The organism is Mesorhizobium sp. P2_D6 (assembly GCF_056404315.1).
Window position 1 is genome coordinate 1 of the sequence record NZ_JBFUEG010000007.1, and the last position, 220,228, is coordinate 220,228.

The following is a 220,228-nucleotide window of genomic DNA, read 5'->3' on the forward strand; positions in this document are numbered from 1 at the left end:
GCCTTGAACATCACCAGCGAATTGTACGCAGGCCGCCCTGGCCCCGCCGGCGAGCGCAGCCGCGCAAGGATCTTCTCGAAGCGATACCACTTCACCAGCGACGACAGCCGGTCCAGCCGACCACTCCGACCAAGACCCTGTGGCAGCAGAGCCTCCACAAAACTGAACTGACCGCTCGGCTTCGTCGTCATCGCAAAATCCCCGTTTCAAAAACAGGGAATCACATCCATCCAATTTTGCAACAGTCCCCTTGTGGGAGAAGGTGTCGCCGAAGGCGACGGATGAGGGGTGTTCCAGCGGAGTGAGACGTCTCAATCGAACTGAACCGGCGGCAGAATCACCAACGTCTCACTCCGCTGGAACACCCCTCATCCGTCTCGGCGCTGTCGCGCCGATCCACCTTCTCCCACAGGGGGAGAAGGGGAAACTGCGCTCAAGCATTCCCGATCAGCACCCCGGCCGCAAACACCAGCGCCCCACCCAGCACCACCTGAAACGCCGCGCGCAGGAAAGGGGTTTGCATATAGCGGTTCTGGACGAAGGCGATCGTCCACAGTTCGAAGAACACCACCACGGCGGCCACCGCCGTTGCTGTCCAGAAATGCGGGATGAGATAGGGCAGCGCGTGGCCGAGGCCGCCCAGTGTCGTCATGATGCCGACGGTCAAGCCGCGCTTGATCGGCGAGCCGCGACCCGACAGTTTGCCGTCGTCGGAGGCGACTTCGGTGAAGCCCATCGAAATTCCGGCGCCGATCGAAGCGGCGAGGCCGACCAGCAGCGTCTGCCAGGTGTCATGCGTGGCGAAAGCGGCGGCAAAGATCGGCGCCAGCGTCGACACCGAGCCGTCCATCAGCCCGGCTAGCCCCGGCTGCACATAGGTCAGGATGAACTGGCGCTGCTCGGCGCTGGCCTCCTCGTCCTTGACGGCGCCCGGCACAAGTTTCTGCTCCAGCCGATGCGCCGAACTCTCATGGCTTTGCTCCGCCGCCGCTAGGTCGTTGAGCAGTTTTCTGGTCGAAGCGTCGCTGGTGCGCTTGGCCGCTTCGACATAGAAGCGATAGGCCTGCTGCTCCATGGCTTCGGCCTGCCGCCGAACATTTTCGACGCCGAGCGGCCGCACCAGCCAGTCGGGCTTGCGCTCGTAATAGCCCTTTACATGCTCGCGGCGCAGCAGCGGAATGCGCTCGCCGAAACGCTTGCGGTAAAGCTCGATGAGGGAATCGCGATGGCCGTCTTCCTCGAGCGCCATCGCCTCGAACACTTTTGCCGATTGCGGAAAGCTTTCGGCCAGTCCCTCGGCATAGGCGCGGTAGATGCGCCCGTCATCTTCCTCCGACGAAATTGCCAGCGCCAGGATCTCCTGTTCTGACAACGATTCGAAAGGACGGCGGCCGAAACCGAAGACACGGGAAAGCATGATAAATTCACCCTAGTTTAGAATGGTTCTAAACTAGGCGCTGGCGCTTCTCCGGTCAATCGCCGGTCAACAAGTGTTGAAGCGCCCGGGCTGCGGCGTACTCTTCATTATCAGCGAATGTTCACCTATATTGACGGCGACACGCAAAGCGAAAGGAATCCTGGAGATGACGGCAAAGCCGCACGACCACTTCGATCCCAAACCCGTCCTCGATCTCATCGCCAGCATCGAGGCCGACCTGCAGCGGCTGAAAGGCCTGGTTGAGCAGCAGGTCGAAAAATTCGACCCCGCCAATCCGCACAACAAGGCCCCCGACGGCAAGCTGACCGAGGAGGGCGTCGAGTGTTGCTACCGCATGTTCGACGAAGGCAAGTCACGCTATTCGGTCGCCCAGCAGATGAAGATCTCGTTTGCCGCCGCCACACACAGGTTCAATGCCTGGCGCAAGGCGGGTGGCGCGAAGCGGCAGAGGGCGTTACTAGGGTGAGCGGCCGAAGCTGCTGATCTCCCCCCTCGTGGGGGAGATGTCCGGCAGGACAGAGGGGGGCGCTGTCCCGCCGACGGCTCCCTGCCTACAGCCCAGCACCCGTCATCCGTTCAGCATGCGCCACCAACCCCAGCCGCAATCACAATATGCTGGCAGACATTGTCGATGTCGCGGATGACGTCGTCATTCCAGAACCGCAGCACGGTCCAGCCATCTTGCTCGAGTCGCGCTGTCCGCGTTTCATCACCAGCAGCCGCACCGCCAGCCGCATGCTGGGAGCCATCGACCTCGATAACCAGCTTCTTCTCCGGGCAAGCGAAGTCGACAATGTAGCCGGCGATGGGAAATTGTCGTCGGAAGCCAAGCCCCATCAGCCGGTGCGCGCGAAGTTCGTTCCAGAGCTTGAGCTCGGCTGGCGTCAGGACTTTGCGCATCGATCTGGCGCTTGCGCGATGTCGAGGCGGCAACGGTGTGTGCGGCATTGGTGATTGTCTACGTTGGCGCTCTACGGCGCCCCCCTCTGTCCTGCCGGACATCTCCCCCACTTGGGGGGAGATTAGCAGCTTCGGCCGCTTCCCCTCACGGCACCAGATCAATCTCTTCCGTCTCGCCGCCTTCGCAGGTGTAGCAGCAGTCTTCGCATTTTTCCTTGTTGTTGGGGCCGACGCCCCAATAGGTTTCCTCGTCGCCGTCGACCCAGGCGCCGTAGCAGATGGATTCGCCTTCGTTGCACGAGATCGGGATCTGCTTGGTCTCGCCATCGTCGAGATAAAAGTCCTTGTCATCGCCCGGCCAGACATAGTCGCGGTCCTGGCTGTAGAGTTCGAGGCGCATGGCGTTGGGATGGCTGTTCTTGACGGCAAAGGTGATGTCGGCGGCATAGGCCGATGGCGCAAACAGCGCGGCAAGCGAGAGCGCTGCGACGATGCGGCGCGTGATGGTAAGAGACATGGCATTCCCCGAATGAGAATCGGCCCCCTCGGCCGAGAGAACCAGCATCGCATGATGGCGGCCGACATTGAAGGGCGGTCTCTGACTGATTTTGGGGTGATTGGTGGAGGCGGCCGCGCGTAATCTCCCCCCTTGTGGGGGAGATGCCTGGCAAGGCAGAGGGGGGCGCTGTCCCGCCGACCTCTCAAACTAGTGCAGCCCACGTCATTTCGATTTTAGGCTTGTTGATCCGTTACGCTGGCGATCTTTCGCGCCCCCCTCTGCCCTGCCGGGCATCTCCCCCACGAGGGGGGAGATCAGCAGTTCCAGCGCCTCACGCACCTACCCCACAAACCCAACCCGTTTATGCGATCCGTCACAAAACGGCTTGTTGGCCGAGTGGCCGCAGCGGCACAGGAAGGTGCGGGTGGTGCGGTCGATCGTGTGGCCGGTGCCGGTGACGATCTCGGCATTGCCCTCGACCTTCAACGGCCCGTTGGTGGTGAGCGTTATGGTCAGCGGGCCGTTGCGCGCCTCCAGCGTCGCCGGCGCGTCCTTCAGCGGCGGCTCGCCCGTGGCTGTGAAGCCGGCCTTGATGTGGCTGTTGTCGCAGAACGGCTTGTTCTGCGAGGCGCCGCAGCGGCAGAGCGTGGCGCGAAACAAGGTCTCGCCGCCCAGCACGATCTCGGCATGGACAGCCAGCGGCCCGTTCTCGCGCAGCCGCACGGTGTTGACCACCGGCGGCTTCTCCTGCGGCCCGCCATCCTTCCTCACATAGCCGATGGCGCCGGACGGACAGTTCTGAGCCAGCGTCACCACCTGCTCGACATCAGCCGCCTCGGGGTGGATCCATTCGCCGGGCGCATTGGGCACGAAGACATGCGGGTTGCCGAGCACGCAATTGCGCGAATGGATGCAGCGCTTGCCGTTGAAGGAAACGTCGATCTTCTCGCCTTCGACCGTGCCTGCCATGGAGCTCTCCTCGTGGTGGGTGGCAAGAGGCTAGGGCGGCGCCGGCAAGGGCGTCAAGCTGGCCGGGGGCGAACTGCTGATCTCCCCCCTCGTGGGGGAGATGCCTGGCAAGGCAGAGGGGGGCGCTGTCCCGCCGACCTCTCAAGCCTGCAGCCCACCTCATTTCGATTTAAGGCTTGTTGATCCGATGCGCTGGCGATCCTTTGCGCCCCCCTCTGTCCTGCCGGACATCTCCCCCACGAGGGGGGAGATCAGCAGCTCCCGCCGACCGCTCCTCACTCCACCAGGTCGATCGTCTCGGTCGTCTTCTCCACGCAGATGAAGCAGCACGTATCGCATGGCTGGTCATTGTCCGGCCCGACCCCTGCCGAAATCGCATCGTTGCCGTTCACCCAGGCGCCATAGCAGATGTTTTCGCCCTGAGAGCATGAGATCGGCACCGATTTCTGCGAGTTGGGCTCGATCAGAAACACCTGGTCGCCGCCCGGCCACGACATCTTGCGGTCACGGCTGAACAGCTCCACCGCCACCGCCTGGCTGCGCAGGTTCTTGACGAAGAACGCCATATCGGCGGCATGCGCCGGGGTGGCGATGAGCAGGGCGGCAAGGGTGAGGCGGAGCATGATGGTGGTTTTCCGAATCGGGAGGGAACTAGAGCATGAGCGGAGAAGCGGCGGTAGAGCGGGTAATCTCCCCCCTCGAGGGGGAGATGTCGCCAAAGGCGACAGAGGGGGTCGGTCCGACCGGACTCGATCTCATTGATGCCGAGGAAGGCTAGCGCTCCACGCGAGGCGACCCCCTCTGGCCGCTTCGCGGCCATCTCCCCCTCAAGGGGGGGAGAGCCCTACCGCCTCACCACCACATGCGGCGCAAATGACTTCACGGCCTCGACCATGTCCTGGCCGCGCACATCCAGCGACGACACCTCCATGTGCACGATGTTCTTGCCGAAGGGCAGGATCCGGTTCAGCGCATTGGCCGATGCATATTTGATCTCGTCGGGCGGCTCCCCGGTCAGTTCGAAATTGACCATTCCCGAGCCCTTGCCGGGGGAGGAGAGGTGCACGCTCACCACCTTGTCCCATGGCACCAGCACGTCGCCGAGGCGGCGATCGCGGAAGCCGTTTTCGTCGAGCACCACCTTGACCGAGGTGTCGAAGGCGCCGCGCGCGATGTAGCCGCCGAGCCCGAGGAAGCCCAGCGCCAGCAGCGCCACCAGCAACACCCGCCCGCCGTCGGCGCCGCTGGCCAGCCCCTTCAGCGTGTAGAAGCCGAAGATCGCCGCCATCAGCAACGACCCGGCGACGGAACTGAACGTGTTGGTGGGACTGTTGCGGAGTTCTATCGGCGCGGACATTTCGGTGGTTTCCGAGTGTTGAGTTTCTTTGCCAGAGTGAGAAGGAAGAATCAGCGCCTCACCACCACATGCGGCGCGAATGACTTCACGGCTTCGACCATGTCCTGGCCGCGCACATCCAGCGACGACACCTCCATGTGCACGATGTTCTTGCCGAAGGGCAGCATCAGGTCGAGCACGTTGGCGGGCGCATATTTGATTTCGTCGGGTGGCTCGCGAGTGAGCTCGAAATTGAGCATTGCCGCGCCCTTGCCGGAGGTCAGATGCACGCTCTTCACCATCGCCCATGGCACCAGGACATCGCCGGCGCGAGCATCGCGAAAGCCTTGGCTGTCCAGGGTGACCTGGACCGAACTGTCGAAGGCGCCGCGCGCGATGACATAGCCGAGCCCAAGGCAGCCCAGCGCCACCAGCGCGATGACAAGCACATGCCCGCCATCGGCGCCCGCCGCCAGCCCGCGCAGCGCGCCAAAACCGAAGATCGCGCCGATCAGCAACGGCCCGATTGCCGGGAAGATCTTTCCCGTGACGCTGTTGCGGAGTTCGAGCGGCGCGGACATTTTTGCCAGCCTACCGCTTCAGCAAGGTCCAGATCCAGCCGGCAAAGGTCAGCACCAGGAACGGATAGCCGGCGGCGGGCAGTGGCGCCGAGGTCGGCAACAACGGCGCGCCCCACAGGACCATGGCCACCGTGACGATAAACAGGATGGCGGCGATGAGGCCGGTGAGCCGCATCCACAGCGCAAATGTGTTCGCGGCGCTGATCAGGACGAGCGCTGCCGCCCACAGCGAGATGCCGCCGACATAGGAGGGCACGCTGGCCTCCAGCCCCGCCGCATTGCCGGCCAGCAGCAGGCTTTCGCCAGCAAGGAAGGTGAGGAACCCGGCCGCGACGCAGTCATTGCCCAGCCGCTGGTATTTCATGGTCAGCAGCGCGGTGGCTACCACGAGCGCCACGCCGTCGATCGTCCAGAGTGTTTCGCGGAGTGGAGCGCTGGAAACGAAGGTGCCGGCCAGGCCGAACGCGCCGCCGATGGTGAGGCCGAGAGAGGCGAGGGTGTCTGATGTGGAGCGCATGTGATGTCTCCCAAGCTGAGGAGAGGATATTCTAGGACGGGGTTACCTCAAGGGGGACCCTTTCAATATTTAGATCACCTCAACTTCGAAGGCTCTAGTGGCAGAATTGAGCCTCCCGCCAATATTGTCCTCTTACCCAGAGGAACTATCCGATTGACAACCGAGCGCATCGAAAACTATCCGTTGGCAGATTGATCTGCCACGAATTGACGTTGATTTGACTCGAAGCAATCAAAAGGCGGCTGGTTGTGACCAAATTCACTGGAGACGAACCAAACATTTTTGCCGAAAGAATGCTCGAGAACGGATATCTATTAGAGAATATTCCGCCTTCGTTCAGGATAGAAAACCTACACGAAGCCTATCTGCCATATGCGGCCGCTGGGGAGTATATAACTGGAAAGATTCCGACGGAGAGCGCCCGGTACAACGCGTCAAAACGAAATCGGCAACGACGGATATTTTCGATGCCGAATCCCGTCTTCATGGTGGATTGCGTTAAGTATTTTATCGACAAGGCAGATCAGATCGACGAGCATTTCGCCCTGTCGAGCGACTCCTGCTCGAAACCAATTTTCATGCCAACGGGTTCACGAGCTGTTCAGATAGATAGCTTCAATGACTTCTACCTGAAAAGGCGCAGGAACTTTTCTACATCAAGATACATCGTAAAATGTGATATATCCCGATTCTATCACTCTATATATACCCATTGTATTCCTTGGGCACTCCATGGAAAAGCAAAAGCCAAAGCTGACCGTAAAGTCGAATCAGATTCCATCTTTGGCAATCGGTTAGATTTTATCATTCGGCAAAGCCAGGACGGGCAGACAGTCGGGATACCAGTCGGACCAGATTTCTCTCGTCTCATTTCAGAAATAGTCGCCGTGAGAATCGACGCTAATTTCCGTTCCGCGGCGGGGACTGACGTCCCCGTCCTGCGCCTAGTAGACGACATCTATCTGGGAGCTGACAATCTGGATGAGGCCTACGGATTGCTCGGCGTTATGCGAGATTCAATCCGAGAACTCGAACTCGATATCAACGAAGCCAAAACGGTGGTGATTGACGCAAGTAGGGATTTCGAGTCGCCATGGCCAGTCCACATTCGCCAGTCAATTGAGAGATTCAAGGAATACACTCCGGCTCTTGTCCCTCAATTCATTCACGTTCTTGATGAAATCATTTCGATATCGATCGATAAGAACGACGATGGTATTATCAAGTACGCGCTTCGTAAAATCGACAACGAAACAATCTGGATGGATTACTGGGAGGCTATAGAGCCATTCCTAATTAGATGCTGCATATCTTTCCCGCACAGCTGGGACTATGTCGCTCAGATCGTTTCTTTGCGGAACGCGACTGCGGGAATCGACATCGCTACATGGTCGCGTGCAATCCATAAATCTTTGGCTCAAAATGTCGCTACAGGTCACGATTTTGAGGTAACTTGGAGCCTGTGGCTGGCGCGACAATTGGATATCAAAATTGACGATAAAATATTCGGGCGAATTTTCGAGAAGTGCGGGTCGTTTCCGATGTTAGTTGCCCTTGATGTCCACAAGAATAGCGGCATGGCTTGCAAGGTTCCTAAGGAGACAATCCTCTCAAGATTGGGTGACAAGCCCTGCCTTGGACCCTTTTGGCTGCTAGCCTTCGAGGCCGACCGGCAATTTGACCTAAAGATTAAGACAAAAAATCTTCAAGGGCACGACTTTTTCAAATCCCTATATGATAATGACGTATCATTCTACGATGCAAAATTCGAACTGTTCGGTGCCGAAGACCTCAATGGGGCCGGGAAACCAGCCATCAAGAAAACTACCTCGTATGACGACTCGGAAATTGACGAGATTGAGGATGATTTCTGATCAGCAACTTCGTATCCAGTTAGAGGGCTCGAAGTTGCCTCGTATGCGGCATTAGCACCGCTCTAGCGGGAGGCTTACCTTCACCGAATCTGTGGTTCGGGCGTAACGGGTCTCCGCACTTCCGCAACCCCCGGGGTGGGGCCCGCTGCCTGCGGCAGCTCCCACCCGGACTTGCGCTCGCATCGACCCACCGGGTCGATGCGTCCGGCCGAAGGCCGGAACCGCTTAGTCCCCCATCTTAAGCGCCTGGATAAACGCCTCCTGCGGGATATCCACCTTGCCGAACTGGCGCATCCGCTTCTTGCCCTCTTTTTGCTTGTCGAGCAGCTTGCGTTTGCGGGACACGTCGCCGCCGTAGCACTTCGCGGTGACGTCCTTGCGCAGGGCCGAGATGGTTTCGCGGGCGATGACCTTGCCTCCGATCGCGGCCTGGATCGGGATCTTGAAGAGGTGGTGCGGGATCAGCTCCTTGAGCTTCTCGCACATCTGCCGGCCGCGCTTTTCCGCCGCCGTGCGGTGGACCAGCATGGACAGCGCGTCGACCGGCTCCTCATTGACCAGGATCGACATCTTCACCAGGTCGCCTTCCCTATAGTCGGTCAAATGATAGTCGAAGGAGGCGTAGCCCTTGGAGATCGACTTCAGCCGGTCGTAGAAATCGAAGACGACCTCGTTGAGCGGCAAATCGTAGGTCAGCATGGCGCGCTTGCCGACATAGGAGAGGTCGGCCTGGATGCCGCGCCGGTCCTGGCAGAGTTTCAGGATACCGCCGAGATAGTCGTCGGGGGTGAGGATGGTGGCGCGGATCCACGGCTCCTCGATGGCCGAGATTTTCACCACGTCCGGCATGTCGGCCGGGTTGTGCAGTTCCTTCATCGAGCCGTCGGTGAGCAGCAGCCGGTAGACGACGCTGGGTGCCGTGGCGATCAGGTCGAGGTTGAACTCTCGCTCCAGCCGCTCCTGGATGATTTCGAGATGCAAAAGGCCAAGGAAGCCGCAGCGATAGCCGAAGCCGAGCGCGGCGCTGGTTTCCATTTCATAGGAGAAGCTGGCGTCGTTGAGGCGCAATTTACCGACGGCGGCGCGCAGATCCTCGAAATCGGCGGCGTCGACCGGGAACAGGCCGCAGAACACCACCGGCTGCGCCGGCTTGAAGCCGGGCAAGGCATGCGCGGTGGCGCGCTTGTCCTCGGTGATGGTGTCGCCGACGCGGGTGTCGGCCACTTCCTTGATCGAGCCGGTGAAGAAGCCGAACTCGCCGGGGCCGAGCTCGTCGACATTGATGCGGGCGGGCGTGAACACGCCGGTGCGCTCGACCAGATATTTGGCGCCGGTGCCCATCATGCGGATGGTCTGGCCCTTCTTCAGCACGCCATCGATGATGCGCACCAGCACGATGACGCCGAGATAGGCGTCGTACCAGCTGTCGACCAGCATGGCCTTCAGCGGGGCGGTGGCATCGCCTTCGCGTGGCGGCGGCAATTGGTGGACGATTGCCTCCAGCACATCGGGAATGCCAAGGCCGGTCTTGGCCGAGATCAGCACGGCGTTGGAGGCGTCGATGCCGATCACCTCTTCGACCTGCTCGCGGATGCGCTCGGGCTCGGCGGCCGGCAGGTCGACCTTGTTCAGCACCACGACGATCTCGTGGTTGTTGTCGATGGCCTGGTAGACATTGGCCAGCGTCTGCGCCTCGACGCCTTGTGAGGCGTCGACCACCAGAAGCGAACCCTCGCAGGCGGCGAGCGAGCGCGAAACTTCATAGGCGAAGTCGACATGGCCGGGCGTGTCGATCAGGTTGAGGATATAGTCCTCGCCATTGTTGGCGCGGTATTTCAGCCGCACCGTCTGCGCCTTGATGGTGATGCCGCGCTCGCGCTCGATGTCCATCGAGTCCAGCACCTGCTCCTTCATGTCGCGCAGCTCCAGCCCGCCGGTGGACTGGATCAGCCGGTCGGCAAGCGTGGATTTGCCATGGTCGATATGGGCGACGATGGAGAAATTGCGGATGTGGTCGAGAGGCGTGCTCATGGCGCGCGCTTTAGCAGGGGCGGGTTGCAGGGGCAAGCGGGGGTGGGTTTGCAGAGCAACGCTGCCGGGAATGAAGCCGCAATGACCAATGTCTGCGCTGCCCCTCATTGTCCTGCCGGACATTTCTCCCCGTATAGTGACGGGGAGAAAGGCCCTGGCCGCAGCCGCTGTGCTCTTCTTGTTGCAACATTGGCGATTGGCGAAACCGGCGATGACAGCGTCCCTCTCCCCGTCACTATACGGGGAGAGGATGCCGGCAGGCAGGTGAGGGGCAGCGCCAACGCCCGGAACATGTGTCGTCCTGTACGGCACACATCACAAACCGGTGAGCGCTGTAACGAAGCCGCGGGCGGCTGCGAAGTGAGTGATGACCGGCGCATCCCAGCGCCCCACGGAGCAAGCCCAATGTCCACAAAACTTATCGCCTTGTCCGGCCTCCTCGCGGCATCGCTGTTGTCGTCGATCGGCACCGCCTTCGCCCAGCCGCTCACCGTGGTCGAATTGTTCACCAGCCAGGGCTGTTCGTCCTGCCCGCCGGCCAATGCCAATCTGATCAAGGTCAAGGACCAGCCTGGTGTTCTGGCGCTGTCGTTCAACGTCACCTACTGGGACTATCTCGGCTGGAAGGACACGTTCGGCCGCGAGGAGTTCACGCAGCGCCAGGTGCGCTATGAGCCGTCGCTTGGCCGCTCCGGTCCGTTCACGCCGCAGGTCGTGGTCAATGGCGGCGCCGATGCGGTGGGTGCTGCGCCCGGCGAGATCGAGCAGCTGATTTCCTCGAGCGGCCACGCTAAGGGTCCGTCGCTGTCGCTCGACGACGGCAAGATCAGCATCGGCGCCGGCTCCGCACCCGGCGGCAAGGCCGATGTCTGGCTGGTTCGTTACAACAAGGGCGTCATCGAGGTGCCGGTGGCGCGCGGCGAAAACACCGGCCGCACGCTGCCGCACGCCAATGTCGTGCACTCGCTGGAGAAACTCGGCAGCTGGAGCGGGGACGCTACTTCGCTGCCGCTGCCGGCGGCCTCCGGGGGCTTGAGCACCGCGGTGCTGGTGCAGACCCCGAGCGGCGGGCCGATCCTGGCAGCAGTCGCCGACTGATTTTTCTTTGTCCACCCAACGCCGCAAGCGCGGCACAACCGGGCTCGCATCCGCGCGCCCTCTTCAGAGAGGAAATACCCATGACCAAGACCCTGACGGCACTCGCCTTTGCGCTTTCGATGACGGCCTTCGCCGCCGGCGCCCGCGCCGAAGACGCCATGAAGCCGGCCGATCCGATGGCCACCGAGGCGATGAAGCCGGCAACGGACGCCATGAAGCCGGCGACCGATGCCATGAAGCCCGCGGACCCGATGGCGACGAATGCGATGAAACCCGTCACCGACGCCATGAAGCCGGCCGATGCCATGAAACCCGCAACGGATGCGATGAAGCCGGCGGACGCGATGGCGCCCGCGCAATAAGGCTTGAACCCGTGGCCCGGCCGTATGGCGGCCGGGCGGCGCACGGCAATTTGAGAAACCAGACGGGACGATCTGTCGTATAGTCGTCGCCACCATCAAGGAGATCAGACATGACCGGCATTGCAAAGACGAGAACGCCGATCTTCAAGAGCGCGCTTGCCGCACTCATCGTCGCCACGGCGGCAGCCGCCTTCTGGCAGAGCCCGGCGCGCTCGGCCGAGGACGCGGTGGTGATCCCGCCGCCGGCAATGGACGAGAAAGCCGCCAGCGGCAGCGAGACGGCGATCTTCGCCGGCGGCTGCTTCTGGGGTGTGCAAGGCGTGTTCCAGCACGTCAAGGGCGTGACCAAGGCCGTCTCCGGCTACACCGGCGGCGCCAAGGATGATGCCGTTTACGAAACGGTGGGCAGCGGCCGCACCGGCCATGCCGAATCGGTCGAGATCACCTACGATCCGTCCAAGGTGACCTACGGCCAGCTGCTGCAGGTGTATTTCTCGGTCGCCCACAACCCGACGCAGCTGAACTACCAGGGCCCGGACTCGGGCACCCAGTACCGCTCGACGATCTTTGCCGAAAATGGCGAACAGCAGAAGATCGCCCAGAGCTACATCGCCCAACTCGACAAGGCGAAAGTGTTTCCGAAACCCATCGTGACCACGCTGGAGACGGGCAAGACCTTCTATCCGGCCGAGGAATACCACCAGGACTTCCTGACGCTGAACCCGACCTACCCCTACATCGTCTACAACGACCTGCCCAAGGTGGCGAATTTGAAGTCGCTGTTCCCGGCGCTTTATAGCGAGAAGCCGGTGCTGGTGCTGGCGGGGAAGAGCTGAGGGTTTCGGCCTTCTCCCCGTCACTATACGGGGAGAAGGTGCCGGCAGGTGGATGAGGGGCGGCGCCGGCATCGAAAGGTTATCGGCGCACCCAACGTGACAGGTTTGCGCTGCCCCTCATTGCCCTGCCGGGCATTTCTCCCCGTATAGTGACGGGGAGAAAGACGCTGTCATCGACGTTCAATCATACGTCAAATCCGTCGCCTTCCCGCCGAACACCCGATACGCATAGAACGAATAGAAAATAATCACCGGCAGCACGACGACCGTGCCGGCGAGGATGATGGCGAGGCTTTCCGTCGCTGACGCCGCCTGCCAGATGGTCAGCTTGTCGGGCACCACGAAGGGGTAGAACGACCAGGCCAGCCCGGCAAAACCGAGGGCAAAGATGGTGGCCAGCGTCAGGAACGGCCGGAGCGCATGGCGGTCGTCGGGTTTCGGCAGATGGAAGGTCTGCCGCCACAGCCACAGGAAGAGCAGCGCCGACAGGATCGGCAGCGGCGACAGATAGAGCATTTCGGGCCAGACGAACCATTTGGCGAAGATGCGCGGGCTGGCAAAGGGCGTGGCCAGCGACACCGCCGCCATGCCGAGCGCGGTCAACACCAGCGCGGTGCGCAGCCAGCGCACCGCCTTCCTCTGCAATTCGCCCTCGGTCTTGTAGATCACCCAGGCGGCGCCCATCGCGGCGTAGGCGGCCGACAGGCAAAGCGCCACCAGCGCGCCGAAGGCGATGCCGCCAAGGCCGACATCGAGGCCCAGCACATAGACGCCCAGCATATAGCCCTGCGCCAGCGAGGCGATGATGGAGCCGAGGAAGAAGATGCGATTCCAGCGATGCTTCTTTCCAGACGGCACTTTGGCGCGGAAGTCGAAGGCGACGCCGCGCAGGATGAGGCCGACCAGCAGCACGAAGACCGGAATGTAGAGGGCGGTCAGGATGACGCCATGCGCCATCGGGAAGGCGACCAGCAGCAGCCCGACGGCCAGCACCAGCCAGGTCTCGTTGGCATCCCAGAACGGGCCAATGGCGGCAATCATCGTGTCCTGCTCGTGATCCTCGGCGACCGAGAACAGGATGCCGATGCCGAGATCGAAACCGTCGAGGATGACGTAAATCAGGATGGCCAGGCCCATCAGGCCGGCGAAGATCAGGGGGAGCGCGGTTGGCCAGTCGAAGGTCATTTGCTTCCTCCGCGACAACGATGGACAGAATGCACGGCGCCTAACTCGATATCCTCAGATCGATTACCGAGGTTGGCGCCGCCCCTCATCGCCCTGCCGGGCACTTCTCCCCGTATAGTGACGGGGAGAAGGGGGCTGGCCGCGACATCGGCGTACTTCCTGCAACGCCGGCGATTGGCGAAACCGGCGACGATAGCCTCCCTCTCCCCGTCCCTATACGGGGAGAGGATGCCGGCAGGCAGGTGAGGGGCGGCGCTGACCTTGAATATGTGCATCCTCACTCCCCCGCAGCCGGTTGCGACATGGCCGTCTTCATCACGCCCGGCAGCGGTGAGATGTCGCCGTCCTTGGCCGCCTTCAGCGCCAGGTGCACGAGCACGCCGAGATAGGCGATCAGCAAGAGCACATAGAGGATGAGATAGACGGCAAGCGTCAGCGCGACATGGCTGCCGGCGACCGGGCCGACGGCATCGGCCGTCTTCAACACGCCCGTCACCAGCCAGGGCTGGCGGCCGATTTCGGTCGTGTACCAGCCGGCGAGCGTCGCCAGCCAGCCCGACAGCGCCATCGGCACCATCAGCATGGCCAGCGGCCTCGGCAGGCTGTGACGGCGCTTGAGGAAGAAGGTCGCCGACCAGGAGACGACAAGCATCAAAATGCCGGTGCCGACCATGATGCGAAAGCCCCAGAACAACGGAAGGACCGGCGGATGGAGGCCGGGATAGTCGTTGAGCCCCGGCACGACGCCACTGGTCGAGTGCCGCAGCACAACACTGGCACCATCGGGAATGGCGACCTCGAACCTGTTTTCCTTCGCCGCCTCATCCGGCCAGGCGAACAGCACCAGCGGCACGTTCGGCCCGGTGTTCCAGTTGGCCTCCATGGCGGCGATCTTCTGCGGCTGGTGCTCCAGCGTGTTCAGCCCGTGCTGGTCGCCGGCAAAGATCTGGATCGGGATCAGGATGGCGGCGGTGAAGACGCCGGTGCGCAGCGCCTTCCACATCGATTCCGAACGGTCGCCGCTGAGATAGCGTAGCGCCGACAGGCCGGCGATCAGGAACGAGACGGTGAGCCCCGAGGCGAGCAGCATGTGCACGAGGCGGTAAGGCATCGACGGGTTGAAGACGATCGCCCACCAGTCGACGGGATGCGCCTTGCCGTCGATCATTTCGAAGCCGGTCGGCGTCTGCATCCAGGAATTGAGCGCGATGATCCAGAAGGCGGACAGCGTGGTGCCGCCGGCGACCAGCACGGTGGCCAGCGTATGGACGCGGTTCGACACGCGGCGGAAGCCGAACAGCATGATGCCGAGGAAGGCCGCTTCGAGGAAGAAGGCGGTGAGGATCTCGTAGGCGAGCAGCGGCCCGGCAATATTGCCGACCTTTTCCATATAGCCCGGCCAGTTGGTGCCGAACTGGAAGCTCATGGTGACGCCCGAGACCACGCCCATGGCGAAGGACAGCGCGAATACCTTCACCCAGGTGAAATAGGCGCGCATCCAGGCGGAATCATTGGTGGCGTTGTAGCGGAGCTTGAAGAACAGCAGCACCCAGCCAAGCGCAATGGTGATCGTCGGAAACAGGATGTGGAACGAAATGTTCGCCCCGAACTGCATTCGCGACAGGATGAGCGGGTCCATGGCGGGCTCCGGCTGCTGTTTCTTGCCGCAGGATAGGCGCTGTACACGGTCCGGTCAAAGCGGCGTGGCGCCACGCGGGGCGCGTTGTCGCAGCAGATCAGGCCAAACCGTCAGTGCCCCCGCAATACCCTTGGCGAAACCCTCGAAAAGAGAACGTTTGTCCAGAATTGTCAGCAGCGGCATTGACTTCCGGCCGTGCGCACCGACATTCAGCGCAATAATAATCCCTTTCAAGCAGTCGTTTCCCGCCTCATGTCTTCCACTATTTCAACCTCCATCATTGCGATTTCCGGGGTCACCAAGACCTATGCCACCGGCTTCAAGGCGCTGAAGGAAATCAACCTCGACATCGAACGCGGCGAGATCTTCGCGCTGCTGGGGCCGAACGGCGCCGGCAAGACGACGCTGATCTCGATCGTCTGCGGCATCGTCAACCGCTCGTCGGGCACGGTCACAGTCGATGGTCATGACATCAACAGGGATTACCGCGCGGCGCGCAGCCTGATCGGGCTGGTGCCGCAGGAGCTGACCATCGACGCCTTCGAGACTGTGTGGGCGACGGTCAATTACAGCCGCGGCCTGTTCGGCAAGGCGCCGAATCCGGGCTTCGTCGAGAAGGTGTTGCGCGACCTCTCGCTGTGGGACAAGAAGGACGCCAAGGCGATCACGCTGTCTGGCGGCATGAAGCGCAGGCTGATGATCGCAAAGGCACTGTCGCACGAGCCGCGCGTGCTGTTCCTAGATGAGCCGACCGCCGGCGTCGATGTCGAGCTGCGCCAGGACATGTGGGCGATGGTGCGCCGGCTGCGCGACGACGGCGTCACCATCATCCTCACCACGCATTACATCGAAGAGGCCGAGGCGATGGCCGACCGCGTCGGCGTCATTAACAAGGGCGAGATCATCCTGGTCGAAGGCAAGGCCGAGCTGATGCACAAGCTTGGACGCAAGCGGCTGCTGTTGGAGCTGCGCACGCCGCTGACCGCCGTTCCCGATGCTTTCTCGCGCTATAGACTGGAGCTGTCGCCGGATGGCACACAACTGACCTACACCTATGACAATCAGAGCGAACGCCCCGGCGTCGCCTCGCTGCTGCGCGAGCTCGAGGCGGCCGGCATCCAGTTCCGCGACATGGACACGCAAAACAGCTCGCTCGAGGAGATTTTCGTCAATCTGTTGAGGCAAGAACCATGAATTGGCGCGCAGTCTGGGCGATCTACCGGGTCGAGATGGCGCGAGCGTTCCGCACCGTGCTGCAGAGCATCGTCTCGCCGGTGATCTCGACATCGCTCTATTTCGTCGTCTTCGGCTCGGCCATCGGCTCGCGCATTACCGAGATCGACGGCATCAGCTACGGCGCCTTCATCGTGCCCGGCCTGATCATGCTGTCGCTGTTGACGCAGTCGATTTCCAATGCCTCATTCGCCATCTACTTCCCGAAATTCGTCGGCTCGATCTACGAACTGCTGTCGGCGCCGGTGTCCTATCTGGAGATCGTCATCGCCTATGTCGGTGGCGCGGCGACCAAGTCGATCATACTCGGCCTGATCATCCTGGCGACAGCTTCGCTGTTCGTGCCGCTGCATATCCAGCATCCATTCTGGATGCTGGCCTTCCTGGTGCTGACGGCGGTGACCTTCAGCCTGTTCGGCTTCATCATCGGCATCTGGGCGAAAAGTTTTGAGCAGCTGCAGCTGGTGCCGCTTTTGATCATCACGCCGCTGACCTTCCTTGGCGGCAGCTTCTATTCGATCAATATGCTGCCCGAGGTCTGGCGCACGGTGACGCTGTTCAACCCGGTCGTCTATCTGATCAGCGGCTTCCGCTGGAGCTTTTATGGCAAGTCGGATGTCTCGGTCGGCGTCAGCCTCGGCATGACCGTGGTGTTCCTCGCCATCTGCATCGCCATCGTCGCCTGGATATTCCGGACCGGCTACCGGCTGCGCAACTGACGAACCGCGGCTTCGGCCAAGGGCTAGATCGCCTTGATCAAGCGCAGCAGGCCCAGCATCTCGACCAGTGTGCCTTTGCGGAAGGCGATGTAGGTCGGCTCCTCGACGCCGTGGAAGCGGCGCTTGAACGCCGCCTGGCCCTTAAGGTTGAACTTGCTGCGGTTGACCCAGGGCGATTCATAGGCGCGCTCGAAAGCGTTGCGCCAGAAGCTCGATTCGGCAAATTCATTGTCCCCGACGTCGAGCATCGGCGACAGGCCGAGCGTGACGACGGAAATGCCCTCGCCGCGAAAGCGGTCGACGGCGAATTTGGTCAGGCCGATTTCAGTATGCGGCGAGGCATCGATGTGCTTGCGCTTGAACGAGGTGGTGTAGCCGATCACCTTGCCGTCTCTGAACAGCGGATCGAAATCGAGCAAGGCGACGAGTTCGCCTTCCGGGCTGTAGAGCACGAAACGGCGCATATCGATGCCGAGATGATCCGCAAACGGGCGGTTGAGGAACGCCATCTCCCAGCGCTTGACGATGCGGTCGGCCCGCCAGTTCTGCGACAGGCGCTGGACCTCATCGAGATAGACCGCACCCTCGCCAAAGGAAAACCCCTTCTTCAACAGCCAACGTTCTGAATAGCGCACGGTTTCGTTGCGCTTGCCGGAAAAGTCGTGCGCGGGAAGCTCCAGCCGCGTGTCGATGCCGAGACGGTTGACCTGGTAGCCGAGCCCGGACAGCACGCGCGCCGTCGGTTCGCCGATCTGTACGAACCACGGGCTGTCGGCGGCTTCGACGAAGCGTCTTATGTAGTCGGGCCGATCGGGCGGATAGGCCACCGGGTCACCGAGCGCGAAATGGTGCTTCATCTTGGTGCCGAAGGCGATATAGCCCTCAGTGTCGCCGAAATAGGACAGTTTTTGCTGTACGGCGGTCGAATAGGCCAGCGAGAAGTCACCGTGCCGGCGGACCAGCGCCAGCCGCTCGACATGGGTCAAATCCTGGCGCGGCACCTTGGCTGCAGCGCCCTCCAGCAGTCTGTCGAGAAAGATACGCAAGGAGGGCATGGTCGAGCTTCCGCGTGCCGATGATAAACAGAGGCCTGCCCCCAAGGCCTCGAATCAGTCGCATTGACGCGACCTCATTATCGATCATATCGCCCATGTGCCATACAGGACGTGCCATACAGGACGGGTCCCCATGGCGCAGCTAAAAGGGAATCTCGACCGAATGGCGGCAACGACAAGCGAAACGATCCCTATCGTCCGGGGGCCGAAAGGCTCTGATGAGACGGTGATCGTCATCGGCGCCGGGGCGGCCGGCTTGGCAGCAGCCGACGCGCTTGGCCGGCGCGGCATGGTGGCGGTTGTGCTGGACAAGGAACAGCGGATCGCCGAACCGTGGCGGCGGCGGCACGAGAAGCTGACACTCAATACGCATCGCGCGCTGTCGGCCCTGCCCGGTCTTGCCTATCCGTCGCGCACCGCCGCCTTTCCGACAAAGGATGTCATCGTCGGCTATCTCAATGATTTTGCCCGCACCCGTGGCATAAGGGTCGAATTCGGCGCCGCCGTCGAACGGATCGAGCGCAACGGCGGCCACTGGCTCGTCCATACCAGCCAAGGAGTGCTGAGCGCACGTCACGTCATCGTTGCCACCGGCCGTGACCGCTTGCCGTGGACGCCGGACTGGCCGGGCAAGGCGTCCTTTTCGGGCAAACTGATCCACGCTGCTGATTTCGGCACAGCGGAGGACTATGCGGGCAAAAAAGTGCTGGTGGTCGGCGCCGGAAATTCCGGCTTCGACGTGCTCAATCATCTTGCCCGCGCCGACACAGAAGCCGTGTGGCTGTCGGCCAGGCAAGGTCCTTCGCTGATGCCGAAGCGGATCGGCAAGGTTGCCGTCGCGCGCTTCGGCGGCTTCATGGCGATGCTGCCGACGTGGATTGCCGACGCCGTGATCGCCGCGACGCAACGCCTGGTGTTTGGCGACCTCACCCGCTTCGGCCTGCCGCCGGCGCCGAAAGGCGGCGCCAGCCGGCTCGGCGTCGAGCAGATCGCGATTGCCGTCGACGACGGCGCCGTCGCCGCGCTGAAGGCCGGACGGATTTCGGTGGTGGCGCCCGTGGCGGCCTTCGAAGGCCCGGGCGTGCGGTTGAACGACGATACGGTGATTGAACCGGATGTGGTGATCGCAGCGACCGGCTATCGCACCGGCTTGGAGGCCATGTTGGGCGATCTCGGCGTGCTCGACGCCAAGGGCGTGCCGAAAGCCAATGGTGGCACGCCGAGCGGCCAGCCCGGCCTGTGGTTCATCGGCATGCGGCCCAGCCTGACCAGCTATTTCCACAGCGCCGGCCTGCAGGCCGAAGCGATCGCCAGGCAGATCGTCAGAGGGTCGTAGCGGCCTTGGCGATTGGCTGAGGCACCCCGCCCCTTCGTCATCCACGGGCGAAGCAAGGAGCGAAGCGACACAGCGCAGACCCCAGGGTCTTCGCGACGCCGCTGCGCGGCTGCTCCGCCCAGGGACGACGAAGCTGAGAGGCTCCGGTCTCCTGACAAGGGCAGTCTTGATTCCGTTTCTTGCTTTGTTATATAACATGTAATGAACAAGCGAGCGGACCACAATGGAAGACATCATTCGATCTCTTGGCTACCTCACCCTCGGCAGCAGGCTGAAGCGCATCGGCGAGCAGCTGCAGGCCGATACGCAGCGCATGCTCGATGGTCTTGAGGTGCCGGTCCAGTCGAGCCAGTACCCGCTGCTGGCCGCGCTCGATCGGCTTGGGCCGCTGCCTGTCGGCGAGCTGGCGCAGTCGCTCGGCATCACCCAGCCGGGCGTGACGCGCAGCGTGGCGCTGCTGGCCGAGCTGGGGCTGGTCGAGGTCATCCAGTCGGACGGCGACCAGCGGCGGCGAATGGTCTCGCTGGCCAAGAATGGTCAACGTCTGGTCGACAGAGCGAAGCGGGACGTGTGGCCGCGCATCGAGAATGCCGTTGCGGACCTGTGCAAAGGCCTTGCAGGGCCGCTTCTCGAACAACTCTCGGCCATCGAGGACGGCTTGGCGGCGGCTCCGCTCGATCGTCGTGTAAAGCAGGGTGTCGCGCCATGAGCCATATCCTCGACCGTCCCGTCTGGAGCGCGCTCGACACGCGGCATCGAATCTTTGCCAATGGCGACAAGCTCGCCAGGCGCTATCCCGCGTCGATCGTCCCGTTCGCGGCTTCAGGCGCAGATGACGCTGAGAGCCTGCAAGCGCTCGGAAGACTCGTTCCCGCAGGTGAAAGCGTATTCATGCTTCAGTCGGACCCCATTGTCCTGCCGCCGGAACTGACCGCAACCACGACGGCCTTCGGCGTTCAGATGGTTGCCGAGGCGCCCTTGCTGGCCGTGTCGGACGAGCGTGTGCAGCAGCTTACGCTGGACGATGCGGCCGAGATGCTCGCTCTGGCGTCGCTGACCAGGCCAGGCCCGTTCACGCTCAAGGCGTTGAGTCTGGGCGATTTCTGGGGCGTAAAGATCAATGGCAGGCTGGCGGCAATGGCCGGCGAGCGCATGAAGCAGCCCGGCTACAGCGAACTCAGCGGCGTGTGCTCGCATCCGGACTTTCGCGGCGGTGGCCTTGGCCGGCTGCTGTCGGTGTTCGTGTCCAACCGGATCATGGCGCGCGGCGAGGTTCCCTACCTGCACGCCTATGCCAACAATGCCAACGCGATCGGATTGTACGAATCCATCGGCTTCCGGCTGAGGTCAAGGATGAACGTGGCCGTCGTGCAGCGCGCCGGCTAGGCCGCCTTGGGGGCTCAGGCCGATTTCGGTTCCAACCGGCGGAAACCGACGGTTTCCATAAGCATTTCCTCCTCGACCATCCCGGCATTGTGGAGCGCGAGCAAGTTCAGCGCGATCTCCCGCGCCTCGGCCGAATCGGGATGCACGTCGCGCCTGCGGCAGGCCTCGTCGAACACACGTTGCAGCTTGGCGATGTCGTCGGGCCTGAGCAGGCCACGGTCATAAACAGACTTCGGCATGGCAGCCTCCTCCACAAGACCTAGGGCGCCAAGAATAAATGTCCAATCTTTCCCAAGGCTTGAGTAGAGCAGTCGCCTGGATTTGGGTGACTCCGGCCCGAGCGTTGGCAATCAGACTGCGATCTTGCTGCCACCCACCCGGGTGCCTCTGGGTCGGGCCTGTTCCACCGCAGTCTGCTTGACGTGCCGGCACGCTTGCGAAACAAGGGCTGCCACAAACGACAGCGAGGCACAAAAGTGAGTTTCTGGGGACTGGCGCAGCTCGTCATTTCGACGGTCATTTTCCTTTTGGCGGCAATCGCGGCCAAGCAATGGGGGCTGGCGCCGAGCCTCGGCAAGATCCTGCTGACGCTGGCGCTCTATACGGCGGGCAATCTGATGATGCTGCGGCTGGTCCGCGAGTTTGGCATGTCGGTGTCGTTCAGCCTGTCGGCGGTAATCCAGCTGGTGGCGGTCAATGCGGTGGCGCTGGTGTTCTTCGGCGAACGCGTCAACGCCTTGCAGGCAACCGGCATTGTGCTGGCGATCGGCGCGGTGGCGCTGATCACGCTCGGGCCCTATCTGCAGGGGCGGCTATAGTCGATGAAGACCGCCCTCCGCACCCTCGCCAACTGGATCGAATTTCCGGTGCTGCTCGCCGGACTGATCATCGCCGGCGGATTGTGGGGGTTCGAGGAATTGATGGAGGTGGCGCGCGACACCACCCCGCATGCTTTCGATACCGAGATCCTGCTCGCCTTCCGCCAGGCCGGCCATCCCGATGTCCCGCTCGGCCCGCTCTGGCTGCAGGGAGCGATGCGCGACATCACCAGCCTCGGCAGCTCCACGGTGCTGGTGCTGATCGTGGCGGCGGTGATTGTCTATCTGCTGCTGATCCGCAAGGCAGGAACGGCGCTGTTCATCCTGGTGGCGGTGGCCGGCGGCCAGGCGCTGTCCAGCCTGTTGAAAGCCGGCGTCGACCGGCCGCGCCCGGACCTTGTCTCGCACCTCGTCACAGAGACCTCGCTGTCGTTTCCGAGCGGCCACGCGATGGTCTCGGCGGTGACCTATCTGACACTCGGCTCGCTGGCGGCCCGGTTCCTGCCGGGACGTACGACCAAGATCTTCGTGCTCTGCCTGGCGGTTTTGACGACGCTTCTGGTTGGCGTCAGCCGCGTCTATCTCGGCGTCCACTGGCCTTCCGACGTGCTCGCCGGCTGGTGCGCCGGCTTCGCCTGGGCAATGCTGTGCTGGCTGGCAGCGCGGCTGCTGCAGCGGCGGTATGCGGTGGCGGATAGTGACAGCGAGCTTGAAGAAAACTAACGGTCCGGAGCGGAAATCAGATCAGCTCGCATCTCCGGCGCCTTCTTCTTCGGCGCCGCCTCGACCGTCGGCACGGTGCTGGACCGCATCGCCGACCAGCGCAAGAACTTTATCCTCGATTGCTCGGCGGTGCCGTTCTTCGATTGCACCGCGGCCAATGTCATCGAGGGCGCGGCGCACAAGGCGAAGCGCGCCGGGGTGCGATTCATCATCGCCGGCGCCTCGCCGCAGACGCGGCGCATGCTCATCAACCACGGCGTCAAGCGGCCGCTGGTGACCTTTGGTGCCTCGATCAACGATGCGCGGGCGCAACTGGCCCCGGAGAAGTAGCCGCCAGCCGGGGACCGGCCGGCGGTCGATCACTGCGATGTTCCATCGAAGCTCACCGCGGCGATCTCGCCTTCGTTCATCAGCGGCACGAAGATTCGCGTGCCATCGGTGCCGATATCGGCGCTGCCCGGCTTGAACTGCACTACTGCTTCCGGAGCGCCGCCAACCTTGTAGCGATAGAGCGTGCCGGTCATGTAGGCGGTGGCGTAGATGCTGTCGCCGATGGCGATGACGCCGTCGAGGTCGGCAAAGTTTTGTGCGCCCGGCAACGTTGAAACCGTCTTGCTGGCCAGATCAACCGACAGCAGGCCGCCGGGTTCGGCGGTGCTGAAATCGGCCTTGATTCCCTTGCCCCAGGACGCCACGATCAGCCTACCTCCTTCTGCAAAGATGCCGTTGGGTGCGGCCAGCTTCGCGTCCTTCACGAACAGCTCCGCCTTGTCGCCGTCGATGCGGTAGATCGCGTCGGCCAGCATATCGGTGAAATAGATTTTGCCCGAACTGTCCGATGTCACGTCGTTGAGGAAGACGGCGCCAGGCACATCGATGGTTGACACGAGCTTGCCGCTGGCGAGATCGACGACGCGCATTTTGGTGATGTCGGCAACGTAGAGCTTGCCGCCGGAGATCGCCGAGCCCTTCGGCGCATCCATGCCGTCGGTCCAGTGTTGCGTTATCGTCTTGCCGTCCGGCGACAGCACCGAGAGATAACCGTTGCCGTCGGCTTCGCCGGGATTGCCGACGATGTTGGAGACGATGATACGATTGTTGGCGGCGTCGAACAGCGCCGATTCCGGCTGCTGGAAGCCGGAAGCGCGCCAGACTTCGCCGGCCTGGGCGACCGGTGCAAGCGCGATGCCGAAGGCGGCGAAACAAATCGAGGTGATGAAGGTTTTCATGGCCAGGTCTCCTGATGACGGGCGGAGAGCTAGAGATTTCGATACTTTTCGGAAAGTCCGATTGTCGCTAGTATCGAAACCCGATACCAAATGGCGCAAAAGAGGTGCATCCCATGAATGGCCTGATCTTCGAGGCGCTGAAGCGGACGCTGAAGGCCAAGGGCGTCACCTATCGCGACCTTGCCGAGCGCATGGGCGTTTCCGAGCCGACGGTGAAGCGCATCTTCCACGAGCGCAATTGCAAGCTCGACCGGTTGGTGGAGATTTGCGCTGCTGCCGGCGTCGAGCTGGAAAACGTGTTGGGTTCGATGAACAGGGGACCGGGACCGGTCAACCGCATCGCACCGGAGATCGAGCGCAAGCTCGCGGGACGTCCGGCGCTGCTGTTCATCTTCGTCATGCTGTCGGAGAAATTCACGCCGGAAGGCGTCATGCGCTCGCAAGGACTGAGCGAAGCCTCGATGTTTCTCTATCTGCGCGATCTCGAAGCGCTCGGGCTGATCGCGCTGGGCAGCGGGCTGTCGGCACGGCTGCTGGTCGACACGCCGATCCAGTGGAATTTCGAAGGGCCGCTCAGGCCGCTGTTCGAGATGACCAACAAGAATTTCATCGGCTGGGCGATCACCCATCTGGAGCGGGAAGCGACCTTTGTCTCGTTCTCGCGGCGGATGCGGCCGGAAACGGCCGAGATGGTGAAGCGCGAGGCCGAGGAACTGGCCGATCGCGTCAAGCTGCTCGCCCATCACGACCAGCACACGACGCCGGAAGACGGGCTGACCGGCTACAAATGGACGTTTGCTTTCGGCGCAACGCCGTTTCCGGCGATCATGCCGATCGGCCCGCACCCCAGGGATGCCGGAGCGTTCGACAGGCCCGCGGCTCCCGCAAAGGGACGCCGTCCTTTGCCGGCCTGACACGGCCAAGCCTCCGCCTGCCCAGCTTCGGTTTTCAACATGATCTTTTGTCTGGACGTTTTTGCTCTTTGCAGCCGCATTTCAAAAAATGAAACCACATTCATGATAGAGTTCGCGCACTGATTTGCCAGTCTGTAGAGGTCGGGTTTGCCGAATGCGTGACACGTCCCCGTGAAATCGAAGTGATCCCATGCCGACCGCGCCAACACTTGAACTTCGCCGCTATTCGCGCCTGAAAAATTTGCGGGCGCGCGCAGAACGCCAGGGTGCTGCATTGCAGTTCTGGGCGCGTACGGCATCGCTCGCCGTGATCTCCTGCTTCTTTTCATTGATCAGCCGCTGGGATGCCTCGCTGCTCTTCGTGCTGGCGGGCCTCGCGCTGTTCCAGCTCATCGGCCTGATCCAGTTTCGCTTTGCGCGCCGTCGCACGGCGCGATGGTGGATCGGTTATCTCGTCGGTACGCTGGACATCATTCTGTTGACCGTTCTGCTGATAACGCCCAACCCGTTTTCCCAGGAGGTCGCGCCGGCCGCGATGCAACTGCGCGAGGGCAGTTTCAAATTCCTGCTGATTTTCGTATGCCTTGGCGCGCTGACCCTTTCGACACGATTGGCGCTCTATCTCGGCGCGCTCGCGGCCTTGACGTGGGCGATCGGCGTGGGATGGGTGATTCTTCGTCCGGGAACCGTCATTCCGGCGACGAACCTCTATTCGATGCCGATGACAGAGCGACTGAACCTCTATCTCAACCCCAATTTCGTCGATACATTCGCGCAGGCGACCAACGTGTTGGTCGTGCTGATTATCGGCGCAATCATGGCGCTGGTCGTCTCTCGTTCCCGACATCTGTCGGAAGACTATGTCAAGGCAGAGCGCGCCCGCGCCAATCTCGCCCGGCATTTTTCGCCCAATGTCGTCGACCAGCTCGCCACGGATGACGAGCCCTTCGGCCCGGTCCGCCGGCAGGATATCGCGGTGCTGTTCGCCGACATCGTCGGCTTCACACACTATTCCGAGGATCATCCGGCCGAAGCAGTGTTCGAACTTCTGCGTCAGTTCCACCGTCGCATGGAGCAGGTCGTTTTCGACCATCATGGCACTGTCGATAACTATATCGGCGATTGCATCATGGCGACATTCGGGGTTCCGCAAGCCAGCCACGACGACGCGACTCGGGCCATCCAGTGCGCTGAAGCGATGATCGCCGCTCTCGAAGACTGGAATGTGCAGCGGGTGTCCAGGGGATACCCGCCGCTGGACGTTCGGATCGGTGCACAATATGGCGCTGTCGTCATCGGCGCGGTCGGCAGCGAGCGCAATCTGTCCTTCGCGGTGGTGGGCGACACCGTCAACGTCGCCAGCCGTTTGCAGTCGCTCTGCCGTGAGCTTCAGGCGAATATTTGCTTTGGGTCACGACTGATTGAGGCCGCGAAGGCGGAATCGCCCACGACACAGTTGAATGCGCGCGATCATGGTCCGGTGAGCATCCGCGGCCGGGACGAACCGGTCCATGTCTGGGTCGAACACAGAGCCGAAAACCAGGGCGCTATTGTGGTTTCGGCATGATGCGAGCCGCGCCAAGCCATCACGTGTCTGAGGCGATTGCGCCAGCCTTCGCGGCTGGGGCGTCTGTGTTTGCCTTGTCGTCCCAGGTCACCGCCCGGTAGTCGAAACCATATTCCAGCGTCGGCTTGACGATGCGGAAAAAGGGCGACAGGTCGAAATCGCGCGGCGTGTAGAGCGAATGGTGGCGGATGTGGAGGATTTCCCGGCGTGAATAGCTCGACTGCGCCGAGGCGCGGCCGGGGGCGCGGGTGATCTCGGGCAGGATCGGATAACGGATCTCGCCATAGGCCTCGGCAATCAGCGTCGAGCAGATGGCGCGTGTCGGATCGCCGGATCCGAAAGCCAGCATGCGGCGGCGCCAGCGCACCGGCACCGGCGGCGCCGGCAGGAAAAAGCGCAGCATGTCGAAGATGTTCTTGAGGTCGTATTTCAGGCCGAGCTTGCCGATCATGAAGGCGACGACCTTGTCGCGGTCTTCCGGCGTCAGGCCGCTCGCGCGACAGATGCGCGTGTTGTAGGTGCGGTAGCGCGACAGCGGCACGGCGACACAGCCTTCGCCGAGCGTAACCTCGATCAGGCGCGGCCGCTCCGACCCATCAGCGGGTTCGGACAAGGCATCGCCAACATAGAAGGCGGCGTGCGACCATGTCGACTGGGTCAGGTATTTGATGACCGCGGAGATCTTCTGGTTGCCCTCGATGAGCAGGATGTCGCCGGGTTCGAGCGCGCGACGCAGCGTCTCGGCGTCGGACGGCGTGTAGGGCTCATAGCCGGAGGATTCGTCCTGCAGCCGGCCGGCAAGCCAGCGGCCAAGTCGGTCGAGAAGCGTTTCGGCGGGCGCGGTCATCGTAGAGCGTGACTAGCACGGGCCGACCGGCAAGGGCCAGCGCGCCGTCAACCGACCGGAACGCCCGTCTGTTCCTGCGGCGCTGGGCCGGCGAGGTCGTCGCGCGCATTGCGGGCAAGTTTCTTTGTCGAGCGCTTGGGGTTGTCGCCGAACAGGTCGGCGGCCCCGGCGAGACAGGCCTTCTTCAGGCTCTTTTCCGAGCGCTTCAAAAGCTTGCCCAGAAGCTTGGTGTCCTGGGCATCGCCGAGCGGTTCGTCGTCGGCTTCGAGCAGGGCGCGCATGACGAAGACATCGTGCAGTTCGCCCAGCTTTTCGCCCAGTTCGTCGACCGCCTTGCGCCGCACCTTGATCGGCGTTGGCCACAGCCGGCCGAGCAGCGACAAATGCATCGAGTGGGTCTTTGCCGCCTTGCGCAGGTCGTGGAAATCCTCGGCCTCACCGCGCGATCCCGCTCTGTCCAGCGCCTTCCTGGCGCGGCGCAAGGTCTTGCGGGCGCCGTCGGCGAGCACGTCAGCGGCGTGTTCGGGCAAATCCGGGAGCAGCAGCCGCTCTATCCGGATCAGGCCTTCCTCGCAGGCGGCGGTCGCAGCACCTATGGCGGCGTCGAGGCCGGCGCCGGCATGCATTTCATGCTGGCGGGCAATAAGCCGATCGCGCACGCTGTCGAGGCCGCCGCCGGCAACATGCTCTGGAAAGGCGGCCGCCAGCCGGTCGATGGTCTCGACCAGCGCGGTTGCTTCACGCGGACCCGCCAGAAGGGCCGCCACCTGGCGGTAGCACTGGTTTTCAGTTTGGCAAAACGTTTCGTTACCGGAATGGACCAAGCGCAGCAAGGCGCGCGCGCTCTTCAGCCGCTTGCGGCATTTGTGCAGCGCCTGCTCCGGCCGGTCGTGCGCCGCGGCCAGATGCGCAAGCGCCTTGCCGATTTCCTCGCCAAGGATGCGTCTGACCTCGCCGGTCAGCGGCAGGCGCGGATCGATGCGAAAACTCATGCGGCGATCTCCGGAATCCCCCCAAGGGCGAGCGACGCGTTGTAAAACCTTTGCTCGCCGGTCACTTCGCGGCCGAGCCAATCAGGCAGCATTTCGTCAGGTACATCCTCCGGCGTCTCGAGCTCGGCCACCACAAGGCCGGCAAGAATTCCGCCGAAAACATCGACTTCGTAGAGATAGCCGCGATGCCTAACATGGTGGCGTGTCTTCTCGATGACATGTCCGATGGCGAAGGCCAGCATCTCCTCGGCATCGGCCAGCGGGATCGGATACTCATACTCGTCGCGCTCGCGGGCGCGGCTGCCGAATTTGAGCGTCAGTTTCGCCGAACTACCGTCGCTGATGCGCACGCGCACGGTGCGGCCAGGGGCTGCGGCAAGGTAGAACTGGCGAATGCGGATATCCGCCTCGGCCAGATTGCGCCATTCGGCGCTGGAGACCAGGAACTTGCGTTCGACTTCCTTGCCCATGGCCGCGCACTTAAGCGTCTGCGGCTCGACATGGCAAGCCGGCACAGAGAATCAATTTGACTTTAATCAATCGATTGATTAAAGTCGCTGACATGATCAAACCAACACCCGGTAGAACGCCCCGCCAGGAGACATCGCCTGCCGAGCAGACGCGCGCCGCACTTGTGCTGGCCGCGCTCAAACTGTTCGGACGGCAGGGCTTCGACGGCACCTCGACGCGCGAGATCGCGGCGGAGGCCAAGGCCAATATAGGCTCCATCGCCTATCATTTCGGCAGCAAGGAAGGGCTGCGCGCGGCCGCCGCCGACCACATCGTCGAGACCATCCAGGCAATTGCCGGACAGGCGATCGGGCCGGCGTCGGCTCCGTCCACCCCCGAGGCCGCCAGGGCGCAGCTGGTCGCCGCGCTGGAGCGCATGGTGGGGTTCATCGTCGCGAGTCCCGAGGCTGGCGAAATCGTACAATTCGTACTTCGCGAGCTCTCGCATCCCACGGCAGCGCTCGACCGCATCTATGCCGGCGTGTTCGAGCCGACGCATCGGCGGCTCTGCCAGGTCTGGGAACAGGCGACCGGCGAGCCGGCCGAGAGCGAGGCCACCAAGCTCACGGTTTTCACGCTGATCGGCCAGGTCATCTATTTCCGCATCGGTCGCGAGGCGGTGCTGCGCCGAATGGGCTGGCGCGAGATCGGCGCCGCGGAAGCCGCCAAGGTGGTGGCGGTCGCCACCAACAACCTCGAGGCCATGCTGGGCGCGCGCAAGGCGGCCGCCCGCAAGGAGGGCAAGCGATGAGTTTTCTCTGTTCCCTGCCGCTCGCGGCCCAGCTGTTCAGCGCCTGCGCGCCGGCGGCACCCCTGGCCGTCGGCTATGTCGAGGGCGAGTATGTCTTGCTGGCGCCGATCGAGGTGGCGCAGGTCGAGACCGTCAAGGTCAAGCGCGGCGACCGTGTCGAGCCCAACACGCCGGTGGTGACGCTGGAAAGCGCCGACGCCAAGATTGCCGTGGCGCAAGCCGAAGCGGCGCTCGCCCAGGCGCAGGCGCAGCTTGCCGATCTGCAGGTCGGCAAAAGACCGGAAGAGATTGCCGTGCTGAAGGCCGAGGTCGACATGGCCCGCGCGCAAGCCACCGACGCCAGGCGCCGCTATGACCGCGCCAGCGATCTGTTCAAGCGCGGCACCGGCACGCAGGCTGACTACGACACCGCGTCGGCGACGCTGGAGACGGCCAATGCGCAGGTCGGCCAGGCGGAAGCCAATCTCGCGGTCGGCGGTCTGCCGGCGCGGCCCGAAACGATTAAGGCGGCCGACAACCAGGTCAAGCAGGCGCAGTCGGCACTGGAACAGGCTGAGTGGCGGCTGTCGAAGCGGGTGCTGGCGGCGCCCTCGCCCGGCCGCGTCAACGACGTCATCCGCAACCCCGGCGACACCGCCGGCCCGACCGCGCCCGTCATCTCGATGCTGCCCGACGGCGCCGTGAAACTCAGCGTCTATATCCCGGAAAGAGCCTTTTCATCGATCAAGGTCGGCACGCTGCTTTCCGTCCATTGCGACGGCTGCGGCGAGGGCGTGAAGGCGCGCGTCAGCTATGTCTCGCCCGATCCGGAATTCACCCCGCCGGTGATCTACTCGCTCGAGAACCGGCAGAAGCTGGTCTACCTCGTCGAGGCGCGGCCGGAGGGCGAGGTACAAGCGCTGCAGCCGGGTCAGATCGTCGATGTCGAGCTGGCGGTCTCCGCAAAATGAACGCCATAGACGTCCATGGCCTGGTCAAGCGTTTTGGCGACAAGACCGTCGTCGACCATGTGACGATGTCGGTGGCCGAAGGCGAGATCGTCGGCTTTCTCGGGCCGAACGGCTCGGGCAAGACGACGACCATTCGCATCATGTGCGGCCTGCTGACGCCCGACGAGGGCGAAGGCACGGTGCTGGGATTCAACATCCGCACCGAGTCGCTCCGGATCAAGCGCGAAGTCGGCTACATGACGCAGAAATTCTCGTTCTACGAGGATCTGACGATCGGCGAAAACCTCGAATTCGTGGCGCGGCTCTACCGGCTGAAGCCGGTCGAGGAGCATGTGGCGCGCACGCTGGAAGAACTTGGCCTGACGACGCGGCGCAACCAGCTCGCCGGCACGCTGTCGGGCGGCTGGAAGCAGCGTCTGGCGCTCGCCGCCTGCATCATGCACAAGCCGAAGCTGCTGCTGCTCGACGAGCCGACCGCCGGCGTCGACCCGAAGGCGCGGCGCGAGTTCTGGGACGAGATCCATCGCCTCGCCAGCGGCGGGCTGACGGTGCTGGTCTCCACCCATTACATGGACGAGGCCGAGCGCTGCCACCGCATCAGCTACATCTCCTATGGCAAGATGCTGGCCACCGGCACGGTGGACGAGGTGGTGAAGAATGCCGGGCTGACCACCTTCGTGCTGCAAGGGCCGCGCCTCGACCAGGTCGCCGATGCCCTGAAGGAACGGCCGGGCGTCGACCAGGTTGCGCCGTTCGGCGCCACGCTGCATGTCGTTGGCTCCGACAAGGCTGCCCTGGAAAAGGCGCTTGCCGATGTGGAGAAGGAGCACAAGGGCGTCAGCGTAAAACCCGGCGAGACCAGCCTCGAGGATGTGTTCATCCAGTTCATGTCAGGCTCGAAGGACAATATGGCATGAACAGCGTCTTCTCCTTCGCCAGGCTCGGTGCGCTGCTGATCAAGGAATTCATCCAGATGCGGCGCGACCGCATCACCTTCGCCATGATGCTGGGCGTGCCGCTTTTACAGCTGGTGCTGTTCGGCTATGCCATCAACAACGATCCCAAAAGCCTGCCTGCCGCACTCGTGGCGACCAGCAACGACCCCTACACCCGCGCCATTGTCGCGGCCCTGCAGACGACCGGCTACTACCGCTTCGACCATGTCGCGCAAAGTGCCGAGCAAGCCGAATTCCTGATGGCGCGCGGCGACGTTTCCTTCGTCGTCACCATCCCCGCCGATTTCGGCCGCCGGGTCGAACGCGGCGACAATCCGCAAATCCTGATCGAGGCCGACGCCACCGATCCGGCCGCCGCCAGCGGCGCCATCTCGACTCTAAGCACCGTCGCCAGCCAGGCGCTGCTTCGCGCGCAAGGCATGCAGGAGGCGGCGGCCGAGAACGCCAGGGGCCAGCTCGACGTGGTGGTGCACCGGCGCTACAACCCGGAAGGCATCTCGCAATACAACATCGTTCCCGGGCTGCTCGGCGTTATCCTGCAGATGACCATGGTGATGATGACCTCGATCGCGCTGACTCGCGAGACCGAGCGCGGCACGATGGAGAACCTGCTGGCCATGCCGTCCAGTCCGCTCGAGATCATGCTGGGCAAGGTGCTGCCCTATCTGGCGGTCGGCGCGGTGCAGGTGGTGGTGGTCCTGGCGGCGTCGAAGCTTTTGTTTGCCATCCCGTTCACCGGCTCGATGTCGTTGCTGCTCACCGCCGTGCTGGTGTTCGTGCTGGCGCTGGTGCTTCTCGGCTACACCATCTCGACCATTGCCCGCACGCAGATGCAGGCACTGCAGCTGACCTTCTTCTTCTTCCTGCCGTCGATCCTGCTGTCGGGCTTCATGTTCCCCTATCGCGGCATGCCCGGCTGGGCGCAGATCTTTGGCGAGATTTTCCCGCTGACGCATTTTTTGCGCATCACCCGCGCGGTGATGCTGAAAGGCGCCGAGCTGCCGGCGGTGGCGGGCGAGATCACCTGGCTGGTTGCGTTTGTGGCTTTGTTTGCCGGCGTCGCATTGGTGCGGTTCAGGCGGACACTCGACTAGGCTCTCAAGGGTTGAACGATTTTGGACCGCTGACGAAAGGGCTCCCCTTGACGTAAAATCGCAGCGGGCGGTCTGCATCCTTGGTAATGCCGATGCGGATGCCTTGGCCGATGTCGCCGGCTTGATGCTCATCTTCGGCCAGCCATAGCGGGCCTTGCCGGCACAGATCGAGGCCGTCGAGCGAACGGTCGATCCGCAAGGCCTGGGCAAGCCGTCCCGGCCCGCGCGCCAGGTCACGCAAGCGCTCGACACCTCGGTTCTCCCGCATAAGCGGAATGCCTTCGAGCGGTTCGAGCGCCCGGATCAGGATGCCGGTGCCGGTCCCCGCCCTCTCGCTCGAGACGTTAAGCATCCAGGAGACGCCATACGCGAGATAGACATAGGCGTGTCCGGGTCCGAGAAATAGCGAGCGATTGCGCGGCGTCATGCCGCGATAACCATGGCCGGCAGCATCGCCGACCACATAGGCTTCGGTCTCGACGATGCGGCCGCTGACAATGCCTTCCGGCAGCTCCCGCACCACCAGTCTGCCGATGAGGTAGCGGGCCAGAGCAGACGTATCTTCCGGCAGTTCGGCGCGGTCGAGCGGGCCATGGCCGGTCATGCTATCGCCGCCTGGCTTCAAGATATCCGCTCGACCCATTGCGCGCGCGAAGGTCCCGGCTCGAACGGGTCGCCGAAATACTGGGTCTCGCGGGCCACCTTGCCATCGACGAACTCCATAATGCTCACCGTATAGGAGGGAACGCCGTCATAGGTCAGGACATATTCGGTGATCCAAAGGTCGCCTGAGCCGATGATCCTCCGCACCGCGAAGCGCTTCTGATTGGGCTGCGCGGCACGCGACGACTGGATGTTGCGCCGCCCACGAATGCGCTCGCCCGACTGCGGATAGTCGAGCACCGCGTCGTCGCGATAGATCTGATGTTCCGCCTCGAAATCATTGGCATCGGAGGCCACCCAATGGCGATCCAGAGCCGCTCTTATGTCAGAGTCTGCCATCTCGGTTATCAGGCCGCGGCCATGATCTCGGCATAGGTGCTGAAATCGACATTGCCGCCCGACAGCACCACGGCCACGCATTTGCCCGACAGCTCGATCTCGCCTGACGAGAGCGCTGCCAGCGCTACGCAGCCGCCGGGCTCGACCACCAGTTTTAGATGGGCCATGGCGTCGCGCATTGCTTGCGCGGCCGCCTTGTCGGAGACGGCGATCGCGCCGGCCAGGTTCTTGCGGTTGATCTCGAAAGTGATGGCGCCAGGCTCTGCGGTGAGGATGGCATCGCAGATCGAGCTGTGGCCGGGTTCGTTAGAAACCCTTTTTCCCTCGATCAGCGAGCGGCGGGTGTCGTCGAAATGCTCGGGCTCCACCGCCCAGACCGCCGTGTCCGGCGAAGCGTCCTTGACGGCGATCGAGATGCCGCTCGACAGGCCGCCGCCGCCGCAGGGGATGAGAACCGCGGCGAGGCTGACGCCGAGCGCCTTGGCCTGGCGCATCAGTTCGAGGCCGATCGTGCCCTGGCCTGAGATGATGGCCGGATCGTCGAAGGGCGGCACCAGCACCATGCCCTTGTCCATATAGGGGCGCACCACGGTCATGCGGTCGTCGCGAAAACGATCAAACGGCACCACCTCGGCGCCCATCTTGCGAACGTTGGCGATCTTCATTGCCGGCGCATCGGCGGGCATGGCGATTACTGCCTTGACGCCGAACATTGCGGCGGACACGGCGACGCCTTGAGCATGGTTTCCGGAAGAAAAGGCGACCACGCCGCGGCCGCGCTCTTCCTCGCTCAGCGTCGACAATTTGTTGTAGGCGCCGCGGAACTTGAACGAGCCGGTGCGCTGCAGCGTCTCCGGCTTGAACAGGATGCGGCCGCCGAAGCGCTTGTTAAGTTCCGGCGATTCGATCAAGGGCGTTTCGACGATCAGGCCGGAGAGCCGCGCAGCGGCGGCGTGGATGTCGGCAATGCCGGGAAGCGTGGTCATGACGAAGTCCTGAGAGGGATGAGATCGGCGCATGGTGCACGCAAAGGCAGGCCGCGCACCAATGAAAAAATGTGACCGTTACAAAGTTTGGCGGGCATGAGCGGCGAGGAGGAGGGTCAAACTGGCCCACCTCTCCCGCCTTTATCCGCGAGGCCGTATCGGCTAAGGGCGGGGGAACAGAATTCCGGACCGCCAGAAATGACCGCCAAGCCCACCCCCCTGTTCCTCGGCATCGACACCGGCGGCACCTATACCGATGCCGTGCTGTGGTCTGAACAAGGCGGGCCAAAAGGCAAGGTGCTGGCCAAGGCCAAGGCGCTGACCACGCGGCACGATCTTGCCGTCGGCATTTCCGGTGCGGTCGACGCGGTGTTGGAGAAATCCGCCACCGACCCGGCCGCGATCAAACTGGTGTCGATGTCGACGACGCTTGCCACCAATGCACTGGTCGAGGGCCAGGGCGGTCGCGTTGCGTTGATCATGATCGGCTTTACCGAAGCCGACCTTGCCCGCGACGGGCTGAAGACCGCGCTCGGCACCGACCCGGTGGTATTTTGTCAGGGCGGCCATGATGTCCACGGCAATGCGGCCAAGCTCGACCTCGCAGGCCTCAAGGCGGCGCTGCCCGAACTCGGCGCCTCGGTGTCGGGCTTTGCCGTCTGCGCCTATTTTGCCACCCGCAATCCGGCGCATGAGCTTGCCGCGCGCGACCTGATCCGCGAAAAGACCGGCCTGCCGGTCACCGCCAGCCACGAATTGTCAGCTAAGCTCGGCGGCCCGCGCCGCGCGCTCACCACTTTGCTCAACGCCCGGCTGATCTCGATGATCGACCGGCTGGTGGCGGCGACTGAGGGCTTTCTCGAGGCGCGCAAGATCGCCGCACCCCTTATGGTGGTGCGCGGCGACGGCGCGCTGGTTTCGGCCGCCTTTGCCCGCCAGCGGCCGATCGAGACGATTTTGTCCGGCCCGGCCGCCAGCCTGGTCGGCGCCCGCCACATGACGGGCTTGAACAACGCCATGGTTTCCGACATTGGCGGCACCACAACGGATGTCGCAGTGCTCGATGGCGGCCGCCCGCGGCTCGATCCCGAAGGCGCCACGGTCGGCGGCTTCCGCACCATGGTCGAGGCGGTGGCCATGCGCACCTTCGGTCTCGGCGGCGATTCCGAAGTGGCGCTGGAAGATGGCGCGCTCAACCCGAAGATCCTGCTCGGCCCGCGCCGCCTGGTGCCGCTGGCGCTGGCCGGAATGATGCATGGCGTTGCAGTGACATCGGAACTCGAACGCCAGCTCCGCGCGCCCAATCCCGGCCGCATGGATGGCCGTTTTGCTCTGCGCACCGGCGTGCCGGACAGGCTTGCCGCTGGTCTGACGGCGCCCGAGGCAAAACTCTACGACCAGATCGGCACTGTGCCGCTGGCCGTCGACAGGCTGCTGGCCTCGAACGCCCAGAACGCCACGCTGAACCGGCTGGTCTCGCGCGGCCTCGTGCACATCTCCGGCTTTACGCCTTCGGACGCCGCCCATGTGCTGGGCAAGCAGGCCAATTGGGATGCGGCCACCGCTCGGCTCGGCGCCGAACTCTTCGCTCGCAAGCGCGACGGCCGCGGCCAGAACATTGCCGCCTCGCCGGAAGTAATCTCCGAACGCGTGCTGGTGACGCTGACGCGCTGGTCGGCCGAATACATTCTGGAAACCGCCTTTGCCGAGGACGGCCTGGATGGCGCTGCCACCGTCGCGCATGCGCTGGTGCAGCGCGCCGTCGATGCCCACCCCGGCATCGCCAGGCTCTCGGTCGCGCTCGATCGCCCCGTCATCGGCCTCGGCGCCTCGGCGCCGCTGCACTATGCCGGCTTGGCCGAGCTGGTCGGCAATGAATGCGTGGTGCCGGAAGACACCGACGTCGCCAACGCCCTCGGCGCCGTCGTCGGCCAGGTCCGCGTCTCGGCCGAAGCCCGCGTCAGCCAGCCCAAGGAAGGCCTGTTCCGCCTGGCCTCGGGGCAAACGGTGCGCGATTTCACCGACGAGGCCAAGGCGATCGCGGCGGCGGAAGCCGATGTGCGGGCCATTGTTGCCGAACGGGCGAAGGATGCCGGCACCGACAATGCCGAGATCGAAGTAGCTACCGAATTCCGCGTCTCCACAGTCGAGGCCCAGCGCATGTTCATCGAAGCGCATGTGGTGGCGGTGGCCTCGGGTAGGCCAAGGATTGCGGTTTGAGGGTGCCCTTTCCTTCTCCCCGTTTCACGGGGAGAAGGTGCCCGAAGGGGCGGATGAGGGGCAGCGCCAACGAACGCGGTTTCACTGTACCGCCACTTCACATATCGCCGAGCCGCCCCTCATCTGGCCGCCGCCATCTTCTCCCCGTAGAACGGGGAGAAGGACGCTGTCGCCGCCGTCTTCGCCAACCTGCCAAAATCCCGCCTTCACCCTAAGCTGAATTGACCCTTCACCCCTGACATGCCAAAGGCCGCAAAGCCTTTCATCTGGAGAAGCCCTGATGACCGATCGCGTCGAGATCGCCGGATTGCGGATTGCCCGCGAATTGCACGACTTCGTTGGCAACGAAGCGCTGCCGGGCACCGGCATTGCGGCCGACGCTTTCTGGACCGGCCTTTCGGCCATCGTGCATGACCTAGCGCCGAAGAACCGGGCGCTGCTGGCCAAACGCGACGCCATGCAGGAGCAGATCGACGCCTGGTACCGTGCCAATGGCGCGCCCATCGACATCGAGGCCTACAAGATTTTCCTCAAGGAGATCGGCTATCTCGTTCCGGAAGGCCCGACCTTCAGCGTCAGCACGGACAATGTCGACCCCGAAATCGCCGTCGTCGCCGGGCCGCAGCTGGTGGTACCGGTGATGAATGCGCGCTATGCGCTCAACGCCGCCAATGCCCGCTGGGGGTCGCTCTACGATGCGCTCTACGGCACCGATGCCATTCCGGAGGCCGGCGGGGCCGAGAAGGGCAAGAGCTTCAACCCCGTGCGCGGTGCTAAGGTGGTGGCCTGGGCGAAAAACTTCCTCGATGAGGCCGTGCCGCTCACCTCCGGCAAATGGGCAGGGGTGAACGGGCTTACCGTCCAGGGCAGCATCTTGCGGCTCAGCGCCGGCGCCGGCGGCACCACGCTGGCCAACCCGAAACAGTTTGCCGGCTATCGTGGCGACCCGGCCAACCCTGAAGCCGTTTTGCTTACCCAGAACGGCCTGCACATCGAAATATCAATCGACCGCGCCAACCAGATCGGCCGCACCGACCCTGCCGGCATTGCCGATATCGTGCTGGAATCGGCGCTGACCACCATCCAGGACTGCGAGGATTCTGTCGCGGCGGTGGATGCAGAGGACAAGGTCGTGGTTTACCGCAACTGGCTCGGCCTGATGAAGGGCGATCTCGCCGAAGAAATCAGCAAGGGCGGCAAGACTTTTGTCCGCAAGCTCAACCCCGACCGCGCCTGGACGGCGCCGAATGGCGGTGCGCTCACACTGCCCGGCTGCTCGCTGATGCTGGTCAGAAACGTCGGCCACCTCATGACCAATCCGGCGATTTTGGATCGCGATGGCAACGAGGTGCCGGAAGGCATCATGGATGCCGCAATGACGGCGCTGATCGCGCTGCACGATGTCGGCGCGAACGGCCGCCGCGCCAATTCTCGCGCCGGCTCGATGTATGTGGTGAAGCCCAAGATGCACGGCCCTGAGGAAGTGGCTTTCGCCGTCGAGATTTTCGACCGCGTCGAAGCGCTGCTCGGCATGGCCAGAAACACCATCAAGATGGGCATCATGGACGAAGAGCGGCGCACCACCGTCAACCTCAAGGAGGCGATCCGCGCGGCGAAGGAGCGCGTCGTGTTCATCAACACCGGCTTCCTCGACCGCACCGGCGACGAGATCCACACTTCGATGGAAGCCGGGCCGATGATCCGCAAGGGCGACATGAAGCAGGCCGCCTGGATTTCCGCCTACGAGGCCTGGAACGTCGATAAGGGCTTGGAATGCGGTCTGGCCGGCCACGCCCAGATCGGCAAGGGCATGTGGGCGATGCCCGATTTGATGGCGGCGATGCTGGAACAGAAGATCGCCCACCCCAAGGCCGGCGCCAACACCGCCTGGGTGCCGTCGCCGACGGCGGCGACGCTGCACGCCACCCACTACCACAAGGTCGATGTTCATGCCGTCCAGGTGGCGCTGAAGAGCCGGCCAAAGGCCAAGCTCGATGACATCCTTTCGGTGCCGGTGGCGGTGCGCCCGAACTGGACGCCGGATGAAATCCAGCGCGAGCTCGACAACAATGCGCAAGGTATTCTGGGCTATGTCGTGCGCTGGATCGACCAGGGCGTCGGCTGCTCCAAGGTGCCGGACATCAACGATGTCGGCCTGATGGAAGATCGCGCCACGCTGCGCATCTCCTCGCAGCACATCGCCAACTGGCTGCACCACAAGGTCTGCTCGCAGATTCAGGTCATGGATTCGCTGCGCCGCATGGCGGCAATCGTCGACCTGCAGAATGTCGGCGATCCGCTCTACCGGCCGATGGCCGCCGACTTCGACAGTTCCATCGCCTTCCAGGCCGCCTGCGACCTCGTGTTCAAGGGCCGCGAACAGCCGAATGGATATACCGAGCCGGTGCTGCACGCGCGGCGGCTGGAGCTGAAGGCGAAGCAGGGCACGGTCTGATTCAGCCCGGCCGGAGGTAATTGCTTGTTACTGGCCGCTCCGCATCTGAGGCGGGATCCGCATGTGGTCGCCGGTTGCGGTGACCTCACACGCGTTGGATCGAGCGCGACAAGAAGACGTCGGTATGCCTGACATGCGCCGGAGTTTCGCGGAAAGGTGCGCAGGGCCTGAAGCCGAACGCCTCGTACACGGCAACGGCGTTGCTCATATAGAAGGTCGTGTGGATCAGCACCGTGCGGGCTGGCCTTTTCTCGATCTCCGCCAATGCAGCGCCCATCAACTCGCGACCGATCCCTAATCCGCGGAAAGATGCGTCGACGAAGAATCTGTGAAGCTCCACTGTGTTGTCGTCGAACTGGTCAAAGGCGAGGCAGCCTGCCGGCCGGCGCTCCGATCGTGCAATGAACGCCATGGCATCAGGCACGCCGAATTGCATCGCCAGCTCCGGGCCGCTTGTTTCCGGCTGGAAGAGGATCCTGATATCCTCCTCCGAAACGCCGTGGGGGGCCGAAGCGTCGACATCCCATTGCGCAAGCTTGCGACAGAGCCCTGCCAAGGTCTCGAAGTCTTCGGCGCTACGGGCCGGTGAAACTGAGATCATCCCTCGCCCCCGCGGATCTACGCGATCATAGCACGCACGGCCCCCCGACGCGAAATGCACATCGTCCGGCTCAGTTAAGGCGACGCCTAAGCCGCCTGCGCCACCCGCTCCGACATCATGCGATAGGAAATCGCCTCGGCCAGGTGGATGCGGCCGACGGTCTCGCTGGCGTCGAGGTCGGCCAGCGTGCGCGCCACTTTCAGCACGCGGTGATAGGCGCGCGCCGAAAAGCCGAGCTTTTCGCTGGCGTCTCTCAGCAGCGACAGGCCGGCTGCATCCGGCACGGCGATGTCTTCGATGATCGAGGGCGAGCAATGCGCATTGGTGGTCGCGCTGGTGACGCCGAGCCGTTCGAAGCGCTCGCGTTGGATGATGCGGGCGCGGGCCACGCGCTGGGCTACGGCGGCGCTCTTTTCCGCCCGGTCGGGGCGGATCAGGTCGGCGGCCGAGACCGCCGGCACTTCGATCCTGAGGTCGATGCGGTCGAGCAGCGGGCCTGAAATGCGCGCCTGGTAGTCGGTGCGGCAGCGCTCGCCGCGCAGGCAGCGATAGCCGGGTTCGCCGGCCATGCCGCAGCGGCAGGGGTTCATCGCCGCCACCAGCTGGATGCGCGCCGGATAGGTGACGCGGTGGTTGGCGCGCGCGATCATGCAGTCGCCGGTCTCCAGCGGCTGGCGCAGCGCATCCAGCGTCTGCGGCGAGAATTCGGGGAATTCGTCGAGGAACAGCACGCCGTGATGGGCGAGCGAGACCTCGCCCGGCCGCACCCTGAGGCCGCCGCCGACCATCGCCGCCATCGAAGCCGAATGGTGTGGAGCGCGGAACGGCCGCCGGTCGGTGAGCTTGCCTTCGCCGAGTTCGCCCGCCACCGAGGCAATCATCGAGACTTCGAGAAGCTCCTTCGGCGCCAGCGGCGGCAGGATCGAGGGCAGCCTTTGCGCCAGCATCGATTTTCCCGAGCCTGGCGGGCCGACCATCAGCAGATTGTGGCCGCCGGCGGCCGCCACTTCCAGCGCCCGCTTGGCGCTCTCCTGGCCCTTGATGTCGCAGAGGTCGGGCAGGTCGCGCGCCGAGACATGGATGCCGGGCTCGGGCCGCGACAGCACCTGCGTGCCGCGAAAATGATTGGCAATCGCAATCAGGCTGCGCGGCGCCAATATGTCGAAATCCTTGCCGGCCCATGCTGCTTCCGGTCCACAGCCGAATGGGCAGATCAGGCCCTTTCCCTCGGCATTGGCGCCGATCGCCGCCGGCAGCGCGCCGGCGACCGCGGCAATGGTGCCGTCGAGCGACAATTCGCCGAGCACGACATAGGAGGCCAGCATATCGCCCGGGATGGCGCCAAGCGCCGCCATCAGGCCGAGCGCAATCGGCAGGTCGTAATGGCTGCCTTCCTTGGGCAGGTCGGCGGGCGCCAGGTTGACCGTGACCTTTTTCGACGGCATCGACAGGCCCGACGCATGGAGTGCCGCCTGCACCCGCTCGCGGCTCTCGGCCACCGCCTTGTCGGGCAGGCCGACAATGTGCATGCCGACCTTGCCCGGCGCGATCATCACCTGGACATCGACCGGCACGGCCTCGATGCCTTGGAAAGCAACCGTGCGAACCCGCGCCACCATTTGTTCAAGCCCCCGGATACCGGCTCCCTCGGGCCTTTCTGATCAGACCGCGAGCGACGTCAGCTAAAACAACCATAGATTTCAGGCCAAGGCAAGAACATTACAGGAACATGCAAGTGTCGCCGTCCTTCCGGCACCATACGATGCCGACGCCTGCCTTCGCCCGAGACAGAATTAACCACAAAGGCGCGGCGCGGTTGGGTGTCACCGATCCGACTCGCATACTATGGTATGGTTGGGACTGGGGGACATCCGCAGCGCGTCCAGGCGCCAAAGCGAGGAAAACAGGATGCCGACCTTAAGCAATGGCAGTCAGCTCACCGTATGGGAAGAACCCGACTATCCCAATCCAAGCCCAGACGCGGTGCTTTTCAGCATCACGGAACCCGACGGCGACGTGATCGGGCCGATAGGGGCAAAGCCCGATTTCCCGTTTGGCGGGATCGACGTGGCTTCGGTCGATGTCTTCGACGGCTTCTTCACCATCACCAGCTTCACCAATGAGGGCAGGACCGAGACCTGGACGACGGTCGAGACGCAAGTCTTCGACAACGACGGCAATCTTCTCCGCACCCTGTCCGACCAGGCCGCCTACCTGTCGGCCCGGATCGTCTCGGTCAACGCCGACAGCCCCGACACCATCACTGTCACCTGGATCGGGGCGAACGAGTATTTCGGCGGCGAAAACACCCAATACGGCCAGCACCAGATCATCCTGGAGGGCGGCACGCTGCAGCCCGACACGTTCGTCAATCATGCGCCCACGGTCGCCAATCTGAATGTGTCGGTTTCGCAGGGGGAATTTCTCGACGACATCAAATTCAGCGCGGCCGATGCCGACTACGATCTCCTGAGCTTTGTCGTCGTCGATGGGCCGGACCACGCCACCTTTGAGCAAAGCACGCGTTTCGACGGCAACCACTATCCGTTTCATCAGGGTCACTATGGCAACAGCCTGCACTATCATGCCGACTTTCTGAACGGCAATCTGTTCGACTACACGCCCGAGGCGGGCTTCGTCGGCACCGACAGCTTCACGGTTTACGCCACGGACGGCCAGGGCAACAGCAATCTGGCGACGATTACGATCACGGTTGCCCCACCAGCCGAATCCATCGCGCTGACCGACGCCGCGAACACAGTGAACTACGGAGCCCATGATCGTGCCGCGCTCGTCACCGCGCTGGGCGGTGGCGACCGTGTCATAGGCACCTCGTTCAACGATACGCTCGATGGCGGCGCCGGCAACGACCAGCTGTTCGGCGGCACCGGCGCCGACACCCTCATCGGCGGCGCAGGCACGGATTGGCTGAAGGGCGGCGCCGGCAATGACGTCATAAGCGGCGGCGCGGGCACGGACGGCATCCGTGGCGATGAGGGCGACGATGCCCTCGACGGCGGTGCCGGCTCCGACGACCTGCGCGGCGGCGTTGGCGATGACATCCTCAATGGCGGTGCCGGCGGCGACCGGCTGGCCGGCGGCGAGGGCAGGAATGTCTTCGTGTTCGACGCGCTTGGACTGGCGAATTGCGACAGGATCGAAGACTTCGATGCGCAAGATGATATGATCCGCCTGGACAGCTCCGTGTTTGTCGGACTGCAGGCCGGACCGCTTTTCGCGGCAGCCTTCGCGGTAGGTCACCAAGCCATCGATGACAGCGACCACATCCTCTACAACGATGCTACCGGCGACCTTTTGTACGATGTGGACGGGGTAGGCGGCGCGGCGGCTGTCAAGTTTGCCGCCGTCGACCCGGGCACCTGGGTCACCGCGGACGATTTCATTGTGATCTAGGGCAAGGTATGAAACGGTTTTCCCGCAGGAATTGCGTGAAAGCAAAGAGATAGAGCGGTTCTGTGGTTCCGTGAAACTGCTCTATTTCCGCTTCCCTTCCACCGCATCCCAGAACAGGCTGGCAATGTCGGCGCCGCCAAAACGTTGCACTTCGCGCACGCCGGTCGGCGAGGTCACGTTGATCTCGGTCATGTAGTCGCCGATCACGTCGATGCCGACGAGGATGAAGCCGCGCTCTTTCAGCGCCGGTCCGATGCGGGCGCAGATCTCGCGCTCGCGCTCCGTCAGCTCGGTCTTTTCGGCGCGGCCGCCGACATGCATGTTGGAGCGTGAATCGTGGTCGGCCGGCACACGGTTGATGGCGCCGACTGCCTCGCCATCGACCAGGATGATGCGCTTGTCGCCTTTGCGCACATCCTTCAGATAGCGCTGCACGATATAGGGCTCGCGCGACAGCTGGGCGAACATCTCGAGCAGCGAGGCGAGGTTGCGGTCGTCCTCCCTGAGATGGAAGATGCCGGCGCCGCCATTGCCGTAGAGCGGCTTGACGATGATGTCGCCGAATTGCTTGCGGAAGGCGGCGACTTCCTGTGGATCCTTGGTGATCAACGTTTCCGGCATCAGGTCGGGGAATTCGGTGACGAAGATTTTTTCCGGGCTGTTGCGCACCCAGGCCGGGTCGTTGACGACCAGTGTCTTGGGGTGAATGCGCTCGAGGATGTGCGTGGTGGTGATGTAGTTCATGTCGAAGGGCGGATCCTGGCGCAGCAGGATCACGTCCATCTCCGAGAGCTCAGTGCGCACCTTGTCGCCCAGCGTGTAGTGATTGCCCTTCTCGTCGCGGAGCTTCATCTCCTCGATGCCGGCAAACACCTTGCCGCCCAGCATCGACAGCCGGTCGGGCGTGTAGTGGAACAGTTGGTGGCCGCGCCGCTGTGCCTCCAGCGACAGCGCAAACGACGTGTCGCCGGCGATCGAGACGGTGGAGACATGGTCCATCTGGACGGCGATCTTCAGGGGCATCTTCTGGTCTCCAGCGGGTCGAGCAAGTCCAGGAAAAGTGCGTAGCGGTTTTCCGTCCGGAATTGCGGCAAGGCAAGCCGCCGATATACGGAACTCGGGGGCTTCTGCCAATCGGCCAGAGCCTATTGCCGGGCGGCGCTTCGCTTGGTGCAAGCGCTAGGAGATCGTTTCGAAATTCGCTCTGGTGAGTCAGACGGTGGTGTTTTCGAGAACCGGAGCGCAGCGGACGTTTGGGTCCGTGAGCACCGGAAGCGCAGAAAACGCCGTCAGATGGCCGCCAGAGTAGAATTTCTAGACGGTCTCAGCGGTCGAAGACCAGCCGGGAGTACCCGAGGAAGGACAGCGCCATCGCCACCAGCGAGGCAATCGCAAGTGCCGCCAGCGGCGGCATTGCCGGCAGCGCGAACAGGATGGCGCAATAGACGAGATAGTTGACGATGCTGGTGGCGATGCCGACGCCGCCATAGCGTGCGCCCTCTTGCGCCATGCCGCGGCTCGACGGCGAAAAGGTCAGGTGCCGGTTGATCTGCCAAGTGACGCAGAGCGCAAAGCCGATCGACAGCACGCGCGCGACGAGGGGCCCGAGCGGCGTTACCGCCAAAACAAGCCAGAGTGCGGCGGCATCGGCGACGAAGCCGGCGCCGCCGGCCAAGACAAAGCGGGCGATCCGGCTCACGGCCTCAGGCTGCCCGGGGCGTCTTGCCCGGTTCGGCCTTCGCGGTTTCACCAGTGCGTTCGCGCCGTTCGATCCGGCCAGACGGGACCGAGAGATAGAAGATGCGCTTCTGCTCGGCGCGTCCGCGCGAGACCGAATCGAGGATCAGTCCGGTCACCATCGCAAGCATGGACAACAGCAGCAGGCCGACCGACAGCACCCAGGTCGGCATGCGTGGCACGAGGCCGGTCTGGGCGAATTCGATCAACACCGACGTCATCAGGGTAAGGCCCGATGCCAGGAAGAGTATCGCGAAGGCGCCGAAGAAGCGCAGCGGCTGCGTCTCCTTCATCAGCATGGCGAACATCCACAGGATCCTGGCACCGTCGCGATAGGTCGACAGCTTCGACGACGATCCCTCAGGCCGGCGGCCATAGTCGAGCGCGATCTCGCTGACAGGCAGCTTGAGCTGCGAGGCATGCACCGCCATTTCGGTCTCGATCTCGAAGCCGCCGGAAACGGCGGGGAAACTCTTGACGAAACGCCTGGAGAAGGCGCGGTAGCCGGAGAAGATATCGGTGAAGTCGGTGCCGAACAGCCGCTTGTAGAGGCTGTTGAAGATGCGGTTGCCGAACGCATGGCCGGAACGGCCGGCATCGTCGGCGACGCCGCGCCTGGTACCCACCACCATGTCGCAGCGCTCGGTCTGCAGGATGTTGATAAGCTGCGGTGCATCTTCCGGCGCATACGTGCCGTCGCCGTCGGCCATCAGATAGATATCGGCATCGATGTCGGCGAACATGCGCCGCACGACATTGCCCTTGCCCTGGCGCGGCTCGCGGATGACGATGGCGCCGGCCGCGCGCGCCTTGAGCGCGGTCAAATCCCTGGAATTGTTGTCATAAACATAGATCGCGGCCGACGGCAGCGTCTCGCGAAACCGCCGCACCACCTCGGCGATGGTCAGTTCCTCATTGTAGCAGGGCAGGAGCACGGCAATGGCCGGCTCGTGGCGGACTTCGTGCGGCATTTCCGTCTCCCGATGCCCGGCGAGCCTCCGGCCACGCTCAAATGCGGCCTCGCTCAGGCGACTTTACTATTTATTGAAGCTGTTAAGGCTAGGTTTAAGCCGAGCTTCTTTCCGACAAAGGCCGTGATGATGAACGCAGCCAAGGCGGGTGCTTCCTCCTGGAAGTCCGATATGACGCTGGCGCTGCTTGCCATGCTGGTGGCGCTGGCCGTCAATACCACCACGGGCTTTCGCGAATTGAGCAATGCCGGCGGCGACAATGACAGCCTGCTGCGGCTGGTCGAGGTTCGCGACATGCTGGCCGGCCAGGGCTGGTTCGACCTGCATCAGTACCGGATGGGGCCCGAAGGCGGCTTCATCATGCACTGGTCGCGGCTGGTCGATGCGCCGCTCGCGGCCATCATCCTCGTCGCTTCGGCGCTGACCGGCAGCATGGCCATGGCCGAGGCGATCGCACAGGTGCTGTGGCCGGCGCTGCTGCTTTTCCTGGCGGTGTTCTTCCTCGCCCGCGCGGCGCGCAGCTTTGCCGGCGCCGGCGCCGTACTGCCCGCAATCGTCATCGGCGCGGCGGCGCTGCATTTCATCGGCATCTTCTTGCCGGGTGCGCTCGATCATCACAATGTCCAGCTGACGCTAACTATGGCCAGCCTCAGCCTGCTGCTCGAGGCGCCCACGCACCGCTGGGCGGCGCCGTTTTCGGGTCTGTGCGCTGCACTGACGCTGGCCGTCGGCATGGAAACCGCGCCCTATGTCGCCACCATCGGCGCCTGCATCGCCTTGCTGTTTGTCGCCGACCCCGGCGGCGAGCACCGGATCGCAAGGGACTTCGGTCTCGGCTTTGCCGGGGTTTCGGCGTTCGTCTTCGTCACCACCATCCCGCCATCGGCTTGGGGCCAGGCGCAGTGCGATGCCTTTTCGGCCGTGCAATTCGTTGTTGCGGCAATCGCCGGACTGGGCCTTGCCGTCGTGACGTCGCTCAGGGCGTCCAATGGCACGGCCGGCCGCCGGCTGATCTCGCTCGGTCTGCTCGCGCTTGTGCTGGGCGCCGTCGTCGTGGCGCTGTTCCCGCAGTGCCTTGCCGCGCCCTACGCAAACCTCGATCCGCGCCTCAAGGAATTGTGGCTCGACCACATCGATGAGGCACAGTCGCTGTTCCATATTGCCGTCAGCGACCCGGCCTCGGTGGCGGCGCGCTATGTCACGCCGCTGGTGGCGATCGCGCTGATGGCGCTTCGGCTGCGCGGACCGTGGCGCCGCCAGGACAGCCTCGTCGGCGCCTTGCTGGCCGCCGCCTTCATCGTCAGCGCCTGGCAGGTCCGCGGCTCGACATTCTCGATCGCCTTTGCCGTCATCCCGCTGTCGGCCTGGATCGCAACATGGCGCGAACGGGCGAGCGTCAGCCCTTCGCGCAGCGTGTCGCTGCGCATGGCGGCAGTCTGGCTGGTGTCGGTAAATGCCGTCTGGGCCGGCGCTGCCGCCGCGACCTCGAGCGCTTTCGAGGCCGACAAGGTCTCCGCCGAGGCCAAGGACGCCGATCCGGCCTGCACGCGCAAGGCCTCCTTCGCGACGCTGGCCAGGTTGCCGGACACCACGGTGCTTGCCATTTCCAATCTCGGCTCGCCCATCCTGGCCTATTCCGGCCACCGTGTCTTTGCCGGCCCCTATCATCGCAACATCGCCGGCGACCTGCTTGCGCTCGATGCCTTCCTCGGATCGGCGGACCAGGCCAAGGCGATCGTGGCGCAGCACCATGTCGGCCTGGTGGCACTCTGCCGCGGCAGCGCCGAAACCAAAGTGCTTGTCGCCAAGGCGCCGCAAGGCTTCCTGGCCGGGCTGATGCAGGAAAGCGTCCCCGATTGGCTCGAACCGCTGGCCGAAACACGTGGAAACCCGGTCGAGCTCTACCGCGTCCGCTAAAGCATCATTCGCCAGGGAAAAATCGATTTCGCGATACGGTTCCTAAACGCTTTGCTGCCAGTCTCAGCGTAAATTTCGGACGTCAAAAACAGGGATACCGATGCAAACGACGTTTGGCACCGGGCAGGCAAGCAGGGAAAACTCGGATCTGGCGTTCACCGACACGCTGACCGGGCTTGGCAACCATCGCCGCTTCTTCGACAAGGTCGACCGCCTGATCAGCGACCGTGCAGACGATCCCGCGCCCTTTACCGTCGGCATTCTCGACCTTGACGGTTTCAAGCCGATCAACGATCTGTTCGGCCACAAGGCCGGCGACGACATATTGATCCAGGTGGCGATGCGGCTGCGCGCCTCGATGGACAGCCATTCCACTGTCTGCCGCATCGGCGCCGACGAATTCGCCTTCCTCTACCCGATGGTGTTCTCGGAGGAAGCGGCGGCCGAGAAGTCGCGCATGATGATCGAAATCCTGTCGGCGCCCTACGATGTCGGCGAACGCACCGCCAGGCTTTCGGCTTCGGTCGGTTGTTCGCTGTTCTATTCCGGCGACGAAACCACGGAAATCCTCGTCAACAAGGCCGAAACGGCGCTCTACCATGCCAAGCGTTCGGGTCGTGGCCGCGTCGTCGTCTACACACGCGAGATGGAAGAGGCGGCCAAGCGCGTCACCCGCATCGAACAGGCGCTGCGCCGCGCCGTCTCGGCCGGTGAGGTGGAGCCGCATTTCCAGCCCATCGTCGACCTCAACACCCGCCGCACCATTGGTTTCGAGACGCTGGCGCGCTGGACCGATCGCGACCTCGGCGTCGTCCCGCCGACCGTGTTCATTCCCATCGCCGAGGAGCGCGGCATCATCGGCCCGCTGTCGCAGCTGGTGCTGCGCAAGGCGACCGAAGCGGCGCGCAGCTGGCCGAAGGACCTGTTCCTGTCCTTCAACCTGTCGCCCTCGCAGCTCGTCGACCAGAACACAGGCCTGCACATATTGTCGATCCTCGACCGCACCGGCTTCGATCCGCGCCGGCTCGAGATCGAGATCACCGAAACCGGCCTGATGAACGATCCGGCCTCGGCGGAGAAGATCGTCGAGGATCTGCGCCGCGTCGGGATCCGCGTCTCGCTCGACGATTTCGGCACCGGCCAGTCCTCTCTCGGCCGCTTGCGCGAATTCCACTTCGACAAGCTCAAGATCGACCGCGCCTTCGTCTCCTCCATCCTCGACGACCGTCCGTCCGAGCACATCATCCGCGCCATTCTCGCCATGTGCGACGGGCTCGGCATGGACGTCGTCGCCGAAGGCATCGAGGAGGAGGCGCAGGCCGACCGCCTCGTCCAGTTCGGCTGCGCTGGCGGCCAGGGTTATTTGTTCGGCAAGCCGGTCGATGCCGACGCCACGCTCGGCTATCTCCGCGATTCCTATCGCGGGGCGCTTTACGCCAAGGCAATCTGACCGGGCGCCTCGCCGCATCGAGTGGGTAGAGGTTCCTGCCTGGGCAGGCCTGGTCCGATGTCTTGCGTCCTTTTGTCTGACATAAGGCGAAGAAATCACCGTTTTCGCCCTTGCTCCCCGGACTTGGCTGGCTAGGATGCGCGCCGATCGGGACCGGGAGTTAAAAACATGATGCCATCGGCGGACTTTGCCGACCTCAGGGGCGCCTCGGTGCTGATCACCGGCGGCGGTTCCGGCATTGGCGCTGCATTGACCGAGGGTTTTGTTCGCCAGGGCGCCCATGTCGCCTTCATCGACATCGCCGATGGCCCAAGCACGCTGCTCGCCGATCGCGTCGAAAAGGAACTCGGCCGGCGGCCGCTCTACCTCAAGACCGATCTGCGCGACGTCGAGGCGCTGCGCGCTTCGGCCGCCAAAGCGGCTGAGGCGCATGGCGACGTTACCGTGCTGATCAACAATGCCGCCTGGGACGAACGCCACGACGTCGCCGACGTCAGCGTCGAGTTCTGGGACAACAACCTCGCCATCAATCTGCGCCCGCACTTCTTCTCCGCGCAGGCGGTGGCGCCGGGCATGAAGCGGGCCGGCGGCGGCTCGATCATCAATTTTACCTCAACCTCTTATCTCATCAACCATCCCGACATGCCGGCCTACACCGCTGCCAAGGCCGGCATTCTCGGTCTGACCAAGGGTCTTGCCGGCAAGCTCGGTGTCGACGGCATCCGCGTCAACGCTGTTGCGCCGGGCTGGGTGATCACCGATCGTCAGCGGGAACTCTGGGTCACCGAGGAGAGGCTTGCCGCCCATGTCGCCAAGCAGTGTATCAAAGAGGTCATGCAGCCCGACGACATGGTCGGCACCGTGCTGTTCCTTGCCTCCGACGCCTCGCGTATGCTGACGGCGCAAATGCTGATCGTCGACGGAGGGTTCCTGTGAGCCCGGCAAACCAGGCAAACAAAGTGCCGGCCGTCGCCGCCGTCGACTGGGGCACGACCCGCATGCGGGTCTGGCTGATCGACGAGGCGGGTGGGGTGCTGGCCGAACGCCGCGGCGATGACGGGCTGATCACCGCGCAGCAAAAGGGGTTTGCCACCATCCTTGAGGGACATCTGGCGGCGCTTGGCGCGCCACAGACGCTGCCGGTCATCATCTGCGGCATGGCCGGCTCCCGCCAGGGCTGGCTGGAGGCGCCTTACGTCACCGTGCCGGCGCCGATCGGCGCGATCCTCGCGGGCGCCGCCCGCATTCCCGGCCAGAGCCGCGACATCCGCATCGTGCCCGGCCTGGCGCAGCGGCTGGCTGATGCGCCGGATGTGATGCGTGGTGAAGAAACCCAGCTGGCCGGCGCCGGTTTGCCGGCTAATGGACGACATCTTGTCTGCATGCCCGGCACCCATTCGAAATGGGTTCTGGTCGAGGATGGCGCGGTCGATGGCTTCTGCACCTGGCCGACCGGCGAGCTGTTCTCGGTGCTGGCCACTCACTCGATCCTGCGCCATTCGCTGGGCGACAACCCGAAGCCGGTCACGCCAGACAATCCATTCTTCCAGGACTGGTGCTGCAAGGCGCTGGCCGAAGGTGGCGACGTCACTTCGAGGCTGTTTTCGATCCGCGCCGCAGGTCTGTTGCAGGACGTCAAGGCCGACGAAGCCGCCGCCTGCCTGTCCGGCCTGCTGATCGGCGGCGAGATCGCTTCAGCGGGCCGCCGTTACGGCGAAAGCGCCACCGCAATCGTGCTGGTCGCCTCTGGCGCGCTTGCGGCGCTTTACCGGCAGGCGCTCGACCTCGCCGGACTTGCCGTCAGGACGGTCGACGCCGATGAGGCGGTGCGTGCCGGCCTGATCGAGGCCGCGCGGGAAAATGGCATGATTGCCAGAAATGGAGTGACCGCGTGACCCAGACCGCACCTTTTCCGAAGCTCAAGCGCGGCCTCGTCGCCATCCTGCGTGGGCTGAAGCCTTCCGAGGCTGTCGCCATTGGGCAGGCATTGTTTGATGCCGGCATCGAAGCCATCGAAGTGCCGCTCAATTCGCCCGAACCGTTCGTGTCGATCTCAAGCATTGTCGCGGCATTGCCCAAAACGGCGCTGGTCGGCGCCGGCACGGTGCTGACGCCGACCGATGTCGATGCGCTGCACAAGGCCGGCGGCAGGCTGCTGGTCAGCCCCAACATCGACGCCGATGTCATGGCCCGCGCCATGCATCATGGCATGGTGACGATGCCTGGTGTGTTCACGCCCACTGAAGCGTTCCTGGCGATCCGGCTTGGCGCTTCGGCACTGAAATTCTTCCCGGCAAGCGTGCTCGGTCCCGGTGGCATTTCGGCGATGCGCGCCGTGTTGCCGGCCGACACCGTGGTGGGCGCCGTCGGCGGCGTTTCGGAGAAAGACTTTGCCGGCTACAAAGCCGCTGGGGTGACTGCTTTCGGCCTCGGCTCCAGCCTGTTCAAGCCAGGCATGAGCGTCGATGAGGTGGCGACGCGCGCCAAAGCCGCGGTGACGGCTTGGGATGCGGCATTCGGCGGAGCGGCATGATGGAAAACGTTTCGGTTTTTTCGGATCATGTCTGTGAGTTGGGCGAGGGTCCGAGCTATGATCCCGCCACAGATGCGCTGTTCTGGTTCGACATCGTCAACGGGCTGTTGCTGGAGCAGGGCGTCACGTCAGGCGCATTAAAGGTCCATAAGCTCGGCCAGATGGCCAGCGCCATCGCCATCATCGACGACAAGCGCCAGCTGATCGCCACCGAGACCGGCCTGCAGGTCCGCGATGTCGCGACCGGCAAGCTGACGTTGCACACGCCGATCGAGGCCAACAATGCGCTGACGCGCTCCAACGATTCGCGCGTCCATCCTTGCGGTGCCTTCTGGGTCGGCACCATGGGCAAGGATGAGGGCAAGGGCGCCGGCTCGATCTACTGGTTCTTCAAAGGCGAGTTGCGCACGCTTTACACCGGCATCACCGTGTCGAACTCGATTTGTTTCTCGCAGGACGGAACGATCGCCTACTACACCGACACTGCGACCGGCCTGTTGATGCGGGTCGCCTGCGACCCGGCGACCGGCTTGCCGGTCGGCGAGTCGAACGTCTTCGTCGATCATCGCTCGTCGAAAGGCTATGTCGATGGCTCGGTCGTCGACCGCGACGGCGTGTTGTGGAACGCCGTCTGGGGCGGCAAGGCGGTCAAGGCCTACTCGCCCGACGGCACATTGCTGCGTGAAATTGCCATGCCGGCGGGGCAGTCCTCGTGCCCTGCCTTTGTCGGCGCCAAGGCCGACCGGCTGGCGGTGACCTCGGCCTGGAAAGGCAAGGACGACAAGCAGCGCCAGCTCGACCCGCAGGCCGGGATGACCTTCCTGCTCGACATCCCCGTCAACGGCCGCTTCGAGCCGCGCGTGCTGATCGCCTGAGAGGCGCCAGTGCTTCGTTGACGGTTGTCACGCAACCGCCCGGCCCGGTCGGTTTCACGCAAGCCGATGGTGCTTGCCGTGCGATGGTAATAGCCTCTATCGCCGGGAGCCCACCATTCAATGCCGCAGAACCATCCGACCCTGATCCTCGTCCATGAGCCGGAAAAGGCCTGTTTCGACCGGCTGGTCGCCGACGGGTTTCCGGCCGAACGTGCGCTCGAAATCTCGTCCTATTTGGCGCAATCGACCGATCTTGCCCCCGAATTCGATGAACTTGCCGCCGCTTGCGAGCGACGCAGCCTCGCCTTCCTGTCGGTCGAACTCGACGATGCGGCAGCAACGCTAGCGAAAGCCGATCCTGAAACGACCTTGGTCTGGACGCTGACCGACGGCATCGCCTATTTCCGCGGCGCTGCGGCGCCTGCACTTGCCAGGCTGAATGGACTCAGGACCATCGGCGCCGACGATGCGCTGTTCGCGCTCTGCCAGGACAAGTTCCGTTCCGGCGCCGTGCTCGGCGCGCTCGGCCTGCCGGTGCCGCAGGCCGGCCTTGCCCGCGACGGCCGCTGGCTTGCTGAGCCGCCGCCATCAGCCGCCGGCTGGTTCGTCAAGCCGAACCGGCTCGGCTCCAAGGTCGGCATCTGGCCGGATTCGCGCTGCCACGAGCTGCAGCACGCACTGGAACTTAGCCGGCGTGTCTATGCCGCCTATCGCGACGATGTCGTCGTCCAGCCCTATGTCGCCGGCCGCAATGTCCGCGCCAGCTTCCTCGGGCTTGAGCCGGAAACCGGCGCCGAAGCGCTCGGCATCGCCTTTGTTGATTCCGGCGGCGATTTCCAGACCATGGCCGACTCGATGGCGCTTTACGGCGACACCGGCGAGGCCGCCAAGGCAGCCGGGCTCTACAGCGAACCGGTGCTGGAGCCGGTCGTCGACGCCCAGCCGGCTGCCGCGGCAACCACCCGTCGTATTGCCGAGCGACTAATGAGCGGGCTTGGCCTGCGCGACGTGTTTTCCATTGACTTCAGGGTGGAGGCCGACGATCACGTCCACCTTATCGAGTTCGAGGTCTGCCCCGGTCTGCCCTGCTTCGATTTCCGTGCCTATTGCCGAGCACAGTGGGGCATGACACTGACCGATGCGATGGCCGCAACCGCCGCGAACAGGTTAAGGCGCTAGACCCCCTCGACCAGCACGATCTCGCCGTCGGCGACCTTCTGGCGGATGGCGACGGCGCGCTGGTATTCCGGCGAGTGATAGCAATCATGCGCCACGCTGAGCGATTCGAATTCGATGATGACGTTGCGGGCGCGGCCTTGGCCCTCGGCCTTTTCGTGCTCGCCGCCGCGCGCCAGGAATTTCGCGCCGAAGCGCTCGAAGGCCAGCTTCGACGCCGCGACATAGTCCTTGTAGCCTTCAGCATCGCGCACATCGACGCGGGCGACCCAATATCCCTTTGGCATTGTTCTTCTCCTGGTTCGAAAAATGTCAGGCGGCGCGCATCTCTTCCAGTATGGCCTCCGCCGCTGCACGCCTGTCGCTTGCAGCGACGATCGGGCGGCCCACAACAAGATGGCTGGAGCCGTTGCGGATTGCCTGGCCGGGCGTCACCACCCGCTTCTGGTCGCCATGGTCGCTGCCCTTGGGCCGGATGCCGGGTGTCACCACCGCCAGGTCGGGGCCGACGATGCGGCGCACCGCTTCCGCCTCTTCGGCCGAGCAGACGACGCCGCCCATGCCGGCATGCAGCGCCTGTTCGGCGCGCCTCAGTACCAGCGTATGCGGATCGTACTCATAGCCGGCGTCGATCACGTCCTGTTCGTCCATCGAGGTCAGCACGCTGACCGCCAGCAGGCAGAGGCCGCTGCCCTCGGCGGCTTCCACCGCGGCACGCATCGCCTTGGGATAGGCATGGATGGTGAGCATGGTCATGCCCATGCTCACGATGTTCTCGACCCCCTTGGCCACCGTGTGGTCGATGTCGAGCAGCTTCATGTCGAGAAAGATCTTGGTGCCGTTGCTAGCCAGGTCCCTGGCGAAGTCAAGTCCGCCGGCAAACGCCAGCTGGTAGCCGATCTTGTAGAAGGAGACGACGCCATCGAGCTCGCGCACCGCCTGTTCGGCTTCTTTCACGGTCGGCAAGTCGAGGCCGACAATCAGTCTGTCTCTCATGGTCTGTGCCTGCATGGCTCCGGCAATCATGCCCCGATCCGGGTCGACAGCATGCGCGAGGTTTCGATCAGCGTGCGGCATAGGTGCTCCATCGATTTGGTCAGTCTCTCATCCCTGAAATTGCCGTCGGCGTCGAAGGCACTGCCGCCATCGGCTACCGAGCATTCCGGCGTCACCACTTCCATCCGGCAGCGCACCAGCACGGCGCGCAGATGGTTGATGCAGCGTATCCCTGCGAAATGTCCGTTGGAAGACGAGCACAGCCCGGCGACCTTGCCGGCAAACGGCCTGAACGTGCGGCCACTATCCGTGCGCACCCGGCTTACCCAGTCGATCGTGTTCTTGAGCAGCGGCGGGATCGAGCCGTTGTATTCCGGCGTCGCGACCAGCAGCCCGTCATGGGCGGCGATCAGCCGGCCGAGCTTCACGGCATTGTCGGGGACGCCTTTTTCTTTTTCGAGATCTTCGTCCAGGATCGGCAGCGTATAGTCGGCCAGCGAAATGCGCGTCACCTCGGCGCCCTGCATGGCCAGCTCCTTCTGCGCCACATCGGCCGTCCTGCCGCTGAAAGCGCCGCTGCGCACCGAGCCGGCAAAGACGAGGATTTTCGGAATCACTGCCATTGGCCAACCTTGTCCCGGGACAGGTACAGCCAAGGATCACTCAAATCAATGCGCCTCGCGGCGGTAGATCCACAGCTGCGTCGGCGGGATGTTGCGGAGGATGAAATCGAAATGCTTGACCGTGTAGTCGCCGCGTCCGGGCGGGATCGGCGACAGCGGCCCGTAGGTCAGCTGTACGATCGGCCGCCCCACCGGGATGCGGTCGAGCAGGCTTTCGATATAGGCGATGCGCTGTGCGACCGGGAAGTTGAGCAGCGGCACACCGGAGACGACGGAATCGAACACCATGTCCCGCTTGTCGCCGAGCGTCGCGTTGAGATTGAAGGCGTCGCCCTCGATGACGTTGACACCAGGATAGAGCTGGCGCAGGTGGCGCACGAACTCGGTGGAGTATTCTACCGCATAGAGATTTTCGGGCTTCACGCCCTGGGCGAGGATGGCGCGGGTGATGACGCCCGTGCCCGGGCCGACCTCAAGCACCGGCAGGCCGGACTTCGGATTGACGATCGAAGCCATCTTGCGGGCGGTGATGGAGCTTGTCGGAACGATCGAGCCGACGGTCTTCGGCTTGTCGATCCAGCCCTTGAAGAATTTCAGCTCGTCGTCGAACTTTTCCGCCAGCGCCTTCCGCAATCCCGGACCACGTGCCATGCAAGTTCTCCTCAACCACCCCCCTGCACGCTACTTAGCAGTTAACAGGTCCAAGGCAAGGCACGATCTGGCATAAGATGTTGATGACGTTCGGGAAGCGTGGCGGCCCTGTGCGTGGAAATCAGCGCTCGCTGAAGGATTCGAAAAAGTCCTTCATGCGGGCGAAGAAACCGCTCGACTGGGGCGAGTTTTCCTTCGACGACAGCTGTTCGAACTCTTCCAGCAGCTCCCGCTGGCGCCGCGACAGGTTCTGCGGCGTCTCGACCGCGGTCTGGATGTAGAGGTCGCCGACATTGGGCTGGCGCAGCACCGGCATGCCCTTGCCCTTGAGACGGAACTGGCGGCCGTTCTGTGTGCCTTCGGGCACTTTCACCTTGGTCTGGCTGCCGTCCAGCGTCGTCACCTCGAACGAGCCGCCGAGCGCTGCCGTCGTCATCGAGATCGGCACCTTGCAGTAAAGGTCGGCGCCGTCGCGCTGGAAGAATTCGTGCGGCTTCACCGCCAGGAAAATATAGAGGTCGCCCGAGGGGCCGCCGCGCAGGCCGGCTTCGCCCTCATTGGCAAGCCGGATGCGGGTGCCGTCCTCGATGCCGGCCGGAATGTTGACCGACAGCGAGCGTTCCTCGGTGACGCGGCCCTGGCCGGCGCATTTCGGGCACGGGTCCTTGATCGTCTGGCCGCGGCCCTGGCATTGCGGGCAGGTGCGCTCGATCGAAAAGAAACCCTGCGTGGCGCGGACCTTGCCGTGACCATGGCACATCGAGCAGGTGACCGGCTGGGTACCGGGCTTGGCGCCGGTCCCGGAACATTCCGTGCATGAGATCGAGGCCGGCACGCGGATCTGCGCGGTCTTGCCGGCAAACGCCTCTTCCAGCGTGATTTCCATGTTGTAGCGCAGATCGGCGCCGCGCTCGCGGCCGCCGGAAGAGCGGCGCTGGCGCCCGCCCATCATGTCGCCGAAAATATCCTCGAAAATGTCGGCGAAGCCGCCAGCGCCAAAACCTTGCGCGCTGCCATTCATGCCGCCTTGCTCGAAGGCGGCGTGACCGAAACGATCATAGGCCGCGCGCTTCTGCGGATCCTTCAGCGTCTCGTAGGCTTCGTTGATTTCCTTGAACTTGTGCTCGCAGGAATGATCGCCGGGGTTGCGGTCGGGATGGAACTGCATGGCGAGCTTGCGGAAAGCGCTCTTGAGCTCCTTGTCGTCCGCGCCCTTTTGTACGCCCAGCGTTTCGTAGAAATCAGCTTTCATCTTTTCCCGCAGTCCGGATGCTCAACGTCTTGATGCATGTCGCGTCGTTTGCCGGCACGTTGTCTCGATTTAGGAGCGGTGCTGCCCGGATGCTAGGGCCGGCGCGGACTTGTGCGTGTTTTTCGGTGACTTTTTCGGCAGGACCCACACTTTTTTCAGCGAGGGTTGCAAAAAAGCCCGGCCTGCGCCGGGCTTTCCGCACTATCTTGCCGTCAGGCCGTTCAGGCCGACTTCTTCTTGTCGTCGTCTTCGTCGATTTCTTCGAAATCGGCGTCGACCACGTCGCTATCCTTGGCAGCGTCCGCCTTGGCGTCGGCTTCCGCCGCTTCCTTCTGCGAGGCCTCGTACATCGCCTGGCCAAGCTTCATCGAAGCTTCGGCAAGGGTCTGCGACTTGGCCTCGATATCGGCAGCGTCGTCGCCCTCGGCCGCAGTCTTCAGCGCGGTGATCGCATCCGATATCGCCGTGCGCTCGGTCTCCGAAACCTTGTCGCCATATTCCTTCAGCGACTTCTCGGACGAATGCACCAGCGCCTCGGCCTGGTTGCGGGCCTCGACCAGCGCACGCCGCTGCTTGTCGGTCTCGGCATTGGCTTCGGCGTCCTTGACCATCTTTTCGATGTCGGCGTCCGAAAGACCACCCGAGGCCTGGATGCGGATCTGGTGCTCCTTGCCGGTGCCCTTGTCCTTGGCCGAAACATTGACGATGCCGTTGGCGTCGATGTCGAAAGTGACCTCGATCTGCGGCACGCCGCGCGGCGCCGGCGGGATGCCGACCAGGTCGAACTGGCCGAGCGCCTTGTTGTCGGCGGCCATTTCACGCTCGCCCTGGAAGACCCTGATGGTCACAGCCGACTGCGAATCTTCAGCGGTCGAGAACACCTGGCTCTTCTTGGTCGGGATCGTCGTGTTGCGTTCGATCAGGCGGGTGAACACGCCACCCAGCGTCTCGATGCCGAGCGACAGCGGCGTCACGTCGAGCAGCAGTACGTCCTTGACGTCGCCCTGCAGCACGCCGGCCTGGATGGCGGCGCCGAGCGCGACGACCTCATCCGGGTTGACGCCCTTGTGAGGCTCCTTGCCGAAGAACTGCTTCACGATCTCCTGGATCTTGGGCATGCGGGTCATGCCGCCGACCAGGACCACTTCGTCGATTTCGCCAGCCTTCAGGCCGGCATCCTTGAGCGCCGCCTTGCACGGCTCGATGGTGCGCTGGACGAGGTCGTCGACCAGCTGCTCGAACTTGGCGCGGGTCAGCTTCAGCGTCAGGTGCTTCGGGCCGGTTGCGTCGGCGGTGATGAAGGGCAGGTTGATTTCGGTCTGCGTCGTCGACGACAGCTCGATCTTGGCCTTTTCAGCCGCCTCCTTGAGGCGCTGCAGGGCAAGCTTGTCGTTCTTCAGGTCGATGCCCTGTTCCTTCTTGAACTCGGCCGCCAGATATTCGACGAGACGCATGTCGAAATCCTCGCCGCCGAGGAAGGTGTCGCCATTGGTCGACTTCACCTCAAACACGCCGTCGCCGATCTCGAGCACCGAAATGTCGAACGTACCGCCGCCAAGGTCATAGACGGCAATGGTCTTGCCATCCTTCTTGTCGAGACCGTAGGCGAGCGCGGCTGCCGTCGGCTCGTTGATGATGCGCAGCACTTCCAGGCCGGCGATCTTGCCGGCGTCCTTGGTGGCCTGGCGCTGGGCGTCGTTGAAATAGGCCGGAACGGTGATGACCGCCTTCTCGACCTTCTCGCCGAGATAGGCTTCCGCCGTTTCCTTCATCTTCTGCAGGATCATGGCCGAGATCTGCGAGGGCGACTGCTTCTTGCCGCCGGCTTCGACCCAGGCATCGCCATTGTCGCCCTTGACGATCTTGTAGGGGACAAGCTTCTTGTCCTTCTCCGTCACCGGATCGTCATAGCGGCGGCCGATCAGGCGCTTGACCGCGAAGATGGTATTTTCAGGATTGGTGACCGCCTGGCGCTTGGCCGGCTGGCCGACGAGACGTTCGCCGTCGCCCGAGATGGCGACGATGGAAGGCGTCGTGCGCGCGCCTTCCGCATTCTCGATTACCTTGGGTTCCTTGCCATCCATGATGGCGATGCAGGAGTTGGTGGTGCCGAGATCGATACCGATTACTTTTGCCATTGTTCTAGTCTCTCCGCTAAGCAGGCTCTCAGGACCCGTAAGGCGTTCCGACGAAAGCCCCTGTTCACAAGAAATTCCGCCCCGGCTACCGGCATTCCGGCGCTGGGCGGCTTGGCGCGTATATAAGAACAGGCGGCATCGGGCGCAAGCATTCTGCGCATGGCGTCCACGATGCGTCTCTTTGTGCCAAATCGACCCCCCGTCGGGCAGAGGCGGTCGAGCGGGCAGCCTTATGGACGAAAAGGCCGCTTCTCATCGTTTTTGCCGCAGCTATAGTGCCATATCGTTTGGGGATTGGATAATGCGTTGGATTTTTGCGCGATTGCTCGCCCTTTTTGCCGTTGCCAGCCTTTCATGGGTCACATGCCCGCCGGCCCAGGCAGTCGAATTCCAGACAATCACCATCAAGGTCGGTTATGGCGCGGGTGGCGGCTATGACCAGACTTCGAGGCTGATTGCGCGTCATCTCGGCCGGTTTCTGCCCGGGCAGCCCAACATCATTGTGCAGAATGTGCCGGGGGGTGGCAGTCTGAAGCTCACCAAGATGCTCGTGGGCAGCGAACCGGCCGACGGCAGCGTCATCGCCTCGATCAGCGAGGCTATGTTCTACGCCCCGATCCTCGATCCCGAAAACGCGACTTTCGACCCGCTTGCCTTGCAGTGGATCGGTTCGCTGGTCGATGATCCAGCCTATTGCCTGACCAGCAAGCAATCCGGCATCGACACGATGGAAAAGTTCCTGCAGTCGGATTTCCTGATCGGAGCGACAGGCAAGAACAGCACGACCTACATCTTCGCCGCACTAGCCAAGAATGGCATGAGGGCCAGATACAAGATCGTCACCGGTTTCGACGGCACCGCCGATATCGAACTCGCCATGCAACGCGGCGAGATCGCCGGCATGTGCGGGGTATCGAGCTCCCTGCTCAGAAGCGATCGCGCCGCGATCAACATTATCGGCACGTTCGGGCAGGGCGGTTCCGGCGCGACGCCGAGCATTTCGGCAACCATCGCCGACCCGACGGCACGTCAGGCGGCCGATCTCATCGAATCGGCGCTGCACATCCACCATCCGCTCGTCGCCCCGCCCGGCGTGCCGAAAGAGACCGTCGACGCGCTGCGCAAGGCCTATTCCGCGATGGTCATGGACGCCGATTTTCTCGCCGATGCCACGAAGCTTGGCGACCTCACCCTCAACCCGACATCCGGCGAAGCGATCAGCCAGCTGGTCGCGCAACGGCTGAAAGCCACGCCTGCGGTCTTCGCCGCTGCCCGGGAACTCGTGAAATAGGCCTAATGTGGATCTGATCCTTACCGCCATTGCGGAGATGGCGCAGCCATTTCGCATGCTCATGCTGGTTACCGGCGTGTTCGCCGGCCTTGTCGTCGGTGTCGTGCCGGGCATTGGCGGCCTGTTCGCCATGGCCCTGCTGATCCCGATGACCTACAATATGGACCCCTTTGCCGCCTTCGCGCTGCTGCTCGGCATGGGTTCGGTCACCACCACGTCGGACACCATTCCGGCCATCCTGTTCGGCGTTCCGGGCTCGGTCGGTGCTGCGGCAACCGTGCTCGACGGCCATGCCATGGCCAAGAAGGGCGAAGCGGCACGCGCCTTCGGCGCCTCCTATTCGGCCTCGATGATCGGCGGCGTGTTCGGCGCGCTGGTGCTGGCGGCGGCAATTCCCGTCATGCGCCCGTTGGTGCTCTACCTCAAGACGCCGGATTTCTTCGCCATTTGCGCCCTCGGTCTCTCCATCGTCGCCATCCTTGCCGGCAGCCAGCCGTTAAAGGGTCTGGCGGCGGCGATGCTCGGCATGCTGGCCTCTTTCATCGGCATCGACAGCATTGCCGGCATCGAGCGCTGGAGTTTTGGCCAGATCTACCTCTGGGATGGCTTGCCGATTTCGCTGGTCTTTCTCGGTCTGTTCGGCCTGCCCGAACTGGCCTCGCTGCTCATGCGCGGCTCGATCCAGGGCAACGCCGAGCGGCCGACCTATGCCGGCATGTGGCAAGGCATCAGGGATACGCTGCGCGAATGGCCGCTGGTGCTGCGCTGCAGCGCCATCGGCTCGCTGCTCGGCGCCGTGCCCGGCATCGGCATCGCCGTGCTTGACTGGATCGCCTATGGCCATGCCTCGCGCCGGCCGGGTCCCGGGCCGAAATTCGGCCAGGGCAATGTGCGCGGCGTCGTTGCGCCGGAAAGCGCCAACAACGCCAAGGAGGGTGGCTCGCTCATCCCGACCATCGCCTTCGGCGTGCCGGGATCGGCTTCGATGAGCATCCTGCTCGGCGCCTTTGTCATCCACGGCCTTGTCCCCGGCCCCGATATGCTCGGCAAGAACGCCGCGATCACCGTTTCGATGGTGCTGTCGATTGCCGTCGCCAACATCGTCGGCGCCGTGACTTGCCTGCTGTTGACCAGGCAGTTGGCGCGTATCGCGCAAGTGTCGGCAGCGATCCTGGTGCCGCTGGTGGTCACCTTTATCGTCGTCGGCGCCTACCAGACCAATATGAGCGCCTTCGACTTCCTGCTGGTGATGCTGGTCGGCGCGGTCGGCATGGCAATGAAGGAGCTCAACTGGCCGCGCTCGGCCTTTTCGCTCGGCTTCGTGCTCGGCCCCAGCCTCGAAAACTATTTCTTCCTCGCCTACCAGATTTCCGGCTGGGCCTGGCTGAAACAGCCTCTGGTGCTGATCCTGCTCGGCCTCGCCATTGCCGGCGTGGTCAGGCAGACCGTGTCCTGGATCAAGGCCCGCGGCAATGCCGATGCCTTGCCGCCGGCGTTGCCCGATATCGCCGCCGGCGGTGCGCTGACACTGCTTGGCCTGGCGGCCCTGGTCACGGCACTGCTCGATTTCCCCTTCGAGGCCGCCATCTTCCCGGCCATCACCGCCGGCCTTCTGGCACTGTTTTCCTTGCTGACCACCGTCCAGACCGTGCTGCGCTGGCGAAAGCCGGTGCCTGCCAGCGGGGCGGATGTCGCACCAGCCGGCGAATGGCAGCCTTCCGATGGGCCGGCGATGGAGGGCAATCTCACGGTGCTTGGCCTCTGCCTGGCGCTCGCCTTCCTGGTCCTGCTGGCCGGCCACCTCACCGCCACCTTCGTCTTTGTTGCCGGCGGTATCTGGATGCTCGGATCGCGGTCACTGAATATGGCGCTGGCTGTCGCCGCGGGCACGACGCTTTGCATCTACGCGGTGTTCGATCTCCTGGCGTCGCAGCCCTGGCCGGCGCCCTGGCTGGCCGGTCTTTTTAAAGATTTCTGAAACGGCGGCGCGGATGCGCAGGTAGCGCAAGAGCTCAAGGCGGGCCCGGCGGTGTTCGAGCCAGAAACCTGCTGAAGTAGCCTGTCGAGGCAAACGGCTAAGGCTTGGCGGCAGCCGGCGACAGCGTTTCGACAAGGCGGCGGCGCAGCAGCTTGCCATTGTCGCTGTAGGGCAGCGAACTCACCAGCCTAACCTCGCGCGGCCGCCGGTCGGGCGAGATGTTGGCGCGCAGGAAGGCCTCGAACTCGGCCACGCTTGCCTGGTCGGCGACGATGAAGGCGGCGATCTCCTGGCCCATCGTTGCATCGGGAAAGCCGGCGACCGCGACATCCCTGACCTTGGGATGGGCGCGGATGAGCTTCTCCAGCTCCTGCGGCGCGACATTGACGCCGCCGCGCACGATCATGTCGGCCTCGCGGTCGACGATGGTCAGGAAGCCGTCATCATCGACGAAGCCGATGTCGCCGGGAATGCCCCAACCGTCGCCCATCACCTTGGGATCGACGAACGGTTTGTTTCCCGCCGACACGACCGCTGAAACCATTGTCGATGTCCAGGCCTTGATCAGCCCACTCTCGCCCTTGCCGAGGACGCGCCCGTCCGCATCGAGGATCTCCACACGCACATCGGCAAACGGGCGCCCGGCAGTGCCGGGTTTGGCCAGCACGTCGGCGCCGGACAGCGTGGTGATGCCGCCGGTGAGGCTCGACGCATAGTTGATGCGATATCCCGGCGAAAGATTGCGGTAGGCCGCCAGCTTGTCTTCGACGGTTGCAGGTCCGCCGATGCTGAACAGCACCGCCAGGTCCGGCAGCAGCCGGGTCGAGCGTTCGCCCACTTCGCGCACCAGCCGTGTAATTACCGGTGGCGGCAGGGCTGTGCCGCTGGCCTGGAAGGACAGCAGACCCTCGATCAGCTCGGACGGCGTGAACAGCGGCGGAAAGAAGTTGATCGTCCCGCCATAGCGCAGATAGCTGAACACCTGGTGGCGCGTCGCCGAATAGGACATCACCATCGGCGTCAGCAGACGCATGACCGTCCCGGTCAGCCCGCGCCGGCGCCCCGTCACGCGTCCGGCAAGCGCCTCATGCGACTGCAGATAGCCTTTCGGGTCGCCGGTAGTGCCGGACGAGAACATCAGAAAGGCCGGATTGCTGTCGTCGCCAGGAGCGCCGGAATAGGGCGCGGGCGAGGCGTGCTTCCAATCCTGCTGGAAAGCGACGCCTGGATAGACATCGTCCCCGGGTGGGCTGCGGCTTTCGAGGATCAGCGTCAGCACAAAATCGCGTGCAAACTGCGCCCGCTGGCTGCGCGGCGCCCGAAAGTCGGCAATCGAAGCCGTGGCGCCGAGCTTCCAGCAGGCCAGGATCGACAGCACGACGTCGATGTTGCCGATCATGGCCAGGCCGACGCGATCGCCGGGGCGAATACCGAGCGCGCTGAAATTGGCGGCGAGATGGTCGATCTGGATCAGCGCTTGCGCATAGGTGATCTGGTCGCGGCCGCTGACCATCGCCACGCGGTCGCCATGGCCGGCGAAGGCAGCCAGTACGTCGCGGCCAAAACCCATCTAGCGGACCGGCATTCCGGCCGGCGCGCGCCTGGCGTCGAGGAAGGCGATGATCGCAGCGTCGATCGCGTCCATGTTGGCGGCCCGGAACTTGTCATGGGTGCCCGGCATGACGACCGTTTCCACCCGCGTGTTCCCGCTCGCCCAGTCTTTGTACTGCTCGACCGTGGTGGCGCTCCATTCCGAGCTGGCGATGACCAGTATGTCGCAAGGGTAGGAAGACGGTGAAAAACCCGCGGCAGCGCGCACCAGCATGCTCTTGAAGGCCTTCTGCCTGGTGTGACGCCCAAGCCTGGACTGCCCAAGCCCGACCGCTGCCAGCGTGTCGCGCAGCAGCCGCCAGTAGACGACCTTGCGGGTGATTTGGCGCCGCCTTTGTGCGGTCATGCGGTTGTCCGCCATCGGCTTCAGCCAGGCCGAACCCAGCGGCGGAGGGTCGATCAGCAGCAAAGCCGGCCGCTCGCCGGTCACCTCGAAGGTCAGCCTTCCGACCTCGATTGCCAGCAGCCCGCCAAGGCAGATGCCGCCGATGACGCGCGGGTGCTGGCCGGTGGCCGAGCTCAAGCCGTCGAAATAATTGGCGCTGATCTCCTCGACGCTGTCATACGGCGTCTCGCCGGGCTCGAGGCCCATGCCGCGCACGGCGATAACGGAATAGCGCTGCTTCAGCGCCTTGCCGAAACGGTTGGCGAACAGCGCCGAACCGGAAATGCCATGGATCATGGCGATCGGCTCCTGGCCGTGGCTGCCGGAAACCTGCACCGCCAGCCGCCGCGCCGGGTGCTCGGGCAATTGCAACGCGATCAGCCTGCCGAATTCGCGCGGCGTCGGCGCTTCCAGCAGCACCGAGGTCTGCAGCTTCACGCCGAACCGGCTCTGCGCCGCCAGCACAAGAGTTTCGGCAGCCAGCGAATCGCCGCCGAGATCGAAGAAATTGTCGTCGAGGCCGACCGAGGCCAGCTGCAATTCTTGCGCAAAGATGCCGGCGATCGCCTGCGCCGGCCCGCTGCCCAACGCGGTTCGGTCTGGCCGGATGGTGTTATGCATGTTCATCGGCAGGCCCTTGAACCGATGGAATTGCCGTTTCCGGCAACAGGGCATCCTCCTGAATGCCTGTCCGCTTTTAACCCACAGCCTATGCGTTGAACAAGTAGCCTAACCCTGCACAATACCGGCAGGCGCCGCTCCGAAGGCCTGCGCGCACAGCGTCTGCAGCTTCGGGAACACATGCTTGCCGCCGGCGATCACCTGCGCTCCCTGGGCAAGCACGGTCTTCGGGTCCGGCTTCAGCACCATGCCGCCGGCCTCTTCCACCAGAAGCATGCCGGCCAGGCAGTCCCAGGGATTCATGTGTTCCTCGACATAGCCGAGCAGCCGGCCGGATGCCGCATAGGCCAGCATCAGCGCGCCCGATGCGTTGCGGAAGAAGACGCCACCTTCTGCCATGATCAGGCCGATCAGCACGGTGACATGCTTCGTCTCCGCGCGGTTCGACAGCCCGGTGCCGACCGATCCTTCCCCGAGGCCGGCGGTGCTGGCCTTGATCGGCCGGCTGTTGACGAAGGCACCGCCGCCGCGGCGGCCGTGAAAAGTCTCGCCGGTCGACGGCTCGTGGATGACGCCGACGACCGCCTCGCCGTCCTTGGCGCAGGCGATGACCACACACCAAGCCGGAATACCGCGCACGAAGTTGGCGGTGCCATCGATAGGGTCGATGACCCAGACATGGCCTGTCGATCCGGCTACCGTGGCATGTTCCTCGCCGACAATGCCATCTTGCGGATAGGCGGCGGCGATCGCCGCGCGGATGAACAGTTCGACCTCGCGGTCGCCATCGGAAACCAGGTCCTGATGGCCCTTGCTCTCGATGGTCAGGTTTTCGAGGTCGCGGAAATATTTCAGGCCGAGTTCGCCGGCGCGTCGCGCCAGATCGATGGCGAAATGCATGCGCTGGTCGAGGTCATGGGTCACGGCAAGGCTCTCGGCTGAGGAAGGCGTCTGCCCTTAGCAGACGAGCCTCTCCTGCAAAAGCTTCACTGGCGACTCACGCGGCTTGCGACAGCGATTTGTGCGCCTCGGCCAGGATTTCGAACGAACGCACGCGCGCCGCATGGTCGAAAATCTGCGCCGTCACCATCAGCTCGTCGGCGCCGGTGCGGCGCACGAAGGCGTCGATGCCTTGCCGGACGGTTTCGGGCGATCCGACGACGGCACAGGAAAGCGCCTGGCCGAGCATTGTTTTGGCCATCGGCTCCAGCGTCTGGTCATAACCCTCGACCGGCGGCGGCAGGCGGCCTGGTCGTCCGGTGCGCAGGTTGACGAAGGCCTGCTGCAGCGAGGTGAACAGCAGTTTTGCCTCGGCGTCGGTCGGCGCGGCGAAGACGTTGAGGCCGAGCATGACATAGGGCTTGTCCAGCTGTTCGGACGGCTGGAAGCGCGAGCGGTAGATCTCCAGCGCATGGTCGAGCTCGGCCGGCGCGAAATGCGAAGCGAACGCATAGGGCAGGCCAAGCATGGCGGCGAGCTGCGCGCCATAAAGGCTTGAGCCGAGAATCCAGACCGGCACCTTCTGGCCTTCGCCGGGCACAGCATGGATACGCTGACCTGCCTCGGCCGGCTGGAAATACCCCATCAGCTCGACGACATCCTGGGGGAAATTGTCTGACGCCTCGAGGTTGCGGCGCAGCGCACGCGCCGTGCCCATGTCGGTGCCGGGCGCGCGGCCGAGGCCGAGGTCGATGCGGCCGGGGTGCAGTGCCGCCAGCGTGCCGAACTGCTCGGCGATCACCAGCGGCGCATGGTTGGGCAGCATAATGCCACCGGCGCCGACGCGGATCGTCTTGGTGCCGCCGGCGACATGGGCGATGACGACCGCGGTCGCCGCACTGGCGATGCCGGGCATGTTGTGGTGCTCGGCCAGCCAGTAGCGCTTGTAGCCGAGCTGCTCGGCATGGCGGGCGAGGTCGAGCGAATTGGCCAGCGACTGCGAGGCGTTGCTGCCTTCGACGATCGGCGACAGGTCGAGAACGGAAAGAGCGGTCATGGGCCTCAAGCCTTTACAATGTTCAGCTGCCGGACCTTGGTTTCGAAGGCGGCGCGGTCGGGGATGATGATGTCGAGCTGGCTTTCCAGAATGTCGGCGAATTCCGCCGCTGTCGCGATCTCGCGTTGCTCGCTGCGGCCGCCGACATGATGCGTCGACAGCCTGGCGTTGCGCAGCGCATAGCGCCGGTCGGGCAAGGCGCGCGCCGCAACGACGGAGGACAGGAAATGCGAGGTCGGATGGGTCGAGACGAAGTAGTTGGCGACCGCATAATCGACCTCATAGGCCGGTTGCATGTCGAAGCGGTGGAGTGTCTGCCAATCGCCGCCGACATCGGCTTGTACCCGAAAATCATCTGACGTCTCGATGATGCGGAATGTTTCGTGCGGGGTCTGTTGTTCGAGGCCCGGCTCGAGCAACAGCGGCGCGGTCATCGTCAGGCCGCCAAAGCCGACATCGGCAATGTAGGTCCTGCCGTCGAGCTCGATCCGCAACAGCATGTGGCTGCGCGGGGTAATGGCGTCCTCCGGCAGACCCCTCAGAACCCGCGCCGCGAGGCCGCTGACCTCGAAGCCCAGCGCCTTCAGCGCATGCATGAGGATCAAATTGTGTTCGAAGCAGTAGCCGCCGCGGCGGCGCGCGAAAATCTTGCCCTGCAGCGAAGCGAGATCGAGCTTCACCGCGATGCCCAGCAACGGATCCATGTTCTCGAAGGGGATCGCTTGCGGGTGCTGCCGGTGCAGCACCTTCAGCGTGTCGAGCGACGCATCGATCGGACCGCGATAACTGATCCGGGCGAAATACGCGTCGAGGTCGAAGGAGGCGTCGGTCATGGCAGGGTCCGGCTTGACCGGCTCGATATAGGCACTCGATCGGAAGACGACAAACAAGAGACGACAAGCAAGAGGCGGCAAGCAGTACCGGCCTCTATGCCTTGGCCTCGCCATTCTCCTCGGCCGCTTCGTCCTCCACCACGACCGCCGTCTGCTGTGCGGCGAGGAAGTTGCCGACATGGCCGAGGCCTTCGAAATGGTCGCAGAACACCTTGATGACGACCAGCAGCGGCACGGCCATCAGTGCGCCGACAAAGCCCCACAGCCAGGACCAGAAGGCGATGGCGATGAAGATCGCCACGGCGTTGATCTCGAGGCGCCGGCCGACCACCATCGGCGTCACGAGCTGGCCCTCGATGATGTCGCACAATAAGACAAAGGCCGGCGCCAAAAGCGCGTAGGAGATGGTGTCGAAGCTGATCAGCGCCATCACCGAGACAAGCACGATGGTCAACATTGCGCCGACATAGGGCAGGAAGTTGAGCAGCGCGGCGGCGACGCCCCAGACCAGCGGATTGGGCATGCCGAGCGCCCACAGGCCAAGGCCGATGACGGCGCCGAGACCGGCATTTATGATCGTGACGGTAAGCAGATAGTGCGAGATTTCGCGCTCGACGTCATAGACGACGCGCAGCGCCCGCTTCTTTTCGCTGAGGCTGGCGAAGGACTGGATGATCTTCTCGTAGAACATCGTGCCCGACGCCAGCAGGAACAGCGACAGCACGAAGATGATGGTGAAGCTTGTGCCTGCCGCCAGGACATTGCTGGCCGCCGCCGACAGGATGCCGGACTGCGCCAACGCCACTTTCTGGATGCCCGGCTCCTGCGAGGTCTCGGTCATCTGTTCGATCTGATGCGAGATCTGCATGATCCTCTCGAGTGGACGCCGCAATTGCGCCAGCCGCTCCGTCAGTTGCAGGCCGATCGACGAGGTGTTGTTGAGGAGGTCGATGACCGGACCGCTGAGCAGGTAGCCGGCGATGGCAACGACGCAAACCGACAGCACGACAAGCAACGTCGCCGACACCACTTCGGGAATGCCGCGCTTGCGCAGGAAGCGCACGATCGGCGTGAGCGTGAGCGTCAGCAGAAAGGCGAGAATGACCGGCATGAAGAAGGCGCGGGCGAAATAGAGCGCGTAGATCGCCATCAGGATGAAAATGCCGATGAGCAACGAACGCATCAGGTGCGTGTCCGCGCGGGCAACGACGCGCGCCTCTTCGGCCTCGGCAAGGACTGCGCCCAAAGCGGCGGGTTCGGCTTTCATCGTTTTCCCCCGGCAGCGCACCGCAATTGGTGAATTCCGCTGACGGAAACGCCTCTACCGCCTCTAGGTTCCGTTAGCCGGCAAGGCCAACAATCCAGACGACGTCGTCGAATTACGCGGCGGGCGCCGTTACCGCCGGCGCCGCCTTCGCCGTTTCCTTGCGCACGATCGGCGCCACCTTGGTGCCGTAGAGTTCGATCGCTTTCATGATCTTGGCGTGCGGCATGGTGCCGATCGCCATCTGCAGCAAGAAGCGATCGTTGTTGAAGATCTTGTGCTGGGCGACGATCTTTTCCGCCACAGCTTCAGGATTGCCGACGAACAGCGCGCCGTTTGGGCCACGCGACTGATCGAAATGCGCCCGCGACGTGGGACCCCAGCCGCGTTCGCGGCCAATGCGGTTCATCACTTCGGCTTGCGGTCCATAGAAATCGTCGGCCGCCTGCTCGGTGGTCTCGGCGATGAAGCCGTGCACATTGATGCTGGTGGCGAGCCCCGTGGGGTCGGTGCCGGCACGCTTGGCAGCCTCGCGGTAGATGTCAAACAGCGGCGCAAAGCGCGCCGGCTCGCCGCCGATGATGGCCAGCGCCAGCGGCAGGCCGAGCACGCCGGCGCGGGCGGCCGATTGCGGCGTGCCGCCAATGGCGATCCAGATCGGCAATTTGTCCTGCAACGGGCGTGGATAGACGCCGCGGTCGTTGATCGGCGCACGCAGATTGCCGGACCAGGTGACTTTCACGCTGTCGCGTATCGCCAGCAGCAGGTCGAGCTTTTCGGCGAACAGCTCGTCATAGTCTTCGAGATTGTAGCCGAACAGCGGGAAGGATTCGATGAACGAACCGCGCCCGGCCATGATCTCGGCCCGGCCGCCCGACAGAAGGTCGAGCGTCGCGAACTGCTGGAAGACGCGCACCGGATCGTCGGAGGACAGCACGGTGACCGCGCTGGTCAGCTTGATGCGTTGGGTACGTTCAGCGGCGGCGGCCAGCGCCACCACCGGTGCTGAAGCGGCATAGTCGGGGCGGTGATGTTCGCCCAGACCGAAGACGTCGAGGCCGACCTGGTCGGCCAGCTCGATCTCTTCGATCAGGTTGCGCAGCCGCTCGTGCGGGCCGATCGTGCCGGGGCCGGGCTCGGGACTGACGTCAGCAAAAGTGTAGAGACCGAGTTCCATGATCTGTCATCCAATGGTTGGGTTTTGCGGCTAGAGGTAGCGACCGAGCCGCCCTGCCGCCAGAGGGGCGGATGGTGAACAGTGCATGTCGGTTCCAGCCAGCTTCTGTCGGCTTTGGTCGGCAAAAGCGCGTCTCCTGGCTGCAACAGCGTAGAATTTCATGGCTGGCATTCCGTTTTGGCGCTTGAACTCTCGGTTTTCGCGCGTATGTAAGCGTCGCGAATTGACTTCAGGGAAGTGGACTTGGCTATCTACAGGGAAAAAGACATTTTCGAGCGGCGCAATGCCGCGAACGAGGCAAAGAAGGCGCTTCTGGAGCGCTTCAAGTCAAAGCCGGCGGCAGATGATCCTGCGGTGCTGGCAAGACAGGCCGAACGCAAGGCGATCCTCGAGGCGCGTGAAAAGCGCGAGGCCGAAAAGGCCAGGCTGAAGCAGGAAAAGCTGGCACGCGAGGCGGTCGAGAAGGCCGAGCGCGAGGCAGCAGCCGAAGCGGCGCGTATTGCGGCCGAAGAGGCAGCGCAGGCTGAAGCGAAGATCAAGGAAGCCGAAGAAAACGAGCGCATCGCCCGTTTGCTGGCCGACGAAGCCGAACGCAAGGCCAAGCGCGACGCACGCTATGCGGCGCGCAAGCAGCGCACCGGCAGGACGCCTCCGGGCTTCTCCGCCCGCTAACCGCTTCGATCGAAACGATCGGACATCAGGGCCGCCTTCAGCGGCCCTGAACGTATTTGTGCGCCGATTTCCTCGGTTGCTTTGGCTTAAAGCACCAGGAAAAGTGTGAAGCGGTTTTCCCGGGAAAAGCGCGAAAGACAAAGATAGAGCAGATCGCCGTTTCCGTGAAACGGTGAACTGCTCTAGGCGGCGAGCTTCAGCCCCATGATGCCGCAGACAATGAGCGCGATGCAGCCGAGCCGGATCGCGGTTGCCGGCTCGCCCAGCAGCCAGACGCCGAGTAGCGCCGTGCCGACCGTGCCAATGCCGGTCCACACCGCATAGGCCGTACCGACAGGCAGCGTCTTCAGCGCCAGACCGAGCAGCCCCAGGCTCACGATCATCGACGCGACGGTGAGCACCGTCGGTAGCGGCTTCGAGAAGCCGTCGGTGTATTTGAGGCCGATCGCCCAGCCGATCTCGAACAGGCCGGCGAAAAACAGAAAAATCCACGACATCGGGATGCACTTCATTCCATGAGGATGGCGGGTCGTCCCGGCCGGTTTTTTCGGGAAGGCGCGAGGTCGTCCTCGCCGCCTCGATATAGGCGGCTTCGCCTGCCCGATCGACAAAACACCGGCAGCATTGCTCATGCCACCGGTGTAAAAATCTGCGCCGAAACGGATTGCCCGGATTTCGGTCCGAGCGACTTACTTGTCCTTGAGTCTGATCGCCTTGACGGGAGGCGCCTTGAGCGCCGGAGCCGCGGCGGGCTTCTTGGCGTCCTTCTTCGGCTTGCGGGCTTCCTTGCCGGCCTTCATCGCACCTTTAGCCATGATTCGATCCTCCAATTGCTGGGACGCCAAGTGAAACAAGAGAAACGCCGGACTGCAAGGGGGCTGGCGCCTGTCGCCGGCGCCAGCGGGCCGCTTTCAACCGCTTTCTAATTTGCTCGTAAACCATGCCGGTCCGTGCCATGGTTGTCTTCGCACTGCAGCATCAGGCCGCGCTTCCTGCCGGGCGATGATCAGGCAGGCCGGTCAGGACACAGATGCGAATCCACATCGGCTGCGAGATGAGCTTCGACTTTCCGCAGGAAACGCCGCTGATCGCGATGCTCAACGTCCACTACTCCAGGGCATCCGATCTCGAGCGCCCGGATTTCCTGACCTCCAGCCCGCCGGTGCCGATCCAGAGCTATCGCGACAGTTTCGGCAACTGGTGCAACCGTTTCGTCGCCCCGCCCGGCCGCTTCACCTTCGGCACCGATTCCGTGATCCGCGACCCCGGCACCTTCGAGATGGGCGACCTGATGGCCTGGCAGCACGAGGTGCGCGACCTGCCATCAGACACACTGCTGTTCCTGTTGCCCAGCCGCTTTTGTGAGAGCGATCTCCTGGCCAGCGAAGCCTGGCGGCTGTTCGGCAATACGCCGCTCGGCATTGCGCGTGTCCAGGCGGTCTGCGACTTCGTTCACAACCACATCGTCTTCAGCTATGGCAATGCGCGGCCTACGCGCACTGCGGCCGAAGCCTATCGCGAGCAAAGCGGCGTCTGCCGCGACTTTGCCCACCTCGCCGTCACCTTCTGCCGTGCGCTCAACATCCCGACGCGCTACTGCACCGGCTACATCAGCGACATCGGCCTGCCCAAACCCTGGGCGAGCATGGATTTCGCCGCATGGATGGAGGTCTATCTCGGCGGTCGCTGGCATGTCTTCGATCCGCGCAACAATTCCCCGCGCATCGGCCGCATCCTGATCGCTTCCGGCCGCGACGCCGCCGACGTGCCGCTGACCCATATTTTCGGGCCGGGCACGCTGGCCAGCTTCAAGGTCTGGACGGACGAGATCATCGAATAGCGGCGTCTTTTTCTCCAGCCAGCCTTCAAGGGCCTGAACGACCGGGCTTCTGGCGCGTTGTGATGCCCGTGGAGCTTCGGTCGCAGGGCCGTTACATTGTGTGCCTTGGAGGGACAGCATGGCAGCGCATGGCGGGTCGAAGACGGTCATCTACGCGGCACTCGCCGGCAATCTCGCCATTGCGCTGACCAAGTTCGTCGCCGCCTTCTTCACCGGCAGTTCGGCCATGCTGTCGGAAGGCGTGCACTCGCTGGTCGACACCGGCAATGGCGGCCTGCTGCTCTACGGCATGCATCGCGCCGCCCGCCCGCCGGACCGCACGCATCCGCTGGGCCATGGCCGCGAGCTGTATTTCTGGAGCTTTATCGTCGCCTTGCTCGTCTTTGCGCTCGGCGCCGGGGTGTCGTTCTACGAGGGGGTCATCCACATCATGGCGCCCGAGCCGGTCGCCAATCCCAAAATCAACTACATCGTGCTCGCCCTCTCGATGCTGTTCGAGGGCAGCTCCTGGTATGTGGCGCTGAAGGAGTTCCGCCAGCAAAAGGGCAAGCAAGGCTGGCTGCAGGCCGTGCAATCGAGCAAGGATCCGAGCGTCTACACCGTGCTGTTCGAGGACAGCGCCGCCCTTCTCGGCCTCGTCGTCGCCTTTGCCGGCATCCTGGCGGCGGAAGTCCTCGACATGCCCGAACTCGACGGCGCCGCCTCGATCGGCATCGCGGTGATCCTCGGCGCCACCGCGATCTTCCTGGCACGCGAAAGCAAGGGCCTGCTTATTGGCGAGCCGGCCTCGCCCGAGATGCAAGCCAAGGTGCTGGCGATTGTCCAGCAGGATCCGGCGGTGCAACGGGCCAACGGCGTTCTCACCGTCCACCTCGGCCCGCAAGAGATCGTCGCCGGCCTCAGCATCGAATTCGAGGACCATCTGACGGCGCCTGAGATCGAAGCCTGCGTCGAGCGCCTGGAGGCGCTGCTGAAGAAGGAGATGCCGGAGATCACCAGGCTGTTCGTCAAGCCGCAGACGACGGGAACCTGGGAACACCGGCGCAAGCAGGTCGAGGCGGCATCGGACTAGAGCAATTCCAGGAAAAGTGTGGGCGGTTTTCCCGGGAAAAGCGCGTAGCGCTTTCCCTTGGTAATTGCGTCAAAACAAAGAGCTCTAGTCCTGGACCAGAAGTCCGTCGTTGGCTCCATCGCCTGGTCCCGCTAAGATCAGTCGACGGATTTCGGAGGAGCAACCATGAAAATCGATGGTGGGTGTCATTGCGGCGCCATCACTTATGAAGCAGAGGTCGACCCGGAAAAGACCTCGATCTGTCATTGCACCGACTGCCAGCAACTGACCGGCACGGCCTTTCGTGTCACCGTTCCCGCGTCTGAGGATCACTACCGGATCACAAGGGCACGCCGAAGGTCTATATCAAGACAGGATCGAGCGGCGCCAAGCGCGCCCAGGCCTTTTGCGCCGACTGCGGTTCGCATCTTTACGCGACGTCGGTTGGCGACGGCCCGAAGGTCTATGGGATCAGGGCGGGAACCGCGCGGCAACGCGAGGATCTGGTTCCGACACAACAGAAATGGCACCGGTCGGCCCTGCACTGGCTTCCGAAATTCGAGGGCATCAGCATCGTGGAGGCGCAGTAGCACCTGCCTCCCGGTTAAACGCGCCCCAAACCAGACGATGATGTGCTAGGCTCACCATCAAACGGATGGCGGGTGAAAGCGATGCTGGAAACAGACAAGATTTTTGCCGGCTCGATTCCGGAAAACTACGACCGCTATATGGTGCCGTTGATTTTCGAGCCCTTCGCCGCGGATATGGCACGGCGGGCAGCGTCCTTGTCGCCCGGCGCTGTCCTGGAAGTCGCCGCCGGCACCGGAGTTGTCACCCGCGCATTGGCGCCAAAACTGTCTCCCGGTGCAAGCTATGTCGTGACCGATCTCAACCAGCCGATGCTCGACTTTGCTGCTTCGCGGCAAGCACCCGACAGTCGCATCCAATGGCGCCAGGCGGATGCTCTGGCGCTGCCGTTTGAAAATGCGACCTTCGATCTCGTTTGCTGCCAGTTCGGCGCGATGTTCTTTCCCGACCGCACCGCCGGCTATCGCGAAGCAAAGCGGGTCCTGAAGCCCGGAGGCCATTTCCTGTTCAACGTGTGGGATCGCATCGAGGAGAATGTGTTTGCCAATGATGTGACGAACGCTCTTGCCGAGATCTTTCCGGACGATCCGCCGCGCTTTCTCGCCCGCACGCCGCACGGCTACCATGACACGGCCCTTATCCGCAGCGAGCTGGAAAGTGCAGGTTTCTCCCGTGTGGCGATCGAGACGAGGGCCGAACAAAGCCGTGCATCGTCGCCGCGGCTTCCGGCGGTTGCCTATTGCCAGGGGACGGTTCTTCGCACCGAGATCGAGGCCAGGGATGCGGGAAAACTGCAAGCCGCAACCGACCATGCCGCAGCCGTGATTGCAGCCAGACATGGCAGCGGCGAGGTTGCGGCCAAAATCCAGGCACACTTAATCGTGGCTACGGTCTAATCGTCGCCCTCGACGACACGGAGCCTTAGCTGGCCTGTCTTGGAATCCGCCACCCGCACCCCGGGCTCGGCCTTGGCGGATCCGCCGCCGCGCACTTCAGCTTCGCTTTCGCCAAACTCCAGCGCCTCGATCTTCTGGCCGCGTTTGGTCACCTTCGACGTCGACACCAGTATGTCGTCGATATCCTTGGCCGACTGGGTGAAATGCGTCTGCAGCCGGCGCACCCGCTCGTCGACGCGCTGAACATCTTCCATCAGCCGAATGACCTCGCCCTGGATCAGATGCGCCTGCTCGCGCATGCGGGCGTCCTTGAGGATCGCCTGGATGACCTGGATCGACAGCATCAGCAGCGACGGCGAGACGATGATGACCCGGGCGCGGTGCGCCTTCTGGATGACGGCGTCGAAATTCTCGTGGATTTCGGCGAACACCGATTCCGACGGCACGAACATGAAGGCAGTGTCCTGCGTCTCACCCTGGATCAAATATTTTTCCGAGATATCACGGACATGGAGCTCGATGTCGCGGCGGAAGGCCTGGGCCGCGACCTTCTGCAAGTCGGCGCCATCGGCGGTGCGGATGGCGTTCCAGGCTTCGAGAGGAAACTTGGCGTCGATGGCCAGCTGCGGCGCGCCGTTCGGCATCCTGATCAGGCAGTCGGGCCGGCTGCCATTCGACAGCGTCGCCTGGAATTCATAGGCGCCCATCGGCAGGCCGTCGGCGACGATCGCCTCCATGCGCGACTGGCCGAAGGCGCCGCGCGTCTGCTTGTTGGACAGGATCGCCTGCAGCTGCACAACCTGGCCGGCCAGTGATTGGATGTTGCCTTGCGCGGTGTCGATGACCGCCAGCCGTTCCTGCAATTTCGCCAGGCTCTCATGCGTCGATTTGGTCTGCTCGGTCATGGTCTGGCCGAGGCGGCCGGTCATGGCGTCGAGGCGCTGGCCGATCGACTGGTTGAGTTCGGCCTGCCTGGCGCCGAACACCTCGGCGATGGCGCCCATGCGGCCCTGCATCTCCGCCTGGCTTTGCAAAATGCCGGCCATCCGCGCCTCTGCGTCGCGGGCGTGGTCGGCAGCTTCCGCAGCTGCGATGGTGCGCGCCCTGGCCGACCGCCACAATGCCACGACAAGCGCCAGGAACAGGCCGAGAAACACGATCGCGCCGACGGCCAGCGCATGGCCGAGCGTGATTGTCGTGGCGCCAAGCTGGGCCACAGGTTCGGAAAGGATGGAGTTAAGGTCGTTCATGTCGCCAGCATAGCCGATTCGCCGGTCTGGCACAGATCAAAACGTGAACGGGCGCAAACCGCCCCGGTTGACGCTTTTCGCATGACGTCTTAGGTGAGACGCCATGTCGATCAAGCCGCTCATCATCCTTCCCGATCCCATCCTGCGCCAGGTTTCCAAACCCGTCGAACGCGTCGATGCGCCTTTGCGCAAACTGGCCGACGACATGCTGGAGACCATGTATGACGCGCCGGGCATCGGCCTCGCCGCCATCCAGATCGGCGAGCCGCTGCGCATGCTGGTCATCGACCTCGCTAAGGAAGACGAAACGCCGGCGCCGCATGTCTTCATCAATCCCGAAATCCTCGCAAGCGCCGACGCCCGCTCGGTCTACGAGGAAGGCTGCCTGTCGATCCCGGACTATTATGCCGAGGTCGAGCGTCCGGCTTCGGTGCGGGTGAAATATCTCGACCGCGACGGCAAGCTGCAGGAGATCGAGGCCGAAGGCCTGATGGCGACCTGCCTGCAGCACGAGATCGACCACCTCAACGGCGTGCTGTTCATCGACCACATCTCGAAGTTGAAGCGCGACATGGTGGTCAAGAAGTTCAAGAAGCTCGCCAAGGACAAGGCGCCGGGCAAGCTGGTGGGATAGGAAAAGATGCCGCTTCGCGTCATCTTCATGGGCACGCCGGAGTTTTCGGTGCCGGTGCTGCGCGCGATCGCCGAGGCCGGACACGAGATAGCAGCCGTTTACACCCAGCCTCCGCGCGCTGCAGGCCGCCGTGGGCTGGAACTGACGCCGTCGCCGGTGCAGCGCGAGGCCGACCGGCTTGATATCGCGGTGCGCACGCCGATTTCGCTGAAAAGCGAGACCGAGCAGGCCGCTTTCCGCGCGTTGCAGGCCGATGTCGCCGTGGTTGTCGCTTATGGTTTGCTGTTGCCGAAGGCCATTCTGGAGGCGCCGCCGCTTGGCTGCCTCAACGGCCACGCCTCGCTTTTGCCGCGCTGGCGTGGTGCAGCTCCCATCCAGCGCGCCATCATGGCCGGCGACACCGAGACGGGCATGATGGTGATGCATATGGAAGAGGGCCTGGACACCGGCCCGGTGGCACTGGTTGAAAAATGTGCCATCGACCCCGATATGACGGCCGGCGACCTGCATGATCGGCTGATGCACATTGCTGCCACACTGATGGTAGAAGCGTTGTCCCGAATTCAGACGGAAACGCTGGTATTCACCTTGCAAGCTGTGGATGGGGTGACCTACGCCCGAAAAATCGACAAATCGGAGACCCGCGTGGACTGGACGCGGCCGGCTGTCGAGGTCCACAATCACCTTCGTGGCCTGTCGCCCTTTCCCGGGGCCTGGTCCGAGATTGAAATTGGCGGCCGTACGGAACGGCTGAAACTGCTTCGCTCGACGCTTGTGGACGGCCAATCACTTACCGAAGATTGGTCGCCTTCGGAAGGCATGGGCGAGTCGGGAGGAATTCTCGATGACCGGCTGACGGTCGCCTGCGGAACAGGCGCGGTCAGGCTGGTCGAAGTTCAACGGGCGGGCGGAAGGCCCGCTGCCGCGCAGGAGTTTCTGCGCGGGGCCAAGATCGAAAAAGGAATGAAATTCACATGAGCATGATGTCGATACGCGCGGCAACGCCGCGGGACCGCGAGGCTATTCGCCTCGTCGAGGAACACGCATTCGGCCAGCAGGCGGAGGCCGGTCTGGTCGACGCGCTGGTCACCGGCGGCGACGCCGTTGTCGAGCTTGTGGCGGAAGAAGACGGCCAGGTGGTCGGCCACATCCTGTTCTCCAGGCTGTATGTGCAGAATGGCGGCAAGAGTTTCCCGGCGGTGGCGCTGGCGCCGTTGGCGGTGGAACCTTCGTTCCACGGCTCGGGCATTGGCGGTGCGCTGATCCGCGAGGCGCATATCCGCCTCAAGGACGCCGGCGAAGTGCTCGCCGTTGTCTTGGGCGATCCGGCCTATTACGGCCGCTTCGGCTACAACCATGCGCGCGCCGAAAAGTTCGAGAGCGAATACCAGGGTGAGGCGCTGCAGGCGCTGGCCTGGGGTGACGCACCCGAAAAAGGCAAACTGGTTTACGCCCAGGCCTTTACCGCACTCGCCGCCTGAGCATGATGCCGAAAAGTGTGAAGCGGTTTTCGGACGACATCATGCTCTATCTCTTTGATTTAGAGCCGGATTCAGATTTCAGGTCGATTCGACCTGAAATCTTCAGGCTCTAGGCGAGTGTCGGTGGCCGATGCCGCGTTTTCGTCTCGATATCGAATATGACGGCAGCCTCTTCGCCGGCTGGCAACACCAGGCGGATCAGCCTTCGGTGCAGCAGGCGATAGAACAGGCGATCGAGAAATTCAGCGGCGAGGCGGTGCGGATACGCGCCGCCGGCCGTACCGACGCCGGCGTGCATGCGACCGCGCAGGTGGCGCATGTCGACCTCGCCAAGGCGTGGCCCAACGATAAGGTGCGTGACGCCATCAACGCGCATCTGCAGGCGGCGGGCGCGCACGTCGCCATCCTGCAGGCGAGGGTTGTCCCCGACGATTTCGACGCCCGTTTCTCGGCCACCGGACGGCACTATCTCTACCGCATCCTCAACCGGCGCGCGCCGGCTGCGATGGAAAAGGGCAAGGTCTGGTGGGTGCCGAAGCGGCTCGATGCGGTCGCCATGCACGAAGCGGCGAAAGTCCTGCTCGGCCGGCGTGACTTTACCACCTTCCGCTCGACGCAATGCCAGGCCAACAGTCCGGTGCGGACGCTGGAGCGGCTCGATGTGAGCCGCCAGGGTGACCTGATCGAGGTCAGGGCCTCGGCGCGCTCATTCCTGCACAATCAGGTGCGCTCTATGGTCGGGTCGCTGAAACGCGTCGGCGACGGCGGCTGGACGGCTGCCGACCTCAAGGCCGCGCTCGACGCGCAGGACCGCGCCGCCTGCGGCCAGGTGGCGCCGCCCGACGGGCTTTTTCTCATCGGCGTCGACTATCCGGAAAAATCCTAGGCCGGGGCGGTCGGTACAGTGATGCCGAGCAGCGCCACCAAGCCGAACAAGACGGCCAGGGACACCACCAGCATGCCTGCGAACACGGCGCTGCCGACAGCCGCGCCCTTGCCGATCGCGGCGTTGGTCATCCGCCAGGTGAGCACCAGCGACAGCACCACCAAGCCCATCCACACCAATTCGGCGAATGGGTTGCCGGACGGCAGGAAGAGCCGGATCAACGCCGATGGCAGCAGCATCCAGGCGGTGATTGCCGACGCCCAGTTGCTGGCGACGACATAGTGGACGAAGCGATCGCCGATGCCGGCACGCGACGCGACCAGGGCAAGCGCAACCAGCGGCAGCAGCCACGAGCCGAGGTCGACGGTTGCCAGCCGGATCAACATGCCCAGCCGCCCGGCGAACGCATTGGGGTCGCCGATCTCGTTGGCCGTGCCGACCCAGCCGACGATCATCGCCGGTGCGGCGACGACGATGGCAAAGAAGGAATTCCAGAAGCCGTCCGCCGACAGGTCGAGCAGCCGCAAGCCGTCGGCCTTGCCGAGCATCAGCCGCCAGGCGCCGGTAAGCGATGAAGAGGTCTCGTCAACCGAAAGCATGATCAGCCTTGCTCGAACCAGTCTTCTATGAAGCGCTGGTAGATCTGGGTCAGCGTTTCGAGGTCGGCCAATGCGACGCGTTCATCGACCATATGCATGGTCTTGCCGACCAGCCCGAACTCGACCACCGGGCAATAATCCTTGATGAAACGGGCGTCCGAAGTGCCGCCGGAGGTGGAGAGCGCCGGCTCCTTGCCAACCGCCGCCTTGATCGAGCCACGCAGCGTGTCGATGAGTTTGTCGTCGCGCGTCAGGAAGACATGGCTCGGCCGGTCGCGCCAGACCAGTTCGTAGTCGACAGGGCTCTTCTTGCCGGTCCGGTATTTCTTGCGCTTGGCAGCCTGGTCGAGGCGGTTGTGGATCTCTGCCTGCACCGTCTCGGCCGTCCAGCTGTCGTTAAAGCGGATGTTGAAGGTGGCTGTCGCCTTGGCCGGGATGACATTGGTCGCCGGATTACCGACATCGATCGAGGTCACTTCCAGATTGGTCGGCTGGAAATCCCTAGTGCCCTTGTCGAAGACGGGGTGGAGCAAGGCCTCGACCAGGCTCATCAGGCCGCGCACCGGATTGTCGGCAAGCAAGGGATAGGCGACATGGCCCTGGCGGCCGTTGACGGTGACGCTGCCCGACATCGAGCCACGCCGTCCGATCTTGATCATGTCGCCGAGCGCGTCTGGATTGGTCGGCTCGCCGACGATCGACGCATCCCATTTCTCGCCCTTGGCCGCCGCCCAGTCGAGCAGTTTTGTCGTGCCGTTGATGGCCGGGCCTTCTTCATCACCGGTGATCAGCAGCGAGACCGAGCCTTTCGGGCCACCCTTGTTCTCGACATGGCGCGCCACCGCGGCGATGAAACAGGCGATGCCGCCCTTCATATCGACGGCGCCGCGGCCGTACATCTCGCCCTTGGCGATCTCGGCGGCGAAGGGCGGATGCGTCCACGATGCCTCATCGCCCACCGGCACCACGTCGGTATGGCCGGCAAACATCAGATGCGGCCCATTGCCGGAGCGGCGCGCATAAAGGTTCTCGATGTCGGGGGTGCCGTCTTCGGAAAACACCGGGCGTTCGACGGAAAAGCCGAGCGGCTTCAGCATGCCTTCCAGCGCTGCCAGCGCACCGCCCTCGGCGGGTGTTACGGAAGCGCAGCGTATGAGGGTCGCGAGGTTGGCGGCGGGATCGGTCGGCAGTTTCATCGGCAAAGCGATAATCGAAAGCGAAAGGCCTGTCACGGCCAGAGATGATGACCGGTCCTGCCGCCGACATTATGGTTTTCATGTCGTATAGTGCAGGGCCAACACGGGATTGTCGCATGGCCAATGCCGAAAAGACCATCGTCATTGCCGGCGCCGGCAGCATCGGCTGCTATGTCGGCGGCTGCCTGGCGCTGGCCGGACGCAAGGTGGTGTTTCTGGCGCGGCCGCGCATCGCGGAGGCCTTGCTGGGCGGTGGGCTACGTGTCACCGACCTCGACGGTCGCGACCGATCCATCAAGCCAGTGTCCGTCACTGCCGAACCCGCCGCCGCCCTGGCCAATGCCGACGTGGTGCTGGTAACGGTCAAGAACGGCGCCACTGAAGAGATGGCGGCGCTCATTGCCGCACACGCGAGCAGTGATGTCGTGGTGGTCAGCCTGCAGAATGGTGTCGGCAATGCCGACCGGTTGCGCGCCGGGCTGGGCTCTCGACCGGTGCTCGCCGGCATGGTGCCGTTCAATGTCGTGCAGTCGACCGAAGGCGACTTGCCGCTTCACGTGCATCGCGCCAGCGAGGGCAAGGTGATGATCGAAGAGGGTGCGGCCGGCGTTGCCGGCCTTCTCGATGTCGAAGGCCTTGCCGTCGAAACCCATGCCGACATCAAGGCAGTGCAGTGGGGCAAGCTGCTGATCAACCTCAACAATGCGCTCGTCGCGCTGTCCGGCCTGCCGCTGGCGAGCGAGCTCGCCGACCGCCGCTGGCGGCTGATCCTGGCCGGTCAGATCGACGAGGCGCTGGCGGCGATGAAGGCCTCAGGCATAGCGCCGGCGCGGATCGGCGGCCTGCGTCCCGGCCTGCTGCCGAAACTGCTCCGGCTGCCGGACTGGCTGTTCCGGCTGGTGGCGCGGCGCATGCTCGCCATCGACCCGCAGGCGCGCTCGTCGATGTGGGACGATCTCCAGCGTGGCCGGCCAACCGAAATCGGCGACCTGCAGGGAACGGTCCTGAGCCTCGCCGAAAAGGCCGGCACGCCGGCGCCTTTGCTGAAGCGGGTCACCGCGCTGGTGCGGCAGGCCGAGCGGGAAAAGCGCGGGTCACCCGCGCTGACTCCGGAAGCCGTCGCTGGATAGGGCGCTCGTGGCAAGCTGTCAGACTTTGGCCCGCACATGGGCCCGGAAAAAGCAGGCACGCCGGCACCGCTGCGTCACAGCTTTGGCGCGCGCCTCGGAGCCGGCGCCTTGCTCGCCGGGCCCGGCGCCGGCAGCGGCTGCACCGCCGGATGGTTCTCGATCAGCGTGATCTTCTGCCAGATCTTGCGCGACAGGTTGGATGCCAGGTTCTCGACGTCGTTGACGCCGTCGATGACCACATCGTCATTGACCGACTGCGCGAACAGCGCCGCGATCTTGCCGGTGATCGACAGCATTTCCGAGCAATAATCGAGGTAACGCGCCAGGTCGGCGGCATTGGTGATACGCGCCGGCGAATGCGCGGTCGGCCTGAAATTGGCAGACAACGCGGCCGGATCCTTGGTCAGCTGGTGCATGTCGATGACATGGATCAGCGACCTCAGCCCATGCAGCTGGCGAAACACCCGCTTGCGCTTGATGCGCTCCTCGGTGCGGATCAGCGCCAGCAGGCCGAGCACGGCAAGGATGATCATGTTGATCGTGGCTTCGATGCCTTGCACCGACTGCACCGCGTCGTCGGCCTGCGAGATATGGATGAGCGGCAGGATGGTGCCGACGAACAGGAAGATCAGCGCGCCGGCGGCGACGGCGGCGACGATGGCGCCGCGCAGCCACCAGATCGGCGCCTCGAGCGCCTGCGCCGCCTTGGCCAGGTCGTGCGACAGCGACACCAGTTCGGCGGCGACGCCGCGCAGGCCCGCCTCGGGAAAACGCTCGGCGACGCGCCCTTCCAGCCGCTCGGCGGTGTCGATGATCAGCTTCGGATCAAGCGTGCGGTAGCGCATGGCGAGATATCCGGTCGGCCCTCAGGCTTGTGCGGGAGAATTGGTGTGCCGGCCGTAGCGGTTGGGCCCGGGATCACTTCTGAAGCAGGCAAGAATGAGAAGAAGAATCGGGCCGATGATGAGAGAGATCAACGCGTAGTAAGTCGGCTTGCCGAAATCATGGAAACGTTTTGCCGTAACCGCGAAGCTCGACCAGGTCGAAATCAGCACAACGCTCCAGAACACAGTGGCCCACACCTGGCTATTTGCGGTGCCGGGCTCCAGTCTGGCAAACTGGTAAAGCGGGAAAAACTGGGCAAGCAGCAAAAGCAGGCCGGCCAGCGCATACGCACCGGGGCTGACGCGGCCTGAGGTTTTGAAGAAAAGCCAAATGAGGTCTGTTTTTTCAGGCAAGCGGATCCGGTCCGTATTGATTGGCGCCCCTGTTGCCTTCGAGGATGCCCAGCTCGACGATAAGCCAGATCGCCCCAATGAAAGGCACCAGCGCGATAAGTGTCCACCAGCCCGACTTGTTGCGGTCATGCCACCGCTTGGCGTAGACGGCGAAGACCAGATAGAGCGTGGCGATCACATAGATCAGGTAGACGAAACCATAGGGCATGTTGTTGAACGTGGTGCCGATGATGTTGTCGATGATGATGGCGATGATGGCGCCAACGAATATCACACCAACGCAAGCCCAGAATTTGGCGCGGTTGATACGGCCTTCATAGCTCGTCAGAAGATACTTCCAGTCCATGTCACCCCTCCATGCGGAATCAGCGCGACGGAATGTCGCGCCGGCGGAAGGTGCGTCCGTTTGTAAAAAAGATCAATCGCGCAGCAATTCGTTGATCGAGGTCTTGGAACGGGTCTTGGCGTCGACGCGCTTGACGATGACGGCGCAGTAGAGGCCAGGGCCCGGCTCGTTGTTCGGAAAAGCCTTGCCCGGCATCGAGCCGGCAACGACGACAGAATTCGGCGGCACTTCGCCGTAAAAGACCTCGCCGGTGGCGCGGTCGACGATCTTGGTCGACTGGCCGATGAACACACCCATGCCGAGCACCGAGCCTTCGCGCACGATGCAGCCCTCGACCACTTCCGAGCGCGCGCCGATGAAGCAATTGTCCTCGATGATGGTCGGGCCGGCCTGCATAGGCTCCAGCACACCGCCAATGCCGACGCCGCCCGACAGGTGCACGTTCTTGCCGATCTGGGCGCAGGAGCCGACCGAGGCCCAGGTGTCGACCATGGTGCCGCTGTCGACATAGGCGCCGACATTGACGAAGGAAGGCATCAGCACCGCGCCCGGCGCGATATAGGCCGAACGGCGCACGATCGACGACGGCACGGCGCGGAAGCCGGCCTTCTCGAAATCGACAGCGCTCCAGCCGTCGAACTTCGACGCCACCTTGTCCCACCATACGGCATGGCCCGGGCCACCCTTGATGATCTCCATGGGATAGAGCCGGAAGGAGAGCAGCACCGCCTTCTTCAGCCACTGGTTGACATGCCACTTGCCATCGGCCTGGCGCTCGGCGACGCGCACGGTGCCGCGGTCGAGCAGGTCGAGTGAAGACTGGATGGCGTCGCGCGTTTCGCCGCGGGTCGCGGTCGAAATCGTGTCGCGCTCCTCGAAGGCCTTCTCGATGGTCTTTTCGAGGCTTGCCAGATCAGGCTTCGACATGAATTCGCTCCGTTACCACGCTGTTAAGGCCATCGCCTTAACCTGTTTTGAAAATCGCGCGGACCCCTTGGCAGGCTTTGCCTGCCTGTGTCGTTGCATGTAGCAGGTTCTTGTCGCAAAACCGCCGAACACTTTTGCGGAACCTGCTTATGTTAAGGCGTATTGGGGGTCAATCGCGCGTGCGCCACGGGACAGCGCAAGTGAACTGTTGGGACGGGTAAAGCATATGACTCCTATGGAAAAGGCGGGATGGACGCCGCTGCCGCATTCGGACGAGGATCTGGAGCGCTCGAAAAGCGTGCCCGATACGCCGCAGACGCGCGCCGACACCTATCGTCTGGCCTGGAACGATCCCGACTTCATGACGCGTCGCGAATTGCGCGCGGTGCGGTTGCAGCTGGAACTCCTGAAGCCCGAAATGATCCTGGCCGAACGCGGCATTCGCTCGACGGTGATCCTGTTCGGCGGCGCGCGCATTCCCGAACCTGGCGGCGAGGCCTGGGCGGCCAAGAACGAGACGCAGAAGAAGAACCTCGAGGAAAACAGCAAATACTACGAGGAGGCGCGCAAATTCGCCCGCCTCTGCGCGAAGCAGTCAGCCACGTCCTATTATCGCGAATTCGTCGTCGTCACCGGTGGTGGGCCTGGCGTCATGGAGGCTGGCAATCGCGGCGCCGACGATGTAGGCGCGCCGTCGATCGGCCTCAACATCGTGCTGCCGCACGAGCAGGCGCCGAATGCCTATGTGACGCCGGAGCTGTGCTTCAACTTCCACTATTTCGCCATCCGCAAGATGCATTTCGTCATGCGCGCCAAGGCTGTTGCGGTGTTTCCGGGCGGCTTTGGCACCATGGACGAGTTCTTCGAGACTCTGACGCTGATCCAGACCGGCCGAATGGAGCGCGTGCCAGTGATCCTGTTCGGCAAGGCGTTCTGGAAAAGGGCGATCGATCTCGATTTCCTGGCCGAACAGGGCACCATCACGCCCGGCGACCAGGACATCATCGACTTCGTCGATACCGCGGACGAGGCGTGGGAGATTATCAGCCGCTTCTACAAGTTAGGGGAGTAAGGGAGTAGGGGAATTTGATCTGGATGCGGTGAGTGCAACCGCCGTATTCTCCTACTGCCCTACTGCCCTACTGCCCTACTGCCCTACTGCCTCGCTCCCCGCGACTATCCCCGTCAGGAAACCGGCGAGATCGTCGGTGACGAAATCGACGTCGTCCTCATTGGCCGGGTCGCGTTCCCAGATCTCGGCAAAGGTCGGCTCGAAATTGCGCGGCACCACCAGCACTGTGGTCATGCCCAGCGATTTCGGCACCTCCAGATTGCGGGCGAGATCCTCGAACATCACCGCATTGTGGCCGGTGACGGCGTGCAGCTCGGCAAACTTCTCATAGGTCTGGCGCGACGGCTTCGGCGTCAGCCCCGCGGCGACGATGTCGAATATATCGTCGAAATGGTCGAGGATGCCGAGCTGGCGCGCGGTGCGCTCGGCGTGCCTGCGGTCGCCATTGGTGAAGATGAACTTGCGCCCGGGAAGCTGGCGGATGGCGGTGCCGAGCACCGGATCGGGCACCAGCCACGAATAGTCGATGTCGTGCACCTTTTCGAGGAAGTCGTCGGGGTCGATACCGTGGCGCGTCATCAGCCCGTTCAGCGTCGTACCATATTCGAGATAGAGCTCCTTCTGCAGCTTGCGGGCCTCGTCACGCGGCAGCGTCAGCAATTCTCCGACATAGGCCGTCATCTTGACGTCGATCTGTGAAAACAGATTCGAATGGTGCGGATAGAGCGTGTTGTCGAGGTCGAACACCCAGTCGGTGACGTGAGCGAAGCGGGCGGGATCGGGCGACGTGGTCATGGCGTCCTTATGGCACGAAATATCTGCCGTTCGAACCCCTTTCTGATGTCAGGCTTATCCACAACCTATGTGCATCTAGAGTTGTAAAAATGGGCTCACCATTCAAATTTTAGCCATCGCCGAAAGGTGGCCTTCAGGGCTTGCTGGCACAGAGACGGTTCAGTGGGAGCCAGCGATGAGTCGCATACTTTTAAAGTCCGCCGCCGTCGCGTTCGGCTCGGTAGCCGTCTCGCTTTTGCTGACGCTTATTGTCGTTCCCGCCATGGGTTTTCCGGTCAGTCGCACCATCTGGCTGACGTCGACAGTGTGCCCGCTGGCGCTCGCCTGGATCGCCTGCGCCAGCACCTTCTGGCAGAGCGACAGGCTGAAAGGCGCGCACCGCGACCTCGCCCGCGCGCATGCCCAGCTCGCCGCCGCGCACCGGCGTCTGTCGGAGAAGGCGAGCCGCGACGACATGACCGGCATGCTCAACCGCGAGAGCTTCTTTGCCGCGCTCGACGGCTCGCGGCGTAAATCCGATCGCGGCGCGCTGCTGATCATCGACGCCGACCATTTCAAGGCGATCAACGACAGCTTCGGCCATCTGACCGGCGATGACGCGCTGCTGCTGATCGCCAGCGCCATCGAGCGTGGCGTGCGCAGCGGCGACGTGCTTGGCCGCATCGGCGGCGAGGAGTTCGGCGCCTTCCTGGTCGGCGCCACCGGCGCGGAGGCCAGGCGCGTCGCCGAGCGCATCCGCCGCGAAGTCGAGCTGATCCGCTTCCGCCCGGTCGACGAGCGCACGGTGCCGTTGACCGTCAGCATTGGCGGCATCACTTGCGGCGAGGATGCCAATGTTTCGGAACTGATGCGCGCTGCCGACCTCCGGCTCTACGAGGCCAAGCACCGTGGCCGCAATTTGTCGATCCTCGACCGGGACATTTCCGAGGCCGCCTGAGGCTCGCGCTCATACTCGCTAAGGATTTGCTAACGTCGTTTTTCACGCAACCACGCCGTTTACCCGGTTGTAAGCCGTTTACCGGCTAGGACTGGCACGGAAATGGCCTGTCTTGCCGGCAGGTGTGCCGTTCAGGGAACGCCATGCGTGGATCGAGGCCCCCATCGAGAGACGTGTCATGAGTTTCTTCATCAAGAAAGTATCGCGCCGCGCCATCCTGCAGGCGCTGCTTGCGATGCCGGCGTTACGGCTGTTTCGCAAGCTGCCTGACAGCGAGCGCCCCCATGCCGACCCTGACGAGATCGTCGAGGTCAATGGCTGGATCCTGAAGCGGAGCGACCTGGCATGATCTTCGACAGTTATGAGGCGTATCGCGCCTCGGATTTCAAACCCAGGGTCTGTATCCTCGGCTCAGGCCCTGCCGGCACCACCATCGCCAGGAAGCTTGGGGCCGCCGGCATTCCGGTCGTGGTGCTGGAAGCCGGCTCGCGCGAATTCAGCGACGAGTCGCAGGATTTCTACCGCGGCACCACGGTCGGCGATCCCTATTTCGACCTCGATATCACCCGGTTGCGCTTCATGGGCGGGTCGTCGAACCACTGGGCCGGCTGGTGCCGGGTGCTCGACAGCCAAGATTTCGAGCCCAAGGCGTGGGCGCCGGACACCGGCTGGCCGATCAGCCGCGCCGACATCGAGCCCTATCTGAGTGAGGTGCATGACATCCTCGAGCTTCCGGACTTCCGTCCCGATGTGCCGATTTCGGACGACATACGCTGGGTGCAACTGATCAAAAGCCCGGCCGTGCGCTTTGGCGAGAAATTCGCCGACGAGCTCGACAAGAGCAAGACCATCGCTGTCGTGCTCAACACCTATGCCACCGAACTAGCAGGCGACGGCAAGCGGGTGACTGGCGCCAGGCTGTGGTCGAACGGACAGGATGCCGGCACCTTCAGCGCCGACTATTTCATCGTCTGCACCGGCGGGCTGGAGAATTCGCGGCTGCTTCTATGGTCGAACCAACGCTCGAACGGTGGCGTGGTGCCGAACGCCACGGCGCTTGGCCGCTACTGGATGGAACACCCGACCTTCGAGGGCGGCAATGCCATCCTGGCCGACTACAGCGAGTTCGAGGTCGACGCCGTCAACGAGGCCTTCTTCTCGCCGACGCTGGCCGCCATGGAGCGGCTGCAGATCATGAATTTCGGCATCCGCCTGATCGAGACGCCCTATGCCGGCGTCAAGAGCCTGATTGCCGACTTGGCCTGCACCGCACCCGACGCCGCCGAATGGGTGGCCTACCAGCTCAGCCAGAATCTGCGCTGTGCGGCCCAGCTCTACGTAGCCTGGGAACAGGCGCCGCTGGCTTCGAACCGGATCGAACTGTCGAAGGCCGACGTCGACCATGCCGGCGTGCCGCGCATCGAGCTGCACTGGAAGAAGTCGCCGCTGGAGCGACGCACCATTCTGGAGGGGCTCAAACTCTTCGGCACGACGTTGATCGAGAAGGACCTCGGCCGCGTCCGCATCATGGACTGGCTTGCCAATGGCCAGGACTATCCGACGGATGAGGAACTGGCCGGCCACCACCATATGGGCGGCACCCGCATGGGTACCGATGTGACCAAAAGCGTCGTCGACGCCAACTGCAAGGTGCACGGCATGGACAATCTCTATGTCGGCGGCTCCTCGGTGTTCTGCACCTCGGGCGAATGCAACCCGACGACGACGATCACAGCGCTTGCCTGCCGGATGGGTGATCATCTCAGCAAGATCATCACTGTGTGACGCAGTCATCATGTCTAATGTTCCAAAAAGCAGGCGGCGCCGGCGCCTGTGACGGCTGCCGGCGCCGCCTTGGCGCGCCTTTGGGAAGATAGTACTGAGTTGCAGCGATTTACGCAATTCCGGACGGAAAACCGCTACACACTTTTCCTGCAATTGCCCTAGAGGCCGTAGACGGCGATGCGCACCAGCACAGCCGCGGCGGCCAGCGCCACCAGCAGTATGCCGAGGCCGATGGGCGAACCCCAGCCATACCATTTCATCGCCATCTCGGCATATTTGTACTCTTCCTCATGCGAGAGGGGTGCACGCTGTTGAATCAGGCTCATTTTTCACTCCTTGTCGGCGGCTGGCCCTTGCTATGTCCGGGCCACAGCCGCATATTGATGCAATAGTCTAAATGTTAGACAGATTGATAGTTAGATGATCGAAATAAAATCGTCAAGCCGGAATCGTGACGACATGACGACGGCCATCGGCTTGGCCATCATGCAGTGGCAGGACGCGACGCAGGCCTATGATGAAGCAGTGGGGGCAAGGCTTGGGCTGAACATGGCCGAACGCCATTGCATCGGGCTGCTTTACGGCGGCCCGCAATCGGCCGGCGCCATCGCGATCGCAACCGGCCTGACGCCGGCCGCCGTGACCGCGCTGATCGACCGGCTGGAGGCACGCGGCTACCTGACCCGGACACGCAGTCTGGAAGACAGGCGCAAGGTGGTGATCGAGGCGACCGAGGCGACGCGCGAGCTGTCGGACCGCTACTACGGCGCCATCGCACGCGAAGGCGAGAAGGTCGTCGCCACCTTCAGCGACGCGGAACTCGCCACCATATCGCGCTTCGTCCACGCCGCACTCGACCTGCAGCGCGACCAGCTGGCGCGACTGATCGCCGAGGGGCCGGACGCCGAGCGATAGGGATGCCTGTGTGTTTGCACTGCATATGTCGGCAGGGACGAGACTATTTCGGCTGGACCCCATAGGCGGCAAGGAACGCCTCCACCGAGGCATCCGCGTGTCGTTCAAGTTCGGCTTTGGAACGCCGGTTGCTTCCCGTGAACATGGCTTCGTTCATGGGGATCCAAAGAAGCATTCCAAAAAAATGGCTGGCTGCCAGATGGGGATCACTGGTTTGTATCAATCCTCGACTGGTGAGCTTTTGAAAGCAGGACGCCATTGAGCCAAGCATGCGCTCGAAGCCCTTTTCGTACCAACTGCGGCCAAGCTGCGGCATTCGGTCCGCGTTGGCGATAATTAGGCGCCGCAGCTTCAACAACTCTTCATCCATGAGAACCGCTATCAAACGTCGAGCAAGCTGCCGCAGGCCACCCTCCATGAATTTCGCCTCGGAAAGCAGCGTCGTCACGGACTCGATGATGTCGTTGGCTTGTGTAGCGGTCGACAGAACGACTTCGCCGAACAGCGTCTCCTTGTCGGTGAAATGCTTGTAGACGGTCTGCTTGGAAGCTCCCGCCCTGGTAGCGATTTCTTCCATGCTGGTCCCGTCATAGCCCTTAGCGATGAACGCCGCCGTGGCCGCCTGGATGATTTCACGATCCTTGCGTGCCGATCTCGTCTCACCGTCGATTTTCATCGCGCTCCCTTGATCGGTACTAGACGGTACCGTTCCCACGTGATAGCCATGAAACGGTACTGGACTGACTAGTACCTGTCAACGAAGGCAAGGCTTAGACCGATGACCAAGATGATCTTCCTCAATCTACCGGTGCGCGATCTGCAGGCAGCGACAAAGTTCTATCTCGCGATCGGGGGCACGCTCAATCCGCAGTTCTCGAACGACCAGGCCAGCTCGATCATGTTCTCAGACTCCATTGGGGTCATGCTGCTGACGCACGGACATTACAGCCAGTTCACGGCACGGCAGATCGGCGACGCCAAGCGTGACAGCCAGATGCTGATCGCGCTCACCACAGACAGCAAGGACGAGGTCAATGCGATAGTCGAGAAGGGCGTAGCGGCCGGCGGCCGCGCCGATCCCAACCCTGCGCAGGATCTCGGTTTCATGTTCAACCGCCACATCGAAGACCCCGACGGCAACGTCTGGGAGTTCCTGTGGATGAACCCGTCCGCCATGCAATAGGCCAACGGGATCGAGCGCCCGAAGCGCGTCGCGTTGAAACGGATTCACGCGACGCGCTTCAGGTCTTTGTTTCCGGGCGCAACGCCTTAAACACCGGTTCCGGATTTGCTAGACCGTCGCCGGGTCGAGCGCGGGCTGCCCCTTGCGGCGGGCAACGATCGCCTTGAAATCGGCGGTCCGGAACGCATCGCGCAACACGTCGAAGGACGGCAGCACGAAATAGGCGCGCTGGAACTTGTCGATCTCGTAACCGGTGCGCATCACCGTTTCGAGGTCGAAGGGCACGTGATGCGCATCCCTGCTGTCGACGGCGAACTGCAATTCGGTGAAGGACGACATCAGCCCGGCGCCGAAAGCTTTCAGCGGCTGGCCCTTCTCCTGCATCAGCCCGTATTCGGCGGTGTACCAATAAAGGCGGGTGATCATCTCGTCGCCACCCAGCGCAATCACGCTCTCGGCCTTCTCGCCGTACATCTGCATGAAATCGGCAAACACCGGCTGCGTCAGGATGGGCACATGGCCGAAGAAGTCGTGGAACATGTCGGGTTCGACGATGTAGTCGAGTTCTTCCTTCGTCCGCAGCCAGTTGGTCACCGGAAAGCGGCGATTGGCGAGATGGTCGAAGAAGGGCGCGGCCGGAATGAGGCCGGGAACGGCGACGATTTCCCAGCCGGTCAGCTTGCGCAGCTTCTCGCTGACCGCGCTGAAATCCGGGATCCTGTCCAGCAGCCCGAGCGTGGCGACGCCGTCGAGATAGGAGTGGTGCGCCAGTTTTTGGGTCAGTTTGGTCTGGCGGTCGCACAGCGTGCGCCACACCGCCTGTTCCTCGGCGCTGTAATCATAGCCTTGCGCCACGGTGAAGTCGGAACGGCACACCGAATAGTCGCCGCGCAGGCCTTGGGCCGCGCAATCACGGGCGTACTCGGCAACGCTCATCGTCGTCATGGTTGTTCTCCCCTGATCATGACATTTCGAATCTGTTCTCCAAATGTAGCGGCAGCCGGCGAGGCAATTCAGCTTTGATGATGGCTTGGAGGCAGGATCTGAGGTAAAAGTCACCACACGAAAGCTGAAGGAGAGTGAAAATGCCTCAGTTTGACGATTTCGAGATCAAGATGCTCGACATCCTGCAGCGCGACGGGCGAAAACCCGTATCCGAGTTGGCGCAGGAGATCGGCCTGTCGACGACACCATGCGCGCGCCGCTTCGAGGCGCTGCAGGAGGCCGGCATCATCAAGGGCTTCGCCGCCGTGGTCAGCCGCCGCGCCGTTGGCCTGATGGTCGAGGTGTTCATCGAGGTGCGGCTGGTCAGCCACAGCGACGGTTCGCCAGAAACCTTCATTGCCGCCGTGCAGCGCATGGACGAAGTGTCGTCCTGCTGGACGATGACTGGCGAGCACGATTTCCTGCTGCATGTCATGGTGCCATCGGTCGACGAGCTCAACGCCTTCGTCATGCACCGGCTGATGCGGCTTTCGGGCGTGCGCGACGTCCACACTCAGCTGGTTCTGCAGAACATCAAGGGCCCCGGCCACGTGCCGCTCGCCCATCTCAGGCGATGAACGCAGGCATCGCCATTTCTGCCGAAAAGCTGCACGCAAACTGCTGAATGGAGCCCAATTGCCGATCTGAAGCGCCGGCTACCCATGCGGACCACTGCTCCGGGGTCCGTCATGAACATCGTGCTGATCAATCCGCCGCACACCGCCATCGGCAGCCGCGTGCCCGACGACCATCTGCCGCCGCTTGGCCTTCTGGCAATTGGCGGGCCGCTGATCGACGCCGGCCATGATGTGCGGCTCGTCGATGCCGAGTTCGGGCCGATGCCATTGGACACCCTTGTGCGCGATGCTTTGAGCGGCCAGCCCGACTGCATCCTGATCGGCCATTCCGGGTCGACCTCGGCGCATCCGACCGCGCTCGCCATCGCCCGCATGGTCAAGGCACGCGAGCCGGCGGCGCTGGTGATCTATGGCGGCGTGTTCCCGACCTATCACTGGCGCGACATACTGGCGGCAACCGATGTCTTCGACTTCATCGTGCGCGGCGAGGGCGAGGCAACCATCGTTGCCCTCATTGAGGCGCTGGACAAGCGCCGGCCGTTGGCCGAAGTCGCCGGCATCGCCTATCGCGACGATCTCGGCCCTCCCTTCGCGACGCGTCCGGCCGGCACCATCGCCGCCCTCGACGATTACCGCGTCGGCTGGGAGCTGATCGACCATCGCCGCTACAGCTATTGGGGCGGCAAGCGCGCCGTGGTCATGCAGTTTTCCAGGGGCTGTCCGCATCTGTGCAATTATTGCGGCCAGCGCGGTTTCTGGACCCGCTGGCGACATCGCGATCCCAAGAAGTTTGCGCAGGAGATCGCCTGGCTGCACCGCGAGCACGGCGTCGAATTGATCAACCTCGCCGACGAAAACCCGACGGTGTCGAAGAAAGCCTGGCGCGCTTTTCTCGATGCGCTGATCGCCGAGAACGTGCCTGTGCTGATCGTTGGCTCGACCCGCGCCGACGACATCGTGCGCGATGCCGATATCCTGCATCTCTACCGCAAGGCCGGCGTCATCCGCTGGCTACTCGGCATGGAAAACACCGACGAGCAGACACTTGCATTGATCCGCAAGGGCGGCAGCACCTCATCCGACCGCGAGGCGATCCGGTTGCTGCGCCAGCATGGCATATTGTCGATGGCGACTTGGGTGGCCGGGTTCGAGGACGAGACCTTTCGCGATCTTTGGCGCGGCTTCCGCCAGCTGCTTGCCTATGACCCCGACCAGATCCAGGCGCTCTATGTCACGCCGCATCGCTGGACGCCGTTCTTCCGCATCGCCAGGGACCGCAAGGTGATCCAGATCGACACCCGGCTGTGGGACTACAAGCACCAGGTACTGCAGATGACGCGGCTGAAACCCTGGATGCTGTTCTTCTCGGTCAAGCTGATCGAGGTCGCGGTGCAGTCGCGGCCGAAGGCGCTGGCCCGCATTCTTTTCCATCCCGATCCCGAACAGCGCCATTCGATGCGCTGGTATACGCAAATGGGCCGCCGCGTCTGGTTCCGCGAGGTCTGGGGTTTTCTGGCCCGCGACCGCCGCCTCAAGGATGGCCCGACGCTGGCCGAATTCTGGGGTGCGCCGCAGGATGCCGAAGAAGAATCGATGGTCGTCATGCGCCCGCCGCGCAAGCCGGCCGAAGCGGGCGTCGCGATCTCGCCCGGCGCCTGAGGGGCTCTACTGCCATTTACAGATATACGCGGCGTATGCGTATTGACATACGCTACGTATGCACCCATCTCAGACATACGGGGCGTATGTAAACGACCCCGGAGCGCAGGCCTCGTCGCGAGCCTTGCCTTGTCCAGATGGAGTGAAAATGACCAAACGTGACGCTATCTTCCCTGCCGGCCGGCAGGCTCTGTACGAGATCAACCGCTATTCGGCGGCAATCCGCTCAGGCGACTTCCTGTTCGTCTCGGGTCAGGTCGGCAGCCGCGAGGACGGCTCGCCGGAACCGGTCTTCGAAAAGCAGGTCCAGCTTGCCTTCGACAATCTCGCAGCCGTCCTGAAGGCCGCCGGCTGCACGTTCGACGACATTGTCGATGTCACCACCTTCCACACCGATCCGGCCGCGCAGTGGGCCGCGATCGATGCCGTTCGGCTGAAGGCGTTCGGTGAGCCGCCCTACACCAACTGGACCGCGGTCGGCGTCAACTGGTTAGCCGGCTTCGACTTCGAGATAAAGGTCATCGCGCGCATGCCTCAACCCGCTTGACAGAACTGGCAGCCTGATCGACGGGCTGCGGCCAGCTGCAGCTCAGGGCACGATCAGCGTGCCGGCGCCGTGTTCGGTGAACAGTTCGAGCAGCACCGAATGCGGCGTCTTGCCGTTGAGGATGACGACGCCTTCGACGCCGCGCTCGATCGCCTCGATGCAGGTCTCGACCTTGGGGATCATGCCGCCCGACACGGTGCCGTCCTTGATCAGCGCCTTGGCCTCGGCCACCGTCAGCTCATCGATCAGCTTCTTGTTCTTGTCGAGCACGCCGGGCACGTCGGTCAGGAACAAGAGGCGCGTCGCCTGGCAGGCACCGGCAATGGCGCCGGCAAAAGTATCGGCATTGATGTTGTAGGTGTGGCCGTCGCGGCCGGGCGCCACCGGCGCCAGCACCGGAATCATTTCGGAGCGCGCCAAGAGGTCAAGCAGCGTGCGGTCGACCTCGACCGGTTCGCCGACGAAACCGAGATCGAGCACGCGCTCGATGTTGGAGTCCGGGTCGATCATGGTCTTGCGAGCCTTTTCGGCGAACACCATATTGCCGTCCTTGCCACACAGGCCGATCGCCCATTCGCCTTCGGCATTGATCAGCGCCACGATCTCCTTGTTGATCGAACCAGCCAGCACCATCTCGACGATCTCGACGGTCTTCTGGTCGGTAACGCGCAGGCCGCCTTCGAACTTCGATTCGATGCCCATCTTGGCCAGCATGGCGCCGATCTGCGGGCCGCCGCCATGGACGACGATCGGGTTGACGCCGGACTGCTTCAACAGCGCGATGTCGCGGGCAAAGGCCTTGCCGAGTTCGATATCGCCCATGGCATGGCCGCCATATTTCACCACCACGGTCTTGTGCTCGTAGCGCTGCATATAAGGCAGTGCCCGCGAAAGCAGGGCGGCCTGCATTTCGGCGGTGGCGGTGATCTCCGTCATCGGCGTGGTTCCCTGGATGTGGGTAAGGACGGCGGCGTCTTAGCGGGAATTGGCGCAGGCCGCAAACGGCTTTGCTGTCACAATGATGAAATCGCAGAGACGGCGCGATCTAACCCGGCACCCTTCAGCGGCGCCCGCCGCGTCAGCCAGCCGGTGCAGGCCGAGGGTACCCGGATCGAGCCGCCGCCATCCGAGGCATGCGCAGCCGGCACCACACCCGCGGCTGCAAGTGCTGCCGCACCCCCGGACGAGCCGCCGCTGGTGTGGTCCGTGTTCCACGGATTGCGGGTGATGCCGAAGGCGGCCGATTCGGTCATCAGCCTCAGCCCTTGTTCGGGCGAGGTGCTGGTTGCGACCGGAATGAGCCCGGCAGCGAGATAGCGCTCGGTCATCACCGAATTGAAGTCGGCGGTGAAAGCCGGAATGCGGCTGCCGGTATGCGTCGGCACGCCCTTGATGGCGATGCCGAGGTCCTTCAGCGCAAAGGGCACGCCAGCCAAAGGCAGCGTGCGGTCGACGGATTTCGCCCCGTGTCCGCGCCGCATCGTAGAGCGGCTCGGTAATGGCGTTGATGTCGGGGCGGGTGGCCTCGGCGCGCGCGATGGCCGCATCGACAAGGTCTTGCGGCGAGATTTCGCCGCTATGTACCAGCTCTGCCAGGCCGGTTGCATCGTTTTCCCACAGCGTCCGTTCGGCCGACATCGCTTTCCCTTTTTGATGAGAGGCTAACGACAGCGGATTTCCTTGGCAATCGACCGACAATTACTCGCCATTTAGCTGGGACGACGTTTGCGTGGAGAACACCAATTCCGCCTTTGCAAGTAAATCGCAATCGCCTAGCTTGTCGGCATGACGCCGCAGGACATCTCCACCCTGATTGTCCGGACTTCGATGAAGGATCGGGCTGCGTTTGACCTGCTCTACCGGCAGACCAGCGCGAAACTTTTCGGCGTGTGCCTTCGTGTATTGAAGGACCGGGGAGATGCGGAAGAAGCGCTGCAGGAAGTCTTCGTCAAAGTCTGGACCAAGGCCGATCGTTTCGCCGTTTCTGATCTCAGCCCAATCTCCTGGCTGGTAGCCATAGCGCGCAATCATGCGATTGATCGCATCAGATCGCGGCGCAAGCCTGCTGCCGATATCGATGCCGCGCTCGACGTGGCTGACCCGGGTCCGGGGCCCGAGGCCATGGTTGTTGCGGGCGGCGAATCCGAGCGCATCTACCAGTGCCTCGAAGAGCTGGAACAAGACCGGGCGCAAGCCGTCCGGGGTGCTTATTTGAACGGCGAAAGTTACGCCGACCTGGCGGAACGTCACAAGGTTCCTCTGAACACGATGCGAACATGGCTGCGCCGCAGCCTGTTGAAACTTAGAGAATGTCTGGAAAGATGACCCTGGCAGAAGAAAATGGACCGGAACGTGGAGGCGACGACCTGCTCGCAGCCGAATACGTTCTCGGTGTGCTGCCGGCGGATGAACGCCAGATAGCCTCCGGACGTATCGACGCGGAGACCGGCTTCGCTCGTCTCGTCGATTCCTGGGAGGTTCACTTTTCGCCGATGGCCGCCGCCTATGCGGAAGTAGAGCCGCCGGCCACCGTCAAGCCGGCCATCGATCGCCGGCTGTTTTCCTCCACCGCAGCGTCCACCACAGCCGCGCCGAGCGGCAGTCTGTGGGCGAGCCTCGCCTTCTGGCGCGGCCTCACCGCAGCGGCTCTCGCAGCCCTGGTGCTCTACGCTGCCGTGCCGCTCTTCAGGGCTCCGCCGGTCGTCGTGCCGCAGGAGCGCCTTGTCGCCTCGCTGGCCGCCGATGGCAGCGATGTCAAATACCTCGTCGTCTACGACGCCGGACGCAAGGATGTCGGCCTGTCGCTGGTGTCGGGCGAACGCGCCGCCGGCAAGGACTTCGAACTGTGGATGATCGAAGGCAAGAATGCGCCGGTCTCGATGGGCATCATTCCTGCCGGCCAGACCACGCACATCCCGGTTACACCGGCCGTGCAGCAGAAGCTGGCGCAAGGCGCCGTGCTCGCCGTCAGCGTCGAACCGACGGGTGGTTCGCCGACCGGACAACCGACCGGACCGGTCGTTGCCGCGGGCGATCTGAAGGGCATCTGATAGACCTCAAGGTCATGACGTGGTCATGAAGAACAGCGGAAGTATATCTTCCGCTGTTCTCGTTTTGGTCGTCGGCATCGAAAATTAATGATTCGGTCACCCGAAATGTAATTCGCCGACAAAATAAAGAATAATTTTTCCGGCGCGTGGAAACTCAAGCGGTTCTTCTCCGTATCTTCTCATGTTCCCGAAAGAGGAACAATAACCCGAGGAGTCCGAACACTATGCGTAGAATCGCCACCCTTTTGCTCGCCGGTACCATTGCCGTCTCCGCCCTCGCCACCGCTGCCTATGCCGAGAACCCGATGGTTGGCGGCGCCGCCATGTTCGCCAACAAGAACATCGTCGAGAACGCCGTCAATTCGAAGGACCACACGACGCTGGTTGCGGCCGTCAAGGCTGCCGGCCTGGTCGAGACGTTGCAGGGCGCCGGCCCGTTCACCGTCTTCGCGCCGACCAATGACGCCTTTGCCGCCCTGCCGGCCGGCACGGTCGAGACGCTGCTCAAGCCCGAAAACAAGGACAAGCTCACCAAGATCCTGACCTGCCATGTTATCGGCGCCAAGGCGATGGGCGCGGATGTCGCCGCCATGGCCAAGGCCGACGGCGGCACCCACAAGGTCAAGACGGTCGGCGGCTGCGAGCTGTCGCTCAAGGCCGATGACGGCAAGGTCACCGTCACCGACGAGAACGGCAATGTCGCCAATGTGACGATCGCCGATGTCGAGCAGTCCAACGGCGTCATCCACGTCATCGACAAGGTCCTGCTGCCGAAGATGTAACAAAGCGCCTGCCGCCGACGAACAGTTGGTCAAGGCTCCCTGCAGATTGCGCGGCTCGTGTCCCCGTGGGCCGCGCAAACGACCGAGCGCTCCATCCCGTCCGCAGCAAGCGCGGAGCCGGTGTGGAGCGTTCGTTTGCAGAGGTCACCGTCACCGGCTTTTGATTTTCCGGTGGCGGCCAAATTTGGCAAAACAACTTGCAGGAGGATTTCTGTCATGAACCGTCGAGATTTGCTTTTGAGCGGCGCCGCCATCGCTGCCGTGGCCAGCGCGGCGGCAACATTGCGCATGGGCGGAACCCAGACCGCCAGGGCAGCCGAAACTTTCGAGGTCACCAAGACCGACGCCGAGTGGCACGCCATCCTGTCAGACGACGCCTTCAACGTGCTGCGCAAGGAAGGCACCGAATATCCCGGCACCAGCCCGCTGCTCAACGAGCACCGCAAGGGCATTTTCGCCTGCGCCGGCTGCGACCTGCCGGTCTATCCCTCGGAGACCAAGTTCGATTCCGGCACCGGCTGGCCGAGCTTCTGGCAGGAAATCCCCAATGGCATCGGCAAGACCGAGGACCGTTCGCTCGGCATGACCCGCACCGAGGTCCACTGCCGCCGCTGCGGCGGCCATCTCGGCCATGTCTTCGATGACGGTCCGCCGCCGACCGGCCTGCGCCACTGCATCAACGGCGTTGCGCTCAGCTTCAAGCCGGCCACGGCCTGACCGTCCAGCGTCTCTTGGTGATGTCGGGAATTTGGGAGGTGGCGTAGCGACCGCCTCCTACCTGTGAAAATGGGGCCAAAACTCTTAAAATCAAGAATTGGCAGACGGCTTTTTATGCGTAGATTCCGCAGCCCTTAATGAGAGGGCCAGAACCTATGCAACGAACTGAAGAACGGGCTCGCCAAGGCGAGCGCAAATCGACCGGTCATGCTAATGCCGACCGGTCGCAAATCTCCCATCCTGTGGTGATAGCCGGAGGCGGGCCGACCGGACTGATGCTGGCCGGCGAGCTTTCCTTGGCCGGCATCGATGTCGCCATCGTGGAGCGGCGCGTTGGACAGGAGCTCGACGGGCTGCGCTCCGGCGGCCTGCACGCACGAACCATCGAGATCTTCGACCAGCGCGGCATTGCCGATCGGTTTCTGGCGCAAGGGCGGACTGCCCAGGTCGCGGGCTTTGCCGGCGTTTCCCTCGACATCAGCGACTTTCCCACCCGCCACGATTACGGGCTCGCTTTGTGGCAGAAGCATATCGAGCGCATCCTAACCGAATGGGTGGAGGAGCTTGGCGTCACGATCTACCGTCGCTGCGAGGTGACGGCTTTCGTGCAGGATGACAGTGGCGTCGACGTCGCCCTCGGCGACGGCCGCTCGCTTCGTGCCGATTACCTCGTCGGCTGCGACGGCGGCAGAAGCCTCGTGCGCAAGGCATCGGGCATCGAGTTCCCGGGTTCGGATCCGACGACCAGCAACCTGATTGGCGAGGTCGAGGTAACAGAGGAGCCGAACTGGGGCATCCACCGTGATGCAACGGGCATTCATGGTCTCAGCAGGCTGGACGACGGGACCGTGCGGGTAATGGTGACCGAACGCGAGGTCGGGGCTGTCGCGCCGCCCACGCTGCGCGATCTGAGCGACGCGCTCATTGCTGTCTTCGGAACCGACTATGGCGTTCACAATCCGGCGTCGCTTTCCCGTTTCACCGATATGGCCCGGCAGGCCGCGTCATACCGCCAGGGACGGGTGCTGCTGGCCGGAGATGCAGCGCACGTGCATCCGCCGGACGGCGGACAGGGCATGCAGCTTGGTGTGCAGGACGCGGTCAACCTGGGATGGAAGCTCGCCCAGGTGGTCAGGAAAACGGCGCCGGAAAGCCTGCTCGACACCTATCAGGCCGAGCGCCACCCGGTTGCCGCGCGTGTGTTGAAAAACACCATGGCGGCGGTCGTGCTCCGCCGTGAAGACGAACGCATAAAGGCGCTGCGAGACATGGTATCCGATCTTCTCGCCATGGAAGAGCCGCGCAGGCGTTTTGCGGGCATGATGTCCGGTCTGGACATCCATTACGATCTTGGCGAGGGGCACCCGCTGTTGGGACGTCGTATACCGGATCTTGACCTCGTCACCGCCGACGGGCCGCTGCGGGTCTTTGCGCTGCTGCACGACGCCCGGCCGCTGCTGCTCAACCTTGGAAAACCGGGCGCCTTAGACATCGGCCCGTGGAGCGATCGGGTTCGGTCGGTCGACGCTCGATATGATGGCGCATGGGAGCTTCCGGTGCTGGGTGCGGTCGAAGCTCCCGGCGCTGTGCTGGTCCGGCCCGACGGTTATGTGGCCTGGGTCGGCGACGAGGCATCGCTGGGCCTGACCGACGCGCTGACCAGATGGTTCGGGCCGCCTGCCGCGGCATAAAGGTCGTGAAATCTCGGTAGTACTTAAGCGTGACCCCGGAAATCGGGGGTTGATTTCCGGGGTCACACATGAGGGCGCCAGGCGGGGGAACCGACGCGCTCAATGGCCTCCGCCGCCACCGCCCGCAGGCGGCGCCGGCTTGGAGATGACCATGGTGAAAACAGCCATGATCGCGAACAGGGCGGTCAGCATGGTGAACACGTCCATGAACGACAGCAGCGACGCCTGCTGGTGGGCCATGCCAGACAGTTTGGAGATCGCCGCCTTGGTGGCGTCGAGGCCGGGCGTCTGCTGGAAATCGAGCGTCATGTTCTGCAGCTTCTGCTGGGCCGCAGCACTGCCCCATTCCACATGCTCGGCCAGCCTTGCGTAGTGGAAGGCGCTGCGATCGATCAGCACGGTGTTGATCACGGCAAGGCCGACGGCGCCGCCGAGGTTGCGGGTCAGGTTGAACAGGCCCGACGCGTTCTTAAGCCGGTCGGGCGGCAAGGTGCCGAGCGCAATGTTGTTGATCGGCACCATGCACAGCATCATCGAACTGCCGCGCAGGATCTGCGGGATCAGCAGTTCCCAGAAATCCCAGTCGGCGGTCAGATGCGTCATCCACCATGTACCGGCGGCGAAGCCGAACAGGCCGATCATCATCATCAGCCGCAGATCGATCTTGCTCGACAGGATGCCGGAGATGGGTGCGGTGACGAACATCGCCAAGCCACTGACGAACAGCGCTTCGCCGATCATCATCGAATCGTAACCGCGGATGCGCCCGAGAAAGACCGGATAGAGATAGGTCAGGCCGTAAAGGCCGATGCCGATGACGAAGGAAAACAGCGAACCGAACGCAAAGTTGACGTTGGTGAAGGCCCTGAGATCGACGATAGGCTCCTCGGCGGTAAACGCGCGCCAGAAGAACAGCCCCGCGCCGACAACCATGATGATGGCGCAGATGAACACGGCCTGTTCCTGCAGCCAGTCATGGTTCGGGCCTTCCTCGAGCACATATTCCATACAGCCGAGGAAAGCCGCCATGCCGGCAAGGCCCCACCAGTCGAACTTGCTGAACAGTCCGAGATTGGGCTTGTCGAAGTCGATCAGCGACCAGGTCGCGGCTGTCACCAGAATACCCGGCACGACGTTGATCAGGAACAGCCAGTGCCACGACAGGGCATGGCTGATATAGCCGCCGACGGTCGGGCCGATGGTCGGCGCCAGGGTCGCCACCAGACCGATCATTGGTGACACCATGGCGCGGCGCGACGGCGGGAAGATGGTGAAGGCGGCAGCGAAGACGCTCGGGATCATGCCGCCGCCGATAAAGCCCTGGATAGCGCGGTAGACAATCATCTGATCGATGTTGGTGGCGGTCGCGGCCAGCGCGCTGGCCGCCGTGAAGCCGGCCGCCGCACCTGCAAACAGCACGCGCGTCGACAGCATCCGGCTGAGGAAGCCCGACAGCGGGATCATCACCACTTCGGCGATCAGATAGGCGGTCTGCACCCACGGGATTTCATCGGAACTGGCGCTGAGGCCGGCCTGGATCTCGGCCAGCGAGGCGGAGACGATCTGGATGTCGAGGATCGCCATGAACATGCCGAACACCATCGCCAGGAAGGCGATGAGGCGGCGCGTCGAGATGGTGGTCGGAACCGCCGGCATGGCAGGCGCCGGCGCCGCCCCTGCTGTTGTGGTTGCGGTTGCCATGGCGTTATCCCCTTGCGCCCGCTCAGTTGGCCGCGGCCGGAGCCGTGCGGCTGTCGACGGCGACGACGACGCTCAAGCCCGCGCGCAGCCTGCCTGCCTTCAACACGTCGGCCGGCACGTCGATGCGAACCGGGACGCGCTGCACCACCTTGGTGAAGTTGCCGGTGGCGTTCTCCGGCGGCAGCAGCGAGAACACCGCGCCCGAAGCCGGTGCCAGCGACGACACCGTGCCTTCGAAATCATGGCCGTCGGTGGCGTCGACCGAGACCCGCACCTTCTCGCCGGGCACCAGCTTGGCCAGCTGCGTCTCCTTGAAATTGGCGACGATATAGAGCTTGTCCATCGGCACCACGACGGCGAGCTTCTGGCCAGGGCTGACGAGGTCGCCCTGCTCGACCGAGCGATTGCCGACGACGCCGTCATACGGCGCCTTGAGCACGGTGAAGGACAGATCACGCGCTGCCTTGTCGCGGCTCAGCTGCAGCGAGGCCAGCGTGCTGGCGGATTCGGCGCGCTGCGCCTCGAACACGCCGATATTGGCCTGTGCGGCGGCGATCTGCGCATCGGCGCCGACAAGGGCTGCATTGGCCTGGTCGAGCGCGGTCTGGGCATCGTCGAGCTGCGCCTGCGTGCCGACATGGGTCTTGACCAGTTGCGCGGCGCGCTGCTGGGCACGGGCGGCGTTGTCGGCGGCTGCCTGGTCGGCGACCTTCTGCGCCTGCGCCTGCTGCAGCGACGCCTGTGCCGCCTTGGTCTGCGCATCGATGCGATCGAGCGTCTTGGTCAGGGTGGCGATCTGGGCCTCTGCCTGGGCGACGGCAATCTTGTAGTCGCCGTCATCGATGGTCAGCAGCGGGTCGCCGGCCTTGACTTGCTGGTTCTCTGAGACCTCGACCTTGTCGACATAGCCGGAAATCTTCGGCGAAACGAATGACATGTCGGCCTGGACATAGGCGTCGTCGGTCGAGATCAGGAACCGGCCGTCGGTCCAGTAGTTATAGCCATACCAGGCGCCGGCGCTCAGCAGCGCGAGCCCGATAATCGGCAACATCAGTGAGCGCGCCGAGCGCTTCTTCTTCTCGGGGGTCTCGGCCAGAACTTCGGCGGCAGGCTTGGGAGGCGCTTCCGGAGCTTCGATGACCGGCGAGACCTTGGCGGTGGGGAAAGGCCGGACTTCGGCGGTCGTGGTTGGGGTGTTCGAGGACATGATATCTCGCTACTGTCGTATATGAGCAAATCGTGTTATACTGAACCGTTCGGTTCGATGTGGAAGTTGACATAGCGTTAAAGTGGGCCCATATCAAGGGCAATCGAACCAATCGGTTCGAATTATTTTGCGAGGTGTGACTTTTATGGCCGACACGTTAGCCGACGCCGAAAATGATTCGTGCGATGTGCTGGACAGCGCGCGCCGCGGCCGCCCGGCGGCGGGCCAGGATCCGGTCAAGCGCAGCCAGATCATCGAGGGCGCGCGTCGTGTCTTCATCGACAAGGGCTTCGAAGCGGCGTCGATGAACGACATCACCCGCGAGGCCGGCGTCTCGAAGGGCACGATCTATGTCTACTTCGCCAACAAGGAAGAGCTGTTCGAGGCCCTGATCGAGGAAGAGCGCGGCACCATCTTCAAGAACATGTACGACATGCTCGACCGCGCCGACGATCTACGCCAGACACTGGTGAAGTTCGGCAAGGTGCTGTCGATGAAGATCACCTCGGCCAAGGTTATCCAGGCGCAGCGCACGGTCATCGGCGCCTCCGACAGGATACCCGACATGGGCGCCCGCTTTTACGAACGCGGCCCCAAACGTGGCCACGACAAGGTGGCGGCGTTCCTCAATGCCGCCGTCGACCGCGGCCTGCTCAAGATCGACGATGTCGATCTTGCAGCCTATCAGTTCACCGAACTGTGCCTGGCCGGCCTGTTCCGCCAGTGCATCTTCGCCTACCGCACCAAGGCGCCGAGCCAGGATGAGATCGACCACATCGTGCGGTCGGGCGTCGGCATGTTCCTGAAGTCCTACGGCACCGAAAAGCTTGCCGAGGAAGAAAGCCACCAGCTGATCGCCTTGGAGGCGAAGGCCAAGGCCTAGCGGGCTCGCTCAGCCGCCATTGGCGGCCAGCACGATCGCCGCGCGTAATTCCTCGAGACCCTCGCCCTTTTCCGATGATGTGGCGAGCACGAACGGAAACGCCGCCGGCCGCTTCTTGATTTTCAGCAGCGTCTCCTCGATCAGCCTCGGCACGCCCGCGTCCTTGATCTTGTCGGTCTTGGTCAGCACGATTTGGTAGGACACCGCCGCCTTGTCGAGCAGCGACAGCACCTCGTCGTCCTTGGCTTTGATGCCGTGGCGGGCATCGATCAGCACATAGACCCGCTTCAGCGTCACCCGGCCCTTGAGATAGTCGAAGACCAGCTTGGTCCAGTCGTCGACCTTTTCCTTCGGCGCGCTGGCATAGCCGTAGCCCGGCATGTCGACCAGCGCCATTGGCGGCAGGTCGGTGCCTTCGCCGGAAAACCCGCCCGGCACGAAATAGTTGAGCTCCTGTGTGCGCCCCGGCGTGTTGGAGGTGCGCGCCAGCCCGTTATGGCCGACCAGCGCATTGATCAGCGACGACTTGCCGACATTGGAGCGGCCGGCGAAGGCGATTTCCGGCGGCCCTTCCGGCGGCAGGAATTTCATCGCCGGCACGCCGCGGATGAATATCCACCCTTTGGTGAACAGCTCGACGCCGATAACCGTATTGCCCAACGCGTTCAAACCGCTGCCTCCAGCCTGGAAATATCGGCGCCCCGGATGGCATTGAGGTTGCGGCCGATCTTGTCCACCGGCCAATTCCACCACGCCACCGAGAGCAGTCGCCGCACGGTCCTGTCGTCGAAGCGCATCTTCACCACCTTTGCCGCATTGCCGGCGACGATCGCATAGGCCGGCACGTCATGCGTCACCACCGATTTCGCCGCCACGATGGCGCCATGGCCGATCGACACGCCGGGCATGATCACCGCATCCATGCCGATCCATACATCATTGCCGACCACCGTGTCGCCGCGCACTTCCTGAGACCACGTTTTCGGATCGAAGCCGTGCTCCCAGCCATGGCCGAAAATGTTGAACGGATAGGTCGAGAAGCCGGACATCGCATGGTTGGCGCCGTTCATGATGAAACGCGCCCCTTCGGCGATGGCGCAGAACTTGCCGATGATGAGCTTATCGCCGATGAACGGGTAGTGATGCAGCACGCATCGCTCGGCGAATTTGTCCGGCCCGTCCGGATCGTCATAGTAGGTGAAGTCGCCGATCTCGATATTCGGCGCCGTGACCAGCGGCTTCAGGAAGCCGACCCGGGTGTGCATCGGGATCGGGTGCTTGATGTTTGGGTTGGGTCCGTCCATGGCGAGGTCCGTCGAAGAGTGGCAGCCGGGCGCCGGCGCCGTTCAAAATAGCGTGATCCGCCCTATAGCACCAATCGTCCGATGAGCGAGCCCTGCCGGGCTGCGACGGTCAGTTCGTGCCGCGGCAGATGACGATCGGATCGGACATCGAGTGGTCGAAACCAGCACCCTGATAGACCTGGACGTTGGCGGCCCCAGGCGGCAGCAGGAAGCTTCCCCTATGCTCCATTGAACAAAGCCCCGGACAGTGAACTGGCCGGGGCTTCTTGATTGGCATAAGGGTGCCTTCTATTCCGCCGGCGATGGTTTCTTTCGAAATAGCGCCGCCAGATTATCCCACAACTCGATCTTGGCGCCCTGGCGCTTCATGATCACGCCCTGCTGCAGGATCGACAGCGTGTTGTTCCAGGCCCAGTAAATGACGAGGCCGGCCGGGAAGCTGCCCATCATGAAGGTGAAAATCACCGGCATCCAGGTGAAGATCTGTGCCTGCGTCGGGTCCGGCGGCGTCGGGTTCATGCGCATCTGCAGGAACATGGTGATGCCCATGACCACCGCCCAGGCGCCCATATGCGGCAGGAATGCCGGTGGCGCAAAAGGCAACAGGCCGAACAGGTTGAAGATCGAGGTCGGATCCGGCGCGGCCAGATCCTGGATCCAGCCGAAGAACGGCGCGTGCCGCATCTCGATGGTGATGTAGAGCACCTTGTAGAGCGAGAAGAACACCGGGATCTGCAGCGCCACCGGCCAACAGCCGGCGAGCGGATTGATCTTCTCGGTCTTGTACAGCTCCATCATTGCCTGTTGCTGCTTCATCTTGTCGTCCGCGTATTTCTCGCGAATCTCGAGCATCTTGGGCTGCACCTTCTTCATGTTCGCCATCGACGCGTAGGATTTGTTGGCGAGCGGGAAAAAGATGGTTTTGACGACGACCGTCGTGGCCAGGATGGCCAGGCCGAAATTGCCGAAGAATTTGTACAGCGTGTCGATCAGGTAGAACATCGGCTTGGTGATCCAGATGAACCATCCCCAATCGATCAGCCGGTCGAACAGCCTGATCTGGCGGTCCTGGGCGTAGGCGTTGATCTTGTTGACTTCCTTGGCGCCGGCAAAAATCTCGGTCTCCACCGTCGCCGACTGGCCGGCGGCAATGGTGATCGGGTCGGTGAGGAAGTCCGACTGGTAGCGCGGGCGACCATTGTCGTAATAGGCATAGTGCGGCTGGAACGGCTGCTTCTCGGTCGGCACCAGGGTGACCGCCCAGTATTTGTCGGTGATGCCAAGCCAGCCATCGGTCGACTTGCTGGGCGTGTAGAGCTTGTTCTTCTCGATGTCGGCGTATTTGTGCTCCTGCAGGCCTTCCGTGCCGGTGACGCCGATCAGGCCTTCATGCAGCACATAGGAGCTGGCAACCGCCGGCTTGTCGAAGCGGATGACGCGGCCGTAATTCGACAGCGTGACAGGAGCCGAGCCCGAATTCTGGACCGCGTCGGAAACGGTGAACATGTAGTCGCCGTCGACCGAGATCGTGCGCTTGAAGGTCAGGCCCTTGTCGTTGGTGAAGGTCAGCGTCACCGGTGTCGCCGGCGTCAGCGTCGCATTGCCGTCGACGCTCCAGACGGTTTCCGGACCCGGCACCGCGCCGGTCGTGTCGCTGCCGACAAAGCCGATCTCGGCATAGTAGCCGGTGGGCAGCGCCTGCGGGTTGAGCAGCTGGATCTGCGGCGAGGTCTTGTCGACCGTCTCGGTGTAGTGCTTGAGCTTGAGGTCGTCGAGGCGGCCGCCGGTCAGGTTGATCGAGCCCGACAGGCTCGGCGTGTCGATCTTGACGCGGGCAGTCTTGGCCACTTCCTGCGCACGGCCTTCCGGCGTCGTGACGTAGGTGCCGGGCGCATTCGGAATGGCGCCGGGCGCAGCGGGCGCCGTCGTGCCGCCGGGATTTGCGGCCTCGGCCGCCTTCTTCTGCTCCGCCGCCCGTTGCTCTTCGATGCGCGTGGCTTCGGCTTGCCGCTCGCTGCGCGGCAGCACGTAGAAATATTGCCACAGCCCAAGGATCAGCACCGACAAGACGATGGTGATGTAGAAGTTCCGGTTGTTTTCCATCGAAAGCCCTTGGCCTATCGTGTTCCGCTGAGACGGCGGGAGAGCTCGGCCTTCAACTGGCCGAACGGAATGGTAAGCACGTCTTCACGCCCGACGATGACATAGTCATTGCCGGGCGCCATGTCACTTGCGGCATGGGTGCGCACGGCTTCTTTCAGTCGCCGCCTGATGCGGTTGCGCACGACTGCATTGCCGACTTTCTTGGTGACGGTGAAGCCGACGCGCGGCGACAGACCGTCATTGCGGTCGAGAACTTCAACGAGAAAAAGCCGCCCGCGCCGCTTTTCACCGCGGCGGACGGCCAGGAATTCCGCACGTTTCAGAAGCCGCTTGGGGTTTGGTCCCACTGGCTTGCCGGTTGCGGGCAACGATCTCGTCTTCCGTTCAGGCGCTGAGCCGCTTGCGGCCGCGGTTGCGGCGAGCTGCGACGACGCCGCGACCACCCTTGGTGGCCATGCGAGCACGAAAACCGTGCCGGCGCTTGCGGACGAGTTTGGACGGTTGGTAGGTACGCTTCATTTGTTTTAATACCGCGGGGTGCGGCCCTTCTTGATTCTGTCACTGTGTAACAGGAGCTTTGCCGGGCCGGTATTGGCGCGATCGAAACCGCGCCGGGACGAATGGCCCGAGCGTGAGCGGCTTATAGAAAGAAGGGTTTTGGGAGTCAATCCAGCGCGAACTATGAGTTCGTCGCAGTGCGAACTATGAGTTCGTCCCAGCGCGAACCAACAGTTCGTCGCGGCGCGAACGACCAGTTCGATGCGGTTTTATTGCTGGTACCATCGTCCAACGAAGGATGAAATTGGCAAAAAAGCCGCAATCGCCTAATCTCAACCGATCAAGCGTTTGTGAAGACAGGCCTTAATGAGCGAACTTGCCTCAGCGGATGAAGGGACCGGCCCGGCGAAAGCCGACGCCAGCCCGGCGTCTGCTCGCCCGGCTCCGAGCCGTTCGGTGCCATTGGCGCGCGGCCTGTCGACCAAGCTGCTTTTGCTCACCATCGTCTTCGTGCTCCTGGCCGAAGTCCTCATTTTCCTGCCCTGGATCGCCAGCTACCGCCTGGCCTGGCTGAAGGAGAGGCTCAGCACTGCCGCCGCCGTGTCGATCGTGCTGGTGCAGGGCGAGCCCAATTCGCTCTCCCGCGCCGCCCAGAACGACGTGCTGATGGCGATCGGCGCCAAGGCGATCGCGGTGCGCGACGGCGGCGTCTCGCGCCTGCTGGTGGTGGCCGAGATGCCGCCGCAGGTCGACGAGCATATCGACATCGCCAATGTCGGCATGATCAAGGGCATGACCGGGGCGCTCGACACGCTGCTCTTCGGCGGCAAGCGTATGCTGAGGGTCTTTGGCCCGGTCGGCGAAAGCGACAAGGAATTCGAGCTGATCATGCCCGACTATTCCTTGCGCAACGCCATGCTGCGCTATTCGCGCAATGTCGCCTTCGTCTCGCTGCTGATCTCGCTGTTCACCGCCATGCTGGTCTATGCCGCGATCGACCTGATCATGATCGGCCCGATCCGCACCATGACGCGCTCGATGCTATCCTTTTCCGAGGCGCCCGACGATCCCGGGCGCATCATCCATCCGGCCGCCCGGGCCGACGAGATCGGCGTTGCCGAACGCGAATTGTCGCAGATGCAGGAGCGGCTGCAAAAGATGCTGTCGGAGCAGAAGCATCTTGCCGATCTCGGCCTCGCGGTCTCCAAGATCAACCACGACATGCGCAACATCCTGGCCTCGGCGCAGCTGATGTCGGACCGCTTGCGCCTGGTCAAGGACCCGACCGTGCAGGCCTTCGCGCCAAAGCTGTTGCGCGCGCTCGACCGCGCCGTGTCCTATTCCGAAGGCGTGCTGGCCTATGGTCGCACCCAGGAGCCGGCGCCCTCGCGCCGCCGTTTGCGGCTGCGCCAGCTGGTCGACGACGTCCACGGCCTGCTCGACATCGAGGACGGCATCGAATTCGTCAACGCCGTCGAGCTCGCTTTCGAGGTCGATGCCGATTCCGACCAGCTGTTTCGCGTGCTCACCAATCTCTGCCGCAACGCGGTGCAGGCGATGGCAGCCGACTCGGAGAGCGCGCTGGTGCGCCGGCTCGCCGTGTCGGCCGAGCGCATGGGCAGCGTCAGCCGCATCATCGTCACTGACACCGGCCCCGGCCTGCCGCCCAAGGCGCGCGAAAACCTGTTCGCGGCGTTTCGCGGTTCGGCCCGCAGCGGCGGCACCGGCCTTGGCCTGGCCATCGCCCATGAACTGATCCGCGCCCATGGCGGCACGGTGGAGCTGGTCGAATCGATCGGCGGCCGCACTACCTTCGCCGTCACCATCCCCGACCAGCCGGTCCGCCTCGACCAGGCCCGCAACGGCCTGCGCCGCCCCGCCTAGGTGTGTCGACGTTCAACCGAGGCCGGCCTGCGCTGAATCTCATCGCACCTTGATCTGCACCGTCGAAAGCGCCTGCGACAAAACTTTTGCCGGATCGGCTTGCTTTTCGGAAATTCAGTCGTTAGGGAACACGTCTCGTCGCGGCCGGTCGCCAGGACCGGATCGCGGGGCTATGCAAAGCATGGCCTGTTGCGCGCCCGTAGCTCAGCTGGATAGAGCACCAGACTACGAATCTGGGGGTCAGGAGTTCGAATCTCTTCGGGCGCGCCACTCCTCAAGCAAGTGCTTGAAATCGCTTAATGCGTTGATTTTACTGCCATCTGGTCTGCACGTTTGCTACTGGCGCGTGCTACTGACGGAGCGTAAAATGACGCGCATGAAGTACGTACAGCGGCGGGCAACCAGGTTCGGGCCGCACTTCCCCTGATCGAAGAGGCCCACCGTCTCGTCGACCTTGCCCGGAAGTCTCTCACGGACGGGCCACCAACTGAAATCGCGCCGGTCACGATAGAAGCGCTGGCTGCTGCACATACCGCCAGGCTGATGAAGAACGACGAAGCCCTGCGGCTGAAGGCCTCGGCCTCGACTTCGAGACTGGCCACCTTGCGGCAGACGGACTCGGGATGACAGACGGCGACATCAGGGCATATCGTGCGCTCGTCTCGTCACTCGATCGTTTGTCTCGCGATGAAGTCGCCAAAACGCGGGGGAGCGAGGCTATTCACCGGATCATCAACAAGTCGGTCGAGGACGCTACCCCAACCGCTACGGCGCTCGTGGCAGATCCCGACAAATGGCTTAAGTGATCGACTCATGACTATTTGGTACAAATGTCGCGAGTGGCTTTTCCAGCGCGGCAACACCAGTTCATGGTAGGTCACTCGATCGATCTCAGCCTGCAGCCGTTCCAGCGAGATGCCGCGATCCATGACGCCGTCGCTCCGGCGCATTCGTCCATAGCTGCGTCCGACGCCGCCACCAGCATGGCCCGTGAAAGCGCTCAGCAAAAACCACGAACCGCAGATATGAACTGGTGCCCACTTTCAGCAAATGTCGCGAGATGGATCTGGCGGTTATTGCGGCTTTCCTGTCAGCATAGGGTGTCCGCGGCTCGTATCGAAATCTCCCGGATGTGCTGACGGAAAACCTGTCGGAACTCCCTGAAGTTATCGAACCCGAGAGCCGTGGCCACTCTGACCACGGTTGAGGGCGACACTCCGCATCGGTCCGCAAGCGATTGCGCGGTGCCGAATGCTACAATTTCCGGATGGGCGAGAGCCGTGCGTGCGACGCGCTCCTGTTGCTCTGGGAGGCTAAGCCTGGTTGCTACAATCATATCCTTTAGCTCGGCGATGGTGGTCAGTTTTCGAATGGTTTTGTCCGTGCTCATGATCGTACTTCGGGTGCTTGTTCGGCTATGACTTATTGGGAAGGGCCGTCGGAGGTTGACATCTAACCCCTGAACTTTGCCTGGATGGAACCACAGGCCTGCGCCATGTACTCTCTCGGAGGCGTCCGCACCATCGTTGAAGCTGATATCCTGCGGCCGGTACCTGTAGTTGCAGCAGCTCGTTGATCAAGTTCTTCGCGTGCACCATCCTCCGGCAAATCAGTAGTATGCGGCGGCTCGATCCGAAGCTCGGGGGCCGCTAGATCGGACAGGAGGAGGATTTTGCTTCTCCGAACGGTCAGCCAAGAACCTCTGCCAATTTCACGGGGAATCCGTTCTTTGCAGACTGGGTTGCAGCTTCCGCCATGGCGAGTGCTGCGACACCATCATCAAGGTTGACCGGCAGAGCCGAGCCTGTCTTCACAGCGTTGACAAATGCTGCCCATTCCGCCGCATAGGCGGGCATGTAGCGTTCGAGGAAGAAATAGGTGGGCTTTGCGCCCGTGACACCGGAAGTCGTGGACTTGACCAAGGTGTTTTCCAACATGTTCTGCGCCTGTAGCAGCCCTTCGGAGCCGAGAAGCTCCAGCCGCTGGTCATAACCATAGACGGCTCGGCGGCTGTTCTTGATCACGGCGATCCGGCCATCCGCATAGGCAAGGGTCACGACGGCGGTATCGACGTCGCCGGCCGCGCCAATTTCCGAATCGACAATCGATGTACCCACCGCCGAGACGGAGACCGGCGCTGTCCCCATAATGAAATTAGCCATGTCGAAATCATGAATCATCATGTCGCGGAAAAGACCACCCGAAACCTTGATATAGGCGATCGGCGGCGGCGCGGGGTCGAAAGAGGTGATCGAGAGCAGTTCCGTCTTGCCGATTTCACCACGGTCGGCTGCTGCCTTGAGAGCCGCAAAGTTGGGATCGAAACGGCGGTTGAAGCCGATCATCACCGGCTTGCCGGCAGCGGCGGCCACCTTCTGACAAGCCTGTGCCCTTGCAAGGCTGAGGTCGACAGGCTTTTCACAAAGCACTGCCTTGCCCGCTGCCGTCGCCCGCTCGATCAAGTCGGAATGGGTATCGGTGGAGGTGGCAATCAGCACGGCATCGATGGCGGGATCGCTGAGGATCGCGTCGGTCGCGCGGACGTCGGCACGATATTGGGCCGCGAGCTTTTCGGCAGCGGCGGGATTGATGTCGGCGACGGCTACGAGGCGGCTACCGGGGTTGGTGGAAATGGCGGTGGCATGGACGCCCGCGATACGGCCTGCGCCCAAGAGGCCGACATTCAGAATGGTGGATGACATGGATGATCCTCTTGGGGAAATGACGTTCAGACAGTGAAAGAGGTGCGGAAGGCTTCAAGCGCAGCTTCCGGATCGCCGGAGGCAAAGGCTTCCATACCAACGGGGCCCGCATAGCCCATCGCTTTCAGGGCTTTTGCAACGCCGTGCCAATTCACTTCGCCCGTGCCTGGCTCGCACCGGCCGGGATTGTCAGCTACCTGAACCTCACCAATCCAGGGCAGGCAGGCCTCGCACCAGCGGATAAGATCACCCTCGCCGATCTGGGTATGGTAGAGATCGAGATTGATGCGCAGTTGCGGACGGTTGACGGCAGAAACGAGCGCAAGCACATCAGAGGTAGAGCCGAACGGGCAACCAGGGTGATCGATGGGGTTTAGGTTTTCGAAGGTGAAAACCTGACCTTGCGCCTCAGCCAGATCGCAGACGCGGTTCAGTGTATCGCGAGCCCGCTGTTCCTTGCCCGGCGCGAAGGCACCGATCTTCGGGATCGGAATGCCCATGTCGCCAAGCCCTGTGCCATGCAGATTGAGGCGGTGGACGCCGAGTCGCTTGCCGATCTTTGCCGTTTCCCTGGCAGACGCCAGAAGCATTTCGCAGCCATCCGCATCGGTCAGCCGGCCCTCGAGATAGCCATTCATGATGGTGAAGGTGGCACCGGTTTTTTCAAGCGCATCAAGATTCCAGGCGGGCCAGTTCCAAAGGCCGACGCCGAAGCCCATTTCTTTCAGGCGGCTTGCCCGCCATTCGATTGGTTTGTCGCGCCAGAGCATTTCGGCGCAAGCGGCAAGTTGGAAGCTCATCTTAGATTTCCTGAAGTTTGAAATCGGCCGGTGCAACCGGCATGACACCCTTGAGAAGGGCCACGGATTTTTCGAGGCCCTCAAGTGAGTTGAGAAGCACGTCCTCATGCTCGATGGAAAGCCAGCCGTCGTAGCCAGCCATCTTCAAGCGATAGCAAAACTGTCGCCACCACTGCTCACTGTGGCCGAAGCCGAGTGTGATGTATGACCAGGAGCGGGCTGGAATGTCGGTCAGGTTGCCGTTTTCGAGAAGGCCGGTCACTGCCTGTTTGGGCGCGTTCAGGAATGTGTCCTTGGCATGGACGTGATAGACGGCCTCCCCCAATGCCTCGGCTGCTATCAGCGGATCGGCTCCCATCCAGAAGAGGTGCGAGGGATCCAGGTTCGCGCCAACGATAGGGCCGACTTCTTGACGGAGTTTCAGGAGCGACGGCACGTTGTAGACGCACTGGTTGCCATGCAGTTCGAGCGCAATCTTTTCCACACCGCATTCATTTGCCAGCGCCACGATCTCGGTCCAGAACGGGAAGAGTTTTTCTGCCCACTGGTATTTGAGGATCGCCTGCGTTTCCGGCGGCCAGGAAGAGACGACCCAGTTTGGCATGGTATCGGACGGATTGCCCGCAGGCAGGCCAGACATGGTGCAGACCGTCTTGATACCCATCTCGCCTGCGACCCGGATGGTGTTCTTCAGACCTTCGCCCTGAGCCGGATCGGTCGGGTGAAGCGGATTGCCATTGGCATTGAGGCTGATCACCTCAAGCCCACGATCTGAAAAGCCCCTAAGGAAGTCCTTCTGCGCGGCCATGTTACCTACCATGGACCTGAGATCGAAATGCGGTGCGGTCGACCAGCCGCAGGTGTTGACCTCTATACCGGAGACGCCCATACGGACAGCATTGTCGAGAAGGTCTTCGAGCGGCATGCCGCCGAGGCTGTCGGATACGAAACCCAGTTTCATGCGTAGAACTCCGGCTTGGAAATCATAGTGACGCGGTGCTTTTGCCCGGAAGCGAGTGCCGTTACGCCTGCCTCGGCGGTAACGGCTGCGGCATAGCCATCCCAGCAGCTCGATGCGATGTCGGGAAACACGTCTGTGTCGACGAAGCGTAGGAAGGCGCGGTTCTGGCGGCGATAGGCATCGAAATAGCGGGTCCGCCAATCGGCATCGTAGCCGGTGTGGACGCCAAGCGAGCGTTCGAGATGGGTATAAGCGACATGGCTCATGGAAATGCTCGCCTGCTCGCCCACGAGTTCGGCACGAACGTCGTAGCCGTACGCAGCGTTGTTGTTGATCTCGATGTTGACGAGCTGGCCATCGACGGTTTCGAGGACCATCAAGACGGGCGCGACGCGTCGATCAGAGCGCTTCGGCTGGAAGGCAGAGATCCAGGCATATTCGGTGCCAAGGACATGGCGCACGACGTCGAACTCATGCGGGGCGGAATTGGTGATTGCCATGGCACCGGTGAAGTCGGAGGCTGGCGTTTCCACATTGCGGTGGAAGTTGTGCATCATCAGGACTCGGCCAAGCGTGCCATTTTCAATTGCCTCTTTCATCTCGACATAGGACTGGTCGTAGCGCCGCATGAAGCCGAGCTGGACGAACTTTTGACCAACTTCCTGTTCGGCCTGCATGATCGAGAGGCATTCGGCCGAGGACTGCGATAGGGGCTTTTCGCAGAGCACCTTCTTGCCCGCGCTGATGCAGGCGAGTGACAGCGGCGCATGCGTGAAGTCCGGGCTCGCGACGATCACCGCATCCACATCGGCACGGGCAATCACGGCTTCCGGATTACTTGCAACGTCTGCCGCACCATGGGCATCGGCCACCTTGCGTGCGCGGACTTCATCCATGTCGCAGACCACCTGAAGGCTCGCCCCCGGCATTTCCTCCACGACGATCCTGGCGTGGTCAGCGCCCATCAGCCCTGCACCAATGACTGCTACACGCACCATTGGACAAACTCCTTGCGTTCGGTTGGCCAAAGCCCAACCGCTTTCCATTCAACAAATTCCGCTACCCGGCGGCTATGCCCATATTCACTCAGTGAGCGGGGGGTGGCGGAAGACCGTCATGGGTCTCCATATAGCCTTCAATAGAGGCTTCGAGACTCGCCATGGATTCACCACCGGCCATCAGATCAGCGATCTGCTCGCGTGTCTTTTCCCCCTTGCGGAAGTCAGCTGCAATTGCACCCCGAATGAGCACTGTGAAGTGATCGCCCACTGCCATGGCATGCATCACCTGATGGGTGATGAAAATGACCGCCAGGCCACGACGCTTAGCTTCATTGACGATACGCAGTACGTGAGCAGCCTGCTTGACGCCGAGGGCTGCCGTCGGCTCGTCAAGGATGAGAACACGGGCTCCGAAATAGACAGCACGGGCAATCGCGAGCGACTGGCGTTCCCCTCCGGAAAGGCCACCGACCAAACGATTACCGTCGGTGATGCGTGTGATCCCCATTTTCTGAATCTCTGCAACTGCCACTCGGGCAGCGGTTTTGCGGTCGAAATATTTGAACGGTCCCCAACCCTTTGTCGGCTCCGAACCCATGAAAAAGTTACGTCCTATGGACATCAATGGATATGTCCCACCGAATTGGTGAACCGTAGCTATCCCGCGTTCCTGAGCCTCACGGGGACTGGAGAACAGTGCGGGCTGACCGTCCATCAGAATTTCGCCACGCGTCGGCTGATAGACACCAGACAGCGTTTTGATGAGCGTCGATTTACCCGCGCCGTTGTCGCCAAGCAGGCAGAGCACTTCACCTTCACCGACCTTGAGGTTGATATCGTTCAGAACATCAATATGGCCGAACGATTTGTCGACGTTTCGAAACTCGAGAACGGGTTTCTTGTCGGACATTGCCGCTCTCCCTATTTCTTCTTGAACGTCGACCAGCTGGTGGCCAAATGACGAAACGTGTCGTTGAGCAGGACAGCGATCAAAAGCATGACACCGATAATTAGGAAAGACAGGTTTCTGTCGATCTCTGTGAAACCAATAGCTTGGGTAACAATGGAAAGGGTGAGCACCCCGAAGACAATGCCCATTACAGTACCAAAACCACCCGTGAGGAGAACGCCACCTACGACCACGGCGATAATGGTGTTGAAGATTAGGCCAAAATTGGCCTGAGACGTTGCGGAGCTGAATGTCATCACCTGAAGGACGCCAGCAAAGGTCGCCGACATGGAACACAGCATGAAGAGTGCAATCTTCATCGTGGTTACAGGAATACCTGCGTTTCTCGCGCTTTCTTGGTCTCCACCAAGAGCAAAGACCCAGCTTCCCCTGGGAGAGTAATGAAGAAAGAAGACGAATGCTGCGACAAGCCCACCCCACCAGAAGACGGAAGAATTGAAGCCATACACCTTCCCGCCGAAGAGCGATTTAGCCCAATCTGGCGCATGATAGAAGGAATTGGTGTTGTTGATGAAGAAGATCGACAGGTAGAGCGTGAGGCCTGCCACTGCAAAGAGCGTCGCCAACGTCACGATGAACGACGGCACGCGCGTGTGGGTTACGATGTATCCATTGATGAAGCCGATCAGTGCACCGATGGCAAGCGCTGCAGCTACGCCGACAAGCACAGGCATCTGATAGTGCTCGCAGACAATAGCAACTGTCATCGTGGAGGCGGGAAGTACCGCACCGGTTGAAATATCGAGTTCACCGGCAATCATCAGGAACCCGACCGGAATTGCAATCATTCCTATGAGTGACGCGAAGTTCACCCACGTAGTTACACCAGCCACGGACAAAAAGTTGCGGCTATATCCGAACATCGCAAAAAGGATGAATACAGCCACGAAACCCATGAAAGCACCAGCGGCAGGGGTGCGAAAAAAGGCCTTGATGGATGAAACGGCCGATTCACTCTCGATGGCTGGTGTTTCAACGGTGTTGGTGCTTAGGTTTGTGGCGGTCATGGAAGCAAAATCCTCAGTTGCCGCAGACGAAGTTGCATAGAGGGAGCATGGATGAGACCCGGCCAGGTTAGCGGCCAGGTCTCAGCCTCGGGCCAGCCTCAACGTGCGCCGAGTTTGACGCCTTCGATTGCCGAAGCAACATTGGTCTTGTCGACAATCGCGGGACCAGTCAGAACCGGCTTCGTCGCAATCGCAGTGCCGAACTTCAGGTTTGCAAACAGCATGGAGGTTGCGAGGAACCCCTGCAGATAAGGCTGCTGGTCGATTGCGAAGGTCTGGGTGCCCTTTGAAATGCGATCCAGAACCGAGGCCGACATATCAAAGGTGCCAAGCTCAATCTTGCCGGTCTTGCTCTGCTGATCGATGGAGCTAGCGGCAGCATCTGCAGCCCATGCAGCGAGCGTGATGACGGCGTCAATGGACGGATCCGCGATCAGCTCGGATTTGATTGCTTCAGAGGTACCATTCATGTCCTGGTCAAGGTTAGCAGGAACACGGAGGATGAAGGTGTCTGCGCCAGCCTTCTTCGCACCGTCTTGAACGCCCTTGCAGCGGGTCTCGAGATTTACGGCACCTGGGTTCTGGATGTGGCAGAGGATTTTCTTTGCACCATGAGAAGCGAGATACTTGCCACCCTCAACACCTGCCAGATATTCGTCCGACCCGAAATAGTTTAGCGATCCGTAATTATCCATCTCACTCTGGCCAGCGTTGAAGGAGATGATCACCACCCCCTTGTCCCGCGCAGCCTTGAGGGCAGGGGTTTCGGATTCTGGCAGCCAGTTCGGGATAGCAATACCTTTAGCGCCCTGGGCTACAGCCTGTTCGATTAGCGAAGCGAGGTCCGGGCCGAAGTTGTCATAGTTTTGGGTCTGCATGAAATTGACGGTGCCGCCATTAGCCTTGACCATCAGCGAAGCATCATCGACGCCCTTCTTGACCATGTTCCAGAAGCCATCTTGGGCCGAACCCACGATGACGGCGATATCCGTGTCACCCGCATGAGCGCTGGATGCCAGCATGAATGCCATGGCTGCGGTAGCGATTTTCTTGGTGAACGACATGTCGAATTCCTCCTCACGTTAAAGCCGCATGGTTGCGGCTCGACATACTTTTTTGCCTTTTTTGGCCGTGCGGCCGATGCCGGTAGGCACGCGCAGGTCCGCGATCTCAACACAACGACGTTGAGCCTCCTCGTCCAAATTGTGCGCTGGGCCTCCCCCAAAGCGCTGACGGCTCCTAGATCGCTGAGCACCGTCAACGCGTAATGAATGCTACGTTGACATCTTTCGGGTCAATCTGGATTATGATCGCCTCAGAACTTCGTCTCAAATCATTTCAAAAATTTGTACGGATGATCTTTTTTGAGATGCCGAAACCAGAGTAATGGAATTTTTGACATGAAGAGACCAACGATTCCAGACTTGGCAAAAGCTGCAGGTGTATCCGTCTCAACGGTCAATCGAGTACTGTCCGAGCCTGAATCGGTCCGGAGCAATACGCGCACCCGCGTATTGGCAGCCGCTGAGGAAATCGGCTTCTACGGACTTGGCACCATCAAGCAGGCGGCGAAGGCACAAGCGGTGATCCACCGTGTCGGGGTTTTGCTGCAGCGACGGGAGAGACGCTTCTATCGCCTACTCGGCGATTCAATTGCGCAAGCCGCGGAAGCTTATCCTGCCTGCAATATCGATCTGACAGTCGAGTACATGGAAGACCTCACGCCGGAGAAAGTGGCGGCACATATCCAGTCGCTCGGCGGGCGGTGCGAAGCACTTGCGATTGTAGCGCCGCAGCATCCTGCCGTTGCTGACGCGATTGACGCAGTTCTTGAAAGCGGCGTGCCGGTCGTTTCACTTATCGGCCCCCTCACGGCCAAGGGAGGCATCAGCTTTGTGGGGCTCGATAATTGGAAAGTAGGGCGCACCGCTGCCTGGGCGTTTGACCGCATGGTGAGACAGCCGGGGAAAATAGGCATTCTTGTGGGCAGCCACCGATTGCGAAACCAGGAAATGAACGAAAGCGGGTTTCGTTCTTACTTTCGTGAACATAATTCGGGATTCACGCTGCTCGAACCGTTGCCAACTTACGAGTCAGCCGTGGTTGCCCGTGAACATGTCGAAAAGCTCCTGACAGACCATCCGGATATGTGCGGACTATTCATCTCAGGGGGCGGTGTTACAGGTGCGATAGCCGCACTCAGGGCTACTCCAAAACGGGAAGACTTCGTTACCGTAGGCTATGAACTCTTTGAAGATACGCGGGCTGCTTTGATAGACGGTACGATTTCGCTAATCCTGTCACACCCCATAGAGCGTTTTGCATCAGAGACTATTGCAACTCTGGTGAAAGCGAAGAACGCAGGTCCTGATTACGGGGTATTTAGGATCACGTTTCCATTCGATATGTACAGCCCGGAGAGCATTTGATGACGACTTGGCCCTTAAGTTGGCCATCCAAATTATAGGCTGGGGTGCACCTACCTTTTCACGTCCGCTTTGCGAGTGTCTACGGCATCAGAGCGCTATGAAGACACCATCAGGCTCGCGACTGTAACTCCTATCGGATTCCCGCCCTCACCAGAAGCCGGGGACCAATCTGTGCCGCACGCGACGGGAATAATCGTCATATCCGGGAAGTTCGGCCCGCAGCAGCCGGTCTTCCCATGCGGTGCGCAAGACGAGCACCGACGACGCCAGCGCCGCGGGCACCAGGGCCCAGAACGAACCCAGCGCAAGCGCCATGCCGAAGAACAGAACCAGTGCGGCGATATAGCCGGGGTGGCGCACGAAACGGTATGGGCCACCGTCGATCACGCGCTGATGCCGTTCGGACTGAATGCGGACGCCCGGCTCGAAATACGGATTGACCGCTTGTGCCCATCCGGTCACCGCGACGCCCGCCAGCACGGCGATGTAGCCCGAAAGCAGCGCCCAGACGGGAACGGCCGACCAATGAAAGCGCCCGGCGTCGAGCGCCGCCACCGGCAGGATTGCCACCATCGCCGGCAGAATGACCGCGAGCAGCGCCTTGTCCCAGGCTTTCGTGCCCTGCTGAAACCGACTGCGCGCGCGGAAGATGATCGGATTGATCCGCGCGATCACCAGCGCCGAGACGCCGAACGCCGAAATCAGAACGGCAAGGAACACCCATCCGGGCCACCAGGCAATCGTGCCGGCCGGCACGAAGATCAATCCCAGCAGCCCCAGCGGCAGGCCGATCGCATAGGCAATGCCTGTACCGCGCGACATCGCGGGCGGCTCCCGGGGCGTCTTGGTCTGTTCCATGGTGCTAGCTCCTTCGGCGAATTTGTCTCCGGACTGGAATGCCGACCGATCACGTCGATCGGGATCGCGGCTTCTTCGCGCGCCACTGCCCCAGCGCTGTCTCCATCGCTTGGCGTATCGCCAGGTAGAACGCCGCCATTTCGTCGAGGCGATCACGCGCTGCTCCCGACGCGACGGCGTCCGTACTGTTCTTCAGCAGATCGGCGAGCGCGTCGAGCAAGCGGTTTTGTTCGGTCAGCATGCCCTCGTAATTGTCGGACACCGCGTACAGAGCGCGCTTGCTTCCGCGCTCGCCGTGGCGCTGGGCGAGCCTGTAGGCTTCCAGCAACCGCGCCGCGACGCTTGCGCTGCTTTTGCTGATCTCGAGGTCTGCCGTGATGCGGTCGAGGCTGACCGGCTCGGCGCAAAGCAGCAGGTAGCCGTAGAGGCGCGCCGCTGTCTGGGGCACGCCCCAGGGGATCAGCAACCTGGCCGCATCCTCGATGAAGCGTTGTTTGGCAGGGCGATTGTTTGACATATTCGGCATATCTCGAATATAATGCCTTTAAGGATGATGGATGACAAGGGCCTGGCCCCGGAGCCGGTTATGCTTCCCTATCTTGTGGCTGGGATCGTCATCGTCGGTTTGCCGACGATCTATGCGGCGGTGCGATTCCGCGAGTATCGAAAATTTCTGGCCGGCGCGTTCTTCGTCAGCAGCGGCATGCAGTTCTACTTTTATCTAGCGAAGATTCCGATCCCGCTGATGTGGACAAACGCCATTCAGTCCCCCGAACTCAGTGGCGTGCGCGGGACGATCCATTTTGCGCTGTTCCTGATCTGCCTCTACTTTGGCTGGTTTTTCCACCGCAATCGTCGCACCGACTGAGTGTTCCGCTCAGGTCTTCAGGACGTTGGCGACCATCGCACGGTCTCGATTCGTTCGCCGGCGATGTCGCCGCCGTGAAAAGCTGCCTTGGCGGGGTCGGCAGCCCTGCGATCCTGGTCGGACATTCCGATGGCGGCACGCTCATCACGCACGCCGGGGCTGATCCGCGCGTGGCAGGGGTGGTTTACATCGCGGCACTGGCGCAACGCTGCACCGGCCTTTGGCTGGCGGAACCCCAAGCAAGATCTTTCAATGAATTGGAACAGATGCAGCCGGCTGCCGTTTTGCTTTCTTTCGCCATCTGAAAGGAGGTTCAGATGCCCACCCCCGCCGAACTCGAAGCCAAGTTCTGGAAATCGTTGAAATCCGACATGACGATGATGATCGGCCTTGATGGATCGAAGGTCATCCCGCGTCCGATGACCGCTCAAATTGAGAATCAAAACGGACCCATCTGGTTTTTCACGGCGACCGATACCGAGCTTGTCGAGGGCCTGAAAGATGGCAGCGGTGCGACAGCTACCTTCACATCGAAGGGTCACGACCTGTTCGCCACAGTGCAGGGGAAGCTTTTTCTGGACAACAACCCAGTGGTCATCGATCGGCTTTGGAATCGTTTTGTCGCTGCCTGGTTTGAAGGCGGGAAAGACGATCCGAGGCTGGCACTGCTTAGGTTCGACCCGCAGGAAGCTGAGATCTGGCTCGACGGCTCAAGCTTGACGGCAGGCATAAAAATGCTGCTCGGGTTCGATCCGAAAGAGGAATACAAGGGCAAGGTCGCCAAGGTGTCCCTCTAAGGCGACGCAACTTTGGCAATGCGGGGCTGTTGAGCGATGGACACCAAGTCCTCGTTGATCGATACCGAAGCGGCCAATCGTGCGTTGGCCACGTCGGAAACCAGCAAGGCCGCCATAAGGGCAGAGGATGGGGACCGTGGTCGCGATGCGGCCTGGCCGTCACAGATTCCTGCACTCGGCTGGAGGGATATCGTCTGGCGGCTCTGGGAAGAGTTCAACAAGGACCGGGTTCTGCTGGTCGCGGCCGGCGCCACCTTCTATCTGCTGCTCGCGCTGTTTCCGGCGTTGGCGGCCTTCATCTCGATCTACGGCTTTGTCGCCGATCCTGTGACAGTCGCGGACCATGTCGCCTATCTCGGCGGATTGCTGCCGTCGGAGGGATTGGATCTCATTCGCGCACAGTTGCAGGCTTTGGCCAGTCAGAAACCGGGAGCGCTCGGAACAGGTTTCTTCGTCGGCCTTGCGATCGCGCTGTGGAGCGCCAACAGCGGAATGAAGGCGCTCTTCGATGCAATGAACATCGCCTATGAGGAAAGCGAGAAGCGCAGCTTCATCACGCTCAATCTAATGTCGATCCTGTTCACGATGGGAGCCCTGGTGATCGGCATCGTGCTGTTGCTGACGGTTGGCGTTGTCCCGGCCTTGTTGCGCTTCTTCTACCTCGACGCCTGGACAGAGACCCTTGTTGCGGTGTCTCGCTGGCCGATCCTGACAGGCTTCATGCTTACAGGCATTTCCCTGCTCTACCGTTTCGGGCCGAGCCGCGAACATGCGAAGTGGCGATGGCTGAGCTGGGGTGCCTTGATTGCTACCGCCGTTTGGATCGCCGCATCGTGGCTGTTCTCGTTCTACCTGCAGCATTTTGCCAACTACAACGCCACCTACGGATCGCTGGGCGCTGTCGTTGGCTTGATGATGTGGACATGGATTTCAGTCATCATCCTCATCGCGGGCGCCGCAATCAATGCCGAGATGGAACATCAGACGGCAATCGACTCGACCACGGGTCCCGCTTTGCCGATGGGAGAGCGTGGCGCGGTGGTTGCCGATACGCTGGGAAAAACAGCTGATTAGGTGCTGGATCGCTTATCCGGCAACGAGCCGACTCGTCGCTCAAGAGCTTCAGGTGCCGGTCTGCCCAATCGGCCGAGCCCCAGCCAGATACCGCTCATTGTCGAACGGTTCGGCTTGGGTGCTATCCGGGCTCCACATATGGCGTTGGGTCTCCGTCAGATTGCCAAGATAGACATGCAGCGCGCCGGAGCGGGCGCTGCCGGTGTTGGCGACCGCATGCACAGTATCAGGGGCCATGTGCACCACGGTAGGTGCCGCGATGTCCTGCCGTTCCGGTGTATCGATCTCGCTGCCATCGACGGGATAGATGAAGTTGGTCTCGCTGCCCTTGTAGATGCCGATCAGCGCATCCATCAGATGGTTGTGCGCGGGATACTGCAAGCCGGGCGACAACGTGATGTGGTAGATCGTCAAATTCGGGCTGGCATGCAGCAGCACCTCATCGTCTTCCTCCTCGTGGGCAAGCACGCCTGAGGCGTGAAAACGATCGGTGTGCTCGCGCAACACCGCCTTGACCCGATCGAAGGCATCAGGACCTTTGGCTGCGTTGACGATATCGGCGGTTACGGCGTAGAGAGACGAGTTGGCGGCAAGAGGCATTGTCAGCGATCCCTATTAAGAAGCTTAATACACATAACTGAGATGCTCAGGCTAGCGAATGCCGGAACCAGCGTCAACTGCCCAGGAAGACCTGACATGATCGCCCCGAAATCCGCAGCCGCGTCACCCTCGACCGCCGACATATTGCGCAGCGAGGAGGCCTACGAGCAGCTGAAGAGCGACATCGTCGCCTGCGTGCTGCGCCCCGGCGAAAGCCTGACCGAAAAGCAGATCGGCGATCGCTACCAGATCAGGAAGGCGACGATCCGCTCGGCCCTTGCCCGGCTGACGCAGGAAGGGCTGATCAAAAGCGAGCCCAGGCGCGGCTACGTCATCGCACCGCTCAGCCTGCGCGACGTCAACGAGATTTTCGATGTCCGCGGCCTGATCGAGCCGGAAGTGTTCCGGGTGGCGGCCGCCAACATCACCGAGCGCGGGCTCGACGACATCAGGCTGGCGGCGCAAAAGGTGCTGAAGCCTGAGACGCTGCGCAGCCATGTCGCCTTCCTCGCCGCCGACCGCGCCTTTCGCCTTGCGCTGGCCGAGCTCTCGGGCAATCTGCGGCTGGCGCGCCTGCTCGACCAGATCCTCGACCAATCGGAGCGCGTTCTCCATCTCGGCTTCAAGTCACGCGACTTCACGCAAGTGATCATCGGCCAGCAAAAGGAGCTGGTGCTTGCCTGCGAGGTGGCCGAAGTTTCCGCCATCGCAAAGCTTGCCCGTTCGCAGTGCCTGTCGCTCAAGAAGCAGGTGCTCGAGGCCCTGCTTGCCGGCTCCAAACTGCAGGACGCCAATTTGCAAAGCTTCGCCTGAGGCGGCGAGGCCTGCGCTCACCGGTGGCACTCACTCGTCAATGAAGCGGATGTCCGCGTCGGCGAGGCAATAGGGCGCATAGCGGAAATCTCGGATATGGCTGACCTTTCCGTCCTGCCAGTCGACCAGCATGAAGCCGCGCACGGCGTCATCTCCCGCTTGCGGGTTGCGGATCAGGATCGCCGGCCTGCCGTCGACGAAGCCCAGCGACAGCGCCCAGTCGCTGACGCGGTCGTAATTGCCGAAATAGTTGGAAACCTGCGCCTTGCCGCGCATCCGGGTGCGGTTGACGACTTCAAGCTGGATATCCTCGGCGATCAAAGCGCGCACGGCGTCGAAGTCACGCGCGTTGAACAGGTCGACATAGCGGCGCAGGCGCAGCTCGTCGTCGGCGTCGAGTTTTGGGGCGGGCGTCTGTTCGTCCTGCGCCGCCAGCAGCCGCAACTGTGCGCGGCCGCGATGCAGCGCCGCCTTGGTCGCCGCCAGCGTCGCGCCGGAGACCTCGCAGGTTTCGTGCAGGCTGAGGCCAAGCACGTCGACCAGGATCACGGCGCTGCGCCGCGCCGTCGCAAGCTGCATGAAGCTGCGCAGGCTGGCAGCGGTGGCGAGCCTGGCATCGGCGCTTGCGGAGGGGTCTTCGATCGTCGTCATGTCGGTCTCGCTCATGCGCGCCTGCTCCCGCTGGCGCCGGCGCAGATGATCCTGCGCGGCATTGTGGGCGATGCGGAACAGCCATTGCTCGGGACGCTCGACAGAGGCGTCGCCGTCAATGGCCTGCAGCGCCTTGATCAGGGTCTCCTGGACGATGTCCTCGCCATCGATCACCGAGCCGGCCATGCGGGCGCAATAGCGGTGCAGCTTCGGCCGCAATTCGCCGAGCATCGCCTCCAGGGCCACGCGGTCGAGTTTTGCCGTGTTCATCCTGTCCATTCCCAAGAGCGAGCCTTTGCCGTCAAGCCGGCACGACCTCGCCGGCCAGCATACGATAATTGCCGACGATCTTTACCGGCGATCTGGCAAGCGGCGTCGAGCGTCGCCCGGCATGATCGGCGCTGAAAGCGTTGAAGGCGGCGAGCCCGGTCAGGCCGTCGCCGTCCTGGCTGACAAGATGGACGAACTCGCCATTCTCCAGCTCCAGGACGAGGTAGCGCAAGGATTGCGGCTTGGTTTCGTCGAGCGCCTCGAACACCTTTGCAACCAGCATACGGTTCTGCGCGATGCTTTCATCCTTCACGCCGTAACGGATGAGATTGTAGCCCATTGTCGTCTCCTGTTTTTCCAGTCTGCACGGAGAAGACGTTTCGCGATGTCGAAAAGATTCTCCGCCGCCGCGAATCTTTTTGACCGCGCGGATCGTCTTTCCCGCGTGGACGGCTGCGCGGCCGCCCGCAGGAACAGGAGAGACCCAATCATGCACATCCAGTTTGCCGAGTTGCCGGTGTTCCACCAGGACCGCGCCAAGGCCTTCTACACCGAACACCTTGCTTGCCAGCTCATAGCCGACCAGCCGATGGGCGACAGTGGCTGGCGCTGGATCGAACTGGCGTTCCCCTTCGCCGTCACCAATTTGCATTTCATCAGGCGCGCCGATGACGCGCCTGGCGCTGAACCCGTAATGGTTCTGGTCGACGACAATGTCGAGGAAACGGTCGCCGCGCTGAAGGCGCGCGGCGTGGAAATCATCACCGAGCCGAAGGAAGCGCCGTGGCAGCCGGGCCGGACCGTCGCCGAGTTCCGCGACAGCGAAGGCAACCGCATGGTGCTGGCGAGCCGATAATCTGGCGGCGGCATGCCCTCGCATCGTGTCGTCGGATCTCGAGTCAACCACGCCCGCCGCGACGCGCCCGAAGTCGCTACGCAAGGGAGTCATCCGCGTTGTTAACCCCCAAGCTGCTGCAGCTTACGACAGGCACGCCTCCTGCCTTCTCGGCAGTTTTGGCGACATTTCTCCTTGTTGCCGTCCCTGCATCGTCCAACGGCTTCCGGTTTGGCAGGTGCGGTCGTTTCCGCTGAACGATTGGCAGAAGGCTCGTTGATAGGCGGCGAGGCTTGCGGCTTACGACTGACTTTCTTTGGCAGGATTTTCTTGCGTGGCGGCGCGGGCGCCTCGAGCTTGGCAATTCGGCTCTTGGCAATTTGGATGAATGCACCATTCGGAAATGCCGCCAGATAAGCACGATACATCGAGACATCGGATGTATCCTTGATCGATTTCCAAAATTCGAGTTCTGTCTCAGTATTGATGTCTGGCTGATGGAGTTCTGATGGAGAGTGGTTCGATGCGGCATCTGGGTTGAATGAGAACCCCGGCTCCACCAAGGACGAGTTGCTCCAGGGGACCTGCCTCCCAGAAGTCGCGTTCATGACGTCCAACCGGACACGACGCATAAGAATTTCAATGTCGATTGAAGGAGTCTTTATGCGCTTCACGAGAGAGTCTGCAAAAGGGCTATGATTGGCGGCTCCATCGAGAGCGACATTGCCGGGCTGCGTTGCAAAGCCGATAAAGACTCCCCTGCCAGCATCCAACGCTCCCAGCCCCTTTCCTATTGCAAGACCGCGACTCTGACTCTGTCCACTTAGTTGCTTGACGAAAGGATTGTCCCGACAGGCATCGAGAAGGACGATGGCGGTATTTTCCTCGGCCGTCATGGCTGAAATAATATCTTGCAAGCGCTCCGCCTCTAGAGCCAAGTCCGCCGGACGTTGAAGGGCGGCATCAACAGGCAATAGGTAGTTTTCTCCGTTCGCTTGGAGCCCGTGTCCTGCATAGTAGAAAAGGGAGACGTCACCCGGCTGCAAGTTTCGCCTGAATTTTCCGATGAGCTGCCTAAACGTTGACGCGTCAGCATCCAGCCCAAGGGTAACCTCAAAACCCATCTCCTCCAAAACTCGAGCGATCGCATTCGCGTCATTCACCCCGTTGGTGAGCGATGGCGCATAGCGGTAGGCAGAGTTGCCGATAACAAGTGCATATCTGTGGCTGTGCTGGCCGACTTCGACCTCAGACGATGCCGGTGTTGACAAGCCTGCCAGGAAAAGAAGGCACGCGCACAACAAGCAAATCTTGGACATTGCGACGTTTCCGAGTAACCAAGAATATTAGCATCTGTTAAAGCGTGTGGATACCCACCGTATGAGACGGTCTTGCTTAGGAAAGTAACCAAACTTGCCGGAAGCGGCTCGTTGTGGGTCTCCGAGCGTCGCAATTCTTTTTCGGGTATCGACGTCGTCGAGGAATAATGAATCGTTGGGATGATGCAGCAGGGAGGTGCCACCGACTTCGCGAGCTTGCAGCAACACCGTTCTATCCTTCAGGCCACCGCGGCCGCCGCCCGGCCGGCGCTACGGCCCGAGAAAATACAGCCGCCAAGGAACGTGCCTTCCAGTGCGGCATAGCCATGCACGCCGCCGCCGCCGAAGCCGGCGACCCTCGCCAACGGCATCGAGCTCCTCCACCGGCTGGCCATCGGCACCCAGCACGCGGCTGTCGAGATCGGTCTGCAAGCCGCCCAGCGTCTTGCGGGTCAGGATGTTGAGACGGACCGCGATCAGCGGGCCGTTCGCGGGATCGAGCATCTTGTGCGGCTTGGCCGTGCGGATCAGCCGGTCGCCGAGATAGGCGCGTGCGCCGCGCAGCGCGGTGATCTGCATGTCCTTGGAAAATGGATTGTCGAGCTGCCGGTCGCGGGCGCGGATTTCGCGCTCGACCTGGGCCAGATCGAGCAGCGGCGTGCCGCCGGCCAGTCTGCTCATGCGCTCGACCAGCGCCGGCAATTGGGCTTCGACGATAAAGTCTTCGCCCTTCTCCATGAACGCCTTGACCGGGCCGGGAATGCCTGATGTGGCGCGGCCGATCACCTGGCGCCAGCTCTTGCCGGTCAAATCGGGGTTCTGCTCGGAGCCCGACAGCGCAAACTCCTTCTGGATGATCTTTTTGGTCAGGATGAACCAGGAATAGTCAAAACCTGTCGCCATGATGTGGCTGAGCGTGCCCAGCGTGATAGAGTGGCACCGGCAGGCGCTTGCCGCGCGCATCGAGCCACAGCGATGACGGGCCGGGCAGGATGCGGATCGCATGGTCGGTCCAGATCGGCGCCCAGTTCTTGATGCCCTCGACATAGTGCCACATGCGGTCGCGGTTGATGATCGAACCGCCGGCAGCCTCAGTGATCGCCAGCATGCGGCCGTCGACATGGTCGGGAACGCCGGTGATCATGTGTTTTGGCGGCGTTCCCAGCCTTTGCCGCCAGTTTTTCCGCACCAGCTCGTGATTGGCGCCGATGCCGCCGGAAGCGACGATCACCGCTTGCGCCTTCAGTTCAAAATCGCCGGCGATATCGCGCGAACTTTTTTGGCCGCGCTCGATAGAGCTCGGTTGCAAGATGTCGCCGCGCACCCCAGTGACGACAGCGCCGGTGCGGATCAGCTCGTTGACCCGGTGGCGGAATTTGAAGCGGATCAGTCCCTGCTTTTGCGCCTCGCGCACGCGCTGGACGAACGGCTCGAGCACGCCGGGGCCGGTGCCCCAGGTGACGTGGAAGCGCGGCACTGAATTGCCGTGTCCCGAGGCATTGCCGCTGGCGCCGACAATGATCACGTCCGCATCGTCAGCCTTTTTTCCTCCCCAAGCTTGTATGAATGATCAGATCGCCTCCCAGCCGTCCTTGCCGCCGGCGCGGAAGATGGCGTCGATGACCTTCTGGTTGAGCACGGATTCCTCCAGCGTGAAGACGCGCTCCTTGCCGCCCTCGGCCGCCCTGGCAAAGGTCTCGACCTCGCGCCGGTATTGCTGCGTGCCTGGAAAGCGGAACACCTGCGCCTCGGTGTGGTTCTGGTTGTGCAGTTCGATCCTGTGATGGTCGTAGAGCCCGGCATTGAACGGCGAGAACACTTCGATGAAACCCTTGTCGCCGTGGAACACCATCACCTGTCGCGCCGCCATCTGTGTCGACAGATAGAAGGACAATTCGAAATCGCCGAAATCGGCGCGGATCGAGGAATAGATGTCGGTGCCGAATTTCTTGTCGCGCTCGATCGTCGCCTGCACGCGCAACGGCTCCTTGTCGGTGCAAAAGCGTGTCGAGACCGTCGGGTAGACGCCGATATCGGGCAGCGCGCCGCCGCCGAGATCGAGCTGGTTGCGCATGTTGGTGGGGTCGACATTGTAGTAGGAGAACGCGCCCTGCACATGGCGCAGCCGGCCGATGGCACCGTCGGCGATGAGGTCGCGCACCTTGATCCATTGCGGGTGGTAGATGACCATGAAGGCTTCGCAGACCAGCACCTTCTTCTGGTCGCGCAGCTTGATCAGCGGCAGGATATCCTTGGCGTCGAGCGCCAGCGGCTTTTCCACCAGCACATGCTTTCCCGCTTCGATCGCCTTGGCCGTCCATTCCACATGCTGCGAGGTTGGCAGTGGAATGTAGACGCCGTCGACCTCTTTGGAAGCCAGCAGTTCCTCATAGGAGCCGAAAGCGTGGCGGGCGCCGAAACGCTCGCCCAGGGCCTTGGCCTTCGACAGGTCGCGGCTGGCGATCGCTGACAGCACGCCATTTTCTGCCTCGACGATTGCCGGCAGTAACTGCTCGCGGCCGATCTTGGCCGTCGACAAAACACCCCATCGGAACATCAGGCCTCTCCATTTGGATTACATTGATGGAGGTGTGCCCCAATTCCGGAGAAAAGCCAATTGCAGACGCGGGTCACCAGGGCCTTCGTCATCCTCGGGCTTGACCCGAGGATCCATTCCGTGACCGATGACGTAAAGTGCAACGGTGCAGAATTCTGTAACCGTTGCAACGCCTTAGCGTCACGGAATGGATCCTAGGGTCTGCGCGCGTCGCTTCGCTCCTTGCTTCGCCCTACGATGACGAACCCGACGAGGCGGGGCTTAAGACTAGCCCTTCTTCCCAGTCAGCGTCATGTCGAAGTTGACGATGTTGGAATAGATCGGCGTGCCGACATCCATGCCGTAGCGTGAGCGCAGCACCTTGCCGGTGACGTGGAATTTGATTGTGCCACCCTTGAGCCCGCCGAGCTCGGCGTTGAACTTTTCCGCAAACGTCTTGCCACGCGCCGTCAACCGGCCGCTGACCAGCGCGGTGGTGTCGCTGGTGCGGGTGACGCTGGTCGAGCGGAACTGGATTTCCGGATTGTTGGCGGCATCGAACACCGCGTCGGAGCGCAGGAAGGCATCGATGCGGCCCTGGCCTGTGCCGACGCTTTCGGGATAGATGGTGAAGTTGACCTGCGAACGCCCGACATCGCTGTTGTCGATACGGATCGAGCCCTTGAACCGGCCGAAGGCGCCGTTGAGCCCGCCGCCGCCGACCTTGCCGATGGAAAAGCGGATGCTGGAGCTGGCCGGGTTGACCGTATAGCTGCCGGCTGCGTCGTTAAGGTCGACCGCGGCCAAGACAGGCATGGCAAGGCAAGCGGCCATAGCCGCCAATCCGAAGATGCGCGCATACATGGGTTTTGTCCTTCTGGGCAGGCAAAGTCCTGCGTCTTTCCTCCATGAACGAATACGCGGCGCGCCCTATTCCATGTCGGGCGCTGACGAAGGCGTGATCATGCGCGTGAGCACGTTGTCGCGCAGCCAGAAATGATGGCGCAGCGCCGCCAGCGCATGCAGCACGACCAGCGCAATGCCGGCATAGGCAAGATACCAGTGTACGGCTGCCCAGAAGTTTTCCGCCGTGTCGGACAGGCCGAGCGGCAGGTTCGGCATCACGAACAGGGTGAACGGCATGCTGGGGATCTCTAGCATCGACACCGAAACCAGCGCCCAGCCGGACAGCGGCAACGCGAGCTGGAAGGCATAAAGCGCCAGATGCGCCAGCGGCGCGGTGCGACGTTCCAGCGCCCCGGTCGATGCTGGCAGCGCCGGCGCCGCATTGCCGAGCCGCCAGCCGATGCGCAGGATGATGAGGCCGAGCAGCAGAAAGCCGAAGGATTTGTGCAGCTGGATGAGCTCGAAGGCGGTGCGCTGGCTGGTCAATCGCACCATGACGAAGCCAAGTGCGAACTGGCCGATGAAGATGATGCCGATCAGCCAGTGGAGGATGATTGCCACCCAGCCGTAGCGGGTTGTGCTGTTTGTGATGGACTGCATGGTTGGTGAACGAATGCCGGATGGGCTTTCTTCCGGCGCGCCTTACCCTCCCCACAAGGGGGAGGGCGGGCTAACCACCAACCTTGAAGAAATCCACAAACGCCCTGAGCGCCGGGCGCATTTGCCTGCGGCTGGGATAGTAGACGAAGAAGCCCTCGAAGGGCGGGCACCAGTCCTCCAGCACCCGGATCAGCCTTCCGTCGGCGAGCGGGCCCCGCACATAAGGCTCGAAGACGAAAGCGAGGCCGGCGCCGTCGATGGCCGCCTGGGCGATCAGATGGTCCTCGTCGAGGATCAGCGGTCCTTGTGCGGCAAACTCGATCTCCTCGCCGTCCTTTTCGAACTCCCAGCGGTAGAGGATGCCGCTGGAGAAGCGGAAGCGGATGCAGCGGTGGTCGGCGAGATCGCGCGGGTGACGCGGCTTCGGCATTTTTTCGAAATAGGACGGTGCACCGACGACGGCGCCGCGAATGTCCGGCCCGATGCGCACCGCGATCATGTCGCGTTGCAGGCTCTCGCCAAGCCGCACGCCGGCGTCGAAGCCGCCCTCGACCACATCGGTGAAGCGGTCCTCGATAATGATCTCCAGCACGATGTCGGGATAGGCCGCGGCAAAGCCGCCGAGCCGCGGCGTCAGCGTCAGATGCGCGGCCGTGCGCGGCACGGTCAGCCGAAGGTTGCCGGCCGGCCGGTCGCGCGCCTCGACCGCCGTTTCCAGCGCCAGATCGATCTCCGACAGCGCCGGCCGTAGCCGCTCGAGAAGCTGGGCGCCTTCCTCCGTCGGGGCGACACTGCGGGTACTGCGCGCCAGCAGCCGCACGCCAAGCCGCGCCTCCAGGCTCGACACGGCGTGGCTGACCGCCGAAGGCGCGATGCCGAGCTCGCGGGCCGCGCCGCGGAAGCTGGCGCATTGGGCGACGGTCGCGAGCACGACGAGTTGGGAGAGGTTCGTTCGGTTCATTGATCTATTTTATAGCACAAGCTGTGCAAAAGACGGATAATTATCGAACGCAAGGCAAGGCGCTATCTCCTGTCCATCGCAACAAGGAGATGCGCCATGAAAACCCGCAAACTAGGCACCGAACTCGAAGTCTTCCCCGTCGGCCTCGGCTGCATGGGCATGAGCTTCGGCTATGGCGGCCAGCCGGAAGCCGAAGCGATCGCCACCTTGCGCCGCGCCGTCGAGATCGGCGTGACCTTCTTCGACACGGCCGAAGTCTACGGCCCCTTTGAGAATGAAATCCTGCTCGGCAAGGCTTTGAAGCCGGTGCGTGATAACGTGACCATCGCCACCAAATTCGGCTTCAAGATTTCCGAGGAAGGTTCAGGCATGGCGCGCATGGTCGGTGTCGACAGCCGCCCCGAGCACGTCAAGGCGGTGGCGGAAGCCTCGCTGAAGCGGCTCGATACCGATGTCATCGATCTCTACTACCAACACCGTGTCGACCCCAACGTGCCGATCGAGGACACGGTCGGCGCCATGGCCGAGCTGGTGCGCGAGGGCAAGGTGCGGGCGCTGGGCCTGTCGGAGGTCAGTGCCGCCACCATCCGCCGGGCGCATGCCGTGCATCCGATCGCTGCCGTGCAGAGCGAATATTCGCTGTGGACCCGCGATCCCGAAGACGAGGTGTTGGCCGTCTGCCGCGAACTCGGCATCGGCTTCGTCCCCTACAGCCCGCTCGGCCGCGGGCTGCTCACCGGCACCATCGCCAAGCCGGATGCCCTGGGCGACGACGACTGGCGCCGCACCTTGCCCCGCTTCCAGGCCGATGCCATGGCGGCCAACGCCAAGGTGATCGCGACGCTGGAAAAGCTGGCGGCGCAAAAGGGCGTGACCTCAGCTCAGCTGGCGCTCGCCTGGGTGCTGCACCAGGGCGACTTCATCGTGCCGATCCCGGGTGCGCGCAAGATACGCCATCTCGAGCAGAACACGACGGCGGCCGGGATTGAGCTGAGTGCGGCCGAAGTGGCGGCGATTGGCGATGCGTTGTCACCGGACAAGGTGATGGGCAAGCGCTATACGGAGGAATTGCTGGCGCTGGTGAATGGGTAAACCTTCAGCATTAGCTTGTTTTGAGATGCTGGCGGGACAGCGCCCCCCTCTGTCCTGCCGGACATCTCCCCCACGAGGGGGGAGATTGGATGTCGCCCCGGCTTTCGCTAATCGCCGACGTTGGAGAAATGGGAGGGGCGCCGAAGCCGCTGATCTCCCCCAAGTGGGGGAGATGCCCGGCAGGGCAGAGAGGGGCGCATCGCGCCAACGTCCCTACCACGCCACCACCGTAATCTCCGGCCAGCACGCCCGCGCCCTTGCCCCCTTGGCCTCATGCGTGCGCCGGTTATCCGTCACCCGGTTCGGCGTAATCCGAAACGAAAACATGTCATCCAGCCCAAACGGCGCCACCAGCTCGAGCTGCCCGTGAGCATCGAACCGCACCCCGACCGCATGCGTCTTCGAGGCAAAGCAAAATGGCTGATGGGTTCACTGGCGCTCGTATAGCGCGGGCAGGACCGGCCAAACTTCTGCGGATACCACAAATGCACCCGCGCCTGGTTGCGGACCTCGACCGGCAGTGCAAGCCCGTCGAAATGCTGCGCTGCCCGGCGAATGATCGCGTCCTCGGCCTCATAGGACAGGTCGCCGTCATCGAAATAGAAGAGGTCTACATCCTTGATGCCATAGCCCGACGGCTTGCCGGTCAGATGGTTCCAGACGCTGTTGTAGAGCACCCCTGAAACCACCAGCCAGTCCGGCAGGTTGAGCGAGCGTGCCCGCGCCAGCGCCTCGCGGACCAGCGGCTCGGCCGACACGATTGCGAAAAACGTTTCCTGTTGTGCTTCGAACGGGAGACCGGAATAACGCAGATGGTCCATCGCCCTTTGGAGAGCGATTCGCCACCTGTCGGCAATCCCCTTACGTCCTCAGCACGCCGCCCGTCTGTTTGCCGACATTGTCGACGATGCGCTTGGCCAGCGCCTCGAAATCCTCGTCGGTCAGGGTCTTTTCGACCGGCTGGATCGAGACTTCGATGGCGATCGACTTCTTGGCGCCGCCAAGCGAAGCACCTTCGAAGACGTCGAACACCGAAACGCCGGTGACCAGCTTCTTGTCGGCGGCGAGCGCTGCGCGCACCAGGGTGCCGGCCTCGACGGCCTTGTCGACGACGAAGGCAAAGTCGCGCTTCACCGCCTGGAAGGCGGAGAGCTCCAGCTTCGGCTTGGTTTTCGTCGGCTTGGCCTTCGGCTCCGGCACGGCGTCGATATACACCTCGAAGCCGCAGATCGGTCCGGAAACGTCGAGGCCTTCCAGCGTCTTCGGGTGGAATTCGCCGAACGTGCCGAGCACCGTCTTCGGGCCGAGCTTGATCGTGCCGGAACGGCCGGGATGATACCAGGCCGGACCGCCGGGCTCGATCTGCAGCCGGTCGACCGGCGCGCCGCAGGCTTCAAGCGCCGCGATCGCGTCGGCCTTGGCGTCGAACACGCCGACGGTGCCCGAATTGCCGGCCCAGCTGCGGCCGGAGCCGTCGAGCTTGGCCGTGCCGCGCCGCACGCCGGCGGCAACGCGCCGCTGCTGGTCGGGGCCGTCGCCCTCATAGGTGCCGGAGACCTCGAACAGCGCCACATCGCCAATGCCCTTGTCGGCGTTGCGCTGTGCGGCCGACATCAGCCCCGGCAGCAGCGAGGGCCGCATGTCCGACATGTCGGCGGCGATCGGGTTGGCGAGTTTCAGCGCCGTCTGGCCGCCGCCGAACAGTTCGGCATGCCTGGCCGGGATGAACGACCAGGTGACGGCCTCCATCATGCCGCGCACGGCCAGCGAGCGCTTGGCCGTGCGGGTGCGCACCTGCAGCGTCGTCAGAATCTTTGAATTGACGGCATCGTGGGCGCCAATCGGCTGCGGAGCGATGTTGTCGACACCGTGGATGCGCATGACTTCCTCGACCAGGTCGGCCTTGCCATCGACATCCGGCCGCCAGGATGGCACCGCCACATCGACGACGTCGCCGGAGCCCTGTGGCTTGAAGCCGAGGCGCGACAGGATGTCGAGGCTTTCCGCCCTGGGCACCTCGATGCCGGTCAGCCGCTTCACTTCCGACAGCGGGAAGGCAACGATCTTCGGTTTGTGTCCGGCATAGCCGAAAACCTCGGTTTCCGTCGGCTCGCCGCCGCAGAATTCGAGCACCAGCTTGGTTGCCAGTTCGACGCCCGGCACCATGAATTCCGGGTCGACGCCGCGCTCGAAGCGGTAGCGCGCATCGGTGATGATGCCAAGCGTGCGGCCGGTGCGGGCCGTGGTGATCGGGTCCCAAAGCGCGGATTCGATCAGCACCTCGGTGGTGTTCTCGTCGCAGCCGGAATGCTCGCCGCCCATCACGCCGGCAATCGATTCGACGCCATTGTCGTCGGCGATGGCGCACATATCCGGCGTCAGCGTGTATTCGCGCCCATCGAGCGCCATCACCTTTTCGCCATCGCGCGCACGGCGCACGACGAGGTTGCCGGCGACCTTCTTCGCATCGAACACATGCAGCGGCCGGCCGCGGTCGAAGGTGACGTAATTGGTGATGTCGACCAGCGCGCTGATCGGGCGTAAGCCAATGGCGATCAGCCTTTGCTGCAGCCATTTCGGCGAGGGTCCGTTCTTGACGCCGCGCACCAGCCGCAGCGCGAAGCCGGGGCAAAGCTCCGGCGCCTCGATCGTCACCTTGACCGGCGTCGCGCCCTTTCCCTTGATCGCCTCGACCGGCGTGGTCTTGAGCCGGCCAAGCCCGCTTGCCGCCAGATCCCGGGCAACGCCGTAAATGCTGGTCGCATCCGGCCGGTTCGGCGTCAGATTGATTTCGATCACCGGATCGTCGAGATGCGCGTAAGCCGCGAAGCTTGTGCCGACCGGCGCATCGGCCGGCAGGTCGATGATGCCATTATGCTCATCCGACAGCTCCAGCTCGCGCTCAGAGCACATCATGCCATGGCTTTCGACGCCGCGGATCTTGCCGACGGTCAGCGTCACGTCGATGCCGGGCACATAGGTGCCAGGCGCAGCGAAGGCGCCGATCAGGCCGGCGCGCGCATTCGGAGCGCCGCACACCACCTGGACAGGCGGCTTGCCGTCACCGGTGTCGACGGTCAGCACCCGCAGCCGGTCGGCGTCGGGATGCTGCACAGCGGTCAGCACCTTGGCGATGACGAACGGCTTCAGGCTGGCCTTGTCGTCGACATGCTCGACTTCGAGACCGATCGAGGTCAGCCGCTCGACGATTTCGGCGAGCGTGGCGTCGGTCTCCACATGATCCTTGAGCCAGGAAAGGGTGAGTTTCATCACTGTGTTCCGTTTTGTCTGTGCCCGTCAGGTCTGGGCACGCTTGTCTTCAAATGGCGCGGCAAATCGTCGGGCATGTGCAGGAAAGGCAGCTGCTCGCGCACATGGGCATGGTGCGTCGGCCGGAAATAGGCCGGCATGTCCATGGCGCCGAGCATGAAATAAATGTGGTCCTCCAGCCGCTCGTCGACATAGGCGATCGGCGAACCGCAAATGCCGCAGAATGAGCGCGTCACCGGGCCGTTCTCGTACATTTTCAGCGCCTTGCCGGTGAAAGCCACCTGCTCGGTCAGAAAGCCGACAAAGGCCGACACCGGTGCGCCGCTGGCCCGCCGGCAATCGCCGCAATGGCAATAGCTGATGTGGTGCGGTTCGGCCGAGGCCTCGAACCGCACCGCGCCGCAGCGGCAGCCACCGGTGTGCGGCGCCGTCATGCGGAGAGACCTCCGAACAGCGTCGGCATGTCGAGCGGTCTGAAACCGTAATGCGACAGCCAGCGCACATCGGCATCGAAGAAGGCGCGCAAATCCGGCATGCCGTATTTCAGCATGGCGATGCGGTCGATGCCCATGCCCCAGGCAAAGCCTTGATACTCGTCTGGATCGAGCCCGCCGGCGCGCAGCACATTGGGGTGCACCATGCCGCAGCCGAGGATCTCCATCCAGTCGGAGCCTTCGCCGAAGCGCACTTCGCCGGGCCGCGAGCGGTCGCACTGGATGTCGACCTCGAGGCTTGGCTCGGTGAACGGGAAGAAGGACGGCCGGAAGCGCATCTTCACCTGCGGCACCTCGAAGAAGGCCTTGCAGAACTCTTCCAGCACCCACTTCATGTTGGCGACGTTGGCCGACTTGTCGATCACCAGCCCCTCGACCTGATGGAACATCGGCGAGTGGGTGGCGTCCGAATCCTGCCGGTAGGTCTTGCCCGGAATGACGATGCGGATCGGCGGCTTCTGCTTCTCCATGGTGCGGATCTGCACGGGCGAGGTGTGCGTGCGCAACAGCTTGCGCTCGCCCTTCTCGTCCGGCTGGAAGAAGAAGGTGTCGTGCATCTCGCGCGCCGGATGCCCTTCGGGGAAATTCAGCGCGGTGAAATTGTAGTAGTCGCTCTCGACGTCAGGGCCCTCGGCGATGGCGAAGCCGAGATCGCCGAAGATCGCCGCGATCTCGTCGATGACCTGACTGATCGGATGGATGCGGCCGCGCTCGGCCGGCGACTGCCGCACCGGCAGCGTCACGTCGACTGTCTCCGCGGCGAGCCTGGCAGTGACCGCCACGTCCTTCAGCTCGGCCTTGCGGGCCGTCAGCGCCTCGGTGACGCGGTTCTTCAGGCCGTTGATCGCCGGCCCCTTGACCTGCCGCTCCTCGGCGCTCATCGCGCCCAGCGTCTTCAGCATTTCGGAGACCGAGCCCTTCTTGCCGAGGGCTGCAACGCGCACCGCTTCGATCGACGCCTCGTCGCCAGCCGAGGCGATATCGGCCATCAGGGAGTTTTCGAGAGTATCCATGTCACTCATGTTCCGGATCCGATTAGAGGCATAGAAAAACCCGCGCCAGCCGTGCCAGCGCGGGTTCCCCAAATCAAGTGTTGAATAGCTTGGGAAGCGCTGGTCTTAGGCGACAGCGCTTTCAAAAGCATTCGGCGTGGTGTTCTTCAGATATTCGAGCGCGACCTTGGCCTTGGCGACCAGCGCGGCGAAAGCCTGCGGCTCATGGATGGCCATGTCGGACAGGATCTTGCGATCGATCTCGATGCCGGCCTTGTTGAGGCCGTCGATGAAGCGGCCATAGGTCAGGCCATGCTCGTGGGTCGCGGCGTTGATGCGCTGGATCCACAGCGCGCGGAACGAGCGCTTGCGGTTCTTGCGGTCGCGGTAAGCGTACTGCAGCGACTTTTCCACCGCCTGCTTGGCGATGCGGATGGTGTTCTTGCGGCGGCCATAGAAGCCTTTGGCGGCTTTCAGGACCTTCTTGTGCTTGGCGTGCGAGGTGACGCCTCTTTTTACGCGTGCCATGTCATGATCTCCTTAAAACGTGTCCGGACCGAATGCCTTAGAGGCCGTTCGGCAGAAAATTCTTGATGACCTTCTTGCCGTCCGGTTCAGCCAGAACCATCGTGCCGCGGGCATTTCGAATGAACTTGTTGGAACGCTTGATCATGCCGTGACGCTTGCCGGCCGCAGCCGACAGGACTTTACCCGTACCTGTGATCTTGAACCGCTTCTTGGCGGCCGATTTGGTCTTCATCTTGGGCATTTTGCTACTCCGTATTGGTGGCGCACAATCGCGCTTCTTGTTCGCTTCGGGCGGACCAAAAGCCCGAAAAGCAAATGAAACCGCCACGGCATGCCCTGCCGGGCGGTTTTTTGGAACGCGGTCCTATACGTCAAAGCAGGCGCGCGCGCAACACCCGAAGGGCTGCGACGCTCTGTCCGCGATCAAGGGAGCCTGAACAAGACCGGGAGAATACCCGACTGCTGGGCGCCGTCGATGGTCTCGAACACCGGCAGCGCCACCAGGAACACCAGCCCGTCGAGCAAGGTGGTCAACAAAAGCCGTGGCTTGAAGCTGCCGGTATCGCCTTCCTGATAGAGCGACAGCTTGGGGAAGAAGCGCGGCACCCGGGCCAGATAAGCCCGGTAAGGAGCGCCCAGCAGTTCCTTGAGGTACTTCTCTTCGCGCAGGATGACGATGTGGAAGGCGCCTGCGCACAGAAGCGCAAACAGGATGATGCCGGAGAACGAGCCGATCTGCGCCCCGACGCCGGCGGCGGCAATGGTCGAGAACACATAGAGCGGGTTGCGGGTAATCGAATAGGGTCCGCCGGTCACCACTTCAGAGGATTTGCGGCCACCGATGTAAAGTGTCGACCACAAGCGCCCGACGACGCCGAGGAAAATCAACAGCACGCCGAACATCTCGATCGTCTCGTGCACCGGGGTTTCCGGTGGAAAGGTCGACTGGCCGAACAGCAGTGCGGCGAACAGCACCACCACCAGCACCGCAAGCACCATCCTGCGCATGTGCTGATAGCCGCCCAGTTCCTCGACGGGCGCAGGCTTGATTTCATTGACCATGGCGGAATCCGATCGTCGAAAAGCTTTGCCGGCGATCGCGGCGTCTGCCAAGAAAACAGGCGTCCCGCCGATCGCCGGGACGCCGTGGGCCATGATTCAGGCGGATTTAGAGCGCGACGCCACGCCTAAACACAACATGATCCAAAGCAATTCCAGGAAAAGTGTGAAACGGCTTCCGTCCGGAATTGCTTCGAAACAAAGAGATTCTAGCGCGGCGCCAGCACCATCATCATCTGGCGGCCTTCGAGCTTCGGTTCGGCTTCGACCTTGGCGATGGTCGACACTTCCTCGCGCACCTTGTTCAGGAGCTGCATGCCGAGTTCCATATGCGCCATTTCGCGGCCGCGAAAGCGCAGCGTCAGCTTGACCTTGTCGCCTTCCTCGAAGAAGCGCCGCACGGCCTTCATCTTGGTCTCGTAGTCATGGCTGTCGATGTTCGGGCGCATCTTGATCTCTTTGATCTCGATGACCTTCTGGTTCTTGCGCGCCTCGGCCGCCTTCTTCTGGTTGGCGTATTTCAGTTTGCCGAGATCGAGGATTTTTACGACAGGCGGCACCGCATTGGGCGATATCTCGACCAGATCGAGCCCGGCCTCTTCGGCGAGCAGCAATGCGTCGTTGATGGAGACATCGCCTCGGTTCTGGCCTTCGGCGTCGATGAGCTGGACCCGGGGAACCCGGATATCACGGTTGGAGCGCGGGCCATCCTTGGTGGGCGCCGCTGCTTTGAAAGGTCTGCGAATGGTCGTGGTCTCCTTGGCCGTTTCGTTCAGGGTTCAAATCTAGAAATATTCAGGACGCGCCAATGTGGTGAGCGCGCGGGCGGAGTCAATAGCACAGCGCTGACGGAAAATCACCCTGAACGCTGGCCTGCACCAAACAAAGGATATAGCGGGCACTTTCCGCTTCGCCTTTGCCTGTGCCAAAAGACCGGCGAGGAAAATCAGGACCGACAGATCGCCATGACCGCGACCACCCCGACCCCGCTGAATATCCAGGGAATCAGCATCGCGGTGCGCCATGCGGCAGGCGCCACGCCCGGCATCGTCTGGCTCGGCGGCTACAAATCCGACATGCTGGGCACGAAGGCCGAGACGCTGTCGGACTGGGCGACCAAAGAAGGCCGCGCATACCTCCGCCACGACTATTCCGGCCATGGCGAGTCCGGTGGCGCCTTTGCCGACGGCACCATCTCGAAATGGCTCGGCGAGAGCCTCGCGGTTTTCCGGCGGTTCACCAAGGGCAAGCAGGTGCTGGTCGGCTCCTCGATGGGCGCCTGGATTGCGCTGCGCATGGTGCAGGAGCTGCGCAGGGCTGGCGACACCAGTGTCGTCGGCCTGGTACTGCTCGCCCCGGCGCCGGATTTCACCAACGAACTGGTCGAGCCGGCGCTAACCGCGGCACAGAAGCGCGACCTCAAGAAGAAGGGCTTTTTCGAGGAGCCATCGGACTATTCCGCCGAGCCTTACATCTACACGCGCGCCCTGATCGAGGACGGCCGCAACAACCGGGTGATGACCGGGCCGATCGACACCCATTGCCCTGTCCACATCCTGCAGGGTCTGGCCGATGCGGACGTGCCGGCAAGCCATGCGCTGAAGCTGGTCTCCCTGCTGCCGGCCGACGACGTCACTTTGTCGCTCATTCCCGATGGCGACCACCGCCTGTCACGGCCGCAGGATCTCGACATGCTGCTCAGGGCCGTGGGCGACATGGTCCAGCGGGCGGGTTAGGCAAGAATGCGCATTTCCATCCCGATATCCGCCTTTGTCGCGGCAATCGTCGGCTTCGGCGGCACGCTGGCCGTCGTCATAGCCGCCGCCAAGGCGGTTGGCGCCACCCAGGCCGAGACCGCGAGCTGGGTGACGGCGCTGTGCCTGGCGATGGCGATCGAGTGCCTGTGGCTGTCCTGGCGCACGAAGATGCCTGTTATCACCGCGTGGTCGACACCGGGTCTGGCACTGATGGCGGCATCGAGCGGCTTTACCATGGCCGATGCGGTCGGCGCCTTCATCGTCACCGGCATCCTGTTGATAGCCACCGGCCTGTTCAAGCCGCTGACCCAGCTGATATCGAGGATACCGGCCTCGGTGGCGTCCGGCATGCTGGCCGGCATCGTCGTCACCTTCGCACTCAATGCCGTCAAGGCCATTCCCGTCGACCCCTGGCTGATCCTGCCGCTGATCGCGGCCTTCTTCGTCATTCGCCTGTTCAATCCGGCGCTGTCGGTGCTGGCGGTGCTGATCGGCGGCGGCATTGCCGCCTTCCTTACCGGCCGTGTCGGCGGCCTGCCGGCGCCGGAACTGTCGACGCTGACGCTGATTGCGCCGCATTTCAGCGCCGCCGCCATCATCGGCCTGGCGCTGCCGCTATACCTCGTCACCATGGCCTCGCAAAACCTGTCGGGCCTGGCTGTCTTGCGCGCCGCCGGCTATCACCCCGAACCTGGCCCGCTGATCGGCGTCACCGGCCTGTTCTCGCTGCTGTCGGCGCCGTTTGGCGGCTCGACCACCAATCTGGCGGCCATCTCGGCGGCGATCTGCACCGGGCCGGATGTCCACCCTGACCCTGCGGAGCGCTGGAAGACCGGCCCGTTCTACGCGCTCGCCTATCTCGTCTTCGCCACTTTCGGCGCCTCGCTGGTGGCGATCTTCGCGGTGCTGCCGCAGAGCCTGATCGTGCTGGTCGCCGGCCTTGCGCTGATGGGGGCGCTCACCAACGCGTTGTCGATCGCGCTCAAGGACGAGGACCAGCGCATGCCCGCCACGGTCACCTTCGTCGTCACCGCTTCAGGGCTGACGCTGTTCGGTGTTGGCGCTGCGTTCTGGGGCCTGGTCGCCGGGCTGGTCGTGCTTTTCCTCGAAGCACTCAAAAAGCGATAATCATTTCAGACCCTTGTCCGGTTTTGGCCGGCATTGTCTTGAATCGCCGTTTTTGTCTTCCCATTTCGATTCCACGCAGCCGGGTTTGGCTGTCTCCAACCGAAGGAATGGGAGAAAATGAACACATCCGCATTGATCCGCCCGGCCTGGACGCCGGCGACCATCGCGCTGATGGTGATCGGCTTCATGGTGTTCTGGCCGCTTGGCTTCGCCATGCTCGCCTACATCATCTGGGGCGACCGGCTTGACGGCTTCAAGCGCGACGTCAACCGCGCCACCGACGGCATTTTTGCCGGCTGCCGCCGCGGTTCCGACAAGGCCGCGCGCTGGGGCCATGGTTCGGCTCGCACCGGCAACGTCGCTTTCGACGATTGGCGCGAGAAGGAACTCGAGCGCCTCGCCGAAGAGCGCCGCAAGCTCGACGAGATGCTGAGTGAGTTCGACGACTATGCCCGCGAATTGCGCCGCGCCAAGGACCAGGACGAGTTTGACCGCTTCATGGCCAACCGCAACAAGTCGACGGCACCGACGACTTCGGGCTCGACCGAAGCGGGCAAGCCCGCGACCCCCAAGCGCAAGGGCCCGAACCTGCTTGACGACTAAGGCCGCGCGACAGGCTTTGGCATGACTGACGGCGTCGCGCGAGCGGCGCCGTTTCTTTTTTGTTCTCTTTTCGCGTTCGCTCCACTGGTCGTTTTCCTCGAATCGCGTATCGTTCAGCCATGTCCTTCGGCTTCTTTCGCAACCTGACCAAACCAAAGCCCTCGCCTGTCGAAGAGCGGGAGCACGTCGTTGCCGGCCGCACGCTGCCGCTCAGGATCGTCGAGAGCGCCCGGGCACGGCGGTTGACGCTGCGCATCGATTCCGGTGGCCAGGGCCTGCGCATCACTGTGCCGCCGGGCCTGCGCCGCGGCGAGGTGGAAAAGTTCCTGCACCGCCACCAGGACTGGCTGGAGCAGCGGCTGGCGAAGGTGCCGACCCGCCCACAGGTGCGCCCCGGCATCAAGATCCCGATCCGCGGCGTGGCGCATCGCATCGTCCATGAACCGTCAAAGCGCGGCACGGTCACCGTATCGCGTGACGAGCGCGGCCCGCTGCTGATCGTCCATGGCGAGCGCATCCATCTGCCGCGCCGCATCGCCGATTTCCTCAAGCGCGAGGCCAAAAAGGAGATCGAGAAGCTGGTGATCAGACACACCGAGGCGCTCGGCAAGCGCGCGAAGGCAATCCGCTTCAAGGACACGTCGAGCCGCTGGGGCTCCTGCACCTCCGACGGCAACCTGTCCTTCTCCTGGCGCATCATGATGGCGCCGACGCCTGTCATAAACTACCTCGTCGCGCATGAGGTGGCGCATCTCAAGGAGATGAACCACGGCCCGAAATTCTGGAAACTGTGCGAACAGCTCTGCCCCGACACCGACCGCTGCAAGGACTGGCTGAAGCGCAACGGCGGCGCGCTCCAGGCGATCGTGTTTGATTGAGCCTGATGGCGGGGGGAGATGGGCTGTTTTGAGGTGTCGCTTGTCTTTTTTGATGTCGGAGATTTGCGAAAGCGGCTGAGCGCCTAATCTCCCTCCTTGCGGGGGAGATGGCCGGCAGGCCAGAGGGGGGTGCTGTCCCGCCAGCCTTTTCCGAGTAGGCGCCTCTCAATCATCATTCGCCGCGTTAAGTTCCTCCGGCCGCAGTCCTTCATCGCCATGGCGCGGCCATGGCAAAAAATTCTGCTCGAATTCATCGCTGCCGAAATAATTCAGCGCCCGATGAGCCTCCGCCCCGTCGAAGGCGGCCTTGTCCATCAGAAGGGCGATCACTTCACGCGCCTGCGCCATCTTCTGCCTGAGTTGGGCGACGGTTTCGTCTGCCATGATCTTGCTCCCGCCTGTTATGCCTCCAGGAGAAAGTAGCGCGTTCCGCCCGGGCGGCAAACAGCATGCTTTTTCTCGACTCTTCTGCCGTTTCGTGCCAATCCCCGGGCCATGGCGCTCGACATCAAGATCTGCGGGTTGAAGACCGATGAGGCAATGGCTGCGGCATTGGCCGGCGGCGCCAGCCATGTCGGCTTCATCTTCTTCGCCAAAAGCCCGCGCTATGTTGAGCCTGCGGAAGCCGGCCGCCTGCGCCAGGCGGCGATCGGCAAGGCCAAGGCGGTCGCCGTGACGGTCGATGCAGACGACGCGTTTCTGGACGAGATCGTCGAGAAAATGCGGCCCGATATGCTTCAGTTGCATGGCGCTGAAACGCCTGCGCGAGTGGCCGAGGTGAAAGCCCGCTACGGCCTGCCGGTGATGAAGGTTTTTTCCGTCAGCGGGGCCGCCGATCTCGACAGGCTAAAGCCTTTCATCGGCATTGCCGACCGGTTCATGTTCGACGCCAAGCCGCCAAAAGGCTCGCAACTGCCGGGCGGCAATGGCGTCGCCTTCGACTGGCGCATTCTGGCCGGCCTTGACGCCGGGCTCGATTACATGCTTTCCGGTGGGCTCAACGCCGCCAATATCGGTGACGCCTTGAGGTCAGCCAATCCGCCCGCAATAGACATTTCGTCAGGCGTGGAAAGCGCTCCGGGCGTCAAGGATCCGGCGCTGATCGAGCAGTTTTTCCGGGCCGTCAGGGCCGCGCGCGACGACCGCGCCGCCTGAACAGTTTTTTCGAACCAGAGCATGTCCCGGAAAAGTGGTATCCGGTTTTCCGATAAGGACATGCTCACTAAATCAAGGAGCGATCGGCGATGGACCAGCCGGCGACACCCAATTCCTTCCGCACCGGACCCGACGAGCAGGGCATGTTCGGCATTTTTGGCGGCCGCTTCGTCGCCGAGACGCTGATGCCGCTGATCCTCGACCTCGAACGGCACTGGAACGAGGTCAAGAACGATCCGGACTTCAAGGCCGAACTGACCGACCTGTCGACCCACTATGCCGGGCGGCCGTCAAAACTCTATTTCGCCGAAGGGCTGACCAAACATCTTCGTGAGGTTTCCTCGGCGAAGGGCCTCGGGGGCGGCGCGAAAGTCTATTTCAAGCGCGAGGACCTGAACCACACCGGTTCGCACAAGATCAACAACTGCCTCGGCCAGATCCTGCTGGCCAAGCGCATGGGCAAGAAGCGCATTATCGCCGAGACCGGCGCCGGCCAGCACGGCGTGGCGGCAGCCACGGTTGCGGCGCGCTTCGGCTTTCCCTGCGTCGTCTATATGGGCGCCACCGACGTCGCCCGCCAAAGCCCCAATGTCTTCCGCATGAAGCTGCTCGGCGCCGAAGTGCGCCCGGTCACCGCCGGCCACGGCACGCTGAAGGACGCCATGAACGAGGCCTTGCGTGACTGGGTCACCAATGTCGAGGACACCTATTATCTCATCGGCACCGCCGCCGGCCCGCATCCCTATCCGGAGCTGGTGCGCGACTTCCAGTCGGTGATCGGCATCGAGGCACGCGCCCAGATTCTCGAACAGGAAGGCCGGCTACCGGACACCATCATTGCCGCCGTCGGCGGCGGCTCCAACGCCATCGGCCTGTTCCACCCGTTCCTCGACGACAAGGAAGTCCGCATCATCGGCATCGAGGCCGGCGGCCGCGGCCTTGACGGCATCGAGCATTGCGCGTCGATGAATGCCGGCGCGCCAGGCGTTCTGCACGGCAACCGTACCTATCTTCTGCAGAATGCCGACGGCCAGATCATGGACGGCCATTCGATCTCGGCCGGGCTCGATTATCCCGGCGTCGGCCCCGAGCACTCCTGGCTGCGCGATTCCGGCCGCGTCGAATATGTGCCGATCCTCGATGACGAGGCTCTGGAAGCCTTCAAGCTGACGACGCGCGTCGAAGGCATCATCCCGGCGCTGGAATCCGCCCACGCCATCGCCCATGCGGTAAAGATCGTGCCTGCCATGGACAAGGACCAGATCGTCATCGTCAATCTGTCGGGACGTGGCGACAAGGACGTACACACGGTGGCCTCGATGCTGGGCATGGAGATCTGATCATGGTGACCCGCATCGACCGCCGCATGGCAAAACTGAAAGCCGAGGGCCGCCCGGCGCTCGTCACCTATTTCATGAGCGGCGACCCGGACTATGACACCGCTTTGTCGATCATGAAGGCGCTGCCGAAGGCCGGCGCCGATATCATCGAAATGGGAATGCCGTTTTCCGATCCGATGGCCGATGGCCCGGCAATTCAGGCGGCAGGCTTGCGGGCGCTGAAAGGCGGCCAGACGCTGGTCAAGACGCTGAAGATGGCGGCCGACTTCCGCGCTGGCGACAACGAGACGCCGATCGTGCTGATGGGCTATTACAACCCGATCTACATCTACGGCGTCGACCGTTTCCTAAAGGACGCGATTGCCAGCGGCATCGATGGGCTGATCGTCGTCGACCTGCCGCCGGAAATGGACGAGGAACTCTGCATTCCGGCGCTGAAGGCCGGCATCAACTTCATCCGCCTGGCGACGCCGACCACCGACGACAAGCGCCTGCCCAAGGTGCTGCAGAACACCTCCGGCTTCGTCTACTACGTCTCGATGACCGGCATCACCGGCTCGGCTCTGGCCGACACCGGCAAGGTCGCGGCCGCGGTCAAGCGCATCAAGGGTCACACCGACCTGCCGGTCTGTGTCGGCTTCGGCGTCAAGACCGCCGAACAGGCGCGCATCATCGGCGCCAATGCCGACGGCGTCGTTGTCGGCACCGCCATCGTCAATGCGGTCGCCAATGTGCTGGGGCCGAAGGGCGAAAAGACCGCCGACCCGGCCGAGGCCGTCGCCACTTTGGTCAGCGGCCTGTCGCAAGGCGTGCGCTCAGCCCGCCTTGCTGCTGCCGAATAGTCTTCTTACCTTCTTAGCCAACTCTTCGTCAGGACAGGAGCCGAAGCGATGAACTGGATCACCAATTACGTTCGCCCGAGGATCAATTCGATGCTCGGCCGGCGCACCGACATGCCGGAGAATCTCTGGATCAAGGATCCCGAGACCGGCGAGATGGTGTTCCACAAGGATCTGGAATCCAACCAGTTCGTCATCCCGTCATCGGGCCATCACATGAAGATTTCGGCCAAGGAGCGGCTGAAATTCTTCTTCGACGACGGCAAATACGAGCAGCTTGAGAACCCCAAGGTCATGCAGGACCCGCTCAAGTTCCGCGACGAGAAGCGCTACACCGAGCGTCTGAAGGACGCCAAGGCCAAGACCGGCCTGGAAGACGCCATCGTCAACGCGCTGGGCACGGTCGAAGGCCTGCCTGTGGTGGTGACCGTTCAGGATTTCGCCTTCATGGGCGGTTCGCTCGGCATGGCTGCGGGCGACGCCATCGTGCACGCTTTCGAGGTCGCCCTGCAGCGCAAGCGGCCGCTGATCCTGTTCGCCGCCTCCGGTGGCGCCCGCATGCAGGAAGGCATCCTGTCTCTCATGCAATTGCCGCGCACCACGGTCGGCCTCGACCGGCTGAAGGAAGCCGGCCTGCCCTACATCGTCGTCTTGACCAACCCGACCACTGGCGGCGTCACCGCCTCCTACGCCATGCTGGGCGACGTCCATATCGCCGAGCCCGGTGCGCTGATCGGCTTTGCCGGCCCGCGCGTCATCGAGCAGACCATCCGGGAAAAGCTGCCGGACGGTTTTCAGCGCTCCGAATATCTGATGGAGCACGGCATGGTCGACATGGTGGTGTCGCGGCTGGAACTGCGCGGGACGATTGCGCGGCTGTTGAAGATGCTGCTCAAGGTTCCCGACCAGAAGCCGCTGGAGCCGGAAATCCTGCCGCCGGCGGTCATCCCGACGGAAGCCCGGCCGCAGGTCTGACGCGACATTCCCGGCCGTTATCAGCGATTGCGCGCGATGTTTCGCGCGGTATCCTCTTGTTACGCATGATCCTTTCCGAAAGCCGATTCGTGTTTTCGGGGCCATGCGGTAGGATTCCCCTATGACCACACTTGCCGCCGACCGCGAAATCGAAGCCCTGATGGCGCTCCATCCGAAAGGCTTCGACCTTTCGCTCGACCGCATCACCAGGCTGCTCGAACGCGTCGGCAATCCGCAGGACCGGCTGCCGCCGGTCATCCACATCGCCGGAACCAACGGCAAGGGTTCGTGCGCGGCCTTTTCGCGCGCGCTGCTCGAAGCCGGCGGCCATCTCGTCCATGTCCACACTTCGCCGCATCTGGTGAACTGGGCCGAGCGCTACCGGCTGGCGGCCGAAGGCGGCGGCAGGCTGGTCGATGACGAGACCTTCGCCGAAGCCATTGCCCGCGTCGCCCGGGCCAATGAGGGCCAGAAGATCACCGTCTTCGAGATCCTCACCGCTGTCACCTTCATCCTGTTTTCCGAGCACCCGGCCGCTGCGGCCATCATCGAGGTCGGCCTTGGCGGCCGCTTCGACGCCACCAATGTCGTCGCCCGGCCGGCCGTGTCTGTGATCATGCCGGTGTCGATGGACCACGAAGCCTATCTCGGCGACCGCGTCGAACTGATCGCTGCCGAAAAAGCCGGCATCATGAAGCGCGGCTGCCCGGTGGTGATCGGCGCGCAGGAGAGCGAGACGGCGCTGCAGGTGCTGATCGAAACCGCCGAGCGGCTGGATTGCCCGACCTTCGTCTACGGCCAGGATTTCCTCGCTTTCGAGGAAAACGGCCGCATGGTCTACCAGGACGAGGACGGCCTGATGGACCTGCCACCGCCGCGGCTGCCCGGGCGCCACCAGTTCGCCAATGCGGCGGCAGCGATTGCTGCGGTCAAGGCCGCCGGCTTCGAGATCAGCCACCGCGCCACGGAGAAGGCTATGGCCAAAGTCGCCTGGCCGGGCCGCATGCAGAAGCTGGCGCAGGGCAGACTGGCGGAGTTGGCGCCCCAGGGCGCCGACATCTGGCTCGACGGCGGCCACAATCCGGGCGCCGGCATGGTCATTGCAGAGGCGCTGGCCGAGCAGGAGGAAAAGAACCCGCGGCCGCTGTTCCTGATTGCCGGCATGATCAACACCAAGGACCAGAGCGGCTATTTTCACGCCTTCAAGGGTCTGGTCCGTCACGTCTACACCGTGCCGGTTAGCCTCAGCGACGCCGGCGTGCCGAATGACGAGCTGGCGGTCCGCGCGACGGAAGCCGGTCTCACCGCCGAGCCGGTCAGCTCCGTCGCCAGCGCGCTGATGCTGCTGCGCGACACCTGGGACGGGCCGGCGCCACGCATCCTGATCGGCGGTTCACTGTATCTCGCCGGCGCGGTTCTGGCCGAGAACGGCACGCCGCCAACCTGAAGTCGATGACAGCAAGGAGTCGCGTATGATCAAGGTGAAGCAGCTCGCTCACGTCTGTATCTTCGCGCATGATCTGGAGGCGACGCGAGCCTTCTACCGCGACGTGCTCGGCCTCGATACGCAGTTCAATTTCCTGCGCGACGGCAAGGTCTTCGGCTTCTACCTCAATTGCGGCGGCCGCAGCCATGTCGAGGTGTTCCAGAAGAACGGCACGGCATACAGCGAGCAGAACCAGATCAACCACTTTTGCCTTGAGGTGGAAAACATCGACGCTGCGATTACCCACATCAAGTCGAACGGCGTCGACGTTACGGCCAAAAAACACGCCTGCGACGACACCTTTCAGGCCTGGATCCGCGACCCAAACGGCGTGAAGATCGAGTTGTTCGAATACACCGAAAAAAGCGCACAATTCACCCGTGGCGACCGCATCGCCGACTGGTAGTGCTCTAGAAATCCCAAGGCGAGATCAGCTCGAGCTTGGCCGGGCCGAAGTCGTTCAGACTGCGCGTTGCCAGCCGACCGCCATTCACGCGTGCTATCGCTGCAATCATGCCGTCGGGTGCCGACATGCTTCGGCCTTGGCGGGTGGCGGTTCCCATAATCTCGCCATAAGCCAGAGCCGCCTCCTCAGTCAGCCCAAAAATACGGTCGGCAAAGCGATGGCGCCATTGAGAGAGACCTTGCTCCAGGCGGTCGGCGCGCTCATCAGGTCGTATCTTTTGGATGCCGAAAGCGATTTCGGCAATCGCCACCGTGGGAAGAGCCAGTTCAGCATCGTTGCGGACCAGCCAAGCCATGACAGCCGCGTCAGGCGTCATTCTAAGGGTCTCCGAAATCACATTGGTGCCGACGAAAATCAAAGCTCCGGCCCTGTATGGACCTTGCGGCTTTCCCGGATGATTTCTTCCAGATCGATGTCGACGCCAATGCTTGCCGTCAGACGGGAGTAGAAGGCGGATGCCGGTTCTCGCCCGGCTTCGCGAATCTCGTAGGATTCGAGAGCGCGTTCGACGATATCAGCTATTGAGCGGTTTTCGCGACGAGCGAGTCCATGCGCAAGATCACGTGCTTTTGCGCTGCGGACTGAAAGCTGGGGTTCGGCCATTTCAAACTCCCTTTTGAGGAAAGATATAGCCTCATCAGGGCGCCTGCCATCAAGATGGCAGGCGATGGCATGCCATCATTTCAGTTCGATCTCGATAAAGGCGTATTCGCCGTCATTGGCGCTGATGACGTCGTGTTCGACGCCTTCCTTGCGGAAATAGGGGGCGCCCTTTTTCATCTCGGCGAAGGACTCGCCATCTTTGGTCACCAGCTTCACCTTGCCGTCCATCAGCGGCACCACGACGTAGTCGTGGCCATGGCGATGCCAGCCGGTGTTGTCGCCCGGCTGGAAGCGGTATTCGGTGACGATGACGCGCTCATTGTCGATGAAGACGGTGGCCTTGGCGGATCCGGTCATTCTGTCTCTCCTGTCCTGCCTCAAGCAGATGACATGGAGTGCGCCTATGCGAGGGCCAGAGGCGGTTGGGCGATGACGCCAAAGAAAAAGCCCGGCGCGAGGGCCGGGCTTCGATATCGAGAGTTCTGTCAGGTCAGGCGAGGCTGCCGTTGATCCAGTGCGACAGCGCGGTCTTCGGCGCCGCACCGACCTTCATGTCGGCCACTTCGCCGCCCTTGAAGATCATCAGCGTCGGGATCGAGCGCACGCCGAACTGCGCGGCAAGCTCGGGGTTCTCGTCGATGTTCAGCTTGGCGATCTTGATCTTGTCGCCGAGCTCATTGGCGATTTCTTCCAGCGACGGACCGATCATCTTGCACGGGCCGCACCATTCCGCCCAGAAATCTACCACGACGGGCTGCGAGGCGTTGAGCACATCGGCCTGGAAATTGCTCTTGTCGACCTTGACGGTGGCCATGCGAAAATCCTTTCGAAATTTATCTCGCACCAAATGTGGTGGTTGAGCAGCCCTTCTTCAAGCAGAACTTGTGTCACGCTCCCGTGAGTCGGGCAAGGGCGTGGTCCATTGCCTCGGCCGGCAGTTCGATCAGCCTCGGCGCCTCGGTAAACAACAGTGCTGCGGTCACTTCGCGGCCGGGATAAAGCGGCTTGAGCAGCGCTCGGTAGAGCGCCAGCTGCAGGATATAGGCCGATGGCACCTGGGCGAGTGTAGCCGGCGCCGGCCGATTGGTCTTGTAATCGACGATCGAAACGCGCTCCGGCGTCACCGCCAGCCGGTCGATCTTGCCGGAGATCGAACGCAATCTGCCCTTGACCTCGAGGCTGCCCATGACGGCCACTTCGGCGCGAGACGAGGGCGAGAACAGCTCGGCAAAACGCGAATCCCCGAGGATCGCCATCACCGAGGCCAGCGCCTTGCTGCGTTCGGCTTCAGTCCAGTCGGCGCCGGCACGTCTCAGATATTGCCCCGCCGCGCCTTGCCGTTCGTCCTCGGGGAAGCCGGGCAGCATCTGCAGTAGCTTGTGCATCGTCAGCCCGCGCATCACCGCAAAGCCGGGCTCCGCCTTGCTGTCCAGCACCGGCGAGCGCGTGTCGACAACAGCCTCCTTGCCCTCGTCGATCAGGGCCGAGGCGCCGGACGGCGACAGCGGGCGCGGCAGCTCCTCATAAGGCGGCAAGGCCCGGTAGAGGCTTTCCGGCAGCGGCAGGACCTGTTGCGGCAGCCGCGTTTCATCGGCCGCCGCCTGCGCCACCGGCGGCAGCTTGGTCATGACAAAGCGGTGCACCGGCTCGCCGCTGGCGGGGTGGCGGCGCTCCGTGCTTTCCGGTGCGCCGGTCAGCGCGCGGCTGACGATCGAATGCCAGGTGCCAGTGCTGGGTGAGCGCTTGCCGTGATAGCCGCAGACAATCAGCCGGTCCTCGGCGCGTGTCATGCCGACATAGAGCAGGCGGCGGTATTCGTCGTCGGCAAGCTCGCGCGCCCGCGCCGAAGCCGTCTTGGAGAAACCGTTGGCGACGTCTGCAGCCGAGCGCCAGAGATAGCCCTTGCCGTCAAAGTTGCGACCCGAACCATCGAACGGCATCAGCCGCGGCAAATGCTGGTCGCTGAACGGCGCCGAGCCGCCGTCGACGAGGAAGACAACAGGCGCCTCCAGCCCCTTGGCGGCGTGCACGGTCATGACGCGGACCTCGTCGCGCGTCTGGTCCATCTCGCGCTTGATTTCGGGGCCGGTGTTTTCCAACGTCGCCAGAAAGGCTTCCAGTCCCGGCAAGCCGGTGCGTTCCTCGGCGAGGCAGAAGCTCAGGAACTCATCGAGGATGTCGCCGGCCTCCGGGCCGAGCCGGGCAATCATCTTCTTGCGCAGGCTGTCGCGCGCCAGCACGCCGGCGTAGAATTCGAACACCGGCCGGAACGCCGCCTCATTGGCCCAGCCGTCGAGCCGGGTGACGATAGCGGCCAGCGCGGCACTGTCGCCGGCATGCTGTCGCAGTGACGTTATCAGCGATGTCGCGGCCAGCCTTCCCGCGCCAAGTGCAAACAGCGTCTCCTCCGACACGTCGAAGATCGGGCTGCGCAGCACGGCGGCGAGCGAAAGATCATCCTGCGGCTGGATGAGGAAATGGCCGAGCGCGACCAGATCCTTCACCGCAATATGGCCGGGCAGGCTCAGCCGGTCGGCGCCGGCGACAGGAATGTCACGGTCCTTCAGCGCCCGTGACAGCGCATGCACGAAGCGGTCGCGCTTGCGCACCAGCACCAGAATGTCGCCGGCCCGCAGCCTGCGGCCCTTGCCTTCGATGATTTCGCGGTCCTTCAGCCAGGCCTGGATCGTCGCCGCCACATGTTCGGCAACGCGCACCGCCGGTGCGCTGGCGTGGTTGACCGGCAGTGTCCAGTCGTCGGGTTCCTCGACCGCATCGGCGCCAAGCGATGGCCAGACCTCGACATAGCCCGGCGCATCGTTGCGGATCGCCTTGTGGTCGAGCGGATCGGGGTCGTGGCTGATGCCGCGCCGTACACCCGGATCGGCAAAGACACGGTCGACGGCGGCCAGCACATCGTCGGTCGAACGGAACGACCAGGTCAGCTTGAGGTCGGCAAACGAAGCCTCGGCATCGCGCACGCGCCCGGCAAACAACAGCCGGCTGTCGGCAAAGGAATCCGGCGCGGCGCCCTGGAACGAATAGATCGATTGCTTTTCGTCACCGACGGCAAACACCGTGCGATTGGCCGTACCGCGCTGGCCATGGCCGGCGAAAAACTCTTCCGCCAGCCGCTTCACCACCTCCCACTGGTCGGGGCTGGTGTCCTGCGCCTCGTCGAGCAGGATATGGTCGATTCCCTGGTCGAGCTTGTACTGCACCCACGGCCCAGCGTCCGGCCGCGCCAGAAGATTGACGGTGCGGGTGATGAGATCGTTGAAGTCGAGGAAGCTGCGGCCGCGCTTCAGGCGCTCGTATCGCACGATCAGCCAGTCGGCGATGGTCAGCGCCGCAACAGTGCCTTCCAGCATCCGGAACAGCGCCAGCCGGTCGGAAACCTCTGTGATCGCCTTGACGGCGGCGAGATAGCGCTCGGGTAGGTCGGGCAGCCGGTCAAGCAGCGCCTTCTTGAATGCCTTGGCGGGATCATAGGGGTCGCCATCCGCCTTGAGGAAGGCTTTGCCCAGCATCTGCAACCGGCGGATCGGATCGGTCTCCACGAAGGCCTGACGGGCATAGGGCAGAAGATTGTTGAGAACAGTGCGGGCATCGACGGCTTCGGCTGCGTTGGCGAACACGGCAAAGAAATCAGGCAGGAAACCCGGCAGCGGCCACACCGATGCCGCTATGTCTTCGGCGCTTTGTCCGGGACGGAAATGGAATTCCTCGAACAGAGCCTGAAAGCCGGCGCCGTCGCGCCCGACCGCGTCGATGAAGCCGCGCAGGCCGTCGCGCTTGCGCACGATTTCGGAAAGCAGCGCGTCGAGCCCGTGTTCGCCGCCGCGTTCCAGCACGGTGGCGAAGGCCTCGGCCAGCCCGGCGTCGCCGGCAGACGTGCCGGAAATCATGTCGCGGCGCGCGGCGGCGAACAGCGAGGCCTCCATTTGCGGATCGAGCATTTCGAAATGCGCCGGGATGTTGGCCTCCAGCGGGAACTGGTGCAGCACCGATTCGCAAAAGGCGTGGATGGTCTGGATCTTCAGTCCGCCCGGCGTCTCCAGTGCTTCGGCAAACAGCCGGCGCGCCCGGCGCATGGTGTCGCGGTCGGGTCGGCGATCGTCCAGCGCGGTTATCTTGGCGGCAAGCTCGACATCACCAAGCGCCGTCCATTCCGAGAGCGTCGAGAACACCCGGTTCGACATATTGGCGGCGGCGGCCCGCGTATAGGTCAGGCACAGGATCTTCGACGGATCGGTGCCGTTGAGCAGCAGCCGGATGACGCGCTGGGCCAGCACATGCGTTTTGCCGGAGCCGGCATTGGCCGATACCCAGGCCGAATTCTTCGGGTCGGAGGCGCGCGCCTGACTGGCGGCGGTCTCGGTCGGGATGGGATAGGCCTTCTTCATGCCTCCCCCGCCTCGTCGTCGCTGTCGCCGCCGGCCGACCATTCGAGCACGCGCGCCAGATGGTCGTAGTCGCCGTCGCTCTCGCCCTCGCGAAACGGCAGCGCCCGCGACAAGTAGCCGGTCGTTGGGTCGGCATAATGGACAAGCAGCTTTTCCAGCCGCGCCCAGGCTTCTTCGGCGAGGTCTTCGGCGGTCCTCGGCTGGCGGTTGTAGTCGAGGATGGATTCCTCGAACACTTCGCCATTCGGTTTCAGCCGCACAAAGGCAAGTTGCGAGGGTTCGCGCGCGCCAAGCCCCTTGAAGGCGCCGCGCCGCAGCAGGGCGCCTTCCAGCGCCAGTTGCGGCGCCAGCAGCGTGTGCGCTTGCGCCTTGGATGGCGAAGAGCCGGTCTTGTAGTCCAAAATGTCGGCCATGCCGCCGGCCAGCAAATCGACACGGTCGGCATAGCCTGACAGCGTCACCCCGGTACGGCCGACAGCGGTTTTTTCTGCCCGCTCCTCGGCATGCCGCCGCGCGACGGCGGGAGCCCGGCCACGCTCCCATTCGATGATGTTGGCGGCGAGTTTTTCGAAACGCGGCCACCACACGGCCTCGACATCGGCGGGAAGGGCTACTTCTGCAAAGCATCTGCGGCCCGCCGAGATAAGCCTCTCCAGGGCTTCAGGCGCGCGCGGATCGGCAACCTCTGTCGAGAACAGGTGCAGTATGTCGTGAAACAGCGTGCCGCGCTCGGCCGCACCTGGATCGCGGATCACCGGTTCGAGCGGCAGGAGGCCGAGAATGCGTCGGGCATAGATCGCATAGGGATCGCGGCGCAGCGTCTCGATCTCGGTCACCGAGAAGTGCTGCGGCCGCATTGCCAGCGGCGGCTTCGGCTGCGGCCGTGGCGCGAAATGTTGCCGCTCGCCGGCGTCCAGCGCGCGGGCCCAGCCGAGCAATTCGTCGCCGCGACTGCGCAGTGCGGTCGCAGGATCCTTGCCGATGAAGGTGAGGATGCGCTGCAGCCAGCGCGACGGCACCGCTGGCGCATCGCCGGCACGCGCGGAGCGCGTCAGCACCACCTTTTTCGCCCCCATCGCCATCTGGAAATCGTGGGCGGCAAGGCCAATGCGCCGCTCGGGCGGCTCGAGGTCGATGCCGGTCTTCATCAGCCTCGACATGAAGCGGTCGCTCTCCGGCTTGCGCGGCCACACGCCCTCGTTCAACCCGCCAATGACCAGCGTGTCGACGCTTTGCAGCCTTGCTTCAAGCGCGCCCCAGATGGCGATGTTGCGGTCGGTGCCTTGCCCCGGCTTGACTGTTTCCGGTGCTATCAGCGCGTCCATCACATCGGGCCATTCGTCGGCAGCGAAGTCGAACGACGCCGAGGCCGCGACCACGCCGCGCAGCAGGTCGGCAAGCTTCTCGCCGGCATCACCAGCGTAGAGTTCGGCAAGGCTGCCGTCCGCCGTGCGGCCGAGATTTTCCAGCGCGGCGACGCTCGCCTTGGTCAGCGCGACGAGATCGGCATTCTCTTCGCCGCGAAAAGTGGTCAGCGGCGCCAGCGCCGTCGCAAGCCGGCCCAACAGATCGCGAGCCTCCTCGACACCGCGCACGGTCAGGCGCGAAAACCAGAAGGGCTGGCGCCTGTCGCTGCTCAGGCCGGCAAGGCGGTCCTCGAACAGCGCCGGCAGCGAGGCGATGTCGGGACGGCCGGTGCCGCCGCGCAGCGCCACCAGTTCGATGAGCTCGGCGGCATGGCGCACGACGGCCCGCTCCAGGCCGAGCCCAAGCAGCGGATGCTTGAGCAGCGACAGCAGGCCGACGGGGTCGCCGGGCCGGAACAGGGCTTGCAGCGTTAGCCGCAGCAGGCTGGTAGCCGGCGTGTTAGCGAGCGGCGTGCCGCCGGAATCGTCGGCGATGACGCCAAAGCGCAGAAGCTCGGCCGAGACGCGTCGCGCCAGCGCCCGGTCGCCGGTGACAAGGGCCGCTCGCTGTCCCGGCTGCTCGACGGCTGTCTTCAGCGCGATGGCGATTGCCACCGCCTCGTCGCGTTCGCTGGCAGCTTCCACCAGCGTCACGTCGGCGAGGGCGTCAGTGATGTCGCCGGCATTGAAGGTGATGCGCGTCTCCGCCCACAATTCCGTGGTCTCCGCCGGCCGCAACGCCTCACCGACGAGGGCCGCGCGGATGGCAAGCGGCCTCTCTGCTGCAACCACCTCCTCGACATCGCCGCGCAGCACGCCGATCTTGCCGATCAGTTTTGCCATGCCGTATTGCGGGTGGCCAAGCAAAGCGGGCCGAGCGCCGGGCGCTGCAATGGCGGCAAAGGACGCCTCGTCCAGCATTCCATCGAGGCCGGGCAGCACGACGGCGCCGTTGGGCAGACCGGCGACCGCGGCAAGCAGTTCGGCCGTGGCGGGAATGGAGCCCGTCGAGCCAGCGGCTATCACCGGGCTTTTCGGCGGATTGCGTTCGAGCCGCTTCGCCTCGCGCCGGATCAGTGCATTGCGGTGCGCGGCCGGGTTGGAGCGGTCGCGCTCCTCCAGTAATTTTGGCCAGGCGTCGGTAACGATGCGAAGGAAATCGAGCGTCACCAGCCACCAGCCGGCAAGATTGCCGGTCACCAGGTCGGCAAGCCTGGTCCAGTCCGTGCCTTCGGTTTCGATCTCGTCCATCAATCGGGCGAGGTCGCGCGCCAGCCAGATCGCATCGGCGGCGGAGGCCGGCACGACGATCTCTTCGTCGAACATGGCCAGGACATGCGCCGGCAAGGTGCGCTTCCACGCCCGCACCAGCGGCGCCAAAAGCAGCAGGCGTTCGATCGCGGTGATCGGCGGCGCCATCTCAAGCTCGGCCGGCGTGCCGGTGTCGAAGGCGGCCTCGTCCTCGTCGAACTCGCCGAGCGGGCGGATGACCGGCAGGATCGCCGAACGGCGGCTCACGCCAGGTCCGGAAAGCGCGTCGACAAAGGCACCGCGCAGCGCACGCGCTGCACGCCGTGTCGGCACATAGATGGTGACGTCGGCCAGCGCCAGCGGATCGCCGTCGAAGCGGAAGCCGGGCACCAGCCGTCCGGCCAGCAAGGCCTCGGCCAGAGTCGGCAGGAATGGCGCTCCGGGCGGGATCGAGAGAACGCGGCGCGCGCCGCTCATACCACCTTCGCGAGGGCGACCGCCGCTTCCGCCTGCGGAATGGCATCGGGCGTACCGACGGTGATCCAGCGGCCGCGCATCTGCATGCCGAACAGACGGCCAGCGGCGATGGCCTTGTCGAAATAGGCGTTGAGCGAATGCGCCCCGGCTGGCGCGTCCTTGAAGATGGCGGGATCAACGATCGCCGCCCCCGCATAGATCAGCCCGGCCGGGTCGCCTTTCGAGCGCCGCAGGCCGCCATCCGGCGCCATCAGGAAATCCGTGCCGACGCAGTGTCCGGTCGCCGAGTCGAGATCGGTAAGCATCAGCAGAATATCCATTTTCGCGCTGTCCCATGCAAGGGAAAGGCGCTCCAGGCTGGGCTGGCCGCTATCGATCCAGAACGTGTCGGCATTGATGATGTAGAAGGGTTCGGTACCCAGCAGGGGCAGCGCCTTGACGATGCCGCCGGCCGAATTCAGCAGCGCGTCGCGCTCGTCGGAAATAACGATGTCGGGTACCCGCCTCCCAACGACATGAGCGACGATCTGGTCCGGCAGATAGTGCACGTTGACGACGGCTTTCTCGACCCCAGCCGCCGCCAGGCTGTCCAGCCCCCAGTCGAGCAAGGTCTTGCCGGCGATCCTCACCAGCGGCTTAGGCATGGTGTCGGTGATCGGCCGCATGCGTTTGCCGAGACCAGCTGCCAGCACCATCGCGGTGGTCAAGGTCACGGTGCGCGTTCCTCCAGCAGGCCATGCGCCATATAGAACTCCTTCAGCCCGGCCAGCGCCGGGTGCGCCAGCGCCCGCCTGAGATAGTCTCGGATGCGCGGCAGGTGTTTCAGATAATAGGGCTTGCCGTCGCGCTTTTCGAGCCGCACGAAAATGCCGAGGATTTTCGAATTGCGCTGCGCCGCCATGATTGCATAGGCCTCGCGGAAAGCGGACTCGTCGAAGCCGCCGGCGGCTTGACGCGCCGCGACATAGGCATCGACGGTGTGTTGCTCGATGTCGGGCGAGACGGTGACGCGGGCATCCATGGCCAGCGACGCGACGTCGTAGGCGGCAGGGCCGAGCAGCGCATCCTGGACGTCGACGATGCCGAGACGATCGTGGCCGGTACGGTCACCGCGCCAGATGATGTTGGGCGAGTGGAAGTCGCGCAGCATCAGCGTGCATGCGCGGGTGTCCAACCGATCGAGAACCGCGTTCCATTCCTTGTGATAGCCGGCGCGCAAGGCTTCGCTTGCGGCGCTGCCGGTCACCATCGGCACATACCAGTCGACCAAGAGGTCGGCTTCGATCAGCATGGCATCGCGATCGAAGGGGGGCACGTCGTGATAAATGCCCGGCACGGCCTCCATGCGCTGCGGCCACGCCTTACCATGCATCATCGCCAGCAATTCGGCCGCCGCCGCATAGCGCTCCGCCACCGGCTCGCCATCGCCGCCGAGAAAGCCTTCCGAGCCCAGATGCTCCAGCAGCAGAAAGCCCTGATCGAGATCCTCGGCGTGAATCTGGGGGACGCTGACACCTTGCGCCAGCAGTGCCTTGTCGATGGCGACAAAGGCCGTCACCGATTGCGCGGTGTGGGCGATCACCGCGTAGGGTTTGCCGTCGCGCACCGGCGGTCCGAGCACCAGCCGCGGCGAGTTCATCAGCACGCGGGGCTCGAGGCCCGCGAGCGAGACGATCTCGTAAGAGCGCGCCGAGGCGTCGCCGACGAAATGGCGCCGCGCGGCCTCACCCCAGCCGGCCGTTTCGAGGAAGTCGCGCATCGCCAGCGATCGCGCCATGCGTTCGAAGGCTGCACCTTCGCCCGACAAGTTCGCTAATCGGCCTTCTCCATGATGGACGAGTTCGATCCAGATCGACGTCTTGGGTAAGGCGGCCTCGGCCCGCTCCGGCCATTCAACCAGGGCAGCGCCTTGCAGCAGCGCTTCGTCGAAACCCAGTTCGTCGATCTCGCCGGCTGAGGACAGCCGATAGAGATCGAAATGATGGACGGGGATGCGCGTGTCGTAGCTTTGCACCAAAGTGAAGGTCGGGCTCGGCACGTCGAGGCCGGCATCGTCGGCCAGCGCCCGGATCAGAGCACGCGCCAGCGTCGACTTGCCGGCGCCGAGATCGCCCTTGAGCGCCAGCACATCGCCCGGCCGCAGCGCCATGGCCAGGTCTTCGCCGAGCCTTGCGGTCGCAGCCTCGTCGGCGAGAAAACGCTCCAGCACAGCAACAGTCATCGATCGCGCTACTCGGCCGCGGCGCGGACGCCCGACGGTGCATCGGGGAAGGTGCAGATGACGGTGGTGCCCTGGTCCTTGCCAGTCTCGATGCGCACGCTGCCGCCATGCAGCTCGACAAAGCTCTTGACGATCGACAAGCCGAGCCCGGCGCCGCGCCGGCGTCCGCCATTGGTACGCGGCTCGAAGCGGCGGAACACCGAATCGAGCAGGTCCGGCGGCATGCCGGGACCGTCATCATGGACAGAGAATTCGACACCTTGTTCCAAATGGCGGCAGGCCAGCGTGATCGTGCTCGCTTCCGGCGCGTAATTGGCCGCGTTGCTCAACAGATTGTAGAGGATCTGGCGGACCCGGGTCTCGTCGCCATGGAAACTTGTCGACGCTTCCGCCGCTTCTATCCTGAGCTTGATCGCATGCTCTTCCAGCCGGTCGGCGACCAGTTCTGCGGCCGCCGCAATGGTGCGCTCGACGCTCACCTCCGAAATGTCGAGCTGCATGATGCCGGCGTCGACGGTGGCGAGGTCGAGTATGTCGTTGACGATGGTCAGCAGCACCGACGACGACGAGCCGACATGCTCGACATATTCGCGCTGCTTGGGGCTCAGCGGCCCGGTCGTCGGCAGCGACAACAGCTCGGTGAAGCCGATGATGTTGGTCAGCGGCGAGCGCAGCTCATAGGAAACGTGCTGCACGAACTCGTTCTTCAGCTGGTCGGATTTCTGCAGCGCCTCGTTCTTGTCCTTCAGCGCACGCTCGACATTGACGCTGTCGGTGACGTCGACGAAGGTCATCATCACCTGCCCGTTGGGCAGCGGGATGACGGCGTAGCTGAGCACGGTGCCGTTCTTCAGCTCGGTCTGGCCGTGGCGCTCGCGGCGCTCGTCGTCGAAACCGGTGATGGCGGCGACGAACCCGCCCCACGGGCTGTCGACGGCGCGCTGGTCGCTGAGGTCTCGGATCGCCGAGACATGGACGTTGGGCTTGACCACATCCTGGCTCAGCCCCCACAGCGCGACAAAGGCCGGGTTGGACAGACGCAGCCGCCCATCGGGGCCGAACACCGCGACGCCCTCGGCCAGATTGTCGAGCGTCTCGCCCTGGACCCGCACGGCGGTCTGGTAACGGCTTTCCAGGTCCATCTTCTCGGTCAGGTTCTCGAACACCCAGGTCACGCCGCCCTTGGGCTGCGGGTTGGCGACCACCCGGATGGTCTTGCCGTCGGGCAGATGCCACCAGTGCTCCTGTGATTCGACCGCGCGGTAGGCGTTAAGCAGGCCTTCCTTCCAGCGCCGCCATTCCGGCTGCTCGGCGATCTTGCCTTCGCTGCGCAGCCGGTCGAGCAAAAGCGCATTGTCCGGCGCGCTGTGCAGGAAGCCAGAGTCCAGCCCCCACAGTTTCTGGAATGCCTGGTTGAAGAAGCGCAGCTTCTCGTCGGTATCGAAGATCGCCACCGCCGTGTTGAGCTGGTCGAGTGTGTCGGCATGGCTGCGCACCGTGCGCTCATATTCGCCGCGTATGGTTTCGGTGGCGCTGGTGTCGCAGGCAAGGCCCGCCGAGCCGTCGCTACCGGCGAAGTCGGTGACGGCGAAGACGCGGCGGTCGCCCTCGATCACCGTCGACAGCGTCTGTTCGAAGACCGGCCGCGATTTGTGTTGTTCGGCGATCTGTTCGCGCGCCTGGCCGCCAAGGAATTCCTTGGCTTCGCGCACCGCCGTTTCGGCGCTCGAGGCCTCGACCGCGCCGGCATAGGCGCGGTTGACCCATTTCAACCGGCCATCGGTGGCGCGCAGCCATGCCGGCATCGGCAAGGCGTCAAGCAGGCCGATCATGGTGTCGTAGTCGGCGGCCAGCCGCTGGTTCTCGATCTTCAGCCTGGCCTGGCTGCGCTGCGTTTCCGACAGCGAGACGAAGCGCACCAGCACATGGGCGGCACTCTTGCGGCCATGCACTTCGAGCGGCGCCCCGGCCTGCGATTCGATGACCAGATCGAACGGCTTGGCTTTCTCGCGCAGGCCCGCGACGGCATTTTCGAGCGCTGCCGCCGAGCGCGGCATCAGCCAGCGCCCGAAGGCGAGGAACGCCGCACGGTCTTCCGGCGCGCCGCTTTCGAGCGGCAAAGTTCCGATCAGCTCGGGCTTCTTGTTCTCCGAAGCCCAGACGATGATGCGCTGGTCGCGTAGATTGAGCAGCGCTTCCGAACGCTGCAGCGCCGCGTTGACGTCGGCGATGCGGGCCCTGAGTTCGACATTCTGCGCCGAGGTGCGGGCTCTTTCGCGGATCAGGAAGATGGCCGAGACCAGAGCGGCGCCCATGACGCCGACGAACATGGCGAGCTGGATGACCTCGACTGCGCTGACCGACAGCCCGGCCTTCTGCGCAATGGATGGCTCGGCATGCGCGGCAAACAAAGTAAGCGGACCAGCAAGCGCGGATGTGGCGAGAAAGCCCGCGACGCGGGCGCCGACGCGCTTCTTCAGGCCGCCGCCTGTCGTGGCGGAGCCAGTGATATCGGAATCGTCATGGCCGCCGGAAACGGCCCATCCCGCGCGAGGCGGGTTTTCCCCCGGCATGTCTTGGTCCTCTTCGCCGCCTGAATGCAAGACCGCCTAGATCAGGATGACGTTGGTGGAACGCCCTCCCGATCTAACTCCTTTTTTGAAGAGCATGATCTTTTCCGAAAACCGGTTCCCACTTTTCGGGATCATGCTCTCTATGCGTGAGCCGGCCCTCGTCCCCGGCCCGCGAATCACCACAATAGCGCGTGCTGGAATCGGCGTGAAGAATCATTCCGCGCAAAAAAGAAGCCGGGCGAAATGTCAATCGCCCGGCTTCAATATCTAGTGGTAATTTGCGCTATGCTTAATAGCGGTAGTGTTCCGGCTTGAACGGACCCTGCGGGGTCACGCCGATATAGGCGGCCTGTTCGCCGGACAGTTCGGTCAGGCGGGCGCCAAGCTTGTCGAGATGCAGGCGCGCTACCTTCTCGTCGAGATGCTTGGGCAGCACATAGACCTGGTTCTGGTACTGGCCGGGCTTTGTGTAGAGTTCGATCTGCGCCAGCACCTGGTTGGTGAATGAAGCCGACATCACGAAGCTCGGATGGCCGGTGGCGTTGCCGAGGTTGAGCAGGCGTCCCTCGGACAAAAGGATCATCCGCTTGCCGTCCGGGAAAGTGATCATGTCGACCTGCGGCTTGACGTTGGTCCATTTCAGGTTGCGCAGCGACGCCACCTGAATCTCATTGTCGAAGTGGCCGATATTGCCAACGATCACCATGTCCTTCATCGAGCGCATGTGGTCGAGGGTGACGACATCCTTGTTGCCGGTCGTGGTGATGACGATGTCGGCGGTCGGGGCCGCATCTTCCAGCGTGACCACTTCAAAGCCATCCATTGCCGCCTGCAGCGCGCAGATCGGATCGACCTCGGTGACCTTGACGCGGGCGCCGGCGCCCTTGAGCGAGGCCGACGACCCCTTGCCGACGTCGCCATAACCGCAGACGACTGCGACTTTGCCGGCCATCATGGTGTCGGTGCCGCGGCGAATGCCGTCGACGAGCGATTCCTTGCAGCCATATTTGTTGTCGAACTTCGACTTGGTGACCGAGTCGTTGACGTTGATCGCCGGGAAGGGCAGCAGGCCCTTCTTCTGCAACTGGTAGAGGCGGTTGACGCCCGTCGTCGTCTCTTCGGTGACGCCGCGGATCGCTTCCTTCTGCTTGGTGAAGAAGCCGGGCGACGCCTTCAGACGCTTCTTCACCTGGGCGTAGAAGTACTCCTCTTCCTCGCTGTGCGGGTTGGACAGAACGTCCTCGCCGGCTTCGGCGCGGGCGCCGACCAGGATGTACATGGTGGCGTCGCCGCCATCGTCGAGGATCATGTTAGAGAGGCCACCATCGGCCCACTGGAAGATCTTGTCGGTGTAGTCCCAGTACTCTTCGAGGCTCTCACCCTTGACGGCGAAAACCGGGATGCCGGCCTCGGCGATGGCTGCGGCGGCATGGTCCTGGGTCGAGAAGATGTTGCACGAGGCCCAGCGGATGTCGGCGCCGAGCGCCTTCAGCGTCTCGATCAGCACGGCCGTCTGGATGGTCATGTGCAGCGAGCCGGTGATGCGCGCACCCTTCAGCGGCTTCTTGGCGCCGAATTCCTCGCGGCAGGCCATCAGGCCCGGCATTTCGGTTTCGGCGATATCGAGTTCCTTGCGGCCCCAGCCGGCAAGCGAGATGTCGGCGACCACATAGTCCTTGCTACCTGTCATGGCAGTGCTCCGGTGTGATTTGTCTTCAGATGCGCCTGCGCCACACGGCGCGTCGAAGGGCGCGGGAATGCCGGCCTGACTAGCAGATCGCCACTCAGACGACAATGGGATATAAAGAAATCTTTATGCGCGTATGTGTTTTCAGCACTCTTCGCCGAAACGCGAGGCGACCAACTGCTCCAGCGCGTCCATCACCGCGACGGCCTCAGCGCCGCTGGCGGTGACGCGGATCGAATAGCCGGGGCTCGCCGCCAGCATCATCAGGCCCATGATCGAGGTGCCGCCGACCTTGAGGCCGTCCTTCTCGACATGGACGGTGGCGTCGAAGCCGCTGGCGACCTGGACGAACTTGGCCGAGGCGCGCGCATGCAGGCCACGCTGGTTGATGATCGGAAACTCCCTAGTGATCGAATCTTTGGCTATCTGGTCCTTTTCCGATGCCATGCTCATTTGCTGCTCAGGAGCTGGCTGGCGACATTGATGTATTTGCGCCCCGCGGCCTGTGCCTCGTCGAGCGCCGCCGCCATGTTGTCACCCTTGCGGATCGACGACAGCTTGATCAGCATCGGCAGGTTCATGCCGGCGATGACCTCGGTACGGCCGGATTCCATCACCGAAATGGCAAGGTTGGACGGCGTGCCGCCGAACATGTCGGTCAGGACAATGACGCCGGTCCCGGTGTCGACGCGGCCGACAGCGTCGACGATATCGCTCCGCCGCTGCTCCATATCGTCATCGGCGCCGATCGCCACGGTTTCGAAATTGTCTTGTGGCCCCACGACATGTTCCACGGCATGGCGGAACTCGGCGGCCAGTTGACCGTGCGTTACAAGCACGAGTCCGATCATTCTATAGTGGCTCCCGTCATCGCCGCTTCACAGGCGCTTTTTATGCTCGCCGGCCATCCCAGGCGGCGGGAGCGCTATCTTGTCGACGCGCGGCGCGTTGACAAGCCCAAAATTGCGCCTGCCTTGGCCATTTTGACGCATTGCAGCAAAAAACCGGGGGCGGATCATACGAAAGGCGCAATCGCCAGCCGCGCCATGACCGCCGGCAAAGCCGCACTGACGTTGCGCTCGGCAAGGTCGATGCGCGGCACATTGCAGCCCGCGATCATCTCGCTCAACTCGTCCTGGAAACGCACCATTTGCTCGGCGGCAACCAGTTGGATCGCGAGGTCGATCACCGCGCCGGGTTCGAACAAAAGCAGCTTCGGCCCAAGCCCGGGCACCTCGGTGAGGCCGGCGATGCTGGCCGGCGCGCGGCAGACCAGCCGCCCGAAATGCGCCGCGACAAACAGCTGGTCGTCGCCGATCAGCCGCGCAAACAGTCCGCGCCGGCCAAAATGATCGATCAGCGCCAGCGCCAGCGTCGTCTTGCCCGAGCCGGACGGCCCGGTGATGAGAATGCCGCGCTCGCCGATCAGGATCGCGGTGGCGTGGATATTTTCGGGCTTCACGGGGTCAGGCATACGCGGCTACTAGATCGGTATGACGTTTGGTTGAATCGTCATCCTGGTCTAGCTCTTTGTTGGAGCATGATCTTTACCGAAAACCGGTTCCCACTTTTCGCTGACGCGGTCCTTCGGTTCGGGATCATGCTCTAATCAGCCTTCGGCCGGCAGCGTCACGACGAAGCGCGCGCCCTTGATGTCGCCCGGCTTGGTACCGGGGATGTTCTCGGCCGTCAGCGTGCCGCCATGGGCTTCAACGATCTGCCTAGATATCGACAGGCCAAGCCCTGAATTCTGGCCGAACGCCTCGCCGGCCGGGCGGTCGGTGTAGAAGCGCTCGAAGATGCGGTCGATTGCGTCTGCGCGGATGCCGGGGCCGTTGTCGTCGACGGTCACGATGTTGACCTTGCCCGAGCGTGCCAGGGAAATGGCGATATGGCCGTGGTCCTCCGGCACGAATGAGCGGGCATTCTCGATCAGGTTGGTGATGACCTGGCCGATCCTCAGATCATGGCCGGTGACGAAATAGCCTTTGACGCCTTGCGGCAGCTTGGCGGCCTTGAATTCGATCTCGACCGCCTTCTTGTTGCGCGTCGCCTCGCGCGACACGGCGACGAGGTCCGTGATGAATTTCTTCAAATCGACGATTGCCGCGTCTTCGCGCGCCAGCTCGGCGTCGAGGCGCGAGGCATCGGAAATGTCGGTGATCAGCCGGTCCAGCCGCCGGACATCGTGCTGGATGATCTCCATCAGACGCGCGCGTGAATTGTCGTTCTTGGCCAGCGGCAGCGTTTCGACCGCGCTGCGCAGCGAGGTCAGCGGGTTCTTCAACTCGTGCGAGACGTCGGCGGCAAAGCTTTCGATCGCCTCGATGCGGGCATAGAGCGCATTGGTCATGTCGCGCACCGCGATCGACAGATTGCCGATCTCGTCCTGGCGGTCGGAAAAGTCGGGGATTTCCTCGCGGCTCTTGACGCCGCGCCGCACGCGCACCGCCGCCGCCGACAGCCGCCGCAGCGGATTGGCGATGGTGGACGCCAGCAGCATCGACAGGATGGCGGTGACCAGTGCCGCAATGCCGAACACGCGCAGGATCGCCTTGCGCTCGGCGGCGACGATCTTGTCGATGTCGCCGCCTTCGGTCGACAGCATCAGCACGCCGAGCACGGCGCGGAAGCGCTGGATCGGCACCGCCACCGAGACGATCTGCTCGCCCTGTTCGCTCACCCGCACGATCGTCGACGGGCTGCCGGTCAGCGCCTTGACCACCTCGGGGAAGGCGGCGCCGTTGCCGCCGGGCTGCTCGTGATAGACAGGCAGATCCTTGTTGCGGAAGAAATCGAAGACGAATTTTTGCACCCGCTCCAGCATATCCGGCTGCTCGTCCTCGACCGGCGGCAGGTCGTAACGCAGGATCTGGCCGCGCGAGTAGAGATGGCGTGAATCGAGCAGCAAATTGGCGTCGCGGTCATAGATGCGGGCGCGCGTGCGCGTCGGCGAGATCAGCCGCCGCAAGACCGGCGCGACGCGCTCGGGATTGATCGGGAAATCGAGATTGTCGAGCTGGTCGGAACCCGGCCCCAGGCTCTCGCCGGCCTGCAGTTCGAGCAGTTTTTCCGGATCGATGCTGATCGAATCCGTCTCGACCGTCGCCGACGCCGCGATCGCGCCGGCGATGATCTCGCCCTGCGTCATCAGGCTTTCGACGCGGGCGTCGATCAGCCCGTCGCGGAAAGTGTTGAGATAGAGGATGCCGGTGACCAGCACGGCCAGGCCGGCCAGGTTGAGGAACAGGATGCGCCGGGTCAGGCTGGAAAAGATGTGATGGCCGAGGAAGCGGCGCATCGGCACCGTGATCCTCGACAGGAATGCGGGCATAATCCTGGACGGTCGCCTGCCGGCGCCCGCCCGTCTGCCTCGCTCTACGTCAACTGCCATTGAATAGCAGCTCCCGGTCCGGTCTTAAGCTTCGCGGAACCGGTACCCGACTCCGTAAAGCGTTTCGATCATTTCGAAGTCATCGTCGACGGCCTTGAACTTCTTGCGCAGCCGCTTGATGTGGCTGTCAATGGTGCGGTCGTCGACATAGACCTGCTCATCATAGGCCGAATCCATCAACGCATCACGGCTTTTTACCACGCCGGGGCGCTGCGCCAACGAGTGCAGGATGAGAAATTCGGTGACCGTCAGCGTCACCGGCTCGCCCTTCCAGGTGCAGGTGTGGCGTTCCTGGTCCATGACGAGCTGGCCGCGCTCGAGCGAACGGGCCTGCTGGCTGGGCGCCTTTGCCGCAGCCTCGCGGGCACTGGCACGGCGCAGCACGGCGCGCACCCGCTCGACCAGCAGGCGCTGCGAGAACGGTTTGCGGATGAAATCGTCGGCGCCCATCTTGAGGCCGAAAAGCTCATCGATCTCGTCGTCCTTCGAGGTCAGGAAGATCACCGGCAGGTCGGACTTCTGCCGCATCCGGCGCAGCAGCTCCATGCCGTCCATGCGTGGCATCTTGATGTCGAGGATGGCGAGATTCGGCGGCCGCGCCGCCAGGCCTTCCAGCGCCGACGCCCCATCCGTGTAGGTCTCGACGCGATACCCCTCGGATTCGAGGGCGATCGAGACCGACGTCAGAATGTTGCGATCGTCATCGACAAGCGCGATTGTTGCCATTTCAAGCGGCTCCCTCATGAGCTGTCCCTTCTGTCTTAGAGAAGGGGCTTTTGCAGGACAAATTAGGTACAAAATGTGGCACAGGCTCCATCCGCTGTCGCGGACGGCTTGCCGGCGGTCCCAATCGCACCTCTACACGGATTGGACGAACACTGTGTGCCAATCCTTTGGGCAACCACTGTGATTTTTTGCACATATAAACGATTTAAACAACTTTCAAATTTTTTAAATCGATTAATGATTTGATATCATTCGGGTTTTCTGGTTCTGACCGTCTCAGCCATCTCGCGGGCATGCCGGAAATACGTCGGCAAACTGCGGCGAATCCAGAAGAAGGGACCCTTGATGTCGGAAGTCGGCAAACGCAATTCCGCCTGCGCGATCGATCGTATCGGCCTGAAAACCACCGGCACGGTTCATTATAATTTTGGTGCGGCCGCCCTTTACGAGGACGCGATCCGCCGTGGCGAGGCCAGGTTGACCGCCGGCGGTGCGCTGCTTGCCGAGACCGGCCAGCACACCGGCCGCTCGCCCAAGGACAAGTTTGTCGTCCGCGACGGCGCCACCGAGGCCCATATCTGGTGGGACAACAACAGGGCGATTTCGCCCGCCCAGTTCGAAACGCTGTTTGCCGATTTCCTTGTCCACGCCGCGGACAAGGATCTGTATGTGCAGGATCTCGTCGGCGGCGCCGATGCCGATCTGAAGCTGCCGACGCGGGTCATCACCGAATTCGCCTGGCACTCGCTGTTCATCCGCAACCTGCTCATTCGCCCCGACGCGTCCGAGCTCGAGCAGTTCGAGCCGGAGATGACGATCATTGACCTGCCGTCCTTCCGCGCCGATCCGGCCCGCCACGGCAGCCGCACCGAAACGGTGATTGCGGTCGACCTGATCCGCAAGATCGTGCTGATCGGCGGCACCTCCTATGCCGGCGAAATGAAGAAGTCGGTGTTCACCATGCTGAACTACCTCTTGCCAGCCAAGGGCGTCATGCCGATGCACTGTTCGGCCAATGAGGGACCGGCCGGCGACGCGGCGATCTTCTTCGGGCTTTCGGGCACCGGCAAGACGACGCTGTCGGCCGATCCGTCGCGTACGCTCATCGGCGACGACGAGCATGGCTGGGGGCCGCACGGCATCTTCAATTTCGAAGGCGGCTGCTACGCCAAGACGATCCGGCTGTCGGCCGAAGCCGAGCCGGAGATCTTCGCCACCACGCAGCGTTTCGGCACGGTGCTGGAAAATGTCGTGCTCGACGCAAACCGCGTGCCGGACTTCAACGACGGAAGCCTGACCGAAAACACGCGCTGCGCCTATCCGCTCGACTTCATCCCCAACGCCTCGAAGACCGGGCGCGCCAGCCACCCCAGGAACATCATCATGCTGACCGCAGATGCTTTCGGCGTCATGCCGCCGATCGCACGGCTGACCCCGGCGCAGGCGATGTATCATTTCCTCTCCGGCTACACGGCCAAGGTGGCCGGCACCGAAAAGGGCGTGACCGAGCCTGAAGCAACGTTCTCGACCTGTTTCGGCGCGCCGTTCATGCCGCGCCATCCCAAGGAATACGGCAATCTGCTGCGCGAGCTGATCGCCCGTCACGACGCCGATTGCTGGCTGGTCAACACCGGCTGGACCGGCGGCGCCTACGGCACCGGCAAGCGCATGCCGATCAAGGCGACGCGCGCCTTGCTGGCTGCCGCGCTCGACGGTTCGCTGAAGGTGGCCGGCTTCCGCACCGATGCCAATTTCGGCTTCGAGGTGCCGGTGGCCGTTCTGGGCGTCGACAGCGCCATTCTCGACCCGCGTTCGACCTGGGCCGACAAGGCTGCCTATGACCGCCAGGCAGCAAGGCTGGTCGGCATGTTCGCCGTCAACTTCGAGAAATTCGAAAGCCATGTCGATGCCGTCGTACTCGGCGCCGCGCCGCGCCTGCAGGAGGCTGCGGAGTAATCGCGACGTCGCTCTCGGTATATCGTTGAAGGCCCGGTCCCGATCGGGCCTTTTCTTTTTCGGTCCGCCGCGCCATGACTGCGGCATGCCGATCGACGACATCATCATATCAGACGAGGCCGTGATCCATCCGGGCGACCTGCACGAGGATTTCATCCGCTCGTCCGGTCCCGGCGGCCAGAACGTCAACAAGGTGGCCACCGCCGTGCAGTTGCGCTTCGACGCGGCCAATGCGGCCGGCCTGTCGGAGCGCGTACGCGCACGCACCATCAAGCTTGCCGGCCAGCGCGCCACCAAGGACGGCGTCATCGTCATCGAGGCCGGGCGCTTCCGCACCCAGGAGCAGAACCGGGCCGATGCCCGGGCAAGGCTGACGGCACTGGTCGCCAAGGCCGCCGAACCACCGCCGCCGCCGCGCAAGAAGACGCGGCCGTCGAAGGGCGCGGTGGAGCGGCGGCTGAAAAGCAAGGCCGGGCGCGGCACGATCAAGAAGCTGCGCGGCCGGGTAGAGAACGACTAGGTTGAAACGTGTTGGCGGCTTTCGGGTCGCCGTTTTTGTTTGGCGGTGGCATTGTTGACAGGATCAACCTGGGTCCACTCATGCTCGTTCTGCCCAAAGGCGTCCGCCATATGCCTGGCTACCTGCCCCGCGCGGCGCAGGAAGCGCTGGTCGAAGACGTACGCAAGGTGGTGCAGCAGGCGCCGCTGTTCGTGCCGGCGATGCCGCGCACCGGCAAGGAGATGAGCGTGCGCATGACCAATTGCGGCTCGCTCGGCTGGGTCACCGACAAGGAACTGGGATATCGCTACCAGCCGATGCATCCGCTGACCGGTGAGCCATGGCCGCCGATCCCCGACGCGTTGATGCAATTATGGCAGGAGGTTTCCGCCCATCCGCATCCGCCGGAGGCGTGCCTGGTCAATTTCTATACGCAGGATGCCAAGATGGGCCTGCACCAGGATCGCGACGAAGCCGATTTCTCGGCGCCCGTGGTTTCCGTTTCGCTCGGCGACGATTGTCTGTTCCGGGTCGGCCAGACGACGCGCGACGGCGGCACCAAATCGTTCAGACTGAAAAGCGGCGATGTCGTCGTGCTCGGCGGTGAAGGCCGGCTCTGCTTCCACGGCGTCGACCGCATCTACCCGTCGACCTCGGCGCTGCTGAAGAATGGCGGCCGCATCAATCTGACGCTGCGGCGAGCCAATCGGCCGGGCTGAAAAAAGCCATCACTTGGCGGAGTACGGCACCGCAGAAGCGTTGCGCGACCGCCATTTTGCCTGAAAAATTTCCCGCCAAAACCTTGCTTCAGCGGCGCGTGTGGCGCCAGCATCGGCATCTTGAAAGGATAGACGCGAGAGAAAGATGCAGGCGAGAGCCACGAAAGCACCGGCAACGACATCGATGGCGAAATGTCCCCCGTGGCTGATCGCCGATACTGCCATGGCCATATTCAGTAACGCCACCGGGCGCCAAAGATAGCGTGATCCCCATGCCGCCCAGGTACAAAGCACGGCGCCGGCGACATGAACTGATGGAAACGTCAGCAATCCCTGAATACGATCCAGGCCCATTTCGAACACAGGTTGGGTGCGCACTGCTGCGAATTCCGAAAGATATGCAACGCCAAAATGAATATTTATGTTCTTTAGGTCTGACTGGTGGAGACCATAAAAATGGAAAGCTCCCTCCGATGGGAACCAGATGCTGATGACGCTCGATACAATAACGATCGCCGCGTAGGCGGAAACCATGGCGCACGCTCTGTTGACACGGCCCGCAAGGGCAAAATAGGCCGGTATCAAGAATAGCTGAGGCCCAAAAGAGGTGTAGGCGCCAAACAAAAAGCCTGCCAGCAGCGGTCGGTTGTCGATGGAGGCGATGAAGGACCGCCAGTGAAAACCTACCGCCTGATCCATTGCCGACAGCCAGCCGTCGGCAATCGGAAGATTGAATCGCATGCCCGCATATGAGATCGGCAGCAGGCCGAAATTGAGGGCTATGAAAAGGAAGATCGTCTCAACGATCGGCTGCAATCCCTTGAGACGACGAAGTCGACAATAGATGACGAGTAGGAATTGTACGCTAAGCAGAAAACCCAGGGGCTTGATGCTGGCGAGGTTTATCTCGGTACGTGTCGCCAGCAGCACCACGAGCATCAGCGACACAGTAGCCAGTGTTATCGTCGCCAGAATGAGAATTGCCCGATTGTTCGCAGCAAACATCGCCCGCCACCTTTGAAAGGGGCATCCCTGCCCGCCAAACCATAGGCTTGTGACCGTAACCACTCCTGAACGTTACGGTAATAGCGCGTCTACTGCCTGCCCAAGCCCGCGGATCAGGCGCAACAATAGGCAAGTCTGGGTTAAGATGACTTTAAGTTATAGTCTTTGATTTCAACCAATAGGGTGGGATCTCACAGTTTCCTGAGTGCCACTTCCTCGACCAGGTGATTGGCGCCCTTGCGCAGGATGAGGTCGGCGCGCGCCCGTGTCGGCACGATGTTCTCGCGCAGGTTTTTCAGGTTGATGTTGGTCCACAAGCCTTCCGCAATGGCGCGCGCGGCGTCTTCGGAAAGCTGCGAATAGCGGTGGAAGAAGGAGTCCGGATTGCGGAAGGCGGTCTCGCGCAGCCGCATGAAGCGGGCGATGTACCAGTGATGGATCAGCTTTTCGTCGGCGTCGATGTAGATGGCGAAATCGAAGAAATCCGACAGGAACGGCACGATCTTGCCGTCCTTCGGCAATTTGCCGGGCTGCAGCACGTTGATGCCTTCGAAGATCAATATGTCGGGCCGGTCGATGGTGACGAACTCGCCGGGAATGACGTCATAGGTCAAATGCGAATAGACCGGCGCGCGGACATTGCGCTGCGCCGATTTGATGCCCGAGAGGAAACGCAGCAGCGCACCGACATCGTAGCTGTCGGGAAAGCCCTTGCGCTCCATCAGATTGTCGCGCCGCAACACCTTGTTGGGTAAGAGAAAACCGTCGGTGGTGATGAGGTCGACCTTGGGGCTCGACGGCCAGCGCGCTAGAAGCTCCTTCAGCACGCGCGCCGTAGTCGACTTGCCGACCGCGACCGAACCGGCAATGCCGATGATGAACGGCGTCTTGACCACATCCAGCGCGTTGAAAAAGGCCTGGCGTTGCCGAAACAGCAGCTGGCTGGCCTCGACATGGGCCGACAGCAGGCGCGACAGCGACAGATAGATGCGCTTGACCTCTTCGAGGTCGACCGGGTCGTTGAGCGAGCGCAGACGGTTGATCTCGTCTTCGCTCAGCGTCATCGGCGTGTCGGCGCGGAAGTTCGACCATTGCTCGGCCGAGAAGAAACGATAGGGGGAATATTTCTCGGTCGGAGCGAGCTGGTCCATCGAGTTTCCTGCCCTCTAGAGCATGATGCCGAAAAGTGTGAAGCGGTTTTCGGACGACATCATGCTCCTTCTTTAATTTTAGAGACGGATTCAGATTTCAGGCCTTGGCCTGAAATCATCCGGCCCTAGCGGTCAACCCTTCGACCGCGAAGCCTTTTCTGCGACGCCCGAGCGGCCGGTACGGCCCTCGAGCTCCCTCAGAACGTCGTCCAGCGGGACCCCCGCGATCCCAAGCACGACAAGCCAATGATATATAAGATCGGCACTTTCGGAAACGAGGGCTTTCTTGTCGCCTTTGACGGCGGCAATGACGGTCTCTACCGCCTCCTCGCCAAGCTTCTGCGCGGCCTTGTCCATGCCCTTGGCAAACAGTTTCGCCGTCCACGAGTCCGGGTCGCCGGACTGGGCACGTTGGGCGATGATTGTCTCCAGCTCGGAGAGCGAGAATTCAGCCATGGCGCGGTAGCAAGCCTTTCTTAGCCGGAAACGCTCTAGGGCCGATCGACGGATGAGTCCAGCCGCATCGGCAGGCCGGCCTTGGCCATATGCGCCTTGGCTTCTGCAATCGTGTAGGTGCCGAAATGGAAGATCGATGCCGCCAGCACGGCTCCGGCGTGGCCGTCGCGAATGCCCTCGACCAGGTGATCAAGCGTACCGACGCCGCCCGACGCGATCACCGGCGCGCGCACCGCATCCGCGATCGCGCGGGTCAGCGCAATGTCGTAGCCGGCCTTGGTGCCGTCACGGTCCATCGAGGTCAACAGGATCTCGCCGGCGCCACGATCGACCATTTTTCGCGCAAACTCGATCGCATCGATGCCGGTCTTTTCGCGGCCGCCATGGGTGAAGATCTCCCAGCGGTCGCTCTCGCCAGCGGCGGAAACCTTCTTGGCGTCGATGGCCACGACGATGCACTGATTGCCGAATTTGTCCGCTGCCTCGGCGACAAAATCCGGGTTCTTCACCGCCGCCGTGTTGATCGACACCTTGTCGGCGCCGGCCAGCAGCAGTTTTCTGATATCGGCGACCTGGCGCACGCCGCCGCCGACCGTCAGCGGCATGAAGCACTGTTCGGCGGTGCGGGCGACGACATCGAAGATGGTTTCCCGGTTGTCGGACGACGCGGTGATGTCGAGAAAGCAGAGCTCGTCGGCGCCGGCCGCGTCATAGGCTTTTGCCGCCTCGACCGGGTCGCCGGCATCGACCAGATCGACGAAATTGACGCCCTTGACGACGCGGCCGTTCTTGACATCGAGGCAAGGGATGACGCGGGCTTTCAGCATCAGCGCTCCTCCATCGTCGCCAGCAACTCGCTGAGCAACTCGCCGACCAGCGGCGGAACCTCGGCCTGCGCGTCGAAGGCCGGATCGTAGGCCGAGATGGTGATGCCGGAAATCGGCAGCAGCCCGGCCATGCCGCAGACCGCCTGGCGCAGCTGTTTCGGCTCCGGGCCACCCGGCGTGGTGTAACGGTTGGCCTGCAACGCCTCGGGATCGTGCACGTCGAGATCGAGATGCAGGTGCACCCGCTTTGCGTCCGGTGCCTTCAGCCTGCTGCAAGCGGTTGCCCAGTCCGGGCATTCGGCGCGGATGACCGGCAGCGTCTTCAACAGCTCCTGTTCGGCCGGATCGAGGTCGCGGGCATTGACCAGCACGCAGCGTGCCGGATCGATCGGTTTGAAGCCGGGGATGGAAGAGGCCATCGGCTTCCAGCACAGGCCCAGGACCGTCGCCAGCGCCATGCCGTCGAGAAAGCCGTAGACGGAGGTTTCGGGCGTGTTGAGGTCGCCATGCTGGTCGGCCCAGATGATCGCATCGGCATCTTCGCCGGCGACCGCACCGGCCGATGTCAGGCAGTTGCCGGCGAGCACGATCGGAAAGCGGCCGCGGTCCAGGGCGATGCGGACCTCGCCGCAGACGGCATTGCAGACCGCAAAGCCGGTTGCGATCTCGCGCTCCTGCTCGTCGCCAACCCTGCCGATGTCGGTAACGACGACGTCATGGCCGGCCAGCGTCAGCGCATCGACGAGTCCGCCGGCGACGATAGCGTCCGGTCCCTGGCCCATGCCGCCGTGATAGTGGCCGCTATCATAGGAGGCCAGGATGATGGAGATTTTCACGTGCGGGTCTCCATAGTCCTGCCTTGCAGCACCGCCAGCGCCTCAGCCGGGTCGATGCGCCCGTCATAGAGCGCGCGGCCGGAGATGGCGCCTTCGAGCTTTTTTGCGTCGGGCATGGTCATGCGCACGATGTCGGCGATCGAAGCGAGCCCGCCCGAGGCGATGACCGGAATCGACACGGCCTCGGCGAGGTCGATCGTGGCGTCCCAGTTGATGCCGGTCAGAACCCCGTCGCGGTCGATGTCGGTGTAGATGATGGCGGCGACGCCGGCGCCTTCGAATTTCTGCGCCAGCTCGATGACGCCGAGGCTGGAGGCCTCGGCCCAGCCTTCGACCGCCACCTTGCCGCCCTTGGCGTCGATGCCGACGGCGATTTTGCCGGGAAAGGTCTTGCAGGCTTCTCTGACCAGGTCGGGATCGCGCACCGCCACGGTGCCGAGAATGACGCGCGCCAGGCCGCGGTCGAGCCAGTCCTCGATCTGCGCCAGCGTGCGAATGCCGCCGCCGAGCTGCACCGGGTTCTTCGTCGCCTTGAGGATGGCGCCGACCGCCGCGCTGTTGACGCTTTGGCCCTTGAAGGCGCCGTTGAGGTCGACGACGTGCAGCCACTCGAAACCCTGGTCCTCGAAGGCCTTGGCTTGCGCGGCAGGATCGTCATTGTAGATCGTCGCGGTCGCCATATCGCCGTGCTTCAGACGCACGCATTTGCCGTCCTTGAGGTCGATGGCGGGAAACAGGATCACGCTCAAGCCCCCTCGACGATGGCAAAATGTCCGGTCGATGCCGCCTGCCGGTGCTTGAGCGCGGCCTGGTACGCCTGCGACCGATAACAGTTCAGCGCCGTCTCGTAGCTGTCGAACTCGACCACCACGTGTCGGCCGAACTCCGATCCCTCCGGGTTCGTGACCTGTCCGCCACGTACAAGATAATTGCCGCCGAAGCTTGAGATAGCATCGCCGATGGCGTCGCGGTAGCGCTGGTAGCCTTCCGGATCGGTGACCGTAAGCATGACCAACCAGTAGCCCTTCTTGCTCATCGTCTAGGGCCTCCAGCGCAGGAAATTGGTGATCAATGCCAGACCGAGCGCCTGGCTCTTTTCGGGATGGAACTGCGTGCCAACGAGGTTGCCGCGGGCGACCGCAGCCGTCACCGGGCCGCCATAGTCTGCAACGGCCAGCACCTCGTCCGGCTTTGTCGCGTCAAGATGATAGGAATGGACGAAATAGGCGTGCAGGCCCTTTGGCCCGGTCGCAATGCCGGAAAACAGCGGGTGCTTGCGCTCCAGATCGATCGTGTTCCAGCCGATCTGGGGGATTTTCAGCGCCGGATCGGTCGGCGCGATCTCCTTGACGTCGCCGGCAATCCAGCCAAACCCCTTGGTCACGGTCTTTTCCAGGCCGCGCTGCGACATCAGCTGCATGCCGACGCAGATGCCGAGGAACGGCCGCGCCTTGGCGATCGCCACCTCCTCCACCGCTTCCCACATGCCGGCCACGCCGCGCAGGCCCGCCGCGCAGTCGGCATAGGCGCCGACGCCGGGCAGCACGATGCGGTCGGCGCTGCGCACCCGCTCGGCATCGGCGGTAAGCTCGATGGCAGCCGCAATGCCGGCTTCATGCGCGGCGCGCTCGAAGGCCTTGGTGGCCGAGCGCAGATTGCCCGACCCGTAATCGATGATCGCAACCCGCATGTCAGCCTTTTCCCGGCGTATGGGTCAGCCCGAGCGTCAGGCCGGTCTGCGCCGGCCGGGCAAGACTGGCATCGGGCACGATGCGTGGCAGCGGCGCCTGTTCCTCCGCCTGCGCCTCCGCGTCCAGCGCCTGGCGGATGTCGGCACCGTCAGGATTGTCGGCTTCGATCACGCCCCATTCATGCCAGCCCCGGCGCCGAAGGACCACGATGCGCAGCCCCTGGCCCTCCAGGCCGATATAGAACGAGACCAGCAGCGACAGTGCCGAGCCTGCCCAATCCAGTCCCAGCCTTTGGCCGAGCAGCGAGATGAGGCCCATGGCGACGAAGGCGAGCGCGGCCTCGACCCACAGCCGGTGCCAGGCGAGCCATAGCGGCGCCACAAGGAAAGCCAGCCAGGAAAAGCCGTCGCGGACAAAAATGGTTGCGTCGGCCGCCCCGGTGCGGCCCGGCGGTTCCATCACGACATAGATGGCCATCAGTCTACCCTTTCAGAGATCCCTTGGTGGAGGGAACCGCGTCCGGCTGGCGCAGGTCGCGCTCCAGTGCGAAACGCAGGGCGCGTGCCACCGCCTTGAAGCAGGTCTCGGCTATATGGTGGTTGTTGGCGCCATAATGGTTGGTCACATGCAGCGTGATGCCGGCATTCTGCGCCAGCGCCTGGAAGAATTCACGCACCAGTTCGGTGTCGAACGTGCCGATCTTCGGCGAGGAGAAGGCGACATTCCAGACCAGGAACGGCCGGCCGGAGACGTCGATTGCCGCACGCGTCAGCGTTTCATCCATGGCAAGGTCGATCGAGGCATAGCGCATGATGCCGCGCCGCTCGCCCAGCGCCTTGGCCAGCGCTTGGCCGATCGCAATGCCGGTGTCCTCGACCGTGTGGTGGTCGTCTATGTGCAGGTCGCCCTTGGCCTTGACCGTGATGTCGATCAGCGAATGGCGCGACAGCTGGTCGAGCATATGGTCGAAGAAACCGACGCCCGTCGACATGTCGGAGATACCGGTGCCGTCGAGATGGACCGAAACCGCGATCTCGGTTTCCTTGGTCTTGCGGCTGACTTCGGCGGAACGGGACGCCATGACCTTGTCCTTGTCTTTGGGCAAACGACTGGGGGCGAAACGGAAAGACAATGCCTCCAAGCGCTCATTAGCTTGAAAACGAAAGCCTTCTAGCAGCATGATCCGGCGATTGCCAGTTGCGATGCGGATCGCTATCGCCGGTAGCGGAGGCGGTTTGCAATCACCCGCCCCATGCATACATATGGCCGATCGAAATCACTCGTACCGCGCCAATCGCCTTATCGGGATCGCGCGAATCGGAGCAACAAATGTCTGATAATCTGACCATGCACGCCACGACCATCGTGACGGTGCGCAAGGGCAACAAGGTGGTGATCGCCGGCGACGGCCAGGTCAGCCTTGGCCAGACCATCATGAAAGGCAACGCCAAAAAGGTGCGCCGCATCGGCAAGGGCGGCAATGTCATTGCCGGTTTCGCCGGCGCCACGGCGGATGCCTTCACCTTGCTGGAGCGGCTGGAAGCCAAGCTCGAACAATATCCCGACCAGCTGACGCGCGCCTGCGTCGAGCTCGCCAAGGACTGGCGCACCGACCGCTATCTGCGCCGGCTGGAAGCCATGATGCTGGTGGCCGACAAGTCGGTCTCGCTGGCGCTGACCGGCACCGGCGACGTGCTCGAACCCGAATTCGGCGTGATGGCCATCGGTTCCGGCGGCAATTATGCGCTGGCGGCTGCCCGTGCGCTGATGGACACCGACAAGGATGCCGAGGAGATCGCCCGAAAGGCGATGCAGATCGCCTCCGACATCTGCGTCTACACCAACAACAATTTCGTCATCGAAACGCTCGATGCCGCCTGAGCCGCCGGTGCTCTACGATTTTCGGCCGGTGACGGAAAAAGACCTGCCGATGATCGCCGGCTGGCTGGCCGCGCCGCATGTCGCGCAGTGGTGGGGCGATCCGGAGACGGAAATCGCCAGTATCAGGGAAAGCATTGACTCGATTTCTGTCGAACCGCTGATCGTCGAGGTCGACGGCAAGCCGATCGCCTATCTGCAGAGCTATGACCCGCATCTGGAGGACGGTCATCCCTATGCCGACCAGCCTTTCGGCACGCTTGGCATCGATCTGTCGATCGGCGTGCCGGACCTTATCGGCAAAGGCCATGGCTCGGCCATTGTCCGCCAGTTCGTCGAGCAATTGTTCGAGGAAGGCGCGCCGCGCGTCATCATCGATCCGGACCCGGCTAATGGACGCGCCATTCGCGCCTATGAAAAGGCCGGGTTCAGAACCATCGATCACAGGCACTCGGAATACGGGGACGTCGTGCTGATGGCCGTCGATGCCGAAGGCGACGCGCAAGAGGGGGAATAGACTGATGACGACACCGGGCGCCGACAAAAATTACTCGGCCTACGAAGACAGCTGGCGGATGGGGCTTCTGCTCGTGCTCGCTCTGCTCATCTTCCAGGCAGGCGCGCTGTACGGCATGGGCCGCACGCCGATCTGCACCTGCGGCTACGTCAAACTCTGGCACGGCGTGGTCAACAGTTCGGAGAATTCCCAGCATATTTCCGACTGGTACACCTTCTCGCATATCATCCACGGCTTCCTGTTCTACGCCTTGGCCTGGTTCCTGTTTCCGCGCTCGCCGATCGGTCTGCGCCTGGCTTTTGCGGTTGTCATCGAGGGCGGCTGGGAGCTCCTGGAAAACAGCCCGTTCATCATCGAGCGCTACCGCGCCGGCACCATTTCGCTGGATTACTATGGCGACTCGATCATCAATTCGGTGTTCGACACACTGGCCATGGTGCTGGGATTTGTGATGGCGCGAAAGCTACCTATATCAGTCGTCGTCGGCCTCGCCCTCATCTTCGAACTGGGTGTCGGCTACCTCATCCGGGACAATCTGACGCTCAACGTGATCATGCTGCTGCATCCGTTTGAGTCCATCAAGCAGTGGCAAAGTGGAATTTAGTGATATGACCACCTTTTCTCCCCGCGAAATCGTTTCGGAACTCGATCGCTTCATCATCGGCCAGAAAGACGCCAAGCGCGCTGTGGCCATCGCCTTGCGCAACCGCTGGCGCCGCCAGCAGCTCGAAGGCCAGATGCGCGAAGAGGTGATGCCGAAGAACATCCTGATGATCGGCCCGACCGGCGTCGGCAAGACCGAGATCTCGCGCCGCCTGGCGCGGCTCGCCGGCGCACCTTTCGTCAAGGTCGAAGCGACGAAGTTCACCGAAGTCGGCTATGTCGGCCGCGATGTCGAACAGATTATCCGCGACCTCGTCGAGATCGCCATTGGCCTGGTGCGCGAAAAGATGCGCGAGGACGTCAAGGCGCGCGCCCACATCAATGCCGAGGAACGCGTGCTGGAAGCCCTTGTTGGCAAGACGGCAAGCCCGGCGACCCGCGACAGCTTCCGCAAGAAGCTGCGCGACGGCGAGCTCGACGACAAGGAGATCGAGATCGAAGTTGCCGACACCGGCACTGGCGGCATGCCCGGCTTCGAGATCCCCGGCATGCCGGGCGGCAGCGTTGGCGTGCTCAACATCAACGACATGCTGTCGAAGGCGATGGGCGGCAAAAAGACCAAGGCGCGCAAGACGACGGTGAAGGAGTCCTACGCGCTGCTGGTCAACGACGAGTCCGACAAGCTGCTCGACCAGGACGAGGTGGTGCGCCGGGCGCTGGACGCGACGGAAAACGACGGCATCGTCTTCCTCGACGAGATCGACAAGATCGCCTCGCGCGAAGGCGGCATGGGCGCCGGCGTTTCGCGCGAAGGCGTGCAGCGCGACCTGCTGCCGCTGATCGAGGGCACGACTGTGGCGACAAAATACGGGCCGTTGAAGACCGACCACATATTGTTCATCGCCTCGGGCGCGTTCCACGTCTCGAAGCCGTCCGACCTGTTGCCGGAACTGCAGGGCCGCCTGCCGATCCGCGTCGAACTGCGAGCGCTGGAAAAGGACGATTTCGTCCGCATCCTCACCGAGACCGAGGCCAGCCTGATCAAGCAGTATATCGCGCTGATGAAGACCGAGGGCGTCGACCTGACCTTCACCGACGACGCCATCGATTCGCTGGCCGGCATCGCCGTCGACCTCAACGCCAGCGTCGAAAACATCGGCGCAAGGCGGCTGCAGACGGTGATGGAGCGCGTGCTGGACGAGATCTCCTACGATGCGCCGGACCGCAACGGCACCAGCGTCACCATCGACGCCGCCTATGTGGAAAAGCATGTCGGCGACCTCTCCAGAAACACAGATTTGTCGCGATTCATCCTTTAAACGAGGGCGCCGGATCAGTCCGGCGCCGGTAGAGCGCCGCGCGTCCTTCGGGCGCGCAAAGGTCGCTCTAACAGTATTGAATCGACGCGTCGGACTTTCCAAAAATCGGTTCCGATTTTTGGGCCGATGCTTCGGCAACAATTTCCGGCAAACAACATTATGTGTGGCCGGATGGTATCATGCGGCCACCTTTCGTCTTGCCGTGTGACGGGGCGCTCTCGACTCAACCCGGAGCACTACCCTAGTTTGCGCGGCATTATTGCAGGCGGCGGCGCATGAAAAAACTGATCCTGATCATTCTCGGCTTGACGCTGGCGGCGACGCTGTTCGCCGCCGACGCGGCAACATTGGTGCCGGCAGGCAACCGCAACGCCGTGCAGCCCGACATACCCGGGGCATCGAGCCGTCGCACCCAGGCCACCAACACCACGTTCCAGGCCAAATACCGCAAGGTGTACGCGCTGCTGCAGAGTGACGCCGAACTGCGCGCCAAGATCAAGAAGGCGGCCGCCGCTTACGGCATCAACCCCTTGCATATCGTCGGCGCCATCGTCGGCGAGCACACCTACAATGTCGACGCCTACGACCGGCTGCAGACCTATTACGTCAAGGCGATCTCCTACCTCTCCAGCAAGCTGTCCTTCGCCTATGACGGCGAGGACATCACCGACTTCGTGCAGCGGCCGGAATTCAAGAAATGCACGATGCCAGACAGCTACGATCTGTGGGAATGTCGCGAGCAGGTGTGGAACCACTCTTTCCGCGGCAAGACCGTCGGCGGCACAAGCTTCCCCAACGACCGCTTCGGCGCCACCTTCTTCCAGCCCTATTATGCCGGCCAGACCTTTGGCCTCGGCCAGCTCAACCCGCTGACCGCGCTGCAGATGAGCGATCTCGTCCACAAGGTTTCGGGGTTGCCCGAGCTCGATGTCGGCGATCCGAATGGGGTCTACAAGACGATCATGGATCCAGATCTGACTCTGCCCTATGTGGCTGCGACGATCCGCAAGTCGATCGACGCCTATAAAAGCATTGCCGGCTTCGACATTTCGGGCAATCCGGGGCTCACCGCCACGCTCTACAATGTCGGCAATCCCGAGCAGCGCGCCTATGCGCTGAAGGCCGAGAACGACAAGCGCCGCGCCACCGGCGAGCCGGAAAAGCTGCCGGAAGAGAACTATTACGGCTGGCTGGTCAACGACAAGCTGGACGAGCTGAAGGCGCTGTTTTAGGGGCGCCCAGGGTTCGTGACCTGTTGCGTGGAAGTTGAACCTTTTCAATAGGTCTGCGCCGCCCCTCATGCCCTGCCGGGCATTTCTCCCCGTATAGTGACGGGGAGAAAGACGCTTTCGTCGATGCTTCGCCAATTTTCAACGAGGCGCCGAGGGCCGCAACAGCTCCCTTCTCCCCGTCACATACGGGAGAAGGTGCCGGCAGGCGGATGAGGGGCGGCGCAACCCTTGACGACTAGTCAATCAAGCCGCCAGCAACGACTTGAGCTTCACATCCTGCGATCCCAGCGCTTCGGGCGCCGGCTTTGCCCGCTTGGCGATCAGCATCTCGGCCAGCCTGATGTCGCGTGCCACCGCATTGCCGGGGCCGATGCCGCTGGCCGCCACCAGCCTGCCGTCCTCGGCCAGGTGGAAAAGAATGAAGGCGCCGTCGCTGAGGTCGCGGCGCACCGTGCTTTTGCCCTCGTCGGAAAGTCCGGCGATCTGCAGGCTGAGCCCATACTGATCCGACCAGAACCACGGCACCGCGGCATGCGCCTCGCCGTCGCCCAGCATGTTCCTCGCTGCCAGCGCACCCTGTTCCTGGGCGTTGCGCCAGGCCTCCAGCCGCACGCGGCGGCCAGCATAGACAGCGAGCGGAAACGAACAACAGTCGCCGGCGGCAAAGATGTCCGGGTCACCAGTGCGCAGCGTGGCGTCGACGGCGATGCCATTGTCGATGGTCAGACCCGCTTCGACGGCAAGCCCGGTGACCGGCACGGCGCCGATGCCGATGACGGCCAGATCGGCAACGATCTCTTGTCCGTCGGCGAGCGCAATGCACACCTCGGTGCCGTCATCGGCGATGGCTGCGATACCCAGACCGGCGAGAATGGTCACGCCTTCGGCCTCATGCGCCTGATGGATGATCTCGGCGATCTCCGCTGGCACACCGCGCATCAGGATGCGCGGCTGCGCCTCGATGACGGTGACCGCAGCCCCGAGCTTGCGCGCCGCCGCGGCGAGTTCGAGGCCGATAAAGCCGCCACCAATGATGGCGATACGGTTTGCGGGGGTGAGGTGACTGCGAATGGCGAGTGCGTCGGCAAATGTGCGAAGGTAGACGCAGCGCGACCCCAAACCTGGCATCGGCAGTTTGCGCGGTGTCGAGCCCGTCGCCAGCAGCAGCTTGTCATAGAGCAGGACCGAGCCGTCGGTCAGTCGGACCGTATGTGCCGTGCGGTCGATCGCCACCGCTTGAACGGAATGGATATGCCGGATCGCGCGTTCGGCCAGAAGCGCATCACTGGCGATCGCCTTGATCTCGGGCGCATCGCTCGTCATCGCGTCCTTCGACAAAGGGGGCCGCTCATAGGGCAGATGCGGTTCGTCACCGACCAGCGTCACCGGGCCGTCATAGCCAAGCTCGCGCAGCGCCAGCGCTGCCCGCCCTCCGCATTCGCCGGCGCCGATGATGACCATCCCAGCTTGCATCGCCATCATCCGATCTGGATCAGCACTTTGCCCGCCTCGACCTTGACCGGATAAGTCGCGAGGTTGACGCAGACCGGCGCGCCGCGCGCAGCACCCGTCTTGTAGTTGAAGCGGCCATTGTGCTTGGGGCATTCGATGATGTCGTCCATCACCAGCCCGTCGGCCAGATGCACCTTTTCGTGTGTGCACAGGCCATCGGTGGCGAAATAATCATCGTCCGGGCTGCGATAGATGGCGAAGGTGCGCCCGCCATGATCGAAGCGCATCACATCCTCTTCGTCGATGTCGCCGGCCGCGCAGGCCTCGACCCAGTCGCTCATTTGTACCTCCCCGAAAATCGGATCGCCGCGATCATTCCGCCGCGGTGGCGACAGCATCGTTGTGGAATTCCTCGCGGTATGGCCGCGCCGTTGGCGGCAGCTCGCGCTTGATGAAATAATCCTCGTTGCGCAGCTGGCGCAGGAAGGCCGGGATCATCTCGCGATAGCCGGCCAGGATCGACGGCGTCGGCGCCGGCAGATCGTGCTTGATCAGCGCATGCAGCCTCGGCAGCGCGTGATAGGGCACCATCGGGAACATGTGGTGTTCGACATGGTAATTCATGTTCCAGTAGATGAAACGGCTGACCGGGTTCATCAGCACCGTGCGGCTGTTCAGGCGGTGGTCGATGACATTGTCGGCGAGGCCGCCATGCTGCAGTAGGCCGGTCATGACGTGATGCCAGGCGCCATAGAGGCGGGGCAGGCCGATCAGCATCAGCGGCAGCCAGGAATGCAGGTAGAGGGCCAAGCCGATGGTCGCGATGTAGATGGCGAGCCATATGCGGGCCACACGGATCGCCTTAGGCTGCTCCTGCTCGGGAATGAAGGTTTTTTCGGCGGCGCTGATGACGCCGGCGGCATTGCGCACCATGTCGGTCATCGCATGCCAGGCGTCGAGAATGCCGAAGAAGTTGAGCACCACGCGCAAAAGGTCCGGCGGCCGCATGACGGCGATTTCGGGATCGCGGCCGACGATGATGGTGTCGGTGTGGTGACGCGTGTGGCTCCAGCGCCAGGTCACCGGGTTGCGCATGATCATGAAGCAGGCGAGCTGGTAGACGGCATCGTTCATCCACTGCGTGCGGAAAGCCGTGCCATGGCCGCATTCGTGCCAACGGGAGTCGGTCGAGGAGCCGTAGAGCACGCCATAGACGAAGAAGAACGGCACGCACCACCAGCTGCCCCAGAACCAGGCGCCGCCGGCGGCACTCAGGATCAGCGCGGCGAGCCAGATCGCGGTGTCGCGGATCGCCGGCCCATCGGAGCGCTGCATCAGCTCCTTCATCTGCTTGCGCGGAATATCGGTGTGATACCAATCGGCCGCCGACAGTCCAGTCTCGACGGCGAGCTTGGCGTCGCGGCCGATCAGGCTGTAGTCGCGCCGGGACGGTGCTGCGTCCATCACTGCCGTCATCGAGGTTCCTCCATCAGCGCCTTGCGATCAGCCCACAATGGAAGCTCGGGCGCAATAGCTGGGAATTCAAAATAGCGCCAAGCCATGATAGTCTCAATATCACAAAGATAGTTTCTATCATTTCATATCAGAATGAGGTAATCTCAATTCGCAAGCAGCGGAGGATCCATGGCAAAGCGGCCAACCATCACCGATCTGGCGCGCATCTCCGGCGTCAGCGTCGCCACCGTCGACCGGGTGCTGAACAACCGGCTGCCGGTGCGCGAGGAAACCGCGCGCCGTGTCTATGAGGCCGCGACCGGTATCGGCTATCACGCCGCCGGGCTGATCAAGCAGCGCATGCGCCAGGAATTGCCGGAATACCGACTCGGCTTTCTGCTGCTGCGCGGCAATGATGTCTTCTACGGCGATTTCGCGCGGGAACTGGAAGTGGCGGTCTCGCAATCGCAGCGCTTTCGCGGCGTCGCCACCATCGACTTCGCCAGTTCGCTCGCCGCCGACGAGATCGCCGCCCAGATGCGCAGACTGGCGGCGAAATCCCGGGCCATCGCCGTTGTCGGCCCGGACCATCCGACGTTGACGGCGGCGGTGGAGGCGCTGAAGGCGAGGGGGCAACCGGTCTTCTCGCTGCTGTCGGACTTTGCCGCCGGCATCCGAGAGGGCTATGTCGGCCTCGACAACCGCAAGGTCGGTCGCACCGCGGCCTGGATGATCGCCAAGGCGGCGCCGAAGCCCGGCAAGGTCGCCCTTTTCGTCGGCAGCCATCGCTTCCACGGCCATGAACTGCGCGAGATCGGCTTTCGCTCTTTCTTCCGCGAACACGCGCCGGAGTTTACCGTGATGGAAACGCTGGTCAATCTGGAAGCCAACCAGGTGACCCACGATGCGATGATCGATCTCCTGGCGCGCTATCCGGATCTTGCCGGCTGCTACGTCGCCGGCGGCGGCATGGAAGGCGCGGTCTCGGCGCTGCGGGCGGCGAAGCCGGCAAACATGCCGGTGGTCGTCTGCAACGAGATCAACGCCGAATCGCGCGCAGCACTCGCCGACAACATCCTGACCATGGTGATCTCGACACCGCTCGCCGCTCTGTGCCGCGAGCTCGTCGGGCTGATGGCGCATGCCATCGAGGCCGGCGCCGCCAATGCGCCGGGCCAGACCTTTCTGCCCTTCGACATCTACGTGCCGGAAAACATTTGACCCTCGCCGGCGAGAGTCGGCCCGGAAATGATAGAATCTATCAGAGCGAGCCGAAAATCCGCCATCCGACCGCGGAATCACCCTTGACGTCGCGGCGGAAAATGGAATAAAAATTTCACCAACTGGGTATTTTGGTTCTTTCGTTCCGGAACATCTGTTTCAAACAGGGGAGCCTGGCGTTCCTATCCTTGGGAAAACGCCGTCCGGAACGGAGACGACATCAGGGAGAGATTCCTCGGGCGATCGGGGATTCCGGGTAGATCGGTGCAGCCGGACACCAAATGTGGAGGAGAAACACAATGAAGAAACTGATTTTGGGCGTCGCCTTTGCGGCGCTGATGAGTTCGTCCGCTTTTGCCGCCAAGATCGGCGTGTCGATGGCCAAGTTCGACGACAACTTCCTGACCGTGCTGCGCAACGGCATGATCGAGCAGGCCAAGGGCATGAGCGGCGTTGAGCTGCAGGTCGAAGACGCGCAGAACGACGTCGCCAAGCAGCTCGACCAGATCAAGAACTTCGCCGCCTCGGGCGTCGACGCCATCATCGTCAACCCGGTCGACACTTCGGCCACGCAGGCGATGTCGGATGCTGCTGCCGCCGCCAAGATCCCGCTCGTCTATGTCAACCGCGAGCCGGTCAATGTCGACACGTTGCCCGACAACCAGGCTTTCGTCGCTTCGAACGAGGCCGATTCCGGCACGCTCGAGACCAAGGAAGTCTGCCGCCTGTTCACCGAGGCCGGCAAGAAGGAAGCCAATGTCTATGTCATCATGGGCGAGCTTTCCAACCAGGCCGCCGTGCAGCGCACCAAGGACATCGAAGAGGTGATCGCCACGCCGGAGTGCAGCTTCATCAAGATCATCGACAAGCAGACCTCGAACTGGAACCGCGACGAAGCGCAGAACCTGATGACCAACTGGCTCTCGACCGGCAAGCCGTTCGACGGCGTCATCGCCAACAATGATGAAAGCGCCATCGGCGCCATCCAGGCGATGAAGGCCGCCAATGTCGACATGAAGTCGGTTGTCGTCGGTGGCGTCGACGCCACGCAGGACGCGCTTGCCGCCATGCAGGCGGGCGACCTCGACGCCACCGTCTTCCAGGACGCGGCCGGCCAGGGCGCTGGCGCACTCGATGCAGCCCTGAAGCTCGCCAAGGGCGAAAAGGTCGAGCACAAGGTCTATGTGCCCTTCCAGCTCGTGACGCCGGCTAACATCGACAAGTTCCTGAAGAAGAACTGAGCCGTACGCATACGGGGCGGCGCTCTCACACGAAAGACAGCGCCGCTCCTTCTTCCCTCGTTGCCGGCAAGGCGGCGAGGAACGACCGTGGCTGACGGAGGATCGAAGATTGTCACAGACATCGCATGGCGTCGGCGGGGTCAGTTATGACGCGAAGAAGCGGACATGGCCGGCCGAATTCAACGTCTTCCTGGCGCTCATCATTCTCGTTGTCGTCTTCGAACTGATAGGTCGAATCTTTCTCGGCGACTCCTTCCTGTTCAACACCCGCGACAACGTCGCCGGCATCTTCAACGAGGCCCGCCTGCAGATCATCATCCTGCAAGTGTCGATCGTCGGCATCATCGCCATTGGCGTCACGCAAGTGATCATCTGCGGCGGCATCGACCTGTCCTCGGGTTCGATTGTCGGCGCCACCGCCATGATCGCCATGAGCTTCGCCCAGGTGGCGACGGTCAATGGCAACCCCAACCCCAAGGCGATGTTCCTGGCGCAAGGCTGGACCGACCTGCCGGTCATCGTGCCGGTGCTGGTTGCGGTCGGCTGCGGCATGCTCGCCGGCCTGATCAACGGCTCGTTGATCGCCTACACGCGCATCCCGCCATTCATCGCCACCCTCGGCATGATGATCACCGCGCGCGGCATCGCCAAATGGTGGTCCAAAGGCCAGCCGATCTCGTTTCCCACCGACAGTTTTGCCGCCATCAGCACCGGCTCCAGGCCGGTCATCATCTTCCTGGCGCTGGCGGTGCTGTTCCAGCTGATCCTGACCTATACGCGCTACGGCAAGCATTGTTATGCCATCGGGTCCAATGAGGATGCCGCGCGCATGTCCGGCATCAAGATCCCCAATCACAAGATCCTCGTTTACACGATCGCCGGCATTCTTGCCTCGCTCGCCGCGGTCGTACTGTGCTCCAAGAACCTGACCGCACAGTCTGGCATGGGTGTGATGTACGAGCTCGACGCCATCGCCATGGCGGTCATCGGCGGCGTCTCGCTGTCGGGCGGCCGCGGCTCGATCATAGGCACGGTGATCGGTGCGCTGATCTTCGGCGTCATCATTTCCGGCTTCACCTTCCTGCGCCTCGACGCCTACTATCAGGAGATGGTCAAGGGCGTGATCATCGTCGGCGCGGTCGTGCTCGACCAGTGGCGTCAACGCATGCGGGCATTGAGGGCTTGACCATGTCAGACATCGTCCTGAAGACCGAAAACCTCACCAAGCGCTATGGCGGCGTGCATGCGCTGGAAGGCGCCAATTTCGAGCTGCGCAAGGGCGAGCATGTCGCCATCATGGGCGACAATGGCGCCGGCAAATCAACCTTCGTGCGCCAGATCACCGCTGTCGAACAGCGCACCAGCGGCCAGATCTGGTTCGACGGCAAGGAAGTGAATTTTGCCGGCCCGATCGAGGCCCGCACCGCGGGCATCGAGACGGTGTTCCAGAACCTGGCGCTCGCCGACGATCTCGATGTACCGTCGAACCTGTTCCTCGGCCGCGAAAAGGTGCTGTTCAATCTCGGCCCGTTCTCGATCCTCGATCGCAAATACATGCGCAAGGCGACCGAGGCGGCGCTTATCCGCACCGCGGTGAAAATCCCCAATCTGTCCAACACCATCCGCCACATGTCGGGCGGCCAGCGGCAATGCGTGGCGATCGCCCGGACCGCAACCTTCGCCTCCAAGCTGATCATCATGGACGAGCCGACGGCGGCGCTTGGCGTGCAGGAGACGGCGCAGGTCGAAAACATCATCCGCACACTGAAGGACAATGGCGAGCCGCTGATCCTGATCAGCCACAATATGCGCCAGGTGTTCGACCTGTGCGACCGCATCGTCGTGTTCCGGCGCGGCCGCATCGTCGCCAATCTGCGCAAGGAAAACACCGACGGCAACGACATCGTCTCCTACATCACCGGCGCCAAGACCGGGGAGGCGGAACTCGCGGCCTAAACAGGATGATCAACCGGTTTCCGGACGATCTGACGCGCTGAGCAATTCCGGGAAAGTGTGAAACGGTTTTCCGTCCGGAATTGCGCCAAAACAAGAAGTACCCTTGCCACCTTCCCCTCAGGGGAAGGTGGAGACACAACTCTCTCGAACCCATCCCCCTAGAGGAAATACTCCATGACTGTTCGTTTCGCCCTCCTCGGTGCCGGCCGCATCGGCAAGGTCCACGCCCGCGCCGTCGGCTCCAACCCCGACGCAAAGCTGGTAGCGGTGGCCGATGCCTTCGAGAAGGCGGCGACCGAGCTGGCGACTGCCTATGGCGCCGAGGTGCGCACCATCGACGCGATTGAAAAATCAAAGGATATCGACGCCGTCGTCATCTGTACGCCGACCGACACCCATGCCGATCTGATCGAGCGCTTCGCCAAGGCCGGCAAGGCGATCTTCTGCGAGAAGCCGATCGACCTTAACGTCAAGCGCGTGGAAAAATGCCTGGCCGTGGTCGACAAGGCCAAGGCGACGCTGATGGTCGGCTTCAACAGGCGTTTCGATCCGCATTTCGCCGCCGTGCGCAAGGCGATCGACGACGGCGCCATCGGCACCGTCGAGATGGTCACCATCACCTCGCGCGATCCGGGCGCGCCGCCGGTCGACTATATCAAGCGCTCGGGCGGCATTTTTCGCGACATGACCATCCACGATTTCGACATGGCACGCTTCCTCCTCGGCGAGGAGGTTGTAGCGGTCAGCGCCCATGCCTCGGTGCTGGTGGACAAGAAGATCGGCGAAGCCGGCGATTTCGATAGCGTCAGCGTCATCCTCGAGACCGCGTCCGGCAAACAGGCCGTCATCTCCAACTCGCGCCGCGCCACCTATGGCTACGACCAGCGCATCGAGGTGCATGGCTCCAAGGGCATGGTCGCTGCCGAAAATCAGCGGCCGGTGTCGATCGAACTGGCCAATGAGAAGGGCTATACGCGCCCGCCGCTGCACGATTTCTTCATGACCCGCTATCTCGACGCCTACGCCATCGAGATCGCCGCCTTCATCGCCGCCGCAACCTCGGGCAAGAAGGCATCGCCGAGCGGCGCCGATGGCCTCGTGGCGCTGAAGCTGGCCGATGCGGCGCTGAAGTCGGCGACGTCAGGCAAGACCGTCCGTCTCGACAAGTAAGAACCCACAGGAGCAGAGCGATGAGCACATCAGCCGATCGCAATTCGAAGACGCGCGCCATCGTCACTGGCGGCGCGCAAGGCATCGGCTTTGCCGTCGCCACAGCACTGGCCGACGAGGGCTGCCGGGCGCTGGCGCTCATCGGCCGTTCGCAGGAGAAGGGCGACAAGGCGGTCGCCCACTTCAAGAAAGCCGGTGTCGACGCCATCTTCATCAGCGCCGACGTTTCGAAAGTAGCCGACTGCAAGCGCGCTGTCGCAACCGCGATCTCGCATTTCGGCACCATCAACGCGCTGGTCAACGCCGCCGCCACCTCCGCACGCGGTTCATTGGTCGAGACCTCCGAAGAGGTCTTCGATCAGATTTTCCAGACCAATGTGCGTGGCCCGTTCTTCCTGATGCAGGGCGTGGTTGCGCATCTGCTGGACAAGAAAGCGCCCGGATCGATCGTCAACGTGCTGTCAATGTCGGCGCATTGCGGCCAGTCCTTCCTGGCGCCCTATTCCTCGAGCAAGGGCGCGCTGGCGACGCTGACCAAGAATGTCGCCAACGCCTACCGCTTCAACCGCATCCGCTGCAACGCCGTGCTGCCTGGCTGGATGGACACCGAAGGCGAGGACATCGTGCAGAAGAAATGGCACGGCGCCTCCGACGACTGGCTGGCCAAGGCCGAGGCCGGCCAGCCGATGGGCCAGCTGGTGAAGCCGGATCAACTGGCACGGCTGATCAGCTACATGATAAGCCCGCAATCCGGCGTCATGACCGGGTCATTGGTCGACTACGACCAGAATGTTGCGGGGTCGTCACCGGAGTAAGGCCGGCGCCCCGGCCGGCCCCTTTCTCCCCGTCACTATACGGGGAGAAATGCCCGGCAGGGCAATGAGGGGCAGCACCGACTTTGACAGTTACAGGGTCGATTGAATAGCGCTTTTCGCCCCCGTCCTATCCTCCGACGCAAGCGCCGCCCCTCACCTGCCTGCCGGCATCCTCTACCGTATAGTGACGGGGAGAGGGGCGCTCTCGCCGGCGATTTCGCCAACTCATTTACGGCACGTGACAAACACCCCGGCATCGATTATATGAGCCTCATGATCAACCTGTCCGCCACGTATTGGTACTTTAGCAGCTCGCTGGCGGCGGGAGGATTGCGCTCGATCTGAAGATTGCAGCAACAAGTCCGAACAGCCGCCAGACCTGGCGGCTTTTTTGTTTCAGCCGGCAGGTCTCCTAAAAAACAGGAGCAGAAAGCCGTGTTGACCACCACAGACGACCTTCGGGTCAAGGAAATCCGAGAACTGAGCTCGCCGGAACAGGTGACGCGAGAAATCCCGCGCACGCTGACGGCGACGCGCACCGTCGCCGCGTCACGCAACGCCATCCATTCAATCCTCACAGGGGCCGACGATCGACTTGTTGTCATCGTCGGCCCTTGTTCCATCCACGATCCGGTCGCGGCCGTTGACTATGCCAGCCGTCTGGCGGCGCTGCGCGAGACCCTGTCCGACCGGCTCGAGATCGTCATGCGCGTCTATTTCGAGAAGCCGCGCACCACGGTCGGCTGGAAGGGCCTGATCAACGATCCCGACCTGGACGGCAGTTTCAACATCGAGAAAGGGTTACGCATGGCGCGCAACGTCTTGTCGGCCGTCAACAATCTCGGCCTGCCGGCAGCGACCGAGTTCCTCGATATGACCATCCCGCAATACATTGCCGACCTCGTTGCCTGGGGTGCTATCGGCGCGCGCACCACCGAAAGCCAGATCCACCGCGAGCTGGCATCGGGCCTGTCCTGCCCCGTCGGCTTCAAGAACGGCACCGATGGCAATCTCAGGATCGCCGCCGAGGCGGTGAAATCAGCTGCCCAGCCGCATCATTTCATGGCGGTGACCAAGGGCGGGCGCAGCGCCATTGCTGCAACGACCGGCAATGAGGACTGCCATGTCATCCTGCGCGGCGGCGTTCAGCCCAACTATGACGCGGCTAGCGTCGAGGCGGCCTCGGCCGAACTCGCCCGCATCGGCGTCACCCCTCGTCTGATGATCGATATCAGCCATGCCAACTCGGCCAAGAAGCCGGAGAACCAGCCCAGGGTGGCGGCCGACGTCGCCGGCCAGGTCGCGGCGGGCGACGAGCGCATCATCGGCGTCATGATCGAGAGCAATCTCGTCGCCGGCCGGCAGGATGTGGTGCCCGGCAAGCCGCTGGTCTATGGCCAGAGCATCACCGATGGCTGCATCGACTGGGCGACCACCGAGACCGTGCTGCACGGCCTCGCCGGCGCCGTCGAATGGCGCCGCTCAACCCGCCGCGCCATGCTGGAGAGCCGGCAGGGCGCGGCTTGACGCTTGCCGGCGTTTGCTCGGCACGCACCCCCACCCTCCCCACAAGGGGGAGGGAACGCTGCCGCGTGCCATCATCGAAACCGAACTTCTGCTGGTTTGCTGGGTTTCAGCGCCTACGCAGTCTCCCTCCCCCTTGTGGGGGTTCGAAGGACGGGCGAGACCCGTGGCTCGCCCCGGCAGGATTAAGGGTGGGGGTATTCGTAAAGCGCAAGGGCCCAGGCCATAGGCGGCGATTGCACTGCGGCGGGTAGCAGCAATCACGCCGCCTTCAAACCGTGCCAGGCGGTCAGCACCGAAACCACAACCAGAAGCAGTCCGGCGGCCCGGCCGGCAAATATGGTCGCCCGCGGATTGGCGACCAACAGATTGCGGCTGCGCCCGGCTGACACTGCGAGCCCGCCATAGACGGCAAATTGCGTGGCGACCGTCATCAATCCCATGATGGCCGCCTGCATCCAGATCGGGCCATAGGCCGGCTTCAGGAACTGCGGATAGACCGCGAAGACGAAGAGATAGGCTTTGGGATTGATCAGGCAGATCACCAGCCCCTGGCGAAACGCCTTCCATGCGGAGCGGCTGCCGGCCGGCCCGTCTTGGCCGACCTTGATCGAGCTGCGTATCAGCGTCAGGCCGATATAGGCCATGTAGACGGCGCCGGCGATCAGCAGCGGGTTGTAGAGGATCGGCACGAAATGCATCAGCAGGCCGACGCCGACCGCGCCGTTCAGCGTATGCACCATGCCGCCCGTCATGATGCCGCCGGTGGCGGCAAGCCCTCTGTTGCCGCCGCCGGTCAGTGCATTGGCAAGCACGAACAGCATATCCATGCCGGGCACGATGATGATGCCGAACAGCAGGATAAAGAAAAGCCAGAGATTCTCTGCATAACTCATGTCAGTTGCCTGTCGCTTCCTGTCAGTGTGCCGTTGGGGAGTTTGTTGATTTTCAACCCGATAGGCAGTCCAATAGATCATCCCAACTGACGGGGATGTGTCAGTAGCATTTTGATCGGGCGAGGAAATGCGCAAGGCGTCGCGTCTGTTCGAGATCATCCAGATCCTGCGGCTGGCAAGGCAGCCGGTGACGGCGGCAATGATCGCCGAGCAGCTGGAAGTGACGGTCCGCTCGATCTATCGCGACATCGCCGCACTGCAGGCGATGCGCGTGCCGATCGAGGGTGGGCGCGGCATCGGTTACATACTGCGCCCCGGCTTCGATCTGCCGCCGCTGATGTTTTCGATCGAGGAAATGGAGGCGATCGTGCTGTCGCTGGCGCTGCTGGAGCGCACGGGCGACAGCGAACTCAAGCAGGCGGCCAAGCGCGTCAGCGCCAAGATCGCCGGCGCGGTGCCACCGCCCTTGCGTCAGGCGTTCGACGCCAATGCGTTGCATGTCTGGGGGTTCGCCGCGCCCGCAATCGGCGCGGTCGACCTGGCGCTGGTGCGGCGCGCCATCCGCGACGAGGAAAAGCTCGACCTCTCCTATCGCGACGAAATGGGCCGCGCCTCCGAACGCCTGATTCGTCCGATCGCGCTGATCTACTACGCCGAAACCGCCAACATCGTCGCCTGGTGCGAACTGCGCCAGGCGATTCGCAATTTCCGCAGCGACCGCATCGAGGCTTGCCAGCCGACCGGCCTGCGCTTCAAGGGCGAAGGCGATCGTTTGCGGCAGGTCTGGGTCGACGGCTGGGAGACGAACGTCGTGGCTGCTTCCGGGTGAAGTGAACGGTTCTACCGCACATCCACCCAGCGCTTCTCCTCGAACGACCTTGCCATGGCGTGCACGGTGCGCTCGATCTCCAGCCCTTCCGCAAATTCGATCACCCGCGCCGGCTTGCCGGCAAGCCGTGTCAGCAGTTCGTGGCATTCGATGATCTTGAGATCGTTGAAGCCGAGGCCGTGGCCGGGCGCCGGCAGGAAGGCGTCGTAGGGCTTGTGGTGCGGCGCCACCAATATGGTGCGATAGCCCTGTTCCGTCGGGCGATCGGCGGTGACATAGAGCTGGATTTCGTTCATCCGCTCCTGGTCGAACAGGATCGATCCCTTCGAGCCGAAGATCTGGATGGCGATGCGGCCCTTGCGACCCCAGGCCGAGCGGTTGACCAGCAGCGTGCCGGCCACACCGTTTTCCAGATGCATCAGCACGCTGGCGATGTCGTAGGTTTCGACTGCACGGCGGCCGCCGGCGTCGACCCGGCGGTCGGCATAGGGTTTGGACATGTCACACATGACGCGGGCAACACGGCCGAACAGGGTGCTGACCAGCGACAGCGGATGCACAGCGAAATCGTCGAGCGCGCCATAGCCCGACGCGGCTTCATGCTTCCAGAAGAACCGCGCTTCCGGGTCGGCCATGAAATCCTCATCCATCTCGATGCGCAGATGGTTGACCTCGCCGATGATCTTCTCATCGAGCAGCGCGCCGATGTGGCGGATGGCCGGACTCTGTATGTAGTTGTAGCCCAGCGCCGCCACCTTGCTGGACTTCTTCGCCGCGGCCGCCATCGCCTCGGCGTCGGCAAAGCTCGGCGCCATCGGCTTTTCGCACCACAAATGCTTGCCGGCTTCGAGGATGGCGATGGCCATTTCCGGATGGAACTGGTTGGGTGTGGTCAAGGAGACGATATCAACCTCGGGATCGTTGACCACCGCGCGCCAGTCGCCGGAGGCCTTGGCAAAGCCGAACTCGCCCGCCTTCCGTTCGGCAAGCTCCTCATTGACCTCGCCAAGATGAACCAGTTTTGGCTTGGCGACATCCGGAAAGACGGCACCGACGGCGCTCCACGCTATGGCGTGGCACTTGCCCATGAAACCCGTGCCGATAAGACCGACGCCGACCATCTTCTTCTCCACTGGATAAAATCCTCGGTGGATGAATTAGTCCATTTTGTTCTGAAATGGAATGTCTGCCTCATTTTTTATGGCGTTCTTGCGCAGGCTCGCTATGATGGGGCACAGAGGACGTTTCACGGATGAGCTTGGACGGGCCGACGATGGACGAACGGGTACCTCGCGATTTCGAGACGCTGCGCGCCACGATCCTCGATCGGCGTGAAACCTTGCCCAAACGCATCGCCCAGATCGCCGCCTACGCGCTCGACAATCCTGATGACATCGCCTTCGGCACCGCCGCCAGCATCGCCGCTTCGGCCGGTGTGCAACCCTCGACCCTGATCCGCTTTGCCCAGCAGCTTGGCTTCGACGGCTTCACCAGCCTGCAGCAGGTGTTTCGCGAGCGGCTGCGCGAGCGCAACTCCTCCTATGACGAGCGCTTGCAGGCGCTGCGCGCCAAGGCCGATGCGGGTGCGGGCCACCGCGCCATCTTCGACGGCTTCGTCGCCGCCGCCAGCACCTCGCTCAACGACATTTCGCGCACTCTGGACGAGGCGCATCTCGAAGACGCGATCTCGCTGCTGGCCAAGGCGGAGACCATCTACGTGCTCGCCAAGCGCCGCTCCTATCCGGTGGCGAGCTACATCGCCTATGCTTTGGGCAAATTGAAGATCCGCAACCAGCTGATCGAATCCGCCGCCGGCCTCAACGCCGAAATGGTCGCCTTTGCCACGCCGGCGGACGCCGTCATCGCCATCAGCTTCTCGCCCTACGCGCCGGCCACCATCGAGGAAGCCCGCACCATTTCCGAACAGGGCGTGCCGATCGTCGCCATCACCGACAGCTCGTTTTCGCCGCTGGCGCAGTTCGCTAGCGTCTGGTTCGAGGTTGCCGAGGCCGATTTCGCCGGCTTCCGCTCGCTGTCGGCAACCATGGCGCTGGCCATGGCGTTGACCGTCGGCGTCGGCGAGAAGCGGCGAAGCACAAGCCGCAAGCGCAAAGGTTAGATCACCTCTACGGCCGCCTCGCCTGCCGCCGAAAGCCGCGCCGCGTCACGCCCCGGCGGCGCTCCGAACTGGCGGGCATATTCCCGGCTGAACTGGGAAGCGCTCTCATAGCCGACGGCAAAAGCGACGCTGGCCACATTGCCTGGCTGGGCAAGCAGCAGATGGCGGGCCTCCAGCAGCCTTATCTGTTTTTGATACTGGATCGGGCTCATCGCGGTCGCCGCCTTGAAGTGACGGTAAAAGGCAGCGTCGCTCATATGGGCGATCTGGGCGAGGTTACTGACCCGGATCGGCTGATGGCAATGCGTCCGGATCCAGGCGATCGCCTGGCCGATGCGGGACAGATGGCCATCGGCACGCGCAAGCTGGCGAAGCTTCCCGCCCTGCGGTCCTTGTAAGAGCCGAAACAGCAACTCGCGTTCAAGCGCTGCCGCAAGCACGGGTATCTCGGCCGGCCGGTCGAGCTGCCGCATGATGCGACGCAATGCGTCGAGCAAATCGTCATTGACGGGCGAGGTGGAGAAACCGTCGCCGCCAAGCGCCGGCTCGTGCTCGACGAGAAGCGCCGCAACAGCCTGCAGGTCAAGGGTGAAGCCGATGGCGAGGTAGGGACGCGCGACGCTCGCTTCGACCAACTGGCTGATGGTCGGCGTCTCGACAGTGTAGATGAAATAGCTGGCTGGATTGTAACGAAGAGCCCGGTCGCCGATCAGAACCGTCTTGGCGCCCTGCAGCACGAACAGGATCCCCGAACCCCACACGCCCGCCACTGGTGCCGTAGTGACTTCGCTGCGGCCGATGGAAACGCGAGGAATAGCCGTAGCCGTTCGTCGCCCGCGCGCATGGCGGCCGGCGATATCGATCAGCTCCCGCAGCGCCTCGCTCATGGCACGAGCATCGCGCATCCACACGCGCCGCGCAACCGTCGTGAGAGGATCAGGCAAGAGCGGGAGAGGTTTCGGCGCGCGACGTTGCCAAGGATACGCCATCTCAGGGTCTTCGACATGCACAGAAGGAGAGCTCTAAAATGACGACATCGAAAAGTGCTGTGGTTACCGGCGCCAACAAGGGCATCGGCCGCGAAATTGCCCGACGATTGGCGACGATGGGCTTCAAGGTGTGGCTCGGCGCCAGGGATGCCGAACGCGGCATGGCAGCAGCGCAGGAATTGCGCGCCGAAGGCCTGGACGTTCAATGGCTTGAGCTGGATGTCACACAGGACGACAGCGTGGCGGCCGCCGCCAAAACCGTCAGTGCGGAAAGCGCCAGCCTTGACGTGCTGGTGAACAATGCCGGTGTCGCTATCAACTACGACCCGCCGCCAAGCCAGCAGCGTGTTGCCGACATCCAGGCTACCTATGAGGTCAATGTGTTCGGGCCGATCCGCGTCACCCAGGCCTTCCTGCCGCTACTGCTTGCAGCGCCGGCCGCGCGCATCGTCATGGTGAGCAGTTCCACCGGGTCCATCGGACGCGCGCTTGACCCCGCCACCGCCAATCATGCCGTCAACCTGCTGGGCTATGGCAGCTCCAAGACGGCCTTGAATGCCGTCACTGTTGCCTTCGCCCGGGAACTGGCGACGCAAGGGATCAAGGTAAACGCGGCGGCGCCGGGCTATACCGCAACCGACCTGAATGGTTATAAGGGGCATCGTACTGTGCAGCAGGCGGCCGAGATCGTCATACACTTGGCGACCCTGGATGCCGATGGTCCGAACGCCGGCTATTTCAACGACGACGGTCCGCTCCCCTGGTAAAAGGGGCCGGACGCAAAGTCGTGAACTCATAAATGCGGAATGGCCGGGATAGGCGGAAATGGACTTGGGATCTGTGGAAAGCGCTCATGTCGTATGCCATGCTAGAACCGAAGTTCATCGAGAATGGTTCATGCATGAGTTGGGAACAGATCGCATCGGATTTCGCTTGGGACGGCTCATGGCGAGATATCTACGTTCTGAACACGTCTGAGGCAGATTGGCAGGCCGTCTGGGACATCCTCCTCGAATGGACCCCGCCTGCCAGTTTCAGTGTCTCCGGCAAGATCGAATCGATGCCATTGGGGGTCGAAGCCGCCCTGGAAAGCGAAACAGACAGCCTACTTTCTTTTTACGTCGGGCCAATCCAGCTTGCATGTCACTTCTTCAGCGCTGTCGAAATTGAGTTCGACTTCGATCCAAGGCAAGTCAGCGGAGAAACCGAGATTGAGCAGCTTGACCGCTTTATGCGATTGCTCGGTGACGCTACTGGGAAGCAGGTAATTCTGACGCAGGAAAATGATCAGGAGGCTATCATCGCCCGCTACTCTCCCGACCTTGAGACTGTGGTTTGGCCAGCATTTTCATAGCCGAATGCCTGCAATGGGTCGCTTTGTCGGCTGGCGGCTTTCCCCTCAAACTCGTCTCGATCCACATCTGGCTACGCGGTGATGAGCCTACGACCTAAGGCTCACGCCGCCATCCTCTGTCTACACTTTTCGTAAAAGGAACGCTCATTCCATATTGACTATGGATTGGAATTATTATTTCATATTGGTGGCGTCACGCTGCCGCTCGCGCGTGTCCCCCAACTAGGTTGCTCAAGACAACAAGACTGACGGGAGGTTCCAATGAGCGAAGCCGTGGACGCGAAATACGCTCCGCTCGATGTCATCACCATCGGTCGCGCTTCCGTCGACCTTTACGGCCAGCAGATCGGCTCGCGGCTGGAGGATATCACCTCCTTCGCCAAGTCGGTCGGCGGCTGCCCGGCCAACATTTCTGTGGGTACGGCGAGGCTCGGCCTGCGCTCGGCCCTGCTCACCCGCGTCGGCGACGAGCAGATGGGCCGCTTCATCCGCGAACAGCTGAGGCGCGAAGGCGTCAATGTCGACGGTCTCAAGACTGACAAGGAGCGACTGACCGCGCTGGTGCTGCTTTCGGTCGAGAGCGAAGGCGTCTCGCCGATGATCTTCTACCGCTCGGATTGTGCCGACATGGCGCTGGCCGAGGAAGACATAGACGAGGCCTTCATCGCCTCGGCGCGTTCCATCGTCGTCACCGGCACGCATTTTTCCCGCCCCAACAGCGACGCCGCCCAGCGCAAGGCGATCCGCATCATCAAGGCCAAGGGCGGCAAGGTGGTGTTCGACATCGACTATCGCCCCAATCTCTGGGGTCTCGCCGGCCATGCCGAAGGTTTCGAGCGCTATGTCAAATCCGACCGCGTCTCGGCGCAGCTGAAGACCGTGCTGCCCGATTGCGACCTCATCGTCGGTACCGAGGAAGAGATCATGATCGCCTCGGGCACCGATGATTGCCTGAGCGCGCTCAAGACCATCCGCGCGCTGTCGTCGGCCACCATCGTTTTGAAGCGCGGCGCCATGGGCTGCATCGTCTATGACGGGCCGATCAGCGACGATCTGGAAGACGGCGTCGTCGGCAAGGGTTTTCCGATCGAGATCTACAATGTGCTCGGCGCCGGCGATGCCTTCATGTCCGGCTTCCTGCGCGGCTGGCTGGGTGGCGAAGACCATGCGACGGCGGCGACCTGGGCCAATGCCTGCGGCGCCTTTGCCGTGTCGCGGCTGCTCTGCGCGCCGGAATATCCGACCTTCGAGGAGCTGCAGTTCTTCCTCAAGAACGGCAGCAAGCATCTCGCCCTGCGTAAGGACGAGGCGATCAACCACATCCATTGGGCAACGACACGCCGGCGCGACATCCCCTCGATGATGGCGCTTGCCTGCGACCATCGCGTCCAGCTCGAGGACGTGGCGGCCAAGACCGGCGCCGATCCGGCCCGCATCCGCGACTTCAAGGTGCTTGCGGTCAAGGCTGCGGCCAAGGTCGCCGCCGGCCGTGACGGCTACGGCATGCTGATCGACGAGAAGCACGGCCGCGAGGCGATGTTCGAATTCGCCCGCCATCCTTTTGCCTGGCTCGGCCGTCCCGTCGAACTGCCGGGCTCACGGCCGCTGCGCTTCGAATTCTCGCAGGACATCGGCTCGCAGCTGGTGGAATGGCCGGTCGACCACTGCATCAAATGTCTTTGCTTCTACCATCCCGACGATCCGGCGGCGCTCAAGGAAGAACAGCAGCAGAAACTGCGCGCCCTGTTCGAGGCGGCGCGGAAGGTCGGGCGGGAATTGCTGGTCGAAATCATCGCCGGCAAGCACGGCAAGCTCGACGACACCACGATCCCGCGCGCGCTGGAAGAACTCTATGCGCTTGGCATCAAGCCGGACTGGTGGAAGCTCGAGCCGCAGGCCTCGGCCGGCGCCTGGGCCAAGATCGAGGCCGTCATCCTCAAGCACGATCCGTGGTGCCGTGGCGTCGTGTTGCTTGGGCTGGAAGCGCCGCAGGACGAGCTGGAAGCTGCCTTCGCCGCGACCGCCAAGGCGCCGATCGTCAAGGGCTTCGCCGTCGGCCGCACCATCTTCGTCCACGCCGCCGAACAATGGCTGGCCGGCAAGATGTCGGATGACGAGGCGATCGCCGACATGGCCGCGCGCTTCGAACAGTTGACCGAAGCGTGGCTTGCCGCGCGTGGCCGTAAAGCAGCATAAAGGCGCGGCACAGGACTGCGGAGGAAAACACTATGACGAAGACAATCCGCCTGACGATGGCGCAGGCGCTGACCCGCTTTCTCAGCAAGCAGATGACCGAGATCGACGGCAAAAAAGTGCCGATCTTCGGCGGCGTCTGGGCGATTTTCGGCCACGGCAATGTCGCAGGCATCGGCGAGGCGCTCTATCAGGTGCGCGATGAACTGCCGACCTTCCGCGCTCACAATGAACAGGCAATGGCGCATGCGGCGATCGCCTACGGCAAGGCTAATTTCCGCCGCCGCTTCATCGCCGCGACCTCGTCGATCGGCCCCGGCGCGCTCAACATGGTGACGGCGGCAGCGCTTGCGCATGTAAACAGGTTGCCCGTCCTGTTTTTGCCGGGCGATGTCTTCGCCAACCGCATCCCCGATCCGGTGCTGCAGCAGGCCGAAGATTTTTCCGACGGCACGGCGACGGTCAATGACTGCTTCCGTCCGGTGTCGCGCTATTTCGACCGCATCACCCGGCCCGAGCAGATCATTCCGGCGCTGGCGCGCACCATGCAGGTGCTGACCGATCCAGCCGATTGCGGCCCGGTAACGCTGTCGCTGTGTCAGGACGTGCAGGCCGAAGCCTATGACTATCCCGAAAGCTTCTTTGCCGAGCGCGTCTGGCACCAGCGCCGGCCGCGCCCGGACCGCGGCGAACTGGCGGCGGCGGTGGCGGCACTCAAGGGCGCAAAGAAGCCGTTGATCATAGCCGGCGGCGGCGTGCTCTATTCGCAGGCCTCCGGCGAACTGGCGACATTCGCCGAGGGCGCCGGCATTCCGGTCTGCGAGACGCAAGGCGGCAAATCCTCGCTGCCGGACACGCATCCGCTCAACATGGCGGCAGTCGGCGTCACCGGCACCTCGGCCGCCAACCGGCTGGCGGAAGAGGCCGATGTCGTGCTGGCCGTTGGCACGCGCCTGCAGGATTTCACCACCGGCTCGTGGGCGCTGTTCAAGAATTCCGGCAAGACCATCATCGGGCTGAATGTGCAGCCTTTCGATGCCGGCAAGCACCGGGCTTTGCCGCTGGTCGCCGATGCGGCCGAAGGGCTCGCCGAACTCGGTGCCGGGCTCAAGGGCTGGAAGGCGCCTTCCGCCTGGACCGACAATTCGGCCACCGGCAAGAAAGCCTGGCAGGCCGATGCCGGCAAGGTAACGGCCTCGACTAATGCCGCCTATCCCTCGGATGCTCAGGTGATCGGCGCCGTGCAGCGCGCCCTGGGCTCCGGCGTGACCTTGCTGCATGCCGCCGGCGGTCTGCCCGGCGAGTTGCATAAGCTCTGGCAGGCCGGCGCGCCCGGCTCCTACCACGCCGAATACGGCTTCTCGACCATGGGCTATGAGATTGCCGGCGGCCTCGGGGCGAAGATGGCCAAGCCCGATGAAGAGGTCGTCGTCATGATCGGCGACGGCTCCTATCTCATGCTGAATTCCGAGATCGCCACCTCGGTGATGCTCGGCCTCAAGCTCACCATCGTGCTGCTCGACAACCGCGGCTATGGCTGCATCAACCGGCTGCAGACGGCCACCGGTGGCGCCAACTTCAACAACCTCCTGAAGGACTCGCGCCACGAAATCCTGCCCGACATTGACTTCGCCGCACATGCCGCCAGCATGGGCGCAATCGCCGAAAAAGTGCCGTCGATCGCCGGCCTGGAAAACGCGCTGCAGAAGTCGAAAAAGAACGACCGCACCACCGTTCTGGTCATCGACACCGATCCGCTTGTCTCAACCGACGCCGGCGGCCATTGGTGGGATGTGGCGGTGCCGGAAGTCTCCGCGCGCAGCCAGGTCAACGCGGCGCGCAAGGCCTATGACGAAAAGCGGCAGATGCAGAGCGTGGGTGACTGAAGTGGGCGCTGCCCCTCACCTGCCTGCCGGCATCCTCTCCCCGTATAGGGACGGGGAGAGGCACGCAGTCATCACCGGTTTCGCCAATCACCGTCGTCGCAAGAAAGACGCCGAGGTCGCGGCTAGACCCCTTCTCCCCGTCACTATACGGGGAGAAGGTGCCGGCAGGCGGATGAGGGGCAGCGCCGGCGGCAAAAGAATGAACTGTTTCAATCCGGAGTGACGACTTGAAAGCCAAACTGGGCATGTCCCCCATCGCGTGGTGGAACGACGATCTTGCCGAACTCAGCGACGACGTCTCGCTGGAAGAATGTCTGCGCCAGTCACGCTCGGCGGGCTTTACCGGCATGGAAATGGGCCGGCGTTTTCCCAACGATCCCGCTGTCATGCTGCCGATCCTGAAGAAGGCCGACGTCACGCTGTGCGGCGGCTGGTTCTCCGGCACGCTGGTCGACGAGGACATAGGCAAGAACAAGGATCGCATCCAGCCGATGATCGACCTGTTCAAGGCGGTCAACGCGCCTTGCATCGTCTATGGCGAGGTCGGCCGCTCGATCCAGGGCGACCGTTCCAAACCGCTTGCCACCAAGCCGAAATTGTCGGGCGACGAGATGAAGGCCTATGGCCGGCGACTGACCGAGTTCGGCGAATGGTGCGCCGAGCAGGGCATGCCACTGTCCTATCATCACCACATGGCGGCGGTGGTCGAGACCGAGCCGGAACTCGATGCCTTCATGCGCCATTCCGGCGACGGCATTCCGCTGCTGCTCGATGCCGGCCATCTCGCCTTTGCCGGCGGCGACGTGCTGCGCGCCATCGACAACCACCACAAGCGCATCAGTCATGTCCATGTGAAGGATGTGCGTATGGCTGTCATCGACGGGCTCGACCGCACGAAACAGTCCTTCCTCGATGCCGTGGCGCTCGGTGCCTTCACTGTGCCGGGCGATGGCTCGCTGGATTTCGGCGCCATCGTGCAGCGCTTCGCCGACCATGGCTATGAAGGCTGGTTCGTCGTCGAGGCCGAGCAGGACCCGAAGAAGAACCCGCCGCTGAAGATGGCGCGGGTCGGCCATAAGGAGCTGATGCGGGTGATGACGGCTGCCGGCTACACCGTCGAGACGCAAGGGTTCCCCAATGTCTGATGCGACGGGTTTCCGCCGAGCCAGCTTGCTGTAGATTGGCCCGATGAAAGATTACGAACACCCATTCTTCCGGCCGCTGTGGCGGCGCGTTGCCGTCGTCGCCGTCTGCGTGATCTGGGCGATCATCGAATTCGCCTCCGGCACGCCGTTCTGGGGCGTCATCGCGCTCGGCTTCGCCGGCTACGCCGTCTGGCAGTTCTTCTATCTCTACAAGCCGGTCGACGAGGCGAAGCCTCCGGTCGAGCCGAAGACTGGCGCCGAACCGAAGGAATGACCGCAATGTCGAAACTGCTCGTCAAAGCCGACAAGGGCCATGGCCGCGTCGCCCATGTCACGCCCAAAAGCGCCGGCTGGACCTATGTCGGCTTCGACCTGCACCGGCTGAAGCCGGGCGAAAACGCCTCGGGAAAGACGGGCGATCGCGAAGTCTGCCTGGTGTTCGTCACCGGCAAGGGCACGGGAACAGCCGGCGGCCAGGAACTCGGCCTGCTGGGCGAGCGCATGTCGCCCTTCGAGGGCAAGCCATGGTCGGTCTACGTCCCGCAGGGATCGGACTGGTCGGTGACTGCGGACACCGATCTCGAACTCGCGGTTTGCTCGGCGCCGGGCCTGGGCGGCGGCCTGCCGGTGCGCGTCATCGCACCTGACGATCTCGGCCAGGAAGTGCGCGGCAAGGGCACCAACACGCGTTACGTCACCAACATATTGCCGGAGGGCAAGCCGGCCGACTCGCTGCTGGTGGTCGAGGTCATCACGCCCGGCGGCCATACATCGAGCTATCCGCCACACAAGCACGACCAGGACAATCTGCCGGCCGAATCCTATCTCGAGGAAACCTACTATCATCGCCTCAACCCGCCGCAGGGCTTCGCCTTCCAGCGCGTCTATACCGATGCCGACAAGTCGGGCGCCCGCGAACTGGACGAGGCGATGGCGATCGAGGACGGCGATGTCGTGCTGGTGCCCAAGGGCTACCACCCCTGCGCCGCCTGCCATGGCTACGACCTCTATTACCTCAACGTCATGGCCGGCCCGAAGCGGACGTGGAAATTCCACAACGCGCCCGAGCACGAATGGCTGATGAAGGCCTGACCACCCCTGTCTTTCAGGGGGAAGCTGTTGGCCCAGTTCGGAAAAATCGTCGGCTAACGACCGATGGGGTCGATTTGCCATCGAAAACCCTTCAAGCTTCGTCAATCCGTCATGGAAATCACCTATGGCAGCGGGGACGGTGCATGTCGCCCAAAAGTGCGCAGCGGTTTTGGGATAACGACATGCCGAAGCAAATAGACTTAAAGCGCGCCGCATCGAGTCCTCAAGAGGCGGCGCGCTTTAACGAGGATTTTCGATGCGCTACGCCATCTATTTCACCCCAAGGCAGGACGAGCCACTGGCGCGGATCGCCGCCAACTGGCTGGGACGTGACCCCTTCGGCGCCGCCACAAAGCCGGTCGAAGCGGTGGGCGACCTGTCGGCGGCGGAAGTCGCCTTCCACACCGCATCGGCGCGCCGCTACGGTTTCCACGCGACGCTGAAGGCGCCCTTCCGGCTGGCCGCCAACGAGACCGAAAGCTCCCTGCGTGCCGCCCTCGACGTCTTTGCCGAAGCGACGCCGACCGTCACCATCCCGCGCCTCATCGTCAGCCAGATCGACGGCTTCTTCGCTTTGGTGCCGCAAGGCCCGCTGCCGCCGCTCAATCGTTTTGCCGATGATGTCGTGCTTGGCTTCGACCGCTTTCGCGCTCCGCTGACCGAAGCCGAGATCGAGCGCCGCAGCCCGGATTCGCTGAAGCCGGCCGAGTTCCGCAATCTCTGCCAGTGGGGCTACCCCTATGTCTTCGAGACGTTTCGCTTCCACATGACCCTGTCCGGCCGGGCCGGGCCACAGGAAAGCCTACGTCTGCGCGCAGCAATCGACAGCCTGTTCGTCGAGGTGCTGCAGCAGCCGGTGCTGGTCGATGCGCTGACGCTGTTTGTCGAAACCGAACCGGGCGCCCCGTTCATGGTGCTCTCCCATCATGCGCTCGGCCGCCGCGCGGCCAGAAAAACCGCCTGACCACTTCGCCTGAAACCCAAGGACTGCCTGAGATGACTGCCGAGACCGTTTTGACCAATGCCCGCATCGTGCTTGCCGACGAGATCGTCGAGGGCTCGCTCGTACTGCGCGACGGTTTTATCGCCGGCATCGACGCCGGCACCGGGCGGACCGGCGAGGATATGGGCGGCGACTACATCATCCCCGGCCTGGTCGAGCTCCACACCGATCATCTCGAAGGCCATTATGCGCCGCGGCCGAAAGTGCGCTGGAACCCGATCGCCGCCGTGCTCGCCCATGACGCGCAGGTCGCCACCGCCGGCATCACCACGGTGCTCGACGCCTTGCGCGTCGGCATGGACGAGGATGCGGATCTCACCTCCGACGACATCCGCAAGCTGGCCGATGCCATCGAGGACAGCGTGGCGCAGGATCGCCTGCGGGCCGACCATTTCCTGCACCTGCGCTGCGAGGTCTCGGCGCCGGACTGTCTGCAGGCCTTCGCCAATTTCGACGGCGATGAGCGGGTCAAACTGGCGTCGCTGATGGACCATGCGCCGGGACAGCGCCAGTTCGTCAACCTCGAGACTTACGCCTATTACTATCAGCGCAAGCTGAAGCTGACCGATCGCGACTTCAAGCTGTTCTGCGAAAAGCGCATGTCGGAATCGGCGAAGAATTCGGGACCGAACCGGGTAGCGATATCGGCCGCCTGCAACGAGCGCGGCATTGTGCTGGCAAGCCATGACGACGCCACATCAGGCCATGTCGACGAGGCAATTGAGCAAGGCGTGCGCGTTGCCGAATTCCCGACCACGCAGGAAGCGGCCAAGGCTTCAAAGGAGGCTGGACTCGGAGTGCTGATGGGCGCGCCCAACGTCATGCGCGGCGCCTCGCACTCCGGCAATGTTTCGGCCCGCACGCTGGCCGCCGACGGACTGCTCGACATCTTGTCGTCCGACTACATTCCCTTCAGCCTGATCCAGTCGGCCTTCTTTCTAGGCGACGTCGTCGAAGGCATTTCCCTGCCGCAGGCGGTCGCCATGGTGTCGAAGAACCCGGCCGAGGCCATCGGCCTCAGCGATCGCGGCGTCATCGAACCGGGCCGCCGTGCCGATTTGGTGCGCGTGCGCGTCGACGACCATGTGCCGGTCGTGCGCACCGTCTGGCGCCAGGGACGCCGGGTGGCCTGATGGTCTCGGCGTCGATCGAGCGCGAACTCACCGCCGAGGCCTTTCCGGTCCGCAACGGCGTCTTTGTCGCCGTCGTCGGCCCGAGCGGCGCCGGCAAGGATACGGTGATCGGCTACGCCAAGGCGCTGTTTGCCGATGAGACAAGGCTGGAGTTCGTGCGCCGGGTCATCACCAGGCCGAGCGACGCGGCAAGCGAGGACCACGACACGCTGGCCGACGCTGCCTTTGTCGAGGCCGAGGCTGATGGCGCCTTCGCCATTTCCTGGGAGGCGCACGGTCTGCGCTACGGCATCCCGGCCGATGTCGACTGGTCGATTGCCAACGGCCACGTGGCGGTCGCCAATGTGTCGCGCGCGGTCATCCCGGTTCTGCGTGAGCGCTATGCCAATCTGGCTGTAGTCGAGATCACCGCTGCCCCGGAAATCCTCGCCGAACGGCTCGCCCGGCGCGGCCGCGAATCGCGCGGCGAAGTGCTCGCCCGCCTCGCCCGCAGCGCCAATGTCGCTTTGTCCGGACCCGGCGTCACCTCCATCGACAATGGCGGCCCGCGCGAAGCCGCCGGCGAACGCTTCGCCGAAGTGCTGCGCAAGGCGATGGCGTTCTCCGACATGTCGGGGGTAATTTAGCACTACTCCGCTGCCACGGCGCCCTTGCGGCTGGCGTCGAGCATCAGCCGTCTTGCGCGGAACACGCCCCATTGCTGGTCGACCAGCACGCCGATGAGGATCACGCCGCCCATCACCGCGAAGTTGAGCGAAGACGGGATGCCGAGCAGATTGACCAGGTTCTGCAACTCCTGCAGCAGCACGGTGCCGAGGATGACGCCGACCAGCGAGCCTTCGCCGCCGCGCAGCGAGAAGCCGCCGAGCACCGCCGCCGCGATGGCGTAGAGTTCATAGAACTGGCCATGGCTGGCCGGCGAAATCGAGCGCGTATACATGGCGAAATAGATCGCCGACAGCGCCGTCAGCACGCCGCAGATGACATAGGCGGCCATGACGACGCGGCCGGTGCGGATCCCGGAATATTTCGCGGCTTCCTCGTTCTTGCCGATTGCATAGAGATAGCGGCCGAACACCGAGCGGTGCAGCACCACCCACATGACGATGGCGATGACGATCAGCGCGATGAAGCTGTTGGGCACGCCCCATGACCGACCCGCGGTGAGGAATTCCAGCTCCGGAAAATTCTGCCCGAAGCCGAAGCCCGCCGTGCCGTCGGCGGTGTAGAAGCGCGCCACGCCGCGATAGATCAGCAGGCCGCAGAGCGTCACCACGAAGGGCTGCAATTTGAGCCGGGTGATCAGCCAGCCATGCACCAACCCGATGATGCCGCCGAGCACCAGGATCAGCGGCAGCGCAATCGGCCATCCCAAACCGCGTACGGCGATGAAGTCGATGAACAGCGTACCGAGCAGGGCAACCACCGAGCCGACCGACAATTCGATGCCGCCGGTGATGATGACGAAGGCCTGGCCGATCGACAGGATGCCGAACAGGCCGATCAGGTTCGACGTATTGGCAAGATTGATCGGCAGCAGGAAGCGAGGGTTGATGATCGCCACCACCGCTCCGACCACCAGGATCAGGATCAGCAGGCCGAGATCTTTCTTGCTCATGTTTTCTCCCCCAAGCAGGTACCGCAAAAGTGTTCCGCAGTTTTGCGACCAGAACCTGCGGCAAAGCAAAATGCTATTTTGGCTTCTTGCCGACCGCCAGCAACAGCACGTTTTCCTGGCTGAATTTTTCCTTGTCGAGAATGCCGGAAATCTGGCCCTCATGCATGACGGCGATGCGGTCAGACACGCCGATCACCTCTTCCATGTCGCTGGAGATCATCAGCACGGCGACGCCGGCATCGGCCAGCGCCCGCATCAGCCCGTAAATCTCGGCCTTGGCGCCGATGTCGATGCCGCGCGTCGGCTCGTCGAGAATCATCACCTTGGGGTTCATCGCCAGCCACTTGCCCAGCACCACCTTCTGCTGGTTGCCGCCCGACAGCGTGCCGGTGCGCGTCTGCACCGATGGCGCCTTGATGCCGAGATCCTTCTTCTGCTTCTCGGCTGTGACGGTCTCCGCTTTTGCCGACACCAGCTGGCGCTTCGCATGGGCCGGCAGATTGGGCAGCGAAATGTTTTGCGCGATCGACAAATCGAGCAGTATCCCGGTCAGCTTGCGGTCTTCCGGGACGAGAAAAATGCCGTGCGCGACGGCATCGGCCGCCGAGCCCAGGACAAGCGGCTTGCCGTCGAGTTCGAGCGCGCCGCCAAGTGTGCTGTCGATGCCGAAGAACACCCGCGCCAGTTCGGTCCGGCCAGAGCCGACAAGGCCGGCAAGGCCGAGGATCTCGCCACGCCTGACATCGAGATCGACCGGCCGGGCAGGGTAGGCGGGGGTGCGTACAGCTTTGGCCGATAGCGCCGTTGTGCCCGGTGCCCGCGCCGCTTCGGACGCTTTCTCGCGTTCCTTCAGCATGCGGCCGATCATCAGCTTGACCATCTGGTCGTGGTTGATGGCGCTCTTCGGCAAAGTGCCGGCCAGCATGCCGTCGCGCAACACCACCACCCGGTCGGCGACGCGTTCGACCTCGTGCAGCCGGTGCGAGATGAAGATGACGCTGATACCATCGGCCTTCAGCGCCTTGATGACGTCGAGCAGCTTGTCGGTTTCGGCGATCGGCAGGCTTGAGGTCGGCTCGTCGAGGATGACCAGCCGCGCCTTGATCGACAGCGCCTTGGCGATCTCGACCATCTGCTGCTGCGCCAGCGACAGGTCGGCGACCGGCGTATCGGCGGAGAAATTGGCGCCGACGCGCTTCAACAATGGCGCCACCATCTCGCGCAGCCTGGCGCGGTCGACCAGCCGCAGCGGCCCGCCACGCAACGGCTCGCGGCCAAAAAAGATATTGGCGGCGACGTCGAGGTTTTCGAACAGGTTGAGTTCCTGGTGGACGAAGGCGATGCCCGACCCCAGGCTGCCTTCGACGCTAAGCCCGTCATGCGCAACGCCGTCGACGGTAATGGTGCCGCTGTCCGGCCGGGTGACGCCGCCGAGGATCTTCATCAAGGTCGATTTGCCGGCGCCGTTTTCGCCGACCAGGCCGATGACCTCACCCGGCCTGACGTCCATGGAAAAGCCGTCCAGCGCGACAACGCCTGGATAGGTCTTGCGCACGTTCTCGAGGCCGAGGAACGGGGTAGTCGCTGCAATGGATGTGTCGGAATAGTTCATCAAGCCACAATTGATCGCGCTTGCCAGCAGCCGCTGGGCCAAAATGGCCCCTTCAGCAGACTGACGGGCCTTCGCCCGCCCGTCAACACGATCGCCGGCCCAAGGCGAACCTTGAGCCGGCGTAACCGCTCGTGGCCTCAGTTTCCGGACATCGCCTTCAGATTGGCCGCATAGGCGTCGACATCGTCCTTGCCGATGATCTTGGTCGGGATGATGATCAGGCCGCCTTCCGGAATGCCGGATTTGTCGCCCTTGAGATAGGCGGCCATCAGCTTCATGCCCTGGTAGGCCCATTCGAAGGGCTGCTGCACGACGGTCGCCGCCACCGTGCCTTCCTTGACGCCGCCCAGCGTGATCGGATCGTCATCGAAACCGACGACGGTGATCGAGCCGAGCTTGCCCGCGTCGCGCAGCGCTTCATAGATGCGCGGCGTGTTGTAGGAGTAGAAACCGACCATGCACGTGATGTCGGGGCTGGCGACCAGCGCGTCCTCGACATTCTTCTTGGCGCGCGCCTGGTCGATGTCGTCGCCGCGCACGTCGACCAGTTCGATCTTGCTGCCGGCGAGACCGTCCTTCATGCCTTGGATGCGTTCCTTGGCATTGTCGGCGCCGAGCAGGCCGACGAAGCCGAGGCATTTGCCGCCGTCGGGCATCGCCTTCTTGGCGATCTCGGCCGCCTGCTTGCCGGCGTCGACATTGGACGAGCCGATATAGGCGACGCGCTTGGTCTGCGGGGCATCGGAGTCGGTGGTGAACAGCGCCGTCTCAGAGGCGATCTTGTTCAGACCGTCGGTCGAGGTCTTGGGGTCGACGGCCGAGACCATGATCCCCTTGACGCCGGCAGTCACCAGATCGTCCATCAGCCGCTGCTGGATGGCGACCGAGGACTGCTCGGGATATTTGAGTTCGAGATTGTAGTCGGGCAGCTCGCCCTGCGCCTTCTTGACGCCGGCTTCCGCCGCCTTCCAGAAGTCGGACGCGCCGTTGACGACGAAGGCCAGCGTCGGCTTGTCGTCGGCGCGCGCAATGGCTGTCGCCGTCAGGCCAAGCAGCAGGGCTGCCGTGGCTACGGATGCATGTCGTATCAAGGATTTCATGTTCAACCTCCCGTTTTGGCTCAGTCGTCGGACTGAACCGATCTTGCATTCACTGAATTGCCACTTGCGATTTGGACGCCCTCCTCCTCAGGGTTCCCGGCACTGAAAGAATGGCGTCGTTCCAGTCGCGATTACGGACTTTAGAGACTCATCCCGTGCTCGTAAATAGTCTGATTTGTCTGACATATCACATGTCCGAGGCAGAGCTTGCGGAGGCAATCCCCGCTCGCCATCAGGCCATTCACGCGCACTTCTCGCCGCGCGGGTCCCAGCCGGACCGGACGCGGCGGATTGACGTTACAGCGCATTTTTGTATTAGTAAACGGTATTAGTAAGGGGTCCCATGCGAGGGCGCTGGCAAGGCGGCGGGGCTCGTTCTCCCAAGGTGCGCCGCCTCGGCAGCGTCCAAGCGGATGCCTTGCAGTTGTTGAGTTACGACCGAACGGAGAGGCGTAGCGGCAGCGAGCTGAAGCTGCTAATAAACATAATCATATCCGGCGACTTCTATTAGTGGATGGCGCCGAACCATCTTGTCGCCCTGACTGGCTGCCGCTAGACAGGCCGTGGATTGGGACACGAATGCCATGAGCGATACGATTGACCCGGACGGCCCGGCCAGCGACGCGGCGCGGCGGCGCAAGGCGCCGGCGAGAACCGCAAAAGGCGGCCGCGTCACCATGACGGATATTGCCAGGGCTGCCGGCTGCTCGCAGGCGACCGTCTCTTTCGTGCTCAACAATTCGCCCGGCATCAGGCTGTCGCAGCAGACGCGCGAGCGGGTGATCGACGCCGCGCGTGCGCTCGGCTATTCCGCGCCCGCCTTCTCGGCGCTGCGCAAACCGGTTCCCGCTTTCGAAGGGCTTGATGGCGTCATCGGCTTCGCCGTCGACCAGCTGGCGACCAGTCCGGAAGCCGTCGTCGCCATCGAGGGCGCGCGCCAGGCGTCGTGGAACGCCGGCAATGTCTTGCTGGTGGCGCAGACCATGGGCGACGCCGTCATGGAGCCGCGCGCCATTGCGGCCCTCACCAAGCGCGGCATCTCGGCGCTGATCTACATGACCATCTTTACCCGCGAGATCACGGCGCCCGACTTCCTCTATAGCCTCGACATCCCGGTCATCCTGCTCAATTGCTACACATCCGACTATGCCTTCCCCGCCGTGGTTCCCTCGGAGATCGCCGGCGGCCAGAGCTCGACCCGGCATCTGATCGGCCACGGCCACCGCCGCATCGCCACCATCACCGGCGAACCCTGGATGCAGGCAGCCCAAGACCGCCTGAAAGGCTACCGCAGGGCGCTCGCCACCGCCGACATTCCGTTCGATCCGGAGCTGGTGGTCGAAGGCGACTGGTCGGCAAGTGCGGGCTATGCCGCGACCGTCAAGCTTCTTGCGCTGAAGGACCGCCCGACCGCCATCTTCTGCCAGAACGACCGCACGGCCATCGGCTGCTACGAAGCGCTGAAGGAGGCCGGCCTGCACATACCGCAGGACATCTCCGTCGTCGGCTATGACGATGAGGAGATCGCCCGGCATCTGTTCCCGCCGCTGACGACATCCATCCTGCCGCACATGGCCATGGGCCAATGGGCGATCGAGCAGCTCGAAGTGCCGCCGCCTCCCGGCCGCGGCCGCTATCCCATCACCAAGCTGGAATGCCCGTTGGTCGAGCGCGACTCGGTGGCGGCAGTGGCGGGGCCAGCCTGATCTGCCCATCCCGAAGCAAATCGGGATGGGTCTGTTTCAATATTTGCGCCGCTGGGCAGGATTTATCCAAACCCTGGGATCAGCCTGCGGCTAGAATCGCAAGATGACATAGGAGCGCCTGCGATAGCAGCGCCTGTGCCACCGGCCATAGCGCCAGAACCTGCGGCAGTGCCGTCTCCACACGCGCCGCCGCCGGTGACGATAGTGCCATCGCCGATGGTAGATCTGCTCGACATCGCCCGGGCCTTCGTCGTCATCGAATGCATTGGCATCCTGCTTGTCGAGCTCATCGAGAATGCCGTTCCCGACATTGGGAACCCCGGCCATAGCCTCGAGCGGCCGAACCGTCGTAGCAAGCGCCGCGGCCCCCGCAACGCCGAACAATGCTGTCAAGAATGATCGCCGATCCATCAAAACCTCCATCAGAGGATAAGGCTAACATCAGCCAGATAGAGCGGCTGAGACAAAAGGCCAGAGGACTTTGGGGGCTGGTATAAAAGGGGTTAATCAGGCAGATGGCAGCCAACCAGGCGGCAGTTAGCGCAAGGCTGCAACCGGGCGCCGCGCTTCCTTCGGCTGGGCGACAGAGCCATGCAGAATGCCGCCGATGTTTGCGACCAGAAACGCGGCCAGATCGCGCGCCGGCGCATCCAGCCTTTGCGAGGGCGCGATCAACGCCAGCTCCGACGGCGGCTGTTCGGCAAAACCGTCGGCAGCGGTCAGCAGGCGGTGCTCGGGAAGCACCGCATCCACCGGCAGCAGGCTGATGCCCAGCCCCGACGCCACCGCCGCCTGCACGCCGATCAGCCCCTGGCTTGTATAGGCGATGCGCCACATCCGCCCCGTCGCCTCGATCGCGCGCGTCGCCCTTTGCCGGTAAATGCAGCCTTGCGGAAACATGGCGAGCGGCACGGGGTCGGCGTCGAGCGCACCGGACGGGCCGGCCACCCAGGCAAGCGTCTCCTCCCAGCGCCCCAGGCAAGGCGCGTCGCCAGGCTCGCGCTTGATCAGCGCCAGATCGATCTCGCCATTGTCGAGCAGGCGCCGCAGCTCAAAACTCCAGCCGCTGACGGTGTCGAGCCGCAGATGCGGCGACGCCCGGGAAAATCCCGACAGCAAATCGATCAGCCGCCGGCCGGCAAAGTCTTCCGGCACGCCGAGCCGCACCGTCTTTGGCGCCGCGGGCTGCCGCAGGGCCGCTTCCGCCTCGGCCGAGATCGACAGCAGCCGGCGTGCGTAGCCGAGCAGCACTTCGCCCTCTTCGGTGACCTGCACGCCGCCCGGCGCGCGCTCGCGCACAAGCAGGCTGTGGCCGACGCTGTCTTCCAGCCGCTTGATCTGCTGGCTGATGGTCGACTGCGTCAGGTGAACGCGCTCCGCCGCGCGCGTAAAACCGCCGGTTTCGACAACCGCGACGAAGCTGCGCAACAGATTGAGATCCATTCGAATTTCCACTTGATCCTATCGCAACATTTAATTTTCAAATGACTGAGATCGCTGCCACTGTCCAGCCAACTTTCCCTGAGGTTTCTCCAAATGGCATTGAACGGGCCGCGCCCGACCTGGCTTACATTCGATTGCTACGGAACGCTGATCCAATGGGACGAAGGCCTGATGGCGGCGATGGAAACGATTCTCGCGCGCAAGGGCCGCAAGATCGCGGCGGAAGACTTCATCCCCGTCTATGACCGGCATGAGCATGAGCTGGAGCATTCCAGGCCGCATCTGTCCTTCGCCGACGTCACGGCCAGGGCCTTGCAGCTGGCGCTGCGGGATTTCTCGCTGGAGGCGGCGGCCGACGACGCGGAGCTGCTGACCGCGTCGATAGGCAAGATGCCGCCTTTTCCCGAGATTGTCGCGACGCTGCGCCGGCTAAAGGATGCCGGCTTCAGGCTGGCGATCATCTCCAACACCGATGACGCCATCATCGCAGGCAACGTCGCGCAGCTCGGCGGATCGATCGACCGGGTCATCACCGCCGAGCAGGCGCAGGCCTACAAGCCGTCGCGGCAGATCTTCGAACATGCATGGCGAACCCTCGGCGTGACCAGGGACGAGCTGGTGCACATCTGCGCCAGCCCGCATCTCGACCTGGCCGCCGCGCGCGATCTCGACTTCCGCGCCGTCTGGGTCGACCGCGGCACCGGCCGGCGCCCACCGCCCGACTACCAGCCGGACGCGATCGCGCACGGGCTGGATGACGTGCCCGGGTTGTTCGAAGCCGCAGGCTGGCTTCCGGCCCGGTAGGCGGGCATGCGAAAGCGCGTCACCTCCGAGATGCCTGCGCGAGCGGGGCCGTCAAAGCCGGGGTGGTTCAAGGGCGGAACGCTCTAACGCCGCGCCACGAAAAATTCTGCGAAGACGCCGAATGGGTTGAGGTTAGCCTTGGCGATACGCTTGGCTCAGTGCACTAGGGATGCTTTCCCAGGGTCGTATCTATAGTCGGTGATCGTGCCGTCCTTGATGCGTTCAACCGCTTCATCGATCACGAATAGCGGCACAAGGAACCACTCGCGTGGGACGACCGGATTTCCGAATCGGTCTTTGATTTCAATGTCCAATCGGGCCGGTCCGAAAACCCGGTGGATTACATTCTCAAGTCTCGTCCGATTGACGTTGAAAAGCTCGTAGGTTGCAACGATCTCGACATCGGCCATCAGGAATGTGGGCTGAAGCCTGGCGCCAGCTATACGCTGTGCGATGTTTAGGTTGGTCACCCCAATCTTATGAACGAGGTCTCGATTCGCTGCCACAAGGGG

227 protein-coding genes, 1 tRNA gene and 5 pseudogenes (1 of these 233 cut by a window edge) are annotated in these 220,228 nt (G+C 63.1%); 105 read left to right on the forward strand and 128 right to left on the reverse strand.

The window, feature by feature from the left end:
* Together AC1D1L_RS16205 and mbfA are read right to left on the reverse strand one after the other, a co-directional pair.
* Positions 1-191, reverse strand: a pseudogene (locus AC1D1L_RS16205) (IS5/IS1182 family transposase); the annotation flags it as partial.
* A gap of 242 nt (positions 192-433) precedes the next feature.
* Positions 434-1,417: an iron exporter MbfA gene (mbfA, locus tag AC1D1L_RS16210; protein WP_477342569.1), complete on the reverse strand. Its 984-nt coding sequence runs from the start codon at positions 1,415-1,417 to the stop codon at positions 434-436.
* 166 nt (positions 1,418-1,583) lie between these two features.
* Here mbfA and AC1D1L_RS16215 point away from each other — a divergent pair, with 166 nt between their 5' ends.
* Positions 1,584-1,904, forward strand: coding sequence for a hypothetical protein (locus AC1D1L_RS16215; protein ID WP_112559095.1), 321 nt, complete (start codon positions 1,584-1,586; stop codon positions 1,902-1,904).
* 110 nt (positions 1,905-2,014) lie between these two features.
* Here AC1D1L_RS16215 and AC1D1L_RS16220 read toward each other — a convergent pair whose 3' ends face one another.
* The 7 genes from AC1D1L_RS16220 to AC1D1L_RS16250 all read right to left on the reverse strand — a co-directional run bounded on the left by AC1D1L_RS16220 (position 2,015) and on the right by AC1D1L_RS16250 (position 6,240).
* The gene (locus AC1D1L_RS16220) at positions 2,015-2,386 is read right to left on the reverse strand and encodes an endonuclease domain-containing protein (RefSeq protein ID WP_477342828.1); all 372 of its coding nucleotides are present in this window, start codon (positions 2,384-2,386) and stop codon (positions 2,015-2,017) included.
* A gap of 97 nt (positions 2,387-2,483) precedes the next feature.
* The gene (locus AC1D1L_RS16225) at positions 2,484-2,855 is read right to left on the reverse strand and encodes a hypothetical protein (protein WP_477342570.1); all 372 of its coding nucleotides are present in this window, start codon (positions 2,853-2,855) and stop codon (positions 2,484-2,486) included.
* A 321-nt stretch (positions 2,856-3,176) separates the two neighbouring features.
* Complete coding sequence (locus AC1D1L_RS16230; RefSeq protein ID WP_477342571.1) at positions 3,177-3,806, reverse strand: CDGSH iron-sulfur domain-containing protein; 630 nt, start codon at positions 3,804-3,806, stop codon at positions 3,177-3,179.
* 275 nt (positions 3,807-4,081) lie between these two features.
* On the reverse strand, positions 4,082-4,429 hold the full coding sequence (locus tag AC1D1L_RS16235) for a hypothetical protein (protein ID WP_203277416.1): 348 nt from the start codon (positions 4,427-4,429) through the stop codon (positions 4,082-4,084).
* A 221-nt stretch (positions 4,430-4,650) separates the two neighbouring features.
* Entirely contained in the window at positions 4,651-5,163 is a 513-nt protein-coding gene (locus AC1D1L_RS16240; RefSeq protein ID WP_477342572.1) for a hypothetical protein, read from the reverse strand.
* A 50-nt stretch (positions 5,164-5,213) separates the two neighbouring features.
* Complete coding sequence (locus tag AC1D1L_RS16245) at positions 5,214-5,723, reverse strand: hypothetical protein (protein WP_477342573.1); 510 nt, start codon at positions 5,721-5,723, stop codon at positions 5,214-5,216.
* Positions 5,724-5,733: 10 nt separating this feature from the next.
* Complete coding sequence (locus tag AC1D1L_RS16250; protein WP_477342574.1) at positions 5,734-6,240, reverse strand: hypothetical protein; 507 nt, start codon at positions 6,238-6,240, stop codon at positions 5,734-5,736.
* 248 nt (positions 6,241-6,488) lie between these two features.
* Here AC1D1L_RS16250 and AC1D1L_RS16255 point away from each other — a divergent pair, with 248 nt between their 5' ends.
* Positions 6,489-8,114, forward strand: coding sequence for an RNA-directed DNA polymerase (locus AC1D1L_RS16255; RefSeq protein WP_477342575.1), 1,626 nt, complete (start codon positions 6,489-6,491; stop codon positions 8,112-8,114).
* A 225-nt stretch (positions 8,115-8,339) separates the two neighbouring features.
* On the opposite strand, the gene lepA is transcribed toward AC1D1L_RS16255, so the two are convergent.
* Entirely contained in the window at positions 8,340-10,145 is a 1,806-nt protein-coding gene (lepA, locus tag AC1D1L_RS16260) for a translation elongation factor 4 (protein ID WP_352557839.1), read from the reverse strand.
* Between the two features lie 405 nt (positions 10,146-10,550).
* Between lepA and AC1D1L_RS16265 the strand changes: the two genes are divergently transcribed.
* The 3 genes from AC1D1L_RS16265 to msrA all read left to right on the forward strand — a co-directional run bounded on the left by AC1D1L_RS16265 (position 10,551) and on the right by msrA (position 12,441).
* Complete coding sequence (locus AC1D1L_RS16265; RefSeq protein ID WP_477342576.1) at positions 10,551-11,243, forward strand: DUF1223 domain-containing protein; 693 nt, start codon at positions 10,551-10,553, stop codon at positions 11,241-11,243.
* 80 nt (positions 11,244-11,323) lie between these two features.
* Positions 11,324-11,605, forward strand: coding sequence for a hypothetical protein (locus AC1D1L_RS16270; RefSeq protein ID WP_477342577.1), 282 nt, complete (start codon positions 11,324-11,326; stop codon positions 11,603-11,605).
* Between the two features lie 110 nt (positions 11,606-11,715).
* Complete coding sequence (gene msrA / locus AC1D1L_RS16275) at positions 11,716-12,441, forward strand: peptide-methionine (S)-S-oxide reductase MsrA (RefSeq protein ID WP_477342578.1); 726 nt, start codon at positions 11,716-11,718, stop codon at positions 12,439-12,441.
* A gap of 180 nt (positions 12,442-12,621) precedes the next feature.
* Here the strand turns inward: msrA and AC1D1L_RS16280 are convergent, their stop codons facing one another.
* The 3 genes from AC1D1L_RS16280 to AC1D1L_RS16290 all read right to left on the reverse strand — a co-directional run bounded on the left by AC1D1L_RS16280 (position 12,622) and on the right by AC1D1L_RS16290 (position 15,499).
* Complete coding sequence (locus AC1D1L_RS16280; RefSeq protein ID WP_112559084.1) at positions 12,622-13,626, reverse strand: cytochrome d ubiquinol oxidase subunit II; 1,005 nt, start codon at positions 13,624-13,626, stop codon at positions 12,622-12,624.
* Between the two features lie 277 nt (positions 13,627-13,903).
* The gene (locus tag AC1D1L_RS16285) at positions 13,904-15,265 is read right to left on the reverse strand and encodes a cytochrome ubiquinol oxidase subunit I (RefSeq protein ID WP_477342579.1); all 1,362 of its coding nucleotides are present in this window, start codon (positions 15,263-15,265) and stop codon (positions 13,904-13,906) included.
* A 54-nt stretch (positions 15,266-15,319) separates the two neighbouring features.
* Positions 15,320-15,499, reverse strand: coding sequence for a hypothetical protein (locus AC1D1L_RS16290; protein WP_436257468.1), 180 nt, complete (start codon positions 15,497-15,499; stop codon positions 15,320-15,322).
* 18 nt (positions 15,500-15,517) lie between these two features.
* Here AC1D1L_RS16290 and AC1D1L_RS16295 point away from each other — a divergent pair, with 18 nt between their 5' ends.
* Both AC1D1L_RS16295 and AC1D1L_RS16300 read left to right on the forward strand, forming a co-directional pair.
* Positions 15,518-16,459, forward strand: a complete 942-nt coding sequence (locus AC1D1L_RS16295) for an ABC transporter ATP-binding protein (protein WP_477342580.1) — start codon at positions 15,518-15,520, stop codon at positions 16,457-16,459.
* Positions 16,456-17,217, forward strand: a complete 762-nt coding sequence (locus AC1D1L_RS16300; RefSeq protein WP_112559080.1) for an ABC transporter permease — start codon at positions 16,456-16,458, stop codon at positions 17,215-17,217. The genes AC1D1L_RS16295 and AC1D1L_RS16300 overlap by 4 nt, the downstream gene beginning before the upstream one ends.
* 23 nt (positions 17,218-17,240) lie before the next feature.
* On the opposite strand, the gene AC1D1L_RS16305 is transcribed toward AC1D1L_RS16300, so the two are convergent.
* A complete protein-coding gene (locus AC1D1L_RS16305; RefSeq protein WP_477342581.1) occupies positions 17,241-18,272 on the reverse strand; it encodes a phosphatidylglycerol lysyltransferase domain-containing protein in 1,032 nt (343 codons plus the stop codon).
* A gap of 133 nt (positions 18,273-18,405) precedes the next feature.
* On the opposite strand from AC1D1L_RS16305, the gene AC1D1L_RS16310 reads away from it, so the two are divergent.
* The 3 genes from AC1D1L_RS16310 to AC1D1L_RS16320 all read left to right on the forward strand — a co-directional run bounded on the left by AC1D1L_RS16310 (position 18,406) and on the right by AC1D1L_RS16320 (position 20,994).
* Entirely contained in the window at positions 18,406-19,608 is a 1,203-nt protein-coding gene (locus AC1D1L_RS16310; protein ID WP_477342582.1) for a flavin-containing monooxygenase, read from the forward strand.
* Positions 19,609-19,831: 223 nt separating this feature from the next.
* Positions 19,832-20,317: a MarR family winged helix-turn-helix transcriptional regulator gene (locus AC1D1L_RS16315; protein WP_477342583.1), complete on the forward strand. Its 486-nt coding sequence runs from the start codon at positions 19,832-19,834 to the stop codon at positions 20,315-20,317.
* The gene (locus AC1D1L_RS16320; RefSeq protein WP_477342584.1) at positions 20,314-20,994 is read left to right on the forward strand and encodes a GNAT family N-acetyltransferase; all 681 of its coding nucleotides are present in this window, start codon (positions 20,314-20,316) and stop codon (positions 20,992-20,994) included. The genes AC1D1L_RS16315 and AC1D1L_RS16320 overlap by 4 nt, the downstream gene beginning before the upstream one ends.
* A gap of 14 nt (positions 20,995-21,008) precedes the next feature.
* On the opposite strand, the gene AC1D1L_RS16325 is transcribed toward AC1D1L_RS16320, so the two are convergent.
* A complete protein-coding gene (locus AC1D1L_RS16325) occupies positions 21,009-21,233 on the reverse strand; it encodes a hypothetical protein (protein WP_352557828.1) in 225 nt (74 codons plus the stop codon).
* Positions 21,234-21,470: 237 nt separating this feature from the next.
* On the opposite strand from AC1D1L_RS16325, the gene AC1D1L_RS16330 reads away from it, so the two are divergent.
* The 3 genes and pseudogenes from AC1D1L_RS16330 to AC1D1L_RS16340 form a co-directional block, all read left to right on the forward strand.
* Positions 21,471-21,812 (forward strand): hypothetical protein, encoded by a 342-nt coding sequence (locus AC1D1L_RS16330; RefSeq protein ID WP_112559074.1) that lies wholly within the window; start codon positions 21,471-21,473, stop codon positions 21,810-21,812.
* Positions 21,813-21,815: 3 nt separating this feature from the next.
* Positions 21,816-22,535, forward strand: a complete 720-nt coding sequence (locus tag AC1D1L_RS16335; RefSeq protein ID WP_477342585.1) for a phosphatase PAP2 family protein — start codon at positions 21,816-21,818, stop codon at positions 22,533-22,535.
* 24 nt (positions 22,536-22,559) lie between these two features.
* Positions 22,560-22,865, forward strand: a pseudogene (locus tag AC1D1L_RS16340) (sodium-independent anion transporter); the annotation flags it as partial.
* A 29-nt stretch (positions 22,866-22,894) separates the two neighbouring features.
* Here the strand turns inward: AC1D1L_RS16340 and AC1D1L_RS16345 are convergent.
* A complete protein-coding gene (locus AC1D1L_RS16345) occupies positions 22,895-23,764 on the reverse strand; it encodes an SMP-30/gluconolactonase/LRE family protein (RefSeq protein ID WP_477342586.1) in 870 nt (289 codons plus the stop codon).
* A gap of 113 nt (positions 23,765-23,877) precedes the next feature.
* Between AC1D1L_RS16345 and AC1D1L_RS16350 the strand changes: the two genes are divergently transcribed.
* Both AC1D1L_RS16350 and AC1D1L_RS16355 read left to right on the forward strand, forming a co-directional pair.
* A complete protein-coding gene (locus AC1D1L_RS16350) occupies positions 23,878-24,678 on the forward strand; it encodes a helix-turn-helix domain-containing protein (protein ID WP_112559071.1) in 801 nt (266 codons plus the stop codon).
* 190 nt (positions 24,679-24,868) lie between these two features.
* The gene (locus AC1D1L_RS16355; protein ID WP_477342587.1) at positions 24,869-26,245 is read left to right on the forward strand and encodes an adenylate/guanylate cyclase domain-containing protein; all 1,377 of its coding nucleotides are present in this window, start codon (positions 24,869-24,871) and stop codon (positions 26,243-26,245) included.
* A gap of 19 nt (positions 26,246-26,264) precedes the next feature.
* Here AC1D1L_RS16355 and AC1D1L_RS16360 read toward each other — a convergent pair whose 3' ends face one another.
* From AC1D1L_RS16360 to AC1D1L_RS16370, 3 genes are read right to left on the reverse strand one after another with little or no spacing between them, the layout of a single operon-like run.
* A complete protein-coding gene (locus AC1D1L_RS16360) occupies positions 26,265-27,092 on the reverse strand; it encodes a C40 family peptidase (RefSeq protein WP_477342588.1) in 828 nt (275 codons plus the stop codon).
* 47 nt (positions 27,093-27,139) lie between these two features.
* Positions 27,140-28,084 (reverse strand): CHAD domain-containing protein, encoded by a 945-nt coding sequence (locus AC1D1L_RS16365; RefSeq protein WP_477342589.1) that lies wholly within the window; start codon positions 28,082-28,084, stop codon positions 27,140-27,142.
* Positions 28,081-28,554: a CYTH domain-containing protein gene (locus tag AC1D1L_RS16370; RefSeq protein ID WP_477232271.1), complete on the reverse strand. Its 474-nt coding sequence runs from the start codon at positions 28,552-28,554 to the stop codon at positions 28,081-28,083. The genes AC1D1L_RS16365 and AC1D1L_RS16370 overlap by 4 nt, the downstream gene beginning before the upstream one ends.
* 92 nt (positions 28,555-28,646) lie before the next feature.
* On the opposite strand from AC1D1L_RS16370, the gene AC1D1L_RS16375 reads away from it, so the two are divergent.
* From AC1D1L_RS16375 to AC1D1L_RS16390, 4 genes are read left to right on the forward strand one after another with little or no spacing between them, the layout of a single operon-like run.
* On the forward strand, positions 28,647-29,345 hold the full coding sequence (locus tag AC1D1L_RS16375) for a CerR family C-terminal domain-containing protein (RefSeq protein ID WP_477342590.1): 699 nt from the start codon (positions 28,647-28,649) through the stop codon (positions 29,343-29,345).
* Positions 29,342-30,295, forward strand: coding sequence for an HlyD family secretion protein (locus AC1D1L_RS16380; RefSeq protein ID WP_477342591.1), 954 nt, complete (start codon positions 29,342-29,344; stop codon positions 30,293-30,295). The genes AC1D1L_RS16375 and AC1D1L_RS16380 overlap by 4 nt, the downstream gene beginning before the upstream one ends.
* Positions 30,292-31,212: an ABC transporter ATP-binding protein gene (locus AC1D1L_RS16385; RefSeq protein ID WP_477342592.1), complete on the forward strand. Its 921-nt coding sequence runs from the start codon at positions 30,292-30,294 to the stop codon at positions 31,210-31,212. Before AC1D1L_RS16380 ends, AC1D1L_RS16385 begins: the two co-directional genes overlap by 4 nt.
* Positions 31,209-32,345 (forward strand): ABC transporter permease, encoded by a 1,137-nt coding sequence (locus tag AC1D1L_RS16390; protein WP_192257116.1) that lies wholly within the window; start codon positions 31,209-31,211, stop codon positions 32,343-32,345. Before AC1D1L_RS16385 ends, AC1D1L_RS16390 begins: the two co-directional genes overlap by 4 nt.
* 4 nt (positions 32,346-32,349) lie before the next feature.
* Here the strand turns inward: AC1D1L_RS16390 and AC1D1L_RS16395 are convergent, their stop codons facing one another.
* Genes AC1D1L_RS16395 through AC1D1L_RS16405 form a run of 3 tightly spaced genes read right to left on the reverse strand, consistent with a single transcriptional unit; the run spans position 32,350 to position 34,333 of the window.
* Positions 32,350-32,949 carry a DNA-3-methyladenine glycosylase gene (locus tag AC1D1L_RS16395; RefSeq protein ID WP_477342593.1) on the reverse strand — a complete coding sequence of 200 codons (600 nt, stop codon included), beginning with the start codon at positions 32,947-32,949 and terminating at the stop codon, positions 32,350-32,352.
* A 17-nt stretch (positions 32,950-32,966) separates the two neighbouring features.
* Positions 32,967-33,347 (reverse strand): nuclear transport factor 2 family protein, encoded by a 381-nt coding sequence (locus AC1D1L_RS16400; RefSeq protein ID WP_477342594.1) that lies wholly within the window; start codon positions 33,345-33,347, stop codon positions 32,967-32,969.
* An 8-nt stretch (positions 33,348-33,355) separates the two neighbouring features.
* Complete coding sequence (locus AC1D1L_RS16405; protein ID WP_477342595.1) at positions 33,356-34,333, reverse strand: threonine/serine dehydratase; 978 nt, start codon at positions 34,331-34,333, stop codon at positions 33,356-33,358.
* Positions 34,334-34,531: 198 nt separating this feature from the next.
* Here AC1D1L_RS16405 and AC1D1L_RS16410 point away from each other — a divergent pair, with 198 nt between their 5' ends.
* Positions 34,532-36,553 carry a hydantoinase/oxoprolinase N-terminal domain-containing protein gene (locus AC1D1L_RS16410; protein ID WP_477342596.1) on the forward strand — a complete coding sequence of 674 codons (2,022 nt, stop codon included), beginning with the start codon at positions 34,532-34,534 and terminating at the stop codon, positions 36,551-36,553.
* A 280-nt stretch (positions 36,554-36,833) separates the two neighbouring features.
* A complete protein-coding gene (locus AC1D1L_RS16415) occupies positions 36,834-39,008 on the forward strand; it encodes a malate synthase G (RefSeq protein WP_477342597.1) in 2,175 nt (724 codons plus the stop codon).
* Positions 39,009-39,093: 85 nt separating this feature from the next.
* Here AC1D1L_RS16415 and AC1D1L_RS16420 read toward each other — a convergent pair whose 3' ends face one another.
* Together AC1D1L_RS16420 and AC1D1L_RS16425 are read right to left on the reverse strand one after the other, a co-directional pair.
* A complete protein-coding gene (locus AC1D1L_RS16420; RefSeq protein WP_477342598.1) occupies positions 39,094-39,609 on the reverse strand; it encodes a GNAT family N-acetyltransferase in 516 nt (171 codons plus the stop codon).
* An 86-nt stretch (positions 39,610-39,695) separates the two neighbouring features.
* Positions 39,696-41,228: a YifB family Mg chelatase-like AAA ATPase gene (locus AC1D1L_RS16425; RefSeq protein ID WP_477342599.1), complete on the reverse strand. Its 1,533-nt coding sequence runs from the start codon at positions 41,226-41,228 to the stop codon at positions 39,696-39,698.
* Positions 41,229-41,517: 289 nt separating this feature from the next.
* Between AC1D1L_RS16425 and AC1D1L_RS16430 the strand changes: the two genes are divergently transcribed.
* The gene (locus tag AC1D1L_RS16430) at positions 41,518-43,023 is read left to right on the forward strand and encodes an Ig-like domain-containing protein (RefSeq protein ID WP_477342600.1); all 1,506 of its coding nucleotides are present in this window, start codon (positions 41,518-41,520) and stop codon (positions 43,021-43,023) included.
* Between the two features lie 81 nt (positions 43,024-43,104).
* Here the strand turns inward: AC1D1L_RS16430 and gshB are convergent, their stop codons facing one another.
* The 3 genes from gshB to AC1D1L_RS16445 all read right to left on the reverse strand — a co-directional run bounded on the left by gshB (position 43,105) and on the right by AC1D1L_RS16445 (position 45,731).
* A complete protein-coding gene (gene gshB, locus AC1D1L_RS16435; RefSeq protein ID WP_477342601.1) occupies positions 43,105-44,046 on the reverse strand; it encodes a glutathione synthase in 942 nt (313 codons plus the stop codon).
* A 301-nt stretch (positions 44,047-44,347) separates the two neighbouring features.
* Positions 44,348-44,722, reverse strand: a complete 375-nt coding sequence (locus AC1D1L_RS16440) for a GtrA family protein (protein ID WP_477342602.1) — start codon at positions 44,720-44,722, stop codon at positions 44,348-44,350.
* A gap of 4 nt (positions 44,723-44,726) precedes the next feature.
* Positions 44,727-45,731, reverse strand: coding sequence for a glycosyltransferase (locus tag AC1D1L_RS16445; RefSeq protein WP_477342603.1), 1,005 nt, complete (start codon positions 45,729-45,731; stop codon positions 44,727-44,729).
* Positions 45,732-45,860: 129 nt separating this feature from the next.
* Between AC1D1L_RS16445 and AC1D1L_RS16450 the strand changes: the two genes are divergently transcribed.
* From AC1D1L_RS16450 to AC1D1L_RS16480, 7 genes are all read left to right on the forward strand, one after another.
* Entirely contained in the window at positions 45,861-47,648 is a 1,788-nt protein-coding gene (locus AC1D1L_RS16450) for a GtrA family protein (RefSeq protein WP_477342604.1), read from the forward strand.
* A gap of 100 nt (positions 47,649-47,748) precedes the next feature.
* Positions 47,749-49,098, forward strand: a complete 1,350-nt coding sequence (locus AC1D1L_RS16455) for a putative bifunctional diguanylate cyclase/phosphodiesterase (RefSeq protein ID WP_112559054.1) — start codon at positions 47,749-47,751, stop codon at positions 49,096-49,098.
* A 168-nt stretch (positions 49,099-49,266) separates the two neighbouring features.
* Complete coding sequence (locus tag AC1D1L_RS16460) at positions 49,267-50,034, forward strand: SDR family NAD(P)-dependent oxidoreductase (protein ID WP_477342605.1); 768 nt, start codon at positions 49,267-49,269, stop codon at positions 50,032-50,034.
* Positions 50,031-50,993 carry a 2-dehydro-3-deoxygalactonokinase gene (locus AC1D1L_RS16465; protein WP_477342606.1) on the forward strand — a complete coding sequence of 321 codons (963 nt, stop codon included), beginning with the start codon at positions 50,031-50,033 and terminating at the stop codon, positions 50,991-50,993. Before AC1D1L_RS16460 ends, AC1D1L_RS16465 begins: the two co-directional genes overlap by 4 nt.
* Positions 50,990-51,631, forward strand: a complete 642-nt coding sequence (locus AC1D1L_RS16470) for a 2-dehydro-3-deoxy-6-phosphogalactonate aldolase (RefSeq protein WP_477342607.1) — start codon at positions 50,990-50,992, stop codon at positions 51,629-51,631. The genes AC1D1L_RS16465 and AC1D1L_RS16470 overlap by 4 nt, the downstream gene beginning before the upstream one ends.
* Entirely contained in the window at positions 51,631-52,506 is an 876-nt protein-coding gene (locus AC1D1L_RS16475) for an SMP-30/gluconolactonase/LRE family protein (RefSeq protein WP_477342608.1), read from the forward strand. The genes AC1D1L_RS16470 and AC1D1L_RS16475 overlap by 1 nt, the downstream gene beginning before the upstream one ends.
* A 120-nt stretch (positions 52,507-52,626) precedes the next feature.
* Positions 52,627-53,685 (forward strand): D-alanine--D-alanine ligase family protein, encoded by a 1,059-nt coding sequence (locus AC1D1L_RS16480; protein WP_477342609.1) that lies wholly within the window; start codon positions 52,627-52,629, stop codon positions 53,683-53,685.
* Here the strand turns inward: AC1D1L_RS16480 and AC1D1L_RS16485 are convergent.
* The 6 genes from AC1D1L_RS16485 to dnaK form a co-directional block, all read right to left on the reverse strand.
* Positions 53,682-53,969, reverse strand: coding sequence for a DUF1330 domain-containing protein (locus AC1D1L_RS16485; RefSeq protein ID WP_436257496.1), 288 nt, complete (start codon positions 53,967-53,969; stop codon positions 53,682-53,684). The two genes, AC1D1L_RS16480 and AC1D1L_RS16485, sit on opposite strands and share 4 nt — an antisense overlap.
* A 25-nt stretch (positions 53,970-53,994) precedes the next feature.
* Positions 53,995-54,708, reverse strand: coding sequence for an orotidine-5'-phosphate decarboxylase (gene pyrF / locus AC1D1L_RS16490; RefSeq protein WP_477342610.1), 714 nt, complete (start codon positions 54,706-54,708; stop codon positions 53,995-53,997).
* Positions 54,705-55,301, reverse strand: a complete 597-nt coding sequence (locus AC1D1L_RS16495; RefSeq protein ID WP_477342611.1) for an NADPH-dependent FMN reductase — start codon at positions 55,299-55,301, stop codon at positions 54,705-54,707. The genes pyrF and AC1D1L_RS16495 overlap by 4 nt, the downstream gene beginning before the upstream one ends.
* Before the next feature lie 45 nt (positions 55,302-55,346).
* The gene (gene pmtA, locus AC1D1L_RS16500) at positions 55,347-55,952 is read right to left on the reverse strand and encodes a phospholipid N-methyltransferase PmtA (RefSeq protein WP_477342612.1); all 606 of its coding nucleotides are present in this window, start codon (positions 55,950-55,952) and stop codon (positions 55,347-55,349) included.
* Between the two features lie 121 nt (positions 55,953-56,073).
* Entirely contained in the window at positions 56,074-57,204 is a 1,131-nt protein-coding gene (gene dnaJ / locus AC1D1L_RS16505) for a molecular chaperone DnaJ (protein ID WP_477342613.1), read from the reverse strand.
* Between the two features lie 221 nt (positions 57,205-57,425).
* Complete coding sequence (gene dnaK, locus AC1D1L_RS16510; RefSeq protein WP_112559044.1) at positions 57,426-59,342, reverse strand: molecular chaperone DnaK; 1,917 nt, start codon at positions 59,340-59,342, stop codon at positions 57,426-57,428.
* Between the two features lie 301 nt (positions 59,343-59,643).
* Here dnaK and AC1D1L_RS16515 point away from each other — a divergent pair, with 301 nt between their 5' ends.
* Together AC1D1L_RS16515 and AC1D1L_RS16520 are read left to right on the forward strand one after the other, a co-directional pair.
* The gene (locus tag AC1D1L_RS16515) at positions 59,644-60,633 is read left to right on the forward strand and encodes a Bug family tripartite tricarboxylate transporter substrate binding protein (RefSeq protein ID WP_477342614.1); all 990 of its coding nucleotides are present in this window, start codon (positions 59,644-59,646) and stop codon (positions 60,631-60,633) included.
* 7 nt (positions 60,634-60,640) lie between these two features.
* Positions 60,641-62,611 carry a tripartite tricarboxylate transporter permease gene (locus AC1D1L_RS16520; protein ID WP_477342615.1) on the forward strand — a complete coding sequence of 657 codons (1,971 nt, stop codon included), beginning with the start codon at positions 60,641-60,643 and terminating at the stop codon, positions 62,609-62,611.
* Positions 62,612-62,708: 97 nt separating this feature from the next.
* On the opposite strand, the gene AC1D1L_RS16525 is transcribed toward AC1D1L_RS16520, so the two are convergent.
* The 7 genes from AC1D1L_RS16525 to AC1D1L_RS16555 form a co-directional block, all read right to left on the reverse strand.
* Entirely contained in the window at positions 62,709-64,181 is a 1,473-nt protein-coding gene (locus AC1D1L_RS16525) for a class I adenylate-forming enzyme family protein (protein ID WP_477342616.1), read from the reverse strand.
* Positions 64,182-65,234, reverse strand: coding sequence for a thioesterase domain-containing protein (locus AC1D1L_RS16530; protein WP_477342617.1), 1,053 nt, complete (start codon positions 65,232-65,234; stop codon positions 64,182-64,184).
* A 102-nt stretch (positions 65,235-65,336) separates the two neighbouring features.
* Positions 65,337-66,152, reverse strand: coding sequence for an inositol monophosphatase family protein (locus AC1D1L_RS16535; protein WP_477342618.1), 816 nt, complete (start codon positions 66,150-66,152; stop codon positions 65,337-65,339).
* Positions 66,153-66,225: 73 nt separating this feature from the next.
* Positions 66,226-67,224: an LLM class flavin-dependent oxidoreductase gene (locus tag AC1D1L_RS16540; RefSeq protein WP_477342619.1), complete on the reverse strand. Its 999-nt coding sequence runs from the start codon at positions 67,222-67,224 to the stop codon at positions 66,226-66,228.
* A 5-nt stretch (positions 67,225-67,229) separates the two neighbouring features.
* On the reverse strand, positions 67,230-68,057 hold the full coding sequence (locus AC1D1L_RS16545; protein ID WP_477342620.1) for an arylamine N-acetyltransferase family protein: 828 nt from the start codon (positions 68,055-68,057) through the stop codon (positions 67,230-67,232).
* Between the two features lie 94 nt (positions 68,058-68,151).
* A complete protein-coding gene (locus tag AC1D1L_RS16550; RefSeq protein ID WP_477342621.1) occupies positions 68,152-69,324 on the reverse strand; it encodes an AI-2E family transporter in 1,173 nt (390 codons plus the stop codon).
* Between the two features lie 112 nt (positions 69,325-69,436).
* Positions 69,437-70,498: an LLM class flavin-dependent oxidoreductase gene (locus AC1D1L_RS16555; RefSeq protein WP_477342622.1), complete on the reverse strand. Its 1,062-nt coding sequence runs from the start codon at positions 70,496-70,498 to the stop codon at positions 69,437-69,439.
* Positions 70,499-70,741: 243 nt separating this feature from the next.
* Here AC1D1L_RS16555 and AC1D1L_RS16560 point away from each other — a divergent pair, with 243 nt between their 5' ends.
* Positions 70,742-71,170, forward strand: coding sequence for a DUF6481 family protein (locus tag AC1D1L_RS16560; protein ID WP_112559037.1), 429 nt, complete (start codon positions 70,742-70,744; stop codon positions 71,168-71,170).
* Between the two features lie 182 nt (positions 71,171-71,352).
* Here the strand turns inward: AC1D1L_RS16560 and sugE are convergent, their stop codons facing one another.
* Positions 71,353-71,667: a quaternary ammonium compound efflux SMR transporter SugE gene (gene sugE, locus AC1D1L_RS16565; protein ID WP_477342623.1), complete on the reverse strand. Its 315-nt coding sequence runs from the start codon at positions 71,665-71,667 to the stop codon at positions 71,353-71,355.
* A 192-nt stretch (positions 71,668-71,859) separates the two neighbouring features.
* Positions 71,860-71,985 carry a hypothetical protein gene (locus AC1D1L_RS16570; protein WP_112559036.1) on the reverse strand — a complete coding sequence of 42 codons (126 nt, stop codon included), beginning with the start codon at positions 71,983-71,985 and terminating at the stop codon, positions 71,860-71,862.
* Between the two features lie 215 nt (positions 71,986-72,200).
* Here AC1D1L_RS16570 and AC1D1L_RS16575 point away from each other — a divergent pair, with 215 nt between their 5' ends.
* From AC1D1L_RS16575 to AC1D1L_RS16590, 4 genes and pseudogenes are all read left to right on the forward strand, one after another.
* The gene (locus AC1D1L_RS16575) at positions 72,201-73,010 is read left to right on the forward strand and encodes a transglutaminase-like domain-containing protein (RefSeq protein ID WP_352582903.1); all 810 of its coding nucleotides are present in this window, start codon (positions 72,201-72,203) and stop codon (positions 73,008-73,010) included.
* A gap of 118 nt (positions 73,011-73,128) precedes the next feature.
* Complete coding sequence (locus AC1D1L_RS16580) at positions 73,129-74,082, forward strand: cation diffusion facilitator family transporter (RefSeq protein ID WP_477342624.1); 954 nt, start codon at positions 73,129-73,131, stop codon at positions 74,080-74,082.
* A gap of 165 nt (positions 74,083-74,247) precedes the next feature.
* A pseudogene (locus tag AC1D1L_RS16585) lies at positions 74,248-74,651 on the forward strand (GFA family protein).
* 81 nt (positions 74,652-74,732) lie between these two features.
* Positions 74,733-75,545 (forward strand): class I SAM-dependent methyltransferase, encoded by an 813-nt coding sequence (locus AC1D1L_RS16590; protein WP_477342625.1) that lies wholly within the window; start codon positions 74,733-74,735, stop codon positions 75,543-75,545.
* Here the strand turns inward: AC1D1L_RS16590 and AC1D1L_RS16595 are convergent.
* Entirely contained in the window at positions 75,542-76,795 is a 1,254-nt protein-coding gene (locus AC1D1L_RS16595) for a DNA recombination protein RmuC (RefSeq protein WP_477342626.1), read from the reverse strand. The genes AC1D1L_RS16590 and AC1D1L_RS16595 overlap by 4 nt on opposite strands.
* Positions 76,796-76,898: 103 nt before the next feature.
* Between AC1D1L_RS16595 and def the strand changes: the two genes are divergently transcribed.
* From def to truA, 4 genes are all read left to right on the forward strand, one after another.
* The gene (def, locus tag AC1D1L_RS16600) at positions 76,899-77,429 is read left to right on the forward strand and encodes a peptide deformylase (RefSeq protein ID WP_192257020.1); all 531 of its coding nucleotides are present in this window, start codon (positions 76,899-76,901) and stop codon (positions 77,427-77,429) included.
* Between the two features lie 6 nt (positions 77,430-77,435).
* The gene (gene fmt / locus AC1D1L_RS16605) at positions 77,436-78,407 is read left to right on the forward strand and encodes a methionyl-tRNA formyltransferase (RefSeq protein ID WP_477342627.1); all 972 of its coding nucleotides are present in this window, start codon (positions 77,436-77,438) and stop codon (positions 78,405-78,407) included.
* The gene (locus tag AC1D1L_RS16610) at positions 78,404-78,910 is read left to right on the forward strand and encodes a GNAT family N-acetyltransferase (protein WP_142867367.1); all 507 of its coding nucleotides are present in this window, start codon (positions 78,404-78,406) and stop codon (positions 78,908-78,910) included. Before fmt ends, AC1D1L_RS16610 begins: the two co-directional genes overlap by 4 nt.
* Positions 78,911-79,040: 130 nt before the next feature.
* A complete protein-coding gene (gene truA, locus AC1D1L_RS16615; RefSeq protein WP_477342628.1) occupies positions 79,041-79,796 on the forward strand; it encodes a tRNA pseudouridine(38-40) synthase TruA in 756 nt (251 codons plus the stop codon).
* Here truA and AC1D1L_RS16620 read toward each other — a convergent pair.
* The gene (locus tag AC1D1L_RS16620) at positions 79,793-80,395 is read right to left on the reverse strand and encodes a transporter (protein WP_477342629.1); all 603 of its coding nucleotides are present in this window, start codon (positions 80,393-80,395) and stop codon (positions 79,793-79,795) included. The two genes, truA and AC1D1L_RS16620, sit on opposite strands and share 4 nt — an antisense overlap.
* 2 nt (positions 80,396-80,397) lie before the next feature.
* Positions 80,398-81,591, reverse strand: coding sequence for a succinyl-diaminopimelate desuccinylase (gene dapE, locus AC1D1L_RS16625; RefSeq protein ID WP_477342630.1), 1,194 nt, complete (start codon positions 81,589-81,591; stop codon positions 80,398-80,400).
* 116 nt (positions 81,592-81,707) lie between these two features.
* Here dapE and AC1D1L_RS16630 point away from each other — a divergent pair, with 116 nt between their 5' ends.
* Positions 81,708-82,721 (forward strand): 2-dehydropantoate 2-reductase, encoded by a 1,014-nt coding sequence (locus AC1D1L_RS16630; protein WP_477342631.1) that lies wholly within the window; start codon positions 81,708-81,710, stop codon positions 82,719-82,721.
* 74 nt (positions 82,722-82,795) lie between these two features.
* On the opposite strand, the gene AC1D1L_RS16635 is transcribed toward AC1D1L_RS16630, so the two are convergent.
* The 4 genes from AC1D1L_RS16635 to dapD all read right to left on the reverse strand — a co-directional run bounded on the left by AC1D1L_RS16635 (position 82,796) and on the right by dapD (position 85,232).
* Positions 82,796-83,566, reverse strand: coding sequence for a hypothetical protein (locus AC1D1L_RS16635; protein WP_477342632.1), 771 nt, complete (start codon positions 83,564-83,566; stop codon positions 82,796-82,798).
* A gap of 21 nt (positions 83,567-83,587) precedes the next feature.
* Positions 83,588-83,959 carry a DUF805 domain-containing protein gene (locus AC1D1L_RS16640; RefSeq protein ID WP_477342633.1) on the reverse strand — a complete coding sequence of 124 codons (372 nt, stop codon included), beginning with the start codon at positions 83,957-83,959 and terminating at the stop codon, positions 83,588-83,590.
* Positions 83,952-84,305, reverse strand: a complete 354-nt coding sequence (locus AC1D1L_RS16645) for a DUF805 domain-containing protein (RefSeq protein WP_112559022.1) — start codon at positions 84,303-84,305, stop codon at positions 83,952-83,954. The genes AC1D1L_RS16640 and AC1D1L_RS16645 overlap by 8 nt, the downstream gene beginning before the upstream one ends.
* Positions 84,306-84,377: 72 nt before the next feature.
* Positions 84,378-85,232: a 2,3,4,5-tetrahydropyridine-2,6-dicarboxylate N-succinyltransferase gene (dapD, locus tag AC1D1L_RS16650; RefSeq protein WP_477342634.1), complete on the reverse strand. Its 855-nt coding sequence runs from the start codon at positions 85,230-85,232 to the stop codon at positions 84,378-84,380.
* A gap of 226 nt (positions 85,233-85,458) precedes the next feature.
* Between dapD and AC1D1L_RS16655 the strand changes: the two genes are divergently transcribed.
* Positions 85,459-86,304 carry an LOG family protein gene (locus AC1D1L_RS16655; protein WP_477342635.1) on the forward strand — a complete coding sequence of 282 codons (846 nt, stop codon included), beginning with the start codon at positions 85,459-85,461 and terminating at the stop codon, positions 86,302-86,304.
* A gap of 75 nt (positions 86,305-86,379) precedes the next feature.
* On the opposite strand, the gene AC1D1L_RS16660 is transcribed toward AC1D1L_RS16655, so the two are convergent.
* Positions 86,380-87,099, reverse strand: a complete 720-nt coding sequence (locus AC1D1L_RS16660) for a pyrimidine 5'-nucleotidase (RefSeq protein ID WP_477342636.1) — start codon at positions 87,097-87,099, stop codon at positions 86,380-86,382.
* 175 nt (positions 87,100-87,274) lie between these two features.
* Here AC1D1L_RS16660 and AC1D1L_RS16665 point away from each other — a divergent pair, with 175 nt between their 5' ends.
* The 3 genes from AC1D1L_RS16665 (at position 87,275) to AC1D1L_RS16675 (ending at position 89,821) form a co-directional block, all read left to right on the forward strand.
* On the forward strand, positions 87,275-88,036 hold the full coding sequence (locus AC1D1L_RS16665; protein WP_112559018.1) for a GGDEF domain-containing protein: 762 nt from the start codon (positions 87,275-87,277) through the stop codon (positions 88,034-88,036).
* Positions 88,037-88,214: 178 nt separating this feature from the next.
* A complete protein-coding gene (locus AC1D1L_RS16670) occupies positions 88,215-88,385 on the forward strand; it encodes a hypothetical protein (protein ID WP_436257524.1) in 171 nt (56 codons plus the stop codon).
* Positions 88,382-89,821 carry a GMC oxidoreductase gene (locus tag AC1D1L_RS16675; RefSeq protein ID WP_477342637.1) on the forward strand — a complete coding sequence of 480 codons (1,440 nt, stop codon included), beginning with the start codon at positions 88,382-88,384 and terminating at the stop codon, positions 89,819-89,821. Before AC1D1L_RS16670 ends, AC1D1L_RS16675 begins: the two co-directional genes overlap by 4 nt.
* Positions 89,822-89,979: 158 nt before the next feature.
* On the opposite strand, the gene AC1D1L_RS16680 is transcribed toward AC1D1L_RS16675, so the two are convergent.
* Positions 89,980-90,147 carry a hypothetical protein gene (locus AC1D1L_RS16680; protein ID WP_181059834.1) on the reverse strand — a complete coding sequence of 56 codons (168 nt, stop codon included), beginning with the start codon at positions 90,145-90,147 and terminating at the stop codon, positions 89,980-89,982.
* 94 nt (positions 90,148-90,241) lie between these two features.
* Between AC1D1L_RS16680 and AC1D1L_RS16685 the strand changes: the two genes are divergently transcribed.
* A complete protein-coding gene (locus AC1D1L_RS16685; RefSeq protein ID WP_477342638.1) occupies positions 90,242-90,736 on the forward strand; it encodes a MarR family winged helix-turn-helix transcriptional regulator in 495 nt (164 codons plus the stop codon).
* 43 nt (positions 90,737-90,779) lie between these two features.
* Here AC1D1L_RS16685 and AC1D1L_RS16690 read toward each other — a convergent pair whose 3' ends face one another.
* Positions 90,780-91,412, reverse strand: coding sequence for a TetR/AcrR family transcriptional regulator (locus AC1D1L_RS16690; RefSeq protein WP_477342639.1), 633 nt, complete (start codon positions 91,410-91,412; stop codon positions 90,780-90,782).
* A gap of 102 nt (positions 91,413-91,514) precedes the next feature.
* On the opposite strand from AC1D1L_RS16690, the gene AC1D1L_RS16695 reads away from it, so the two are divergent.
* Positions 91,515-91,919 (forward strand): VOC family protein, encoded by a 405-nt coding sequence (locus AC1D1L_RS16695; RefSeq protein WP_352582868.1) that lies wholly within the window; start codon positions 91,515-91,517, stop codon positions 91,917-91,919.
* A gap of 108 nt (positions 91,920-92,027) precedes the next feature.
* Here the strand turns inward: AC1D1L_RS16695 and phhA are convergent, their stop codons facing one another.
* Positions 92,028-92,864 carry a phenylalanine 4-monooxygenase gene (phhA, locus tag AC1D1L_RS16700; protein WP_477342640.1) on the reverse strand — a complete coding sequence of 279 codons (837 nt, stop codon included), beginning with the start codon at positions 92,862-92,864 and terminating at the stop codon, positions 92,028-92,030.
* A 140-nt stretch (positions 92,865-93,004) separates the two neighbouring features.
* On the opposite strand from phhA, the gene AC1D1L_RS16705 reads away from it, so the two are divergent.
* From AC1D1L_RS16705 to AC1D1L_RS16715, 3 genes are all read left to right on the forward strand, one after another.
* Complete coding sequence (locus tag AC1D1L_RS16705; protein WP_477342641.1) at positions 93,005-93,481, forward strand: Lrp/AsnC family transcriptional regulator; 477 nt, start codon at positions 93,005-93,007, stop codon at positions 93,479-93,481.
* Positions 93,482-93,592: 111 nt separating this feature from the next.
* Entirely contained in the window at positions 93,593-95,140 is a 1,548-nt protein-coding gene (bchE, locus tag AC1D1L_RS16710; protein ID WP_477342642.1) for a magnesium-protoporphyrin IX monomethyl ester anaerobic oxidative cyclase, read from the forward strand.
* A gap of 148 nt (positions 95,141-95,288) precedes the next feature.
* A complete protein-coding gene (locus AC1D1L_RS16715; protein ID WP_477342643.1) occupies positions 95,289-95,687 on the forward strand; it encodes a RidA family protein in 399 nt (132 codons plus the stop codon).
* A gap of 42 nt (positions 95,688-95,729) precedes the next feature.
* On the opposite strand, the gene argB is transcribed toward AC1D1L_RS16715, so the two are convergent.
* Positions 95,730-96,623 carry an acetylglutamate kinase gene (gene argB, locus AC1D1L_RS16720; protein WP_112559011.1) on the reverse strand — a complete coding sequence of 298 codons (894 nt, stop codon included), beginning with the start codon at positions 96,621-96,623 and terminating at the stop codon, positions 95,730-95,732.
* Positions 96,624-96,700: 77 nt separating this feature from the next.
* On the reverse strand, positions 96,701-97,168 hold the full coding sequence (locus AC1D1L_RS16725) for an amidase family protein (RefSeq protein WP_477342644.1): 468 nt from the start codon (positions 97,166-97,168) through the stop codon (positions 96,701-96,703).
* Positions 97,169-97,472: 304 nt separating this feature from the next.
* Between AC1D1L_RS16725 and AC1D1L_RS16730 the strand changes: the two genes are divergently transcribed.
* The 5 genes from AC1D1L_RS16730 to AC1D1L_RS16750 all read left to right on the forward strand — a co-directional run bounded on the left by AC1D1L_RS16730 (position 97,473) and on the right by AC1D1L_RS16750 (position 101,927).
* Positions 97,473-98,012: a sigma-70 family RNA polymerase sigma factor gene (locus AC1D1L_RS16730; RefSeq protein WP_112559010.1), complete on the forward strand. Its 540-nt coding sequence runs from the start codon at positions 97,473-97,475 to the stop codon at positions 98,010-98,012.
* Complete coding sequence (locus AC1D1L_RS16735; RefSeq protein ID WP_477342645.1) at positions 98,009-98,737, forward strand: anti-sigma factor; 729 nt, start codon at positions 98,009-98,011, stop codon at positions 98,735-98,737. The genes AC1D1L_RS16730 and AC1D1L_RS16735 overlap by 4 nt, the downstream gene beginning before the upstream one ends.
* 224 nt (positions 98,738-98,961) lie before the next feature.
* Positions 98,962-99,519, forward strand: a complete 558-nt coding sequence (locus AC1D1L_RS16740; RefSeq protein WP_477342646.1) for a fasciclin domain-containing protein — start codon at positions 98,962-98,964, stop codon at positions 99,517-99,519.
* A 216-nt stretch (positions 99,520-99,735) separates the two neighbouring features.
* Complete coding sequence (msrB, locus tag AC1D1L_RS16745; RefSeq protein ID WP_477342647.1) at positions 99,736-100,236, forward strand: peptide-methionine (R)-S-oxide reductase MsrB; 501 nt, start codon at positions 99,736-99,738, stop codon at positions 100,234-100,236.
* A 155-nt stretch (positions 100,237-100,391) separates the two neighbouring features.
* Positions 100,392-101,927 carry an FAD-dependent monooxygenase gene (locus tag AC1D1L_RS16750; protein WP_477342648.1) on the forward strand — a complete coding sequence of 512 codons (1,536 nt, stop codon included), beginning with the start codon at positions 100,392-100,394 and terminating at the stop codon, positions 101,925-101,927.
* Between the two features lie 99 nt (positions 101,928-102,026).
* Here AC1D1L_RS16750 and AC1D1L_RS16755 read toward each other — a convergent pair whose 3' ends face one another.
* Both AC1D1L_RS16755 and AC1D1L_RS16760 read right to left on the reverse strand, forming a co-directional pair.
* Positions 102,027-103,628 carry a DHA2 family efflux MFS transporter permease subunit gene (locus AC1D1L_RS16755; protein WP_477342649.1) on the reverse strand — a complete coding sequence of 534 codons (1,602 nt, stop codon included), beginning with the start codon at positions 103,626-103,628 and terminating at the stop codon, positions 102,027-102,029.
* Between the two features lie 22 nt (positions 103,629-103,650).
* Positions 103,651-104,835: an HlyD family secretion protein gene (locus AC1D1L_RS16760; RefSeq protein ID WP_477342650.1), complete on the reverse strand. Its 1,185-nt coding sequence runs from the start codon at positions 104,833-104,835 to the stop codon at positions 103,651-103,653.
* A gap of 145 nt (positions 104,836-104,980) precedes the next feature.
* Here AC1D1L_RS16760 and AC1D1L_RS16765 point away from each other — a divergent pair, with 145 nt between their 5' ends.
* On the forward strand, positions 104,981-105,718 hold the full coding sequence (locus AC1D1L_RS16765) for a TetR/AcrR family transcriptional regulator (RefSeq protein WP_477342651.1): 738 nt from the start codon (positions 104,981-104,983) through the stop codon (positions 105,716-105,718).
* 9 nt (positions 105,719-105,727) lie between these two features.
* Here the strand turns inward: AC1D1L_RS16765 and yihA are convergent, their stop codons facing one another.
* The 5 genes from yihA to rpmH form a co-directional block, all read right to left on the reverse strand.
* Positions 105,728-106,387, reverse strand: coding sequence for a ribosome biogenesis GTP-binding protein YihA/YsxC (gene yihA / locus AC1D1L_RS16770; RefSeq protein ID WP_477342652.1), 660 nt, complete (start codon positions 106,385-106,387; stop codon positions 105,728-105,730).
* Complete coding sequence (locus AC1D1L_RS16775; protein WP_477342653.1) at positions 106,384-107,022, reverse strand: CatB-related O-acetyltransferase; 639 nt, start codon at positions 107,020-107,022, stop codon at positions 106,384-106,386. The genes yihA and AC1D1L_RS16775 overlap by 4 nt, the downstream gene beginning before the upstream one ends.
* 288 nt (positions 107,023-107,310) lie before the next feature.
* The gene (gene yidC, locus AC1D1L_RS16780) at positions 107,311-109,125 is read right to left on the reverse strand and encodes a membrane protein insertase YidC (protein ID WP_352582845.1); all 1,815 of its coding nucleotides are present in this window, start codon (positions 109,123-109,125) and stop codon (positions 107,311-107,313) included.
* 14 nt (positions 109,126-109,139) lie between these two features.
* On the reverse strand, positions 109,140-109,493 hold the full coding sequence (rnpA, locus tag AC1D1L_RS16785) for a ribonuclease P protein component (RefSeq protein WP_112559842.1): 354 nt from the start codon (positions 109,491-109,493) through the stop codon (positions 109,140-109,142).
* Between the two features lie 16 nt (positions 109,494-109,509).
* Positions 109,510-109,644: a 50S ribosomal protein L34 gene (gene rpmH / locus AC1D1L_RS16790; RefSeq protein WP_008833937.1), complete on the reverse strand. Its 135-nt coding sequence runs from the start codon at positions 109,642-109,644 to the stop codon at positions 109,510-109,512.
* 345 nt (positions 109,645-109,989) lie between these two features.
* Here rpmH and AC1D1L_RS16795 point away from each other — a divergent pair, with 345 nt between their 5' ends.
* Both AC1D1L_RS16795 and AC1D1L_RS16800 read left to right on the forward strand, forming a co-directional pair.
* A complete protein-coding gene (locus tag AC1D1L_RS16795) occupies positions 109,990-111,507 on the forward strand; it encodes an ATP-binding protein (protein ID WP_477342654.1) in 1,518 nt (505 codons plus the stop codon).
* A 193-nt stretch (positions 111,508-111,700) separates the two neighbouring features.
* Positions 111,701-111,777: transfer RNA gene (locus AC1D1L_RS16800), tRNA-Arg, on the forward strand.
* A 395-nt stretch (positions 111,778-112,172) separates the two neighbouring features.
* Here the strand turns inward: AC1D1L_RS16800 and AC1D1L_RS16805 are convergent.
* The 9 genes from AC1D1L_RS16805 to AC1D1L_RS16845 form a co-directional block, all read right to left on the reverse strand.
* Entirely contained in the window at positions 112,173-112,436 is a 264-nt protein-coding gene (locus AC1D1L_RS16805; RefSeq protein WP_477342655.1) for a hypothetical protein, read from the reverse strand.
* A 161-nt stretch (positions 112,437-112,597) separates the two neighbouring features.
* Complete coding sequence (locus AC1D1L_RS16810; protein ID WP_477342656.1) at positions 112,598-112,897, reverse strand: MurR/RpiR family transcriptional regulator; 300 nt, start codon at positions 112,895-112,897, stop codon at positions 112,598-112,600.
* Between the two features lie 298 nt (positions 112,898-113,195).
* On the reverse strand, positions 113,196-114,197 hold the full coding sequence (gene iolG / locus AC1D1L_RS16815) for an inositol 2-dehydrogenase (protein ID WP_477342829.1): 1,002 nt from the start codon (positions 114,195-114,197) through the stop codon (positions 113,196-113,198).
* Between the two features lie 38 nt (positions 114,198-114,235).
* Complete coding sequence (locus AC1D1L_RS16820) at positions 114,236-115,009, reverse strand: TIM barrel protein (RefSeq protein ID WP_477342830.1); 774 nt, start codon at positions 115,007-115,009, stop codon at positions 114,236-114,238.
* A 1-nt stretch (position 115,010) separates the two neighbouring features.
* Entirely contained in the window at positions 115,011-115,970 is a 960-nt protein-coding gene (locus AC1D1L_RS16825) for a sugar phosphate isomerase/epimerase family protein (RefSeq protein WP_477342657.1), read from the reverse strand.
* On the reverse strand, positions 115,967-116,968 hold the full coding sequence (locus tag AC1D1L_RS16830; RefSeq protein WP_477342658.1) for a Gfo/Idh/MocA family oxidoreductase: 1,002 nt from the start codon (positions 116,966-116,968) through the stop codon (positions 115,967-115,969). Before AC1D1L_RS16830 ends, AC1D1L_RS16825 begins: the two co-directional genes overlap by 4 nt.
* 88 nt (positions 116,969-117,056) lie before the next feature.
* Complete coding sequence (locus tag AC1D1L_RS16835; RefSeq protein WP_352582836.1) at positions 117,057-117,881, reverse strand: ATP-binding cassette domain-containing protein; 825 nt, start codon at positions 117,879-117,881, stop codon at positions 117,057-117,059.
* A gap of 11 nt (positions 117,882-117,892) precedes the next feature.
* Positions 117,893-118,948 carry an ABC transporter permease gene (locus AC1D1L_RS16840; protein WP_477342659.1) on the reverse strand — a complete coding sequence of 352 codons (1,056 nt, stop codon included), beginning with the start codon at positions 118,946-118,948 and terminating at the stop codon, positions 117,893-117,895.
* Positions 118,949-119,046: 98 nt separating this feature from the next.
* Complete coding sequence (locus AC1D1L_RS16845) at positions 119,047-120,012, reverse strand: substrate-binding domain-containing protein (protein WP_352582832.1); 966 nt, start codon at positions 120,010-120,012, stop codon at positions 119,047-119,049.
* A 336-nt stretch (positions 120,013-120,348) separates the two neighbouring features.
* Between AC1D1L_RS16845 and AC1D1L_RS16850 the strand changes: the two genes are divergently transcribed.
* Positions 120,349-121,377 (forward strand): LacI family DNA-binding transcriptional regulator, encoded by a 1,029-nt coding sequence (locus tag AC1D1L_RS16850; protein WP_477342660.1) that lies wholly within the window; start codon positions 120,349-120,351, stop codon positions 121,375-121,377.
* A 147-nt stretch (positions 121,378-121,524) separates the two neighbouring features.
* Here AC1D1L_RS16850 and AC1D1L_RS16855 read toward each other — a convergent pair whose 3' ends face one another.
* On the reverse strand, positions 121,525-122,235 hold the full coding sequence (locus tag AC1D1L_RS16855) for a methyltransferase family protein (protein WP_477342661.1): 711 nt from the start codon (positions 122,233-122,235) through the stop codon (positions 121,525-121,527).
* A 49-nt stretch (positions 122,236-122,284) separates the two neighbouring features.
* Positions 122,285-122,752 carry a GbsR/MarR family transcriptional regulator gene (locus tag AC1D1L_RS16860; RefSeq protein ID WP_477342662.1) on the reverse strand — a complete coding sequence of 156 codons (468 nt, stop codon included), beginning with the start codon at positions 122,750-122,752 and terminating at the stop codon, positions 122,285-122,287.
* Positions 122,753-122,788: 36 nt separating this feature from the next.
* Here AC1D1L_RS16860 and AC1D1L_RS16865 point away from each other — a divergent pair, with 36 nt between their 5' ends.
* The 4 genes from AC1D1L_RS16865 to AC1D1L_RS16880 are packed head-to-tail and all read left to right on the forward strand — an operon-like array spanning position 122,789 to position 124,974.
* Positions 122,789-123,103 (forward strand): hypothetical protein, encoded by a 315-nt coding sequence (locus AC1D1L_RS16865; protein ID WP_477342663.1) that lies wholly within the window; start codon positions 122,789-122,791, stop codon positions 123,101-123,103.
* Positions 123,100-123,408 carry an alpha/beta fold hydrolase gene (locus AC1D1L_RS16870; protein ID WP_477342831.1) on the forward strand — a complete coding sequence of 103 codons (309 nt, stop codon included), beginning with the start codon at positions 123,100-123,102 and terminating at the stop codon, positions 123,406-123,408. Before AC1D1L_RS16865 ends, AC1D1L_RS16870 begins: the two co-directional genes overlap by 4 nt.
* 12 nt (positions 123,409-123,420) lie before the next feature.
* Positions 123,421-123,900, forward strand: a complete 480-nt coding sequence (locus tag AC1D1L_RS16875; RefSeq protein WP_477342664.1) for a pyridoxamine 5'-phosphate oxidase family protein — start codon at positions 123,421-123,423, stop codon at positions 123,898-123,900.
* Between the two features lie 36 nt (positions 123,901-123,936).
* Positions 123,937-124,974, forward strand: coding sequence for a YihY/virulence factor BrkB family protein (locus AC1D1L_RS16880; RefSeq protein WP_477342665.1), 1,038 nt, complete (start codon positions 123,937-123,939; stop codon positions 124,972-124,974).
* 48 nt (positions 124,975-125,022) lie between these two features.
* Here the strand turns inward: AC1D1L_RS16880 and AC1D1L_RS16885 are convergent, their stop codons facing one another.
* Entirely contained in the window at positions 125,023-125,574 is a 552-nt protein-coding gene (locus AC1D1L_RS16885; protein WP_477342666.1) for an autotransporter, read from the reverse strand.
* A 96-nt stretch (positions 125,575-125,670) separates the two neighbouring features.
* Between AC1D1L_RS16885 and AC1D1L_RS16890 the strand changes: the two genes are divergently transcribed.
* Positions 125,671-126,387 (forward strand): GntR family transcriptional regulator, encoded by a 717-nt coding sequence (locus tag AC1D1L_RS16890; RefSeq protein ID WP_112559859.1) that lies wholly within the window; start codon positions 125,671-125,673, stop codon positions 126,385-126,387.
* 30 nt (positions 126,388-126,417) lie between these two features.
* Here AC1D1L_RS16890 and AC1D1L_RS16895 read toward each other — a convergent pair whose 3' ends face one another.
* Positions 126,418-127,308, reverse strand: coding sequence for a sigma-70 family RNA polymerase sigma factor (locus AC1D1L_RS16895; RefSeq protein ID WP_477342667.1), 891 nt, complete (start codon positions 127,306-127,308; stop codon positions 126,418-126,420).
* 31 nt (positions 127,309-127,339) lie between these two features.
* Positions 127,340-127,648: a hypothetical protein gene (locus tag AC1D1L_RS16900; protein ID WP_477342668.1), complete on the reverse strand. Its 309-nt coding sequence runs from the start codon at positions 127,646-127,648 to the stop codon at positions 127,340-127,342.
* A 150-nt stretch (positions 127,649-127,798) separates the two neighbouring features.
* Between AC1D1L_RS16900 and AC1D1L_RS16905 the strand changes: the two genes are divergently transcribed.
* The gene (locus AC1D1L_RS16905) at positions 127,799-128,164 is read left to right on the forward strand and encodes a VOC family protein (RefSeq protein WP_477342669.1); all 366 of its coding nucleotides are present in this window, start codon (positions 127,799-127,801) and stop codon (positions 128,162-128,164) included.
* Between the two features lie 101 nt (positions 128,165-128,265).
* On the opposite strand, the gene AC1D1L_RS16910 is transcribed toward AC1D1L_RS16905, so the two are convergent.
* The 6 genes and pseudogenes from AC1D1L_RS16910 to AC1D1L_RS16935 all read right to left on the reverse strand — a co-directional run bounded on the left by AC1D1L_RS16910 (position 128,266) and on the right by AC1D1L_RS16935 (position 134,465).
* The gene (locus tag AC1D1L_RS16910; RefSeq protein ID WP_477342670.1) at positions 128,266-129,462 is read right to left on the reverse strand and encodes a caspase family protein; all 1,197 of its coding nucleotides are present in this window, start codon (positions 129,460-129,462) and stop codon (positions 128,266-128,268) included.
* 239 nt (positions 129,463-129,701) lie between these two features.
* Positions 129,702-130,966 (reverse strand): annotated as a pseudogene (locus tag AC1D1L_RS16915) (FAD-binding dehydrogenase); the annotation flags it as partial.
* A 66-nt stretch (positions 130,967-131,032) separates the two neighbouring features.
* Entirely contained in the window at positions 131,033-132,019 is a 987-nt protein-coding gene (locus AC1D1L_RS16920) for a Gfo/Idh/MocA family protein (protein ID WP_477342671.1), read from the reverse strand.
* Between the two features lie 267 nt (positions 132,020-132,286).
* A complete protein-coding gene (locus tag AC1D1L_RS16925; protein ID WP_477342672.1) occupies positions 132,287-132,862 on the reverse strand; it encodes a YceI family protein in 576 nt (191 codons plus the stop codon).
* A 66-nt stretch (positions 132,863-132,928) separates the two neighbouring features.
* Positions 132,929-133,504, reverse strand: a complete 576-nt coding sequence (locus AC1D1L_RS16930; RefSeq protein ID WP_477342673.1) for a cytochrome b — start codon at positions 133,502-133,504, stop codon at positions 132,929-132,931.
* 70 nt (positions 133,505-133,574) lie between these two features.
* Complete coding sequence (locus tag AC1D1L_RS16935; RefSeq protein WP_477342674.1) at positions 133,575-134,465, reverse strand: LysR family transcriptional regulator; 891 nt, start codon at positions 134,463-134,465, stop codon at positions 133,575-133,577.
* A gap of 96 nt (positions 134,466-134,561) precedes the next feature.
* Between AC1D1L_RS16935 and AC1D1L_RS16940 the strand changes: the two genes are divergently transcribed.
* Positions 134,562-135,557 (forward strand): aldo/keto reductase, encoded by a 996-nt coding sequence (locus AC1D1L_RS16940; RefSeq protein ID WP_477342675.1) that lies wholly within the window; start codon positions 134,562-134,564, stop codon positions 135,555-135,557.
* Between the two features lie 213 nt (positions 135,558-135,770).
* On the opposite strand, the pseudogene AC1D1L_RS16945 reads toward AC1D1L_RS16940, so the two are convergent.
* From AC1D1L_RS16945 to infC, 8 genes and pseudogenes are all read right to left on the reverse strand, one after another.
* Positions 135,771-136,378 (reverse strand): annotated as a pseudogene (locus tag AC1D1L_RS16945) (nucleotidyltransferase family protein).
* A 40-nt stretch (positions 136,379-136,418) separates the two neighbouring features.
* Positions 136,419-138,827, reverse strand: coding sequence for a phenylalanine--tRNA ligase subunit beta (gene pheT, locus AC1D1L_RS16950; RefSeq protein WP_477342676.1), 2,409 nt, complete (start codon positions 138,825-138,827; stop codon positions 136,419-136,421).
* Positions 138,827-139,261 carry a GFA family protein gene (locus tag AC1D1L_RS16955; RefSeq protein WP_112559869.1) on the reverse strand — a complete coding sequence of 145 codons (435 nt, stop codon included), beginning with the start codon at positions 139,259-139,261 and terminating at the stop codon, positions 138,827-138,829. The genes pheT and AC1D1L_RS16955 overlap by 1 nt, the downstream gene beginning before the upstream one ends.
* Entirely contained in the window at positions 139,258-140,343 is a 1,086-nt protein-coding gene (pheS, locus tag AC1D1L_RS16960) for a phenylalanine--tRNA ligase subunit alpha (RefSeq protein WP_477304885.1), read from the reverse strand. The genes AC1D1L_RS16955 and pheS overlap by 4 nt, the downstream gene beginning before the upstream one ends.
* 96 nt (positions 140,344-140,439) lie before the next feature.
* Positions 140,440-140,841 carry a 50S ribosomal protein L20 gene (gene rplT, locus AC1D1L_RS16965; protein ID WP_006201247.1) on the reverse strand — a complete coding sequence of 134 codons (402 nt, stop codon included), beginning with the start codon at positions 140,839-140,841 and terminating at the stop codon, positions 140,440-140,442.
* 37 nt (positions 140,842-140,878) lie between these two features.
* Entirely contained in the window at positions 140,879-141,082 is a 204-nt protein-coding gene (gene rpmI / locus AC1D1L_RS16970; protein ID WP_006201248.1) for a 50S ribosomal protein L35, read from the reverse strand.
* Between the two features lie 182 nt (positions 141,083-141,264).
* A complete protein-coding gene (locus AC1D1L_RS16975; protein ID WP_477342677.1) occupies positions 141,265-141,903 on the reverse strand; it encodes a methyltransferase family protein in 639 nt (212 codons plus the stop codon).
* Positions 141,904-142,109: 206 nt separating this feature from the next.
* Complete coding sequence (gene infC, locus AC1D1L_RS16980) at positions 142,110-142,646, reverse strand: translation initiation factor IF-3 (RefSeq protein ID WP_112559872.1); 537 nt, start codon at positions 142,644-142,646, stop codon at positions 142,110-142,112.
* A 219-nt stretch (positions 142,647-142,865) separates the two neighbouring features.
* Between infC and AC1D1L_RS16985 the strand changes: the two genes are divergently transcribed.
* From AC1D1L_RS16985 to AC1D1L_RS17000, 4 genes are all read left to right on the forward strand, one after another.
* A complete protein-coding gene (locus AC1D1L_RS16985) occupies positions 142,866-143,636 on the forward strand; it encodes an alpha/beta hydrolase (protein ID WP_477342678.1) in 771 nt (256 codons plus the stop codon).
* A 6-nt stretch (positions 143,637-143,642) separates the two neighbouring features.
* Complete coding sequence (locus tag AC1D1L_RS16990) at positions 143,643-144,785, forward strand: benzoate/H(+) symporter BenE family transporter (RefSeq protein ID WP_477342679.1); 1,143 nt, start codon at positions 143,643-143,645, stop codon at positions 144,783-144,785.
* 117 nt (positions 144,786-144,902) lie between these two features.
* Positions 144,903-145,388 (forward strand): DUF2852 domain-containing protein, encoded by a 486-nt coding sequence (locus AC1D1L_RS16995; protein WP_352582790.1) that lies wholly within the window; start codon positions 144,903-144,905, stop codon positions 145,386-145,388.
* A gap of 119 nt (positions 145,389-145,507) precedes the next feature.
* On the forward strand, positions 145,508-146,266 hold the full coding sequence (locus AC1D1L_RS17000; RefSeq protein WP_477342680.1) for a M48 family metallopeptidase: 759 nt from the start codon (positions 145,508-145,510) through the stop codon (positions 146,264-146,266).
* 165 nt (positions 146,267-146,431) lie between these two features.
* Here AC1D1L_RS17000 and AC1D1L_RS17005 read toward each other — a convergent pair whose 3' ends face one another.
* The gene (locus AC1D1L_RS17005) at positions 146,432-146,650 is read right to left on the reverse strand and encodes a hypothetical protein (protein ID WP_477342681.1); all 219 of its coding nucleotides are present in this window, start codon (positions 146,648-146,650) and stop codon (positions 146,432-146,434) included.
* Between the two features lie 111 nt (positions 146,651-146,761).
* Here AC1D1L_RS17005 and AC1D1L_RS17010 point away from each other — a divergent pair, with 111 nt between their 5' ends.
* The 6 genes from AC1D1L_RS17010 (at position 146,762) to AC1D1L_RS17035 (ending at position 152,467) form a co-directional block, all read left to right on the forward strand.
* A complete protein-coding gene (locus tag AC1D1L_RS17010; protein ID WP_477342682.1) occupies positions 146,762-147,421 on the forward strand; it encodes a phosphoribosylanthranilate isomerase in 660 nt (219 codons plus the stop codon).
* 89 nt (positions 147,422-147,510) lie between these two features.
* A complete protein-coding gene (trpB, locus tag AC1D1L_RS17015; protein ID WP_352561319.1) occupies positions 147,511-148,761 on the forward strand; it encodes a tryptophan synthase subunit beta in 1,251 nt (416 codons plus the stop codon).
* Between the two features lie 2 nt (positions 148,762-148,763).
* Positions 148,764-149,603, forward strand: coding sequence for a tryptophan synthase subunit alpha (gene trpA / locus AC1D1L_RS17020; protein WP_477342683.1), 840 nt, complete (start codon positions 148,764-148,766; stop codon positions 149,601-149,603).
* A gap of 48 nt (positions 149,604-149,651) precedes the next feature.
* Complete coding sequence (gene accD / locus AC1D1L_RS17025) at positions 149,652-150,575, forward strand: acetyl-CoA carboxylase, carboxyltransferase subunit beta (RefSeq protein WP_477342684.1); 924 nt, start codon at positions 149,652-149,654, stop codon at positions 150,573-150,575.
* Between the two features lie 121 nt (positions 150,576-150,696).
* Positions 150,697-152,022 carry a bifunctional folylpolyglutamate synthase/dihydrofolate synthase gene (locus AC1D1L_RS17030; protein WP_477342685.1) on the forward strand — a complete coding sequence of 442 codons (1,326 nt, stop codon included), beginning with the start codon at positions 150,697-150,699 and terminating at the stop codon, positions 152,020-152,022.
* Positions 152,023-152,047: 25 nt separating this feature from the next.
* The gene (locus AC1D1L_RS17035; RefSeq protein WP_477342686.1) at positions 152,048-152,467 is read left to right on the forward strand and encodes a VOC family protein; all 420 of its coding nucleotides are present in this window, start codon (positions 152,048-152,050) and stop codon (positions 152,465-152,467) included.
* Positions 152,468-152,471: 4 nt separating this feature from the next.
* Here AC1D1L_RS17035 and AC1D1L_RS17040 read toward each other — a convergent pair whose 3' ends face one another.
* The 15 genes from AC1D1L_RS17040 to AC1D1L_RS17110 form a co-directional block, all read right to left on the reverse strand.
* Entirely contained in the window at positions 152,472-152,885 is a 414-nt protein-coding gene (locus tag AC1D1L_RS17040; protein ID WP_477342687.1) for a PIN domain-containing protein, read from the reverse strand.
* Positions 152,882-153,130: a plasmid stabilization protein gene (locus AC1D1L_RS17045; protein ID WP_477342688.1), complete on the reverse strand. Its 249-nt coding sequence runs from the start codon at positions 153,128-153,130 to the stop codon at positions 152,882-152,884. The genes AC1D1L_RS17040 and AC1D1L_RS17045 overlap by 4 nt, the downstream gene beginning before the upstream one ends.
* A 75-nt stretch (positions 153,131-153,205) precedes the next feature.
* A complete protein-coding gene (locus tag AC1D1L_RS17050) occupies positions 153,206-153,487 on the reverse strand; it encodes a cupin domain-containing protein (RefSeq protein WP_023681396.1) in 282 nt (93 codons plus the stop codon).
* 133 nt (positions 153,488-153,620) lie between these two features.
* Entirely contained in the window at positions 153,621-153,944 is a 324-nt protein-coding gene (trxA, locus tag AC1D1L_RS17055; protein WP_023672297.1) for a thioredoxin, read from the reverse strand.
* A 73-nt stretch (positions 153,945-154,017) separates the two neighbouring features.
* Entirely contained in the window at positions 154,018-157,536 is a 3,519-nt protein-coding gene (gene addA, locus AC1D1L_RS17060; protein ID WP_477342689.1) for a double-strand break repair helicase AddA, read from the reverse strand.
* On the reverse strand, positions 157,533-160,670 hold the full coding sequence (addB, locus tag AC1D1L_RS17065; RefSeq protein ID WP_477342690.1) for a double-strand break repair protein AddB: 3,138 nt from the start codon (positions 160,668-160,670) through the stop codon (positions 157,533-157,535). Before addB ends, addA begins: the two co-directional genes overlap by 4 nt.
* The gene (locus tag AC1D1L_RS17070; RefSeq protein ID WP_477342832.1) at positions 160,667-161,365 is read right to left on the reverse strand and encodes a nucleotidyltransferase family protein; all 699 of its coding nucleotides are present in this window, start codon (positions 161,363-161,365) and stop codon (positions 160,667-160,669) included. The genes addB and AC1D1L_RS17070 overlap by 4 nt, the downstream gene beginning before the upstream one ends.
* Positions 161,366-161,379: 14 nt before the next feature.
* The gene (gene tsaE, locus AC1D1L_RS17075; RefSeq protein ID WP_477342691.1) at positions 161,380-162,891 is read right to left on the reverse strand and encodes a tRNA (adenosine(37)-N6)-threonylcarbamoyltransferase complex ATPase subunit type 1 TsaE; all 1,512 of its coding nucleotides are present in this window, start codon (positions 162,889-162,891) and stop codon (positions 161,380-161,382) included.
* Between the two features lie 8 nt (positions 162,892-162,899).
* A complete protein-coding gene (locus tag AC1D1L_RS17080) occupies positions 162,900-165,464 on the reverse strand; it encodes a sensor histidine kinase (protein WP_477342692.1) in 2,565 nt (854 codons plus the stop codon).
* 289 nt (positions 165,465-165,753) lie between these two features.
* A complete protein-coding gene (ahcY, locus tag AC1D1L_RS17085; RefSeq protein ID WP_192255409.1) occupies positions 165,754-167,154 on the reverse strand; it encodes an adenosylhomocysteinase in 1,401 nt (466 codons plus the stop codon).
* A 141-nt stretch (positions 167,155-167,295) separates the two neighbouring features.
* Positions 167,296-167,598 (reverse strand): HPr family phosphocarrier protein, encoded by a 303-nt coding sequence (locus tag AC1D1L_RS17090; protein WP_434221253.1) that lies wholly within the window; start codon positions 167,596-167,598, stop codon positions 167,296-167,298.
* Positions 167,599-167,600: 2 nt separating this feature from the next.
* The gene (locus AC1D1L_RS17095) at positions 167,601-168,002 is read right to left on the reverse strand and encodes a PTS sugar transporter subunit IIA (protein WP_112559892.1); all 402 of its coding nucleotides are present in this window, start codon (positions 168,000-168,002) and stop codon (positions 167,601-167,603) included.
* Positions 168,003-168,166: 164 nt separating this feature from the next.
* Positions 168,167-168,625, reverse strand: coding sequence for an HPr kinase/phosphorylase (locus AC1D1L_RS17100; RefSeq protein WP_477342693.1), 459 nt, complete (start codon positions 168,623-168,625; stop codon positions 168,167-168,169).
* A gap of 135 nt (positions 168,626-168,760) precedes the next feature.
* On the reverse strand, positions 168,761-170,545 hold the full coding sequence (locus tag AC1D1L_RS17105) for a stimulus-sensing domain-containing protein (protein WP_477342694.1): 1,785 nt from the start codon (positions 170,543-170,545) through the stop codon (positions 168,761-168,763).
* A gap of 24 nt (positions 170,546-170,569) precedes the next feature.
* Entirely contained in the window at positions 170,570-171,271 is a 702-nt protein-coding gene (locus AC1D1L_RS17110; protein WP_010912942.1) for a response regulator transcription factor, read from the reverse strand.
* 345 nt (positions 171,272-171,616) lie between these two features.
* On the opposite strand from AC1D1L_RS17110, the gene AC1D1L_RS17115 reads away from it, so the two are divergent.
* The 3 genes from AC1D1L_RS17115 to AC1D1L_RS17125 all read left to right on the forward strand — a co-directional run bounded on the left by AC1D1L_RS17115 (position 171,617) and on the right by AC1D1L_RS17125 (position 174,445).
* The gene (locus tag AC1D1L_RS17115) at positions 171,617-173,227 is read left to right on the forward strand and encodes a phosphoenolpyruvate carboxykinase (protein WP_477342695.1); all 1,611 of its coding nucleotides are present in this window, start codon (positions 171,617-171,619) and stop codon (positions 173,225-173,227) included.
* 85 nt (positions 173,228-173,312) lie between these two features.
* Positions 173,313-173,747 (forward strand): alternative ribosome rescue aminoacyl-tRNA hydrolase ArfB, encoded by a 435-nt coding sequence (gene arfB / locus AC1D1L_RS17120; protein WP_477342696.1) that lies wholly within the window; start codon positions 173,313-173,315, stop codon positions 173,745-173,747.
* A gap of 80 nt (positions 173,748-173,827) precedes the next feature.
* Complete coding sequence (locus tag AC1D1L_RS17125) at positions 173,828-174,445, forward strand: alpha-ketoglutarate-dependent dioxygenase AlkB (protein ID WP_477342697.1); 618 nt, start codon at positions 173,828-173,830, stop codon at positions 174,443-174,445.
* Positions 174,446-174,454: 9 nt separating this feature from the next.
* On the opposite strand, the gene AC1D1L_RS17130 is transcribed toward AC1D1L_RS17125, so the two are convergent.
* The 10 genes from AC1D1L_RS17130 to hisB form a co-directional block, all read right to left on the reverse strand.
* On the reverse strand, positions 174,455-175,450 hold the full coding sequence (locus AC1D1L_RS17130) for a phosphatase PAP2 family protein (protein ID WP_477342698.1): 996 nt from the start codon (positions 175,448-175,450) through the stop codon (positions 174,455-174,457).
* 191 nt (positions 175,451-175,641) lie between these two features.
* A complete protein-coding gene (gene coaA / locus AC1D1L_RS17135) occupies positions 175,642-176,601 on the reverse strand; it encodes a type I pantothenate kinase (RefSeq protein WP_477342699.1) in 960 nt (319 codons plus the stop codon).
* Between the two features lie 132 nt (positions 176,602-176,733).
* A complete protein-coding gene (locus tag AC1D1L_RS17140) occupies positions 176,734-177,057 on the reverse strand; it encodes a phosphoribosyl-ATP diphosphatase (RefSeq protein WP_477342700.1) in 324 nt (107 codons plus the stop codon).
* A 35-nt stretch (positions 177,058-177,092) separates the two neighbouring features.
* On the reverse strand, positions 177,093-177,887 hold the full coding sequence (hisF, locus tag AC1D1L_RS17145) for an imidazole glycerol phosphate synthase subunit HisF (protein ID WP_477342833.1): 795 nt from the start codon (positions 177,885-177,887) through the stop codon (positions 177,093-177,095).
* Entirely contained in the window at positions 177,884-178,720 is an 837-nt protein-coding gene (locus tag AC1D1L_RS17150) for an arginase family protein (protein ID WP_477342701.1), read from the reverse strand. The genes hisF and AC1D1L_RS17150 overlap by 4 nt, the downstream gene beginning before the upstream one ends.
* Complete coding sequence (gene hisA, locus AC1D1L_RS17155; protein WP_477342702.1) at positions 178,717-179,463, reverse strand: 1-(5-phosphoribosyl)-5-[(5-phosphoribosylamino)methylideneamino]imidazole-4-carboxamide isomerase; 747 nt, start codon at positions 179,461-179,463, stop codon at positions 178,717-178,719. Before hisA ends, AC1D1L_RS17150 begins: the two co-directional genes overlap by 4 nt.
* Before the next feature lie 2 nt (positions 179,464-179,465).
* Positions 179,466-179,756 (reverse strand): DUF1330 domain-containing protein, encoded by a 291-nt coding sequence (locus AC1D1L_RS17160; RefSeq protein WP_477342703.1) that lies wholly within the window; start codon positions 179,754-179,756, stop codon positions 179,466-179,468.
* Positions 179,757-179,759: 3 nt separating this feature from the next.
* Positions 179,760-180,410 (reverse strand): imidazole glycerol phosphate synthase subunit HisH, encoded by a 651-nt coding sequence (gene hisH, locus AC1D1L_RS17165; RefSeq protein ID WP_352561280.1) that lies wholly within the window; start codon positions 180,408-180,410, stop codon positions 179,760-179,762.
* A 1-nt stretch (position 180,411) separates the two neighbouring features.
* Positions 180,412-180,888: a DUF2628 domain-containing protein gene (locus AC1D1L_RS17170; RefSeq protein WP_477342704.1), complete on the reverse strand. Its 477-nt coding sequence runs from the start codon at positions 180,886-180,888 to the stop codon at positions 180,412-180,414.
* Positions 180,889-180,892: 4 nt separating this feature from the next.
* On the reverse strand, positions 180,893-181,492 hold the full coding sequence (hisB, locus tag AC1D1L_RS17175) for an imidazoleglycerol-phosphate dehydratase HisB (RefSeq protein ID WP_477342705.1): 600 nt from the start codon (positions 181,490-181,492) through the stop codon (positions 180,893-180,895).
* 248 nt (positions 181,493-181,740) lie between these two features.
* Between hisB and hslV the strand changes: the two genes are divergently transcribed.
* The 5 genes from hslV to AC1D1L_RS17200 all read left to right on the forward strand — a co-directional run bounded on the left by hslV (position 181,741) and on the right by AC1D1L_RS17200 (position 185,960).
* The gene (gene hslV / locus AC1D1L_RS17180) at positions 181,741-182,292 is read left to right on the forward strand and encodes an ATP-dependent protease subunit HslV (RefSeq protein ID WP_477342706.1); all 552 of its coding nucleotides are present in this window, start codon (positions 181,741-181,743) and stop codon (positions 182,290-182,292) included.
* Entirely contained in the window at positions 182,282-182,806 is a 525-nt protein-coding gene (locus AC1D1L_RS17185) for a GNAT family N-acetyltransferase (protein ID WP_477342707.1), read from the forward strand. The genes hslV and AC1D1L_RS17185 overlap by 11 nt, the downstream gene beginning before the upstream one ends.
* A gap of 4 nt (positions 182,807-182,810) precedes the next feature.
* Positions 182,811-183,410 carry a DUF2585 domain-containing protein gene (locus AC1D1L_RS17190; protein WP_477342708.1) on the forward strand — a complete coding sequence of 200 codons (600 nt, stop codon included), beginning with the start codon at positions 182,811-182,813 and terminating at the stop codon, positions 183,408-183,410.
* 4 nt (positions 183,411-183,414) lie between these two features.
* Positions 183,415-184,728, forward strand: coding sequence for an ATP-dependent protease ATPase subunit HslU (gene hslU, locus AC1D1L_RS17195; RefSeq protein ID WP_112559913.1), 1,314 nt, complete (start codon positions 183,415-183,417; stop codon positions 184,726-184,728).
* Between the two features lie 275 nt (positions 184,729-185,003).
* Positions 185,004-185,960, forward strand: coding sequence for a DUF1402 family protein (locus AC1D1L_RS17200; protein WP_477342709.1), 957 nt, complete (start codon positions 185,004-185,006; stop codon positions 185,958-185,960).
* Between the two features lie 243 nt (positions 185,961-186,203).
* Here the strand turns inward: AC1D1L_RS17200 and AC1D1L_RS17205 are convergent, their stop codons facing one another.
* Genes AC1D1L_RS17205 through AC1D1L_RS17215 form a run of 3 tightly spaced genes read right to left on the reverse strand, consistent with a single transcriptional unit; the run spans position 186,204 to position 188,876 of the window.
* Positions 186,204-187,442, reverse strand: a complete 1,239-nt coding sequence (locus AC1D1L_RS17205) for an NAD(P)/FAD-dependent oxidoreductase (RefSeq protein ID WP_477342710.1) — start codon at positions 187,440-187,442, stop codon at positions 186,204-186,206.
* Entirely contained in the window at positions 187,439-187,753 is a 315-nt protein-coding gene (locus AC1D1L_RS17210; protein WP_023744927.1) for a MocE family 2Fe-2S type ferredoxin, read from the reverse strand. The genes AC1D1L_RS17205 and AC1D1L_RS17210 overlap by 4 nt, the downstream gene beginning before the upstream one ends.
* Positions 187,754-187,784: 31 nt before the next feature.
* Positions 187,785-188,876, reverse strand: coding sequence for a fatty acid desaturase family protein (locus AC1D1L_RS17215; protein ID WP_477342834.1), 1,092 nt, complete (start codon positions 188,874-188,876; stop codon positions 187,785-187,787).
* A gap of 180 nt (positions 188,877-189,056) precedes the next feature.
* On the opposite strand from AC1D1L_RS17215, the gene AC1D1L_RS17220 reads away from it, so the two are divergent.
* From AC1D1L_RS17220 to AC1D1L_RS17250, 7 genes are all read left to right on the forward strand, one after another.
* Positions 189,057-190,088 (forward strand): LacI family DNA-binding transcriptional regulator, encoded by a 1,032-nt coding sequence (locus AC1D1L_RS17220; protein ID WP_352561264.1) that lies wholly within the window; start codon positions 189,057-189,059, stop codon positions 190,086-190,088.
* A 299-nt stretch (positions 190,089-190,387) separates the two neighbouring features.
* Positions 190,388-191,329 carry a sugar ABC transporter substrate-binding protein gene (locus AC1D1L_RS17225; RefSeq protein ID WP_142868716.1) on the forward strand — a complete coding sequence of 314 codons (942 nt, stop codon included), beginning with the start codon at positions 190,388-190,390 and terminating at the stop codon, positions 191,327-191,329.
* A gap of 109 nt (positions 191,330-191,438) precedes the next feature.
* On the forward strand, positions 191,439-192,515 hold the full coding sequence (locus AC1D1L_RS17230; protein WP_477342711.1) for an ABC transporter permease: 1,077 nt from the start codon (positions 191,439-191,441) through the stop codon (positions 192,513-192,515).
* A 2-nt stretch (positions 192,516-192,517) separates the two neighbouring features.
* Entirely contained in the window at positions 192,518-193,285 is a 768-nt protein-coding gene (locus AC1D1L_RS17235; RefSeq protein ID WP_112559919.1) for an ATP-binding cassette domain-containing protein, read from the forward strand.
* Positions 193,286-193,459: 174 nt separating this feature from the next.
* Complete coding sequence (iolG, locus tag AC1D1L_RS17240; protein ID WP_477342712.1) at positions 193,460-194,455, forward strand: inositol 2-dehydrogenase; 996 nt, start codon at positions 193,460-193,462, stop codon at positions 194,453-194,455.
* Between the two features lie 20 nt (positions 194,456-194,475).
* Complete coding sequence (locus tag AC1D1L_RS17245) at positions 194,476-195,270, forward strand: SDR family oxidoreductase (RefSeq protein ID WP_477342713.1); 795 nt, start codon at positions 194,476-194,478, stop codon at positions 195,268-195,270.
* Positions 195,271-195,705: 435 nt separating this feature from the next.
* The gene (locus AC1D1L_RS17250; RefSeq protein ID WP_477342714.1) at positions 195,706-196,797 is read left to right on the forward strand and encodes a 3-deoxy-7-phosphoheptulonate synthase; all 1,092 of its coding nucleotides are present in this window, start codon (positions 195,706-195,708) and stop codon (positions 196,795-196,797) included.
* 257 nt (positions 196,798-197,054) lie between these two features.
* Here AC1D1L_RS17250 and AC1D1L_RS17255 read toward each other — a convergent pair whose 3' ends face one another.
* Complete coding sequence (locus AC1D1L_RS17255) at positions 197,055-197,690, reverse strand: LysE family translocator (protein ID WP_112559923.1); 636 nt, start codon at positions 197,688-197,690, stop codon at positions 197,055-197,057.
* 127 nt (positions 197,691-197,817) lie between these two features.
* Here AC1D1L_RS17255 and AC1D1L_RS17260 point away from each other — a divergent pair, with 127 nt between their 5' ends.
* A complete protein-coding gene (locus tag AC1D1L_RS17260; RefSeq protein ID WP_477342715.1) occupies positions 197,818-198,519 on the forward strand; it encodes a helix-turn-helix transcriptional regulator in 702 nt (233 codons plus the stop codon).
* Between the two features lie 11 nt (positions 198,520-198,530).
* Here the strand turns inward: AC1D1L_RS17260 and AC1D1L_RS17265 are convergent, their stop codons facing one another.
* Positions 198,531-199,640 carry a Gfo/Idh/MocA family protein gene (locus AC1D1L_RS17265; RefSeq protein WP_477342835.1) on the reverse strand — a complete coding sequence of 370 codons (1,110 nt, stop codon included), beginning with the start codon at positions 199,638-199,640 and terminating at the stop codon, positions 198,531-198,533.
* A 152-nt stretch (positions 199,641-199,792) separates the two neighbouring features.
* On the opposite strand from AC1D1L_RS17265, the gene AC1D1L_RS17270 reads away from it, so the two are divergent.
* Positions 199,793-200,638 (forward strand): MurR/RpiR family transcriptional regulator, encoded by an 846-nt coding sequence (locus AC1D1L_RS17270; protein ID WP_185970394.1) that lies wholly within the window; start codon positions 199,793-199,795, stop codon positions 200,636-200,638.
* On the opposite strand, the gene AC1D1L_RS17275 is transcribed toward AC1D1L_RS17270, so the two are convergent.
* Positions 200,635-201,543 (reverse strand): AraC family transcriptional regulator, encoded by a 909-nt coding sequence (locus AC1D1L_RS17275; RefSeq protein ID WP_477342716.1) that lies wholly within the window; start codon positions 201,541-201,543, stop codon positions 200,635-200,637. The two genes, AC1D1L_RS17270 and AC1D1L_RS17275, sit on opposite strands and share 4 nt — an antisense overlap.
* 122 nt (positions 201,544-201,665) lie before the next feature.
* Between AC1D1L_RS17275 and AC1D1L_RS17280 the strand changes: the two genes are divergently transcribed.
* From AC1D1L_RS17280 to phnN, 10 genes are all read left to right on the forward strand, one after another.
* On the forward strand, positions 201,666-202,394 hold the full coding sequence (locus AC1D1L_RS17280; RefSeq protein WP_477342717.1) for an SDR family oxidoreductase: 729 nt from the start codon (positions 201,666-201,668) through the stop codon (positions 202,392-202,394).
* A gap of 86 nt (positions 202,395-202,480) precedes the next feature.
* Complete coding sequence (locus AC1D1L_RS17285) at positions 202,481-202,981, forward strand: hypothetical protein (protein ID WP_477342718.1); 501 nt, start codon at positions 202,481-202,483, stop codon at positions 202,979-202,981.
* Between the two features lie 261 nt (positions 202,982-203,242).
* Positions 203,243-205,177 (forward strand): bifunctional 5-dehydro-2-deoxygluconokinase/5-dehydro-2-deoxyphosphogluconate aldolase, encoded by a 1,935-nt coding sequence (locus AC1D1L_RS17290; RefSeq protein ID WP_477342719.1) that lies wholly within the window; start codon positions 203,243-203,245, stop codon positions 205,175-205,177.
* Positions 205,178-205,209: 32 nt separating this feature from the next.
* Positions 205,210-207,060 (forward strand): 3D-(3,5/4)-trihydroxycyclohexane-1,2-dione acylhydrolase (decyclizing), encoded by a 1,851-nt coding sequence (iolD, locus tag AC1D1L_RS17295; RefSeq protein WP_477342720.1) that lies wholly within the window; start codon positions 205,210-205,212, stop codon positions 207,058-207,060.
* Positions 207,061-207,287: 227 nt separating this feature from the next.
* Positions 207,288-208,205, forward strand: a complete 918-nt coding sequence (gene iolE / locus AC1D1L_RS17300) for a myo-inosose-2 dehydratase (protein ID WP_477342721.1) — start codon at positions 207,288-207,290, stop codon at positions 208,203-208,205.
* A gap of 43 nt (positions 208,206-208,248) precedes the next feature.
* A complete protein-coding gene (locus AC1D1L_RS17305) occupies positions 208,249-208,479 on the forward strand; it encodes a DUF3329 domain-containing protein (RefSeq protein ID WP_477342722.1) in 231 nt (76 codons plus the stop codon).
* A 5-nt stretch (positions 208,480-208,484) separates the two neighbouring features.
* Positions 208,485-209,297: a 5-deoxy-glucuronate isomerase gene (gene iolB / locus AC1D1L_RS17310; protein ID WP_477342723.1), complete on the forward strand. Its 813-nt coding sequence runs from the start codon at positions 208,485-208,487 to the stop codon at positions 209,295-209,297.
* Positions 209,298-209,553: 256 nt separating this feature from the next.
* Positions 209,554-210,261: a DUF1045 domain-containing protein gene (locus tag AC1D1L_RS17315; protein ID WP_477342724.1), complete on the forward strand. Its 708-nt coding sequence runs from the start codon at positions 209,554-209,556 to the stop codon at positions 210,259-210,261.
* Between the two features lie 32 nt (positions 210,262-210,293).
* Positions 210,294-211,433, forward strand: coding sequence for an alpha-D-ribose 1-methylphosphonate 5-triphosphate diphosphatase (locus AC1D1L_RS17320; RefSeq protein WP_477342725.1), 1,140 nt, complete (start codon positions 210,294-210,296; stop codon positions 211,431-211,433).
* Positions 211,430-212,059: a phosphonate metabolism protein/1,5-bisphosphokinase (PRPP-forming) PhnN gene (gene phnN, locus AC1D1L_RS17325; RefSeq protein ID WP_477342836.1), complete on the forward strand. Its 630-nt coding sequence runs from the start codon at positions 211,430-211,432 to the stop codon at positions 212,057-212,059. The genes AC1D1L_RS17320 and phnN overlap by 4 nt, the downstream gene beginning before the upstream one ends.
* A gap of 2 nt (positions 212,060-212,061) precedes the next feature.
* Here phnN and AC1D1L_RS17330 read toward each other — a convergent pair whose 3' ends face one another.
* The 3 genes from AC1D1L_RS17330 to AC1D1L_RS17340 all read right to left on the reverse strand — a co-directional run bounded on the left by AC1D1L_RS17330 (position 212,062) and on the right by AC1D1L_RS17340 (position 215,763).
* Positions 212,062-213,051 (reverse strand): ABC transporter permease, encoded by a 990-nt coding sequence (locus AC1D1L_RS17330; protein WP_192255331.1) that lies wholly within the window; start codon positions 213,049-213,051, stop codon positions 212,062-212,064.
* A 73-nt stretch (positions 213,052-213,124) separates the two neighbouring features.
* Positions 213,125-214,663 (reverse strand): sugar ABC transporter ATP-binding protein, encoded by a 1,539-nt coding sequence (locus tag AC1D1L_RS17335; RefSeq protein ID WP_477342726.1) that lies wholly within the window; start codon positions 214,661-214,663, stop codon positions 213,125-213,127.
* Between the two features lie 137 nt (positions 214,664-214,800).
* Complete coding sequence (locus AC1D1L_RS17340; protein WP_181056760.1) at positions 214,801-215,763, reverse strand: sugar-binding protein; 963 nt, start codon at positions 215,761-215,763, stop codon at positions 214,801-214,803.
* A 584-nt stretch (positions 215,764-216,347) separates the two neighbouring features.
* Here AC1D1L_RS17340 and AC1D1L_RS17345 point away from each other — a divergent pair.
* A complete protein-coding gene (locus AC1D1L_RS17345; RefSeq protein WP_477342727.1) occupies positions 216,348-217,469 on the forward strand; it encodes a LacI family DNA-binding transcriptional regulator in 1,122 nt (373 codons plus the stop codon).
* 90 nt (positions 217,470-217,559) lie between these two features.
* Here AC1D1L_RS17345 and AC1D1L_RS17350 read toward each other — a convergent pair whose 3' ends face one another.
* Both AC1D1L_RS17350 and AC1D1L_RS17355 read right to left on the reverse strand, forming a co-directional pair.
* The gene (locus tag AC1D1L_RS17350) at positions 217,560-217,892 is read right to left on the reverse strand and encodes a twin-arginine translocation signal domain-containing protein (RefSeq protein WP_477342728.1); all 333 of its coding nucleotides are present in this window, start codon (positions 217,890-217,892) and stop codon (positions 217,560-217,562) included.
* A gap of 114 nt (positions 217,893-218,006) precedes the next feature.
* Positions 218,007-218,924, reverse strand: coding sequence for a LysR substrate-binding domain-containing protein (locus AC1D1L_RS17355; RefSeq protein ID WP_477342729.1), 918 nt, complete (start codon positions 218,922-218,924; stop codon positions 218,007-218,009).
* 81 nt (positions 218,925-219,005) lie between these two features.
* Between AC1D1L_RS17355 and AC1D1L_RS17360 the strand changes: the two genes are divergently transcribed.
* The gene (locus AC1D1L_RS17360) at positions 219,006-219,716 is read left to right on the forward strand and encodes a haloacid dehalogenase type II (RefSeq protein ID WP_477342730.1); all 711 of its coding nucleotides are present in this window, start codon (positions 219,006-219,008) and stop codon (positions 219,714-219,716) included.
* A gap of 155 nt (positions 219,717-219,871) precedes the next feature.
* Here AC1D1L_RS17360 and AC1D1L_RS17365 read toward each other — a convergent pair whose 3' ends face one another.
* Positions 219,872-220,228, reverse strand: the 3' end of a protein-coding gene (locus AC1D1L_RS17365) for a GIY-YIG nuclease family protein (RefSeq protein WP_477342731.1). The gene runs 819 nt beyond the window's last position; only the last 357 of its 1,176 coding nucleotides appear in the window; its start codon lies beyond the right edge, outside the window; its stop codon occupies positions 219,872-219,874.

Coding starts and splice junctions, on each gene's coding strand:
- mbfA (WP_477342569.1), bottom strand. CDS start 1,417: ATGCTTTCCCGTGTCTTCGGTTTCGGCCGCCGTCCTTTCGAATCGTTG.
- AC1D1L_RS16215 (WP_112559095.1), top strand. CDS start 1,584: ATGACGGCAAAGCCGCACGACCACTTCGATCCCAAACCCGTCCTCGAT.
- AC1D1L_RS16220 (WP_477342828.1), bottom strand. CDS start 2,386: ATGCCGCACACACCGTTGCCGCCTCGACATCGCGCAAGCGCCAGATCG.
- AC1D1L_RS16225 (WP_477342570.1), bottom strand. CDS start 2,855: ATGTCTCTTACCATCACGCGCCGCATCGTCGCAGCGCTCTCGCTTGCC.
- AC1D1L_RS16230 (WP_477342571.1), bottom strand. CDS start 3,806: ATGGCAGGCACGGTCGAAGGCGAGAAGATCGACGTTTCCTTCAACGGC.
- AC1D1L_RS16235 (WP_203277416.1), bottom strand. CDS start 4,429: ATGCTCCGCCTCACCCTTGCCGCCCTGCTCATCGCCACCCCGGCGCAT.
- AC1D1L_RS16240 (WP_477342572.1), bottom strand. CDS start 5,163: ATGTCCGCGCCGATAGAACTCCGCAACAGTCCCACCAACACGTTCAGT.
- AC1D1L_RS16245 (WP_477342573.1), bottom strand. CDS start 5,723: ATGTCCGCGCCGCTCGAACTCCGCAACAGCGTCACGGGAAAGATCTTC.
- AC1D1L_RS16250 (WP_477342574.1), bottom strand. CDS start 6,240: ATGCGCTCCACATCAGACACCCTCGCCTCTCTCGGCCTCACCATCGGC.
- lepA (WP_352557839.1), bottom strand. CDS start 10,145: ATGAGCACGCCTCTCGACCACATCCGCAATTTCTCCATCGTCGCCCAT.
- AC1D1L_RS16265 (WP_477342576.1), top strand. CDS start 10,551: ATGTCCACAAAACTTATCGCCTTGTCCGGCCTCCTCGCGGCATCGCTG.
- AC1D1L_RS16270 (WP_477342577.1), top strand. CDS start 11,324: ATGACCAAGACCCTGACGGCACTCGCCTTTGCGCTTTCGATGACGGCC.
- msrA (WP_477342578.1), top strand. CDS start 11,716: ATGACCGGCATTGCAAAGACGAGAACGCCGATCTTCAAGAGCGCGCTT.
- AC1D1L_RS16280 (WP_112559084.1), bottom strand. CDS start 13,626: ATGACCTTCGACTGGCCAACCGCGCTCCCCCTGATCTTCGCCGGCCTG.
- AC1D1L_RS16285 (WP_477342579.1), bottom strand. CDS start 15,265: ATGGACCCGCTCATCCTGTCGCGAATGCAGTTCGGGGCGAACATTTCG.
- AC1D1L_RS16295 (WP_477342580.1), top strand. CDS start 15,518: ATGTCTTCCACTATTTCAACCTCCATCATTGCGATTTCCGGGGTCACC.
- AC1D1L_RS16300 (WP_112559080.1), top strand. CDS start 16,456: ATGAATTGGCGCGCAGTCTGGGCGATCTACCGGGTCGAGATGGCGCGA.
- AC1D1L_RS16305 (WP_477342581.1), bottom strand. CDS start 18,272: ATGCCCTCCTTGCGTATCTTTCTCGACAGACTGCTGGAGGGCGCTGCA.
- AC1D1L_RS16310 (WP_477342582.1), top strand. CDS start 18,406: ATGGCGCAGCTAAAAGGGAATCTCGACCGAATGGCGGCAACGACAAGC.
- AC1D1L_RS16315 (WP_477342583.1), top strand. CDS start 19,832: ATGGAAGACATCATTCGATCTCTTGGCTACCTCACCCTCGGCAGCAGG.
- AC1D1L_RS16320 (WP_477342584.1), top strand. CDS start 20,314: ATGAGCCATATCCTCGACCGTCCCGTCTGGAGCGCGCTCGACACGCGG.
- AC1D1L_RS16325 (WP_352557828.1), bottom strand. CDS start 21,233: ATGCCGAAGTCTGTTTATGACCGTGGCCTGCTCAGGCCCGACGACATC.
- AC1D1L_RS16335 (WP_477342585.1), top strand. CDS start 21,816: ATGAAGACCGCCCTCCGCACCCTCGCCAACTGGATCGAATTTCCGGTG.
- AC1D1L_RS16345 (WP_477342586.1), bottom strand. CDS start 23,764: ATGAAAACCTTCATCACCTCGATTTGTTTCGCCGCCTTCGGCATCGCG.
- AC1D1L_RS16350 (WP_112559071.1), top strand. CDS start 23,878: ATGAATGGCCTGATCTTCGAGGCGCTGAAGCGGACGCTGAAGGCCAAG.
- AC1D1L_RS16355 (WP_477342587.1), top strand. CDS start 24,869: ATGCCGACCGCGCCAACACTTGAACTTCGCCGCTATTCGCGCCTGAAA.
- AC1D1L_RS16360 (WP_477342588.1), bottom strand. CDS start 27,092: ATGACCGCGCCCGCCGAAACGCTTCTCGACCGACTTGGCCGCTGGCTT.
- AC1D1L_RS16365 (WP_477342589.1), bottom strand. CDS start 28,084: ATGAGTTTTCGCATCGATCCGCGCCTGCCGCTGACCGGCGAGGTCAGA.
- AC1D1L_RS16370 (WP_477232271.1), bottom strand. CDS start 28,554: ATGGGCAAGGAAGTCGAACGCAAGTTCCTGGTCTCCAGCGCCGAATGG.
- AC1D1L_RS16375 (WP_477342590.1), top strand. CDS start 28,647: ATGATCAAACCAACACCCGGTAGAACGCCCCGCCAGGAGACATCGCCT.
- AC1D1L_RS16380 (WP_477342591.1), top strand. CDS start 29,342: ATGAGTTTTCTCTGTTCCCTGCCGCTCGCGGCCCAGCTGTTCAGCGCC.
- AC1D1L_RS16385 (WP_477342592.1), top strand. CDS start 30,292: ATGAACGCCATAGACGTCCATGGCCTGGTCAAGCGTTTTGGCGACAAG.
- AC1D1L_RS16390 (WP_192257116.1), top strand. CDS start 31,209: ATGAACAGCGTCTTCTCCTTCGCCAGGCTCGGTGCGCTGCTGATCAAG.
- AC1D1L_RS16395 (WP_477342593.1), bottom strand. CDS start 32,949: ATGACCGGCCATGGCCCGCTCGACCGCGCCGAACTGCCGGAAGATACG.
- AC1D1L_RS16400 (WP_477342594.1), bottom strand. CDS start 33,347: ATGGCAGACTCTGACATAAGAGCGGCTCTGGATCGCCATTGGGTGGCC.
- AC1D1L_RS16405 (WP_477342595.1), bottom strand. CDS start 34,333: ATGACCACGCTTCCCGGCATTGCCGACATCCACGCCGCCGCTGCGCGG.
- AC1D1L_RS16410 (WP_477342596.1), top strand. CDS start 34,532: ATGACCGCCAAGCCCACCCCCCTGTTCCTCGGCATCGACACCGGCGGC.
- AC1D1L_RS16415 (WP_477342597.1), top strand. CDS start 36,834: ATGACCGATCGCGTCGAGATCGCCGGATTGCGGATTGCCCGCGAATTG.
- AC1D1L_RS16420 (WP_477342598.1), bottom strand. CDS start 39,609: ATGATCTCAGTTTCACCGGCCCGTAGCGCCGAAGACTTCGAGACCTTG.
- AC1D1L_RS16425 (WP_477342599.1), bottom strand. CDS start 41,228: ATGGTGGCGCGGGTTCGCACGGTTGCTTTCCAAGGCATCGAGGCCGTG.
- AC1D1L_RS16430 (WP_477342600.1), top strand. CDS start 41,518: ATGCCGACCTTAAGCAATGGCAGTCAGCTCACCGTATGGGAAGAACCC.
- gshB (WP_477342601.1), bottom strand. CDS start 44,046: ATGCCCCTGAAGATCGCCGTCCAGATGGACCATGTCTCCACCGTCTCG.
- AC1D1L_RS16445 (WP_477342603.1), bottom strand. CDS start 45,731: ATGCCGCACGAAGTCCGCCACGAGCCGGCCATTGCCGTGCTCCTGCCC.
- AC1D1L_RS16450 (WP_477342604.1), top strand. CDS start 45,861: ATGAACGCAGCCAAGGCGGGTGCTTCCTCCTGGAAGTCCGATATGACG.
- AC1D1L_RS16455 (WP_112559054.1), top strand. CDS start 47,749: ATGCAAACGACGTTTGGCACCGGGCAGGCAAGCAGGGAAAACTCGGAT.
- AC1D1L_RS16460 (WP_477342605.1), top strand. CDS start 49,267: ATGATGCCATCGGCGGACTTTGCCGACCTCAGGGGCGCCTCGGTGCTG.
- AC1D1L_RS16475 (WP_477342608.1), top strand. CDS start 51,631: ATGGAAAACGTTTCGGTTTTTTCGGATCATGTCTGTGAGTTGGGCGAG.
- AC1D1L_RS16480 (WP_477342609.1), top strand. CDS start 52,627: ATGCCGCAGAACCATCCGACCCTGATCCTCGTCCATGAGCCGGAAAAG.
- AC1D1L_RS16485 (WP_436257496.1), bottom strand. CDS start 53,969: ATGCCAAAGGGATATTGGGTCGCCCGCGTCGATGTGCGCGATGCTGAA.
- pyrF (WP_477342610.1), bottom strand. CDS start 54,708: ATGATTGCCGGAGCCATGCAGGCACAGACCATGAGAGACAGACTGATT.
- AC1D1L_RS16495 (WP_477342611.1), bottom strand. CDS start 55,301: ATGGCAGTGATTCCGAAAATCCTCGTCTTTGCCGGCTCGGTGCGCAGC.
- pmtA (WP_477342612.1), bottom strand. CDS start 55,952: ATGGCACGTGGTCCGGGATTGCGGAAGGCGCTGGCGGAAAAGTTCGAC.
- dnaJ (WP_477342613.1), bottom strand. CDS start 57,204: ATGAAAGCTGATTTCTACGAAACGCTGGGCGTACAAAAGGGCGCGGAC.
- dnaK (WP_112559044.1), bottom strand. CDS start 59,342: ATGGCAAAAGTAATCGGTATCGATCTCGGCACCACCAACTCCTGCATC.
- AC1D1L_RS16515 (WP_477342614.1), top strand. CDS start 59,644: ATGCGTTGGATTTTTGCGCGATTGCTCGCCCTTTTTGCCGTTGCCAGC.
- AC1D1L_RS16525 (WP_477342616.1), bottom strand. CDS start 64,181: ATGGGTTTTGGCCGCGACGTACTGGCTGCCTTCGCCGGCCATGGCGAC.
- AC1D1L_RS16530 (WP_477342617.1), bottom strand. CDS start 65,234: ATGAACATGCATAACACCATCCGGCCAGACCGAACCGCGTTGGGCAGC.
- AC1D1L_RS16540 (WP_477342619.1), bottom strand. CDS start 67,224: ATGACCGCTCTTTCCGTTCTCGACCTGTCGCCGATCGTCGAAGGCAGC.
- AC1D1L_RS16545 (WP_477342620.1), bottom strand. CDS start 68,057: ATGACCGACGCCTCCTTCGACCTCGACGCGTATTTCGCCCGGATCAGT.
- AC1D1L_RS16550 (WP_477342621.1), bottom strand. CDS start 69,324: ATGAAAGCCGAACCCGCCGCTTTGGGCGCAGTCCTTGCCGAGGCCGAA.
- AC1D1L_RS16555 (WP_477342622.1), bottom strand. CDS start 70,498: ATGGAACTCGGTCTCTACACTTTTGCTGACGTCAGTCCCGAGCCCGGC.
- sugE (WP_477342623.1), bottom strand. CDS start 71,667: ATGTCGTGGATTTTTCTGTTTTTCGCCGGCCTGTTCGAGATCGGCTGG.
- AC1D1L_RS16570 (WP_112559036.1), bottom strand. CDS start 71,985: ATGGCTAAAGGTGCGATGAAGGCCGGCAAGGAAGCCCGCAAGCCGAAG.
- AC1D1L_RS16575 (WP_352582903.1), top strand. CDS start 72,201: ATGCGAATCCACATCGGCTGCGAGATGAGCTTCGACTTTCCGCAGGAA.
- AC1D1L_RS16580 (WP_477342624.1), top strand. CDS start 73,129: ATGGCAGCGCATGGCGGGTCGAAGACGGTCATCTACGCGGCACTCGCC.
- AC1D1L_RS16590 (WP_477342625.1), top strand. CDS start 74,733: ATGCTGGAAACAGACAAGATTTTTGCCGGCTCGATTCCGGAAAACTAC.
- AC1D1L_RS16595 (WP_477342626.1), bottom strand. CDS start 76,795: ATGAACGACCTTAACTCCATCCTTTCCGAACCTGTGGCCCAGCTTGGC.
- def (WP_192257020.1), top strand. CDS start 76,899: ATGTCGATCAAGCCGCTCATCATCCTTCCCGATCCCATCCTGCGCCAG.
- fmt (WP_477342627.1), top strand. CDS start 77,436: ATGCCGCTTCGCGTCATCTTCATGGGCACGCCGGAGTTTTCGGTGCCG.
- AC1D1L_RS16610 (WP_142867367.1), top strand. CDS start 78,404: ATGAGCATGATGTCGATACGCGCGGCAACGCCGCGGGACCGCGAGGCT.
- truA (WP_477342628.1), top strand. CDS start 79,041: ATGCCGCGTTTTCGTCTCGATATCGAATATGACGGCAGCCTCTTCGCC.
- AC1D1L_RS16620 (WP_477342629.1), bottom strand. CDS start 80,395: ATGCTTTCGGTTGACGAGACCTCTTCATCGCTTACCGGCGCCTGGCGG.
- dapE (WP_477342630.1), bottom strand. CDS start 81,591: ATGAAACTGCCGACCGATCCCGCCGCCAACCTCGCGACCCTCATACGC.
- AC1D1L_RS16630 (WP_477342631.1), top strand. CDS start 81,708: ATGGCCAATGCCGAAAAGACCATCGTCATTGCCGGCGCCGGCAGCATC.
- AC1D1L_RS16635 (WP_477342632.1), bottom strand. CDS start 83,566: ATGCGCTACCGCACGCTTGATCCGAAGCTGATCATCGACACCGCCGAG.
- AC1D1L_RS16645 (WP_112559022.1), bottom strand. CDS start 84,305: ATGGACTGGAAGTATCTTCTGACGAGCTATGAAGGCCGTATCAACCGC.
- dapD (WP_477342634.1), bottom strand. CDS start 85,232: ATGTCGAAGCCTGATCTGGCAAGCCTCGAAAAGACCATCGAGAAGGCC.
- AC1D1L_RS16655 (WP_477342635.1), top strand. CDS start 85,459: ATGACTCCTATGGAAAAGGCGGGATGGACGCCGCTGCCGCATTCGGAC.
- AC1D1L_RS16660 (WP_477342636.1), bottom strand. CDS start 87,099: ATGACCACGTCGCCCGATCCCGCCCGCTTCGCTCACGTCACCGACTGG.
- AC1D1L_RS16665 (WP_112559018.1), top strand. CDS start 87,275: ATGAGTCGCATACTTTTAAAGTCCGCCGCCGTCGCGTTCGGCTCGGTA.
- AC1D1L_RS16670 (WP_436257524.1), top strand. CDS start 88,215: ATGAGTTTCTTCATCAAGAAAGTATCGCGCCGCGCCATCCTGCAGGCG.
- AC1D1L_RS16675 (WP_477342637.1), top strand. CDS start 88,382: ATGATCTTCGACAGTTATGAGGCGTATCGCGCCTCGGATTTCAAACCC.
- AC1D1L_RS16680 (WP_181059834.1), bottom strand. CDS start 90,147: ATGAGCCTGATTCAACAGCGTGCACCCCTCTCGCATGAGGAAGAGTAC.
- AC1D1L_RS16685 (WP_477342638.1), top strand. CDS start 90,242: ATGATCGAAATAAAATCGTCAAGCCGGAATCGTGACGACATGACGACG.
- AC1D1L_RS16690 (WP_477342639.1), bottom strand. CDS start 91,412: ATGAAAATCGACGGTGAGACGAGATCGGCACGCAAGGATCGTGAAATC.
- AC1D1L_RS16695 (WP_352582868.1), top strand. CDS start 91,515: ATGACCAAGATGATCTTCCTCAATCTACCGGTGCGCGATCTGCAGGCA.
- phhA (WP_477342640.1), bottom strand. CDS start 92,864: ATGACGACGATGAGCGTTGCCGAGTACGCCCGTGATTGCGCGGCCCAA.
- AC1D1L_RS16705 (WP_477342641.1), top strand. CDS start 93,005: ATGCCTCAGTTTGACGATTTCGAGATCAAGATGCTCGACATCCTGCAG.
- bchE (WP_477342642.1), top strand. CDS start 93,593: ATGAACATCGTGCTGATCAATCCGCCGCACACCGCCATCGGCAGCCGC.
- AC1D1L_RS16715 (WP_477342643.1), top strand. CDS start 95,289: ATGACCAAACGTGACGCTATCTTCCCTGCCGGCCGGCAGGCTCTGTAC.
- argB (WP_112559011.1), bottom strand. CDS start 96,623: ATGACGGAGATCACCGCCACCGCCGAAATGCAGGCCGCCCTGCTTTCG.
- AC1D1L_RS16725 (WP_477342644.1), bottom strand. CDS start 97,168: ATGCGGCGCGGACACGGGGCGAAATCCGTCGACCGCACGCTGCCTTTG.
- AC1D1L_RS16730 (WP_112559010.1), top strand. CDS start 97,473: ATGACGCCGCAGGACATCTCCACCCTGATTGTCCGGACTTCGATGAAG.
- AC1D1L_RS16735 (WP_477342645.1), top strand. CDS start 98,009: ATGACCCTGGCAGAAGAAAATGGACCGGAACGTGGAGGCGACGACCTG.
- AC1D1L_RS16740 (WP_477342646.1), top strand. CDS start 98,962: ATGCGTAGAATCGCCACCCTTTTGCTCGCCGGTACCATTGCCGTCTCC.
- msrB (WP_477342647.1), top strand. CDS start 99,736: ATGAACCGTCGAGATTTGCTTTTGAGCGGCGCCGCCATCGCTGCCGTG.
- AC1D1L_RS16750 (WP_477342648.1), top strand. CDS start 100,392: ATGCAACGAACTGAAGAACGGGCTCGCCAAGGCGAGCGCAAATCGACC.
- AC1D1L_RS16755 (WP_477342649.1), bottom strand. CDS start 103,628: ATGGCAACCGCAACCACAACAGCAGGGGCGGCGCCGGCGCCTGCCATG.
- AC1D1L_RS16760 (WP_477342650.1), bottom strand. CDS start 104,835: ATGTCCTCGAACACCCCAACCACGACCGCCGAAGTCCGGCCTTTCCCC.
- AC1D1L_RS16765 (WP_477342651.1), top strand. CDS start 104,981: ATGGCCGACACGTTAGCCGACGCCGAAAATGATTCGTGCGATGTGCTG.
- AC1D1L_RS16775 (WP_477342653.1), bottom strand. CDS start 107,022: ATGGACGGACCCAACCCAAACATCAAGCACCCGATCCCGATGCACACC.
- yidC (WP_352582845.1), bottom strand. CDS start 109,125: ATGGAAAACAACCGGAACTTCTACATCACCATCGTCTTGTCGGTGCTG.
- rpmH (WP_008833937.1), bottom strand. CDS start 109,644: ATGAAGCGTACCTACCAACCGTCCAAACTCGTCCGCAAGCGCCGGCAC.
- AC1D1L_RS16795 (WP_477342654.1), top strand. CDS start 109,990: ATGAGCGAACTTGCCTCAGCGGATGAAGGGACCGGCCCGGCGAAAGCC.
- AC1D1L_RS16805 (WP_477342655.1), bottom strand. CDS start 112,436: ATGGATCGCGGCATCTCGCTGGAACGGCTGCAGGCTGAGATCGATCGA.
- AC1D1L_RS16810 (WP_477342656.1), bottom strand. CDS start 112,897: ATGAGCACGGACAAAACCATTCGAAAACTGACCACCATCGCCGAGCTA.
- AC1D1L_RS16820 (WP_477342830.1), bottom strand. CDS start 115,009: ATGAGCTTCCAACTTGCCGCTTGCGCCGAAATGCTCTGGCGCGACAAA.
- AC1D1L_RS16825 (WP_477342657.1), bottom strand. CDS start 115,970: ATGAAACTGGGTTTCGTATCCGACAGCCTCGGCGGCATGCCGCTCGAA.
- AC1D1L_RS16830 (WP_477342658.1), bottom strand. CDS start 116,968: ATGGTGCGTGTAGCAGTCATTGGTGCAGGGCTGATGGGCGCTGACCAC.
- AC1D1L_RS16835 (WP_352582836.1), bottom strand. CDS start 117,881: ATGTCCGACAAGAAACCCGTTCTCGAGTTTCGAAACGTCGACAAATCG.
- AC1D1L_RS16840 (WP_477342659.1), bottom strand. CDS start 118,948: ATGACCGCCACAAACCTAAGCACCAACACCGTTGAAACACCAGCCATC.
- AC1D1L_RS16845 (WP_352582832.1), bottom strand. CDS start 120,012: ATGTCGTTCACCAAGAAAATCGCTACCGCAGCCATGGCATTCATGCTG.
- AC1D1L_RS16850 (WP_477342660.1), top strand. CDS start 120,349: ATGAAGAGACCAACGATTCCAGACTTGGCAAAAGCTGCAGGTGTATCC.
- AC1D1L_RS16855 (WP_477342661.1), bottom strand. CDS start 122,235: ATGGAACAGACCAAGACGCCCCGGGAGCCGCCCGCGATGTCGCGCGGT.
- AC1D1L_RS16860 (WP_477342662.1), bottom strand. CDS start 122,752: ATGTCAAACAATCGCCCTGCCAAACAACGCTTCATCGAGGATGCGGCC.
- AC1D1L_RS16865 (WP_477342663.1), top strand. CDS start 122,789: ATGGATGACAAGGGCCTGGCCCCGGAGCCGGTTATGCTTCCCTATCTT.
- AC1D1L_RS16875 (WP_477342664.1), top strand. CDS start 123,421: ATGCCCACCCCCGCCGAACTCGAAGCCAAGTTCTGGAAATCGTTGAAA.
- AC1D1L_RS16880 (WP_477342665.1), top strand. CDS start 123,937: ATGGACACCAAGTCCTCGTTGATCGATACCGAAGCGGCCAATCGTGCG.
- AC1D1L_RS16885 (WP_477342666.1), bottom strand. CDS start 125,574: ATGCCTCTTGCCGCCAACTCGTCTCTCTACGCCGTAACCGCCGATATC.
- AC1D1L_RS16890 (WP_112559859.1), top strand. CDS start 125,671: ATGATCGCCCCGAAATCCGCAGCCGCGTCACCCTCGACCGCCGACATA.
- AC1D1L_RS16895 (WP_477342667.1), bottom strand. CDS start 127,308: ATGAACACGGCAAAACTCGACCGCGTGGCCCTGGAGGCGATGCTCGGC.
- AC1D1L_RS16900 (WP_477342668.1), bottom strand. CDS start 127,648: ATGGGCTACAATCTCATCCGTTACGGCGTGAAGGATGAAAGCATCGCG.
- AC1D1L_RS16905 (WP_477342669.1), top strand. CDS start 127,799: ATGCACATCCAGTTTGCCGAGTTGCCGGTGTTCCACCAGGACCGCGCC.
- AC1D1L_RS16910 (WP_477342670.1), bottom strand. CDS start 129,462: ATGTCCAAGATTTGCTTGTTGTGCGCGTGCCTTCTTTTCCTGGCAGGC.
- AC1D1L_RS16920 (WP_477342671.1), bottom strand. CDS start 132,019: ATGTTCCGATGGGGTGTTTTGTCGACGGCCAAGATCGGCCGCGAGCAG.
- AC1D1L_RS16925 (WP_477342672.1), bottom strand. CDS start 132,862: ATGTATGCGCGCATCTTCGGATTGGCGGCTATGGCCGCTTGCCTTGCC.
- AC1D1L_RS16930 (WP_477342673.1), bottom strand. CDS start 133,504: ATGCAGTCCATCACAAACAGCACAACCCGCTACGGCTGGGTGGCAATC.
- AC1D1L_RS16935 (WP_477342674.1), bottom strand. CDS start 134,465: ATGAACCGAACGAACCTCTCCCAACTCGTCGTGCTCGCGACCGTCGCC.
- AC1D1L_RS16940 (WP_477342675.1), top strand. CDS start 134,562: ATGAAAACCCGCAAACTAGGCACCGAACTCGAAGTCTTCCCCGTCGGC.
- pheT (WP_477342676.1), bottom strand. CDS start 138,827: ATGAAACTCACCCTTTCCTGGCTCAAGGATCATGTGGAGACCGACGCC.
- AC1D1L_RS16955 (WP_112559869.1), bottom strand. CDS start 139,261: ATGACGGCGCCGCACACCGGTGGCTGCCGCTGCGGCGCGGTGCGGTTC.
- pheS (WP_477304885.1), bottom strand. CDS start 140,343: ATGAGTGACATGGATACTCTCGAAAACTCCCTGATGGCCGATATCGCC.
- rplT (WP_006201247.1), bottom strand. CDS start 140,841: ATGGCACGCGTAAAAAGAGGCGTCACCTCGCACGCCAAGCACAAGAAG.
- rpmI (WP_006201248.1), bottom strand. CDS start 141,082: ATGCCCAAGATGAAGACCAAATCGGCCGCCAAGAAGCGGTTCAAGATC.
- AC1D1L_RS16975 (WP_477342677.1), bottom strand. CDS start 141,903: ATGGTCAATGAAATCAAGCCTGCGCCCGTCGAGGAACTGGGCGGCTAT.
- AC1D1L_RS16985 (WP_477342678.1), top strand. CDS start 142,866: ATGACCGCGACCACCCCGACCCCGCTGAATATCCAGGGAATCAGCATC.
- AC1D1L_RS16990 (WP_477342679.1), top strand. CDS start 143,643: ATGCGCATTTCCATCCCGATATCCGCCTTTGTCGCGGCAATCGTCGGC.
- AC1D1L_RS16995 (WP_352582790.1), top strand. CDS start 144,903: ATGAACACATCCGCATTGATCCGCCCGGCCTGGACGCCGGCGACCATC.
- AC1D1L_RS17000 (WP_477342680.1), top strand. CDS start 145,508: ATGTCCTTCGGCTTCTTTCGCAACCTGACCAAACCAAAGCCCTCGCCT.
- AC1D1L_RS17005 (WP_477342681.1), bottom strand. CDS start 146,650: ATGGCAGACGAAACCGTCGCCCAACTCAGGCAGAAGATGGCGCAGGCG.
- AC1D1L_RS17010 (WP_477342682.1), top strand. CDS start 146,762: ATGGCGCTCGACATCAAGATCTGCGGGTTGAAGACCGATGAGGCAATG.
- trpB (WP_352561319.1), top strand. CDS start 147,511: ATGGACCAGCCGGCGACACCCAATTCCTTCCGCACCGGACCCGACGAG.
- trpA (WP_477342683.1), top strand. CDS start 148,764: ATGGTGACCCGCATCGACCGCCGCATGGCAAAACTGAAAGCCGAGGGC.
- accD (WP_477342684.1), top strand. CDS start 149,652: ATGAACTGGATCACCAATTACGTTCGCCCGAGGATCAATTCGATGCTC.
- AC1D1L_RS17030 (WP_477342685.1), top strand. CDS start 150,697: ATGACCACACTTGCCGCCGACCGCGAAATCGAAGCCCTGATGGCGCTC.
- AC1D1L_RS17035 (WP_477342686.1), top strand. CDS start 152,048: ATGATCAAGGTGAAGCAGCTCGCTCACGTCTGTATCTTCGCGCATGAT.
- AC1D1L_RS17045 (WP_477342688.1), bottom strand. CDS start 153,130: ATGGCCGAACCCCAGCTTTCAGTCCGCAGCGCAAAAGCACGTGATCTT.
- AC1D1L_RS17050 (WP_023681396.1), bottom strand. CDS start 153,487: ATGACCGGATCCGCCAAGGCCACCGTCTTCATCGACAATGAGCGCGTC.
- trxA (WP_023672297.1), bottom strand. CDS start 153,944: ATGGCCACCGTCAAGGTCGACAAGAGCAATTTCCAGGCCGATGTGCTC.
- addA (WP_477342689.1), bottom strand. CDS start 157,536: ATGAAGAAGGCCTATCCCATCCCGACCGAGACCGCCGCCAGTCAGGCG.
- addB (WP_477342690.1), bottom strand. CDS start 160,670: ATGAGCGGCGCGCGCCGCGTTCTCTCGATCCCGCCCGGAGCGCCATTC.
- AC1D1L_RS17070 (WP_477342832.1), bottom strand. CDS start 161,365: ATGGTGCTGGCAGCTGGTCTCGGCAAACGCATGCGGCCGATCACCGAC.
- tsaE (WP_477342691.1), bottom strand. CDS start 162,891: ATGACTGTTGCTGTGCTGGAGCGTTTTCTCGCCGACGAGGCTGCGACC.
- AC1D1L_RS17080 (WP_477342692.1), bottom strand. CDS start 165,464: ATGCCGGGGGAAAACCCGCCTCGCGCGGGATGGGCCGTTTCCGGCGGC.
- ahcY (WP_192255409.1), bottom strand. CDS start 167,154: ATGACAGGTAGCAAGGACTATGTGGTCGCCGACATCTCGCTTGCCGGC.
- AC1D1L_RS17090 (WP_434221253.1), bottom strand. CDS start 167,598: ATGGCATCGGAAAAGGACCAGATAGCCAAAGATTCGATCACTAGGGAG.
- AC1D1L_RS17095 (WP_112559892.1), bottom strand. CDS start 168,002: ATGATCGGACTCGTGCTTGTAACGCACGGTCAACTGGCCGCCGAGTTC.
- AC1D1L_RS17100 (WP_477342693.1), bottom strand. CDS start 168,625: ATGCCTGACCCCGTGAAGCCCGAAAATATCCACGCCACCGCGATCCTG.
- AC1D1L_RS17105 (WP_477342694.1), bottom strand. CDS start 170,545: ATGGCAGTTGACGTAGAGCGAGGCAGACGGGCGGGCGCCGGCAGGCGA.
- AC1D1L_RS17110 (WP_010912942.1), bottom strand. CDS start 171,271: ATGGCAACAATCGCGCTTGTCGATGACGATCGCAACATTCTGACGTCG.
- AC1D1L_RS17115 (WP_477342695.1), top strand. CDS start 171,617: ATGTCGGAAGTCGGCAAACGCAATTCCGCCTGCGCGATCGATCGTATC.
- arfB (WP_477342696.1), top strand. CDS start 173,313: ATGCCGATCGACGACATCATCATATCAGACGAGGCCGTGATCCATCCG.
- AC1D1L_RS17125 (WP_477342697.1), top strand. CDS start 173,828: ATGCTCGTTCTGCCCAAAGGCGTCCGCCATATGCCTGGCTACCTGCCC.
- AC1D1L_RS17130 (WP_477342698.1), bottom strand. CDS start 175,450: ATGTTTGCTGCGAACAATCGGGCAATTCTCATTCTGGCGACGATAACA.
- coaA (WP_477342699.1), bottom strand. CDS start 176,601: ATGGACCAGCTCGCTCCGACCGAGAAATATTCCCCCTATCGTTTCTTC.
- AC1D1L_RS17140 (WP_477342700.1), bottom strand. CDS start 177,057: ATGGCTGAATTCTCGCTCTCCGAGCTGGAGACAATCATCGCCCAACGT.
- AC1D1L_RS17160 (WP_477342703.1), bottom strand. CDS start 179,756: ATGAGCAAGAAGGGCTACTGGTTGGTCATGCTTACGGTCACCGATCCG.
- hisH (WP_352561280.1), bottom strand. CDS start 180,410: ATGCGGGTTGCGATCATCGATTACGGGTCGGGCAATCTGCGCTCGGCC.
- AC1D1L_RS17170 (WP_477342704.1), bottom strand. CDS start 180,888: ATGGCCATCTATGTCGTGATGGAACCGCCGGGCCGCACCGGGGCGGCC.
- hisB (WP_477342705.1), bottom strand. CDS start 181,492: ATGGCGTCCCGTTCCGCCGAAGTCAGCCGCAAGACCAAGGAAACCGAG.
- hslV (WP_477342706.1), top strand. CDS start 181,741: ATGTCTGATAATCTGACCATGCACGCCACGACCATCGTGACGGTGCGC.
- AC1D1L_RS17185 (WP_477342707.1), top strand. CDS start 182,282: ATGCCGCCTGAGCCGCCGGTGCTCTACGATTTTCGGCCGGTGACGGAA.
- AC1D1L_RS17190 (WP_477342708.1), top strand. CDS start 182,811: ATGACGACACCGGGCGCCGACAAAAATTACTCGGCCTACGAAGACAGC.
- hslU (WP_112559913.1), top strand. CDS start 183,415: ATGACCACCTTTTCTCCCCGCGAAATCGTTTCGGAACTCGATCGCTTC.
- AC1D1L_RS17200 (WP_477342709.1), top strand. CDS start 185,004: ATGAAAAAACTGATCCTGATCATTCTCGGCTTGACGCTGGCGGCGACG.
- AC1D1L_RS17205 (WP_477342710.1), bottom strand. CDS start 187,442: ATGATGGCGATGCAAGCTGGGATGGTCATCATCGGCGCCGGCGAATGC.
- AC1D1L_RS17210 (WP_023744927.1), bottom strand. CDS start 187,753: ATGAGCGACTGGGTCGAGGCCTGCGCGGCCGGCGACATCGACGAAGAG.
- AC1D1L_RS17215 (WP_477342834.1), bottom strand. CDS start 188,876: ATGGACGCAGCACCGTCCCGGCGCGACTACAGCCTGATCGGCCGCGAC.
- AC1D1L_RS17220 (WP_352561264.1), top strand. CDS start 189,057: ATGGCAAAGCGGCCAACCATCACCGATCTGGCGCGCATCTCCGGCGTC.
- AC1D1L_RS17225 (WP_142868716.1), top strand. CDS start 190,388: ATGAAGAAACTGATTTTGGGCGTCGCCTTTGCGGCGCTGATGAGTTCG.
- AC1D1L_RS17235 (WP_112559919.1), top strand. CDS start 192,518: ATGTCAGACATCGTCCTGAAGACCGAAAACCTCACCAAGCGCTATGGC.
- iolG (WP_477342712.1), top strand. CDS start 193,460: ATGACTGTTCGTTTCGCCCTCCTCGGTGCCGGCCGCATCGGCAAGGTC.
- AC1D1L_RS17245 (WP_477342713.1), top strand. CDS start 194,476: ATGAGCACATCAGCCGATCGCAATTCGAAGACGCGCGCCATCGTCACT.
- AC1D1L_RS17255 (WP_112559923.1), bottom strand. CDS start 197,690: ATGAGTTATGCAGAGAATCTCTGGCTTTTCTTTATCCTGCTGTTCGGC.
- AC1D1L_RS17260 (WP_477342715.1), top strand. CDS start 197,818: ATGCGCAAGGCGTCGCGTCTGTTCGAGATCATCCAGATCCTGCGGCTG.
- AC1D1L_RS17265 (WP_477342835.1), bottom strand. CDS start 199,640: ATGGTCGGCGTCGGTCTTATCGGCACGGGTTTCATGGGCAAGTGCCAC.
- AC1D1L_RS17270 (WP_185970394.1), top strand. CDS start 199,793: ATGGACGAACGGGTACCTCGCGATTTCGAGACGCTGCGCGCCACGATC.
- AC1D1L_RS17275 (WP_477342716.1), bottom strand. CDS start 201,543: ATGCGCGATGCTCGTGCCATGAGCGAGGCGCTGCGGGAGCTGATCGAT.
- AC1D1L_RS17280 (WP_477342717.1), top strand. CDS start 201,666: ATGACGACATCGAAAAGTGCTGTGGTTACCGGCGCCAACAAGGGCATC.
- AC1D1L_RS17285 (WP_477342718.1), top strand. CDS start 202,481: ATGTCGTATGCCATGCTAGAACCGAAGTTCATCGAGAATGGTTCATGC.
- AC1D1L_RS17290 (WP_477342719.1), top strand. CDS start 203,243: ATGAGCGAAGCCGTGGACGCGAAATACGCTCCGCTCGATGTCATCACC.
- iolD (WP_477342720.1), top strand. CDS start 205,210: ATGACGAAGACAATCCGCCTGACGATGGCGCAGGCGCTGACCCGCTTT.
- AC1D1L_RS17305 (WP_477342722.1), top strand. CDS start 208,249: ATGAAAGATTACGAACACCCATTCTTCCGGCCGCTGTGGCGGCGCGTT.
- iolB (WP_477342723.1), top strand. CDS start 208,485: ATGTCGAAACTGCTCGTCAAAGCCGACAAGGGCCATGGCCGCGTCGCC.
- AC1D1L_RS17315 (WP_477342724.1), top strand. CDS start 209,554: ATGCGCTACGCCATCTATTTCACCCCAAGGCAGGACGAGCCACTGGCG.
- AC1D1L_RS17320 (WP_477342725.1), top strand. CDS start 210,294: ATGACTGCCGAGACCGTTTTGACCAATGCCCGCATCGTGCTTGCCGAC.
- AC1D1L_RS17330 (WP_192255331.1), bottom strand. CDS start 213,051: ATGAGCAAGAAAGATCTCGGCCTGCTGATCCTGATCCTGGTGGTCGGA.
- AC1D1L_RS17335 (WP_477342726.1), bottom strand. CDS start 214,663: ATGAACTATTCCGACACATCCATTGCAGCGACTACCCCGTTCCTCGGC.
- AC1D1L_RS17340 (WP_181056760.1), bottom strand. CDS start 215,763: ATGAAATCCTTGATACGACATGCATCCGTAGCCACGGCAGCCCTGCTG.
- AC1D1L_RS17345 (WP_477342727.1), top strand. CDS start 216,348: ATGAGCGATACGATTGACCCGGACGGCCCGGCCAGCGACGCGGCGCGG.
- AC1D1L_RS17350 (WP_477342728.1), bottom strand. CDS start 217,892: ATGGAGGTTTTGATGGATCGGCGATCATTCTTGACAGCATTGTTCGGC.
- AC1D1L_RS17360 (WP_477342730.1), top strand. CDS start 219,006: ATGGCATTGAACGGGCCGCGCCCGACCTGGCTTACATTCGATTGCTAC.